This is a genomic window from Gracilibacillus caseinilyticus (genome assembly GCF_022919115.1).
GTDB lineage: Bacteria > Bacillota > Bacilli > Bacillales > Amphibacillaceae > Gracilibacillus > Gracilibacillus caseinilyticus.
Window position 1 is genome coordinate 1,036,671 of sequence record NZ_CP095072.1, and the last position, 230,686, is coordinate 1,267,356.

General features: G+C 39.0%; 192 protein-coding genes, 12 tRNA genes, 9 rRNA genes, 1 other RNA gene, 3 pseudogenes and 1 other annotated feature (2 of these 218 only partly in view). Of the genes and pseudogenes, 86 read left to right on the forward strand and 131 right to left on the reverse strand.

Going from position 1 to position 230,686, the window contains the following annotated elements:
• The 35 genes from mcsB to spoIIE form a co-directional block, all read right to left on the reverse strand.
• Nucleotides 1-291, reverse strand: partial view of a protein-arginine kinase McsB gene (gene mcsB / locus MUN88_RS05100; protein ID WP_244721695.1) — the beginning only. Its footprint begins 786 nt before the window's first position; only the first 291 of its 1,077 coding nucleotides appear in the window; its start codon is at nucleotides 289-291; its stop codon lies beyond the left edge, outside the window.
• On the reverse strand, nucleotides 288-830 hold the full coding sequence (gene mcsA, locus MUN88_RS05105; protein ID WP_244721697.1) for a protein-arginine kinase activator protein McsA: 543 nt from the start codon (nucleotides 828-830) through the stop codon (nucleotides 288-290). The genes mcsB and mcsA overlap by 4 nt, the downstream gene beginning before the upstream one ends.
• Before the next feature lie 12 nt (nucleotides 831-842).
• Nucleotides 843-1,307, reverse strand: a complete 465-nt coding sequence (locus MUN88_RS05110) for a CtsR family transcriptional regulator (RefSeq protein WP_244721699.1) — start codon at nucleotides 1,305-1,307, stop codon at nucleotides 843-845.
• A gap of 121 nt (nucleotides 1,308-1,428) precedes the next feature.
• Nucleotides 1,429-2,121 (reverse strand): MgtC/SapB family protein, encoded by a 693-nt coding sequence (locus tag MUN88_RS05115; protein ID WP_244721701.1) that lies wholly within the window; start codon nucleotides 2,119-2,121, stop codon nucleotides 1,429-1,431.
• Between the two features lie 376 nt (nucleotides 2,122-2,497).
• The gene (locus tag MUN88_RS05120; protein ID WP_244721702.1) at nucleotides 2,498-3,685 is read right to left on the reverse strand and encodes a GNAT family N-acetyltransferase; all 1,188 of its coding nucleotides are present in this window, start codon (nucleotides 3,683-3,685) and stop codon (nucleotides 2,498-2,500) included.
• 564 nt (nucleotides 3,686-4,249) lie between these two features.
• A 5S ribosomal RNA gene (gene rrf / locus MUN88_RS05125) occupies nucleotides 4,250-4,366 on the reverse strand.
• Nucleotides 4,367-4,505: 139 nt separating this feature from the next.
• Nucleotides 4,506-7,417 (reverse strand): 23S ribosomal RNA (locus MUN88_RS05130).
• Between the two features lie 215 nt (nucleotides 7,418-7,632).
• Nucleotides 7,633-9,195: ribosomal RNA gene (locus tag MUN88_RS05135) — 16S ribosomal RNA — on the reverse strand.
• 90 nt (nucleotides 9,196-9,285) lie between these two features.
• Nucleotides 9,286-9,361, reverse strand: a tRNA-Ala gene (locus MUN88_RS05140).
• 19 nt (nucleotides 9,362-9,380) lie between these two features.
• Nucleotides 9,381-9,457: transfer RNA gene (locus tag MUN88_RS05145), tRNA-Pro, on the reverse strand.
• A gap of 4 nt (nucleotides 9,458-9,461) precedes the next feature.
• Nucleotides 9,462-9,538, reverse strand: a tRNA-Arg gene (locus MUN88_RS05150).
• 6 nt (nucleotides 9,539-9,544) lie between these two features.
• Nucleotides 9,545-9,633, reverse strand: a tRNA-Leu gene (locus MUN88_RS05155).
• Nucleotides 9,634-9,680: 47 nt separating this feature from the next.
• Nucleotides 9,681-9,755 (reverse strand) — tRNA-Gly (locus tag MUN88_RS05160).
• A 25-nt stretch (nucleotides 9,756-9,780) separates the two neighbouring features.
• Nucleotides 9,781-9,865: transfer RNA gene (locus MUN88_RS05165), tRNA-Leu, on the reverse strand.
• Between the two features lie 9 nt (nucleotides 9,866-9,874).
• Nucleotides 9,875-9,950 (reverse strand) — tRNA-Lys (locus tag MUN88_RS05170).
• A gap of 9 nt (nucleotides 9,951-9,959) precedes the next feature.
• A tRNA-Thr gene (locus MUN88_RS05175) sits at nucleotides 9,960-10,035 on the reverse strand.
• Between the two features lie 3 nt (nucleotides 10,036-10,038).
• A tRNA-Val gene (locus MUN88_RS05180) sits at nucleotides 10,039-10,114 on the reverse strand.
• A gap of 7 nt (nucleotides 10,115-10,121) precedes the next feature.
• Nucleotides 10,122-10,238: ribosomal RNA gene (gene rrf / locus MUN88_RS05185) — 5S ribosomal RNA — on the reverse strand.
• 139 nt (nucleotides 10,239-10,377) lie between these two features.
• Nucleotides 10,378-13,289, reverse strand: a 23S ribosomal RNA gene (locus MUN88_RS05190).
• A 215-nt stretch (nucleotides 13,290-13,504) separates the two neighbouring features.
• Nucleotides 13,505-15,067 (reverse strand): 16S ribosomal RNA (locus MUN88_RS05195).
• The 16S, 23S and 5S rRNA genes sit together here with 9 tRNA genes alongside, the layout of an rRNA operon.
• Nucleotides 15,068-15,507: 440 nt before the next feature.
• Nucleotides 15,508-16,989, reverse strand: coding sequence for a lysine--tRNA ligase (gene lysS, locus MUN88_RS05200; RefSeq protein WP_244721703.1), 1,482 nt, complete (start codon nucleotides 16,987-16,989; stop codon nucleotides 15,508-15,510).
• Nucleotides 16,990-17,338: 349 nt separating this feature from the next.
• Nucleotides 17,339-17,572: a helix-turn-helix domain-containing protein gene (locus MUN88_RS05205; RefSeq protein WP_244721704.1), complete on the reverse strand. Its 234-nt coding sequence runs from the start codon at nucleotides 17,570-17,572 to the stop codon at nucleotides 17,339-17,341.
• Nucleotides 17,524-18,051: a 2-amino-4-hydroxy-6-hydroxymethyldihydropteridine diphosphokinase gene (gene folK / locus MUN88_RS05210; protein WP_244721705.1), complete on the reverse strand. Its 528-nt coding sequence runs from the start codon at nucleotides 18,049-18,051 to the stop codon at nucleotides 17,524-17,526. The genes MUN88_RS05205 and folK overlap by 49 nt, the downstream gene beginning before the upstream one ends.
• Nucleotides 18,052-18,053: 2 nt before the next feature.
• Nucleotides 18,054-18,416 (reverse strand): dihydroneopterin aldolase, encoded by a 363-nt coding sequence (gene folB / locus MUN88_RS05215; protein WP_244721707.1) that lies wholly within the window; start codon nucleotides 18,414-18,416, stop codon nucleotides 18,054-18,056.
• Nucleotides 18,409-19,245 (reverse strand): dihydropteroate synthase, encoded by an 837-nt coding sequence (gene folP, locus MUN88_RS05220; protein ID WP_244721709.1) that lies wholly within the window; start codon nucleotides 19,243-19,245, stop codon nucleotides 18,409-18,411. The genes folB and folP overlap by 8 nt, the downstream gene beginning before the upstream one ends.
• A gap of 555 nt (nucleotides 19,246-19,800) precedes the next feature.
• Nucleotides 19,801-20,727 (reverse strand): cysteine synthase A, encoded by a 927-nt coding sequence (gene cysK / locus MUN88_RS05225; RefSeq protein ID WP_244721711.1) that lies wholly within the window; start codon nucleotides 20,725-20,727, stop codon nucleotides 19,801-19,803.
• A gap of 95 nt (nucleotides 20,728-20,822) precedes the next feature.
• A complete protein-coding gene (locus MUN88_RS05230; RefSeq protein WP_244721714.1) occupies nucleotides 20,823-21,740 on the reverse strand; it encodes a peptidylprolyl isomerase in 918 nt (305 codons plus the stop codon).
• 12 nt (nucleotides 21,741-21,752) lie between these two features.
• Nucleotides 21,753-22,625: an Hsp33 family molecular chaperone HslO gene (gene hslO, locus MUN88_RS05235; RefSeq protein WP_244721717.1), complete on the reverse strand. Its 873-nt coding sequence runs from the start codon at nucleotides 22,623-22,625 to the stop codon at nucleotides 21,753-21,755.
• A gap of 18 nt (nucleotides 22,626-22,643) precedes the next feature.
• On the reverse strand, nucleotides 22,644-23,423 hold the full coding sequence (locus MUN88_RS05240; protein ID WP_244721720.1) for a type III pantothenate kinase: 780 nt from the start codon (nucleotides 23,421-23,423) through the stop codon (nucleotides 22,644-22,646).
• A gap of 277 nt (nucleotides 23,424-23,700) precedes the next feature.
• Nucleotides 23,701-25,674: an ATP-dependent zinc metalloprotease FtsH gene (gene ftsH / locus MUN88_RS05245; RefSeq protein ID WP_244721723.1), complete on the reverse strand. Its 1,974-nt coding sequence runs from the start codon at nucleotides 25,672-25,674 to the stop codon at nucleotides 23,701-23,703.
• 98 nt (nucleotides 25,675-25,772) lie between these two features.
• Nucleotides 25,773-26,318, reverse strand: coding sequence for a hypoxanthine phosphoribosyltransferase (gene hpt / locus MUN88_RS05250; protein ID WP_244721726.1), 546 nt, complete (start codon nucleotides 26,316-26,318; stop codon nucleotides 25,773-25,775).
• An 11-nt stretch (nucleotides 26,319-26,329) separates the two neighbouring features.
• Nucleotides 26,330-27,736, reverse strand: a complete 1,407-nt coding sequence (tilS, locus tag MUN88_RS05255) for a tRNA lysidine(34) synthetase TilS (RefSeq protein WP_244721729.1) — start codon at nucleotides 27,734-27,736, stop codon at nucleotides 26,330-26,332.
• A gap of 66 nt (nucleotides 27,737-27,802) precedes the next feature.
• Complete coding sequence (gene prkT, locus MUN88_RS05260) at nucleotides 27,803-28,747, reverse strand: serine/threonine protein kinase PrkT (protein ID WP_244721730.1); 945 nt, start codon at nucleotides 28,745-28,747, stop codon at nucleotides 27,803-27,805.
• Nucleotides 28,719-29,453: a vWA domain-containing protein gene (locus MUN88_RS05265; protein WP_244721732.1), complete on the reverse strand. Its 735-nt coding sequence runs from the start codon at nucleotides 29,451-29,453 to the stop codon at nucleotides 28,719-28,721. Before MUN88_RS05265 ends, prkT begins: the two co-directional genes overlap by 29 nt.
• A gap of 86 nt (nucleotides 29,454-29,539) precedes the next feature.
• Nucleotides 29,540-31,993, reverse strand: a complete 2,454-nt coding sequence (gene spoIIE / locus MUN88_RS05270; protein WP_244721734.1) for a stage II sporulation protein E — start codon at nucleotides 31,991-31,993, stop codon at nucleotides 29,540-29,542.
• 298 nt (nucleotides 31,994-32,291) lie between these two features.
• On the opposite strand from spoIIE, the gene MUN88_RS05275 reads away from it, so the two are divergent.
• From MUN88_RS05275 to MUN88_RS05280, 3 genes and pseudogenes are all read left to right on the forward strand, one after another.
• A tRNA-Met gene (locus MUN88_RS05275) sits at nucleotides 32,292-32,365 on the forward strand.
• 813 nt (nucleotides 32,366-33,178) lie between these two features.
• A pseudogene (locus MUN88_RS21940) lies at nucleotides 33,179-33,352 on the forward strand (IS4 family transposase); the annotation flags it as partial.
• 1,201 nt (nucleotides 33,353-34,553) lie between these two features.
• The gene (locus MUN88_RS05280) at nucleotides 34,554-34,967 is read left to right on the forward strand and encodes a hypothetical protein (protein WP_244721737.1); all 414 of its coding nucleotides are present in this window, start codon (nucleotides 34,554-34,556) and stop codon (nucleotides 34,965-34,967) included.
• Between the two features lie 894 nt (nucleotides 34,968-35,861).
• Here the strand turns inward: MUN88_RS05280 and MUN88_RS05285 are convergent.
• The 6 genes from MUN88_RS05285 to MUN88_RS21635 all read right to left on the reverse strand — a co-directional run bounded on the left by MUN88_RS05285 (nucleotide 35,862) and on the right by MUN88_RS21635 (nucleotide 42,063).
• A complete protein-coding gene (locus MUN88_RS05285; RefSeq protein ID WP_244721740.1) occupies nucleotides 35,862-36,884 on the reverse strand; it encodes a BtrH N-terminal domain-containing protein in 1,023 nt (340 codons plus the stop codon).
• Nucleotides 36,847-38,499, reverse strand: a complete 1,653-nt coding sequence (locus MUN88_RS05290) for an ABC transporter transmembrane domain-containing protein (protein ID WP_244721743.1) — start codon at nucleotides 38,497-38,499, stop codon at nucleotides 36,847-36,849. Before MUN88_RS05290 ends, MUN88_RS05285 begins: the two co-directional genes overlap by 38 nt.
• Entirely contained in the window at nucleotides 38,496-39,305 is an 810-nt protein-coding gene (locus MUN88_RS05295; RefSeq protein ID WP_244721752.1) for a SagB/ThcOx family dehydrogenase, read from the reverse strand. Before MUN88_RS05295 ends, MUN88_RS05290 begins: the two co-directional genes overlap by 4 nt.
• Nucleotides 39,306-39,576: 271 nt before the next feature.
• Nucleotides 39,577-40,851: a YcaO-like family protein gene (locus MUN88_RS05300; RefSeq protein ID WP_244721755.1), complete on the reverse strand. Its 1,275-nt coding sequence runs from the start codon at nucleotides 40,849-40,851 to the stop codon at nucleotides 39,577-39,579.
• The gene (locus MUN88_RS05305; RefSeq protein WP_244721757.1) at nucleotides 40,848-41,798 is read right to left on the reverse strand and encodes a hypothetical protein; all 951 of its coding nucleotides are present in this window, start codon (nucleotides 41,796-41,798) and stop codon (nucleotides 40,848-40,850) included. The genes MUN88_RS05300 and MUN88_RS05305 overlap by 4 nt, the downstream gene beginning before the upstream one ends.
• 139 nt (nucleotides 41,799-41,937) lie before the next feature.
• Nucleotides 41,938-42,063, reverse strand: coding sequence for a hypothetical protein (locus MUN88_RS21635; protein WP_256463978.1), 126 nt, complete (start codon nucleotides 42,061-42,063; stop codon nucleotides 41,938-41,940).
• A 488-nt stretch (nucleotides 42,064-42,551) separates the two neighbouring features.
• On the opposite strand from MUN88_RS21635, the gene MUN88_RS05310 reads away from it, so the two are divergent.
• On the forward strand, nucleotides 42,552-42,989 hold the full coding sequence (locus tag MUN88_RS05310; RefSeq protein WP_244724335.1) for a recombinase family protein: 438 nt from the start codon (nucleotides 42,552-42,554) through the stop codon (nucleotides 42,987-42,989).
• Here MUN88_RS05310 and MUN88_RS05315 read toward each other — a convergent pair.
• Entirely contained in the window at nucleotides 42,956-43,591 is a 636-nt protein-coding gene (locus MUN88_RS05315) for an IS4 family transposase (RefSeq protein ID WP_244721759.1), read from the reverse strand. The genes MUN88_RS05310 and MUN88_RS05315 overlap by 34 nt on opposite strands.
• Before the next feature lie 457 nt (nucleotides 43,592-44,048).
• On the opposite strand from MUN88_RS05315, the pseudogene MUN88_RS21945 reads away from it, so the two are divergent.
• A pseudogene (locus MUN88_RS21945) lies at nucleotides 44,049-44,153 on the forward strand (IS110 family transposase); the annotation flags it as partial.
• Between the two features lie 374 nt (nucleotides 44,154-44,527).
• Here the strand turns inward: MUN88_RS21945 and MUN88_RS05325 are convergent.
• From MUN88_RS05325 to metG, 26 genes are all read right to left on the reverse strand, one after another.
• A complete protein-coding gene (locus MUN88_RS05325) occupies nucleotides 44,528-44,938 on the reverse strand; it encodes a S1 domain-containing RNA-binding protein (protein WP_244721763.1) in 411 nt (136 codons plus the stop codon).
• A gap of 74 nt (nucleotides 44,939-45,012) precedes the next feature.
• Nucleotides 45,013-45,390: an FtsB family cell division protein gene (locus MUN88_RS05330; RefSeq protein WP_244721774.1), complete on the reverse strand. Its 378-nt coding sequence runs from the start codon at nucleotides 45,388-45,390 to the stop codon at nucleotides 45,013-45,015.
• Nucleotides 45,391-45,415: 25 nt separating this feature from the next.
• Nucleotides 45,416-45,979 carry a spore cortex biosynthesis protein YabQ gene (gene yabQ / locus MUN88_RS05335; protein ID WP_244721778.1) on the reverse strand — a complete coding sequence of 188 codons (564 nt, stop codon included), beginning with the start codon at nucleotides 45,977-45,979 and terminating at the stop codon, nucleotides 45,416-45,418.
• Nucleotides 45,976-46,275: a sporulation protein YabP gene (gene yabP, locus MUN88_RS05340; protein ID WP_244721780.1), complete on the reverse strand. Its 300-nt coding sequence runs from the start codon at nucleotides 46,273-46,275 to the stop codon at nucleotides 45,976-45,978. Before yabP ends, yabQ begins: the two co-directional genes overlap by 4 nt.
• A 70-nt stretch (nucleotides 46,276-46,345) precedes the next feature.
• Complete coding sequence (locus MUN88_RS05345; protein ID WP_244721783.1) at nucleotides 46,346-46,609, reverse strand: RNA-binding S4 domain-containing protein; 264 nt, start codon at nucleotides 46,607-46,609, stop codon at nucleotides 46,346-46,348.
• 26 nt (nucleotides 46,610-46,635) lie between these two features.
• Nucleotides 46,636-48,084 carry a bifunctional methyltransferase/pyrophosphohydrolase YabN gene (yabN, locus tag MUN88_RS05350; RefSeq protein ID WP_244721786.1) on the reverse strand — a complete coding sequence of 483 codons (1,449 nt, stop codon included), beginning with the start codon at nucleotides 48,082-48,084 and terminating at the stop codon, nucleotides 46,636-46,638.
• Entirely contained in the window at nucleotides 48,081-49,670 is a 1,590-nt protein-coding gene (locus MUN88_RS05355) for a putative polysaccharide biosynthesis protein (protein ID WP_244721788.1), read from the reverse strand. Before MUN88_RS05355 ends, yabN begins: the two co-directional genes overlap by 4 nt.
• Before the next feature lie 638 nt (nucleotides 49,671-50,308).
• A complete protein-coding gene (ptsG, locus tag MUN88_RS05360; RefSeq protein ID WP_244721790.1) occupies nucleotides 50,309-52,330 on the reverse strand; it encodes a glucose-specific PTS transporter subunit IIBC in 2,022 nt (673 codons plus the stop codon).
• Nucleotides 52,331-52,516: 186 nt separating this feature from the next.
• Nucleotides 52,517-53,356 (reverse strand): glucose PTS transporter transcription antiterminator GlcT, encoded by an 840-nt coding sequence (gene glcT / locus MUN88_RS05365; RefSeq protein WP_244721792.1) that lies wholly within the window; start codon nucleotides 53,354-53,356, stop codon nucleotides 52,517-52,519.
• A 675-nt stretch (nucleotides 53,357-54,031) separates the two neighbouring features.
• Complete coding sequence (gene spoVT / locus MUN88_RS05370; RefSeq protein WP_305852492.1) at nucleotides 54,032-54,568, reverse strand: stage V sporulation protein T; 537 nt, start codon at nucleotides 54,566-54,568, stop codon at nucleotides 54,032-54,034.
• A gap of 132 nt (nucleotides 54,569-54,700) precedes the next feature.
• Complete coding sequence (mfd, locus tag MUN88_RS05375; protein ID WP_244721796.1) at nucleotides 54,701-58,234, reverse strand: transcription-repair coupling factor; 3,534 nt, start codon at nucleotides 58,232-58,234, stop codon at nucleotides 54,701-54,703.
• A 177-nt stretch (nucleotides 58,235-58,411) separates the two neighbouring features.
• Nucleotides 58,412-58,642 carry an anti-sigma-F factor Fin gene (gene fin / locus MUN88_RS05380; protein ID WP_244721798.1) on the reverse strand — a complete coding sequence of 77 codons (231 nt, stop codon included), beginning with the start codon at nucleotides 58,640-58,642 and terminating at the stop codon, nucleotides 58,412-58,414.
• Between the two features lie 79 nt (nucleotides 58,643-58,721).
• Nucleotides 58,722-59,282 carry an aminoacyl-tRNA hydrolase gene (gene pth / locus MUN88_RS05385; RefSeq protein ID WP_244721800.1) on the reverse strand — a complete coding sequence of 187 codons (561 nt, stop codon included), beginning with the start codon at nucleotides 59,280-59,282 and terminating at the stop codon, nucleotides 58,722-58,724.
• A gap of 93 nt (nucleotides 59,283-59,375) precedes the next feature.
• On the reverse strand, nucleotides 59,376-60,011 hold the full coding sequence (locus MUN88_RS05390) for a 50S ribosomal protein L25/general stress protein Ctc (RefSeq protein WP_244721803.1): 636 nt from the start codon (nucleotides 60,009-60,011) through the stop codon (nucleotides 59,376-59,378).
• Between the two features lie 95 nt (nucleotides 60,012-60,106).
• The gene (locus MUN88_RS05395) at nucleotides 60,107-61,054 is read right to left on the reverse strand and encodes a ribose-phosphate diphosphokinase (RefSeq protein WP_244721809.1); all 948 of its coding nucleotides are present in this window, start codon (nucleotides 61,052-61,054) and stop codon (nucleotides 60,107-60,109) included.
• 26 nt (nucleotides 61,055-61,080) lie between these two features.
• Entirely contained in the window at nucleotides 61,081-62,445 is a 1,365-nt protein-coding gene (gene glmU, locus MUN88_RS05400) for a bifunctional UDP-N-acetylglucosamine diphosphorylase/glucosamine-1-phosphate N-acetyltransferase GlmU (RefSeq protein WP_244721810.1), read from the reverse strand.
• A gap of 254 nt (nucleotides 62,446-62,699) precedes the next feature.
• On the reverse strand, nucleotides 62,700-62,990 hold the full coding sequence (gene spoVG / locus MUN88_RS05405) for a septation regulator SpoVG (RefSeq protein WP_244721816.1): 291 nt from the start codon (nucleotides 62,988-62,990) through the stop codon (nucleotides 62,700-62,702).
• Nucleotides 62,991-63,150: 160 nt separating this feature from the next.
• Nucleotides 63,151-63,969, reverse strand: a complete 819-nt coding sequence (purR, locus tag MUN88_RS05410; protein WP_244721818.1) for a pur operon repressor — start codon at nucleotides 63,967-63,969, stop codon at nucleotides 63,151-63,153.
• A gap of 54 nt (nucleotides 63,970-64,023) precedes the next feature.
• A complete protein-coding gene (gene ispE / locus MUN88_RS05415; protein WP_244721821.1) occupies nucleotides 64,024-64,893 on the reverse strand; it encodes a 4-(cytidine 5'-diphospho)-2-C-methyl-D-erythritol kinase in 870 nt (289 codons plus the stop codon).
• Between the two features lie 781 nt (nucleotides 64,894-65,674).
• Nucleotides 65,675-65,854: a small, acid-soluble spore protein, alpha/beta type gene (locus MUN88_RS05420; RefSeq protein ID WP_244721823.1), complete on the reverse strand. Its 180-nt coding sequence runs from the start codon at nucleotides 65,852-65,854 to the stop codon at nucleotides 65,675-65,677.
• A gap of 127 nt (nucleotides 65,855-65,981) precedes the next feature.
• Nucleotides 65,982-66,245, reverse strand: coding sequence for a biofilm formation stimulator Veg (veg, locus tag MUN88_RS05425; protein WP_244721825.1), 264 nt, complete (start codon nucleotides 66,243-66,245; stop codon nucleotides 65,982-65,984).
• Between the two features lie 173 nt (nucleotides 66,246-66,418).
• Nucleotides 66,419-67,309 carry a 16S rRNA (adenine(1518)-N(6)/adenine(1519)-N(6))-dimethyltransferase RsmA gene (rsmA, locus tag MUN88_RS05430; RefSeq protein ID WP_244721829.1) on the reverse strand — a complete coding sequence of 297 codons (891 nt, stop codon included), beginning with the start codon at nucleotides 67,307-67,309 and terminating at the stop codon, nucleotides 66,419-66,421.
• Nucleotides 67,306-67,869 carry a ribonuclease M5 gene (gene rnmV / locus MUN88_RS05435; protein WP_244721832.1) on the reverse strand — a complete coding sequence of 188 codons (564 nt, stop codon included), beginning with the start codon at nucleotides 67,867-67,869 and terminating at the stop codon, nucleotides 67,306-67,308. Before rnmV ends, rsmA begins: the two co-directional genes overlap by 4 nt.
• Before the next feature lie 98 nt (nucleotides 67,870-67,967).
• Nucleotides 67,968-69,209, reverse strand: coding sequence for a G5 and 3D domain-containing protein (locus tag MUN88_RS21700; RefSeq protein ID WP_305852493.1), 1,242 nt, complete (start codon nucleotides 69,207-69,209; stop codon nucleotides 67,968-67,970).
• Between the two features lie 193 nt (nucleotides 69,210-69,402).
• Entirely contained in the window at nucleotides 69,403-70,170 is a 768-nt protein-coding gene (locus MUN88_RS05450; RefSeq protein ID WP_244721835.1) for a TatD family hydrolase, read from the reverse strand.
• Nucleotides 70,171-70,279: 109 nt separating this feature from the next.
• Nucleotides 70,280-72,229: a methionine--tRNA ligase gene (gene metG / locus MUN88_RS05455; protein WP_244721838.1), complete on the reverse strand. Its 1,950-nt coding sequence runs from the start codon at nucleotides 72,227-72,229 to the stop codon at nucleotides 70,280-70,282.
• Nucleotides 72,230-72,518: 289 nt separating this feature from the next.
• On the opposite strand from metG, the gene abrB reads away from it, so the two are divergent.
• Nucleotides 72,519-72,797: a transition state genes transcriptional regulator AbrB gene (gene abrB, locus MUN88_RS05460; RefSeq protein WP_244721841.1), complete on the forward strand. Its 279-nt coding sequence runs from the start codon at nucleotides 72,519-72,521 to the stop codon at nucleotides 72,795-72,797.
• Between the two features lie 37 nt (nucleotides 72,798-72,834).
• Here the strand turns inward: abrB and rsmI are convergent, their stop codons facing one another.
• The 21 genes from rsmI to tadA all read right to left on the reverse strand — a co-directional run bounded on the left by rsmI (nucleotide 72,835) and on the right by tadA (nucleotide 91,668).
• Complete coding sequence (gene rsmI, locus MUN88_RS05465; RefSeq protein WP_244721844.1) at nucleotides 72,835-73,701, reverse strand: 16S rRNA (cytidine(1402)-2'-O)-methyltransferase; 867 nt, start codon at nucleotides 73,699-73,701, stop codon at nucleotides 72,835-72,837.
• Complete coding sequence (locus MUN88_RS05470; RefSeq protein ID WP_244721847.1) at nucleotides 73,673-73,975, reverse strand: GIY-YIG nuclease family protein; 303 nt, start codon at nucleotides 73,973-73,975, stop codon at nucleotides 73,673-73,675. Before MUN88_RS05470 ends, rsmI begins: the two co-directional genes overlap by 29 nt.
• Nucleotides 73,962-74,705, reverse strand: coding sequence for a tRNA1(Val) (adenine(37)-N6)-methyltransferase (locus MUN88_RS05475; RefSeq protein WP_244721849.1), 744 nt, complete (start codon nucleotides 74,703-74,705; stop codon nucleotides 73,962-73,964). The genes MUN88_RS05470 and MUN88_RS05475 overlap by 14 nt, the downstream gene beginning before the upstream one ends.
• Nucleotides 74,706-75,503: 798 nt before the next feature.
• Entirely contained in the window at nucleotides 75,504-75,848 is a 345-nt protein-coding gene (yabA, locus tag MUN88_RS05480; protein WP_244721852.1) for a DNA replication initiation control protein YabA, read from the reverse strand.
• 15 nt (nucleotides 75,849-75,863) lie between these two features.
• Complete coding sequence (locus tag MUN88_RS05485) at nucleotides 75,864-76,691, reverse strand: PSP1 domain-containing protein (protein ID WP_244721854.1); 828 nt, start codon at nucleotides 76,689-76,691, stop codon at nucleotides 75,864-75,866.
• A 6-nt stretch (nucleotides 76,692-76,697) separates the two neighbouring features.
• Nucleotides 76,698-77,687 (reverse strand): DNA polymerase III subunit delta', encoded by a 990-nt coding sequence (holB, locus tag MUN88_RS05490; RefSeq protein ID WP_244721857.1) that lies wholly within the window; start codon nucleotides 77,685-77,687, stop codon nucleotides 76,698-76,700.
• A 106-nt stretch (nucleotides 77,688-77,793) separates the two neighbouring features.
• Complete coding sequence (locus tag MUN88_RS05495; RefSeq protein ID WP_244721864.1) at nucleotides 77,794-78,234, reverse strand: YaaR family protein; 441 nt, start codon at nucleotides 78,232-78,234, stop codon at nucleotides 77,794-77,796.
• 19 nt (nucleotides 78,235-78,253) lie between these two features.
• Nucleotides 78,254-78,583, reverse strand: coding sequence for a cyclic di-AMP receptor DarA (gene darA / locus MUN88_RS05500; RefSeq protein WP_244721865.1), 330 nt, complete (start codon nucleotides 78,581-78,583; stop codon nucleotides 78,254-78,256).
• Between the two features lie 33 nt (nucleotides 78,584-78,616).
• Entirely contained in the window at nucleotides 78,617-79,237 is a 621-nt protein-coding gene (gene tmk / locus MUN88_RS05505; RefSeq protein ID WP_244721867.1) for a dTMP kinase, read from the reverse strand.
• Nucleotides 79,234-80,667 carry an aminotransferase class I/II-fold pyridoxal phosphate-dependent enzyme gene (locus MUN88_RS05510; RefSeq protein WP_244721868.1) on the reverse strand — a complete coding sequence of 478 codons (1,434 nt, stop codon included), beginning with the start codon at nucleotides 80,665-80,667 and terminating at the stop codon, nucleotides 79,234-79,236. Before MUN88_RS05510 ends, tmk begins: the two co-directional genes overlap by 4 nt.
• 128 nt (nucleotides 80,668-80,795) lie before the next feature.
• Nucleotides 80,796-80,984, reverse strand: a complete 189-nt coding sequence (locus MUN88_RS05515; protein WP_369809943.1) for a sigma factor G inhibitor Gin — start codon at nucleotides 80,982-80,984, stop codon at nucleotides 80,796-80,798.
• Between the two features lie 632 nt (nucleotides 80,985-81,616).
• Nucleotides 81,617-81,733, reverse strand: a 5S ribosomal RNA gene (gene rrf, locus MUN88_RS05520).
• Between the two features lie 148 nt (nucleotides 81,734-81,881).
• Nucleotides 81,882-84,793: ribosomal RNA gene (locus MUN88_RS05525) — 23S ribosomal RNA — on the reverse strand.
• A gap of 369 nt (nucleotides 84,794-85,162) precedes the next feature.
• Nucleotides 85,163-86,725, reverse strand: a 16S ribosomal RNA gene (locus tag MUN88_RS05530).
• A gap of 615 nt (nucleotides 86,726-87,340) precedes the next feature.
• Nucleotides 87,341-87,601: a pro-sigmaK processing inhibitor BofA family protein gene (locus MUN88_RS05535; RefSeq protein WP_244721869.1), complete on the reverse strand. Its 261-nt coding sequence runs from the start codon at nucleotides 87,599-87,601 to the stop codon at nucleotides 87,341-87,343.
• Nucleotides 87,602-87,670: 69 nt separating this feature from the next.
• A complete protein-coding gene (locus MUN88_RS05540) occupies nucleotides 87,671-87,886 on the reverse strand; it encodes a YaaL family protein (protein WP_244721871.1) in 216 nt (71 codons plus the stop codon).
• A gap of 13 nt (nucleotides 87,887-87,899) precedes the next feature.
• Nucleotides 87,900-88,496: a recombination mediator RecR gene (gene recR, locus MUN88_RS05545; protein WP_244721874.1), complete on the reverse strand. Its 597-nt coding sequence runs from the start codon at nucleotides 88,494-88,496 to the stop codon at nucleotides 87,900-87,902.
• Between the two features lie 10 nt (nucleotides 88,497-88,506).
• The gene (locus tag MUN88_RS05550; protein ID WP_244721876.1) at nucleotides 88,507-88,830 is read right to left on the reverse strand and encodes a YbaB/EbfC family nucleoid-associated protein; all 324 of its coding nucleotides are present in this window, start codon (nucleotides 88,828-88,830) and stop codon (nucleotides 88,507-88,509) included.
• 34 nt (nucleotides 88,831-88,864) lie between these two features.
• A complete protein-coding gene (gene dnaX, locus MUN88_RS05555) occupies nucleotides 88,865-90,568 on the reverse strand; it encodes a DNA polymerase III subunit gamma/tau (RefSeq protein ID WP_244721878.1) in 1,704 nt (567 codons plus the stop codon).
• Nucleotides 90,569-90,787: 219 nt separating this feature from the next.
• Nucleotides 90,788-91,053: signal recognition particle sRNA large type (gene ffs / locus MUN88_RS05560), an RNA gene on the reverse strand.
• 141 nt (nucleotides 91,054-91,194) lie between these two features.
• Nucleotides 91,195-91,668: a tRNA adenosine(34) deaminase TadA gene (gene tadA, locus MUN88_RS05565; RefSeq protein ID WP_244721887.1), complete on the reverse strand. Its 474-nt coding sequence runs from the start codon at nucleotides 91,666-91,668 to the stop codon at nucleotides 91,195-91,197.
• Between the two features lie 114 nt (nucleotides 91,669-91,782).
• Here tadA and MUN88_RS05570 point away from each other — a divergent pair, with 114 nt between their 5' ends.
• Together MUN88_RS05570 and MUN88_RS05575 are read left to right on the forward strand one after the other, a co-directional pair.
• Nucleotides 91,783-92,304, forward strand: a complete 522-nt coding sequence (locus MUN88_RS05570) for a cysteine hydrolase family protein (RefSeq protein WP_244721891.1) — start codon at nucleotides 91,783-91,785, stop codon at nucleotides 92,302-92,304.
• A gap of 82 nt (nucleotides 92,305-92,386) precedes the next feature.
• Nucleotides 92,387-93,676, forward strand: a complete 1,290-nt coding sequence (locus MUN88_RS05575; RefSeq protein ID WP_244721894.1) for a glycoside hydrolase family 18 protein — start codon at nucleotides 92,387-92,389, stop codon at nucleotides 93,674-93,676.
• 92 nt (nucleotides 93,677-93,768) lie between these two features.
• On the opposite strand, the gene MUN88_RS05580 is transcribed toward MUN88_RS05575, so the two are convergent.
• Entirely contained in the window at nucleotides 93,769-94,200 is a 432-nt protein-coding gene (locus tag MUN88_RS05580; RefSeq protein WP_244721897.1) for an RrF2 family transcriptional regulator, read from the reverse strand.
• Nucleotides 94,201-94,367: 167 nt separating this feature from the next.
• On the opposite strand from MUN88_RS05580, the gene hmpA reads away from it, so the two are divergent.
• Complete coding sequence (hmpA, locus tag MUN88_RS05585) at nucleotides 94,368-95,591, forward strand: NO-inducible flavohemoprotein (protein WP_244721900.1); 1,224 nt, start codon at nucleotides 94,368-94,370, stop codon at nucleotides 95,589-95,591.
• A 356-nt stretch (nucleotides 95,592-95,947) separates the two neighbouring features.
• Here the strand turns inward: hmpA and acsA are convergent, their stop codons facing one another.
• On the reverse strand, nucleotides 95,948-97,663 hold the full coding sequence (gene acsA, locus MUN88_RS05590) for an acetate--CoA ligase (protein WP_244721902.1): 1,716 nt from the start codon (nucleotides 97,661-97,663) through the stop codon (nucleotides 95,948-95,950).
• A 184-nt stretch (nucleotides 97,664-97,847) separates the two neighbouring features.
• Here acsA and MUN88_RS05595 point away from each other — a divergent pair, with 184 nt between their 5' ends.
• Genes MUN88_RS05595 through MUN88_RS05610 form a run of 4 tightly spaced genes read left to right on the forward strand, consistent with a single transcriptional unit; the run spans nucleotide 97,848 to nucleotide 101,863 of the window.
• Nucleotides 97,848-99,341 (forward strand): spore germination protein, encoded by a 1,494-nt coding sequence (locus MUN88_RS05595; RefSeq protein WP_244721905.1) that lies wholly within the window; start codon nucleotides 97,848-97,850, stop codon nucleotides 99,339-99,341.
• 20 nt (nucleotides 99,342-99,361) lie between these two features.
• Nucleotides 99,362-100,450 carry a GerAB/ArcD/ProY family transporter gene (locus tag MUN88_RS05600; RefSeq protein WP_244721908.1) on the forward strand — a complete coding sequence of 363 codons (1,089 nt, stop codon included), beginning with the start codon at nucleotides 99,362-99,364 and terminating at the stop codon, nucleotides 100,448-100,450.
• Nucleotides 100,447-101,697, forward strand: a complete 1,251-nt coding sequence (locus tag MUN88_RS05605; protein ID WP_244721911.1) for a Ger(x)C family spore germination protein — start codon at nucleotides 100,447-100,449, stop codon at nucleotides 101,695-101,697. Before MUN88_RS05600 ends, MUN88_RS05605 begins: the two co-directional genes overlap by 4 nt.
• A gap of 1 nt (nucleotide 101,698) precedes the next feature.
• Entirely contained in the window at nucleotides 101,699-101,863 is a 165-nt protein-coding gene (locus MUN88_RS05610) for a hypothetical protein (RefSeq protein ID WP_244721914.1), read from the forward strand.
• A gap of 1 nt (nucleotide 101,864) precedes the next feature.
• Here MUN88_RS05610 and MUN88_RS05615 read toward each other — a convergent pair.
• The 16 genes from MUN88_RS05615 to dnaA all read right to left on the reverse strand — a co-directional run bounded on the left by MUN88_RS05615 (nucleotide 101,865) and on the right by dnaA (nucleotide 121,245).
• A tRNA-Arg gene (locus tag MUN88_RS05615) sits at nucleotides 101,865-101,938 on the reverse strand.
• 50 nt (nucleotides 101,939-101,988) lie between these two features.
• Nucleotides 101,989-102,810 (reverse strand): pyrroline-5-carboxylate reductase, encoded by an 822-nt coding sequence (gene proC, locus MUN88_RS05620; RefSeq protein WP_244721917.1) that lies wholly within the window; start codon nucleotides 102,808-102,810, stop codon nucleotides 101,989-101,991.
• A gap of 167 nt (nucleotides 102,811-102,977) precedes the next feature.
• Nucleotides 102,978-103,070: transfer RNA gene (locus tag MUN88_RS05625), tRNA-Ser, on the reverse strand.
• A gap of 629 nt (nucleotides 103,071-103,699) precedes the next feature.
• Nucleotides 103,700-104,974: a serine--tRNA ligase gene (gene serS / locus MUN88_RS05630; RefSeq protein ID WP_244721920.1), complete on the reverse strand. Its 1,275-nt coding sequence runs from the start codon at nucleotides 104,972-104,974 to the stop codon at nucleotides 103,700-103,702.
• Nucleotides 104,975-105,041: 67 nt separating this feature from the next.
• Nucleotides 105,042-105,256, reverse strand: a binding site (T-box leader).
• A 24-nt stretch (nucleotides 105,257-105,280) separates the two neighbouring features.
• Nucleotides 105,281-105,850 (reverse strand): pyridoxal 5'-phosphate synthase glutaminase subunit PdxT, encoded by a 570-nt coding sequence (gene pdxT / locus MUN88_RS05635; RefSeq protein ID WP_244721923.1) that lies wholly within the window; start codon nucleotides 105,848-105,850, stop codon nucleotides 105,281-105,283.
• Nucleotides 105,851-105,869: 19 nt separating this feature from the next.
• On the reverse strand, nucleotides 105,870-106,754 hold the full coding sequence (pdxS, locus tag MUN88_RS05640; protein WP_244721925.1) for a pyridoxal 5'-phosphate synthase lyase subunit PdxS: 885 nt from the start codon (nucleotides 106,752-106,754) through the stop codon (nucleotides 105,870-105,872).
• Nucleotides 106,755-106,864: 110 nt separating this feature from the next.
• Nucleotides 106,865-108,205, reverse strand: coding sequence for a D-alanyl-D-alanine carboxypeptidase family protein (locus MUN88_RS05645; RefSeq protein WP_244721927.1), 1,341 nt, complete (start codon nucleotides 108,203-108,205; stop codon nucleotides 106,865-106,867).
• Nucleotides 108,206-108,956: 751 nt separating this feature from the next.
• Complete coding sequence (guaB, locus tag MUN88_RS05650; RefSeq protein WP_244724338.1) at nucleotides 108,957-110,429, reverse strand: IMP dehydrogenase; 1,473 nt, start codon at nucleotides 110,427-110,429, stop codon at nucleotides 108,957-108,959.
• A 437-nt stretch (nucleotides 110,430-110,866) separates the two neighbouring features.
• A complete protein-coding gene (locus MUN88_RS05655) occupies nucleotides 110,867-112,051 on the reverse strand; it encodes an HD-GYP domain-containing protein (protein WP_244721929.1) in 1,185 nt (394 codons plus the stop codon).
• Entirely contained in the window at nucleotides 111,981-114,488 is a 2,508-nt protein-coding gene (gyrA, locus tag MUN88_RS05660) for a DNA gyrase subunit A (protein ID WP_244721931.1), read from the reverse strand. Before gyrA ends, MUN88_RS05655 begins: the two co-directional genes overlap by 71 nt.
• A gap of 66 nt (nucleotides 114,489-114,554) precedes the next feature.
• Nucleotides 114,555-116,477, reverse strand: coding sequence for a DNA topoisomerase (ATP-hydrolyzing) subunit B (gene gyrB / locus MUN88_RS05665; protein ID WP_244724340.1), 1,923 nt, complete (start codon nucleotides 116,475-116,477; stop codon nucleotides 114,555-114,557).
• Between the two features lie 33 nt (nucleotides 116,478-116,510).
• Complete coding sequence (gene remB, locus MUN88_RS05670) at nucleotides 116,511-116,801, reverse strand: extracellular matrix regulator RemB (protein ID WP_244721933.1); 291 nt, start codon at nucleotides 116,799-116,801, stop codon at nucleotides 116,511-116,513.
• Between the two features lie 13 nt (nucleotides 116,802-116,814).
• Nucleotides 116,815-117,927, reverse strand: coding sequence for a DNA replication/repair protein RecF (gene recF, locus MUN88_RS05675; protein WP_244721935.1), 1,113 nt, complete (start codon nucleotides 117,925-117,927; stop codon nucleotides 116,815-116,817).
• A gap of 65 nt (nucleotides 117,928-117,992) precedes the next feature.
• Nucleotides 117,993-118,175: a S4 domain-containing protein YaaA gene (yaaA, locus tag MUN88_RS05680; protein ID WP_369809944.1), complete on the reverse strand. Its 183-nt coding sequence runs from the start codon at nucleotides 118,173-118,175 to the stop codon at nucleotides 117,993-117,995.
• Nucleotides 118,176-118,574: 399 nt separating this feature from the next.
• Complete coding sequence (dnaN, locus tag MUN88_RS05685; RefSeq protein WP_244721937.1) at nucleotides 118,575-119,717, reverse strand: DNA polymerase III subunit beta; 1,143 nt, start codon at nucleotides 119,715-119,717, stop codon at nucleotides 118,575-118,577.
• 175 nt (nucleotides 119,718-119,892) lie between these two features.
• Entirely contained in the window at nucleotides 119,893-121,245 is a 1,353-nt protein-coding gene (gene dnaA, locus MUN88_RS05690; protein WP_244721939.1) for a chromosomal replication initiator protein DnaA, read from the reverse strand.
• A 580-nt stretch (nucleotides 121,246-121,825) separates the two neighbouring features.
• On the opposite strand from dnaA, the gene rpmH reads away from it, so the two are divergent.
• The 18 genes from rpmH to serA all read left to right on the forward strand — a co-directional run bounded on the left by rpmH (nucleotide 121,826) and on the right by serA (nucleotide 139,589).
• On the forward strand, nucleotides 121,826-121,960 hold the full coding sequence (gene rpmH / locus MUN88_RS05695) for a 50S ribosomal protein L34 (RefSeq protein ID WP_018933824.1): 135 nt from the start codon (nucleotides 121,826-121,828) through the stop codon (nucleotides 121,958-121,960).
• 85 nt (nucleotides 121,961-122,045) lie between these two features.
• Nucleotides 122,046-122,387 carry a ribonuclease P protein component gene (rnpA, locus tag MUN88_RS05700; protein ID WP_244721942.1) on the forward strand — a complete coding sequence of 114 codons (342 nt, stop codon included), beginning with the start codon at nucleotides 122,046-122,048 and terminating at the stop codon, nucleotides 122,385-122,387.
• Between the two features lie 107 nt (nucleotides 122,388-122,494).
• On the forward strand, nucleotides 122,495-123,286 hold the full coding sequence (gene spoIIIJ, locus MUN88_RS05705; protein ID WP_244721945.1) for a YidC family membrane integrase SpoIIIJ: 792 nt from the start codon (nucleotides 122,495-122,497) through the stop codon (nucleotides 123,284-123,286).
• Nucleotides 123,283-123,900: an RNA-binding cell elongation regulator Jag/EloR gene (jag, locus tag MUN88_RS05710; RefSeq protein ID WP_244721948.1), complete on the forward strand. Its 618-nt coding sequence runs from the start codon at nucleotides 123,283-123,285 to the stop codon at nucleotides 123,898-123,900. Before spoIIIJ ends, jag begins: the two co-directional genes overlap by 4 nt.
• A gap of 908 nt (nucleotides 123,901-124,808) precedes the next feature.
• Nucleotides 124,809-126,185 carry a tRNA uridine-5-carboxymethylaminomethyl(34) synthesis GTPase MnmE gene (gene mnmE / locus MUN88_RS05715; RefSeq protein WP_244721952.1) on the forward strand — a complete coding sequence of 459 codons (1,377 nt, stop codon included), beginning with the start codon at nucleotides 124,809-124,811 and terminating at the stop codon, nucleotides 126,183-126,185.
• A gap of 22 nt (nucleotides 126,186-126,207) precedes the next feature.
• The gene (mnmG, locus tag MUN88_RS05720) at nucleotides 126,208-128,100 is read left to right on the forward strand and encodes a tRNA uridine-5-carboxymethylaminomethyl(34) synthesis enzyme MnmG (RefSeq protein ID WP_244721954.1); all 1,893 of its coding nucleotides are present in this window, start codon (nucleotides 126,208-126,210) and stop codon (nucleotides 128,098-128,100) included.
• A 14-nt stretch (nucleotides 128,101-128,114) separates the two neighbouring features.
• Nucleotides 128,115-128,828: a 16S rRNA (guanine(527)-N(7))-methyltransferase RsmG gene (gene rsmG / locus MUN88_RS05725; RefSeq protein WP_244721956.1), complete on the forward strand. Its 714-nt coding sequence runs from the start codon at nucleotides 128,115-128,117 to the stop codon at nucleotides 128,826-128,828.
• Nucleotides 128,829-129,069: 241 nt separating this feature from the next.
• A complete protein-coding gene (gene noc, locus MUN88_RS05730; RefSeq protein ID WP_244721959.1) occupies nucleotides 129,070-129,924 on the forward strand; it encodes a nucleoid occlusion protein in 855 nt (284 codons plus the stop codon).
• Between the two features lie 225 nt (nucleotides 129,925-130,149).
• Nucleotides 130,150-130,911: a ParA family protein gene (locus MUN88_RS05735; RefSeq protein WP_244721962.1), complete on the forward strand. Its 762-nt coding sequence runs from the start codon at nucleotides 130,150-130,152 to the stop codon at nucleotides 130,909-130,911.
• Nucleotides 130,904-131,737, forward strand: coding sequence for a ParB/RepB/Spo0J family partition protein (locus MUN88_RS05740; protein WP_244721965.1), 834 nt, complete (start codon nucleotides 130,904-130,906; stop codon nucleotides 131,735-131,737). Before MUN88_RS05735 ends, MUN88_RS05740 begins: the two co-directional genes overlap by 8 nt.
• 436 nt (nucleotides 131,738-132,173) lie before the next feature.
• The gene (locus MUN88_RS05745; protein ID WP_244721968.1) at nucleotides 132,174-132,878 is read left to right on the forward strand and encodes a DUF554 domain-containing protein; all 705 of its coding nucleotides are present in this window, start codon (nucleotides 132,174-132,176) and stop codon (nucleotides 132,876-132,878) included.
• Between the two features lie 80 nt (nucleotides 132,879-132,958).
• A complete protein-coding gene (locus MUN88_RS05750) occupies nucleotides 132,959-133,969 on the forward strand; it encodes a hypothetical protein (protein WP_244721971.1) in 1,011 nt (336 codons plus the stop codon).
• 38 nt (nucleotides 133,970-134,007) lie between these two features.
• A complete protein-coding gene (locus MUN88_RS05755) occupies nucleotides 134,008-134,202 on the forward strand; it encodes a DUF951 domain-containing protein (protein ID WP_244721974.1) in 195 nt (64 codons plus the stop codon).
• A 215-nt stretch (nucleotides 134,203-134,417) separates the two neighbouring features.
• Nucleotides 134,418-135,518, forward strand: coding sequence for a redox-regulated ATPase YchF (ychF, locus tag MUN88_RS05760; protein ID WP_244721990.1), 1,101 nt, complete (start codon nucleotides 134,418-134,420; stop codon nucleotides 135,516-135,518).
• Between the two features lie 148 nt (nucleotides 135,519-135,666).
• The gene (rpsF, locus tag MUN88_RS05765) at nucleotides 135,667-135,957 is read left to right on the forward strand and encodes a 30S ribosomal protein S6 (RefSeq protein WP_244721993.1); all 291 of its coding nucleotides are present in this window, start codon (nucleotides 135,667-135,669) and stop codon (nucleotides 135,955-135,957) included.
• 15 nt (nucleotides 135,958-135,972) lie between these two features.
• Nucleotides 135,973-136,500, forward strand: a complete 528-nt coding sequence (gene ssb, locus MUN88_RS05770) for a single-stranded DNA-binding protein (RefSeq protein WP_244721995.1) — start codon at nucleotides 135,973-135,975, stop codon at nucleotides 136,498-136,500.
• A gap of 20 nt (nucleotides 136,501-136,520) precedes the next feature.
• Nucleotides 136,521-136,751: a 30S ribosomal protein S18 gene (gene rpsR, locus MUN88_RS05775; RefSeq protein ID WP_244721997.1), complete on the forward strand. Its 231-nt coding sequence runs from the start codon at nucleotides 136,521-136,523 to the stop codon at nucleotides 136,749-136,751.
• Between the two features lie 1,251 nt (nucleotides 136,752-138,002).
• Entirely contained in the window at nucleotides 138,003-139,589 is a 1,587-nt protein-coding gene (gene serA / locus MUN88_RS05780) for a phosphoglycerate dehydrogenase (protein ID WP_244721999.1), read from the forward strand.
• 682 nt (nucleotides 139,590-140,271) lie between these two features.
• Here the strand turns inward: serA and MUN88_RS05785 are convergent.
• Nucleotides 140,272-141,048 carry an HAD family hydrolase gene (locus tag MUN88_RS05785; protein WP_244722002.1) on the reverse strand — a complete coding sequence of 259 codons (777 nt, stop codon included), beginning with the start codon at nucleotides 141,046-141,048 and terminating at the stop codon, nucleotides 140,272-140,274.
• Between the two features lie 190 nt (nucleotides 141,049-141,238).
• Between MUN88_RS05785 and MUN88_RS05790 the strand changes: the two genes are divergently transcribed.
• The 16 genes from MUN88_RS05790 to MUN88_RS05865 all read left to right on the forward strand — a co-directional run bounded on the left by MUN88_RS05790 (nucleotide 141,239) and on the right by MUN88_RS05865 (nucleotide 163,004).
• Nucleotides 141,239-142,171, forward strand: coding sequence for a YybS family protein (locus tag MUN88_RS05790; RefSeq protein WP_244722005.1), 933 nt, complete (start codon nucleotides 141,239-141,241; stop codon nucleotides 142,169-142,171).
• Between the two features lie 28 nt (nucleotides 142,172-142,199).
• Nucleotides 142,200-144,179, forward strand: a complete 1,980-nt coding sequence (locus tag MUN88_RS05795) for a DHH family phosphoesterase (RefSeq protein WP_244722008.1) — start codon at nucleotides 142,200-142,202, stop codon at nucleotides 144,177-144,179.
• A complete protein-coding gene (gene rplI / locus MUN88_RS05800) occupies nucleotides 144,176-144,622 on the forward strand; it encodes a 50S ribosomal protein L9 (RefSeq protein WP_244722009.1) in 447 nt (148 codons plus the stop codon). Before MUN88_RS05795 ends, rplI begins: the two co-directional genes overlap by 4 nt.
• Nucleotides 144,623-144,749: 127 nt before the next feature.
• Nucleotides 144,750-146,111, forward strand: a complete 1,362-nt coding sequence (gene dnaB, locus MUN88_RS05805) for a replicative DNA helicase (protein WP_244722012.1) — start codon at nucleotides 144,750-144,752, stop codon at nucleotides 146,109-146,111.
• Between the two features lie 522 nt (nucleotides 146,112-146,633).
• Entirely contained in the window at nucleotides 146,634-147,428 is a 795-nt protein-coding gene (locus MUN88_RS05810; protein WP_244722014.1) for a DUF6241 domain-containing protein, read from the forward strand.
• A gap of 373 nt (nucleotides 147,429-147,801) precedes the next feature.
• Entirely contained in the window at nucleotides 147,802-149,091 is a 1,290-nt protein-coding gene (locus MUN88_RS05815; RefSeq protein ID WP_244722016.1) for an adenylosuccinate synthase, read from the forward strand.
• Nucleotides 149,092-149,685: 594 nt separating this feature from the next.
• Nucleotides 149,686-150,072 (forward strand): ectoine synthase, encoded by a 387-nt coding sequence (locus MUN88_RS05820; RefSeq protein ID WP_244722019.1) that lies wholly within the window; start codon nucleotides 149,686-149,688, stop codon nucleotides 150,070-150,072.
• 432 nt (nucleotides 150,073-150,504) lie between these two features.
• Nucleotides 150,505-151,908: a peptidoglycan DD-metalloendopeptidase family protein gene (locus MUN88_RS05825; protein WP_244722022.1), complete on the forward strand. Its 1,404-nt coding sequence runs from the start codon at nucleotides 150,505-150,507 to the stop codon at nucleotides 151,906-151,908.
• A 586-nt stretch (nucleotides 151,909-152,494) separates the two neighbouring features.
• A complete protein-coding gene (yycF, locus tag MUN88_RS05830) occupies nucleotides 152,495-153,199 on the forward strand; it encodes a response regulator YycF (protein ID WP_244722025.1) in 705 nt (234 codons plus the stop codon).
• A 6-nt stretch (nucleotides 153,200-153,205) separates the two neighbouring features.
• A complete protein-coding gene (gene walK, locus MUN88_RS05835; RefSeq protein WP_244722028.1) occupies nucleotides 153,206-155,032 on the forward strand; it encodes a cell wall metabolism sensor histidine kinase WalK in 1,827 nt (608 codons plus the stop codon).
• Complete coding sequence (locus MUN88_RS05840) at nucleotides 155,029-156,399, forward strand: YycH family regulatory protein (RefSeq protein WP_244722034.1); 1,371 nt, start codon at nucleotides 155,029-155,031, stop codon at nucleotides 156,397-156,399. The genes walK and MUN88_RS05840 overlap by 4 nt, the downstream gene beginning before the upstream one ends.
• On the forward strand, nucleotides 156,380-157,309 hold the full coding sequence (locus MUN88_RS05845) for a two-component system regulatory protein YycI (protein ID WP_244722037.1): 930 nt from the start codon (nucleotides 156,380-156,382) through the stop codon (nucleotides 157,307-157,309). The genes MUN88_RS05840 and MUN88_RS05845 overlap by 20 nt, the downstream gene beginning before the upstream one ends.
• A 2-nt stretch (nucleotides 157,310-157,311) precedes the next feature.
• Nucleotides 157,312-158,109 (forward strand): MBL fold metallo-hydrolase, encoded by a 798-nt coding sequence (locus tag MUN88_RS05850; protein WP_244722039.1) that lies wholly within the window; start codon nucleotides 157,312-157,314, stop codon nucleotides 158,107-158,109.
• 17 nt (nucleotides 158,110-158,126) lie between these two features.
• Entirely contained in the window at nucleotides 158,127-159,371 is a 1,245-nt protein-coding gene (locus tag MUN88_RS05855; protein ID WP_244722041.1) for a S1C family serine protease, read from the forward strand.
• A gap of 329 nt (nucleotides 159,372-159,700) precedes the next feature.
• Nucleotides 159,701-160,660, forward strand: coding sequence for a mannose-6-phosphate isomerase, class I (gene manA / locus MUN88_RS05860; protein ID WP_244722044.1), 960 nt, complete (start codon nucleotides 159,701-159,703; stop codon nucleotides 160,658-160,660).
• A 622-nt stretch (nucleotides 160,661-161,282) separates the two neighbouring features.
• On the forward strand, nucleotides 161,283-163,004 hold the full coding sequence (locus MUN88_RS05865) for a methyl-accepting chemotaxis protein (protein ID WP_244722047.1): 1,722 nt from the start codon (nucleotides 161,283-161,285) through the stop codon (nucleotides 163,002-163,004).
• A 100-nt stretch (nucleotides 163,005-163,104) separates the two neighbouring features.
• Here MUN88_RS05865 and MUN88_RS05870 read toward each other — a convergent pair whose 3' ends face one another.
• The 5 genes from MUN88_RS05870 to MUN88_RS05890 form a co-directional block, all read right to left on the reverse strand.
• Nucleotides 163,105-164,289 (reverse strand): hypothetical protein, encoded by a 1,185-nt coding sequence (locus tag MUN88_RS05870; RefSeq protein WP_244722048.1) that lies wholly within the window; start codon nucleotides 164,287-164,289, stop codon nucleotides 163,105-163,107.
• A gap of 289 nt (nucleotides 164,290-164,578) precedes the next feature.
• Nucleotides 164,579-165,019, reverse strand: coding sequence for a hypothetical protein (locus tag MUN88_RS05875; protein ID WP_244722050.1), 441 nt, complete (start codon nucleotides 165,017-165,019; stop codon nucleotides 164,579-164,581).
• 6 nt (nucleotides 165,020-165,025) lie between these two features.
• Nucleotides 165,026-165,382 carry a hypothetical protein gene (locus MUN88_RS05880; RefSeq protein WP_244722051.1) on the reverse strand — a complete coding sequence of 119 codons (357 nt, stop codon included), beginning with the start codon at nucleotides 165,380-165,382 and terminating at the stop codon, nucleotides 165,026-165,028.
• 101 nt (nucleotides 165,383-165,483) lie between these two features.
• Nucleotides 165,484-166,476 carry an L-glyceraldehyde 3-phosphate reductase gene (mgrA, locus tag MUN88_RS05885; RefSeq protein WP_244722065.1) on the reverse strand — a complete coding sequence of 331 codons (993 nt, stop codon included), beginning with the start codon at nucleotides 166,474-166,476 and terminating at the stop codon, nucleotides 165,484-165,486.
• 22 nt (nucleotides 166,477-166,498) lie between these two features.
• Nucleotides 166,499-166,858, reverse strand: coding sequence for a Lin0512 family protein (locus MUN88_RS05890; protein ID WP_244722068.1), 360 nt, complete (start codon nucleotides 166,856-166,858; stop codon nucleotides 166,499-166,501).
• Nucleotides 166,859-167,192: 334 nt separating this feature from the next.
• On the opposite strand from MUN88_RS05890, the gene MUN88_RS05895 reads away from it, so the two are divergent.
• Together MUN88_RS05895 and rlmH are read left to right on the forward strand one after the other, a co-directional pair.
• On the forward strand, nucleotides 167,193-168,554 hold the full coding sequence (locus MUN88_RS05895; RefSeq protein ID WP_244722071.1) for an alkaline phosphatase: 1,362 nt from the start codon (nucleotides 167,193-167,195) through the stop codon (nucleotides 168,552-168,554).
• A 218-nt stretch (nucleotides 168,555-168,772) separates the two neighbouring features.
• Nucleotides 168,773-169,252, forward strand: a complete 480-nt coding sequence (gene rlmH, locus MUN88_RS05900) for a 23S rRNA (pseudouridine(1915)-N(3))-methyltransferase RlmH (RefSeq protein WP_244722075.1) — start codon at nucleotides 168,773-168,775, stop codon at nucleotides 169,250-169,252.
• Between the two features lie 648 nt (nucleotides 169,253-169,900).
• On the opposite strand, the pseudogene MUN88_RS05905 reads toward rlmH, so the two are convergent.
• Together MUN88_RS05905 and MUN88_RS05910 are read right to left on the reverse strand one after the other, a co-directional pair.
• Nucleotides 169,901-170,905 (reverse strand): annotated as a pseudogene (locus tag MUN88_RS05905) (recombinase family protein); the annotation flags it as partial.
• A gap of 74 nt (nucleotides 170,906-170,979) precedes the next feature.
• On the reverse strand, nucleotides 170,980-172,494 hold the full coding sequence (locus tag MUN88_RS05910) for a recombinase family protein (protein WP_244722084.1): 1,515 nt from the start codon (nucleotides 172,492-172,494) through the stop codon (nucleotides 170,980-170,982).
• 937 nt (nucleotides 172,495-173,431) lie between these two features.
• Here MUN88_RS05910 and MUN88_RS05915 point away from each other — a divergent pair.
• The 10 genes from MUN88_RS05915 to MUN88_RS05960 all read left to right on the forward strand — a co-directional run bounded on the left by MUN88_RS05915 (nucleotide 173,432) and on the right by MUN88_RS05960 (nucleotide 185,891).
• A protein-coding gene (locus MUN88_RS05915) for an IS3 family transposase (protein ID WP_244722087.1) occupies nucleotides 173,432-174,528 on the forward strand; the annotation gives its coding sequence in 2 pieces (ribosomal slippage) (nucleotides 173,432-173,681 and nucleotides 173,681-174,528; 1,098 coding nt in all).
• An 86-nt stretch (nucleotides 174,529-174,614) separates the two neighbouring features.
• Nucleotides 174,615-174,764, forward strand: coding sequence for a hypothetical protein (locus MUN88_RS05920; RefSeq protein ID WP_244722089.1), 150 nt, complete (start codon nucleotides 174,615-174,617; stop codon nucleotides 174,762-174,764).
• Nucleotides 174,765-175,799: 1,035 nt separating this feature from the next.
• The gene (locus MUN88_RS05925; protein ID WP_244722091.1) at nucleotides 175,800-176,285 is read left to right on the forward strand and encodes a helix-turn-helix domain-containing protein; all 486 of its coding nucleotides are present in this window, start codon (nucleotides 175,800-175,802) and stop codon (nucleotides 176,283-176,285) included.
• Between the two features lie 31 nt (nucleotides 176,286-176,316).
• Nucleotides 176,317-177,261 (forward strand): hypothetical protein, encoded by a 945-nt coding sequence (locus MUN88_RS05930; RefSeq protein ID WP_244722098.1) that lies wholly within the window; start codon nucleotides 176,317-176,319, stop codon nucleotides 177,259-177,261.
• Nucleotides 177,262-177,518: 257 nt separating this feature from the next.
• A complete protein-coding gene (locus MUN88_RS05935) occupies nucleotides 177,519-178,490 on the forward strand; it encodes a hypothetical protein (RefSeq protein ID WP_244722100.1) in 972 nt (323 codons plus the stop codon).
• A gap of 136 nt (nucleotides 178,491-178,626) precedes the next feature.
• Nucleotides 178,627-179,208: a restriction endonuclease subunit S domain-containing protein gene (locus MUN88_RS05940; protein ID WP_244722103.1), complete on the forward strand. Its 582-nt coding sequence runs from the start codon at nucleotides 178,627-178,629 to the stop codon at nucleotides 179,206-179,208.
• Nucleotides 179,209-179,219: 11 nt separating this feature from the next.
• Entirely contained in the window at nucleotides 179,220-180,749 is a 1,530-nt protein-coding gene (locus tag MUN88_RS05945; protein WP_244722106.1) for a type I restriction-modification system subunit M, read from the forward strand.
• 9 nt (nucleotides 180,750-180,758) lie between these two features.
• Nucleotides 180,759-182,018 (forward strand): restriction endonuclease subunit S, encoded by a 1,260-nt coding sequence (locus MUN88_RS05950; RefSeq protein WP_244722108.1) that lies wholly within the window; start codon nucleotides 180,759-180,761, stop codon nucleotides 182,016-182,018.
• 36 nt (nucleotides 182,019-182,054) lie between these two features.
• Nucleotides 182,055-185,153 (forward strand): type I restriction endonuclease subunit R, encoded by a 3,099-nt coding sequence (locus MUN88_RS05955; protein ID WP_244722111.1) that lies wholly within the window; start codon nucleotides 182,055-182,057, stop codon nucleotides 185,151-185,153.
• A gap of 12 nt (nucleotides 185,154-185,165) precedes the next feature.
• A complete protein-coding gene (locus MUN88_RS05960; RefSeq protein WP_244722114.1) occupies nucleotides 185,166-185,891 on the forward strand; it encodes a M48 family metallopeptidase in 726 nt (241 codons plus the stop codon).
• 101 nt (nucleotides 185,892-185,992) lie between these two features.
• Here the strand turns inward: MUN88_RS05960 and MUN88_RS05965 are convergent, their stop codons facing one another.
• Nucleotides 185,993-186,481 (reverse strand): hypothetical protein, encoded by a 489-nt coding sequence (locus MUN88_RS05965; protein ID WP_244722117.1) that lies wholly within the window; start codon nucleotides 186,479-186,481, stop codon nucleotides 185,993-185,995.
• Nucleotides 186,482-186,609: 128 nt separating this feature from the next.
• Here MUN88_RS05965 and MUN88_RS05970 point away from each other — a divergent pair, with 128 nt between their 5' ends.
• The 4 genes from MUN88_RS05970 (at nucleotide 186,610) to MUN88_RS05985 (ending at nucleotide 189,239) form a co-directional block, all read left to right on the forward strand.
• Nucleotides 186,610-187,167 carry a hypothetical protein gene (locus MUN88_RS05970; RefSeq protein WP_244722120.1) on the forward strand — a complete coding sequence of 186 codons (558 nt, stop codon included), beginning with the start codon at nucleotides 186,610-186,612 and terminating at the stop codon, nucleotides 187,165-187,167.
• 151 nt (nucleotides 187,168-187,318) lie between these two features.
• The gene (locus MUN88_RS05975; protein WP_369809945.1) at nucleotides 187,319-187,732 is read left to right on the forward strand and encodes a hypothetical protein; all 414 of its coding nucleotides are present in this window, start codon (nucleotides 187,319-187,321) and stop codon (nucleotides 187,730-187,732) included.
• A gap of 73 nt (nucleotides 187,733-187,805) precedes the next feature.
• Entirely contained in the window at nucleotides 187,806-188,720 is a 915-nt protein-coding gene (locus MUN88_RS05980) for a DUF6414 family protein (protein WP_244722123.1), read from the forward strand.
• A gap of 15 nt (nucleotides 188,721-188,735) precedes the next feature.
• Nucleotides 188,736-189,239: a hypothetical protein gene (locus tag MUN88_RS05985; protein WP_244722125.1), complete on the forward strand. Its 504-nt coding sequence runs from the start codon at nucleotides 188,736-188,738 to the stop codon at nucleotides 189,237-189,239.
• A gap of 289 nt (nucleotides 189,240-189,528) precedes the next feature.
• On the opposite strand, the gene MUN88_RS05990 is transcribed toward MUN88_RS05985, so the two are convergent.
• Nucleotides 189,529-190,140: a DUF421 domain-containing protein gene (locus MUN88_RS05990; RefSeq protein ID WP_244722128.1), complete on the reverse strand. Its 612-nt coding sequence runs from the start codon at nucleotides 190,138-190,140 to the stop codon at nucleotides 189,529-189,531.
• Between the two features lie 393 nt (nucleotides 190,141-190,533).
• On the reverse strand, nucleotides 190,534-191,835 hold the full coding sequence (locus MUN88_RS05995; protein WP_244722131.1) for a voltage-gated chloride channel family protein: 1,302 nt from the start codon (nucleotides 191,833-191,835) through the stop codon (nucleotides 190,534-190,536).
• 318 nt (nucleotides 191,836-192,153) lie between these two features.
• Here MUN88_RS05995 and MUN88_RS06000 point away from each other — a divergent pair, with 318 nt between their 5' ends.
• The 4 genes from MUN88_RS06000 to MUN88_RS06015 all read left to right on the forward strand — a co-directional run bounded on the left by MUN88_RS06000 (nucleotide 192,154) and on the right by MUN88_RS06015 (nucleotide 195,666).
• Nucleotides 192,154-193,062 carry a LysR family transcriptional regulator gene (locus tag MUN88_RS06000; protein ID WP_244722133.1) on the forward strand — a complete coding sequence of 303 codons (909 nt, stop codon included), beginning with the start codon at nucleotides 192,154-192,156 and terminating at the stop codon, nucleotides 193,060-193,062.
• A 107-nt stretch (nucleotides 193,063-193,169) separates the two neighbouring features.
• Nucleotides 193,170-194,294 carry a 5-methyltetrahydropteroyltriglutamate--homocysteine S-methyltransferase gene (locus MUN88_RS06005; RefSeq protein ID WP_244722135.1) on the forward strand — a complete coding sequence of 375 codons (1,125 nt, stop codon included), beginning with the start codon at nucleotides 193,170-193,172 and terminating at the stop codon, nucleotides 194,292-194,294.
• A 313-nt stretch (nucleotides 194,295-194,607) separates the two neighbouring features.
• The gene (locus MUN88_RS06010; protein ID WP_244722136.1) at nucleotides 194,608-195,081 is read left to right on the forward strand and encodes a replication protein; all 474 of its coding nucleotides are present in this window, start codon (nucleotides 194,608-194,610) and stop codon (nucleotides 195,079-195,081) included.
• A 255-nt stretch (nucleotides 195,082-195,336) separates the two neighbouring features.
• The gene (locus tag MUN88_RS06015) at nucleotides 195,337-195,666 is read left to right on the forward strand and encodes a DnaD domain protein (protein ID WP_244722138.1); all 330 of its coding nucleotides are present in this window, start codon (nucleotides 195,337-195,339) and stop codon (nucleotides 195,664-195,666) included.
• Between the two features lie 20 nt (nucleotides 195,667-195,686).
• Here MUN88_RS06015 and MUN88_RS06020 read toward each other — a convergent pair whose 3' ends face one another.
• On the reverse strand, nucleotides 195,687-196,634 hold the full coding sequence (locus MUN88_RS06020) for a TRM11 family SAM-dependent methyltransferase (protein ID WP_244724345.1): 948 nt from the start codon (nucleotides 196,632-196,634) through the stop codon (nucleotides 195,687-195,689).
• A 595-nt stretch (nucleotides 196,635-197,229) separates the two neighbouring features.
• Between MUN88_RS06020 and MUN88_RS06025 the strand changes: the two genes are divergently transcribed.
• The 8 genes from MUN88_RS06025 (at nucleotide 197,230) to MUN88_RS06060 (ending at nucleotide 203,587) form a co-directional block, all read left to right on the forward strand.
• Nucleotides 197,230-197,601, forward strand: a complete 372-nt coding sequence (locus tag MUN88_RS06025) for a DUF956 family protein (protein ID WP_244722140.1) — start codon at nucleotides 197,230-197,232, stop codon at nucleotides 197,599-197,601.
• Nucleotides 197,602-198,170: 569 nt separating this feature from the next.
• The gene (locus tag MUN88_RS06030; RefSeq protein ID WP_244722142.1) at nucleotides 198,171-199,136 is read left to right on the forward strand and encodes a mannose/fructose/sorbose PTS transporter subunit IIA; all 966 of its coding nucleotides are present in this window, start codon (nucleotides 198,171-198,173) and stop codon (nucleotides 199,134-199,136) included.
• A gap of 41 nt (nucleotides 199,137-199,177) precedes the next feature.
• The gene (locus MUN88_RS06035; RefSeq protein ID WP_244722143.1) at nucleotides 199,178-199,984 is read left to right on the forward strand and encodes a PTS mannose/fructose/sorbose transporter subunit IIC; all 807 of its coding nucleotides are present in this window, start codon (nucleotides 199,178-199,180) and stop codon (nucleotides 199,982-199,984) included.
• A 17-nt stretch (nucleotides 199,985-200,001) separates the two neighbouring features.
• Nucleotides 200,002-200,913, forward strand: a complete 912-nt coding sequence (locus tag MUN88_RS06040) for a PTS system mannose/fructose/sorbose family transporter subunit IID (protein WP_244722146.1) — start codon at nucleotides 200,002-200,004, stop codon at nucleotides 200,911-200,913.
• A gap of 137 nt (nucleotides 200,914-201,050) precedes the next feature.
• A complete protein-coding gene (locus MUN88_RS06045; RefSeq protein WP_244722151.1) occupies nucleotides 201,051-202,067 on the forward strand; it encodes a Gfo/Idh/MocA family oxidoreductase in 1,017 nt (338 codons plus the stop codon).
• A 269-nt stretch (nucleotides 202,068-202,336) separates the two neighbouring features.
• Nucleotides 202,337-202,507 (forward strand): hypothetical protein, encoded by a 171-nt coding sequence (locus tag MUN88_RS06050; protein ID WP_244722152.1) that lies wholly within the window; start codon nucleotides 202,337-202,339, stop codon nucleotides 202,505-202,507.
• Nucleotides 202,508-202,903: 396 nt separating this feature from the next.
• Nucleotides 202,904-203,077, forward strand: coding sequence for a hypothetical protein (locus MUN88_RS06055; protein ID WP_244722155.1), 174 nt, complete (start codon nucleotides 202,904-202,906; stop codon nucleotides 203,075-203,077).
• A gap of 159 nt (nucleotides 203,078-203,236) precedes the next feature.
• Nucleotides 203,237-203,587 carry a DUF4260 domain-containing protein gene (locus tag MUN88_RS06060; protein ID WP_244722157.1) on the forward strand — a complete coding sequence of 117 codons (351 nt, stop codon included), beginning with the start codon at nucleotides 203,237-203,239 and terminating at the stop codon, nucleotides 203,585-203,587.
• 229 nt (nucleotides 203,588-203,816) lie between these two features.
• Here the strand turns inward: MUN88_RS06060 and MUN88_RS06065 are convergent, their stop codons facing one another.
• Nucleotides 203,817-204,947: a hypothetical protein gene (locus tag MUN88_RS06065; protein WP_244722159.1), complete on the reverse strand. Its 1,131-nt coding sequence runs from the start codon at nucleotides 204,945-204,947 to the stop codon at nucleotides 203,817-203,819.
• Nucleotides 204,948-205,390: 443 nt separating this feature from the next.
• Between MUN88_RS06065 and MUN88_RS06070 the strand changes: the two genes are divergently transcribed.
• Entirely contained in the window at nucleotides 205,391-206,884 is a 1,494-nt protein-coding gene (locus tag MUN88_RS06070; protein WP_244722162.1) for an extracellular solute-binding protein, read from the forward strand.
• A gap of 317 nt (nucleotides 206,885-207,201) precedes the next feature.
• On the opposite strand, the gene MUN88_RS06075 is transcribed toward MUN88_RS06070, so the two are convergent.
• Nucleotides 207,202-207,678 carry a DUF2975 domain-containing protein gene (locus tag MUN88_RS06075; RefSeq protein ID WP_244722164.1) on the reverse strand — a complete coding sequence of 159 codons (477 nt, stop codon included), beginning with the start codon at nucleotides 207,676-207,678 and terminating at the stop codon, nucleotides 207,202-207,204.
• Nucleotides 207,679-207,902: 224 nt separating this feature from the next.
• Between MUN88_RS06075 and MUN88_RS06080 the strand changes: the two genes are divergently transcribed.
• From MUN88_RS06080 to MUN88_RS06110, 7 genes are all read left to right on the forward strand, one after another.
• Nucleotides 207,903-208,394, forward strand: coding sequence for a PTS sugar transporter subunit IIA (locus tag MUN88_RS06080; RefSeq protein WP_244722166.1), 492 nt, complete (start codon nucleotides 207,903-207,905; stop codon nucleotides 208,392-208,394).
• Nucleotides 208,395-209,195: 801 nt separating this feature from the next.
• Complete coding sequence (locus tag MUN88_RS06085; protein WP_244722168.1) at nucleotides 209,196-210,506, forward strand: extracellular solute-binding protein; 1,311 nt, start codon at nucleotides 209,196-209,198, stop codon at nucleotides 210,504-210,506.
• A 108-nt stretch (nucleotides 210,507-210,614) separates the two neighbouring features.
• Complete coding sequence (locus MUN88_RS06090) at nucleotides 210,615-212,426, forward strand: sensor histidine kinase (RefSeq protein ID WP_244722170.1); 1,812 nt, start codon at nucleotides 210,615-210,617, stop codon at nucleotides 212,424-212,426.
• Nucleotides 212,398-213,891: a response regulator transcription factor gene (locus MUN88_RS06095; RefSeq protein WP_244722173.1), complete on the forward strand. Its 1,494-nt coding sequence runs from the start codon at nucleotides 212,398-212,400 to the stop codon at nucleotides 213,889-213,891. The genes MUN88_RS06090 and MUN88_RS06095 overlap by 29 nt, the downstream gene beginning before the upstream one ends.
• Nucleotides 213,892-213,975: 84 nt before the next feature.
• Nucleotides 213,976-214,848: a carbohydrate ABC transporter permease gene (locus tag MUN88_RS06100; RefSeq protein ID WP_244722176.1), complete on the forward strand. Its 873-nt coding sequence runs from the start codon at nucleotides 213,976-213,978 to the stop codon at nucleotides 214,846-214,848.
• A gap of 3 nt (nucleotides 214,849-214,851) precedes the next feature.
• Nucleotides 214,852-215,724 (forward strand): carbohydrate ABC transporter permease, encoded by an 873-nt coding sequence (locus MUN88_RS06105; protein ID WP_244722179.1) that lies wholly within the window; start codon nucleotides 214,852-214,854, stop codon nucleotides 215,722-215,724.
• A gap of 15 nt (nucleotides 215,725-215,739) precedes the next feature.
• Nucleotides 215,740-218,817, forward strand: coding sequence for a beta-galactosidase (locus tag MUN88_RS06110; protein ID WP_244722183.1), 3,078 nt, complete (start codon nucleotides 215,740-215,742; stop codon nucleotides 218,815-218,817).
• A gap of 432 nt (nucleotides 218,818-219,249) precedes the next feature.
• On the opposite strand, the gene MUN88_RS06115 is transcribed toward MUN88_RS06110, so the two are convergent.
• The 9 genes from MUN88_RS06115 to MUN88_RS06155 all read right to left on the reverse strand — a co-directional run bounded on the left by MUN88_RS06115 (nucleotide 219,250) and on the right by MUN88_RS06155 (nucleotide 227,877).
• A complete protein-coding gene (locus tag MUN88_RS06115) occupies nucleotides 219,250-220,371 on the reverse strand; it encodes an NADH-dependent flavin oxidoreductase (RefSeq protein ID WP_244722186.1) in 1,122 nt (373 codons plus the stop codon).
• An 85-nt stretch (nucleotides 220,372-220,456) separates the two neighbouring features.
• Nucleotides 220,457-222,151: a DUF6044 family protein gene (locus tag MUN88_RS06120; protein WP_244722189.1), complete on the reverse strand. Its 1,695-nt coding sequence runs from the start codon at nucleotides 222,149-222,151 to the stop codon at nucleotides 220,457-220,459.
• Complete coding sequence (gene rffA / locus MUN88_RS06125; RefSeq protein ID WP_244722198.1) at nucleotides 222,114-223,244, reverse strand: dTDP-4-amino-4,6-dideoxygalactose transaminase; 1,131 nt, start codon at nucleotides 223,242-223,244, stop codon at nucleotides 222,114-222,116. Before rffA ends, MUN88_RS06120 begins: the two co-directional genes overlap by 38 nt.
• Nucleotides 223,245-223,249: 5 nt before the next feature.
• Nucleotides 223,250-223,606, reverse strand: coding sequence for a DMT family transporter (locus tag MUN88_RS06130; RefSeq protein WP_244722201.1), 357 nt, complete (start codon nucleotides 223,604-223,606; stop codon nucleotides 223,250-223,252).
• A gap of 3 nt (nucleotides 223,607-223,609) precedes the next feature.
• Entirely contained in the window at nucleotides 223,610-224,299 is a 690-nt protein-coding gene (locus MUN88_RS06135) for a GNAT family N-acetyltransferase (protein WP_244722208.1), read from the reverse strand.
• The gene (locus MUN88_RS06140) at nucleotides 224,296-225,258 is read right to left on the reverse strand and encodes a glycosyltransferase family 2 protein (protein ID WP_244722211.1); all 963 of its coding nucleotides are present in this window, start codon (nucleotides 225,256-225,258) and stop codon (nucleotides 224,296-224,298) included. The genes MUN88_RS06135 and MUN88_RS06140 overlap by 4 nt, the downstream gene beginning before the upstream one ends.
• Nucleotides 225,234-226,265 carry a dTDP-glucose 4,6-dehydratase gene (rfbB, locus tag MUN88_RS06145; RefSeq protein WP_244722214.1) on the reverse strand — a complete coding sequence of 344 codons (1,032 nt, stop codon included), beginning with the start codon at nucleotides 226,263-226,265 and terminating at the stop codon, nucleotides 225,234-225,236. Before rfbB ends, MUN88_RS06140 begins: the two co-directional genes overlap by 25 nt.
• Nucleotides 226,258-227,190: a glucose-1-phosphate thymidylyltransferase RfbA gene (gene rfbA / locus MUN88_RS06150; RefSeq protein ID WP_244722231.1), complete on the reverse strand. Its 933-nt coding sequence runs from the start codon at nucleotides 227,188-227,190 to the stop codon at nucleotides 226,258-226,260. Before rfbA ends, rfbB begins: the two co-directional genes overlap by 8 nt.
• Nucleotides 227,191-227,418: 228 nt before the next feature.
• The gene (locus tag MUN88_RS06155) at nucleotides 227,419-227,877 is read right to left on the reverse strand and encodes a flavodoxin (RefSeq protein ID WP_244722238.1); all 459 of its coding nucleotides are present in this window, start codon (nucleotides 227,875-227,877) and stop codon (nucleotides 227,419-227,421) included.
• A 424-nt stretch (nucleotides 227,878-228,301) separates the two neighbouring features.
• Between MUN88_RS06155 and MUN88_RS21640 the strand changes: the two genes are divergently transcribed.
• Entirely contained in the window at nucleotides 228,302-228,436 is a 135-nt protein-coding gene (locus MUN88_RS21640) for a hypothetical protein (protein WP_256463979.1), read from the forward strand.
• A 113-nt stretch (nucleotides 228,437-228,549) separates the two neighbouring features.
• The gene (locus MUN88_RS06160) at nucleotides 228,550-229,518 is read left to right on the forward strand and encodes a tetratricopeptide repeat protein (protein WP_244722239.1); all 969 of its coding nucleotides are present in this window, start codon (nucleotides 228,550-228,552) and stop codon (nucleotides 229,516-229,518) included.
• A 354-nt stretch (nucleotides 229,519-229,872) separates the two neighbouring features.
• Here the strand turns inward: MUN88_RS06160 and MUN88_RS06165 are convergent, their stop codons facing one another.
• Nucleotides 229,873-230,019, reverse strand: coding sequence for a BH0509 family protein (locus tag MUN88_RS06165; protein ID WP_244722240.1), 147 nt, complete (start codon nucleotides 230,017-230,019; stop codon nucleotides 229,873-229,875).
• Nucleotides 230,020-230,653: 634 nt separating this feature from the next.
• Between MUN88_RS06165 and MUN88_RS06170 the strand changes: the two genes are divergently transcribed.
• Nucleotides 230,654-230,686: the 5' end (the start) of a heavy metal translocating P-type ATPase gene (locus MUN88_RS06170; protein WP_244724347.1), read on the forward strand. The gene runs 1,896 nt beyond the window's last position; 33 of the gene's 1,929 nt are visible here — the first part of the coding sequence; it begins with the start codon at nucleotides 230,654-230,656; the stop codon falls past the right edge of the window.

Below are 230,686 nucleotides of genomic sequence, written 5' to 3' on the forward strand. Positions count from 1 at the left end.
GTGTGGACTAATTAGATGCTTCTCTACTAACACTTGTTTCTCGGTGGAATTCAAATCTGCCATTCTGACAAATTCGAAGTCTTTATACTGATTATACGATTGGTGATTAAATTCATTTTTAAAAAATGAAAGGATATTATCCATTTGTTCTTCTTCTGCAATCAGCGGAAAAGGTGTATCTTCAAAGTTACGCGCCAACCGGACCCTGCTGCTCATTACAATATCACTATCTGGTCCATCGTCTTTGAGCCAGGGACTGATTGCTTCATTCATGAATTGCTCTAAACTCATGAATCTTCCCCCTCCTCTTCACGATGCAAGCTCTTTTCTACTGATTTTATTTGGTCACGGATCTGTGCCGCATCCTCAAAGGCTTCATCTGCTATTGCTTGCTGCAGCTTCACCTTTAAATCTCGTAATTTCTTCCGTTGATAAATATTAGAGCCTGCTCGTTTAGGTACTTTTCCTTCATGCAATGTATTGCCACTATGCACCTTTCGAAATAATGGGTTTAAATGATCGGCAAAGGTATGATAGCACGATGCACAACCAAATTTACCCAGTCTAGCAAACTGTTGATAGGTCATCCCACATTTGTCACACTGAAGTGTCTCTTCTTGCTTCCTTAGTGATTGCTGCTGCATCGTATTCGAACCTGTATTAAATAATCCTGATAACAGGTTATGAAGAGAATAGGCATCCTCTTCCTGAGAAACATAGCCTTTATCCTTTGCACACTGCTGACAAACATGGATTTCGCTTTTTTCCCCATTAATCACCTGGGCAAAATGAACGGTCGCCGGATTTTGATGGCATTCTTGGCATTCCACACCGTACACCTCCTAAAACTGATATTTTAATGAATTGAGCATGGCCGATAAAATGCGGGCACGCACTTCATCTCGAATCGGTAATTGAAACGGTAATGTACTGCGGTCAATGGCACTAACCATCAATTTTGCTTCCCTTTTCGTGATAAGTTCTTCTTCCAACAGTCGTTCCAATATATTAACAGCCTTTTGTTGTGAGATGCTTGGCTGAACCATTTCGATGATCTCATCAATTAACATTGCTTTATCTTCGTTGGTAATTCGACTAATTCGAATGTAGCCTCCACCACCGCGCTTGCTTTCAACCAGATACCCTTTCTCTAAGGTAAATCTGGTATTAATAACATAATTAATTTGAGAGGGTACACATTCAAAGCGATCTGCAATCTCACTACGTTTTATCTCGATGATTTTATGCTGATTACTTTTCATGATTGTTTTCAAATATTGTTCAATAATATCTGAAATATTTCGCATTTCCCCTCCTCCAATCTGACTTTGACTATATTTGACTATATACTTATTATACTTCAAGATCACGGGGTTGAAAACTATTTGGTCTTCTATATTATATCCGTTATTTTTTCCATTCAAACCATCAAGAACGAAAACGTATCTTAATTTTTTTGACACTTTCTTGCTCTAACAGCCATTCATATAAATTTTCCCGCTTCTTCTGATGTATTGCATCGATGTACATTTTAATTTTAGTAATTTCTGTATTCTCATTGTATATATCAAACTCACGTATTTCGATTGGAAAAGATTGCACCCGTTCGATAAATTTAGATGTATCTTTATTTTTGCTCAGTTTAACCTCAAAAATAATATAATGATTCTTGCGATGAAGCCGTTGTTCAAATTTATTTAAAACTACAAGGCTGATTAAAATGATCAATGTGGTGACAATCGCTTCTTTATACATACCAATCCCGACGATTAACCCTAAACCTGCCACCGCCCAAATAGAAGCAGCTGTTGTAAGACCACGAATTGTCCCACCATTGACAATGATCGTTCCAGCTCCTAGAAAACCGATTCCACTAATAACATACGATGGGATTCTCGCGGGATCGAATCGAACATTATCATAATGCTCAATAAAATAATCAAAGCCATTAATAGAAAGCAACATCATTAAACAAGAGCTGACACCCACTAATATATGTGTTCGAAATCCGGCTGAATGTTTGTTTACTTCCCTTTCAAATCCAATTAAGCCGGCCAATATAAGTGCAATCATTAATTTTGAAACAGATTCCATAAATGCAGCATCAAAAATCTGATCCATGGCAACTTCCCCCTTTTCACTTTGAATATATGACGAGAGCATATACTTCTTATACCCTAAAATCATTGATTTATATCAACGAAGTGGACATAAAGGGGCACTGTTCGCATTTAGAAAAGCGCAAGCGCCTGTTTAGAAACGTAGCGACTGGACGGCATCAACTGAGATAAAGGAATCACAGTGGGCAAGTGATGTCGATGATGACTTTCGCCCAAGGGCATAAGGTCGACTAGGCCTCTGGTTATCACCAATCGGCAAGTCTTCTTTATCGTAGGGCGATGCAGGAAGTCGCCTAGTTTCTGGGCACTTGCGCTGGACATGGCTGTTCATGTTAGAAAGCGGTACGAAACCTTAAAATTTTATACTTTCTTACCTGTTAAAAAAAGTCGGGAAAATATGTCTGCTGCTCAGGTATGATCATCTCTAACTGTTCAACTGCTAAAGCATCTCCATGAATCAAGCCTGCTTCCCACAGTGCAAATGGTCGTTTGTAACCAAAGAAAAGTTGCACCAGCTGTTGAACAGCTATTTTCACTTTTACAACCTTTGGTTCTGCATGCGTACGCTTCATAACAATGCTATCTTCCAAGTCGTGGGACACCAGAAACACGCCATTATTTTCTTCTAAAAATATGTCTGACACTTCGATTTCAAAATGGATTTTATTATGGTCGACTATTGAAAAAGGATACTGTTCGAAGAAAGCATCAACATCCACAATCCGCGCCATAAAATAAGGCAACTGCTTTTGCTCGAATCTTGGTTCATTTACAAGTAAGGGCAATGGGTCATCTGGAGGAACAGGCATCTCTACATTATGTACCATTGAATCATGATGCTGGATAAACTGATATAGTAAGTGGCGGGCATTTACATTCACAAACGCCATATCATAAACGGTGAACCGATTCTGCTTGATATTGAATAGAATATATCCAATTGGCGTTTGATCCGTTTCATACGCAAATGCGATGTGAGTATCTTTCTGCTTTAATGTTCGATAATTCCACCAATGCTCTGTTCGATGAAGTGTACCTGTATACTTATCTGTATACATTTGATAGATGGTGTTTAAAGTAGAAATTGTTTCTTCCCCTTTACTGACTCTTCTAACACTGCCTTGACCGTTCCAATCGTTTTGAAATGAATCAATTGGAATATTGTATGTAGTGCGATCAAACGTTAATTCCCAGCCATATTTTCGATAAAAGGGTACAGAGAATGGGTGTAAATAAGAGATACTTTGTTGTTGTTGCCTCATTTCTGTTAAAAGTTTGTATAACAATGCTTTTATTTTTCCACCTCTACGATACTCTGGCCAAGAAGCAACCGATCCGATACCACCCATTTTTAATGGTTTACCATGCAGATTAACAGTTAGTGGAATAAGGTGGGCTTTAGCAGCTAACTGATTATCTACTATCCATCCCCATACTTTATCTTCTTTCATTTGTTCTGCTTTTTCCTGTTTTTCTTCTTGTGTTAACTTATATTGAAATGCATACTCAGATAAGCCAAGAATCTCATCAGTATAGGAACTATTTAAGCAAATCATCCTTTCCATTGACCATTCCTCCTTCTATAATATGTATTTTAGCACATTTTAAATTACGATTGTTTACTAATCTTAAACAAGAAAAGCTGAGTAAATTCGTCTTGTGCTGCATTTATTAAATATATCTTTTGATAAATAAATTCTAAACGCTTGGAATTACAAAATTTTTGTGCATAATAAGAAAAAACGAGCATAAATCCGCTCGCTCCTAACTGACATAAGGATATATACAACTGCCTTTAATACGGATTGTGTAACTAGCATAACGGTTATTTTGAAATATTGTTAGTGGAAGGATATCTCTCCAACCAAGTCCACAAGACGCGGAGTATATTTCCGGAGCTTTGCTAAACATATAAAACATTTCAAAATAATAACTTAAACATACGTAAAGGAATCACGGTGAGTTTGCGTAGCAATGACGACTTATCATAGTCCGTAGTGCGATGATGAAATCACCTAGTTTCTAGGGGTCGAGAGGAGTGGTCTAGACCGATAAGCGTCGGTTCATTTTTATATGTTGTTATCACACAAAAAAAACATCCCAGTCCTTCGACTGAGATGTTTTGGTTTGCCTGGCAACGTCCTACTCTTGCAGGGGCGCGAGCCCCAACTACCATGGGCGCTGAAGAGCTTAACTGCTGTGTTCGGCATGGGAACAGGTGTGACCTCTTCGCTATCGCTACCAGACTCTTTTTTCAAGGACAAGATATATTATAACTCACAATGCATATGGAATGCAAGAGTTTTTTTATACTTTTTATACCTTGAAAACTAGATAAGACAAGAGACAGACATCAACGAACCGTTGCACATCAGAAACATTTGTATAGATAAGTCCTCGATCTATTAGTATTCGTCAGCTTCACATGTCACCATGCTTCCACCTCGAACCTATCAACCTCATCGTCTCTGAGGGATCTTACTCACTTACGTGATGGGAAGTCTCATCTTGAGGGGGGCTTCATGCTTAGATGCTTTCAGCACTTATCCCTTCCACACGTAGCTACCCAGCGATGCTCTTGGCAGAACAACTGGTGCACCAGCGGTGTGTCCATCCCGGTCCTCTCGTACTAAGGACAGCTCCTCTCAAACTTCCAACGCCCACGACGGATAGGGACCGAACTGTCTCACGACGTTCTGAACCCAGCTCGCGTACCGCTTTAATGGGCGAACAGCCCAACCCTTGGGACCGACTACAGCCCCAGGATGCGATGAGCCGACATCGAGGTGCCAAACCTCCCCGTCGATGTGGACTCTTGGGGGAGATAAGCCTGTTATCCCCGGGGTAGCTTTTATCCGTTGAGCGACGGCCCTTCCATTCGGTACCGCCGGATCACTAAGCCCGACTTTCGTCCCTGCTCGACTTGTAGGTCTCGCAGTCAAGCTCCCTTCTGCCTTTGCACTCTGCGAATGATTTCCAACCATTCTGAGGGAACCTTTGGGCGCCTCCGTTACATTTTAGGAGGCGACCGCCCCAGTCAAACTGCCCACCTGACACTGTCTCCGAACCGGATCACGGTTCTGGGTTAGAAGGTCAATACAGCCAGGGTGGTATCCCACCGGCGCCTCCACGTAAGCTAGCGCTCACGTATCTCAGGCTCCCACCTATCCTGTACAAGCTGTACCAACATTCAATATCAGGCTACAGTAAAGCTCCACGGGGTCTTTCCGTCCTGTCGCGGGTAATGCGCATCTTCACGCATAGTATAATTTCACCGGGTCTCTCGTTGAGACAGTGCCCAAGTCGTTGCACCTTTCGTGCGGGTCGGAACTTACCCGACAAGGAATTTCGCTACCTTAGGACCGTTATAGTTACGGCCGCCGTTTACTGGGGCTTCGGTTCAACGCTTCGCTAATGCTAACGCATCCCCTTAACCTTCCAGCACCGGGCAGGTGTCAGCCCCTATACTTCGCCTTACGGCTTCGCAGAGACCTGTGTTTTTGCTAAACAGTCGCTTGGGCCTTTTCACTGCGGCTTCTCGCAAAAGAAGCACCCCTTCTCCCGAAGTTACGGGGTCATTTTGCCGAGTTCCTTAACGAGAGTTCTCCCGATCACCTTAGGATTCTCTCCTCGCCTACCTGTGTCGGTTTGCGGTACGGGCACCCTTTTCCTTGCTAGAGGCTTTTCTTGGCAGCGTGAAATCCGGAACTTCGGTACTATATTTCCCTCCTGATCACAGCTTGTGATTGCCAGACGGATTTGCCTATCTGACTCACTTACTGCTTCAACGCACACATCCAGTGGTGCGCATTCCTTATCCTTCTGCGTCCCCCCATCACTCAAACGGAATTGGGTGGTACAGGAATATCAACCTGTTGTCCATCGCCTACGCCTTTCGGCCTCGGCTTAGGCCCCGACTAACCCTGAGCGGACGAGCCTTCCTCAGGAAACCTTAGGCATTCGGTGAAGAAGATTCTCACTTCTTTTTCGCTACTCATACCGGCATTCTCACTTCTAAGCGCTCCACCAGTCCTCACGGTCTGACTTCGCTGCACTTAGAACGCTCTCCTACCATTGATCGTAGATCAATCCGTAGCTTCGGTGATACGTTTAGCCCCGGTATATTTTCGGCGCAGCGTCACTCGACCAGTGAGCTATTACGCACTCTTTAAATGATGGCTGCTTCTAAGCCAACATCCTGGTTGTCTATGCAACGCCACATCCTTTTCCACTTAACGTATACTTTGGGACCTTAGCTGACGGTCTGGGCTGTTTCCCTTTCGACTATGAACCTTATCACCCATAGTCTGACTCCCAAGGTAATATGATTGGCATTCGGAGTTTGACTGAATTCGGTAACCCGGTAAGGGCCCCTAGTCCAATCAGTGCTCTACCTCCAACATACATGCCTTGAGGCTAGCCCTAAAGCTATTTCGGAGAGAACCAGCTATCTCCGTGTTCGATTGGCATTTCACCCCTACCCACACCTCATCCCCGCACTTTTCAACGTGCGTGGGTTCGGGCCTCCAGTCAGTGTTACCTGACCTTCACCCTGGACATGGGTAGATCACACGGTTTCGGGTCTACGACCACCTACTAAAACGCCCTGTTCAGACTCGCTTTCGCTGCGGCTCCGTGTCTTCCACTTAACCTTGCAGGGGATCGTAACTCGCCGGTCCATTCTACAAAAGGTACGCCGTCACCCATAAAAGGGCTCCGACTACTTGTAGGCACACGGTTTCAGGTTCTCTTTCACTCCCCTCCCGGGGTGCTTTTCACCTTTCCCTCACGGTACTGGTTCACTATCGGTCACTAGGGAGTATTTAGCCTTGGGAGATGGTCCTCCCGGATTCCGACGGAATTTCACGTGTTCCGCCGTACTCAGGATCCACTCCGGAGGAAACACATTTTCGACTACAGGATTGTTACCTTCTATGATGGGCCTTTCCAGACCACTTCGTCTAATGTATTTCTTTGTAACTCCAAAGGAGTGTCCTACAACCCCAAAAAGCAAGCTTTTTGGTTTGGGCTAATTCCGTTTCGCTCGCCGCTACTCGGGAAATCGCGTTTGCTTTCTCTTCCTCCGGGTACTGAGATGTTTCAGTTCCCCGGGTCTGCCTCATTTATCCTATGGATTCAGATAAATGTTCTACTCCATGACGAGCAGAGGGTTTCCCCATTCGGAAATTCTCGGATCAAGGCCTACGTACGGCTCCCCGAGACATATCGGTGTTTGTCCCGTCCTTCATCGGCTCCTAGTGCCAAGGCATCCACCGTGCGCCCTTCTTCACTTAACTATACTTACTTTATTTCAATGAAAAGCGAGTTGGTTATTGTTTGATGTCTTGTCATCAGTTTCGTTTCCACAGCTGTCAAGCAGTTGCTTCCACGTCCTGATTACTCTTATCTAGTTTTCAAGGTACAAGTTCAAGAGAGTATTGATCTCTCAAAACTGAACCAAACAACCAAGTATGATTTGTCACCTTGTAAAAGGTGTTCCTATAATCCTTAGAAAGGAGGTGATCCAGCCGCACCTTCCGATACGGCTACCTTGTTACGACTTCACCCCAATCATTGGCCCCACCTTCGGCGGCTGGCTCCAAAGGTTACCCCACCGACTTCGGGTGTTGCCAACTCTCGTGGTGTGACGGGCGGTGTGTACAAGGCCCGGGAACGTATTCACCGTGGCATGCTGATCCACGATTACTAGCGATTCCGGCTTCATGCAGGCGAGTTGCAGCCTGCAATCCGAACTGAGAATGGTTTTATGGGATTTGCTTGACCTCGCGGTTTCGCTGCCCTCTGTACCATCCATTGTAGCACGTGTGTAGCCCAGGTCATAAGGGGCATGATGATTTGACGTCATCCCCACCTTCCTCCGGTTTGTCACCGGCAGTCACCTTAGAGTGCCCAACTTAATGCTGGCAACTAAGATCAAGGGTTGCGCTCGTTGCGGGACTTAACCCAACATCTCACGACACGAGCTGACGACAACCATGCACCACCTGTCATTCGGTCCCCGAAGGGAACTCCCTATCTCTAGGGACATCCGAAGATGTCAAGACCTGGTAAGGTTCTTCGCGTTGCTTCGAATTAAACCACATGCTCCACCGCTTGTGCGGGCCCCCGTCAATTCTTTTGAGTTTCAGCCTTGCGGCCGTACTCCCCAGGCGGAGTGCTTAATGCGTTAACTGCAGCACTAAGGGGCGGAAACCCCCTAACACCTAGCACTCATCGTTTACGGCGTGGACTACCAGGGTATCTAATCCTGTTCGCTCCCCACGCTTTCGCACCTCAGCGTCAGTTACAGACCAGAGAGTCGCCTTCGCCACTGGTGTTCCTCCACATATCTACGCATTTCACCGCTACACGTGGAATTCCACTCTCCTCTTCTGCACTCAAGTTCCCCAGTTTCCAATGACCGCTTGCGGTTGAGCCGCAAGATTTCACATCAGACTTAAGAAACCGCCTACGCGCGCTTTACGCCCAATAATTCCGGACAACGCTTGCCCCCTACGTATTACCGCGGCTGCTGGCACGTAGTTAGCCGGGGCTTCCTCGATAGGTACCGTCAAGGTGCCGCCCTGTTTGAACGGCACTTGTTCTTCCCTAACAACAGAACTTTACGATCCGAAAACCTTCTTCGTTCACGCGGCGTTGCTCCGTCAGACTTTCGTCCATTGCGGAAGATTCCCTACTGCTGCCTCCCGTAGGAGTCTGGGCCGTGTCTCAGTCCCAGTGTGGCCGATCACCCTCTCAGGTCGGCTACGCATCGTTGCCTTGGTGAGCCGTTACCTCACCAACTAGCTAATGCGCCGCGGGCCCATCTGTAAGTAATAGCCAGAGGCCATCTTTCAACATTCCTTCATGCGAAGCAATGTATTATCCGGTATTAGCCCCGGTTTCCCGGGGTTATCCCAATCTTACAGGCAGGTTGCCCACGTGTTACTCACCCGTCCGCCGCTCGTTCCACTAACGTCCTCCCGAAGGATTCAGTTAGCTTCCCGCGCTCGACTTGCATGTATTAGGCACGCCGCCAGCGTTCGTCCTGAGCCAAGATCAAACTCTCAATAAAGTTGACTTGCGCTCGCTTCTATAAGCTAGCTTGTTTATTAATTCATACTGGTTGTTTTGTTCAGTTTTCAAAGATCAAACACACAAAAAATGGTGGAGCCTAGCGGGATCGAACCGCTGACCTCCTGCGTGCAAAGCAGGCGCTCTCCCAGCTGAGCTAAGGCCCCACAAATAAAATTTGATTAATGGTCGGGAAGACAGGATTTGAACCTGCGACCCCTTGGTCCCAAACCAAGTGCTCTACCAAGCTGAGCTACTTCCCGATAATGGCGCGCCCGAGAGGAGTCGAACCCCTAACCTTTTGATCCGTAGTCAAACGCTCTATCCAATTGAGCTACGGGCGCTATACGTGGTGCCGAGGGCCGGACTCGAACCGGCACGGTGGAAACCCACCGCAGGATTTTAAGTCCTGTGCGTCTGCCAATTCCGCCACCCCGGCAAGGAAATACATTCTAACCACCTGGCAAACTTGGCGATTAAAAATCCTGGAGCGGAAGACGGGATTCGAACCCGCGACCCCCACCTTGGCAAGGTGGTGTTCTACCACTGAACTACTTCCGCATAATTATAAAATTAAGAAAATGTATGGTGCGGGTGGAGGGACTTGAACCCCCACGTCGAGAGACACTAGATCCTAAGTCTAGCGCGTCTGCCAATTCCGCCACACCCGCATAAATAAATGGTGAGCCATGGAGGATTCGAACCTCCGACCCTCTGATTAAAAGTCAGATGCTCTGCCAGCTGAGCTAATGGCTCTAAGATGAGTGGTGCCGGCCAGAGGACTTGAACCCCCAACCTACTGATTACAAGTCAGTTGCTCTACCAATTGAGCTAGACCGGCTAATGGTGGAGGATGCAGGGCTCGAACCTGCGACCCCTTGCTTGTAAGGCAAGTGCTCTCCCAGCTGAGCTAATCCTCCTATGTATGCCTGGCAACGTCCTACTCTTGCAGGGGCGCGAGCCCCAACTACCATGGGCGCTGAAGAGCTTAACTGCTGTGTTCGGCATGGGAACAGGTGTGACCTCTTCGCTATCGCTACCAGACTCTTTTTTCAAGGACAAGATATATTATAACTCACAATGCATATGGAATGCAAGAGTTTTTTTATACTTTTTATACCTTGAAAACTAGATAAGACAAGAGACAGACATCAACGAACCGTTGCACATCAGAAACATTTGTATAGATAAGTCCTCGATCTATTAGTATTCGTCAGCTTCACATGTCACCATGCTTCCACCTCGAACCTATCAACCTCATCGTCTCTGAGGGATCTTACTCACTTACGTGATGGGAAGTCTCATCTTGAGGGGGGCTTCATGCTTAGATGCTTTCAGCACTTATCCCTTCCACACGTAGCTACCCAGCGATGCTCTTGGCAGAACAACTGGTGCACCAGCGGTGTGTCCATCCCGGTCCTCTCGTACTAAGGACAGCTCCTCTCAAACTTCCAACGCCCACGACGGATAGGGACCGAACTGTCTCACGACGTTCTGAACCCAGCTCGCGTACCGCTTTAATGGGCGAACAGCCCAACCCTTGGGACCGACTACAGCCCCAGGATGCGATGAGCCGACATCGAGGTGCCAAACCTCCCCGTCGATGTGGACTCTTGGGGGAGATAAGCCTGTTATCCCCGGGGTAGCTTTTATCCGTTGAGCGACGGCCCTTCCATTCGGTACCGCCGGATCACTAAGCCCGACTTTCGTCCCTGCTCGACTTGTAGGTCTCGCAGTCAAGCTCCCTTCTGCCTTTGCACTCTGCGAATGATTTCCAACCATTCTGAGGGAACCTTTGGGCGCCTCCGTTACATTTTAGGAGGCGACCGCCCCAGTCAAACTGCCCACCTGACACTGTCTCCGAACCGGATCACGGTTCTGGGTTAGAAGGTCAATACAGCCAGGGTGGTATCCCACCGGCGCCTCCACGTAAGCTAGCGCTCACGTATCTCAGGCTCCCACCTATCCTGTACAAGCTGTACCAACATTCAATATCAGGCTACAGTAAAGCTCCACGGGGTCTTTCCGTCCTGTCGCGGGTAATGCGCATCTTCACGCATAGTATAATTTCACCGGGTCTCTCGTTGAGACAGTGCCCAAGTCGTTGCACCTTTCGTGCGGGTCGGAACTTACCCGACAAGGAATTTCGCTACCTTAGGACCGTTATAGTTACGGCCGCCGTTTACTGGGGCTTCGGTTCAACGCTTCGCTAATGCTAACGCATCCCCTTAACCTTCCAGCACCGGGCAGGTGTCAGCCCCTATACTTCGCCTTACGGCTTCGCAGAGACCTGTGTTTTTGCTAAACAGTCGCTTGGGCCTTTTCACTGCGGCTTCTCGCAAAAGAAGCACCCCTTCTCCCGAAGTTACGGGGTCATTTTGCCGAGTTCCTTAACGAGAGTTCTCCCGATCACCTTAGGATTCTCTCCTCGCCTACCTGTGTCGGTTTGCGGTACGGGCACCCTTTTCCTTGCTAGAGGCTTTTCTTGGCAGCGTGAAATCCGGAACTTCGGTACTATATTTCCCTCCTGATCACAGCTTGTGATTGCCAGACGGATTTGCCTATCTGACTCACTTACTGCTTCAACGCACACATCCAGTGGTGCGCATTCCTTATCCTTCTGCGTCCCCCCATCACTCAAACGGAATTGGGTGGTACAGGAATATCAACCTGTTGTCCATCGCCTACGCCTTTCGGCCTCGGCTTAGGCCCCGACTAACCCTGAGCGGACGAGCCTTCCTCAGGAAACCTTAGGCATTCGGTGAAGAAGATTCTCACTTCTTTTTCGCTACTCATACCGGCATTCTCACTTCTAAGCGCTCCACCAGTCCTCACGGTCTGACTTCGCTGCACTTAGAACGCTCTCCTACCATTGATCGTAGATCAATCCGTAGCTTCGGTGATACGTTTAGCCCCGGTATATTTTCGGCGCAGCGTCACTCGACCAGTGAGCTATTACGCACTCTTTAAATGATGGCTGCTTCTAAGCCAACATCCTGGTTGTCTATGCAACGCCACATCCTTTTCCACTTAACGTATACTTTGGGACCTTAGCTGACGGTCTGGGCTGTTTCCCTTTCGACTATGAACCTTATCACCCATAGTCTGACTCCCAAGGTAATATGATTGGCATTCGGAGTTTGACTGAATTCGGTAACCCGGTAAGGGCCCCTAGTCCAATCAGTGCTCTACCTCCAACATACATGCCTTGAGGCTAGCCCTAAAGCTATTTCGGAGAGAACCAGCTATCTCCGTGTTCGATTGGCATTTCACCCCTACCCACACCTCATCCCCGCACTTTTCAACGTGCGTGGGTTCGGGCCTCCAGTCAGTGTTACCTGACCTTCACCCTGGACATGGGTAGATCACACGGTTTCGGGTCTACGACCACCTACTAAAACGCCCTGTTCAGACTCGCTTTCGCTGCGGCTCCGTGTCTTCCACTTAACCTTGCAGGGGATCGTAACTCGCCGGTCCATTCTACAAAAGGTACGCCGTCACCCATAAAAGGGCTCCGACTACTTGTAGGCACACGGTTTCAGGTTCTCTTTCACTCCCCTCCCGGGGTGCTTTTCACCTTTCCCTCACGGTACTGGTTCACTATCGGTCACTAGGGAGTATTTAGCCTTGGGAGATGGTCCTCCCGGATTCCGACGGAATTTCACGTGTTCCGCCGTACTCAGGATCCACTCCGGAGGAAACACATTTTCGACTACAGGATTGTTACCTTCTATGATGGGCCTTTCCAGACCACTTCGTCTAATGTATTTCTTTGTAACTCCAAAGGAGTGTCCTACAACCCCAAAAAGCAAGCTTTTTGGTTTGGGCTAATTCCGTTTCGCTCGCCGCTACTCGGGAAATCGCGTTTGCTTTCTCTTCCTCCGGGTACTGAGATGTTTCAGTTCCCCGGGTCTGCCTCATTTATCCTATGGATTCAGATAAATGTTCTACTCCATGACGAGCAGAGGGTTTCCCCATTCGGAAATTCTCGGATCAAGGCCTACGTACGGCTCCCCGAGACATATCGGTGTTTGTCCCGTCCTTCATCGGCTCCTAGTGCCAAGGCATCCACCGTGCGCCCTTCTTCACTTAACTATACTTACTTTATTTCAATGAAAAGCGAGTTGGTTATTGTTTGATGTCTTGTCATCAGTTTCGTTTCCACAGCTGTCAAGCAGTTGCTTCCACGTCCTGATTACTCTTATCTAGTTTTCAAGGTACAAGTTCAAGAGAGTATTGATCTCTCAAAACTGAACCAAACAACCAAGTATGATTTGTCACCTTGTAAAAGGTGTTCCTATAATCCTTAGAAAGGAGGTGATCCAGCCGCACCTTCCGATACGGCTACCTTGTTACGACTTCACCCCAATCATTGGCCCCACCTTCGGCGGCTGGCTCCAAAGGTTACCCCACCGACTTCGGGTGTTGCCAACTCTCGTGGTGTGACGGGCGGTGTGTACAAGGCCCGGGAACGTATTCACCGTGGCATGCTGATCCACGATTACTAGCGATTCCGGCTTCATGCAGGCGAGTTGCAGCCTGCAATCCGAACTGAGAATGGTTTTATGGGATTTGCTTGACCTCGCGGTTTCGCTGCCCTCTGTACCATCCATTGTAGCACGTGTGTAGCCCAGGTCATAAGGGGCATGATGATTTGACGTCATCCCCACCTTCCTCCGGTTTGTCACCGGCAGTCACCTTAGAGTGCCCAACTTAATGCTGGCAACTAAGATCAAGGGTTGCGCTCGTTGCGGGACTTAACCCAACATCTCACGACACGAGCTGACGACAACCATGCACCACCTGTCATTCGGTCCCCGAAGGGAACTCCCTATCTCTAGGGACATCCGAAGATGTCAAGACCTGGTAAGGTTCTTCGCGTTGCTTCGAATTAAACCACATGCTCCACCGCTTGTGCGGGCCCCCGTCAATTCTTTTGAGTTTCAGCCTTGCGGCCGTACTCCCCAGGCGGAGTGCTTAATGCGTTAACTGCAGCACTAAGGGGCGGAAACCCCCTAACACCTAGCACTCATCGTTTACGGCGTGGACTACCAGGGTATCTAATCCTGTTCGCTCCCCACGCTTTCGCACCTCAGCGTCAGTTACAGACCAGAGAGTCGCCTTCGCCACTGGTGTTCCTCCACATATCTACGCATTTCACCGCTACACGTGGAATTCCACTCTCCTCTTCTGCACTCAAGTTCCCCAGTTTCCAATGACCGCTTGCGGTTGAGCCGCAAGATTTCACATCAGACTTAAGAAACCGCCTACGCGCGCTTTACGCCCAATAATTCCGGACAACGCTTGCCCCCTACGTATTACCGCGGCTGCTGGCACGTAGTTAGCCGGGGCTTCCTCGATAGGTACCGTCAAGGTGCCGCCCTGTTTGAACGGCACTTGTTCTTCCCTAACAACAGAACTTTACGATCCGAAAACCTTCTTCGTTCACGCGGCGTTGCTCCGTCAGACTTTCGTCCATTGCGGAAGATTCCCTACTGCTGCCTCCCGTAGGAGTCTGGGCCGTGTCTCAGTCCCAGTGTGGCCGATCACCCTCTCAGGTCGGCTACGCATCGTTGCCTTGGTGAGCCGTTACCTCACCAACTAGCTAATGCGCCGCGGGCCCATCTGTAAGTGATAGCCAGAGGCCATCTTTCAACATTCCTTCATGCGAAGCAATGTATTATCCGGTATTAGCCCCGGTTTCCCGGGGTTATCCCAATCTTACAGGCAGGTTGCCCACGTGTTACTCACCCGTCCGCCGCTCGTTCCACTAACGTCCTCCCGAAGGATTCAGTTAGCTTCCCGCGCTCGACTTGCATGTATTAGGCACGCCGCCAGCGTTCGTCCTGAGCCAAGATCAAACTCTCAATAAAGTTGACTTGCGCTCGCTTCTATAAGCTAGCTTGTTTATTAATTCATACTGGTTGTTTTGTTCAGTTTTCAAAGATCAAATTGTTTCGCTGTTTTTTTGACAGCTTTAATAGTTTATCATCTATTAGGATCAATGTCAATAACTTTTTTGAAGTTATTAGAGATGAAATTGTTTTGTCGTTTTTTCGCGACAACTTTTATATCATATCAACTATTGAAGGTGATGTCAACAACTTTTTAATAAAAACTCTGAAGTTGTTGGCGATAAAATTGTTCTGTCGTTTTCAGCGACGTTTAATAATATACCACATCTATTTAAATGGTGTCAATAAAGATTTATAACTTTTTTATTTTATGTCTTTTATAGCTTAATATACGGATGGAATTCTCCGTTGTACATATTAAAAACAATTGAACCCCCCTGTTACAGGAGGGTTTTCTGTTATTTATTACGCATTTGCGGGAAGAGTAAGACATCTCTAATAGAAGGAGAATTCGTTAAAAGCATTACTAATCGATCAATACCAATTCCTAATCCACCTGTTGGCGGCATACCGTATTCTAGTGCTTCTAGGAAATCTTCATCCATTTCATGTGCCTCATCATTGCCCTGTTCTTTCTCTTTCACTTGTGCTTCAAATCGTTCTCTTTGGTCAACCGGATCGTTTAATTCAGAGAAAGCATTCGCATGTTCTCTTCCTACAATAAATAGTTCAAATCGGTCTGTAAAACGATCATCCTCTTTATTCTTTTTAGCAAGAGGAGATATAGCCACTGGGTGTCCGTACACAAATGTTGGCTGTATTAATTTGTCTTCTACTTTTTGTTCGAAAAACTCGTTAACAATGTGCCCATATGTCATGGTATCTTCAATGTCTACACCATGTTCTTTCGCAAGTGCTTTTGCTTCTTCATCTGTTGTTTTCTTCCAGAAATCTACGCCAGTATATTCTTTAATGGCATCTACCATATGGAGTCTTGTCCAACTTGGCTCTAAATTAATTTCCTCTTCCCCATACATAATCGTAGCAGAACCTGTTACTTCTTTCGCAATATGCGCGACCATATTTTCTACTAACTCCATAATATCATGATAGTCAGCGTATGCTTCATAAAGTTCGATCATTGTGAATTCTGGGTTGTGTCGAGTTGAAACACCCTCATTACGGAATACACGACCAATTTCATAGACTTTCTCCATACCACCAACAATTAATCGTTTCAGGTGTAATTCAATCGCGATACGCATATACAACGGGATATCAAGCGCATTGTGATGGGTTTCGAATGGACGTGCAGATGCACCACCCGGAATACCGTGCATCATTGGTGTTTCTACTTCCAAAAATCCCCTGTCGTCTAAATAACGACGCATGGATTGAATAATTTTACTACGAAGTATAAAGGTATTCTTGCTGTCCATATTTGTAATAAGGTCTAAGTAACGTTGACGATATCGTTGTTCAACATCTTTAAGGCCGTGGAACTTTTCTGGAAGGGGACGAAGAGACTTTGTCAGAATTGTGAATTTGTTTGCTTTGACTGAAAGTTCTCCTACATTTGTTTTGAAAACTGTTCCTGTAACTCCAACGATATCTCCTAAATCTGCTGACTTAAATATTTCATATGCTTCTTCTCCGATTCTATCTTTGCGTACGTATAATTGGATTTGGCCACTTAAGTCCTGAATATGGGAGAAACCTGCTTTTCCTTTGCCTCGTTTCGTCATAATACGACCAGCGACAGTTGTTTCTATTCCTTGTTCTTCTAACTCTTCCTTAGAAAACTGATCATAACTCTCTCTTAATTCTTCCGCTAGATGTGATCGAACGAATTTATCACCAAAGGGATCAATTCCTTGTTCACGATAACTGTGCATTTTTTCCAAGCGGACACGCATATGTTCGTTAAGTTCTTCGCTCATAATTTTCACCTCAAAAAGTATGGTATATGTTATATATCAAAAAACTGCCAGCAACCTACTGGCAGTATCTCATTCATGATTAGTATAGAAAAGGAATGCCTGTGTGTCAATGTTTACACTCTTCGGAAACTAGCGTTTATTGCTCTATCTACGCGCCCCGTAATCGTACAATAGTTCTTTAATTCCTTTATTGACCTTGTTTGCACAAATAATTACGTTTCTGTCGCTCCTATTAACCCTTTACATACTAATCAGCACGTCTCCATTACCGGAAACTCGCTCATCTTTCCATTTAATTATACGTTCGTTGTATAGCTAGCACTAACCAGCAGTCTTAATATGACCTATGTTACACCTGCTTGTTATCCTCGAAATCTTTGGTGCTAGGTTGCAATTCCTCCAAGGAAACATTTAAATGTTCTGCAATCAGTTCTAGTTTTTGTGTAGTAGGCATTTTTGTGCCCCGTTCCAATTCTCCCAATTGTGATACGGAGATGCCAAGTTCATCTGCTAAACTCACTTGTGTATAGCCTTTTAATTTTCGAAAGGCTTTGATTCTCTTACCCCATTTGTTTGTTGCCATCTTACTACCCCTTCTTTATCTTGTACAGGTAATGTTGTTAAAAGTTCCGATACTGTTTGATCGAAATAGGTGATATACAAGTATGGGCGTATATCTGCTAATGGTATTAATACAAACGCTCTTTCTTGTAGACGTGGATGAGGTAAAACAAGTCGTTCTGTCTCCACCTCTTCCTGATCGTATAGTAATATATCAAGATCAATGGTTCTTGGCCCCCACCTTATTTCACGCCTTCTGCCCAGTTTTCTCTCTATCCGTTGACAAACATCTAAAAGTAATGTCGGCTCAAGCTCTGTTTCAATTTCCAACACCATATTAAGAAATTGCCCTTGCTCCACGAAACCAACTGGATCAGTTTCGTAAATTGGAGATTGATGTGTTACTTGAATTTTATCATGATTTGCCAACAATTGAATAGCCTTATTTAAATAAGAAACTCGTGGTTGAATATTAGATCCTAATGCAACATATGCCTTCATCTTTAATTGTTCTCCCGAAATATTTCAATTGCCACTGATTCATAGTGTCCTGGAATCGGCGGATCTGGTTTAACTACCTTCACCGTGCATGCATGTAATGATGAAAAATGTTTAAACAACTCAACAGAAAGATCCTCAGCCACTTTCTCCACCAAATTCTGCGCGGGCCCTTCTATGACATCTTTAGTGACTTGATAGACAAGACCGTAATCAATAGAGTATCGCAAATCATCTGTTTCTCCAGCCTTTTTCAGATCCCTCTCTAATATTAAATCAACTTGAAAACGTTGACCGAGTTTTTTTTCCTCAGGGAATACTCCATGGAAACCGTAAAATGACATTTTGTTTAGATATATTTTATCCATTGTGATCGACACCTTTCCCTAATAGCTTGTCCATCATTTTGACCATTCTTACATGCAGCTTCACATTGTGGACCCGGACAATCTCACATCCTTTAGTCATACCGAAACATACCGTTGCTCCTGTTCCCTCATCACGTTGATCGACTGGTAAATCTAAAGTTTGTGCAACAACGGATTTTCGTGAAGTTCCTAACAATACGGGGTAGTCTAATTCACGTAATTGCTCCATATCCTGCATCACTCGAATGTTCTCCTCATACGTTTTGGCAAAACCTATCCCTGGATCAAGAATAATCTGTTCTTTTTTCACTCCTGCCTTCAGCGCTATTTCAATGCTTTCTGCTAAATCAGACAGCACGTCATCCATTAAAGACGTATAAGTAGGATCCAAACGATTATGCATTAATACAATAGGCACATCAAACTCTGCGGCAACTCGAGCGATCTCAGGCTCTCTCTTCGCACCCCAAATATCATTGATTATGGATGCTCCAGCTTCCACTGCTTTTCGTGCAACATTCGCTTTCCATGTATCGACTGAAATCGGAATTTTAAGCTCTTCGGATAACACCTTTATAACAGGAAGAATTCTTTCTATTTCCTCTGCTTCGGAAATCGGAGTATGACCCGGTCGTGTTGATTCACCACCAACATCAATAATATCCGCACCATCTGCCTCCAGTGCTTTTGCCTGTTGAACTGCATCTTCAACAGTAGCGTAACTGCCGCCATCAGAGAATGAATCCGGCGTTATATTAAGAATCCCCATTATTAATGTTTTATCTTGATAATAAAAGGTTTTTTGTTCTGTTCGTAATTCTTTTTTCATGATAACCCGCCCTTACGAAGCAATGTAAAAAAATCTATTCATAACAAAGTATTATAGCATATTTATGTATGAAAAGTTGAGACCCTAACCAAAAAATATCAGCAATTCTAAAGGCCGTCCTGTGTAATGGCGACTTATTCCATGACCTATATCCGCTCTAACGCAAAAGGTCATGGAGCAACAGAGTAAATATCCTGAAGGACAGGTATAACGCTTAAACCATACAAAAAAACCAGGCTAAACTCATCCGTCACTAACTAAGAAAAGCCACCTATAATGTGGATTGTGTTAACTATTTTGTGTTAATTTTGAAATGATTCATGCGCTGGGATGCCGCTCCGGCCAACCAATTCGCGTCCTGCTGGGCCTATTTCCTGAACTTTGCTTAGCATTCCATATCTCAAAATAACCACATTGCAATAGTGCACTTAACATAATCCACATTATAAGAACCAAAACTTCCATTTAGAGCGTGATTCTCTTTTGTCATTTGCCTTAATGATTGTAATGCTAATAAAAAACGATCATCAGCAAGGGATGATCGTTTTTGTTTCTTTATTTTTCGTCAAATTGATAAAGTGGTGTAGATAGGTAGCGCTCTCCGTTACTAGGAATAACCGCTAATACTTTCTTCCCTTTACCAAGTTGTTTCGCTACTTGTTTAGCTGCATAGATTGCTGCACCAGAAGAAACGCCTCCAAGTACACCGTCTTTACATGCTGCCTCTCTTGCTGTTTCATATGCTTGGTCATTGGAAACCGTAATAACTTCATCATACACTTCAGTATCCAGCACTTCTGGAACAAAACCGGCACCAATACCTTGAATCTTGTGAGGACCTGGTGTACCTCCTGATAAAATAGCGGAATCTGTTGGTTCTACAGCATAAATCTTAATGTCTTTATACTGATCTTTTAATACTTTACCTGCACCAGTAATCGTACCACCTGTACCAATACCAGAAACAAACGCATCAAGCTGACTGCCCATTTGTTCTACTATTTCCTTACCAGTAGTACGTGCATGTACTGCAGGGTTAGCTACATTGTTAAATTGCTGCGGCATGAAATATCCGTTCTCTTTCTGTAATTCTGTCGCTTTCGCAATTGCGCCTTTCATACCTTCAGCACCAGAAGTTAAAATCAATTCGGCACCATATGCGCGTAATAGGTTACGACGTTCCATGCTCATAGTATCTGGCATTACTAAAATAGCTTTATAACCTTTAATTGCTGCTACTAACGCAAGACCAATACCAGTGTTACCACTTGTTGGTTCAATAATAGTGTCGCCTTCTTTTAAAAGTCCATCTTCTTCAGCTGCTTCAACCATCGCTAGTGCAATACGATCTTTTACAGAGCTGCCTGGATTCATAAATTCTAGCTTTAAGTAGATATCTGCACCTTCCGGATCTGCTGTACGATTTAATTTCACAATTGGTGTATTGCCAATCAATTCTCCAACATTTTGAGCTACCTTCATTCCAGTTCCTCCTCAAATCCAAGTAAAATTATTGGTTTTATATACAATGTACATGAAACGGCATTCATTGTCAACCCATTTAATGGTAAGCATCACTAATTATTAGCATTTTTATATGTCAAATTTACTCCTGTTTGTTCCCATAAACTTTCGGCATCTATATTTTTCTCCAGTTGATCGAGCGCTAGATCCTGACGTACTTCCTGGAAGGCCTCTTCATAGCTTAATTCAATAGCTGGTAAATGCTGATGGAGGTAAATGACCGCATATCCATTATCCATTAATTGTGGCTCACTGTATTCTCCTGGTGACAATTCGGTCGAAACATCATAATATTCACCCGGAATAAAGCTGCTGGTCTCTGAATAAAATCCTAAATAACCGCCATCCGACGCTGTGTCCTCGTCAATGGAATGTTCTTTAGCTACTCCGCTGAATGATTCACCGTCTTCAAGCTTGGTCATCACATACTCTGCTTCCTGTTCTGTAGGGACGAGAATATGGGAGATCTGTACCATATCCTCAAATTGATATTGTCGTTTATATTCATTAAAATAGGTCTCAATTTCTGATTCAGGTACCTCTACATCCTTCGTTATAAGTTCTTGCAGATAGTACCGATATTCAATCTGTTCTGTCCACTGATCGACTTTATCAGCTTTCTCCTCTTCTGATAATACCCCCTCCATCACCAACATTCTTGCTATTTCTCGTTCAATGATTTTAGGTTCGATGGAAAGATCTTGTTGTTTCGCTAATTGAAAAACGACTTCACTATCTACCATGTTGTGCAAAACCTCTTCGCCATGCTGATTAATTAGCTCATTCAGCCAGCTCTGATAATTGATATCCGTATTTCCTACTTCTGCTAATGGCTTATTACGATCGATTTCTCGATCTGACATGACAAGCTGATCTGAAGAATTGTTGTTGGACATTAGAAGCACCGTACCTATATTAGTGAGTAATAACAGCAGAATAATCGACCATAATACCAGACGTGAAACTCTCAACAAATACTCCCCCTATTGCGTCTTTAATGTACGCAGCTCATCAATCGTAAATGTGTATGTCTCATTACAAAAGTGACAATTTGCTGTTGCGCCGTGGTCCTCTCTAATCATCGCATCAATTTCTTCGTTTCCTAAACTTTGAATGGCTGTTTCTAACCTTTCCTTTGTACAAGGACAGGAGAACTTCACATCCATACGCTCATGTATCTTGATATTCTCTTCACCTAGAATCGTCTCCAAGATTTCCTCTGGTGTTTTTCCATCACGAACCATAGTCGAGATCGGAGGAACGCTTGCTATACTTTCTTCAATTCTTGCAACGGTCTCTTCAGAAGCACCCGGCATCATTTGCACGATAAAACCTCCAGCAGCAAGTACACTGTGATCCGGATTCACTAATACTCCTGCGCCAACTGCAGATGGTACCTGTTCTGAATTCGCTAAATAGTAAGTGAAATCCTCACTGACTTCACCAGAAACGATGGGAACTTGTCCTGTAAAGTTATTTTTTAAACCTAGGTCCTTAACAACGCTTAGTGTCCCCTTCGTTCCAACCGCTCTCTTTACATCTAGTTTATCCTGATCATTTGATTCGAAATCGACATGTGGGTTTATCACATAGCCTCGGACCTCCCCTTTGGCATTTGCATCAGCAATAATTGCCCCGATCGGTCCCTCTCCTTCTACTTTCACCGTCAATTTATTCTCGCCCTTCAACATAGCTCCAAACATCGTGGTAATCGTGATACTTCTGCCTAATGCTGCCGTTGCCGTTGCCCATGTATCCTGACGTTTTCTTGCTTCTTCTACTGTGTCAGTTGAACGAATCGCATACGCTCTAACTTCTCCTTTAAATGCAGTTGCTTTCAGTAAATAATCATTCATGACTGAACTTCCTTTCTCTCATTCAAAATCTTTTTCATTCGTTCGGTATATTTCATATAATCCTTTTAATGTTAAATACGGATCAACTATATCAATAACTGAAGAATCTTTAGCAATTAATGTAGCTAGTCCACCAGTCGCGATGACTTGAGGTGATCGGCCAATTTCTTGTTTAATACGATTTACTACTGCATCTACTTGTCCTACATAGCCAAAATAAACACCTGATTGCATCGCTTCTACTGTTGAATCACCTAACACATTAGCAGGTTTTTTTAACTCAATCTTTGGTAATTTGGCAGCATTTTGATACAATGCTTCGAGCGATATATTAATACCCGGCGTTATGACACCACTTACGTATTCATTTTTTTCATTAATATAACAGTAGGTAGTAGCTGTTCCGAAATCAATAATGATGCTCGGTGATCCATACTCTTTAATTACTCCTACAGCATTAACAATTCGATCGGCACCTAACTCTTTAGGATTAGGATACTTCATTTTCAAATATGGATTCACCTTATCATCACCTATCACCATTGGATTACAATGGAAATACTTATCTGCCATTCGTTGTAAAGCAAACAAAATAGGTGGCACTACAGAAGAAATAACAATTCCATTGATATCAGAAAATCGCAATCCTTCATGCTCTAATAACGATCGGATAAACATAGCATATTCATCCTCTGTTTTATTCTTATCGGTCTGCATCCGCCATTGAAACGTTAATTTTTCTTCACGAAACACACCTAAGACGGTATTGGTATTTCCCACATCTATTACAAAGATCATAGCTTCCTCCACAATAGTTTATTTAGTATACTTATCTTCATATTGTATAGTCTTTTTACTATCTGTCGCAAGTTAATTGAATTTTTACAGCATCTTATTTTTTCCTCAAAGAAGGTTTTGATGGACTTACAGCTATTATCACTTACCAACTCAGCATCAGGTATATCCCTGCAATAAAATCAACTATACCGACCGTTACCTTCAACGGACAGCATATCATCATTTCCCAGGCAATGAAAAAGCAGTTCCTTATTAAGCAAGGAACTGCTTTTTTAACTTATTGTTTATCTTTGCCATCTGAAGAATTATCTTCATCTGTATTATCTTCTGTCTTCGATTGAATATTCACTCGTACATCAGAAGATTTTTCTTCTTTTTGCTCAGATGCTTCCGATTTTGTTTCCTTACCATCTTGTTCAGAAACAACCGGGTCAGGAAGTACTCCATCTTCAAATAATGATTTGATTTGGCTAGCATCCAAGGTTTCGATTTCTAGTAATGTTTGTGCCACAAGTTCTAATTTATCGCGATTTTCGGTAAGAATTTGTTTAGCACGCTCATAGCATGTTTGGATAAACTGTTGGACCTCTTGATCAATTTCATAAGCAATTGCATCACTGTAATTCTGTTCGTTTTGCATGTCGCGACCTAAGAAAACTTGACCATTGCTGTTACCGAACTGTAAAGGTCCAATCTTATCACTCATACCATATTCCATTACCATTTTTCGCGCAATTCCAGTAGCTCGTTGGAAATCGTTATGTGCACCTGTACTCACTTCACCAAAGATGATTTCCTCTGCTACACGACCACCTAGTAAACCGGTAATCTTATCGAACAATTCTGGTTTCGTCATGAAATAGCGATCTTCACGAGGTAACATAACGGCATAGCCACCAGCTTGACCACGAGGTACAATCGTTACCTTGTGAACCATATCAGCATCGTCTAATACCATACCGATAATTGTATGTCCACTTTCGTGGTATGCCACAATATTACGTTCTTTCTTAGAGATAACTCTGCTTTTCTTAGCAGGACCGGCAATAACACGATCAATGGCTTCATCGACGTCTTCCATGCCGATTTTCTCTTTATCATGTCGTGCAGCAACAAGCGCTGCTTCATTAAGTAAATTCTCCAAGTCCGCACCAGAAAAACCTGGTGTACGCATGGCAATCGTTTTTAATTCCACGTCGTCCGCTAATGGTTTGTTACGCGCATGAACTGCCAAGACATCTTGGCGGCCTTTTAAGTCTGGACGGTCAACCGTAATCTGACGGTCAAAACGACCTGGACGTAACAATGCCGGGTCTAATATATCTGGTCTGTTTGTTGCAGCAATAATAATGATTCCTTCGTTCTCACCGAAACCATCCATTTCCACCAGTAATTGGTTTAAGGTTTGTTCACGTTCATCATGTCCACCACCAACACCAGCGCCACGCTGACGACCTACTGCATCGATCTCATCGATAAAAATAATACAAGGAGCATTCTTTTTGGCGTTCTCAAACAAATCACGCACACGTGATGCACCAACACCGACAAACATTTCAACGAAGTCCGAACCACTGATAGAGAAGAACGGCACACCCGCTTCACCGGCAACTGCTCTAGCTAACAACGTCTTACCAGTACCAGGAGGTCCTACTAATAAAACCCCTTTTGGAATTTTTGCACCGATGGTAGCAAACTTACGTGGATCCTTCAAGAAGTCCACAACTTCTACTAATTCTTGCTTTTCCTCATCCGCTCCGGCTACGTCGCGGAAACGAACTTTTTTCTTTTCTTCATTGTACATTTTCGCCTTACTTTTACCAAAGTTCATAACACGGCTTCCGCCACCTTGAGCTTGGTTGAGTAAGAAGAAAAACAAAATAAATATGATAACAAATGGAATCATGGTTGTTAGGAAGGTAACCCATCCACTTGGCTGTTCCTCTTCGTAGACGTTTAATATCCCTTGATCTGAGGCTGTGTTTGTTACGTTCTCCACAATTGCAGGGCTGTCTGGGATATTCGAAATAAAGGCTTGACTATCTTCCTTCAGCTCCCCTTGAACTCGCATAACACCATTCGAAGGGCGCATTTCCATTTCTGCTATCTGATTATTCTCTAGCGCTTCATAAAATTCACTAACTTTTAACTCTTCAGCCTGATTGTTTTGGCTGCTGAATACTGAAATGATCGCAATCACTGCTAAAAAGATTACGAAATAAAGTATTACATTACGTATAATCCGATTCATTGCCTACCTCCTCCCGACACGAGAAAACTATAGTAAATAGTATCATATTGAAAGACTTTGTGACAACTAATTACAACTGAGCGTTGTCTGCAACTCATTTATTCTGTTCCACCATATACTTCTGGCTTTAATATTCCGATATAAGGAAGATTACGATACTTTTCCTGGTAATCCAATCCGTAACCAACAACAAATTCATTCGGCACTTCAAAACCGATAATATCCGCTTTAATATCAGCTGTTCTTCCTTCCGGCTTATCTAAAAGCGTCACGATTTTGATCGATCTTGCTTTTCGGTATTTAAACAGATCTACTAAATAACTTAAAGTCAGTCCGCTATCAATAATATCTTCAATAATTAGAATGTCTCGTCCTTCTACTTTTGTATCTAAATCTTTGACAATCTTTACTTCTCCAGAAGAACGCATTTCATTTCCATAACTTGAAACATCCATGAAGTCCATCTCAAGGTGGGTATCGATAGCTCTTAATATATCAGACATAAAAGGTAAAGCTCCTTTTAGAACGCCGATAGCTAAAGGGAATCTTCCTTGATATTCTTCCGTTAATTGTTTTCCAAGCTGTTTGCACTTTTCCTGAATTTGCTCTTCTGAAATTAAAACTTGCTTAATTTCATTATGCATCTTGTTGCCTCCTACTTAATTAGACTGCAATATGTTAATTCAACATACTTGCTTTGCTTATTTGCTTTTGGTATTTCTGCTTTCTTCAGACCTGCAATCCAAAGCAATGATCCATCTGCCCCGATGATGATTGGCCAACGGTCTCTTTGATAAGCTGGAATCTTTTCATCAATAAAAATATCTTTCACTTTCTTTCGACCATTTAAACCTCTTACCTTCATACGATCACCATCTTGTCTCGTACGAATCTGAAGTGGAAATAACGCCTCACACTCAGTTGGTATATGTAAAATATGACGATCTTCAACGGTCGCATCTACCCTTACCGACGCCTTTAAAGTGGCACCATCAGGTAGTATACAGCTACCCGGAATTTGTATAACAGGAGGTTGTTCATATTGATGATCATCCTGCAATAAGAAGCGAAAGCGCAACTCTTGATAACTTTTGATCACTTGTAATGATCGAGGAAAATCAAGGCTCACGTTGCTTTTTTTATGATGTAGCAAAGAGAAAAAATCTTTCTCATGTTGGAATGCAAGATCTTTCGGTATCTCTGAATAGAGATAATTTAATATTAGATGAAAGGCTCTCCTTTGTAAAGCTATCGGATACGCAAGAAAAAAATCTATAGTAAAAAATACCCCATTCTTCTCAAAACTAACAACTTCTTTCAACATTTTATCCGCTTCATGCACAAGGTATTCCTGATCTTCTGAAATACGCTCCGTCAATTGTTGTACATGCTGATGAATGTGTTCATTTTGTTGTTTCATATACGGTAAGACATACTTGCGAAAGAAATTGCGTGTGTATGCCGTAGAATGGTTTGAAGGGTCTTCTCTCGGAGTAATACCGCGGTCTTCACATTGCTGATAGATTTCCGCTTTCGATAAACATAAAAATGGTCGAATGATATACCCTGTCGCAAACCTTCTTTTTACGGGTATGCCAGCTAGAGAAGCCGGATTTGTCTGACGGGCCAGTTTCATCATAACAGTCTCTACCTGATCGTCACCATGATGTGCTAACGCCAGATAATCTGCTCCAATCTCCTCCATCACTTCTTGAAAAGCCTGATAACGCAAGATCCGAGCTGCTTCTTGTGTACCTTCTTTATGAGAAATCTTCCTGCCATTTACATCTACTTGTTTCGCAATAAAAGGGATATCCCATTCCTTACAAATACGTTCTACATACTGCACATCTTGTATCGATTCTTCACCACGCAAACCATGATTGATCGACATCGCAACCAAATTCAATCCCCATTCACGCTGCCACTCGTTCATACAATGAAGTAATAACAGGGAATCGGCGCCACCTGACACACCGACTAATACAGTTGCTTCGTTATGTATTAGCTGATGCCTCTTGATAAAAGGGATTACTTTATCGTCAAGGCGAATCTTATTCAATCACCACCACCCCATCCAAACTCTTTTACATTATTTTAACATAATATGATTCATAAAACTGTTATATCACATAAATAATGTGACATAAAGATAACAAATACCTCCAACAGTTAAAATACTGCCGATTTCTAAAAAAGGATAATAGGTTTCTTCCGAAGATTTGGATCGGCTTCTTCTGCCACCATGAACTTGCTTCGTTCTACGACTGGCGAAATACGTTAACAAATAATTTTTAACTTGCTCCGCTTCTTGCATGGATCCGTTCGTCATCATCATCAACAGTTTTCGCAATGGTTCGATATCAACGGCTTGATGAATTTTTTGCTGTAATGTTTTCTTAGGGTTATTTCCTTTTGTAAAACCGTTTGGATAATAGACCCTCAGAACAACCATCGCTAACGCAAATAAATCATAGCCTGGATCTGCTTTACGTGTGCCACATTGCCAGTATGCCCTGTCGTAAAATTCAGTATATTCTTTTATTGCTCTTCCTTGCAAAGTTGTTCCGCCAACATCTACCCACCGTAATTGAACTGGTTTACGAGAGACAATCAGATTCTCAATCTTTAAATCGCCGAATACATAGCCTTGTTTATGCAACACATGTAAATCCTTCGTAAAGCCAATTAGTAATGAAATGAGCCATTCGTGCCCATTACGTCTGAGGAAATCGTGTACGGATTCTCCCGAAATATACTCCATGACATAAAATGAATAAGTATAACTATTAGTTGCCTGATAATCGTCTACATCTATTAAACAAGGCCCAAGGTGGTAACCTTGAACCGATTGAAAAGATTTGAGTACGTTGACCTCAGAACTGATCGAAGTGCTTTGCTTGCTAATTTTTAATGCCACCTGTTTATTTTCATGGACACAAAGATAAACAGCACCAATCGCACCACTTCCAAGCTTTTTCACAACGTGATATTGCTGATGATGCCATTTACCTTTGATGACTTGACCTTTTCTTAAAGCAATATCAGGCTTCTTCGATGTTTGAGTAATCATCGTCCATAAATCTCCTTCTCAGCGTCTTCTTGCCAAATTGATACATGGCGTCTTTTAATGCAGGACCTGTTGGAGTAATCCCCCCACTTGATATTTTAGCAAAGATGGATGAAATGGAATCTAACCTCGATGTCCAATCTACTAATGGATGGATCGGTTTCTTCCTTCCCGGGAACTGATAAACAGCAAAACGACTTCGCCCAATCCGCGCATTCATACTGATCGATAAATCTATCAGTGCTTCTTGCACCGTCGGTAATTTATTCGTCATACTGGCACTGGTGTCCACTAAAACGAGAACTTCGAGATCACAAGTTTCTCCTAATTCATCCACCACTTCCATCACTTCGCCCCGTTGTTCAGGCGGCAATTCTTCCATCGTTTTTTCGCTACCCAGTATTTGTTTAAGCTCTTTATTAACAACACCTTGCAACGTTTCGGTCATCGCCTGTTTGGTAACGGTCTGCACAGTCTGCGCCAAAGCATCCTGATAAACGATCTGACTGACACCTTGTCCATTGCTTGCGATATCTTCTACTTCACTTAATCCTTCTGGCTGCTCGGTATGATCATCTTCTAAAATTCCAATGACATTAACGGTAATGCCCTGCTCTGCTACTAAACTGGCAACAAGTGCCGGATCTTCACCTTGATTAGAACAACCGTCTGTGATTAATAGAATTTGTTTAAGAGTGCCTGTTTTCATCACTTTATCCTCCTATTATTGGTAACTATTTATCCTTCAGTTTCGCCAATAACAAGATGGATTATACCTGTCCTTTCTCTATCATTTTAACTAATATACTCTCTTTCAAAATTACCGAATGACCGTATCGGTGCCCATTGTGGCTGGTTATCTTTAATTTCTGCAACGAGAACAGTCATATCATCGTCAATTTCACCACTCTGTGTTCGAATCACTTCTTCTAATAATAAATCTGCAATGGCTTGTGGCTCTTTCGTATCTATATCAAGCAATTTTCGTTTCAACCATAAATCGACATTTTCGATATCTTTTGGACCTTCAAAGATACCATCGCTCATCATAATTAAGAAATCCCCCGCCTTTAACTGTGTACTTACAACTTCAACATCCATTTCTTTAATGATACCGATCGGCAGATTACTAGCCTCGACCGTTTCCACCGCGTCATTTCTCAATATAAAACTAGGGGTCGATCCTACTTTAAGAAATTGAACAACTGCCTTGTGCAGATCAATCATTGCCAAATCAAGGGTTGCGTAGATTTCTTCATTAGTCCGTAATGCAAGAATCGAATTGATGGATTTAATCGCGACCTGTTCATGCAAACCTGATTCTAAAATTTGTTGTAACAACCGTAATGTTTCTGTACTCTCTTCATGCGCCCGGTCACCATTCCCCATTCCATCACTAATGGCCAATGCATATTTGCCAGCACCAAGGTCCATCGATTTGTAACAATCCCCCGAAACTAAACCTCCACCTTTCGCTGCGTGTGCCACGCCTGTTTGAATGACATATTTTCTAGCTGATCCAAACGTAAAGAAACTATGCCCCCTTGCTAAAGGAGAAAGATCTTCTGTTACCACAATTATCGTTTCATTCAGAATATCTGATAATATTGGTGCAATCAGCTTAGCTGCTTCCCCGTGGTATTCCTGAAAAGTTATCACCATTTCAATGTCGGTGTTGCCCTTTTCTAAACTGTAAATATCTAATTTCTCTAGCTCGATACCAATATGCTTGAGGGCTGCAACAATTTCGATTTCCTGTTGTTCATGGTTCTCCTTTTCCTTAAGGATTTCATTAGCGAAATTCTCCATTACTTCTGAAACACCTTGCAGTTGATCTGCTACGAAACGACGACTCTCCAGTACTTGCTTCTTTAATTGTTTATTCGCCTGAAAAAAGGACAACTCTTGTTGCATGGTATCTATTACCTTACGGGATTTAATACAATGATTTTCAAATTGACGATTGGTAATATTGTTGAGTTGTTCGTCTGTTTCTAACTGGTCCTTCACGTCTCTCATTAATTGATATGTTTTATCAAATTGCTGCACCCAGCATGTTTCTTTCTTAAAGCATGTCTGACAGGTTTTTTCCGTGACATTACTTAAGTAATAGTCGACTTCTAAATCTTGTTCCTGCCACTGACTGGATTCTGTCTGAAAGCTGCGGGATAATGCTTTAAATACATTGGAGAAGCGCTCGACACGATGTGCAGTTACATTGCGGACCTTCTGTAAATATTGCTCCTGTTCCTGGGTGTGCTCAACCGTCCCAGGTATGTACCTGGCAATCTGCTTAATGAATTTGTTGGGAGTCAACATAAATAGTACGATCGCAAAAGCTGATTCCATCATGGCTACCGTTAAATAAGAAAAAGATTCTCCATATAAACTGATTAATAACGTACTAATCAATAGACCTAGACTGACCGCTAATTTTCTCCCTTCTTTCAACAATCCGCCCAAAAGACCAGAAAAAGCTAACAAACTCATTTGATACATGTTCGCGATATTAGCGAGACTTAATATTAACCCTGCAACTACCCCCACTGTAGATCCTATCGCCGCTCCACCTATCAGTGAAAGAATCAAGACTAAATATCGCGCCAATATTTGTTCCATTTGTGCTCCATATATTTGAACTCCCATAACACCGGTAAGAATGGAAGCTAACAAAATGATAAAACAAACAATTTCTTCATTTTTTAATATCGGTTTGTATCGTTTTGGTGATAATAACGGAATACTCTGCATAAAGATAAGTAACAGCACTGCTGCAAGTACACCTTCCACCAAAGCAATCATCCATTCTAAATACGTAAGCTTTGTCGTCATAGCGAAGAGACTGATTCGTGGAATGCTTGCCGCTAAGAATACAAAGACCGGCAGTATCCTTTCGACCATTTTTGATTGGTACATAAAGAGAGAGAATACAATTAATAATGCTACTGATAGAAAGATATAGAAGCTGTGTGACAGGCCGTATGTAACTGCCCCTAATAGTGAAAAAGTGATCACGGGTAGTACCTTATCACGACGCAAAAACCATACAGATGCTACGAAAGCAATTACAAATGGGGAGAGTGTCGACAAGATGACAGCTCGTCCAAGTAAAAAACCGATGATGCAAATTAATAATCCTTTCTCGAACATTAAGGTTGTCAATTGTTTTGCAAACTTCTTTCGCCAATTGGAGGCCATGGATTGACCCGAAAAAAAAGATTTTGGTTTATTCTCCGTATATGTGTTCATTCTATCACTCCTCTGCACATATTAAATCACACCTCGTTTTGAAATTTTGTCAAAACAAGGAAGATGCCGTTCTAAAAAGTTCGACGCCATTCTTATAATATTGGGCAATCCGACATTTTCTCCCTTCCATCACCCATTAATTACTTCATTTTTATGACAGACCTTGTTGATAGAGAACAATAAACATCGAGAACTTTATGTTCTATTATAAATTTTCAATTAGTTGTTGACAGATAACTAAAGCTGTTGTATTATATTCTTTGTGTCTTTCAAAAGAAGGACAGGCAATTTCATCTATGGCGGTGTAGCTCAGCTGGCTAGAGCGTACGGTTCATACCCGTGAGGTCGTGGGTTCGATTCCCTCCGCCGCTATCAACTAAAAAAAGAGATTTGGTCAATGACCAAGTCTCTTTTTTGCATCTATTCTGATAATATGGATTATGTTAAGTAGAGCTGTATTATATTTGGCTATTTTGAAATGTAGTATATGTGTAGCAAAGCTTCGGAAATGTGCTCCGCGTCCTGTGGGGCACGGCTTCAGCTAACTTAGGAAAGAAAATTCTTTTCTTTCCTAAGTGGATCTTCAGCTCGCGCTAATCCCACGGGAGTCTCCGCATATTTCCTACGCTTAAATGAAGTTCTACAACGTTAGCCACAGTTAATAGCAGTGGTGCTTTTCATTATGATCAAGTTGGAAACATTACTAGACACTTATAAATACCAATCACTATACTCTCTCTTACATTCGTTGTAGAGTCTAAACTTTAGCGTAGGCCAACCACGGAGACTCCTGCAGGAACAGCGCGAGCTTGAGAAGTGTTCTTCTTCACAAAGTTAGCTGAAGCCGTGCACGCCGGACGCGGAGTGATTGGCCGGAGCGATATACTTGCACATAACATATTTCAAAATGGCCATATCGATAAATTGTCTAGCTAGTTAACATAATCCATATTATAGGTAGTTATATAAAATTTAAATCAATTAGGACCGGGCGGGTTATGGCCGGTTTTTCTTATAACTCAACTTTCGCAGCTAGAAAAAAGCACTCAATATAACTAGCTGTAAAGCTTATTACTGTTCAAATATGGTCATTGACAATCAAATTAGGTATAAAAAAACACCTCAACATTTGGTATTGTGTAATTGTCGAAAAAACACAACCAATACAGAAGAGGTGTCTCCTATATGATAGCGAATAATGACCTAAATAAGCAACTGCCAAATGCATTAAAATCAATATTTAAAGAATTAGCATTATTTAAACATCTTAGATAAGCTGGTATTACAAAGTCTGTTGGCTTTACTTGTGCCTATCTTTTTCATTTGATTTTTTGTTTGATCTTTGAAAATAAGAACTGGTTGTGTTTTGCAAAGCAGATTGTTAGAAGATTGCAATCAGAAAGTGAAAATGTTACAACTTGACACGGAGCCTCTGTGAGCATGAATGATTAGCCAAGATGCCAGCTATATAAAGGCTTGGCTAACTTACAAGGGTATCATGCTCACTTCTCCGTATAAAGTTGCAACGCCTTAATCCCATTGCAATATTCATAACTTTTACTTTGCATTAAACACCTGATTTATTTTCAAACAAAATTTCTCACTGTATATCCAATGGTTTTATGGTAATATATAGGTATTACTACAATTTTTATAATATAAAAGGAGTCATACAAATGTCTTTTCTGTTTTTTTTAATTTTTTATTTTTTTTTAATTCCTTTTTGTACCCTCTTACATGAAATTGGCCATGGAATAGGTTTTATTCTTTCAGCTAAGGATGGTATTGTAAGAATTTATCTAGGAAACCGGGAGTCTTCCAACGAGGAGAATTTTAAGATTGGAAGAATGCATTTTCATTTATTATGGGGATTTGCAGGTTACTGCACATATCACAGAAAGAATGGCAAATTAAGAAGATGGCAATTGGTTATTTTTATGTTATCCGGCCCTATAATGTCTCTACTCCTATCAATTATCTTGGCTGTCATCTACATATACATGGAATTATATTCTTCTATAAATGGTCTCGTAATAGGTACAGCTACATATTGTTTTATTCAGTTCTTTTTCACAATAATTCCTATTAAATATCCTTTTTGGTTTCAGGGTTACAAGGGACTACAGTCTGATGGATATCAAGTTCTACGCTTGTTCAAAAAATAAATATCCAATAATCATGGCCCTAAAAAACCATTTATTATTGAATTTTTAACAAATATTTGATTACGGATCCGGATGCTCCCTCAACTATTGATTACGACCACTGAAATGCACCATCTCTGCCACCTTTTTTATCACCTAGTGACAAAGAATGTACCAGTAAATGCCGCGAGTTTACCAGTCCATACCTTTGTATAATTAATGGGTACACCTACGGGTGTGACATTTATTATATGGAGGTATTTTTATGATTCATTTTCAAAAGATATTGAAATTGCATGATGAGGGTATTAGTCTTAGGTGCATTGCCGCAAATACTAGTAACTATCGTCAAAAAGTAACAGAGGTCATCCGTTTAGCTTAAAAGAAAGGATTAATGTTGTCCGTTAGACGATGAAATGACAGATCAATTGATTGAGAAGTTTCTCTTTCCAGAAAAGACCTTGGAAGGTTCAGGCCGACATCCACTGAACTTCGATTATATTCATGAAGAATTGGCAAAGCCGAATGTGACGCTTTCCCTTCTCCACCATGAATACGAAGATGAGTGTCGTACAAATCAGAAGATCCCTTACTCGTATCGCAGTTTTCTATGTCATTACAGTAAGTGCGCAGACAAGTACAAAGCCACTTTAAGTATCTGTAGAAAACCTGGTGAAATTATGGATGTTAATTGGGCATCTACATCCTTTATTATCGATAGAGATACTGGGGAGAAAGTAAAGGCGTACGTTTTCGTTGCGACATTGCCGTGCTGTCAATTATCGTATGCAGAAGTACAACCTTATCGATGGATTTACATGCATGGATAATCGCACACAAACGTGCGTATAAGTATTTTGGTGGCACTACACAAATTATCGCTTAAAGCGAGCGTCACGATGCATACTACACGTGAGTTAGTGTTAAACCCTAAATATAAGTAGAAGGCAGATTACCATCATACTGTAGTCATGCCTAGGCGGGGGGTTCACGCCAAAAGATTATTCCGAAGTTATTATTATCCCAAATTACGACTGTTATTGTTGATAATAACAGCCACGAATTTCATTATCTTCGGTATAACCATCGATAGATGGGTATGCTATTTCAAACCACAATGTTTTAATATCATATCCTCATTATCTTCCCAAACTGGGACCTCACTAGTTGAGTTGCTATCCATTTTTGCTGCTTTTTCAAGGGCATCCCTTATTCATGGTAATATCGGCTGAAGCATAGATGCTCGTTGTTGTAGAACTTTGATGTCCAAGGAAATCTTTTACATAAGAAAGCAGGACACCACTCAGCCACACTCAAGTTACTCGTTTTCCAGGTATCATACCGCGCTTTCCATTCTATTCTTTTGTCTACTAAAGTCATCGCATAACCTCCCGAATAATTTCTAAGAAGATTATCGCACGTGAGGCATATTTTTAAAATGTGGGAACTATTTGACGCTTACCTTTAGAAATTTGTACAATTTAGTGTTGACATACCCTCCCTGGCACAGCCAGGGGTTTTCAAAAACATAAAAAACCCTACAGTTTATAAACTAGTAATTTGTAGGATTTTATGGGGAAACATGTTGGCAATGTGGTACATTCAGTAGCGGAAAATGGCAAAAATCGAAAATGATTGCAAAAATCACTTGATGGTCGTGATCAATATTCATATATTTTAGCAATAGGATATTTTAATCTATTAATAGTTTAAATAAATTAGTCCTAATTTAGAAGTTGTCTATCGACATCTAAGGAAGTAGCTTCAAATAGTTCCTTCCACATTTGTCTCTCTAATTCACAAATAAATAATAAAATATCTTTTAATTCATAAAGGTATTTAGTTTCTCCCCTTCTTGCTGCCAAAAAGAAGTATCTACTCATAACCTTATAATGTTTTTCTAAACTTTCTATAGAGTTAATTGAAACTTTTAATTCCTTCCCTAATATACTTCTTGCTTGCAATAAAAAATCATGATACATTTTTCTAAAACCCAAACCACCAGTTCCTATTTTCTCCATGGACTGGTATATTTGTAGGCAAAGGTTCCTCCAATTAGGTAAATCTTTAAAATAAATTACCTCTTGTGCCAAACAATTAATCGCATTTACTCCTCTTTTATTAGAGGGTGATAGCATTGATTTAGCATTTGCATTTATCCCATTTATTACAAGCTGCTTTATATCTAGGTTTAAAATAAAGCTCTTATCAATCGTAAAAGGCATCCATTGAAATGATTTTTGAAACGGCGGTTTTTTATTTTCAATAGCTTGTATTAATTCATTATATTGAAGTTCGAATAAATGATCACTGATATAATCTGATACATATAATATTTTCTTGTTATCGTTATAACCCACAACGCTAATAGTATGCCCTGCAAAATTACTTCTTTCAGCGTTGTAAAATGGCAGATAAAAAATATCTGTGAGGAAGAAAATAGGAGTGTCGTTTTCTATATACTCCTTAATGGCTCCCCATTCAACTACGCATCCCTCTCTCCAATAAAGATGGTGTCCTATCGTTTTAGTAAAACTTGTTTCTAACATAGGGGTTCTTCCTGATACGATACGTGAAAAGCCAAAAGTAGGGTATTTAGCATATATAAAATCTAAACCAGATGATATACCAAAGATAAGAGTTTCGTTAACATCTTTCCCAAAAAGTCTAACTGCTTCTGTAATACATGTAGAAGAACAGTGACTTCCTTTAATAGGTTTGAAATTTTTTATTATTTTCTGCCCCATAAACCATACCTCCTATTCTGAATTTTGATAAATCTAGAACATTATCTGACTCTAATATAAAACTTAAATCATGAGTAATTATAATAATAGTTATTTCACTACTTAGTTTTCTGAGTGAGTTAAAAATATAGTTTGAGGTTTCAATATCTAAATTTGAAAAAGACTCATCTAAAATTAATACCTCTGGCTTCAGACATAAAGATAAATACAGGGATACCAATTGTCTTTTTCCACCAGATAGTTTTGATATATCAGAAACTTCTCCGATACTTAATTGAATATAGTCCCTAAGAAACTTCATTATACTATTATAGCTTTCACTTTCAGACTTTATATCATAATCTAGATGATCCCTTACTGAGTCACTAATAAACTGGCTTTGTTGAAAATTGATCGATACCTTTTCACGTAATCTGTTAACTGAAATTGAGTTTACATCCTGATCATCTATAAATATTTTTCCATCATCTACGGGTATGATTCTATTAAAGGACTTTATAAGAGTCGACTTACCTAAGCCATTTTCTCCTATAATAAAATTTAATTTATGCCTAGAAAATGTAAAAGTAATATCCTCCGTTAATTTAGTTTCTTTTAAGTTCAAAGATAATCTATTCAAGATAACGTTACCAGTCTTAAATTCCGGTTCGTCACCTCTAGGTTCATCTAATAAATTAAATATCAAACTTAATCGATTCATCGAAATTTTTTTTTCCTTATAAACAATCAAAAGTTGTAATATGCTGTTTATAGGTCCAAAAAATTTAAAAGAGTACAAATAAAAAGCTACAAAAGTACCAATACTCATTGAACCATTAATTATTCCTTTAGCTCCAAAGAAAATTAATAATATTATTAACGAAAATTGAACTATGCTATTTATAAATTTTAATCCACCATCAAACAAACCTCTTTTCTCTGCCCAAATACGAAGTGAATTTGAACTATTAATATATTGTTTTACATAGTTACTTTGGGATTTAAATCTTTTTATGTACTCTAGATTTTCATGAATCAAATAAATAGTTTTAGTAAGCATATCTTTATTATTTAAAAATTCTTTACTAATTCTAGTAATAACTCTCCCAGAGACAGAATATATTATAAAATATAGTGGAAAGAAAGCAAGATAAACCATTGAAAGAGTAATATTTATATTTAATAAAATTATTAATAATACAACAAATGTTATCACCTCAACAAACATTTTTATAAATACATTATTAATAATTATTTGACAATTAGCTACATCACCTATGATAGATTGTACATAAAAACCATTAGACTTTTTTGTTAAGTTCAAACTAGTAGAATTTAAAATTTTATTAATCAAGTCTTTTCTTAATGAGAAATTTGTCTTTATTATCAATCTGTTATTTACATATATAACCAAACATTCCAATAAAGCATAGAGTATCATTATTATTATAAGAAAAATGATTGAATAATTAAGATACGTTATATCTTTTCTGGGAATTATATTATCTATAACAAACTTTAAAATTAAAGGAAGACTAATTACAGATAAAGATTTCATAGCTAATAAAAACAAGTATACTATAACCAAATATTTTTGTTTTCTAAAATAATAAAGTAAAATGCTTTTAGATTTCATTTGTTATTTTCACCATAATAGTAATTATTCTCCTCCATATCAAATTGACTACCTAAACTTTCTTGTTCAATTCCAAATAGATGTACTAATATAGCTTCTTCAAAATCTTCATTTAATAATAATAGTTCATTTAATTTATTATCATAAAAACCAGCCAGTGCTCTACATGAAATTTTTTCAGCTGTACTAGTCAAGTAAAGATTTTGAGAAATATGTCCACAGTCAAGCAAGGCAAGTCTATATCCTCTCTCTCCATATTTTTCACAACTATGAAGAAAATTCGAAACACTTACTGTTATAAATGAACATTTCTCAACCTCATTTTTGTAAGGTCTTGCTATACAATTACTAATTTTATCTCTAAAGTCCCCAATATATAACAACCCTAGTTTGTTTTCTTCAGGAATATATATATATATTCCTTTTTCTAGTTCAGACACATTAAATATAAATATATATATATATATAGGAAACCTCGCTCCACCTGAAGGAACACTTCTTAGTTTTTCATTTTCTTTTGTTATCCCGTAAGAATTAGTTAATATTGATTTCAATTTCTCATATGCGATTACTGAACGAACCTCAAAAGATCTAGAAGTTCTTCTTTTTCGGAGTGTTTGATAAAAATCTATTTCATCCAATAGATTAGTTGATTGGAAAAAGTCATACTCCTTGATACATTTGAACTTAGGACGTTCAGTAAGAATTGGATAATTCTTTATATATTCTTCTTGATGTGTTCTAGGAAATAATTTTGAATTTTCATGAAAATATCTAGAATTAAAAAGGCTTTTCTTTAGATCCACCTTAGATTCCTCCTTTTAAATTTCTAAATGCATAAAACACTCAAACACAATTCTTTTGTTCTATTGTTTAAGTTTTTTATTTTATTTCCACTTTCTTTTAAAATTTACTATCCAAATCAATATGATAATTTTAAAAAGATTATTGTTTAATTATATATTGATTTATAATGTGAAAAGATGCTATAACTTTGTTAATTTTAAATTTCTACTAATTGTTGTCATATATCAATAATTCTCAGTAATCCTCATGTTTACTTACTAAACAATCCTCCTAAGGAAATGGATGGGGAGATAGATTAAAATTATCACTGTTATAAGAGTAATTCATGGAAGCTGGTACCGAATTCAATCTAGCACACTTTAACAATGGAAATTTACAATCTAGATTAGCTAATTCTGGTATAACAGTTTTAACTACATGGATTCCTGTATTCTTTACATCCTTTGTTGTTAAATCTATACTATAAATAGATAAACCTAAATTTTTCATATATAATATTAAATCCTCTTTACTTAACTCCTCATACTCATTAGGATTAAAATCTTTCACTTTTCCATTTTCTAAAAATTCTAAATTCTCACTTCCATATCCTAAGGCATAATAAATAGGATGATCTTGAATAGAATTAATTTCACTCAAATCATTAAAGTTAGGGGCACTTAACTTACCATCTGAGCACTTAATACCGTAAAAATGATAGCAACCTAATGCTTCTTCAATAGCTCCTTTTAGAGCCTTTATCTGATTAGTATCACAGTTCGTTCCAATAGATATATGTGGAACATGTTTCTCATTTTTTATCAATACTAAATATGTAGGTACTGGAATATTATTAGTAACATCAAAAATTTGAACATTCAATCCTAATTGGTAACAAATTTTTAATGTGTTCTGTATTTCATATTCCTCTATACTCTCATTTTTAATACGTGGAAAAGATATTTCTTTCAACCACATTATTATGGAAGCATCTCTTTCTATGCATTCAAAAATACCAGAAAACAAAGCTTCGATTTTTGTTGGCCCAGCTGCAAGTCCTGTAGAAATTGCTTCTCTTATATTCATTGAATCTTTTGAAATCTTTGGTGGCATAAATACTAACTCGGCAGGTACCCATAAGTTTTGTTCTTTTAAAACATCGAATCCCTCTACCCAATATAGTTTCTTTTTACTACGAACATTATCAAAAATATTATAGGGTTCATCATATTGCCAGTCTTCATATCTAGTGATTGTTTCTAATAATAATTTACATGAATTGAGTTCCTCATCTGACTTATATATTATTTTGTGATTTTCTGTAATTGCACAACAATATCTTTCAATTGCTTCTCCTACCGCTGACTTAATTGCCTTATCTTTTGAATATAAACTGAATCCCGAGCCATTGGTAACCATAGGAATAAGCATTTCACCTTTAATATTCTTAACATCATTTCTCGAAGCAATATAAATATGTAAAGGGAACTCACCCTTGAAATTTTGTTGCTTTTCAATTTTTTGAATAATTCCATAATCCTCATCGACTAATAAATTTAAATTCATATAGTCACACCTTCTTGCTCTGTTATTCCTTTTTTATTACATTTACAATAAGGCAATATAGGAATCTGAGAAATTTTTGTAGAAATATCCATCATTGAAAGCTTAAGCTCTTTCCCTACTATATTGGATTGGTAATTTATACTGAAAAATTTAAATATTTGGTCTTCTAAAAATCCGCACATCCCATAAAAAAGCCCAGGTATATACTTGACTTCATTCTTTCTATCGTTCTGATTCACACCATACCTTTGCATTTTTGTGAATTTCTCCTGATTTAATGAATCTAAGTTTGAGTATTTTCTAGTTAATAGACATTCATAACAACAAGTTTCATTATGAATAAATATGGGGCCAATTCTAGTTAGAGTATCATCTAAAATGACTCTTAACATTGGTGCATCAAGTTCCGCTGATAATTTTTCTGCTTTATAAAAAAGTGAAGTATTTTCAAAAGTATCGATTGCTATTATTAAATCAATTTCACTTAAACAATCATTATGTAAGTTCTCGTTAAACAATATGTTCTGATTATAAAAGTCCAACGTATTACACAACATTGCTGCAAGATCATCTTGTCCCATAAATAGTATATTTAAAGAGTATCCAGTAGAAATATCCATAATTTTATCGTCAGATTGCATTTTTTGTTCAAAGAACCTTGATATAGGCAAAAAATGATCACAATTATGAGTTTTATATTGATTTATATTATTAAATAAAAGATCATATTTTTCTAAGAAATTTATTAACCTAGTAATATAATACTCAGATTGATTTAATTGCTTTGATATATCAATAATTGTGAATTTTCCATTACATAATTCTAATACACCATAAATGTCATAAATTGATTCTCCAGTTAATTTCAATGAGTTTTTAGCTTTTATTTCTAATTGTTTTCCATTGATAGAATAATATATGAAGTCTTTTAATTTAGGTTTATACATTTCAAAATATTCCCTCCTACTTTGGTTATTTTTTACTTTTAGTATCATAAAAGATTAGACTTTTGAATTAAGCACTAAAAACTATCTTATTTGGAAAAGTGGACAGAATTGAACTGTCCACTTTTGAGCTGTATTAAAATTAATTATTGTCTGAGCAATCTACATAACTACAGCTTCCTCCACAGCCACCACCTGTGCCTCCGTTGTTTTCATGCGCGAAAGTACCAATTTCTTCTTCCACAGTAACATCAATCTCTTTTTCCATGGTATTCACCTCCATATTTTGCATTTTATGTATTTCATATGATGTATCTAACATTATATACAATTAATCCCTTAATATCTACAATTTTTAACAATTTTTTTTGTTTTCGTTCGACATAATACTATAAAAGAATTATTAATTTCTTTTATTTGTAATAAATAACAGTCTTTACACTTATGTCCCCTTGTGGATTTGTACTCCATATCTTCACGAACCTCAATGTATGTTGTTTCACCCATTTAAAAAACGTTTCGATCATCAAATGATAACAGTATAAACCCATAAGTATACCTGATGGATTTTATAGTTTCAGACTAGTAAATAGAGCTTTTTCTGAAGTTGTGCTTGTTGATGAATAAATTTGGAATTAGGTTGTTAGAGTCACTAGATATAACTTAAAAAGAGGATTCGATTATTAACATACTGATCGAATCCTCTTAAAATGTGTTAATTCAAAAAAATTTCTTAAGTACATTCGTAAAAAGGATATTGTTGTCTTTGCTGAGTTAGATCGATTAGGTAGAAATAAAGATGACATTGATCGTGAATGGAATGAATTTATAAAACGTGGGATTGACATTGTTGTACTGGATATGCCGATATTAGATACAACTAAGTACCAAGATGATTTAGGAAAGCTATTAATGAATATGGCAAAAGATTTGTTATCTTACATGGCTGAACAAGATCGAAAGCGCATTTTAGAAAGACAAAGACAAGGCATTGAAATTGCTAAAAAAGAAGGGAAATACAAGAGTTCAGAGAAGTTTTATCACCCTGACAGTCCTAACACGAATCATAGGGCTAAATATCACAGAATTATACAATTGCTGAATGAAGGAAAACCGATCACTCATATTGCGCAAGAAGTTGAAGTTAGTCGAAATACGGTTTATCGTATAATACAAGAAAATAAATATCCTTGATTTTTGTCTATATTTTTCAGGTGTTCCCCTGAAAAATAACCCAAGTCTCGTAGGACAAGGTCTCCTTTCTCAATGGTTTCTTCTAATTCACGTGCTGCTTCTTGATCACTGTCCATTAAATCATATAATAATGCATGCATAAATCTCCCTTGATACAGTTCATATTCCAATTGTATTTTGGTGCCATCTGGATAAGAAGAATCATGCTTAGGCGTGCTAATAGAGGTAGCATCCAATATACGTATGCGGGAAAATAAACGATCCAAATCGAATGGAATGCTCACCAGATTTTGTTGGGCAGCTAATTGAAAAAACATTTCTCTTAAAAAGACAACACTTTCCTTGGTAAAACGTTGGTCTAATGCTTGTTTCGACAATTGTGTGCCTGATGATAATCGCGACATGGCTGAACATAAGTCACGCAAACTACTCCCACCAACTGTTTGATTCAAAAACGCACTGATAATTAAAAATTCTTCCGCTTTTAATTTACCTTGTCGTTCAATGAAACCCGTTTTTCGCGCTAACTCCCGAATTTTTGATACAGATAACACTTTATGTATTGCTTCAACAAATGGCTGTATAACTTCCGTAAATGACATAGAAAGATCCCTCCATCTAGTATATTCCGTCCGTTAGAGTACAGCATTTTTCGTTTTTCGAAAACCATAATGCTTAGCTTGACGGCTATGGGGCACGGCTTCAGCTAACTTGGTAAAGAAAATTCTATTCTTTACCAAGTGGATCTTCAGCTCGCGCTGATTCCACGGGAGCAATCCTGTCAGATAAGTTTTTAACTACTTGCATAAAAAAGATCCTCCGATATGATTCAATTGCAACCAAACAAAACAATCATAAGGAGGACCTTATCATGAATAGTAATAGGAATCATAAATTAAATCAAGTTCAAGAATCTACCACTATGCCTGTGCTGTTGATGATCGCGGAAGAGAGTTGCGTAAGTCTTTCCCTATAAAACAGTCTCAAGAGGGATTTCTAACGTTTCAAGATTAACTATATAAGTTACTAGTACATCATCAGAAACAAGACATTCTTATCGGATTTGAGCCAACCGGACACTATTGGATGAACTTGGCTGCTTTTCTCACAGAGCATGATATTCGCTTTGTCATGGTGAACCCGATGCATGTTAATCGAAGGAGGGGATTTCCATCCATTTGGATGAAAAAACCTTTTATTCGTTCTATTGTTGTCTTTTTATTTATGTGGTGTTAAAAAAGCCAGAGTTTTTCAGTGGCCTCTACAGTTAGCTTCAGCCGTGCCCCGCAGGACGAAGTGGTTGGCTGGAGCGGTATCCTAGCACATGAATCCTTTCAAAATCACCACTAAACATAAAGCGGTTAGTTTACATAATCCATATTATCGGAACTAAACCATTCATTTTCACCTTGATCTACTGAAAGGAATTGCTTTCGTGGCATATGAAAAAACTACCGACGGAACATCGGTAGTTTTTTAGAAAATATATAGTTACGAGGCACATCCGTCTTCTCTACTTATTCATAGACAGCAAGTATTTACCCTTTTCTCGCCCCTCGTCCTCCACGTTTTGATTCTGTATGCTTTTTAAGCGTAGCTAAGCGATCCTCAGAATCTTTTAAGAAACGATTCATTTTTTGTTCGAATGATTCGCCTCTATCGCGGTTATTTTTTGGATTGCCTTGGTGTTTACGACGATTGGATGGGGCTGGATTATCCTTCGCCTTTTTAATTGACAAACCAATCTTTCCATCATCTTCTACATTAAGAACTTTAACTGTGACTTCATCGCCAACAGATAAATGCTCATTAATGTCTTTTACATAATTATCGGCAACTTCACTAATGTGAACCAAACCAGTCTTACCTCCTGGTAATTCAATGAATGCTCCAAAATTAGTGATACCAGTTACCTTTCCCTGCAACTTGCTGCCTACTTCGATTGACATAAAAAAATTGCTCCTCCTTAAAATTTAAAAAAAATATCCTACACTTATATTATAGCCATGCACGTAAAACGGTGTCAATAAGATGGATCTTCTTCAGGCAATTTAAAGACAATCTCACCTTCTTCTGTAAAGAAATAATTCGTTTTGGCTATTTGTAATAAATATTCTTCATCATTTAATAATTCGATCTCTTCTTGCAGTTTCTTTTCTTTTGTTTGCATTGTTGTTAATTCGTCTGAAAGATCCGTATATTCCTGCTTCATATCATGGTACGTTGTACGCTGGTTAATATGATAGGTTGTTAAGAAAATCATAGTAATGGCCATTACTGCTCCAAATAACATCAACCTGCGATATAATTTCTTTTTTCTTCGAATTTGCCGCTTCTTTTGCGCATCATATTGTTCAATATATGCTTCGTTAATACGGGATACATTATTGCGTTTGGCCATACTATTCTGCCTCCTTTAGCAAGAATTAGTCTTTGTTTTTTATTTTACTATATATTTTATAAAAAGGATGTAGATATTTTTTCGCATTTTTCGGAAGAAGTTTCTCAATAAGAGAAAAAACCATCCGGAACGGCCATGCCAGTATGCTAAATATTCCTGCTAACATAAATACTATTGCTTGATAGAGCTTGGTCACACAAACGATCACGACAGATACAATAAAAACGAGAGGTTTCACCAATAAAATTTCTATGGTGCGATATATAAAATGATAAATTCGCTTAATTGCTCCGATGATAACGTCGAGAATGCGACTGAATAGCCCCTCAAACAAGCTTTTAAACATGGCATAACCACAAAGCACTGCCAAGAATATATAGAACCGCAGTATGCCTTCATTAACCCAAAACAAGACAAAATAGATGACCACTGCCTGAATCAGCCAAAATAACAGTTCAAGGACATACTTCCATATTATGCTCGAACGCCACAATTGTGCCGTTCGCTTGAAGGTATAGTAGCTTGCCCCTAAATACACGCCGGATAACACCATTGCTATCATGGTCAAAAATTGTGTGCTTAATGTCATTTGAATAGCTTGCTAAACAATCCTTTAGCTTTCTCCCCATGTTGCTCGTCCAAATAAGAAAGCTCATAAATCTTCCCTTTGATCGAAACATGACCAGATTCTACGTCGAGATTTTTCATCTGCAGGTTATCGCCGCGAATCACCAAATATCCCATTACCGTTTGCAAAAGAAATTCTTCACTGTCGAAGCTGTCTACTTCTTTTACACCGTCTATTTCTAATAGACGTCGATTGATCATTTTGACATTATGCTCCATTTGAGGTGCTGGCATTGATTTTTTGTCATAGTAATTCATCTAATATTCCCTCCCTTTATCCATCACTAATATATGAATAAAGGGACAAGTTTAGAACTATGCCAGTTAACTATTCTGCCTTAATATATTCTTCTTGCTTAATGGTATATAACTCACTAGCTTCGTCTTTTTTTACAGTTTCTTTTAAAGCGTCTATCTCGATTGTTAATAGTTTCTGACCAAATTGTATCTTCAGTTCATCGCCAACTGCGATATTAGTCGCCGCTTTTGCCTTGTTGCCATTGACAATAATTCTGCCTTGATCTGCTATTTCTTTCGCTAATGTGCGTCTCTTTATTAATCGAGAAACTTTTAAGAACTTATCCAATCGCATAGATTAATTCCCTTCCTCTACTTTCATTAATTATCAAATTGCTTTGCCTCTTCCCAAAACTCGTCCAATTCCGCTAACGTATAGGAATCCCAATCTTTTTCACTTTCGTTAACTTTTGACTCTACGAATTGGAAACGATTAATAAATTTTTGATTAGTCCGCATTAAAGCAATTTCTGGATTAATCTTATAATATCTTCCTAAGTTAATCATTGCAAATAGTATATCTCCAAATTCTTTTTCCCGCTCAACATGAGATGATAATCTCTCTGTTGCTTTAAACTCTTCCAACTCCTCGTAAACCTTCTCCCAGATAGGTTCTACCTCTTTCCAGTCAAAGCCTACTTTAGCAGCCTGCTTCTGGATTTCTTCCGCCAAAAGATTGGCAGGCATACCTTTATCCAACTGCTGCAGTATGGTTTCTTCCCCTTTTTCCTGCTTTTTAATAGACTGCCAATTATCCATAACATCGTCTTCATCACGGACTACGACATCACCAAATACATGTGGATGCCTGCGAATCATTTTTTCCGTAATACTATATATTACGTCATCGATGGTAAAAAATCCTGCCTCTTCTCCAATTTCACTATGTAACATAATTTGTAACAGCACATCACCTAGTTCTTCAGCTACTGCTTCATCATCTTCTCTATCAATTGCTTCAAGTACTTCATATGTCTCTTCCACTAAATATTTTTTTAATGTTTGATGCGTCTGTTTTCGGTCCCACGGACAGCCTTCGGGACTTCGCAACGTGGCAATTATATCTTTCAATTGATAGAACTGATGATGCAGTAATGTCTTGTCGACAGGTGGCAGATAGACACTCGTTAAATTACTAAGTTTCATTTGCTGATCTAATTCGACAAGTGGAATTTGGATTACTGATTCCTGCTCACTTCCCACTGCTTCTGCAATATATATCGGATATTCCGGCGGTAAATCTTCCAGCAATGTTAATTTTACTTCCGATGCATTGAATGCATCATACACCTGACAAAATACGATATGCTGACTTAGCTGTAATTGACGACGTTCAAAGGAGGTGGCATCCAGAAATTGAAAGCCTTCTATCGGATCGATCTTTAATGCAGAAAACAAGTCATCCAGGAAGCTCTGACCACCAACGATCCTCACCTCAATATCTGTATCATTTAATAGGAGCTGTACGGTCTGTTCGGCCAACATTGGGTGCCCAGGCACAGCATAAAGTACGTTTCCGTCTGCTGTTGCCTTTTCTTTTAAAGTACTAGCTATTTCCTTGTAGACCGCCTCAAATTGATCATATTTTTCATAAACCGTATCGAATGATTGAAATGAGACCGCTTCTTCCCGTAATGAGTCAATGACAGGATGGTCTATGGTTCTTACATAACAGTTTATTTCACTATTTGTCAGTTTTCGATAAATACCTAACGGCAACTGGTTAATATCGCCAGCACCAAGGCCAATAACTTCAATCAATGGTTTCATTGTTTACGCTCCATTCCTTTCTTCCATCTCTCTGGAATTGGTAATACTGCTAATTCCTGATTCGTGATAACTTTCCATTTTACAATAAGGAAAAGATACACGAACAAACCCGCTATAACACTAAATAAAACAAAACAAAGTAATGAGAATCTTCCTTCAAGTGTTGTAAAAAGTGTGATTAACTGTTTGACCGCCAGTATGATAATGGCCATCAGACCGCCTGCAGCAATCAGTTTTAGCCATGGCAGCACCAGTAGTCGTTCTCCCTTTAACAAGTATTTCAAAAAGGAGAAATTGCAAATAAAAATAAGAAAAACCGTAACTACCGTTGCTACAGCCCCTCCTGTTATACCCATTTGTGGTATAAAAAGATGATTAAGCAACACTTTGATCCATAAGCCGACAAACAAGATAATCGCTGTCCATTTCATATAACCAAAACTTTGCAAGGTGGAAGCAACAGTAATGATCAGACAAGTAAATAACAAGGATAAAGACAGCAGCCTGAGACTAGCTGTCCCTGCTTGATTTTGAAATAATAATTGATTGATTTCAGGAAATAGAACAATCAATCCTATTGTTGCCCCTACAGATAACAAGACACAGTATTTTAATGTCATTCGCACCTTATCAATCGTTTCATCTTTATGGAGCTGCCAGCTCGTCCTTGAAACTTGCGGCACAAGTGCCATTGCAAAAGAAGACCCTACCACAGTCACCAATTGCAATAAAGGCTGACCTCTATCAAAAATTCCTTTCGTAGCAGTAGATGCTGTCAATGTTTGCCCGTAATCCATCAAGCCTTGTACGATCGTGAAGGCATCCGCAAGCTGTAATAGTAATAAGAGCATATGGTTAAGGCTGATGACAATTCCCGCCCCAATTATTTTTCCCATCAATGTTATCAGGGACACATCCGGAACGAAGGAAATATTGCTTTTGATTTTTTTCTTTTTTTGTTTCCTATATGCATACATGAAGAGACTGGATGCACTTAGTGCGAGCACGCTGGCAATCATTGCGCCAAATGATATATCGTAGACATCCATACTGCGGTTATAGATTAGAATGGCTGTACAAATAATAACGAACGCTCGTATTAGCTGTTCAATCATTTGTGAATAAGCAATGGACTCCATCATTTGTTCAGACTGTGCAATTCCTCTCCATAATGCAACAAAAGGGACAAACAAAAAAACCCAAGCCGTATGGCGAATGGATGCTGCTAACTCCTTATCCCCCATCCATTCCGCCAGCAACGGACTAAACAGATACAATAGCAGGAACAGCAACACCGAAAATAGAAACATAGCCGAAAAAAAGGCGGGATATACATGCTTATCCTTGTATCGACCACGCTCTGCCAAATATCCTGAAATCGCAGACGGAAAGCCATATAGCGCCAGCATAAAAGCAATCCCTAAAATAGGATAGATTTGCTGATAAATATAGAAGCCGATATCTCCGGTTAAATTTTGCAACGGTACCCGGTAAAAGGCACTGATCACCTTACTAACCAACCCAGCTGTTACTAAAGCAAAAGCTCCTTTATAAAGCTGTTTATTTGAACGATTTTCATTCTTCATTATTTACTTCCTTCAGTCACTTAATTCCCTGTCATTATAACACAGCCAAAAGGAAATGACTGTATAATCAGGTGACGCAGATTAAGTAGTGCTGGTACTTATGATATATTGCAGAATAATATCAGCAGAAAATTGATCATAGCCACATAATAGAATCTATATTATAAAGGTGTAGTAGAACAAAGGCGCAAGCGCCCGTTTAGAGACGTAGCGAGTGGAGCGAATCAACTGAGATAAAGGAATCACGGTGAGCTTGCGAATCGATGATGACTTATCGTAGGGCGATTTCGCGAAGTCGCCTAGTCTCTGGGCGCTGGAGCCGGACGTGGCCGTTTCTGTCAGCGAACATCATATAGCCCAAAATTTATACTTTCTTGACTCACTAAGAAAAACCGGACATAACCCACCCGGTCCTAGTTGACTTCATTAATAAACAACTTCCTATAATATGGATTATGTCAACTAACCATTGCTAGCCGAGCATCCATATTGAGATATTTAATGTGCTGGGATCCATATTATAAGAATCCTTTTTTTATTTTTAAATCTTAGCTCGTTAGTGAAAATGATTATACACTTTTCTAGTCTTATAAAGCAAAAACCTCCAGAGATGCGATTATCCCTGGAGGTTTTGGTTTTTATTGATTAATTTGAAAGATGTTTGTATCTTCTTTTTTAATGTTTCCTGACGCGTTTAGCTGAATAGACTGACCTTCAGCGAAGTTAGTGAAGATAACAGGTGTTACGGTAGAAGGTGCATTGTTGCTGATGTAGTCTAAATCAACTTCCATCAATACTTGACCTTGTTTGATCTCTTGCCCTTCTTCTGCTTTCGCTGTAAAGCCTTCACCTTTCAGATTGACTGTATCGATACCGATATGAATAAGAATTTCTGTACCATTATCCGCCTCAATACCAATCGCATGTTTCGTCGGGAAGATGTTGATGATTTTACCGTTTACCGGCGAAACAATCTCACCATTAGACGGCTTAATAGCAAAACCGTCACCCATCATTTTTTGTGAAAATACTTGATCCGGTACTTCAGATAAAGGCATTACTTCCCCTTCCATCGGACTGACGAAATCAAGATCACTAGCAGTTACATCAGAAGCAACGCCATTATTTTCTTCTTTAGCGTCAGCTTTTACTGGCGTTTTTCCATCCATAATATCTTGCATTTGGCCTCTGATCGTATCAGAAGAAGGACCATAAATCGCTTGGATGTTGTTACCAACTTCCATAACTCCTGACGCACCCAATTGTTTTAATCGATTTTTGTTCACTTTACCTTTATCGCCTACACTTACACGTAAACGAGTGATACAAGCATCAAGGTTGGTAATGTTGTCTTTTCCACCCATTGCTTCTAGAATTTCATAAGGACGGTCATCTACTTCACCATCTTCTTCCGCATCTGCTTCTTCGTCTTCACGACCTGGTGTAGCCAAGTTGAATTTCTGAATAGCAAAACGGAAACCGAAATAGTAAATCACTGCGAACACTAAACCTACGATGATGACCCACCACCAGTCGGTACGGTTAGGCATAACACCAAACAGGATAAAGTCAATCAGACCACCAGAGAATGTCATCCCAATCTTAACATCTAATAAATACATTGTCATAAATGATAGACCGGCAAAAACCGCGTGAATACCAAATAATACTGGTGCTACGAATAAGAATGAGAATTCTAACGGCTCTGTAATACCTGTTAAGAAAGAAGTTAATGCTGCAGAGAACATGATACCTCCAACGACTTTCTTGCGCTCAGGTTTTGCCGTATGATATATAGCTAATGCTGCCGCTGGTAAACCGAACATCATGAACGGGAACTTACCAGTCATAAAGTTACCTGCTGTAAAATCAACACCGTCTTTTAATTGTTCGAAGAAGATCGTTTGATCCCCACGAATAACTTCTCCTGCTGCGTTTGTATAAGAACCAAATTCAAACCAGAATGGAGAATAGAAAATGTGGTGTAAACCAAATGGAATTAACGAACGCTCGATTACACCAAACACGAAAGTTGAAAGTGTTCTGTTTGTTTCAAGCATAAAATGAGAAACCGCATTTAAACCACTTTGCGCAAATGGCCAAACAAGGTACATCACAATACCTAAAATTAATGCAGAGAATGCAGTAATAATTGGAACGAAACGTTTACCTGCAAAGAAACCTAAGAATTGAGGCATTTCTATATCAAAGTACCTGTTATACATATAGGCGGCCAGTATACCAACGATAATACCGCCGAACACACCGGTTTGAAGTGTAGGAATACCTAGTACACTCGCATAGGCAGGTTCGGAAGTCATTTCCGTTGTTATATCTCCGAATACTCCCATTGTTACGTTCATAATTAAGTAACCGATAATTGCTGCAAGGCCGGCTACACCGTCACCTTTTGCTAAACCGATAGCTACACCGACTGCAAATAGTAACGGCAAGTTATCAAAGACGATACCACCTGCTTCAGACATGACCTCTAGAACTTTTTGAACAGTGGCATTTCCAAACCACGGGAACTTCTCTACCCACTGGTCTTGGGCAAAACTTGTACCAAATGCCATTAAAATACCAGCTGCTGGTAAGAGTGCTACTGGTAACATTAATGCTTTCCCTACTTTTTGTAGAGTTCCAAATAAATTGGACATTGTATTTCCTCCTCTAAAAAAAATTTATGTCGTGCAACAGCTTACATATCCATTTTTAAACAGCAAAAAAGGCATGAGCAAAAGGTTATACGTTTTTTGAGAAACGAAATAAGAGAATATACTTCTCCTATACACTTCCCAATAAACAACCTTATTACTCATGCCTGATCGAATCAGTAACACGTTTTATGATTGCGTTAATCGTTGCAGATGAATCGTTAAATACAATACCTCTGATTCATCTACCGGTATATGTAATTGTTGTTGCATCACTTTAACTAATTTCCAAGCTAGATTATAGCACAAAGGATAAGTCGCTTTCAATACTTTTGCTAAATTTGTTTGTTCCGCTAATTGCTCACCTTGGTTGACCCTTTCGATTGCTCGGTGGAGATGCTGTATTAAACGGTTATAATTAATATCATTTTTCGTTAATTGAATGTGTAAATTTTCTTCGATGATCGCAACTAGTTCAGTAATTAATGTATGGTGACGGTTCATATCATGTATTGTCTTATTAGTTACAGCACTATGAATATGCAACGCAATGAAACCTACTTCCGCTTCCGGCAATTGCACACCAGTCCGATCACTTATAATAGAGACAACCTCTTGCGCTGCTTGGAACTCTTTTGTATATAAGGATTCAATCTCAAACAAGAATGGGTTGGAAAAGTTCACATTTTGATTAGCTCGGTTAATCGCAAATGATAAGTGATCCGTTAAAGCAACATGGATATGCTCATGAAGGGATTCACCCATTCGCTCTTCAATCAAAAGCATCACTTCATTCAATATTTCCAGAATAGCTGGATCAATATAGGAAACTAATTGTTTGTATTGGGCTTGTTCCTGTTCATCTTTTAATAAAAAAGTTTTCTCAGCTTGTTCTTGTGAAACAACATCGCCTTTTTGTTTGCCGAACCCTATGCCTTTTCCAATAATAATAACCTCTTTATAGAAAGGGTGTTTCGCAATGATAACATTATTATTTAACGCTTTCAATACCGTCACTTGTTCATCCATCTCTCTCCACCTCACTTTCTCGTTTTGATTACAATTTCCTATTGTACTAAAAACAAATAGAATTATCATCTCATATGCTATATTTTATTTTGGGATAATATGGAATGAGGTGGCGTTTTTGTGACAAAAGACTTATTACAGATCATAAAAATGTAGATAATTACTAAAACACTATAATTTGGATTATGTCAATTAGCGTAGAGGTTATTTTGAAATGTTGTTATTGGTATGATACCGCTCCGGCCAACCACTTCTCGCGTCCTGCGAGGCACGGCTGTTGTTTTAGGCTCTACAACCGATGTAAGAGGTAGTATTTTGAGCGGTCTCCATCAGTGTCCATACTAGATTTTAATCCTATATAATTCTTAGCACAACTGCTACTTACTGTTACAAACGCTGTAGAACTTACCTTAAGCGTAGGAAATATGCGGAGATTCCCGTGGGTCAGGTCCGTGTGTGAAGATCCCGCAGGAAAGAGGTTTTCTTTCCAAGGAAGCTGAACCCGATCCCACAAGACACGGAGCATATTTCTGGAGCAGTGCTAAGCACTTAATAAATGGTAAGACAGTTCCACTTTACATAATCCAAATTATAAGAACCCATAATTTCTTTGTTTAGAAACAAAAAAATAGTATAGAAGCACGTTTCGCCACCTCTATACTATCCTTCTCTCTACTATTCCATTTGCTTGGCAAGAAAAGTTGCGGCTGTTTGGGCTGCCTTCTTTTCTGCATCTCCGAACTCTTTCGCTTCTTTTGTAAAGATCACCATACATCCGATTGGGTCACCGCCAGCTACAATCGGATGAATAAGATAAGCTTCCAAGTCTTCTTCTTTATTTTCAATTATTTCTAGACTGCTCTTGCTTGTTTCCATGAACGATTCTCTATTATCCATCATTTGATCGATCTTTTTCGATATATGCTTACTTAAATAATCCTTCTTGGACTCACCTGCTACAGCAATTATTTCATCACGATCACTGATGAGAACCGATAAATCTAATGAATCGAATAATGCCTCCGCATACTCCGTTGCAAAATCCCCTAGTTCACTGATTGGTGAATATTTTTTCAAAATAACTTCACCATCACGATCAACAAAGATCTCTAGCGGATCACCTTCCCGAATCCGGAGCGTCCGGCGAATTTCTTTTGGAATTACTACCCTTCCTAAATCATCAATACGACGTACAATACCTGTTGCCTTCATAATCATATTACCTCTCTTTCTAGATTAAAACATGACAAACCATTATTTCGTATTAGAAATAATTATGTTGTAGAGTTAGTATGATTATTTAAAATGGAAACTATACCTTTTTTTCGGTAATTTATTTATCCTTTATGCAACCGGCGTTTGTTTCATCTCAGTTAGAGTCTGAATAAATTCTTCTAACAGCTCATAACGATTGTTATACTGGGATTGATCAAACCTGAATGTTACTTTTAATTTGCGGTCTTCGGTCCCAAGTTGAATTTGACGCCCATATTGATTGGCAAACTCAAATAATTTAGCTCCGTCAATTTCCTGACTTCTGTCGCCGTCAACCAATACTTCAATTTTTTGTTTTCGTTCCGTAATGGATTCGATTCTTTCCCGTTTGGACATCATTTTTAACGTCGACACATGGAATAGGTTTGCCACCTCTTCTGGATAATCACCAAAACGATCAATTAATTCATCACGAAGGTCATGGACATCCTCTTGCGAGTAAATAGCTTGGAATCGTTTATACATATCAATCTTTTGTTTCTCATCCGGAATATATTGATCTGGAATATAAGCATCCACTTTCAAGTCTAAATCAACTTCAAATGGCTGCACATCTTCCACTGCTTTGCCTTGTCTTTTCGCTTCTACCGCTTCATTCAGCATTTGAGAATACATATCGAAACCTACTGAATCGATAAATCCATGCTGTTGCGCCCCTAATATATTACCAGCACCTCGAATCGATAAATCACGCATCGCAATTTTAAAGCCTGATCCTAACTCGGTAAATTCCTTGATAGCCTGCAATCTCTTCTCGGACACTTCCGTTAGAATTTTATCCTGCTGATAGGTGAAATACGCATAAGCAACACGATTGGAACGACCTACTCGTCCGCGCAATTGATAGAGCTGACTAAGTCCCATTTTGTCCGCATCATTGACAATTAACGTATTCACGTTCGGGATATCCACACCAGTTTCAATAATCGTGGTACTCACTAATACATCTGCCTCTCCTTCTAAGAAAGAAAACATAACATTTTCCAATTCAGATTCATTCATCTGTCCGTGAGCAACTGTCACACGTGCATCTTCTACAAGCATTTGGATGTCTTGTGCGACCTTATCAATCGATTCGACACGATTGTATAAAAAGAATATTTGACCGCCACGGGACAACTCCCTTTCGATCGCTTCTCTTACTAAAGGTGCATTGTATTCCATGACATAGGTCTGAATTGGGAAACGATTTTCTGGTGGTGTTTCAATTACAGATAGATCACGCACCCCTAGCATCGACATGTGTAATGTTCGCGGAATAGGTGTCGCTGTTAGTGTAAGGACATCGACATTTGATTTTAGCTGTTTGATTTTTTCCTTATGCTTCACACCAAATCGTTGCTCTTCGTCAACAATCAGTAATCCTAATTCTTTATATACCACATCTTTAGACAACAACCGGTGCGTACCGATCACAATATCGACGGTACCATTTTTTAATCCTTTTAACGTTTCCGTTTGTTGCTTACGTGTTCGGAAGCGGCTGAGTAAACCAATATTTATTGGATAATCTTGAAAACGCTCCAATACTGTTTCATAGTGCTGCTGTGCCAGAATGGTCGTCGGAACGAGTATCGCCACTTGTTTCCCATCTGATATCGCCTTAAATGCAGCACGGATAGCTACTTCGGTTTTGCCATAGCCAACATCGCCACAAAGCAGGCGATCCATTGGACGTTCTTTCTCCATATCCTGTTTAATTTCTTCAATACAACGTAATTGGTCCTCTGTTTCCTGGTATGGGAATGATGCCTCAAAATCACGTTGCATTTCCGTATCTGGAGAAAAAGCATAGCCTTTGGCAGCTTCTCTTTCTGCGTATAACTTCATCAGATCATCTGCAATGTCTTCTACTTTGGATTGAACTTTTCGTTTTACTTTATTCCAGTCGTTTCCACCCAGACGGTATAACTTCGGCTCTTTACCTTCAGAGCCTACATATTTCTGAACGAGGTCAATTTGGTCGATTGGTACAAACAGTTTATCGTCACCGGAATATTTGAGCAACATAAAATCTTTATGCAATCCGTTCACTGCTAATGTTTCAATACCAATATACCGTCCAATACCATGGTTGGTATGCACGACATAATCGCCAACTTGCAGCTCCTGATAGCTTTTAATCCGTTCTGCGTTCGATATTTTTTGTTTGCGTTTTTTTCGTGGAGTTTTTTGCTTAAATAATTCATTCTCGGTAATGACCGCCAATTTATGCATTGGTAACTCAAACCCACCACTAACATTGCCAATCGTAATCACAGGCTGCGAAACAGGTAAGGATGGTAATTCCTCACTGATCACGGCATTCATTTGGTAATCTTCCAGTACTGACTGAATTTTTTCCATTCTGCTGTGATTTGGTGCCAAAATAATAACGGAGTAATCCGCCTTGCGCCAACGCTCCATTTCATTTTGCAATAAATTCATTTGCCCATGAAATTGTTGCATAGCACGGCAAGATAAGTTCACAATATTTGCTGGGTTCGTGTTCGGTATATGACGCAAGAATACCGAGAGATACAAACGTTGTTGTTTCATACGTTGCCATGCATCATGCCAGTCAAACGACAATTGTAAGTCTCGTACAGCTTTCCCTCTTTGGAGATTATCCTTCAGCCATTCTTGTTCTTCATTATCTAAATGTAAGGCTGTTTCCTGGATTCTGCTCATTTCATCCAAAATAACAAACCCGTCTTCTGGTAAATAGTCTAGTAAACTATAGTTCTCTTCATAGAAAAAGGCGACGTACTTTCTCATATCTTGAAAACGTTCACAATGATTTAGTCGTTCTATGTCAGCCGTTATCGACTCCGTCAATATTTGCTGATCTGATTTGTTTTTGATTTTTTTCATTGTGTCATGAAGCGATGCTTCCAGCTTCTGTGCTGCTGCAACAAGATCATGCTCCTTCAGTAACAATTCCGTTGTTGGATAGATCTTAATCTTGTCTTGCTTCTCTAATGATCGTTGCGATTCCGCATCATAATAACGAATAGAGTCAATTTCATCATCAAATAATTCAATACGAATTGGCTGATCTTCCGTAATGGGATAGATATCTAAAATACCTCCACGTAAACTGAATTCTCCAGGGCTTGCTGTCATATCCTGTCTTACATAACCCATTTCGATTAACTTTGTAAGCGTCTGATCGATATCAATCACTTGATCAAGGGCAACATCCAGCTGGTATTCCTGCCAGTATGTCATCGGTGGCAACATCCGCTTCAAAGCAGCTACCGGTGCAATCAATATGCCATTATCCTGATTCAACCAATTATTTAAAGCCACGATTCGCTGACTTAATAATTCTGGACTTGCCACCGCTAATTCAGAGGCCAACAATTCGTTAACAGGATATAAATAAATGTGCTGATCAGCCGAGAATTCCTGCAAGTCCTCATATAATTGCTGAGCCTGTGATAATTGATGCGTAATGATTATAGACTTCTTTTTCGTTGATTCCTGGATTAACCCAGCAAACATGCTTTTTGCGGAACCCGATAAACCTGATACAAGTTGTTCTTTTAAACCGGAGTTAATCCCATCAATAATCGAATAGAAATCATCGCGGTTTTGAAGATATTGCTTTAGTTCATACATAATGTTCCCCCTAATAATCTTAAAACTAATATATGCACTTAGGATAATTGCCAAACAGCGCAAAATTGAGTTGTCCAAAAAGCCTGCTATTACCGCACAAATAAATGAATACATGTTACATTCATTTAAAAGAGCGGTAATAGCATCCCCCTTGAGACAACTCTTATTTCAGCTGCATTATTGAATAAAATAATCTAGTTCATGATATTGTGGATGCTGATCTAATAATTGCTGACAATTCTCACAGATAGACTGTATTGTCATTGGTTGATCAGGCTGATATTGGATAAGCTTTTCCTTTTCCTCCATTGACAGTACATGCCAGCCGATCTTGTCTAAATTTAACATGTGTGGCTGCAGCCTGCCAATTTCGGTACCACAATGTTTGCATGAATATATTAAGGTCATTATTCGCGCCTCCTTTAACGGAAAGGAATCACATTTTAACATTATTTTTGCCGCGAATAATAGAAACTATACATACAAATTATTTATTGTAATCATTCATAACCTTTTGAAAAGGCTGTGTTACCCATGCTTCCATTGCGTCTGCCGCATGATTAATAGCAGGTTCTAAATCAACTTTTTCCTTATCATTGAACTTACCCAATACATAATCGATGACCGTTATCGGTGAAGCTGGTCTTCCAATGCCAAAACGCAGTCGATTAAATTGCTTTGTTCCTAATTGATCGATACAGGAACGCACGCCATTATGTCCACCATGGCCGCCAGTTTGCCTTAATCTGATTTTTCCAAGCGGTAAATCCAGATCATCATAGATAACCGTCACTTGTTCTGGTGTTAAATCGTAAAAGTCCATTAATGGCCGAAGCGACTCACCGGACAAATTCATAAACGTTTGTGGCTCTAACAGGATTATCTTTTCACCTTCGTATGTTTCGATAGTATAGTGGCCTTTAAACTTCCCTTTGCTTAATTGCCATCCATGGCGATTTAACAATTCATCGACCACCATAAAGCCAACGTTATGTCGAGTTTCATGATATTTACTTCCTGGATTCCCTAACCCTACGATACATTTCATTATAGTTGACTTCCTTTGACTAAATTTTAACTAACTATAGTTTAACACAATTTACGGTGAAAAGACGCAACTTTTGCAGTTGCGTCTTGATCCTTATTCTTCACTATTATCTTCTTTTGTCTCAGATGCACCTTCTGGTTCTTCCGATTCCTCAGTCGCCTCTGGTTCTTCTGCTGGCTCTTCATCCGGAACAAGTATCGATACGATGGTCGTCCCTTCATCTTCCAGGATTTCGTAATTCTTGCCTTCCTTCAAATCGGAAACAAGAATACTATCACCAACATTTAAATCAGCAACTTCTATCGTTATCTGTTCTGGAATATCTTTTGGTTTCGCTCGAAGTGCTAATTCATATAATGGCTGCTGTAGCACGCCACCTTCGTTAACTCCAATTGCTTCACCATTCAATACGACAGGAACCTGAACATCCAGTTCTTCTTTCATGTTCACCGCATAAAAGTCGGCGTGAACTAATTCGTCTTTCAATGGATCGATTTGGTACTCATGCAGCATTACATCTACTGAATCACCATCGACCAGCAAGGAGATAATCGCGTTCTTCCCTTCATCTCTTACTGTTTTTAATAATTCAAGACTATTTACTGCAACTGTTTTAGGATCTACTTGATATCCGTAAATGATCGCAGGAACTTCTCCTGCTAATCGAATTGCTTTTGTATTTGAAGTACGTAAATCTTCTCTTTTCTTCGCTTCTAATGTTATTGCCATAGAAATCACCCTCCATAAAATAACTGTTACCATTATTTTTCCCTTGAGAGAATGCGACTAAACATTTTTTTTGGAAATGTGAGATAATTTCGTCCTTAATCAAATAAAATACTAACGGATTGACGTTCGTGAACGCGGATAATAGCTTCACTAATCAATGGTGCTACAGATAGCTGTGTAATTTTATCCAAATGTTTTTCTTCTTGTAGTGGAATCGAATTTGTCACCACTAATTCTTTAATATTGGAATGTTCAATACGTTCAATTGCTGGTCCTGATAATACAGGGTGCGTACAGCAGGCATATACTTCGGTTGCCCCATTTTCGATCAGTGCATTGGCACCTAACGTAATCGTACCTGCTGTATCAATGATATCGTCAATAAGTATCGCTGTTCTTCCTTCGATATTACCGACAATATTCATCACTTCTGCTACATTCGGACGCGGACGACGTTTATCAATGATTGCGATTGGCGCTTTTAACCGGTCTGCTAATTGTCGAGCTCTTGTTACCCCACCGTGATCTGGAGATACTACAACAATATCATCCAGTCCTTTTTTACTCCAATAGCTCGAAAGAATTGGTACACCGACTAATTGATCAACCGGAATATCGAAGAAACCTTGGATTTGTGGAGCATGTAAATCTAACGTAATGACGCGTGTAGCACCAGCTGTCTGTAACAGATCGGCAACAAGTTTTGCTGTGATTGGTTCACGAGCACGTGCTTTTCGGTCTTGTCTCGCATACCCGTAATAAGGCATCACAATATTAATGGATTTGGCTGAAGCGCGTTTTAAAGCATCAATCATGATCAATAATTCCATGATATGCTGGTTTCCAGGTTCACAGGTGGATTGCACAACATACACATCGCAGCCACGAATACTTTCTTCTATATTGATTTGAATTTCACCATCACTAAATTTCGTTACCGAGCTTTTTCCTAATTCCACCCCAATGTTGGCTGCAATCTCTTCGGCTAGGCTTGGATTCGAGTTTAATGTAAATACTTTTAAGGATGAATCCTTATAAGACATTTGTATACCTCCATATAATTGTTGAATTATTTATATTTTTTTGCGTAATCTTCTTTGTTCACTTGTTTAGCTCGGCCGATAGATAATGCATCTCCAGGAACATCCTCGTGAATGGTCGAACCTGCTGCCACTAATGAGCCCTTCCCGATTGTTACCGGTGCGATCAAATTAGCATTACAGCCAATAAACGCGTCATCTTCAATAATGGTTTTAAATTTATTTTTTCCATCATAATTGACGGTAATCGTTCCGCAGCCAATATTGACATTACGACCAACTTCGGCATCACCTATGTAACTAAGGTGTGACACCTTACTGTTACTTTCGATTTTTGCTTTTTTAATTTCGACAAAATTTCCTATTTTAGCGTCGTCACCAATCGAAGCAGCGGGACGAACATGAGCAAATGGCCCGATTTGGACACGTTGACCGATCGAGCTCGAATTAACCACGCTATGGCGTACAATAGTTTGCTCTCCGATCTCACAATCGTTTAATTCTGAATTTGGCCCAACAACAGCTTCATTGTGAATCGTTGTGGACCCTTTTAATACACAGCCAGGCTCGATGACAACATCGGTACCGATCGTTACATCAGATCCAATGTATGTATTATCTGGATCAATGATAGTAACTCCGTTTCTCATATGTTGCTCATTAATACGTAATTTCATTAGTTTTTCTGCTTGAGAAAGTGCAACTCGATCATTGACACCGATTGTTTCCGCAAAATCTGCTGTTTGATAGGCTGCGACTTTTTTATTTGCTTTCTGTGCAATTTCAATCACATCTGGCAAATAGTATTCTCCCTGTGAGTTATCATTCGAAACCTGCTTCAATGCATCAAATAACAATTCATTATCAAAACAATATGTACCTGTATTAATTTCCTGAATTGCCTGTTCAGCATCTGTCGCATCTTTTTGTTCAACAATTTTACTTACTTGATTGTCATCATTTCGAACAATTCTTCCGTATCCTGCCGGGTTATCAGCATGTGCAGTAAGTATCGTTACAGCTGCTTCCTCTTGTTCATGATGGTCTAATACTGCTTGTAACGTGTCCTTTGTTAGTAACGGGGTATCACCACAAACAACAATTGTTGTCCCTTTTTTATCACCTAAAAACTTCTCCGCTTGCTGAACGGCATGGCCAGTTCCAAGCTGTTCTTCCTGAATGACGAATTCAGAATCTGTACCTAACTGATCCTGTACCTTCTCAGCACCGAATCCAACTACGGTCGTTATACTTGATAGTTGTAACGCTTTTAATTGATCAACTACATGTTGAACCATAGGCTTTCCTAAAACAGGATGAAGTACTTTGTATAGGTTTGATTTCATTCTCGTACCTTTACCAGCTGCTAAAACAACTGCATATCGATTAGACAAAATCGGTCCCTCCGTTCTTTTGGTGGTAAACATTGAACATGTATAATGTATTTTTATAAATTTGTACAATAATATCCCAATTATGAATATATACGAAAAATTAGTGATTTTCAACAAAGAAGGATTAAGAAATCATTGGAAGGATAGATTGCTTTCCAATCTATTATGACGGCAAATGCGGGGCTTTCACAATGTGTCTATTTTATGAATTTTAATAGTGAAAAAGCCTAATCGATATGATTAGGCCTTTTTCTTTAAGAAGCACCTGCTTCTTCATATTCAACTTCAGCTTCTCCAGCACGTTGATATTCTTCTAAGACAGCGTCTTGAATTTTAGCTCGCGTACCAGAGTTAATCGGATGCGCAATATCTCTAAATTCACCATCAGGTGTGCGCTTAGAAGGCATTGCTACAAACATTCCATTGTTTCCATCAATTACTCGAATATCGTGTACTACAAATTCATCATCTAATGTAATGGATGCGATAGCTCGCATTCTTCCATCGGTATTCACGCGGCGTAATCTCACGTCAGTTACTTCCATTATGTCTCACCACCTTTTCCCTTATTAAGAACTTATTACTTAAATTCAACAAATTTATGAAAATTCCTGCTAATTTTTTTAAAAAATTTTCGATTTTTAAATTTTTTTATTGATTTAAATAATATGCGACATAATTCGATGATATCTGACGTGATCAAGATTACTTTGCGGCGAAGTAGTTGCCTTTAGTTACTTCAATTTCATGACTGTTAGAGTCAACATTTTTAATTTGAACGAGGGAAGTATAATCATCTACGACACGATCTTCTTCCTCATCTTCTGCTTCCGCTAAAACACCAATTGCTTTCACATTGGCATCAAACTCCTCTAACAAGCTTTTCATTCCGTTTATGGTTCCTCCTGCTTTCATGAAATCATCAATAATGCAAACATTTTCACCAGGCTTCAGACTTCTCTTCGAAAGAACCATGGTTTGAATTTTTTTAGAGGATCCGGAAACATAATTAATACTGACGGTTGATCCCTCTGTTACTTTTGGATCTCGACGAACAATCACTACCGGTACATTCAAAAAGGATGCTACTGCATAAGCTAGCGGTATTCCCTTCGTAGCAACAGTAACAATTGAATCTATATTCAAACCAGCAAACCGGGAAGCAAATAATCGACCAATATCTCTCACTGTGTTAGGATTAGCTAGTATATCACTCATAAATAAATAACCACCAGGCAAAAGACGATTAGGGTCTTCTAATTGCTGGCATAAGACATCAATAAATGCTTCACTCTTTGCTAATGACACATTAGGAAGGTATTTCACACCACCAGCAGCGCCTGAAACTGACTCTAAATATCCAATTCCATCTTCTTTAAACATGCGATTAATGATCGACAAATCCTCACTAATAGAAGACTTCGCTGCCCCATACGTATCTGAAAAAAAAGGAAGAGAAATTAATTCCATTGGATGCTCTATTAAATAATTGGTCATCGTAACCAGGCGATCACTTCTTTTCATTACTACACCCCAAAATCCGAATATTTTGACGTAAATATAACATTTTATCCGTGTTTAATCAAGTGTTTGATGTGTTCCTAACAATCGAACCACATACACTTCTTCACAAAATCCTCTTAAACTATTGTAAATCCGATCTGCTCTGCTTTCCTGTTGAACCAACCCGAATACAGTCGGACCACTTCCGCTCATCAATACAGCATCAGCACCAGAACGAAGCATTTGCTGTTTAATTTGCTCTACTTCCGGATTTTTAGGTAGCGTAACGGTTTCCAGGACATTTTTCAACCTGTCACACACTCCGTAATAATCTCCTGACCTTATCGCCTCGATCATGCCTTCTGTATCTGGATGATTCAAATTCTCAAGATTAAGTGACTGATACACGGACTGTGTGGAAACACCTTGTACCGGTTTAGCTAATACGACCCAGCAATGTGGTGGTGCAGGTAATTCTGTTATAAGCTCTCCTCGGCCTTCTGCCAATGCGGTGGAATCATATACACAAAAAGAAACATCAGAACCGACTTCAGAGCCCAACTCAGCTAACGTTTCCATCGGCAAATGAAGCTTCCATAACCGGTTAAGTCCTCGAAGCGTGGCCGCTGCATCACTACTGCCTCCTGCTAGACCGGCAGCTACCGGGATTTGCTTATCAATAAGAATCCGAACCCCTTGCTTGATGTGATATCGTTCTTTTAATAATTTGGCCGCTCTATATGCTAAATTGCGCTCGTCATTAGGAACGAAGCGATTTTCAGATGATATTTCAATCCTATCTTTATCTAATAGGAAAAATTCTAATCGATCCGCTAAGTCTACCGTAGTCATAACCATCGCTATTTCATGAAATTGATCCGGACGTTTATAAAGCACATCAAGCGTTAAATTGATTTTCGCTGGTGCTTTTTCTAATATATACATACTCGCTCACCTACAGACAATTATATTCAGTAATACTTTATGTAAAGATACCACAAAAACAAATCAAAGCGCAAAAACATGATGAGAAATTACTTTATTTGTCATTTTTTTTGCGAGAAATTATGTAAACAAAAACGCATGCATTATTGACCACAATCCACAACCTCGATTGGCATATCATATATACTGAAAATAAACCAATCGGTACTTTAACTACCTATACTGCGGATTATGTAAAGTGGAACTGTATGTAAATGTGGTAATTTTGATAGATATTATGTGCTTAGCAAAGCTCTGGAAATATGCTCCGCGTCCTGTGGGCACGGCTTCAGCTAGGCTACTACTTGCACTACTTCTTTGCTGCCTTGTGCCGAGGAAGCCCGCTTCGAAGCAATACTTGTAGACACAGGCACAGACTAAGTGGATCTTCAACTCGCACTGACGCATGCGGAGTCTCCGCATATTTCCTACGCTTAAGGAAGTGTTACAACGTATGGAACAGCTAAAAGCAGTGGTTCTAGCCATTATGTAATTGATTCAAATGCTGTTATGTATGGATGAGGTCAAAATGCTAGTTCTGTTGTAGATCCCACATTCTAGCGTAGACCAACCACGTAGACTCCCGTGGGCATCATTTCGAAATGACCACTAAGCAGTTAGTTTACATAATCCGCATTATTAAGAACGCTTATTTATTTGAATCTTGAGCTTGGTTCACTTCTGCCATTCTTCTTAATAATCATATTTATGTACATCAAGCTTAGAAAAAAAGGACAAAGTCTTAGACTTTGTCCTTTTGTACACTCTCTTCTGCCATTTGTACTGCTCTTTTCACCATATTACCAGCATCTCGTGCGGTAATGCCACCCCAACCATCTCTCTGTACAGTGTCGTAAAAACCTAATTCTTTAGCAAGCTCTTCTTTAAAATGATCCGACATTATCCCACGTCTTCTACTCATCGAAGATACTCCCCTTCTGTCGTGTTTACGACAATCATAGTTTGTGCTTGAGCTGCTATTTGATGCTAGGTAATATCAGGCAGTGCAACTTGCTTTTTTGTGCAAACAAAAAAGCAGCAAACAACGTTTACTGCTCGCCTGCTACTGCTTCAAGTTCTTCCGTGAAATTAAGTTCAACTGTCTCAGTTAAAATATCTGCATAGCTATAAGATACACGTTCAAATGCATTTTCTTTTTGATCCAATTCAACAATAAAAACGGAAGGGTATGTTTCTGCTAGTGTTCCGTACCGTTCGATGGTTTTCTTTCTTCCACCATTTGCTTTAATTCGTAGACGCTTACCGACATTTCCATCTAAACCTTGTTTGATTTCAACCAATGATTTTGCCAATACTCTCCACCTCACTAAGTTTATTATACACTATTCTTGTCCATCCGTCAACCAAAAATATTCTATTATATCAATAATAATTGAGGGATGTCAACAAAAAAATTCGGAAGTTCTGTACATAGGTTACCTATAATTTAAAAAAATATGTATAAAAAAAGAAAACTCCTATTTATTTAGGAATTTTCTTTCACTTGATCATAGAAATAATTAGCTAAATTAGCGAATTCTTGCATCGTCAGCGATTCTCCACGTCGTGTACCATTAATACCTAATTGCTCAAATCCTTGTTCGATATCCGGCTTCGTCAATACTTCTTTAAAATGTCTCGTTAAATTATTACGTAATGTTTTTCGCCTTTGCTGAAAACTAGCCTGTACCAATTGAAAAAAGAACGCTTCATCCTCTACATCTACTGGAGGTGTCTCCCGTTTTTCTAAATGAAGAACAGCTGAATCCACCCGTGGTTGCGGCATAAAAACCGTCTTCGGTACAATCATTTTCACACTGGCATCGGTATAATACTGGATCGCAATCGATAAGGATCCATATTCTTTACTATTCTCACTGGCTGCCATCCGTTCTGCAACTTCTTTCTGAATCATAACGGTAATACTTGCAATTGGTAAGTTTGCCATTAATAATTGCATCAAAATTGGTGTCGTAATGTAATACGGTAAATTCGCTACCACTTTTACCGGCTTTTGATCTTGAAAATGTTGTTGCCAAACTTGTTTGAAGTCCGCCTTTAGAATGTCTTGATTGATAATGTCAACGTGGTCATACGGAGCTAACGTATCTTCTAAAATAGGCACTAAACGTCCATCTATTTCGAAAGCTACTACCTTGTTGGCAGCTAATGCTAATTGCTCGGTCAGTGCGCCAATACCAGGTCCGATTTCGATCGCATTCATCTCTTTCGAAATTCCTGCATGATGAATAATATTACGCAAAATATTAACATCAATAAGGAAATTCTGCCCTAAACTCTTTTTAAATGAAAACCCATATTTCTCTAATATTTCTTTTGTTCGCTTTGGTGTAGCGATTGCTTTCTGTTCACTCATGAACGTTCCTCCTGAATGATTTGGTCCATTACTGCTTCAAATTCGGCTTTATTGATTTGAAACATTTCTAATCTTCTTAATAACTGCTTACCGTTTATATGTCCGATTCTTAACTGCTGACCAAGTCGCTGCCGTTTTTCTTTAGCTCCTTTACCACCGATTAAGCCGTATCGTAATAAATCCGCTCGTGTAATATCTGTGACACGATTATCACTTAATTCATATACCTGGCTTAAAGCATGTAGAAGCACTTCTTTTGAAGCGTGCTCGATACCTAGACTTTTTCGCTGTTTACCGTCTCCTGCCGCTTCTTCCCTCGTTAAAAAAGCGTGCTTACAGCCTGGAACATGCTGATCAATTATTTGACGGATGCGTTGACCGGGATAATCTGGATCGGTAAACACGATTACTCCCCGTTTATCTTTAGCATGTGCAATTTGCGCTAATATATCTTTATTGATGGCAGAACCATTTGTCTCAATGGTATCCACGTCCATTGCTTGTTTTAGTTTAGCCGTATCATCCTTGCCTTCTACGACAATTATTTCTTTCACCTTCAACTAAGGCGCCCCCATTCTTGCTGTCTTTCTTCTGTCATTAGCTTCTCTAGTGTACCACAAAAAAGCTTACCTTTCCTAAAAAAGGTAAGCCTTGGTTTTTAATCAATAATCTTTACTTTTACCGTTCTGGAACCATAACTAGCTGCTTTTTGTTTGGTAGACATGTGAAGATCGATTTTGTTTCCTTTTATGTTACCGCCAGTATCTCTGGCAATCGCATAACCATAACCTTCTACCCAAACTTTCGTACCTAAAGGTATAACACTTGGATCAACAGCTACAACACCATTTGGATTTGCCTTTAAATTATATCCTGTTGAAGTAAGACCTCTACCATCACATGTGGCACAATCCCAATTATACGCTGTTGCTTTCATGTACAACGTTTTACTCGACTCTTCTTCTTTGCCCCTGGATACCGTTTCACTTGGCGTAGAATTAGTAGCAGCTGAGGCTGTTGTAATAGTAGTAGCAGGCTGTGATACTTTGGTTCCTATTGCTACGATACGTTCCTTACTTTCTTTTTTTACATTTTCCTTCACAAGTTCACGAGAAACTTCTTCGCCATTTTCCAATACTACTTCATAATGTTTTTCAACGACTCCTGTTTCCCCTTCTGAAACAACTTCTTCCTTGCCTTTTGTTAAAGAATTGTCGCTACGTTTTACAACTTTGTAGTCAACCTCTTCTTCTTCAACATCTTTTACTTTTTCGACTCGTGTAATATTGACAGCTGTTCCTTCACTAATCGATGCAGATTGTTTTGGTTCAACGCGATCCAGCTCCCCGATTTCAATCTCTTCACTGGCTAGCAGGTTTTTAACTGTGCCACCTGTTGTCCACACCTGCTTTTCTTCGCCTCCATCGTTGATCGTGATTTGGAACGCTTTTTCAATGTTTATTTCAAGATTATCTTCTATGTTTGTATCCATTGATTGTTTGATATGATCATTTTTAGTGAGTTCTATGTTTTGTTCTGCTAAGAATACTTCGACATTATCCGCTGTTGTGTAATAGGATTGTTTCTCCCCATCAACATTAACGACTACTTCTTTTGCAATTGTATGCTCGATTTGCATCCCGGAGTTAACATGATCACTTTGTTCATGTGAAAGCTTATCATGCTCACCAACATCAATTGCAAGTTCATTAAGGACATCTCCAACAGTTTTCGCGTGTGTATGCACTGTTGTTTCTTCGTCATTCTGCACAACTGTCACTTCCGCCTTTGATAATTCATAGAATGAAAAACAGATAAATCCGATAATGACAAATAAAGAGATAGCGTATTTAAAGTCTTTGTTCTGCAAAATGCGTTTTAGATTAAGAAGACGCTTCATGAACTTCCCCTCCTTTTACTCGCCGTTGTATTATATAAAGAACCTTTTGAGGTGTCAAATAGACAACTTCTTAAAAAAAAGCAGAAAACCCCTTGATTCCAAAGGGTTGTTCTGCTTAGGTTTCTATAATATTTCATTTACTTTACAATATCGTAACAATCGGCTCATCCATTGCGTCACAAGGGGTCAGTCATTATTTTATTCCGAAGAATCTTTTCGCATTTTCAGTGGTGTTTTTCCCTATTTCTTCCACACTCACTTCTCGCAGTTCTGCAATCTTCTCTGCAACTAATTTTACATAGGCAGGCTCGTTTCGTTTACCCCTATTCGGGTGAGGTGCCAAAAATGGACAATCTGTTTCTATTAACAATCGATCTAAAGGGACATATTTCGCCACTTCCTTTGGTAAGGTTGCATTCTTGAAAGTAACTGGTCCGCCTAAAGAAATATAAAAATTCATCTTCAGACAGGCATCGACATAATCAACAGAATCATTATAACAATGCATGATTCCACCGACTTCTTCTGCCTTCTCTTCCTGTAAAATTTCGACAATATCTTCTGTTGCTTCTCGATTATGAATAATAACAGGCAGGTTTATCTTACGTGCAAGTCTGATTTGTTTACGAAAAACATCTTTTTGTACATCTTCCGGGGACTTATCCCAATGATAATCTAAGCCCATTTCTCCGATTGCCACTACCTTCGGATGCGCAGCAAGTTCTTCGATCCATTTCAATTCCTTCTCTGTCATATCAACGGCATCAACTGGATGCCAACCAACTGCGGCGTATATATAATCGTATTGCTCTGCCATCTCTATCGCCTTCGGAATTGTATCATGGTCAAATCCGACAATCACCATGTGCTCGACACCAGCTTCCTTCGCTCGCTCGAGCACCGCTTCTCTATCTTCGTCAAAGTGGGACACATTCAAATGAACATGTGTATCAAATAACATACAAATCCTCCTTTATCTATTATGATGGTACTGTTAAATACCGGCTGGTCCTGATATACGAAACAGAAACGCTTATCATATTAACTGATAAGCGTCTGTTTTGTCTTACTTATTTTACAACGGATCCGTTCGGGAGGTTCGATTCAACTGTGGCTAACGATAGTGATCCATCTTTATCTTCGCCAGACAAAATCATACCTTCTGAGAGCTGTCCGCGCAGTTTAACTGGTTTCAGGTTAGTTACACAAATAACTTTTTTGCCTACTAGTTGCACAGGTGAATAATATTTAGCAATCCCTGATACTACTTGGCGTTTCTCCGTCCCTAAATCCAGTTGGATACGCAATAATTTGTCGGCATTCTCCATTTTTTCTGCATGGGTAACTTCCGCCACCCGTAAATCCAGCTTCATAAAGTCATCATAGGTTATTTCGTTCGTTTCTTCAGTTGGTTCTTCTTGCTTCTCTGGTTCCGGTTTTTTCATCATGTCTTTAATCGTCTGTACTTCTTTTTCAACATCTAAACGCGGGAAGATCGGGTCTTTCTTCACTACCTTTGTGCCTGCTGCGATCACGTCAGATTCGTTTAAACTCTCCCATGAATGAAGATTTTCATCTTGAACACCAATTTGTTCAAAGATTCGGCCCGGTGTCTCCGTTAAGAACGGACGTAATAAGATTGCGATTCGTCGTAAACTGTCGACTAAGTGTGCCATGACATTTCCTAAACGCTCTTTCTTTTCTTCATCTTTCGCCAGCACCCATGGCTCTGTCTCATCGATATATTTGTTCGTACGGCTAACATATTTCCAAATGTGCGTTAACGCAACGGAAAAGCCCATTTCATCTAATGCTTTTTCGACATTTTCCACTGTTTCTTTGCCTAATGCCTCTAATTGCTCATCATAGGTTTTTTCAGACGCTTTAAATGCTGGAATCTGACCGTCAAAATATTTATTAATCATGGCAACGGTACGATTCAGCAAATTACCTAAATCATTTGCTAAGTCATAATTGGTTCTGTCGACGAATCCTTCAGGAGTAAACACACCATCAGATCCAAATGGTACTTCACGAAGTAAATAATAACGTAAAGCGTCTAGACCATAGCGATCAGTTAAATCATTCGGATTTACGACATTACCTTTTGATTTCGACATTTTCCCGTCTTTCATCAAAATCCATCCGTGAGCAAACACTTTCTTCGGTAATGGTAAATCAAGTGCCATAAGCATGATCGGCCAATAGATCGTATGGAAACGCACAATTTCTTTACTCATTAAATGAACATCCGCTGGCCAATATTTTTGATACAAGGTATCGTCATCAGTTCCATAGCCTAATGCTGTAATGTAATTACTTAGTGCATCAATCCAGACATAAATGACATGCTTTGGATTTCCTGGCACTTTGATTCCCCAATCAAAAGTAGTTCGGGAAATTGCTAAATCTTCAAGGCCTGGCTTGATAAAGTTATTAATCATTTCATTCTTACGGCTTTCCGGTTGAATGAATGTTGGATTTTCTTCATAAAAAGCTAATAAACGATCAACATATTTGCTCATTTTAAAGAAATAAGATTCTTCCTTCACTTGTTCTACCGGTCCCCCACAATCAGGACAACGGCCATTCTCTAGCTGACGTTCGGTGAAAAACGATTCACAGGACGTGCAGTAGCTTCCTTCATATTCGTCCAAGTAAATATCACCTTGATCCAACAATTGTGCGAAGATTTTTTCGACAACTTTTTTGTGTCGATCCTCTGTTGTTCGAATAAAATCACTGTAAGAAATATCTAGCTTTTCCCACAGGTCTTTAATACCGCTGACAATTTCATCTACATAAGCTTGAGGCGTTACCCCCGCTTCATCGGCCTTCTTTTGGATTTTTTGTCCATGTTCATCCGTTCCCGTTAAGTAACGGACATCATATCCTCTCAGTCGCTTGTAACGAGCCATGGCGTCTCCCGCAACCGTACTATAGGCATGGCCGATATGTAAATTTCCACTTGGATAGTAGATCGGTGTCGTTATATAAAAAGTTTTGTTCTGCTCTGTCATCCTCTTACCTCCTCAATGCAATTCTCTTCATAATAAACAGTCTGCCTTTATTGTAGCGATTTTTCGATCATTTTTCCATCATAAAAACATTTTAGCCAAATCCGACACAGCTTAACAAAATTTTTGTCGAATTCATAGCATCTTCTATAGTCCTGATTTTTTAGAAATATTTTTAAAAACCTTGAAAAAAATAGATATTTTAGGTTTGACATTAATGGGAACTAATGGTATTATAACGCTATAGATGTCGAATATTGCCGAATTTATTTATCAAAGGGGAGAATAAATAATGAAATCAACAGGTATTGTAAGAAAGGTTGATGAATTAGGTCGTGTAGTAATTCCGATCGAACTTCGTCGTACACTAGGTATCCAGGAAAAGGATGCTCTAGAAATTTATGTAGATGATGAGCGTATCATCTTACAAAAATACAAACCAAATATGACTTGTCATATTACTGGTGACATTTCGGATGATAACATCACTTTAGCAGATGGAAAGCTAGTTCTTAGCCCAGAAGGCGCTAAAGCACTTGTAGATGAAATCCAAAACAAAATGAACAAATAATAAGAAAAAGCGATCTATTTTATAGGTCGCTTTTTTTTTACTCCATGTGATAAGCGCTATACACTTCTCTTTTCGGAATATTGCGAGCTTTAGCTACTGATTTAATCGCCTCTTTGCTGGAGACCTGTTCTCGTTCTATTAATTGTTCGACATGTTTCGATAAGGTAAGGTCTTCCCACCAATCAACCTGATCTTCTAGCTTTACTCCTTCTACCAGAATGACACATTCCCCTTTAACCGGATTATCTGTGATCCAATTCGACACTTCTGCCAGATTTCCCCGAATGAACTCTTCAAATTTTTTCGTTAGCTCTCGTGCTACTGCCACACGTCGATCACCAAGACTATCTGCTAATAGTTGTAACGTATCAACAATCCGATGTGGTGATTCATACAAAATAAATGTCGTATCAATCGACTGTAATAACTGCAGTGCCTGATCGCGATCTTTTTTCTTTCTCGGTAAAAAACCATAGAAGTAAAATTGATCTGTTGGTAAACCAGATCCTACAAGCGCAGATAATGCAGCACTTGCTCCAGGTAATACTACTACCGAATAATCTGCATCAATTGCTGCACGAATGATTTCATAACCAGGATCGGATATGCCTGGCATTCCTGCATCGCTGACTAAAGCTAGCATTTTCCCTTTTTGCAGCATATCGATAATCTGATCTTCTCTCGCCATTTTATTATGTTCGTGATAGCTGATCATTTTCTTCTTCAACTCAAAATGATGCAGTAACTTCCCTGTATTTCTCGTATCTTCAGCCAACACGATATCCGCTTGTTCTAACACTTTTAGAGCCCGGAATGTAATATCGTCTAAATTACCGATAGGTGTTGGTACAACATAGAGTGTTCCTTTTTCGGATTCATTCTGATAGCTTTTTTGAATTTGCATTGGTAGGATATCCTCCTTGCCCTGCTTCTTTGATTAATAGTTCTTTCTGTTTTCTCGACAGTCTTTTAATTTTTGCTTCTAGTTGTAATGCATCTGATTTCGTTTCACACTGCATTTGATATGCTAATTGAAAAGGGGCTCTGCCTCTCGTATATTTCGCTCCTTTTCCATCTTCATGCATGCGCATACGTCGTTTAACATTAGTAGTATAACCGGTGTAGAGTGTATTATCTTTACACTTCAGAATATAGACAAAATGCTTACGTTCTTCCATATAGTATTCCTTCCAAGTCTTTTGTGTAATCTCCGTTTTCATCGAAAGCATATAACGGCGGTAACATGTGGAGATCGGGATTACCATCTCGTATTCCTTCTATTAATAAGATATTCGCTTCTTTTCCCTGTTTCGGATACACATAACGAATTCGTTTCGGTTCTATTTTATATTGTCTGAATAACGTGATAATATCGACCAGACGTGACGGACGGTGAACCATTGCCACTTTGCCACCAGACTTGACCAGTTTACTACATGATTGTATCACATCTTCTAACGTACAGTAGATTTCATGCCTTGCAATTGTTAAATACTCATTATGATTGTGGTGATCTTTATTACTCGTTTGAAAATATGGTGGATTCACCGTTACTAAATCAAACTTATTATTTTTAAAATGATCGGGCATATCTTTTAGATCGCCATGAATCATCTTAAGCTGGCCGTTTAGTTGATTTAGATCAATACTGCGGCATGCCATATCATATAGCCGCTCCTGAAGTTCTACTCCTGTAATGGGTACGTTCGACCTTTGTGATAATAATAGCGGAATAACACCATTACCTGAGCATAAATCCAGTATGTTTCCTCTAGTTCTTGGTGCAGATGCAAAGTCTGCCAATAATACAGCATCGATAGAAAAAGCAAATACGGAAGGGCTTTGTATAATTTTCATTGTTTGATTTGCTAAGAGATCATCGATTCGTTCATCATCTTTCAGTTTCATGGCTCGTTACTCCTTACTAATTAACGTTCTGTAATACGTTCAAAAATTAAGTGTATACCAATCCTACCTGCAGCGCAAAGAATTATGAAGATTTTTTAATGGTCTCAACATAAACCCGCTTATTTCTAATTATCTTAAGTATATGCAAAGCTTCCTATAATATGGATTATGTAAAGTAGAACTAGTGGCATTGAATTACAATGTGGTAATTTTGACATTTTTAATGTTTGTAGCAAAGCTCCGGAAATATGCTCCGCGTCCTGTGGGCACGGCTTCAGCTAATTTATGAAAGAAAAGAATTTTCTTTCATAAATGGATCTTCAGCTCGCGCTGATTCCACGGGAGTCTCCGCATATTTCCTACGCTTAAGTGAAGTACTACAATGATTGGAACAGCTTAAAGCAGTTGTTCTAGGCATTATGTTATTCATTCGATGGCTGTTATATATGCATTCGGTCAATATACTAGCACTTACAAAAGTTGTAGAGACCTTATCCTAGCGTAGGCCAACCACGTAGACTCCCGCGGGACATGCAGGTGCTGAAGATCCACTTTGTGAAGCGTTCTTCTTCACAAAGTTAGCTTCAGCCGTGCCCCGCAGGACGCGAAGTAGTTGGCCGGAGCGGTCTCCCAGCACATGAATCATTTCAAAATGACCACAAAACAGCTACTTTACATAATCCATATTATAAGAAGCCAGCTGATATTCGGCATGATTGCTTCTATGACTGTACTTATATACTTTCTTTATTCATGAAGAAAAAAGCTGACATTCTAGATGTCAGCTTTTTTATATGCTTATTTTGTTTTGTTTAGGAAAAGGAGGCAGAAGAGGCAATCGCCTTCTTGTCTTGGACTGCCGAAATGAACATTACAAATATGAAAGCCTTCTTCATAAAGTCTTGCTAAGTTATCATACCCTTCACCGATTGCCGGATCATCTTCATTCTCTGTATGGTTGCGATCTTGCTCTTCCACTTCTGTATCTAATCGTTGTCGTAAATGATGGTTTTCCATTTCCAAACGGTGATTTTCTTCTAAAATCTCTCCTAATTGTTGCTTTAAATCACCTAGTTGTTGATATAATTGACCAATTTGCTCTTCCATATCGGACACTTGCTCAAATAATTCTTTTTTCTTCACGTCACTTCCACCCCATTATTCTGTTGCCTGGGTTTTGATAACTCCTTCTTCAATCAACTCGTCCAGCGTATATTCAATCATTCGTTCCTTCTCAGGAATCTCAATCTGGATCAGTCTCTCTAGAATGTTCAGTCCTACAACCTTCCCATGGCCATAGGCTGTTTTAATTTCTTCCCCTATATCTGGTAATTCTTTTTTAGCCGTTTCATAGTCATCGTTCTCATATTTCAAACAACACATTAACCGGCCGCAAAGTCCAGAAATCTTGGAAGGATTTAAAGAAAGGTTTTGGTCTTTTGCCATTTTAATTGAAACCGGTTCGAAATCTCCTAAGAAAGTAGAGCAGCAGAGCATACGTCCACAAGGACCAATACCACCGAGTAACTTCGCCTCATCTCTAACTCCAATTTGGCGCAACTCAATTCTGGTTTTGAAGACAGATGCAAGATCCTTTACTAAATTACGAAAATCGACTCTGCCATCCGCTGTAAAATAAAAGATTACCTTATTTCGATCAAAGGTGTACTCTACATCTACTAAGTTCATTTCCAAACCGTGTTCTTTAATTTTCTTCTGGCAAGTGTTATAAGCTTCTTCTGCAATTTCTTTATTTTCGACGACAATCAGTTTATCCTTATCACTGGCGATACGAATAACTTTCTTCAGTGGAAGTACGACATCTTCTTCGTCTACTTGTTTATTCGAAACTACAACTTTCCCAAACTCAATTCCTCTTACCGTCTCCACAATGACATAATCGTCTTTATCAATCTTTACATCATCTGGGTCAAAATAATATATTTTACCCGCTTTTTTAAAGCGGACACCAATAACTTCTATCACAAATATTCACCTCTGAATGTGAAGTGTTAATTGCTCCAATACTAACTGTGGGTGCACATTTGATTCTAATTTTCGTTTAGCTGTCATAATATGCTGTAAGTTTTCCGTGGCATGTTCTAATGACCAGTGTATACTTGCAGCTTCCAGCTTTTCCTGATGATTTGTGTAGACAATTGCAGAAGGCTCGTCCAAATGAATTTGAACCATGTCACGAAACCATAACATTAATAAATCCAGTCCTTCTTGTAATTGTACTCGCTCTGTAAAATGTGGCATCCACTGTGTATGCACAAAAATTGGCACTTCGTCTTGATTTTGTTGAAGCATTTCAATTAATTGTACCACTAATTTTCGTGACTGTGCAAACCAAGTATCTTTACTTTTCTCCATTGCCTCTGTCAAATTGTTCGTGATCGATGTCATCAGGCGGGCATTTGCTTCCGTTAAACCTTCTTCTTGCAAACTTTCCCGCAACTGATTAGGATTAAGTGGCTTGAATGCCATCATTTGGCATCTTGACCGAATTGTAGATAAAACGGAATGACTATTTTCTGTCAGTAAAATGGCAGTTGTCTGCTTACTAGGTTCTTCTAGAAATTTCAATAATCGATTGGATGCATTATCTGTCATTTTTTCTGCCTGTGAAATAATATACATTTTTTTATTTGATTCAAGTCCAGTATAGGTAAACTCTTTCTGCAAATGAAGTATCTGGTCTTTTTTTATACTGGCGCCATCTGGAATAATGATGTGCAGATCAGGATGATTACCACTTTTAATACGGCGGCAGTCACTGCATTGCTGACAAGGTTCGATCGTTGATCTCTGTTGACAGAAGATACTCATCGCAAATAATTGGGCCATTTCATATTTTCCTGTTCCTTTATCGCCATGAAAAAGATAGGCATGTGAGATTCTTGATTTTGTAATGCTGTTGATCATCATTTGACTGACGATTGGTTGTTTTTCTAGCATGTCTGACCATAAAGCGTCCATTACATAGCCTACTTTCTATATAGTTTGATGATTACTTTAGTTCTGCAATATACATGAAAGAAGAGGATGGATTAGTTTCCATCGCTAATCGATCCTCTTTTACTCTCTAGGTATACAGGTTAATCAAGAGCCCCTTGATTTCCCCTATTAAATCCAATATCTGAATAGAATTTTTCTCTTGATCCAGCATAGACTCCGATAATTCAACCAGTTTTTGATCGACTTCTTCGACGATCGTCAGCTTACGATTATCACCATCAAGCAAAAAACTGTGCGATTGCTTTAAAGCAATTCCATGGTCGACAGCTTCTTTGACGAATCGTTTCACCATGCGCTTGTAAGTAGCTACATCCTTAAATGATCGAAAACGGGCAATTTTTTTCCCTTGTGCCGTTAATTCACTCATTAGTTTTTGTAATTCTGCTTGTTTTAACTGAGTTGATTGTTGTTTTACGATGGCATCAAATCGTTGAGATGGTGGTCGTTGCTGCTGTTCTTTTTTATTGAGAGCCTCCAGCTGCGTTCGGATCTCTTGGCTAATCTTCATAGTTAGCGAAACCTACCTTTTAATATTGATGAAATGATTCGACAGGTACAACAAAGACTGTTGCACCTCCAACCTCTACATTAACAGGTCGAGGGATATAAGAGTCAGCATTTCCTCCCATTGGTGATACTGGTGATACCATCTGTTCTCGTCTACTGCAATTATCACGGATAATTTCTAGTGCCTGATCAACATATTCATCAGAGCAACCAATCATTAAGGTCGTATTTCCTTCTTTTAAAAACCCTCCAGTAGATGACAATTTGGTCGTTTTAAACTGTTTCTCACCCAGTGCGTCTACTAACCGATTACTATCCTTGTCTTGTACAACCGCCATTATTAACTTCACCGTTTGTCGCCTCCTTTTATTGGATACCTATGACTATAGATGTTCTTTAATTTTGTTATATGCTTGATCTTCTACTTCTAGTATACCAAAATTTGCATCAATTCTCTTGATTCGTTCTGGAAATTTTTCTAATAAAGTCATATAGGCTCGGTATACGTCTTGATGGAATGCCAATGATTCTAAATCCAAACGATTTTGTTCCCTGTCACTGTTCGTTGAAATCCGTTTTAGGCCATTTTCAGGCAGAATATCAAAAAACAATGTCAAATCCGGCATTTGATCTGCTATCGCAAATTGATTGATTTGAAATACCTCTTCTATCCCTATCCCCCTTGCCGCTCCTTGATAGACAAGACTGCTATCGACGAAACGATCACACAAGACGATCTTTCCAGCTTGGAGCGCTGGTATTACTTTTTCAACAAGATGCTGACGTCTCGCTGCCGCATATAATAAAGCTTCTGTTCGAGCATCCATCATTGTATTATTTGTGTCCAGAATCACCTCACGAATACTCTCTGAAATCGGAATTCCCCCTGGTTCTCTTGTTGCCAGAACAGGGTAGCCTTCAGTGATTAAACGTTCTGTTAACCTCTCTAATATTGTAGACTTACCTGCTCCTTCGCCACCTTCAAATGTAATAAACACGTTCATTCTCCTTCTGATCCATCAAATATATATAAACCGTTTTCTCTGTTAAGCGGTTGGATACTAATTTTTTCGTTCATTAGCTGCTTCACTTTCCTTACAGCTGACGTACTGATTTTTTCCCCTTTGACCAATAATGGAATTCCAGGCGGATAAGGTATAATTGCTTCTGCAGCAATTTCGCCAATAGCTTTTTCCCATGTGGACCAGCGCATCGATAAGGCCCGCATATCCGCGTAGGATCTGGCCAAACGTGTAATTTCTTCATGAAAATAATCGGTACTTTCTATTATTGTAGCATGATTTGATGAAAAACTTAATGCGTTATCGATCCGTAATACCTTTGCTTTCATCGTTGCGATCTCCAGAACTGGTTCCAGTCCTATTACCAGCAACAAGTGGTTGTCTGTTGTTAGTTCCGGATACATCTTCTCCTTCTGAAAAAGCTTTTTTACTTGATTCGTGTTTCCATTTATTATTCGTAAACTAATCTTCAGTGGATCATCACTTTCCTCCACTGTCCAGTGTGAAGAATCGCCTAGAAGACTGCGCAGCTTCATCACATACTGTTGTAACTGTTGATAGTGCTCTTCACTGAAATGTGCTAAATAATAGCGAGCCAAATCCAGACTTGCCATAATTGGATAGGATGGACTGCTTGATTGCAACATCTGCAAATAATAACGAAGCTTTTCTTGATCTACTCGTTCCGTTTGTACATGCAGGAAAGCTGCCATAGTAAACGCTGGTGTCATTTTGTGTGCAGAATGAATTACTATATCCGCCCCTAACTCTACCGCAGAGCGTTTTGGAACATGCGGAATAGAGAAATGGCAACCATGTGCCTCATCTACCAATACGATAATATTATGTTGATGTGCCATAAAAATCGCATCCTCTAACCGAAATGTTTCTCCAAAATAATCAGGGTATGTCAGCATCAAAGCTTTCGCTGCGGGATACTGTTCGATGGCTTGGTGTATAACATGTTGTGATGGATTTGTGTAGCGTTTTTTCACTCTATCGTATTGAGGTGGTAAGAAAATAGGTCGCACCCCAGCTAATTCCATTCCGTGCAAAATAGATTTATGGCAGTTTCGCTGCACCAACACTTCTTCTCCTGGCTGACAAGTAGCCATTATCATCGCTAGGTTCCCAACTGTACTTCCATTCACAAGAAAATAAGTGTTGCGCGATTGAAACCAATCAGATGCAAGCGCCTGGGCTTGCTCAATCACTCCATCCGGTGCGTGTAAATCATCTAATCCATCAAGCTCTGTCAAATCCATTTGCATATACTCAAGAAAATCTGATTTTGCAAATGAAACAAATACGTTTCCATTTTTATGCCCAGGAACATGGAAAGAATGATTATTTCTCACCTTATAACTTTTGATCGCTTGATAAAGCGGGATATCACTTTGGTTAAGCATCATCTTCATCATCTCTTTTACTTTACTATTCTATCTTAAATCCTCTTAATATCATTCAAATGATCAATAATCGTTTAACTTTATCCCTTCACTTATTTCAAAAAAAAATAGAATCACGAAGCGTGACTCCATTATATAGTATATGAAGATTGATTGATAGATCTTAATTTTTCTACATAGTATTGATAGCTTGCATCACTCGGATTTGTCGCTACGATCTCTTGTTCACACTCATGACAAATATAAAACCCGAAAAGTAAGATTCCTTCTGTTCTCATTTGTTTACATACTCCACAACAATGTATATTATTATTCCCCATTTGTCACACCTCCATTAGTTAGTATGACCAATCTATTAAAAAATATACAAAGTATACTAGATTTTTTCTATTTACTTTAATCGACATTTTTTCACTTTTTTCACGTGAAACATTTTAATTTATTATATTCTGTTATGTATGATTCGACATTTGTTATTCGGAAAATATCCTGAAGCTTCCCGTTCATAACGTTACTTATACTATCTTAGCATAGTCAAATAATATGTTATTATGAATGAAACTAATCCCGTTTCGTAAGAAGGTAGGATAATCCAGGTATTGCGTAAACACAAAATCCGTATAATTAAACCTATGTGTAGAGAATTTTTCAAAAGCAACTATAAACTAAATGGTTGGCCTACACTATAGACTGCCTTCTACCACTATTAAAAGATCTAATTTTACAAGCTACCTAATGGGCCCGCAACGATATATGCCTGTGTCTAATTCCTAGATAGTATCTACAGTGTGCAGGATACATTCATTTTGTCAAAATAGGACATATCATCTATTTAATAGCCCTCCTTTTAAGCATTGAAATTTATTCATCACACATTCCTAAAACAGGAAATCTCATTCGTATATTTTAAACAAAAAAACATCCCAGTCCTTCGACTGAGATGTTTTGGTTTGCCTGGCAACGTCCTACTCTTGCAGGGGCGCGAGCCCCAACTACCATGGGCGCTGAAGAGCTTAACTGCTGTGTTCGGCATGGGAACAGGTGTGACCTCTTCGCTATCGCTACCAGACCAACAAGGATGTTGGTCGATCGATGTTGTCACATGGATGTGACGATTTTAATCGATCATCCTATATTATTACATGGGTTTGCACCCTAAAAACTAGATAAGACAAGAGACAGACATCAACGAACCGTTGCACATCAGAAACATTTGTATAGATAAGTCCTCGATCTATTAGTATTCGTCAGCTTCACATGTCACCATGCTTCCACCTCGAACCTATCAACCTCATCGTCTCTGAGGGATCTTACTCACTTACGTGATGGGAAGTCTCATCTTGAGGGGGGCTTCATGCTTAGATGCTTTCAGCACTTATCCCTTCCACACGTAGCTACCCAGCGATGCTCTTGGCAGAACAACTGGTGCACCAGCGGTGTGTCCATCCCGGTCCTCTCGTACTAAGGACAGCTCCTCTCAAACTTCCAACGCCCACGACGGATAGGGACCGAACTGTCTCACGACGTTCTGAACCCAGCTCGCGTACCGCTTTAATGGGCGAACAGCCCAACCCTTGGGACCGACTACAGCCCCAGGATGCGATGAGCCGACATCGAGGTGCCAAACCTCCCCGTCGATGTGGACTCTTGGGGGAGATAAGCCTGTTATCCCCGGGGTAGCTTTTATCCGTTGAGCGACGGCCCTTCCATTCGGTACCGCCGGATCACTAAGCCCGACTTTCGTCCCTGCTCGACTTGTAGGTCTCGCAGTCAAGCTCCCTTCTGCCTTTGCACTCTGCGAATGATTTCCAACCATTCTGAGGGAACCTTTGGGCGCCTCCGTTACATTTTAGGAGGCGACCGCCCCAGTCAAACTGCCCACCTGACACTGTCTCCGAACCGGATCACGGTTCTGGGTTAGAAGGTCAATACAGCCAGGGTGGTATCCCACCGGCGCCTCCACGTAAGCTAGCGCTCACGTATCTCAGGCTCCCACCTATCCTGTACAAGCTGTACCAACATTCAATATCAGGCTACAGTAAAGCTCCACGGGGTCTTTCCGTCCTGTCGCGGGTAATGCGCATCTTCACGCATAGTATAATTTCACCGGGTCTCTCGTTGAGACAGTGCCCAAGTCGTTGCACCTTTCGTGCGGGTCGGAACTTACCCGACAAGGAATTTCGCTACCTTAGGACCGTTATAGTTACGGCCGCCGTTTACTGGGGCTTCGGTTCAACGCTTCGCTAATGCTAACGCATCCCCTTAACCTTCCAGCACCGGGCAGGTGTCAGCCCCTATACTTCGCCTTACGGCTTCGCAGAGACCTGTGTTTTTGCTAAACAGTCGCTTGGGCCTTTTCACTGCGGCTTCTCGCAAAAGAAGCACCCCTTCTCCCGAAGTTACGGGGTCATTTTGCCGAGTTCCTTAACGAGAGTTCTCCCGATCACCTTAGGATTCTCTCCTCGCCTACCTGTGTCGGTTTGCGGTACGGGCACCCTTTTCCTTGCTAGAGGCTTTTCTTGGCAGCGTGAAATCCGGAACTTCGGTACTATATTTCCCTCCTGATCACAGCTTGTGATTGCCAGACGGATTTGCCTATCTGACTCACTTACTGCTTCAACGCACACATCCAGTGGTGCGCATTCCTTATCCTTCTGCGTCCCCCCATCACTCAAACGGAATTGGGTGGTACAGGAATATCAACCTGTTGTCCATCGCCTACGCCTTTCGGCCTCGGCTTAGGCCCCGACTAACCCTGAGCGGACGAGCCTTCCTCAGGAAACCTTAGGCATTCGGTGAAGAAGATTCTCACTTCTTTTTCGCTACTCATACCGGCATTCTCACTTCTAAGCGCTCCACCAGTCCTCACGGTCTGACTTCGCTGCACTTAGAACGCTCTCCTACCATTGATCGTAGATCAATCCGTAGCTTCGGTGATACGTTTAGCCCCGGTATATTTTCGGCGCAGCGTCACTCGACCAGTGAGCTATTACGCACTCTTTAAATGATGGCTGCTTCTAAGCCAACATCCTGGTTGTCTATGCAACGCCACATCCTTTTCCACTTAACGTATACTTTGGGACCTTAGCTGACGGTCTGGGCTGTTTCCCTTTCGACTATGAACCTTATCACCCATAGTCTGACTCCCAAGGTAATATGATTGGCATTCGGAGTTTGACTGAATTCGGTAACCCGGTAAGGGCCCCTAGTCCAATCAGTGCTCTACCTCCAACATACATGCCTTGAGGCTAGCCCTAAAGCTATTTCGGAGAGAACCAGCTATCTCCGTGTTCGATTGGCATTTCACCCCTACCCACACCTCATCCCCGCACTTTTCAACGTGCGTGGGTTCGGGCCTCCAGTCAGTGTTACCTGACCTTCACCCTGGACATGGGTAGATCACACGGTTTCGGGTCTACGACCACCTACTAAAACGCCCTGTTCAGACTCGCTTTCGCTGCGGCTCCGTGTCTTCCACTTAACCTTGCAGGGGATCGTAACTCGCCGGTCCATTCTACAAAAGGTACGCCGTCACCCATAAAAGGGCTCCGACTACTTGTAGGCACACGGTTTCAGGTTCTCTTTCACTCCCCTCCCGGGGTGCTTTTCACCTTTCCCTCACGGTACTGGTTCACTATCGGTCACTAGGGAGTATTTAGCCTTGGGAGATGGTCCTCCCGGATTCCGACGGAATTTCACGTGTTCCGCCGTACTCAGGATCCACTCCGGAGGAAACACATTTTCGACTACAGGATTGTTACCTTCTATGATGGGCCTTTCCAGACCACTTCGTCTAATGTATTTCTTTGTAACTCCAAAGGAGTGTCCTACAACCCCAAAAAGCAAGCTTTTTGGTTTGGGCTAATTCCGTTTCGCTCGCCGCTACTCGGGAAATCGCGTTTGCTTTCTCTTCCTCCGGGTACTGAGATGTTTCAGTTCCCCGGGTCTGCCTCATTTATCCTATGGATTCAGATAAATGTTCTACTCCATGACGAGCAGAGGGTTTCCCCATTCGGAAATTCTCGGATCAAGGCCTACGTACGGCTCCCCGAGACATATCGGTGTTTGTCCCGTCCTTCATCGGCTCCTAGTGCCAAGGCATCCACCGTGCGCCCTTCTTCACTTAACTATACTTACTTTATTTCAATGAAAAGCGAGTTGGTTATTGTTTGATGTCTTGTCATCAGTTTCGTTTCCACAGCTGTCAAGCAGTTGCTTCCACGTCCTGATTACTCTTATCTAGTTTTCAAGGTACAAGTTCAAGAGAGTATTGATCTCTCAAAACTGAACCAAACAACCAAGTATGATTTGTCACCTTGTAAAAGGTGTTCCGTAATATGTCCAGCTACAGCACCCAGCGCCTAGCAAACTTCCTTCACCTCCGTACGATAAGTCAACATCAACTCACAAAAGTTCGTTGTGTTTCCTTTATCTCCTTCGGTTCAGTCCAGTTTGTACGTCGCTAAACGGGTGCTTTCGCCTTTCTATTAATCCTTAGAAAGGAGGTGATCCAGCCGCACCTTCCGATACGGCTACCTTGTTACGACTTCACCCCAATCATTGGCCCCACCTTCGGCGGCTGGCTCCAAAGGTTACCCCACCGACTTCGGGTGTTGCCAACTCTCGTGGTGTGACGGGCGGTGTGTACAAGGCCCGGGAACGTATTCACCGTGGCATGCTGATCCACGATTACTAGCGATTCCGGCTTCATGCAGGCGAGTTGCAGCCTGCAATCCGAACTGAGAATGGTTTTATGGGATTTGCTTGACCTCGCGGTTTCGCTGCCCTCTGTACCATCCATTGTAGCACGTGTGTAGCCCAGGTCATAAGGGGCATGATGATTTGACGTCATCCCCACCTTCCTCCGGTTTGTCACCGGCAGTCACCTTAGAGTGCCCAACTTAATGCTGGCAACTAAGATCAAGGGTTGCGCTCGTTGCGGGACTTAACCCAACATCTCACGACACGAGCTGACGACAACCATGCACCACCTGTCATTCGGTCCCCGAAGGGAACTCCCTATCTCTAGGGACATCCGAAGATGTCAAGACCTGGTAAGGTTCTTCGCGTTGCTTCGAATTAAACCACATGCTCCACCGCTTGTGCGGGCCCCCGTCAATTCTTTTGAGTTTCAGCCTTGCGGCCGTACTCCCCAGGCGGAGTGCTTAATGCGTTAACTGCAGCACTAAGGGGCGGAAACCCCCTAACACCTAGCACTCATCGTTTACGGCGTGGACTACCAGGGTATCTAATCCTGTTCGCTCCCCACGCTTTCGCACCTCAGCGTCAGTTACAGACCAGAGAGTCGCCTTCGCCACTGGTGTTCCTCCACATATCTACGCATTTCACCGCTACACGTGGAATTCCACTCTCCTCTTCTGCACTCAAGTTCCCCAGTTTCCAATGACCGCTTGCGGTTGAGCCGCAAGATTTCACATCAGACTTAAGAAACCGCCTACGCGCGCTTTACGCCCAATAATTCCGGACAACGCTTGCCCCCTACGTATTACCGCGGCTGCTGGCACGTAGTTAGCCGGGGCTTCCTCGATAGGTACCGTCAAGGTGCCGCCCTGTTTGAACGGCACTTGTTCTTCCCTAACAACAGAACTTTACGATCCGAAAACCTTCTTCGTTCACGCGGCGTTGCTCCGTCAGACTTTCGTCCATTGCGGAAGATTCCCTACTGCTGCCTCCCGTAGGAGTCTGGGCCGTGTCTCAGTCCCAGTGTGGCCGATCACCCTCTCAGGTCGGCTACGCATCGTTGCCTTGGTGAGCCGTTACCTCACCAACTAGCTAATGCGCCGCGGGCCCATCTGTAAGTAATAGCCAGAGGCCATCTTTCAACATTCCTTCATGCGAAGCAATGTATTATCCGGTATTAGCCCCGGTTTCCCGGGGTTATCCCAATCTTACAGGCAGGTTGCCCACGTGTTACTCACCCGTCCGCCGCTCGTTCCACTAACGTCCTCCCGAAGGATTCAGTTAGCTTCCCGCGCTCGACTTGCATGTATTAGGCACGCCGCCAGCGTTCGTCCTGAGCCAAGATCAAACTCTCAATAAAGTTGACTTGCGCTCGCTTCTATAAGCTAGCTTGTTTATTAATTCATACTGGTTGTTTTGTTCAGTTTTCAAAGATCAAATCATTTTGTTAGCCGTTTTTTGGCGACTTAATTAGTATAACATTTACTCAACTAAGAGTCAATAACTTTTTTTCGAGAAAATGTTTTTGTTTGTTTCGCCTTTCAAAGCGACTAATACATAGTATCATAATTTAAATACGTAACGCAATAGTTTTTTAAAAAAGAATTATTTACCAGTAATTATACCTCGATTTCCATGTTGCTCTTATTTCATTCTTCCTTATATATCTTATTCCATTATAGCAAACCATTTAAACATCAACTTAAGAAAAACCGGACTAAAAACCACTCGCTCCTATATAACGTATGGTTGAGGACCCGCCCCCACAGGACGCGGAGCATATTTCCGGAGCTTTGCTATACATATAATAACTATCAAAATGACCACATTGCAATACAATTCCACTTTACATAATCTTATAAGAACCTTTACTATTTTTAATCTTTGGCACTTTCTCCCTTTCACCTTGGTGGCAGTAGTTATTTACTTTCCTTGCAGATAAAAAAATAACCCTTCTATATAAGAAGAGTTATTTTTATAGAATAAATATGTGCGCGGCTGTTAGACAGGCAATACCCGGTAAGCCTAGCAGTCCAACCATTAGAGCAGTAAATGCATTAATCGGTATATGCAGCCCAAATGATGCGCCAAACAAGTTGAAGAAAAATAGAAACAATACTCCAATGGTTAGTTTCATGACAACTTGTCCGCTGCCTTTGACAAGATTAAACGGAATTCCTACTGTTAATAGAATTGCAATTAACACAATGATTCCAACAATTACCCACCATTCCATCTGCTTGTCCCCTTCATATAAATAGTATTATTAGATCTATATGAAGAAAAACTCTTTTTTAGAAGACTTTTATTGATTAGCAGATAATTTTCTTATTCTCGCTTCTCTCATTAAATAAAAATATTTTGCCTTTGTAATCGCCAAATCAAACTGGCCCGATTCAGTAGGGTCGATACTTCGATCCAAAATGCTGTCTAAATACGTCCATTGCTTCTTTAATTGAAACATACTCTCAAGGATTTGCTGGTCAAGGTCTTGTTTTTTTATTTTTTTTGAACGAATCATTTTTTCACCTACGTTATACTTCTCTTCTGCCTTCTAATGCTTTAGAGAGTGTCACTTCATCCGCATACTCTAAATCTCCACCCATCGGCAGGCCGTGAGCAATTCTGGTTGTCTTAATGCCGGAAGGTTTTACCAATCGCGAAATATACATAGCAGTTGCTTCCCCTTCAATATTAGGATTAGTTGCTAATATTAATTCTTCAATCCCTTCATCTTTTAAACGATTGATTAAAGATGGCACATTAATATCTTCAGGACCAATACCATCCATCGGTGATATAGCTCCATGTAACACATGGTACTTGCCATTAAATTCTTTCATTTTTTCCATAGCAATTACATCTTTTGGATCTTGAACAACACAGATCAAGGATTGATCGCGCATATCATCTTGACAAATAGCACATGGATCTTGATCCGTAATATGACCACATGTACTGCAATGCGTTAATTCTCGCTTTGCATTGGCCAAAGCCTTGGCAAAATCTAATACGTCATCTTCTTTCATGTTTAAGACAAAGAATGCCAGGCGCACGGCAGTTTTAGGACCGATTCCTGGCAATTTTGTAAAGCTGTCGATCAGCTTTGATATCGGTTCAGGATAATACATGAGAATCCTCCTAGAACATTCCTCCAGGTAAATTTAATCCTTTTGTGAATTTACCCATCGTATCATTTGTTTTATCATCTACTTCTTTTAGCACTTCATTAGTTGCCGCTAAAATAAGGTCTTGTAACATTTCGACATCGTCAGGATCTACGACTTCCTCTTTAATTTCAATATCAGTGATTTCTTTCTTTCCGTTTGCCACTACTTTTACCATTCCACCACCAGCAGTTGCTTCAAACGTCATTTCTTGCAACTCATCCTGAGCTTTCATCATATCTTTTTGCATTTTTTGCATTTGTTTCATCATTTTGTTCATATTTCCTCCACCACGCATGGAAAAACCCTCCTAATAATATCTATTGTATTGATTAATCACGTATTTCTAATAAATCATCGCCGACTAACTTTCTAGCGTTGTCTACCAGTGGATCCCCTTCTGTCTGAACAGAAGATTCATCCTGTTCTCCAGACTCCTCACCTTGCGCTTTTTGTTTGCGAACATACTCTTCTCGTAATGATGCCCATTCCGATTCAGGTATTGGAATGAAGGTGATATTCTGTCCGGTTGACTCTGATAACATTAATTCTATCGTTTGTTTGTGCTCTAATGCAAGTGAACAATGAATTTCATAACGAAATGCTATCACTACAACGTCTTCTGATGCTGCACTTGGCTTACTATTCTGAATCGTTGCATGCGCAGGAGCACTTTGTTTCTTCAATGCATCCATAAAGGACGGCCACTGGGCTCTTATTTTTTTGATAGCTTCTTTCGATGCACCGTTCAGCACGTTACGAATACGATCATATGGCACTTTATAGCTGTTTCGGCCGACAGATGCATTTCGTTTTGGAGCCTGCTGTTGTGTTTCCTGCTGTTGCTGAACAGGTTGTTTTTGCAATTGGCTTAATTGTTGCTCCAGCTTCGTTAATTTTTCCTGTAACTTCTCTACTTCAGGTAAAGATGCCACATTCGTCTGGGTGCTATTACTTTGGTTACAGATTTTCAACACTGCAACTTCTATGAAAACTTTCGGGCTGTTTGTCCACTTTATTTCCTGTTGGCACAGATTCAGTTCTTTAATGGCTCCTTGGATCCATTGGGAATCTAAACTTTGCGCCAATGATTGAAACGCATCATCAACAATAGCTCGTTCCAGCACATTTTCTAAAGATGATGCAGTCTGATATAACAAAATATCTCGCAAATAATAGATAAGGTCAAAAACAAATCGGCCAGGATCTTTCCCTTCTTGAATCATGGCATCGATCTCCAGCAACGATTCCTTAACCTCATTCTCGTGCATCGTGTTTACGATCTTCGCTAATTTTGCTTGGGATACAGAACCAGTTACAGCGAGAACGTCATCGATCGTCACTTGTTCCTCACTATAGGAAATAGCCTGATCAAGCAAGCTTAACGCATCACGCATACCACCTTCTGCCGATAGTGCAACACCTTCCAGTGCTTCGTCTGTTACCGATATATTTTCTGCTGCAATAATTTTTTTCATGCGCTCAACCATTGCAGACTGTGCAATTCGTTTAAAGTCAAATCGCTGACATCTGGAAATAATCGTTAGTGGTATTTTATGTGGTTCGGTGGTTGCCAATACAAAGATAACGTGCTTTGGTGGCTCTTCCAGTGTCTTCAATAAGGCATTAAAGGCACCAATCGATAGCATATGCACCTCATCAATGATATACACCTTATACGTAACGGCGCTCGGAGCATATTTCACTTTATCACGAATATCACGAATCTGTTCCACACCATTATTCGAGGCGGCATCGATCTCAACCACATCTGATATCGAACCATCCTGAATCCCAATACACGCATCACATGCATTACATGGCTCTAATGCAGGACCATTTTGACAATTGACTGCTTTGGCAAAAATTTTGGCAGCACTTGTTTTTCCCGTGCCTCGGGGACCTGAAAATAGGTAAGCGTGGGTGAACTTGTCTTGCATAACAGCATTTTGCAAGGTGCGAGTAATATGTACTTGTCCAACTACATCTTCAAAATTCTTCGGACGCCAGACACGGTATAATGCTTGATAGCCCATCACTGATCCCCTTTTCAAATTATTTCTTCTTATATTGTAGCAAATCCCTTTATTAAAAACGAGCGAAAATATGGAATACAAGAATATCTTTTTTTCATCTATAAAAGCTGATTATTCTTATAAAATTTTGACCGCGTCGAATTACTACTCTGCTAACTTTCCTAATGTATAACAAAAACCTCTTGTGCATCACAAGAGGCTGTCTTTGTATTATTAACGCCGTGCACCAAGCTTCGATGACGCTACCTTAAGCGTTACTTAAGTTCATAGCTCGACCCAGGCTTCCCCGCGGCACACAGGAAGTTTCGCTTAATGCTGCTTCCTTCCGGACCTGACATGGTTCACGAGTTCCTGTTGCGCGGGACCCGAGTGTCAACACTACTCCCTTAAGGCAGACCTTAAAATAACGGCACCTCAGCAAGGTATTCAGTCTCGCTATAGCGGATTGCGAGTACAGGGCACCGCTACCTCCCCACCTAGCACGGCAAATTTGCTAACATATTCATTTGCGCTATAAGAAAAGCGCATTTACTAGTATAACCCTAAGTTCTAAAAAAATCAATTACTTACTCTATTTTTCCACTATCAACTTTTACCAGTATTGATTGTAACGAGCATCCACGCTTCTAATCACTCTTCTGCTCTTTTTTCTTTTGCCGCAACGATCGAAAAAAATCGGTCAGCATTTTTCCGCATTCTTCCTCCAGAACTCCTGGTACCACCTCAACTTGATGATTAAAGCGTTCATCGTCTAATAAATTAAACAATGAACCAGCACATCCTGCCTTCGGGTCCTTAGCTCCGTACACTACTTTTGTTATTCGAGATTGCAAAATAGCTCCTGCACACATTGGACATGGCTCGAGGGTTACATATAACACACAGTCCTCTAGACGCCAGCTGCCAATAACCTGATTTGCTTTATCAATGGCGAGCATTTCCGCGTGAGATTGCGTTGTTTGTAATTTTTCACGTAAATTGAACGATGTGGCAATCACTTGATCTTGATAAACGATTACAGCACCAATTGGCACTTCACCTAATACCTCAGCTTTTCTCGCTTCCCCCATTGCCATTAACATATACTCTTGATCCGTCATTATCATCCCACACTTTTGTTTATGAAAATAATTGTTGCTGTTATAGAATAAGCCATGCATGAATTATGCTATATTAGGGTATCTTGTCAACAGAAGTATAAAAGAGGTGAGCCCATGAAAAATACAGCCGTATTAATCATCGATATGATCAATGATTTTAATTTTCACGAAGGCAACTTACTGTTAAACAATACGAAAGAAATTTTACCTAGCATGGATCAGTTGAAACAATATGCAAAAAAACAAAAACTTCCTGTCATCTATATTAATGATCATTATAATACATGGGAAACAGATTTTAAACAAATTGCACAAACCTGTTTAACTGAAGAAAATGAACCCATTATCCAGAGAGGCCTACCGGATGAAGAAGATTACTTTATTATGAAACCGCAAATGTCTGGTTTTTTCAGGACACCATTACGATCTTTACTGGAACAACTCGGTATTGAGCATCTAATTATCTCAGGTATCGCAGGAAATATATGTGTGTTATTTACTGCAAATGATGCCCACATGCGCGGTTATACGTTGCATGTGCCAGAAAATTGTATTGCGTCTAATACACACAGACATAATCATGAAGCATTGAAATTAATGGAGGCTGTCTTCAAAGCCGAGATCCAACCGCTGTAGCTACTCAGTGTTCTAATTCTTATTTCTTATCATAAAGTAAATGGAGAAATATTTTTTTATGATAAGAAAGGAGTTCTTTTTTGTGCAAATATATGTCGTGAAACAAGGAGACTCGTTATATCAGATTGCCAATCAATTCGGCACATCCTATCAATCGATTGCAAATGTAAATGAGATAGACCCGTCACTGTCTCTAGTGGTTGGTCAAGCATTAGTCATTCCGATATATGGACAATTCTATACCGTACAGCCCGGAGACAGCTTATATACAATCGGACAACGGTTCGGTATTTCGGCAGCGGAATTAGCAAGCGTCAATCAAATTAATATGTATCAACCACTTTCTGTTGGTATGACCCTCTATATTCCCGAATCAGCTAAAAGAACGATGGAAACCAATGCCTACATCGAACCAACTGGAGGTTCGGTATCAGATGTTTTAGAGAATGCAGCAAGAAAACATGTTGACAACTTAACCTATTTAGCTCCCTTTTCCTTTCAAGTCGATCGGCAAGGTAATCTGAGCGCTCCCCCACTGAACGATTTCAACGCTATTGCCAATGAACAGAATGCCACTTTAATGCTAGTGGTTACAAATTTAGAGGAAGGGGCATTTAGTCAGGATCTCGGCCGACTCATTCTTACCGATGAAACCGTCCAGAATAATATGCTCGACCAAATCATCACAACAGCCAAACAGTCTGAGTTCGGAGATATACATTTTGATTTTGAATTTTTACCACCGGAAAATCGGGAAGATTATCGTGCCTTCTTAGAAAAAGCAACGACTCGACTGCACAATGAAGGTTTTCTTGTATCGACAGCTCTTGCTCCAAAAACAAGTGCCGAACAAGAAGGAAACTGGTATGAAGCACACGATTATCAAGCCCATGGCGAAATTGTTGATTTTGTCGTTCTGATGACATATGAGTGGGGATATAGTGGTGGTCCGGCCATGGCTGTTTCACCGATCGGTCCAGTTCGTGATGTCGTCAATTATGCCCTCACAGAAATGCCCTCAGAAAAGATCATGTTAGGCCAAAATTTATATGGCTATGACTGGACACTTCCGTATGAACCTGGTGGTGATTATGCCAAAGCACTCAGTCCACAGCAGGCCATTCGAGTTGCGCGTGACAATAATCAATCGATATTATTTGATGAAGAGGCAAAGGCACCTTATTTTCGCTATGTTGATCAAGAAGGGCAGGAACATGAAGTATGGTTTGAAGACGCGCGATCCATTCAGGCCAAATTTGATTTAATTAAAGAGAAGAATTTGCGCGGTATTAGTTACTGGAAACTCGGACTCTCCTTCCCTCAAAATTGGCTGTTACTGGAAGACCAATTTAACATTCGCAAAAGAGGATAACCTTATCCTTATATGCTGGAAAGCGGAACAACACACCTCTTTCCAACAAAGAGTATTCGTTCACACCATGAAAGAGGGTGTGCATGAATACTCTATTTCATGTCCATTAATTCTTGCAAATCATCTTTATTCTCTACTAAGTCAGCCAACGTATATTGATTCAGCACTTCAAAAAAAGCCTGCATCGCATTCCCTATAGCAGAGCGCAATTTACATGCAGGGGTGATGACACAGCGATTGTTCTCGCCATCGAAACATTCCAATAAATAGAAATCATTTTCCATCAGTCGGATAACTGCACCAATATTTATATCTGCAGGATCAAGCGCCAGTACGATTCCCCCGTTACGTCCTCTGGTTGTTTCAATATAGCCATTAATACTTAATTGGTGAACTACTTTTCGAATATGTTCTGTAGAAACAAAAAAAGTTTCTGCTATCCCTTTAATACTTGCCTTGCTATCACTCGCAGCTGTATAAATTAACACGCGTAATGCGTAATCCGTATATTTTTTTAATCGCATATCGATTCACCTTCCTTCTTTTATTCTATCAAAAATAATAACGATTGGCTTCGCATTTTAACAAAATAGTCATATATTTCTCTAGAAAGCTATTGCAGAGGCTTCTCCTTTTTTTATACAATAAAGGTGTATTAAAAATACATGTTTAAAATTTAAGGAGTGATTGGATGTCTACCACAACTGAAAGACTAGATCCAAAAACTATAGAAACAGTAAAAGCGACTGTCCCTGTTTTGGCTGAGCACGGAACCACCATTACTTCGACGTTTTATCAATTACTATTTACAAATCATCCGGAATTGAAAAATATTTTTAATCAAACCAATCAAAAAAGAGGAAAGCAGCCGCAAGCATTAGCAAATGCAGTGTACGCAGCCGCAGCCAACATTGACCAGTTAGAAACAATCTTGCCTGTTGTCCAACAAGTGGCACACAAACACCGAAGCTTAAATATCAAACCAGAGCATTATCCAATTGTTGGAGAAAACTTATTAAAAGCGATGCAAATTGTTCTAAAAGAAGCGGCAACAGAAGAAATTATAGCAGCCTGGGCAAAAGCGTACGGTGTCATTGCTGATGTATTTATTCAAATCGAAGAAGGAATGTATCATAAGACAGAAGCTGCACCAGGTGGCTGGGTCGGTTATCGCCCTTTCCGTATTGTCAAAAAAGTGAAAGAAAGCGATGTGATTACTTCCTTTTATCTGAAGCCAGACGATCATAGACAATTACCTGAATATGAAGCAGGACAATATGTCACAGTAAAAGTTTCTGTACCTGGCATTCCTTATACTTGTCAACGTCAGTACAGTTTATCCTGTAAACCGAAACAAGACGTATGGCGTATAAGTGTTAAAAAAGAAGCAGGTCAGGCAAACCATCCAGATGGTGTTGTATCTAATTTCCTTCATAACCATATTAACGAAAACGATGTGATAGAACTAAGTGCACCTGCTGGAGATTTTGTATTAAATAAGGAGTCTAAACCGTTAGTGTTAGTAAGTGGCGGTGTCGGGTTAACGCCATTAGTAAGTATGTTAGAAACAGTAGTAGAACAGCAACCGGAACGTGATGTGTATTTTATCCATGCGGCACAAAATGAGAAATTACATGGTTTACAGGATATTGTGAAAAACATAACAAATAATCATTCGAATGTACGTGCCTTTACAGTCTATGAAAAACCGGAGAATACTACTTTATATGATAAAACCGGATATATTGATTTGCCATGGTTACAGTCTGTACTACCAACAAAAGAAGCATCTTTCTATTTCTGCGGGCCTGAACCATTTATGAAAGCCGTCAATCAAGCATTAACCAAATGGGAGGTCAATGCAGCAGATATTCACTTTGAATTTTTCGGTCCAAAAGGAGACTTAGAAGCATAATACGTAGCATGACAGAAAATTATGCTAACAAAAAACGCATCAGTAATTCAACACAAGTCAGGATTAATTGGTTATCAGAAACTGTATTAAATAAAAAAAAATGGGAATACCCCCTGTCTCAACTAACGTAAGTTTATATACAACTACCTATAATACGGATTATGTAAAGTGGAACTGTATTGCAATGTGGTCATTTTGATAGTTATTATGGTTGGCCGGAGCGATATCCTACCTCTAGCAAAATTTCAAAATTAACACTTAGCTAGACATAATCCGTATTATAAGAACCTGCACTTTTATTTTTTCAATCTTAAGCTAAAAAGGCTAACACGTTATTGTGCTAGCCTTGTTTTTATTTATTCTTCTAATGTTGACGTATCGCCTGTTGGCAGTCCAAGTTCCCATGATTTTAAGAGACGGCGCATAATTTTACCGCTTCGAGTTTTCGGGATGCTGTCCTTAATTTCGATCTCACGAGGAGCAGCATGTGCGCTTAATCCCGTTTTCACAAACTGACGGATCTCCTCTAATAGAGAATCAGACGCTTCATAGCCTGGATTGAGTGTAATAAATGCTTTAATAATCTCACCACGCTCGGGATCAGGTTTCCCAATTACACCAGCTTCCGCCACAGCCTCATGTTCAATTAGCTTACTCTCGACTTCAAATGGTCCAACTCGTTCCCCCGACGTGTTGATCACATCATCCAAACGTCCCTGGAACCAGAAATAGCCATCTTCATCCATATAAGCACTGTCACCAGATACATACCAGCCATTGATAAAATAGCTCTCATATTTACCTGGATTTTTCCAGATCGCACGCATCATCGATGGCCAACCTTTTTTAATAGCAAGGTTCCCCATTTGATTTGGAGGGAGCTCATTCCCCTCATTATCGACAATTGCTGCCTCTACGCCAGGAATCGGACGCCCCATTGAACCTGGACGAATCTCCATACTTGGTAAGTTAACAATTAGCATAGCACCTGTTTCCGTCATCCACCACGTATCATGAATACGCAAATCAAATACGCGTAAAGCCCATGTGATGACCTCAGGATTTAACGGTTCTCCAACGCTTAGCACATGACGCAAGCTAGATAAATCATATTGCTTCACCAGTTCGTCACCCGCGCTGACAAATTTACGTAAAGCCGTTGGTGCTGTATACCAAATTGTTACATTAAACTTATCTAATGTTTCATACCAAGATTCCGGTGTAAATCGACCACCTCTAATAACATTTGTTACACCATTCAACCATGGGGCAAAGATACCGTAACTTGTACCTGTTACCCAACCAGGATCGGCTGTACACCAATACACATCATCTTCCTTAAAGTCAATCACCCATTTACCTGTTGCATAATGTTGAATCATCGCATTATGCACATGATATACCCCTTTAGGCTTACCTGTTGAACCAGAAGTATAATGAATCAGCATACCATCTTCTCGGTCGACCCATTCGATATCAAATTCGTCAGATGCTTCTTTGATTTCTGTATCAAAATCAATATAATCATCCTCTGGAAGCTCTTCTGCGCCAACCAAGACAATTTGTTGTAAGTGTGGTAGTTCATCAACAGGGACCCTTCCTAATAATTCAGGGGTTGTAATAAGCATTGTTGCTTCGCTGTCTTCTAGTCGATCACGGACCGCCTGCTCCATGAACGCTTCAAAAAGAGGACCAGCAATCGCCCCGACCTTTAATATTCCAAAGAAGTTAGCATAAAACTCAGGACTTCTAGGCATAAATAAGAAGACACGATCTCCTTTTTGAATGCCATACTTTTTAAATATATTAGCAGTTTGGTTACTCTGTTTACTTAGTTGTTCAAACGTAACGCTTTCTTCACGTTCTGGTGCCGAATATAACAATGCTACTTGATTTTTTTTATCGGGATTTTCTGCATGACGATCAATTGCTTCATAAGCGGCATTAACTTTTCCTGTTTTATACCAGCTAAAATCTTTTTTTACTTCTTCCCAATCAAAACCTTCTCGCATCGCTTCAAGGTCCGCTAAATTGTGCTTACCTGACCTTGCCTGTACTTTTGTCATATCCATCTTATCACCTCTTCTAAAAATGTGAACGTTTTCAAGTTCCTAGCTAAAGAAAGAAACCCCTTACAATATATTGTAACGAATTTGTATGAGAAAGCAAGTTATTCAATCCTTATATTGGCAATTACATATTATCATTTGTATTGCACATATTAACAGTTAGTAATCACAAAAATGAGGTGTGTTCATGGCGCGATTGTTGCAAAAACAGCAAAATAAAGCTGAACAAAGCAGTTTAAAAGATAAAAAGGTTGCTGCTTCATTAAAACAAAATATGCAAGATACTAAAGAATTATTCGGATATGGTGTGAATAAAGACTTTGCCATGCGCTCTATCACTTTGAAATCCAACGGAAAGAAAGGTATTCTTTTTTATTTTAGTTCAATTGTCGATGGAGAAAGAATTAATTTACATATTATAAAACCGCTCTTAACAGCAGAAGGGGATCGTATAAAAAATATTGTATCGATTGAAAATATTGAAGAAACGAGTGATTTTGAAAAGGTAGTACAAAATATTAACAGTGGTAAAGTCATTCTATTTGTTGAAGGTGATACACAGGCCTATGCCATGGATGTAGCTGATTTTGCCCATCGCCCCGTTTCAAAAGCAGAAAATGAAGTAACTATTAAAGGTCCACAAGAAGCATTTACCGAATCATTAAACAGTAATATTTCATTGATCAGAAAACAATTACATAATCATTCGTTGATCAATGAAGGTATACAGGTTGGAGAGCGCTCAGTAAATGAAGTAAATGTTATCTATATAAAAGATCTCGTGAATGATGACATATTAAATAATGTCAGAGATCGAATCAAGAATATAAAAACAGATAATGTACGTAATCTCGAAATTCTTGAACAATTTATAGAGGAACGTCCATACTCGTTAATTCCCACTATTCTCTATACAGAAAAGCCAGATAAAGCGACATCCTATCTAGAAGATGGTTATGTAGTAATCTTAATGGACAGCTCTTCAGCCTGTTTAATCGTACCTGTAACATTCTGGTCTTTTTTCCATGCGCCAGAAGACCGTTATTTACGCTTTTTTTACGGTAATTTCACTCGTTCTATTCGAATATTTTGTTTTTATTTAACTCTAATGATTTCCGCAAGCTATGTTGCCATCTCAAATTTTCATAGTGAAATGATCCCGCCAGATCTCTTATTAGCTATTACAGCATCAAGGGAAAGGGTACCATTTCCTTTGATCATTGAAGTATTGATGATGGAAATAGCGTTTGAACTGATTCGGGAAGCAGGACTTAGAATACCGAATCCCTTGGGACCTACAATAGGTATTGTTGGAGCATTAATTCTGGGACAGGCAGCAGTAGAAGCAAATATCATTAGTCCTATTATCGTTATTGTTGCCGCCCTCTCAGGTTTATCATCATTCGCAGTAGCAGATCTTAATATGAACTTTACGATTCGTCTGATGCGGTTTATCTTTATCCTAGCAGCTGGAACATATGGAATGCTTAGTCTAACTGGGGCATTCTTGCTATTTTTAATGTACGCTGCATCTATCAAATCATTTGGGGTATCTTTTTTCTCACCGATGTCACCGCATTTCATGTCATCAGAAGATACCATTTTTCGCAAGACAGTCCGGAAGGAAATTTTTCGTCCAACCTATTTACATCTTAAAGATATTCAGAAAAAACCAAAGTAACAGAAGGAAGGAAATAATACATGCAAAACCGAGGATTATTACGCATGAAAGAAATATTAGCCATGACGTTAATTATTGTTGGCATCAAATTTTCTGATTCTACGTCCTCATTGATGTCTCAACAAGCACAAAATGGTTTTTGGCTAATACCATTAATATCATTTGTATGTATTTTTCCCGGCTTTTTATTGATGCTTTATTTATTAAAGAAATACAAAGATAAAAACTTAGTAGAACTGATTGAAACGATTATTGGTAAATGGGCAGGTAAGTTAATTTGCCTGTTATTGTTCATTTTTGCTTTTCTAACGCTTACGCTTGACAGTCGTAACTATGTGGAACAGATTAAACAGTTATATTTTCAAGAGTCACCAACAGACACGGTCTATTATATTTTTTTTATTGTCGTTTTATTTGGGGCAAAAAAAGGCTTCGAAGTAATTGGATTTACTAGCTGGATAACACTTCTTTTTACAAAAGCTTCCGTATTAATAGTCTTCCTCCTTATTACAGGAGATATGGTGTTACAGAGGATCTTCCCCATATTTGGGCAAGGGCTTTCCATCTTATTAACAGAAGGCGTAAAAAAAGCTTCCATATTTGCCGAATTATTCTTTTTATTAATTGCTTATCAGTCAGCAAAATCCACTTCCATGTTTAGAAAGGGGTCCATTATCGCAAGCATTATAGGACTATTTGAAATTCTGTTATTCTTCTTTGTTTATGTCTGTGTATTTGATTACAATTCGATCAAAAAAATTGCTTTTCCCTATCACGACATTACACAATTTGTAAATTTAGGACAATTTTTCACTAATATAGAAACCTTTTTTATGGTATTCTGGCTTCTGGCAGCATTTCTGAAATTTATTATCTTTATTTATATAACCAGTTGGATTTTTGGAGAGATATTCGCTATAAGAAACTTTGAACCATTGCTGTTGCCATTCAGTTTCCTAGTAGTGATGATCGGGTTAATTCCCCTTAATTCCGTTATTAATGAATTAGTACTAAGAGAAACATTATTAACAATCATGTCACCATTTTTTATCATCTTTCCTTTTATTTTATGGTCAATTGCTTTTTTCAAAGGGGATTTAAAACAATGATGAATAAGTTATGGATTGTATTCGGATTGCTAATCCTTTTAACTGGATGCTACGACCGGATTGAACTGGAGCAGCAATCCTACGTAATTGCCATGGGAATTGATAAAACAGAAAATAAAGGAGTATATGCGTTTACTTATCAAATTGCTAATCCTGAAGTAGGATCTGCAGCAGGCCAAGGAGGATCAAATGAACCAGCGTCAGAAATTGTCACCGTACACGGCGCAGATATTTTAAGTGCAACTTACACAGCTAATTCATTTGTTTCTAAAAAGATTACGCTGGATCATACGAGGATCATTGTAATTTCAGAGGAATTAGCAAGAAATCCTGACTTTATTCGTGTAATTCAATCAGCCTCCAGATCACCACAAATTAGACGTGGTGTGCAATTGGTTGTTTCAAAGGAAAAGGCCTCAGAGTTTATTAACAATAATCAGCCGGTGATGGAGCAAAGACCACATAAATATTTTCAATTTATGCTGGATAGGGCCGATCAAACTGGAATTATTCCAGCAGCATCGTTACATCGCTTTTTTCAGATCACAGAAGGAGATGCGGATTTATTTTTAGCTATTTACGCCTCCACAAAAAAGGATAAAAAACAAGAACAGGGAAAAAACAAATTAGAAGATGAATATATCGCGGGTCAAATACCTCAATTGGGGGGATCCCCTACACAATTTATGGGTGCTGGCGTATTTAAAGAGGGGAAGATGATAGATACATTGGATGGCGAAGAAGTTCGTATTGTGCATATCCTGGATAATACATTAGAACTAAACAATTATTTAACTACCATGCCAGATCCTTTTGATCCGGAATTTCAACTATCTTATAATTATTCACAAAAACAAAATGCAAAAGTTGATATTACTTATCACCAGGATAAACCAACTGAAATTGACGTACTTGTTCCATTTCAAATTGAAGTGATCGCGATACCAAGTTTAATTCGTTATGCACATGATCAAGAAAAACAAGATGCATTGGAAAACGCCATCACCAAACGTTTGGAGGAAAAAACGATGGAAATAATAAAAAAAGCACAAGAACAGTATAAATCTGACCCTTTTTATTGGTCCCTATATATTCGGCATGAGTTTACAAACATTAAGCAGTATGAAAAAGCAGATTGGCATAAAAAAATATTTCCAAACGCCGAAGTTAACGTTACATACCAACTTGATAAATTAGAGTTTGGAAAAATGCTGGATGATTCAAATCTAGATAGAGTGAGGGATTAAGATGGAGCCAATTCTTTTGACATTAGTTACCCTCTTTATTGTTTATCGCTGTATCATTTACAGTCTTGAAAATTTTCAGGAAGGGAATAAAACAGGAGGGATAGCGATCATGTTTATTATTCCCTTTGTGATCTGCTTCTCAATCTTTTTTCAAATTATGAAATAAGCGACCCCGAGAGGATTCGAACCTCCGACACCTTCTTTAGGAGAGAAGTGCTCTATCCTACTGAGCTACGGGGTCATGTTGATATATTTAGAGGGATGAGTTCATCCCTCTGATGGGATTAAATATTATTTTTCAAATAATTCACGCATTTCCTTTGATCGTGCCGTTGTTTCCTCCAAACAAGCGATGACAGCTTCCTGGAATTCGTGCGTTGCTAACGTTTTTAATCCGACTTCTGTCGTGCCTCCCGGGCTTGTAATCTTTTCACGTAAAACTTTTGGAGAATCATCTGACGTTGCCAACATTTCGGCCACACCTTTAATTGTTTGTACCATCAACAGCTTGGCAATTTCTTTGTCTAACCCTTTCGCATCAACAAACTGCTCCATCGCCTCTACCATAAAATAATAGAATGCAGGGGTACTTCCTGCTAAGGCCGTAAATGCATCCATATCTGCCTCATCAATCACTGCCGTTGTGCCGATCGACGTGATGAGTTCTTCGATTAATTGCACCTGTTCTTTGGATGCATAGGTACCCGCTGCAATCGTTGTAGCAGACTGTCCTATCGTTGCTGACGTATTTGGCATAACACGAATGACCGGATTTTTTGTTTCTAACTGTTGTTCAATGAACGTAGTCGAAATTCCCGCTAACAAGGAAACGACAATTTTATTTTCCGATAGCAATGGTTTGATTTCCGCCGTTGCTGTTTTAATGTCCTTTGGTTTCATGGCAAGAATAATGACATCACTTTGGTTAATTGTATCTTGCGTAGACTGGGACGTTTGAATATGGTATTTTTCTTCTAATAATTTCAATCTTTCTTTATTGGAGTGATTCTTGGCAATAATTTGATTGGCGGAAACGATTTTATTCGCCGTCATTCCGGCAATAATTGCCTCTGCCATCGATCCAGCTCCGAGAAATCCAATGGTTTGTTCCATTTTCTTCATCCTTTATATGTACTATCTTTATTCCCATTATAAACGAAAGAATGGAAAGATAAAAGAAAACTGCAGTAGCTCTATATTATCTTTACTCATATAAAAAAATCGTTACCGGCTTGATAACGATTTTGTGATTTATATAATCTCCAATTTTGTAACAATTATGGCGGAGGAGGAGGGATTCGAACCCCCGCGGGCCGTGAAGCCCCTGGCGGTTTTCAAGACCGCTCCCTTCAGCCGGACTTGGGTACTCCTCCGTGTTTTGCTGACGACAAGTAATAATATAGCATATCCCACAAATAGAGTCAATAGATTTTTTGTTTTTTTGTTTACATTATTTAAAGAATCCTGATAAATAATAGATTATGCAATGTGAACAGCAAATCAATAGGGTTATATGTACGTTTTACCGCTTTCCACTTCCCGCGGGAGTCTACGTGGTTGGCCTACGCTCATGTATAGCTCCATAATGAATGCGACAAGTAGGATATGGAGCACTATCTGATTCATTTGATGATATACACAAGCCTAGAACGACTGCTTTTAGCTGTTCCATACATTGTAGCACTTCTTTAAGCGTAGGAAATATGCGGAGACTCCCGTGGGATCAGCGCGAGCTGAAGATCCACTTAGGAAAGAAAAGAATTTTCTTTTCTAAGTTAGCTGAAGCCGTGCCCCACAGGACGCGGAGCATATTTCCGGAGCTTTGCTATGCATATACTACATTTCAAAATAGCCAAGTGTGATAAAGTTCCACTTAACATAATCCATATTATAAGAACCAATACAGCACTAATTTTTGTTATTTGCCTACATGACAGGCATTATATAAAAAAACCGCAGCAAGGATATGCGGTGAACCTTGTTGCGGATTTTTTGATCTTACTTATTTAATTTCCGTCTTTCCACCCATGTAAGGAACGAGCACTTCTGGAATTTTAATAGATCCGTCTGCTTGCTGATAATTTTCGATAATCGCGGAAACAGTACGTCCGATTGCTAATCCAGATCCATTTAACGTATGGACAAATTCTGGTTTTGCTTTTTCCTCACGACGGAATCTGATACCTGCACGTCTCGCCTGGAAATCTTCAAAATTAGAACAAGAAGAAATTTCACGATACGTGTCATTACTAGGCATCCAAACCTCAATGTCATACTTTTTCGCAGCTGTGAAGCCTAAATCAGCCGTACACATACTCATCACACGATATGGCAGTTTTAACAGCTGTAATACCTTTTCAGCATGGCCTGTTAATTCCTCTAACACATCGTAGGAATCTTCCGGTTTTACGAATTGCACTAATTCCACTTTGTTAAATTGATGCTGACGAATTAAGCCTCTCGTATCACGGCCCGCAGATCCTGCTTCAGAACGGAAGCTTGCACTAAACGCTGTGAATTTCTGTGGTAATTCATCTGCCTTTAAAATGTCATCGCGATAATAGTTCGTTACCGGTACTTCTGCAGTTGGTACTAAGAAATAATCCCAGTCCTCGACTTTAAATGCATCTTCCTCAAATTTCGGTAATTGTCCTGTACCTGTCATACTCATACGATTGACCATATATGGTGGCAGCATTTCCTGATAGCCATGCTCATCTGCATGTAAGTCCATCATGAAATTCATTAAAGCACGCTCTAAGCGAGCACCTAAACCTTTATAAAAGACAAAACGACTGCCTGTTACCTTTGCTGCCCGTTCAAAATCTAATATATCTAATTCAGTAGCAATATCCCAATGCGCCTTCTCTTCAAAATCAACATTTGGCAGTTCTCCCCATTTACGAACTTCCACATTATCATCTTCAGACTCTCCAATTGGTGTCGTTTCATGTGGAACATTAGGAATGGACAACATTAAGACATCCAATTCTTCCTCTACCTGCTTTAATTCCTGATCAATTGTCTTAATGCGATCTCCGACATTACGCATTTCCACAATCATATCATCGGCATCCTTTTTCTCTTTTTTCAATAAGGAGATTTGCTTAGAAACCTCATTTCTTTTTGCCTTAAGCTGTTCTGTTTCAGCAATTAACTCACGACGCTTTTCATCTAAATCACCAAACTTGTCAAGATCGGTTAAATCTTCTCCTCTGTGTGCTAACTTTTCTTTCACTTCTGCAAACTGATTACGTAACAATTTTCTATCTAACATTTCAGCATCCTCCTTTATTCCTATCAGCTTAAATAAACATATAAAAAACTCCCGTCCCTGACAATACTGTAGGGACGAGAGTTAACCCGCGATACCACCCTGATTGGAGAATAGACTTCTCCCGGCTTCATTTTAGATAACGGCTTTTATGCCGAGTGTATGTACTCTTCATTCCATACACTGCTCCAGGATGGATTCACTTAGCTTTTATACCAGTTCACACCTGCCACTGGCTCTCTTTGAATAAAAATATAAGCTACTAGTTCCTGTCATCACTTTATTACTATACGATCTCTTATTATTATATTATCTTTCCACCATTTTGACAAAGTATTCTGTCAATCGATGGTCATCTGTTAATTCCGGATGAAAAGCACTGCATAGGTAATGCCCTTGCTGTGCTGCAACGATCTTATCATTGTGTATCGCCAATACATCCACATCTGGACCAACTTCTGCGATGTATGGAGCGCGAATAAACACTGCTTCAAAGTCTTCTGCTACACCATTTATATTAATCGCTGCTTCAAATGATTCGCGCTGACGGCCAAATGCATTACGTTCCACTTTCATATCCATTAGAGACAGATGTGCGTAATCCTGTCCAATGATATCAGTAGCTAAAAGAATCAGACCGGCACATGTACCAAAAATCGGTTTTCCTTGCTGACCGAAGTCTACTAATGCATCAAGAAAATCGTACTTGTCAATCAAACGACGCATTGTCGTACTTTCGCCACCAGGTAAGATCAACCCATCTATTTCATCCAGCTGTTCTTTATATTTAATCACAATTCCTTCTGCACCAGATGCTTCAACAGAACGAATATGCTCGCGAATCGCGCCTTGCAATCCTAGCACTCCGATTTTTACCATGATGTCTTCTCCTCACTAATTACCAACCACGATCTTGCATACGCTCTTGTGGCGCAATCGTGCTGATTTCTAGACCTTTCATTGCCGTACCAATACCTTTAGATACTTTGGCAATTAAATCGTAATTATCGTAATGTGTTGTTGCTTCTACAATGGCTCTTGCAAAGTTAGCAGGGTTATCTGACTTAAAGATACCTGAACCAACAAATACTCCATCAGCACCTAACTGCATCATTAACGCTGCATCTGCAGGAGTTGCAACACCACCTGCTGCAAAGTTAACCACAGGCAGACGGCCTTTATCTTTAATATCTAATAGGACTTCGTATGGTGCACCTAGTTCTTTCGCATATGTCATCACTTCGTCCTCTGACATATGCACTAATTTACGAACCTGCCCATTGACTTCACGGATATGACGAACCGCTTCTACGATGTTACCAGTACCTGGTTCACCTTTCGTACGAAGCATAGACGTTCCTTCACCGATACGACGAGCAGCTTCACCAAGATTACGGCACCCACATACAAAAGGTACGGTATATTCACGTTTATTTAAGTGATAGACTTCATCTGCAGGAGTTAATACTTCACTCTCATCAATATAATCAACGCCCATTGATTCCAAAACTTTCGCTTCGACAATGTGACCGATACGAGCTTTCGCCATGACTGGAATAGAGACTGCATTCATGACCTCTTCTACGATAGTAGGGTCTGCCATACGTGCTACTCCGCCTGCTGCACGAATATCTGATGGTACTCGTTCTAGTGCCATTACCGCTACAGCACCAGCTTCTTCAGCAATTTTTGCTTGTTCTGCATTGACAACGTCCATAATAACGCCGCCTTTTTGCATTTCTGCCATACCTCTTTTAACTCTATCTGTACCTATTTTAGACATTCTATTGTTCCTCCTAATTTATGAACTATTTCCTATATACGATCGACTCATTCCTCATACATTATATAACAAATATTGATCAAATGCCAACCTCTGTAATAGGAATTACCTTAATTAAACAGTCCTTTAAAGAAATCAACTACTGTTGTAAATACATTAGCAAAAAAGTCACCGATAGCTCCCAACGTTAGCATAAACCAGTTAGATTTTTCAACTGCATCAGATGTCACGACATCGACCCGTTGAACATTGTCAGCTCCACCAATATAACCGTTATTTGTTTCCCCGGTATATTCAATCACCGCTTGTCCTATCTTCTCGCCTGCTTCAATAGGAGCTTCAAGCGTACCGTCTTCCGTTAATTTATCCGGATCTATTTCATACTTAATCTGATATAAATCCTCTTCACCTGTTTTAACTGTTGTAGTAACCGGTTCTGCAGTTTTGATTTCTACTTCATCTTCTTTACCTTTCGATACAGGCAGCGTTTTCTGATCCTCTAATTGATAGTCAGCAGGATAAAGTTCTGCTTGTTCAAACTGTGAAAAACCGTATTCCATCAGTTTTTTCGTTTCAACAAATCGCTCCTTTTCACTACTTGTCTTCATAACAACCGTGATAATTCGGCGATCACCTTGTTGTGCTGTTCCAGTAAAGCAATAACCTGCCGCATCGGTATGGCCTGTTTTTAGTCCATCGACACCTTCAAAACCAAACTGGGTAAAGTTATTATCATCCCATGGTAACATCCAGTTCCAATTCGTTAATTCACGATCATCGAGCGTCGTTGTTAACATACTAGAATATTCTAATGCCTCTGGATGATCATTAACTAAATGATAGGCAAGTAAAGCTGCTGAACGTGCAGACAGTAAGTTATCTGCATTCGCTTCCGTACCTTCTGGGTGATACTCTCCTAAGTCAGTATTGGATAAACCGGTAGAGTTCACAAACTTATATTCCTGTAGTCCCATTTCTTCCGCTTTGGCGTTCATCATTTTGACAAACTCGCCTTCTGATCCTGCTACTAACTCTGTTAAAGCAACAGTTGTCGCGTTATCAGAGTAAATAGCCATCGCTTCGTATAATTCACGAACCGTATATTGCTTATTCTGACGCAAACCAATCCCAGAAAAACTATTATTGGAAGATAACCAATAAGCATAATCTCCTATTTGAGTCGTTGTGTCCCAGCTAATTGTACCCGATTCAATTGCTTCAAGTACTAGATATTCCGTCATCATTTTCGTCATACTAGCTGGAGGTAATTTTAAATCAGACTGTTTCTCATATAAAATTCTCCCTGAATTTGCGTCGACGATGATAGCTGATTCAGCTTTCACGTCTAGACTCGTAGCTGCACTTACCTTGATATTATTGATAGAGAAAGTCGTGATCATCAATACTGTCATCACAACCAAGATGCTAACTTTCTTCATTACGTCCTTCAATGTTCCTACCTCCGACTATTATTTTACGAAATAATTTTATCACAACTAGATCAAATAGAAAATAACGCTTTAAGCCTATTACGAAATAATCCTTTAAAATTGCTTCATGTAAACCTGTCATTGCTAGTAAATAAATCCCCGATCATACAATCTTACAGTTAAGAAAATAACTACCGATAATATGGATTATATTAGTGGATCTGGTTTACAAGATGGTAATTTTGATAGTTTTTTTATGCTTAGCAAAGCTCAGGAAATATGCTCCGCGTCCTGTGGGCACGGCTTCAGCCAGGCTACTACTTGAACTACTTCATTGCTGCCTTGTGCCTTCAAAGCCATACTTGCAGACACAGGCACAGACTAAGTGGATCTTCAGCTCGTGCTGACGCATGAGGAGTCTCTGCATATTTCCGGAGCTTAGAGGAAGTTCTACAACGTATGGAACAGCTAAAAGCAGCGGTGCTAGGCATATTGTTATGCAGAATTCGAATGCTATTTAGCTCAATATGCTAGCTCTTGTATAAGTTGTAGAACCCATACATTAGCTTCAGCCGTGCCCCGCAGGACGCGGAGTGGTTGGACGGAGCGGTATCCCAGCACATGAATCATTTCAAAATGACCACCAAGTTAGTTATCAGAATCCATATTTCTTCAATCTTGCCTATAATTCGCCTTCATAACAGCATGTAAACTTCCCCTGCTTATAAAGAAAAACTTGGATGGTCCAAGTTTTTCTCTGTCTATCTCATGATTATGTTAACGAATAGTTCGGTGATTCTTTTGTGATTTGTACATCGTGAGGATGACTTTCACGTAATCCTGCACCGGTCATTCGGATAAAGCGTGCGTCATTACGCAACACTTCAATATCTTTCGCACCACAATACCCCATACCGGAACGTAATCCGCCTAATAATTGGTGAACGGTATCTGCTAATGGTCCTTTATAAGCAACTCGACCTTCAATTCCTTCAGGCACGAGCTTTTTCGCATCTTGTGAATCTTGGAAATAACGATCATTTGAGCCAGATTTCATGGATGTCACTGAGCCCATTCCACGATATACTTTATATCTTCTGCCTTGGAAAATTTCAGTTTCTCCAGGACTTTCAGATACACCTGCGAACAAGCTTCCTAACATAACAGCATGCGCACCAGCTGCAATCGCCTTGGTAACATCACCAGAAAATTTAATTCCACCATCTGCAATGACTGGAATATTGAATTTTTGTGCTTCTGTCGCACAATCATTCACAGCAGTAATCTGTGGCACACCTACACCTGCTACTACCCTTGTCGTACAAATAGAACCAGGTCCGATTCCAACTTTGATAATATTGGCACCAGCTTCAATTAATGCTCTTGTCGCTTCAGCAGTAGCAACATTTCCTGCAATAATATCAATGTTAGGGTATTTATCACGTACACGCTTCACCTGCTCTAATACACCTTGAGAATGTCCATGCGCAGTATCAACAACCAATACGTCCACACCTGCTTCTACCAGTTTATCAATGCGTACCATCGAATCAGCTGTTATACCTACTGCAGCGCCGACTAATAAGCGTCCTTGCTTGTCCTTTGCGGAATGAGGAAATTCAATTACTTTTTCGATATCCTTAATCGTAATTAGTCCCTTTAATACATTGTTGCTATCCACAAGAGGTAATTTCTCAATCTTGTGCTCTTGCAGAATTTTTCCAGCTTCTTCAAGCGTTGTTCCCACTGGAGCTGTCACAAGGTTTTGACTCGTCATCACATCAGAGATCTTAATGGAATAATCTTCGATAAAACGCAGATCACGATTGGTTAAAATACCGACTAATTTCTGCTCATCTTCATTGTTGACGATAGGTACCCCTGAGATACGGAATTTGCCCATTAAATGCTCTGCATCAAATACTTGATGTTCTGGCAACAGGAAGAATGGATTCGTAATGACGCCACTTTCAGAACGTTTAACACGATCAACTTGTTCTGCTTGTTCCTCAATGGACATGTTTTTGTGAACGACACCAATACCACCTTGTCTAGCAATGGAAATTGCCATTTTCGCTTCCGTTACCGTGTCCATTCCAGCACTAAGAAAAGGAATGTTCAGTGTAATATTGTCGGAAAGTTTGGTACTCACGGAAACATCTCTTGGTAATACATTAGATTCCGCTGGCAACAGCAATACATCATCAAATGTTAATCCTTCTTTTGCGAATTTGTCTGTTCTCATCATGCAGCCTCCTTAAATATATGAATGTTTATTTTGTGGAAAAATTGGAAAGATAAGCAACTCTCTATCTCTAGAGAATCATCTATTTTCGAGGGTTGTATCCTTAACTATTGTTATTTACAATACGATATGTTTTGGCTATTTTCAACCTTTTTTTTTACTGAAATCAGCGCTTTAAAATAACGATATGATCAGATCAATAATGTAAGAGGTTACATACAAAAAATATTTTTATAGATACTCTCCCGAAACACCTAGCTAACTCGACTTATCGATGCATGTATCCAATAGAAAAATAACGTACCACCATCACTCCGTCTTATTATTCCGGGATAACAGCTAAAAAAAACTGTCTCACAGATAGTATGTATTGCGACATGAAGCCTATACCTTAGTAAAGCGACAGTCGTTCTTACTATCCGTTGAGACAGTTGATATTAATCAGATATAATCTTTTCTATAAAAATAGCTTGTTTCTCATCGAGGTTGATAATTTCTTCTGTATCGATCACGCGTACGATCGGTCGTGTAGGTATATTAGGATCGATAAAAATAATAAATGCTTCTTGCTTGTTAGACAGCTGGACACGTGTACCAATTGTCACGTTCATTAAGGAGTCGATAAATTTCTGTAAAACGGTAAAATCAAATTTCTTATATTTAAGCTTGAGCATCTCTGCCATCACCTTAAAAGGCGACTGTTTTCTTCGGTAAATTCGTTCAGATGTCATCGCATGATACGTATCACAGACAGCGATGATTTTGGCATACGGATGAATCTTTTCTTCTGTAACGCCGATAGGGTAGCCACTTCCATCCATTCGTTCATGGTGCTGTAATATTGACAATTTCATCGCCTGCGTTACAAAAGGAATATCTTTCACCATTCGATAGGATAAAGTCGAATGCTTCTTAATTTCCTCGTATTCAGCAATCGTCAGCTGTGATTCTTTCGTTAACCAATTTTCATTTAATTTTGCCATACCACAATCAGCAAGCAAACCAGCCATCCCTACCTGTTTCCATTCCTGCTGGTAGCCCAGTTTTTTGGCTAAATAGGCCGATAATAAAGCAACTGATACAGCATGATGATAAAAATAATCCTTTTTAGAAGCGAATTGATGTAACAAAAATAAATCCAAATGAATTTCATTGATGTAATCAAATAACGGATTCATCATTTGACGCACATGATGAATCTCGAGATTACTTCCACTTTGCCACTTCTTAAACATCTCTTTATAATATGCGACCGTATTTACATATAGTGAGGCAAAGGAAGCTTTAGACTTCCTTTGCACAGGTGGTTCACTTGATTTATCGGTTATTTGCAAATGCTCTGGTGTATAAGTTTGACCCGATTGTAATTTATCTGAGACTTCAACCTTTTTTATTTGAAAATGCTCGAGCACTTTAATATGTTTTTCTTTTATCACTGTGTCTTGTTCAATGATAGGATGCTTGGTTTTGCCCGTAACTTGTTTCGTTAAAATACATCCTGTTACTAATTGTTGTGGATGCACCTGCAAATAGATCACACCCTTATTTGATTTATTCTGACTCGTTCTCTTCTTCTGTGACTTCTCTGATTTCTTCTTCTGCTTCTTCGATTTCTTCTTCAATTGCCTCTTCACTATCTACTTTTGCGATAGTTGCGACTCTTTCTTCCTCCTGCAATCGGATCAAACGGACACCTTGCGTATTTCTTCCTGTAGTGGAAATACCTTCGACCTGCATTCTGATTAATACACCAGAAACAGTCATAATCATGATATCCTCATCATCTACAACCGTTTTAACTGCCACAACTCTTCCTGTCTTATCGGTAATATTACATGTGAATATCCCTTTACCACCACGATTGGTTCTCCGGTATTCCTCGATTGGTGTTCGTTTTCCATAACCATGCTCAGTAACATTCAATACATATTGGCCTTCTTCGATGATTTCCATCGATACGACTTCATCATCTTCTCGAAGTGAGATACCTTTTACCCCGGCTGCAGTTCTTCCCATGGAACGAATTTGTTCTTCTTCAAAGCGAATCACATAACCGTTCTTCGTACCGATCAGAATGTCTTTTTGACCATTTGTTAAACGGACAGAGATTAATTCATCTCCCTCACGTAAATTTAATGCAATCAAACCGCCCTTTCGAATATTAGCAAACTGTGGCAAGGAAGTACGTTTCGATACTCCAAACTTTGTAGTAAAGAATAGATACCAGTTTTCATGGTACTCAGATACTGTAATAACGGCATTAATCCATTCTCCTTGCTCGACTTCCAGGAGATTGATAATCGGGATCCCTTTTGCTGTACGATTAAATTCTGGAATTTCATACCCTTTGGAACGATAGACTTTTCCTTTGTTAGAAAAGAATAGAACCGTATCATGAGTAGAACAGGAGACTAAGTGTTCGACAAAATCATCATCATTGGTACCCATACCTTGTATTCCTCGACCACCACGTCGTTGAGCACGATAGGTACTTGCTGGCAATCGTTTAATATAACCACGATGTGTTAACGTAATAACGATGTTCTCTTCAGGTATCAAATCTTCGTCTTCTATTTGATCCAAACCACCAGCTACAATTTCTGTTCTTCGTTCATCATTGTATTTTTCTTTGATTTCGGTTAACTCTTCACGGATAATTTCCAAAATCTTTTGCTCATCTGCCAGAATTGCTTTATACTCCTCAATCATAGCCATGATCTCTTTGTACTCTTCTTCAATCTTTTCTCTTTCCAAACCGGTTAAACGTTGCAAACGCATATCTAAAATCGCTTGTGCTTGTTTTTCCGATAGATGGAAACGCTGCATAAGTCCTTCACGGGCAATTTCAGTGGTGTTCGATTGACGAATCAAGGTGATGATCTCATCAATGTGATCGAGAGCAATGCGTAACCCTTCCAAAATGTGGGCACGCGCTTCTGCTTTGTTCAATTCATACTGTGTTCTTCTGATAATAATCTCTTTTTGATGCTCTAAATAGTATTCCAGACACTGTTTCAACGTTAATACTTTTGGCTGTCCGTCTACTAAAGCTAGCATATTAATACCGAAAGAGGTTTGCAAAGATGTCTGTTTATACAAATTGTTCAGTACGACGTTAGGATTGGCATCCCGGCGTAATTCAATCACAATCCGCATTCCGTTACGATCTGATTCATCCCGTAAATCGGTAATGCCTTCGATTCGTTTATCACGAGCCAATTCTGCAATTTTTTCGACTAATTTCGCTTTATTTACTTGGTAAGGCAATTCAGAAACAAGAATCTTTGCCTTTCCATTTGCCTGTTCTTCAATTTCAGTTTTTGCTCGGATTGTAATCGAACCTTTACCAGTTTCAAAAGCTCTCCTAATACCACTTCGACCAAGGATTTGGCCTGCAGTAGGAAAATCTGGCCCTGGTATATATTGTTCCATCAGTTCAGGGATCGTAATATCAGGATTTTCACTCACTGCAAGAATGGCATCAATGGTTTCCCCTAACTGATGTGGAGGAATATTGGTAGCCATCCCAACGGCAATACCTGATGCACCATTGACTAATAGATTTGGAAACTTGGACGGTAATACTTTTGGTTCTCGTTCTGACCCATCATAGTTATCCGTATAATCAATGGTATCTTTGTTAATGTCTCTTAACATTTCCATTGATATTTTAGACATTCTCGCTTCCGTATAACGCATCGCTGCTGGTGGGTCACCATCAACCGAACCAAAGTTACCATGCCCATCGACCAGCATATAACGATAGCTGAAATCCTGCGCCATTCTAACCATTGCTTCGTACACTGCAGAATCACCATGAGGGTGATACTTACCAATAACATCACCAACAATACGAGCCGATTTCTTGTATGCTTTATCTGCATGCATACCTTGATCATTCAATGCATATAAAATTCTTCGATGAACTGGTTTCATCCCATCACGGACATCTGGTAATGCACGCGCGACAATAACACTCATCGCATAATCTAAGAAAGATGTGCGCATTTCTTGTCCAATATTGATTTCTTGAACTTGTGGACGATTATGATCCACCATATATCATTACCTCCTATTTCTCTGCCGGAAGACGTGAACAAACGTTAATTCTGCTAGTTTACACTCTTAAATATCTAAATTCTTCACATAAATGGCATTATCTTGAATGAAATTACGTCGTGGCTCTACTTTATCCCCCATCAACATGTCAAAAACCAGATCGGCTTCCATTGCGTCTTCTAATCCCACCTGTAATAATGTACGTTCAGCTGGATCCATTGTCGTTTCCCATAGTTGAGTTGCGTTCATTTCACCTAAACCTTTGTAACGTTGTAATCCTGGTTTTGGCTGTTTTGGTAACTCTGCCAATAATGCATCCAATTCCCGGTCAGAATAGGTGTAATGGACAGCTTTTCCTTGCTTGATCTGATAGAGAGGCGGTTGTGCAATATAGACATAACCATATTCAATTAATGGTCTCATAAAACGGAAGAAGAAAGTTAACAATAACGTTCGAATATGGGCACCATCTACATCCGCGTCGGTCATAATGACAATTTTATGATAACGTGCTTTTGTAATATCAAACTCTTCGCCAATACCTGTACCAAGTGCTGTGATAATGGTACGAATTTCATTGTTAGATAGAATTTTGTCTAGTCTTGCCTTTTCTACATTTAAAATTTTTCCTCTTAACGGCAGAATCGCTTGAAAATGACGATCACGACCTTGTTTCGCTGAACCACCTGCAGAGTCCCCCTCTACAATATACAATTCACTGATCGATGCATCACGTGACGAACAGTCTGCTAATTTACCTGGAAGATTGGAAACTTCCAATACACCTTTTCGTCTCGTTAACTCGCGTGCTTTTTTGGCCGCAAGTCTAGCGCGAGATGCCATTAACCCTTTATCTACGATAATTCTTGCCGTATTCGGATTTTCCATTAAGAACTTGGAAAATAATTCGCTGAAGGCCGAATCAGTAATCGTCCGTGCTTCACTGTTTCCTAACTTTGTTTTCGTTTGTCCTTCAAATTGGGGATCAGGATGTTTAACAGAAATAATAGCTGTTAATCCTTCTCGCACATCATCACCTGTTAAATTAGGATCATTTTCCTTGAAGAGGTTATTTTTTCGAGCATAATCATTAATCACACGTGTCAAACCAGTCTTAAAACCAGATTCATGAGTACCACCCTCATGTGTATTAATATTGTTAGCGAAGGAATAGATATTACTTGCAAAACCGTCATTATACTGCAAAGCAACTTCTACTTGAATATTATCTTCTTCCTTCTCGGCATAGAATGGCTCGTGTAACACTTCTTTAGATCGATTTAAGTGCTCAACGTAAGAACGTATTCCACCCTCATAGTAAAATGTCTCTTCTTTCCGGTCTTCATCCCGGTTATCTTTGATCGAAATCGATAAGCCTTTATTTAAGAATGCTAATTCACGTATACGAGTAGCTAATACGTCATAGATATACTCAGTCGTTTCGCTGAAAATTTCTGGATCCGGCTTAAAGTGAGTACGTGTTCCTGTAATATCCGTGTCACCAATGACTTGTAATTCACTATCCGGTTTACCTCTCGAAAAGCTGAGATGATGTAATTTCCCATCACGATGAACAAATACTTCTAACTCACTGGAAAGTGCATTTACAACAGAGGCACCTACACCGTGGAGACCACCGGATACTTTATAACCGCCTCCGCCAAACTTACCTCCTGCATGAAGTACCGTCATAATGGTCTCAACAGCAGGTCTTCCTGTTTTTTCATGGGTATTGACTGGAATACCACGGCCATTATCAATGACGGTAATACTATTATCTTCTTCGATCATTACTTGAATATGATCACAATGGCCCGCTAGTGCTTCATCTATACTATTATCGACAATTTCCCACACTAAGTGATGAAGTCCCTTTTCATTGGTTGACCCTATATACATACCTGGTCTTTTTCTAACCGCCTCTAAGCCTTCTAATACTTGTATCTGATCGGCATCATAGGCTTGATCCATTGGCTGATTTTCTTCCATTGTCAATTTAATCACCTACATTCTATCTGATTGTTATTCTTCGTCCTCGTTTACTTCTGCGTAATCTTCTAACCTGCTAATTGTAGAAATCATACTTGCACGTTTCTTAAGTGTTAATACGGACAACGGACTGTAATAAACATGATCATTCGTAATCACAACCGCCTTTGTCTGTTCTTCATCTGTTACGACCACTTGATTTTTATTCCTCAATTCAGTAAGCATTTCTTCGTTAATTGTCGAAGAACTTACTAAACTATAATCAATAATGCTAATCACATCTTTCGATTGAATGACATGATCATCTCCAATGTGAATAAACATAATATCCCCACTTTTATTCCATAATTTTTCCTTGATCTATACGAAAGATCTCTGCTTTTTCCAGTGTCTGATGATGAATACCATCCACGCTGGTTGTCGAAACAAAGGTCTGGACTTTTCCTTCAATCGTGTCTAAGAGATGGGATTGCCGATAATCGTCTAATTCACTTAACACATCATCTAGCAATAAAATAGGATAGTCTTTCGTCTCTTGATAAATGAGTTCTATCTCTGCCAGTTTCAAAGACAATGCAGTTGTTCGCTGTTGTCCTTGCGATCCATAGGTTTGGACATTTTTCCCGTTCACATAGAACACCACATCATCTCGATGCGGTCCAATCAGGGTGGTGCCCCGTTCTATTTCTTTAGTCTCCACCTCAGCAAAAGATTCAGTTAGTGTTGTCATTATTTTTTCCTTATTATCGGACTCTGATACCTCAGCAGTTGCTGCATATTGAAGATCCAAATCTTCAATACCTCTACTGATTCCTCTATGTATCTCATTGGCCCATTTGCGTAAATGCTTCATAAACAGGAATCGTTTCTCCAAAATGATGACAGCATGTTCGGTCATTTGCTCTGTCAACACACGCAACATCGTTACATCATCTGTCTTACGTTTCTGTAATTGTTTTAGTAAATGATTTCGTTGCTTTAAAATTTTAACATATTGGCCAAGATGATAAATATAGACTGGCTGAATCTGACCGATCTCCATATCAATAAAACGTCTCCGGATTTGAGGACTACCTTTCACCAGGTTTAAATCTTCTGGAGCAAACATAACAATATTAAGGGCCCCAATGTAATCACTGAGACGCCTTTGCTCCAGATGGTTTAATTTAGCTTTCTTACCTTTATTTGTAATTTGTATTTCGAGTGGAAATTGACGGTTCCTTTTTACAATACTACCTTCTATTTTAGCATAGTTTTGGTCCCACTGAATTAATTCTTTATCTTTGGTTGTTCGATGTGATTTAGAAAAGCCTAATACATAGATAGATTCCATCAAGTTTGTTTTTCCTTGCGCGTTTTCTCCGATAATCACATTAATTTTATCATCGAACTGAACCGATAACTGATTATAATTTCGATAATTGGTTAAGCTTAACTGTTGTATATGCATTCGAATTTCCTTTCGAACCGAACGTTACTCCTCATTTTTTGCTACCACGAACGTACCAACATCTTCTACATAGACTGTATCCCTGGATAAAGTTTTTTTCCACGGCGCGTCTCCAATTCGTCATTTACATACACACCATTTTCCTGTAGAAAAACTTTAATCATACCACCAGATTCGAGAATATTGGCGAGCTTCAAAAATTGACCAAGTGGGATATAATCTGTCGTAATCACAATTTTTTCTTCCATTTTTTCACCTACTTCATCTAAAAAAGATATTGGTTATCAGTATAGCCCTTCTATCTATTTTACTAAACATTTGTGGATTAGAAAAGTAAACCTGCTCATTTCTTTTTATCCAGTGATTGGATGGAAGCGAAATGCTTTTGATTTAGGTGATGGAGATGATATCTAGATTTGGGAGTTTATTAAATAGATATTGTGCTAGAAACTACGATGGACCATTTTGAAATAGAGTAGGTGCTAGGAAACCGCTCCGGCCAACCACTCTGCGTCGTGCGGGGCATATTTCCGGAGCTTTGCTACACACATACTATCTGTCTATCTGTAATTCTTTTCATGGCAATCATCATATACTTTTTCGCTGATAAAAAAAGAGGAACAATGGGTAATTGTCCCTCTTTTGGATTAAAATGTTCGTACTGGTAATATTAGTTGCAGGATCTGATCATGGTCGATTGGTTTAATGATAAATGGGCGCATGGCACCTGTGAATTCGATTTTGACTTGATCGGTTTCCATAATCTTTAATGCATCAATCATGTATTTTGAACTGAAAGAGATTTTTAATTCCTCTCCATCAATTTTGGCCACACTGATTTCTTCTTCTACTTTTCCTATTTCAGGCGATTGGCTTGAAATTTCTACAATTTGATCGTTCAACGTTTGCAGGCGAATTACATTGTTATGATTATCCTTCGCTAACAATGATGCACGATCTACTGCTTGTAATAATGTTTTGGTACCGACTTGAATTAATGTTTTACTTTCTTCCGGGATCAATCTGGATGTTTCCGGATATTTTCCGTCTAACAAACGAGACAAGAAGTATAAATGATCAGTTTGGAAAGCAATTTGATTTTCCGAGATACTGATTTGGATTTTATTTTCTGTATCCTGCAAGATTTTACTTAATTCATTCAAGCTTTTTCCTGGAATCACGACTTGTTCGAATGGAAATTCATTGATGTGATCATCTAACGGCAGTTTACTTGCCGCAAGTCGGTGACTATCCGTTGCTATGAAATGCAGTTCTTCATTTTCTACTTTTATGTTTACCCCAGTCAAAATTGGTCTTGTTTCTGACGTTGACACAGCAAATACGGTTTGTTTAATCATATTTTTTAATAGATTAATCGGTAATTCAAAATTCGTTTCTGTTTGTATTTGCGAAATTTGTGGATATTCTTCTGCATCCTGTCCGTTCAGATGGAATTCAGCATGGCCAGATTGAATGGTTACTTGTAATTGTTCGTCAACCTGAATGGCAGCTGTTTCAGATGGCAGTTTTCGAATAATTTCAGGAAAATATTTTGCGTGGACGATTATTTCCCCAGCCTCTAATTCATCAATAAATTGTATGCCTTCTTCTTCTATTGGAATAAATGATTCAATTGTAATATCAGAATTACTTCCTGTCAGGGTAATTCCATTTGTTGTTGCTTGTATTTTTAACCCAGCTAAAATCGGAATCGCGGTTTTGGATGAAATAGCTTTTGTTACATGTTGAATACTTTCCATTAATTTATCTCGGTTTATTACAATTTTCATGCTTATCCTCCTTGAGGAATATATTTATTTATTATTAATATAATACCGTAATAATAGTAATAGGGCCTGTGAATTTGTGGATAACTTAAAAATCGTCTTTGGTTTAAAGTTATCCAGATGTGAATAACTTGTTTGTGACTCTGTATTACTTGTCCACACTTTTCACATTGGTTTCTTACATAGATTTCAATTGTTCTTTGATTTCTTCGATTTCTTTACTTAATTGTTCATCTGTTCCCATTAATTTAGAGATTTTTTCGTGTGCATGAATAACCGTCGTATGGTCACGTCCTCCAAATTCTTCTCCAATCTTAGGCAAAGAGAAATCTGTTAATTCCCTTGATAAGTACATAGCGATTTGTCTAGGAAAGGCAATCGATTTTGTACGTTTTTTGGCAGCAAACTCTTCTATTTTGACATTATATCGTTTACCCACTTCCTCTTGAATATGTTGGATCGTAATCACTTTTGGTCTTGAAGAAGGGATAATGTCCTTTAATGCTTCTGCTGCTAATGATGCATCAATGTCCTGATTAATTAAGGAAGAATAGGCAACAACTCGAATTAGTGCCCCCTCTAATTCCCTAATATTCGTATCGATCTGATTCGCAATATAGAGCATGACTTCATTAGGGATATCCAATCCTTCCGCTTTTGCTTTCTTGCGAAGGATGGCAATTCTTGTTTCCAAATCTGGTGGTGTGATATCCGTAATAAGTCCCCATTCGAATCGGGAACGCAAGCGATCTTCTAGTGTAGGAATTTCTTTCGGCGGTCTGTCACTAGAAATAATAATTTGCTTATTTTCCTCATGTAACGTATTAAACGTATGGAAAAATTCTTCTTGTGTTTGTTCTTTTCCAGCAAGGAACTGAATATCATCTATTAATAGCACATCCACGTTTCGATATTTATTTCGGAAATTGACAGCTCTATTATCCCGAATCGAATTAATGAATTCGTTGGTGAATTTTTCGGATGATAAATAGACCACCTTTGCAGATGGATTGTGGTCAAGCACGTAATGACCAATCGCATGCATTAAGTGGGTTTTACCTAAGCCAACACCACCATAGATAAACAAGGGATTGTATGCTTTGGCAGGAGCTTCTGCTACAGCTAGTGAAGCGGCATGCGCAAACCTGTTTCCAGAACCGATGACAAAAGTTTCGAAAGTATATTTGTCATTTAACATTGATTTTGGCGATGTCTCGCTATTTTGGGAAGCGACAGTTTTTTTCTTTTTCATTTGAGCTACTTCTTCTTCTTCCTCTTGCAGCGTGTCTGGGATGACGAATTTAACAGCAAGTTTCGCACCTGTCAGTTCATACAAAGCTTCTGCAATTATAGATGTATAACGGGATTCTAACCAATCCCTGGTAAATTCGTTTGGAGCAGAAATAATGACTGTGTCATCCTTTAAATGATCAACAGACGTGTTTTTTAACCAGGTATCGTAACTTGGTTTACTTACTTTATCTTTAATTAACTCCAGCGTATTACTCCAAAGATCCTCAATATTTTCCATGTCATTCCCTCCTCTCACTAAATGAAAATAGTTAAAACGTCTTTAATTTACGCTTGAATAAGTTGTGGATAAAAAAAGGCGGACAAAAAAACGGAAAACCTAGCAATTAAGTTTTCCACAGGTGTGTGTATAAACTAATATACAAGCTGTGAACTTTTGTCCACATAATATCCACAATTTGTGGATAAGGTTATTTTTTGTAGAATCTATTCACAAACTAAAACACAAATATAATATCAAATCAGGAGGAAGAATGCAATGTTTTCGTGATGGTTATCCACAAGTTAGACAATTTGTTCGTATTATTTTTACACACCCTCTTATTTTGTGAGTAATTTGTCGATAGAGTTCTGAAAAAGTCGATTTTAGGCAGTGAAGTTATCCACACACCATCTGTATCATAACAGATTGATGCGAAATGTGTTATAATACAGGAGAAATTATGATAGACTGAACAGATCATGGAAATGGACAAGTTTTTCGATAGTAGGCATTGACATTAATAAGGTTTTGAAAGTATAATGAGTAAGACTGTCTAAAACGACTTTGATTTTTAGATTCCTCAGGGAGGTGCATATAAATGAAACGTACATTTCAACCAAATAATCGTAAACGTAAAAAAGTTCATGGATTTCGTGCGCGTATGAGCACAAAAAATGGACGTAAAGTACTTGCTCGTCGTCGTAAGAAGGGTAGAAAAGTATTGTCTGCATAGGCCACTGATTTTTCAGTGGTCTTTTTCCATGTAAGGCATCACTTATGTGGGAAGGATTGTTTTCTTTAATGGAGGCGCGCTAGTAATGAAGAAAGCATGGAGAATTAAAAAAAATAGTGAATTTCAAGAGGTATTTAAGCAGGGTGCTTCTTTTGCCAATCGACAATTGGTTATCTATTTTTTACATAAAGATCAACAGGATCATTATCGAATCGGGTTATCCGTCAGCAAAAAAATAGGTAATGCAGTAGTACGTAATCAGGTTAAGCGCTACATTCGACAAATATTTCATGAATTAGATGAAAACATAAAGAACGAGTATGATATCATTATCATTGCTAGACAACCTGCAAAAGAAATGGATTATTATCAGTTCAAAAAAAGTGTCAGTCATTTATTATTTAAGACAAAATTATTAAAAAACTAATTGAACATTTTGTTAATCCTGTTAGAAGGACTAGCTTGATAGCAGGTAATAGTGATAAAATGAGGTACTATAAAATACGTTTTTTGTAGGAAATAAGGAGGATGACGATGCGTAAAAAGCTCCTAACGGCCTCGGGGTTAATTGCCGTAGTAGCCCTTTTATCAGGTTGTACTGAGGTAAACGAACCAATTACGGATGAGAGTACTGGTATCTGGAACACATGGTTTGTACGACCTTTATCTGATTTTATTTTATGGGTTGCAAGGTTATTTGATGCTGATTATGGTTATGGATTATCGATTGTACTTGTAACATTGTTAATCCGGTTAATATTGTTACCGTTAAACATCAAACAACTGAAAAGTTCGAAAGCAATGCAAGATATTCAGCCGCAATTACAGGAAATCAGAGAAAAGTACAGTTCAAAGGATCAACAGACACAGCAGAAATTGCAGCAGGAAACGATGGAATTGTTCCAGAAGAATGGGGTTAATCCTTTAGCAGGTTGTTTACCGATTATTGTGCAAATGCCGATTTTGATTGCATTTTATCATGCGATTAATAGAACAGAAGCACTTAATGGTCACCATTTCTTATGGTTCCAGTTGGATCAGCCGGATCCGTATCATATTTTACCGATATTGACAGCAGCATTCACGTTCCTGCAGCAAAAATTGATGATGGCTGGAACGTCTACACAACAAAATTCAATGATGCCTCAAATGACGATGATGTTATATATGATGCCGATTATGATCGGGGTATTCGCGTTTTTCTTCCCGTCAGCATTGGCACTTTATTGGGTAGTTGGTAACATCTTTATGGTATTGCAAACACTGCTCGTCAAGAACCCAATGATGAAACGTGATGAGGCAAAAGCAGGAGGAAACAAAAAGTGAGAAAAGTAACTGCTTCTGGACAAACAGTTGATGAAGCGGTCCAATCAGCTTTAAGGCAGTTAAACATCTCAGAGGACCAGGCCCAAGTCGAGGTTATTGATGAAGGGAAGAAGGGTATTTTGGGATTGTTCGGTTCTAAGCCAGCAATTGTAAAAGTAACCCAAAAAGAAGATCCTGTGGAAAAGATTCAAAAATATGTTAAAAATATTGTGAATGAATTTGATGGCCAATTCGATATCGAGACGAAAGTTGTACAAAATGAAGTAATGATACAACTGAGTGGAGAAAAAATCGCATTATTAATAGGCAAGCGAGGTCAAACATTAAATGCTTTACAATATTTAGCTCAATTAGCAATGCATCAGTATTCCGAAAAGTATTATTCCGTTACTATTGATGCAGAAGGCTACCGGGAACGAAGAAAAGAAACATTGATTTCGTTGGCTGAGCGGCTGGCGGACCGAGCGAGCAAAACGAAAAAAGATGTCAAAATTGAACCAATGCCGTCTTATGAACGAAAAGTAATTCATACGGCACTGCAAAAACGTAGCGACATCGCCACCGATTCCCAAGGAGATGAACCGAACCGTTACGTCGTTATTAAACCAAAATAATTAGTGAAATAGATAAAACACGAGCAATGAAGCCATTGCTCGTGTTTTTTATGTGCTTGGAAAGTAATTAATAACGGTAATGAAGGCTCTATATAAAGTTGGATGGATTCTTATAATACGGATTATGTAAACTGGCTGTGGGGCAATTTTGAAATGGAGTATGTACTAGTATACCGCTCAGGCCAACCACTTCGCGTCCTACGGGGCACGGAAGCTAACTTTGTGAAGAAAGGCACTTCCAAAGTGGATATTCAGCGCCTGCATGTCCCGTGGGAGTCTACGTGGTTGGCCTGCGCTCATGATTAGTTCTACAACTAATGCAGCAAATAGGATATGGTACCACTATAATTAGGATTTATAGCTTATCTTGATGACGTATAATGCCTAACACCACTGCTTTTACCTGTTCCATATGTTGTAGTACTTTCCTTAAGCGTAGGAAATATGCGGAGACTCCCTTGGGATCAGCGGAGTATATTTCCGGAGCCTTGCTACGCGCATAATAACTATCAAAATGACCACATTGCAATACAGTTCCACTTTACATAATCCGTATTATAGGTAATTGCGTATATGCCACTATTTAATCAGGGTGATCGGGTTTTTGCCCGTTTGTTCTAAAACGTAAAATCAGTCTCCTTGTAGCAAATGATTGATAACAAAATAATCAGCAGTTGTGAATTGTGGATAACTATATCATCAGGATCTAACATAATTTTCATAAGAATATGTTGTCGATGGATGTAAGTTATTCACATGTGGATAAAATATTTTAGCAAGTTTCGCAAAAACTAAGTGTGGATATCTTTTCAATTCGTATTGTTTTGTGCTATTCTAATAAGTTAGTGATACTAAAAAAATTATTGTTGGATTTATATAGAAAAATGGAGAAAATGGAGGTGAAAGCGATGGAGCAAGACACGATAGCAGCGATTTCGACACCGATAGGAGAGGGAGCGATTGCGATCGTCAGACTGAGTGGGGATGAAGCCATTCGAATTAGTAATATGTTATTTGAAGGAAAAGATCTGACACAAGTTGCATCGCATACCATTCATTACGGAAAAATGATTGATCCCGCTACAAAGGAAATGATGGAAGAAGTCATGGTTACCGTGATGCATGGACCAAAAACATTTACAAAAGAAGACGTCGTTGAAATAAATTGTCACGGCGGGCTTGCGTCAGTTAATCGTTTATTGGAGCATGTGCTGTTGCAGGGAGCGCGCCTTGCGGAACCTGGTGAATTTACGAAACGTGCTTTTCTGAATGGACGTATCGATTTATCCCAAGCGGAAGCGGTAATGGATTTAATCCGTGCCAAAACAGATAAAGCGATGAACATTGCCTTAAAACAGCTGGACGGTAAACTGTCGAAGTTTGTGCAGCAATTACGTCAGCAGTTAATCGAAACGGTAGCCCATGTAGAAGTGAACATCGATTATCCTGAATATGATGATGTAGAAGAAATGTCTCACCAGATGTTGCGTGAAAGAACGCAGGAAGTCTATCATGAAGTTGAACGGTTAGTAAAGATGGCGAAACAGGGTAAAATATTGCGAGAAGGAATTGCAACGGCAATTATTGGCCGACCTAACGTCGGCAAATCTTCCTTATTAAATGCTTTTGTCCAAGAAACGAAAGCCATTGTTACGGATATTCCCGGAACAACAAGAGATGTTATCGAAGAGTATGTAAATGTAAGAGGGATTCCGTTACGATTAGTGGATACCGCTGGAATTCGTGAAACAGAGGATATTGTCGAACGGATTGGTGTGGAGAGATCCCGTCAGGCATTAAAAGAGTCGGATTTAATCTTACTTGTATTGAACTATGGAGAAGCTCTAACAGAGGAAGATCGTAATTTATTTAAAGCGGTCGAAGGTTTAGAATATATTGTCATCGTCAACAAGACAGATTTAGAACAAAAGCTTGATATAGATGAAGTAAAAACATTAACCGGTAGTCAAAAATTAATTACAACAGCTCTTATTGAGGATAAAGGAATGGATGCATTAGAAGAAGCAATTGCCGACACTTTCTTTGCCGGTGATTTAGATACAGGGGATCTATCATATGTATCCAATGTCCGTCACATCCAGCTGCTGCAGCAAACGTTACAAACATTAGAGGACGCAATGAACGCGATGGATGCAGAGATGCCAATTGATTTAGTACAGATTGATGTCACAAGAGCTTGGGAACTATTAGGAGAAATTGTGGGAGATACAGTGCAGGATAGCTTAATTGATCAACTGTTTTCACAATTCTGTTTAGGAAAATAACGAATAAAAAGGAGAATCAGCGATGTCAACTTATGAAGCTGGTCAGTTTGATGTAATCGTGATCGGTGCGGGACATGCAGGGGTAGAAGCTGCCTATGCTGCCGCAAAACGTGGTGCGAAAACATTAATATTAACAATGAATTTAGATATGATTGCCTTTATGCCTTGTAATCCATCGATTGGCGGACCTGCAAAAGGAATTGTAGTAAGAGAAATCGATGCATTAGGCGGACTAATGGGGAAAGTCATCGATAAAACATATATTCAGATGAGAATGCTCAACACTGGTAAAGGGCCTGCTGTTCGTGCATTACGTGCACAAGCAGATAAACCATTATATATTCAGGAAATGAAGAAAAGATTGGAGCAAACACCTAATTTAACGATGCGCCAAGGCATGGTGGAAGAATTAGTCGTGGAAGATAATCAAGTAAAAGGTGTAGTCACAGAGACAAAAGGTTTGTATCGTGCGAAAACAGTAATTATCACTACTGGTACATTTATGCGCGGTCGCGTTCTTATTGGAGATATTTCCTACGAAAGTGGACCAAACAATCAACGTGCAACAATCAAATTAGCAGAAAATCTAGAAGAACTCGGATTTGAACTGGTACGTTTCAAAACTGGTACACCAATGCGTGTGAATAATAAGACGGTTAACTATGATAAAACCGAAATTCAGCCAGGTGATGACAATCCACAGCACTTTTCTTACGAGACGACGGAAGCGATTCTCGATCAAATTCCGTGTTGGCTAACTTATACGAATGAAAAAACGCATGAAATTATCAATGAGAATTTAGGCTTATCTGCTATGTATTCTGGCATGGTCAAAGGTACTGGACCACGATATTGTCCTTCCGTTGAAGATAAAATTGTCCGATTCCATGATAAACCACGCCATCAAGTTTTCCTGGAGCCAGAAGGTCGCAATACGGAAGAGGTCTATGTACAAGGCTTATCTACTTCGTTACCGGAATTTGTGCAGCGTGAAATTCTACGCACAGTACCAGGTTTAGAGGAAGCAGAAATCATGCGAGCAGGTTATGCAATAGAATATGATTCTGTCGTGCCAACACAATTATGGCCGACACTGGAAGTGAAAAATATTGAAGGTCTGTTCACAGCTGGTCAAATTAATGGTACATCTGGTTATGAAGAAGCGGCAGGTCAGGGAATGATGGCAGGTATTAATGCTGCAGCCAAAGCATTAGATAAAGAAACACTTATTTTAGATCGCTCACAAGCGTATATTGGCGTACTGATTGATGATTTAGTAACGAAAGGAACAAATGAACCTTATCGTTTACTTACGTCACGTGCAGAATACCGTTTACTGTTGCGTCATGATAATGCTGATATCCGATTAACAGAGATTGGTCATCAAATGGGCTTAATTTCTGATGAACGATTTGAGCGTTTTGAGGAAAAGAAACGATTAATTGAAGAAGAGAAAGAACGTTTAAGCAATGTTCGTCTAAAACCGACCGAAACATTACAGCAGCTGATGGAATCGATTGGTGGCACAAGATTGAAGGACGGTATTCTAGCGTATGATTTATTAAAACGACCAGAAGTAACGTATGCTATTATTGATCAGGTGGCACCTGCTGAGAAAGAATTGGCAGCGGATGTCAAAGAACAGGTCGAAATTCAAATTAAATATCAAGGCTATATTACAAAGTCTAATCAGCAAGTCGATCGTATGAAGAAAATGGAGAACAAACTGATTCCAGACAATATTGATTACGATGCGATCAGCGGACTTGCGACAGAAGCAAGAGAAAAATTGAAAACAGTACGTCCATTATCTGTTGCGCAGGCGTCCCGAATTTCCGGTGTTAATCCAGCGGATGTATCGATTTTGTTAGTGTATATTGAGCAAGGCAATGTAGCGAAAGTATCGAATGAATAAACGGAGGAGTAATAATGAATCTTCAATCCTTTCAAGACCATCTTGAACAGCATGGTATTGAGATAACCGACAAGCAATTGCAGCAATTTGAATGCTATTTTGAACTTTTAGTCGAATGGAATGAAAAAATGAACCTAACGGCTATCACAGATAAAGAAGAGGTGTATGCAAAACACTTCTATGATTCGATTACTGCTGCGTTTTATTTCGATTTTACCAATGAATTTCATTTATGTGATGTGGGGGCGGGAGCAGGATTCCCAAGTCTCCCGCTCAAAATTCTATTTCCGCAAATAAACGTTACCATTGTTGATTCATTGAAAAAGCGGATTACTTTTTTAAACCATCTTGCTTCAGAATTAGAATTAGAAGGCGTGAGTTTCTATCACGACAGAGCGGAATTATTTGGTAAAAAAGATAAATTTAGACATATTTTTGATGTTGTCATGGCTCGTGCAGTAGCAAGAACATCCGTGTTAGCAGAACTATGTTTACCATTATTACGTACCAATGGAACATTTATAGCCTTGAAAGGATCACAGGTTGAAGAGGAGCTCACGGAAGCGGAAGATGCCATTGAGTTGCTAGGTGGTAAATTAAGAAGTATTGAACATTTCTCTTTACCAGAGAATAATGGGGAGCGAAATATTGTAATTATTGATAAAAAGCGAAAAACGCCAAAAAAGTTTCCTCGGAAGCCAGGGGTACCGAATAAAAATCCTCTATAAAGAGAATTTTAAAAAATAAATAATATTTTTTATCGCTTTTTGCTATTTTATGATAGAATAGGATTAACAGATTACTAGTTATGTTCCACGTGAAACAATTGGGATATAAAACGGCTTCGATGACTTGCTTAAATCCTAGTTTTAAGCAAGTTTTCCCATTTATACACTGTAAAAATGGGAAAACTAGTTGCAATTATATATAAGTCCAATCTTGGTTAAGCAGAAAAAGGTGGTGTTGTTTATGTTACACCCATTTGGTCGAATATTTGGATTAGGTGATAAAGAAGAGGAATTAGTAGAAAATGAAGAAAGCCAACAGGATGAAGTTGTTTTTCTTAACATTGAAGCTATTGAAGCCAATCGTTATCAGCCGAGATCCATTTTTAATGAAGAGAAAATTAAAGAATTAGCGCAAACATTACATACTCATGGTATGATCCAGCCCATCGTCGTTCGTCCGATTGAGGATGAAGAAGATAGATATGAGATTATAGCAGGGGAGCGACGTTGGCGTGCAGCAAATAGCTTGAATTGGGAGAAAATCCCGGCTATTATTCGTGACATGACAGATAAGGAAACGGCTTCTGTTGCATTAATCGAAAACTTGCAACGTGAGGAATTAACTGTAATCGAAGAAGCAACAGCTTATCAGAAGCTGATTGAAATGCATGAATTGACACAAGAAGCCTTGGCTCAACGGTTAGGCAAGAGTCAGTCAACGATTGCGAACAAGATGCGCTTATTGAAGTTACCTCAAGAAGTGCAACAAGCTATTTTACAAAAGGCGATTACAGAACGTCATGCGCGAGCATTAATTGTGTTAAAATCAGAAGAGGCACAAGTGAAAGTATTAAAACAAATTCTTGAAAAAGAATTAAATGTAAAGCAAACAGAGGCTTATATCGAGAGAATGATGACCGATAAGAAGAAACCCAAAAAGCCTCGTTTGAAAGGAATAAACAAGGATATGAGGATTGCGATGAACACGATCCGGCAATCGTTGGATATGGTATCGGATACTGGTATAAATCTTGAGACAGATGAACAGGATCATGATGACTATTATCAGATCACGATCAAAATTCCTAAGAAATAGTAACTATTCGTTTACCCATCTTTAACACAAGGAAAGATGGGTAGTTTTTTGCCAAATGAAGAATGTCGTATGAGTTTAAACAGAGTGTCTTAGTAAGCAGCTAGATTTCGTCTATCAATCTATTAATAATATCGTCCTATTTATTAAGAAAATAGAAAAAAATTTATAGATTGTGCGCATTTAGTGATAGAATATAAGGAAAAGAAGCAAGAGGTAGGTGACATCATGGGAAAAATAATAGCCGTAGCAAACCAGAAAGGTGGCGTCGGTAAAACAACTTCGTCTGTTAACTTAAGTGCTTGTTTAGCACATCTTAATAAAAAAATATTAATCGTTGACATAGACCCTCAAGGGAATTCTACGAGTGGGGTAGGGATCAATAAAGCTGATGTCAGTCACTGTATATACGATGTTTTGGTTGATGATGTTGAGGCAGAAAACGTGTGTGTGCAAACAGATATCGACAACCTTGATATTATTCCAGCTACTATTCAATTGGCAGGGGCAGAAATTGAGTTAGTTTCTACTATTTCACGTGAAGTAAGATTAAAGAAAGCGTTAGATAGTATTCGTGATCATTATGATTACATTATTATTGATTGTCCACCTTCATTAGGACTGTTAACAATCAATGCGCTAACCGCTTCGGATACAGTGATTATCCCAGTGCAGTGTGAGTACTATGCCTTAGAAGGATTAAGTCAATTATTGAACACGATTCGCCTGGTTCAGAAGCATTTGAATAAAGAATTGATGATAGAAGGCGTACTTCTAACTATGCTAGATGCCAGAACTAATCTAGGCTTACAGGTAATCGACGAAGTGAAAAAATATTTTCAAGATAAAGTGTACAACACAGTTATTCCACGTAATATCCGTTTAGGTGAAGCGCCAAGTCATGGACAACCCATTATCACATATGATTCCAAATCGAGAGGTGCAGAGGTGTACTTAGATTTAGCGAAGGAAGTGATTGCAGATGGCTAGAGGGTTAGGTAAAGGTTTGGATGCATTCTTTCCGGAAATCGAAGAACAAGATTCGGATAAAATCGAGCATGTAGAGTTAAATAAATGCCGACCTAATCCGTATCAACCACGTAAAGTATTTGAAGCTGATGCGATTGAGGAATTAAAAGAATCTGTTTTACAGCATGGTATTCTACAGCCATTAATCGTTCGAAAAAGTATTAGAGGCTATGAGATTGTCGTAGGAGAAAGACGGTATCGTGCTGCAAAAGAGGCTAATCTTGATACCATTCCTGTCATCATTAGAGAATTAACAGACGAACAAATGATGGAATTAGCCTTATTGGAAAATATCCAGCGTGAGGATTTAACACCAATTGAAGAAGCAACCGCTTATGATCGTCTCATTAATGAATTAGGAACCACACAGGATCAATTGGCAAAACGTTTAGGCAAAAGCAGGTCACATATTGCAAACTTAGTGCGATTATTAAGTTTACCAGACGATGTCATCGTGCAGATTAATCATGGTGCTATCTCAATGGGACATGGAAGAGCGTTATTAGGATTAAAGGATAAAAACAAAATAAAACCAGTAGTGAACCGCATCACATCAGAAAAACTAAACGTACGCCAAGTCGAACGACTAATCAATGAACTCAATAATCAGCAACCGCTGAAAAAGAAAAAAGCGAGAAAAGATATCTTTATTACAGAAAAAGAGAACCATTTAAAAGAGTATTTTGGTACCAATGTTTCGATTAATAAAGGAAAACGTAAAGGAAAGATCGAAATTGAATTTTTCTCTGATGATGACTTGAATCGCATCTTAGAGATGATGGAATAAGAAAGTCTGATTGTTTGCCTGGCAAATAATCAGGCTTTTTCACGGTATTAAAAGTATAAGGATTAGAGTAAGAAAGTAGTGAATTGCACTTATAATATGGATTATGTATGTGAATTGTATTACAATTTGGCTATTTTGACATGATGCCATGCCCCACAGGACGCGGTATGGTTGGCCGGAGCGGTACCCTTGCACATAAACCATTTCAAAATGGTGATAAATTGTCTAGTTTACATAATCCATATTATAGGTAGCTCTATAATTAGATAGAATAATTTGGATTAAGTCAAGTTTAACTCAGCATGGAATTTACCCAATGAGTCGTTACACGTAAAAAAATTTGAAGGAACACAGTATAAGAGAACGAAGGCTTTTGTCAGTATTTGGCGATAAGTTATTTTTCCTTATGTGAAAAGCAGATGAGGTGGACATAAAGATGGCATTATTAGGAACGATCGTAAATGGTATATGCATTATTGCAGGAACATTAATTGGCCTTGTCTTTACAAATATTCCTGATCGGTTAAAGACAACGGCGATGCAAGGAATTGGCTTGGTTGTAACTATAATTGGAATACAAATGGCAGTACAAGGCGAAAACATTATCCTGATTTTGATAAGTGTGTTAATCGGAGCTATGATTGGTGCTGGTATTCACTTAGAACGGAAATTGAACATTGCAGGTGAACAACTGGAAGGACTGGTAAGTAAAAATGGCAACTCAGAACTTACCGAAGGATTTATTACGGCAACACTCATATTTGTTGTAGGAGCTATGTCTATTGTAGGAGCGCTAGATGGCGGACTTCGCGGTGATCATGAAGTATTATACACTAAAGCATTTTTAGATGGTTTTATGGCAATGGTCCTAACATCAACATTAGGTTACGGTGTGATTTTCTCTGTTATTCCCGTTGTCTTGTATCAAGGATCGATAGCACTTTTGGCAGTACAAATTAATCAATGGGTACCACAAACAGTATTGGATGGTTTTATTAATGAAATAACAGCCATTGGTGGTTTATTTATCCTGGCGATAGGCTTAAATATCCTTAATATTACCAAGATAAAAATAGGTGATTTTTTGCCAGGTATTTTCGTCTTTATTATCTTTTATTTTAGCTATTCCTTTCTATTTTAGTAGAAGGGAATTTTTTTTCATACCTTTGTCCATCTTTGCATATTTTTAATATATCTAAAGCTTTTGTTGGAGGCAGAGATATGTGGAAATCAGGTATGAGATGGATGTTTTTAATAGTAGGTACGATGGTCGGTGCAGGATATGCATCGGGCAGAGAGTTATGGCAATTTTTTGGTCATGAAAGTGGACTAGCCATCATCTTATTTACGATTCTATTTATCTGTGCTATTGCCATTATGATGAAGGTCAGTTTTCAATATCAAACATCCAATTATTTTACATTACTGGAACTGATCCTTGGAAAGAAAATTGCCCGTTTTTATGATATATTAATTTTCTTTTATTTAATGTCAACAACCGTGATCATGATCGCGGGAAGTGGGGCGACGTTTGAAGCTTTTCATTTATCTAAATGGGTTGGGATTGGAGTTATTGTTATCTGCATTATTTTGATTTTTTTACGGGGGATTCAAGGTGTTTTGACATTTAATGTAATCATTTTGCCCCTGTTAATAATCGGTCTCTTGTCTATTCTCATTGTGTATACGATAGATGAGCAATTAACTTATATTTTGTCATTGGACCATCAGGCAAACTGGACGGCTGCTTTTACTTTTACGGCACTAAATATTTTGTCCATATTAGCCGTTTTGGGAGCGATAGGGGATAAGATAAAAACAAATGGAGAAATCATTATTGCCAGTGTGGGTAGCGGCTTAATATTAGGTGTGATTTCTTTCATTTATAATAACAGTTTAATTCAAATATCTGAGGTTATTATTTTATATGAAATCCCACTGTTTGCCATATTAAAGAATTATCCAAGTTATACGTACATTATTATGTCCATCTTGCTTTGGTTTGCCATTTTTACAACTGCTATTTCGGGAGTGATGGGGCTGGTAACAAGAGTCCAGGAATTCTTTCAGCACCACATGTGGAAAATTGCACTTGGTTTACTGCTCATTTTAACACCTTTGACAAATATAGGTTTTTCAACGTTAATAGCTTTGTTGTATCCAATCTATGGAATTGTAAATTTGTATTTACTCTGTGCTATCTTACTATTTCCTTTTTATAAGAAAATCTAATATAATGGAGAGAGAATGTGTAAGATAGAGGTGATAACATGGAGCGTAAAGACTTTCAATTAAATGATGTTGTCGAAATGAAAAAGGCCCATCCATGCGGGGAGAATCGTTGGCAGATAATTCGTATGGGGATGGACATTCGTATTAAGTGCCAAGGTTGTGGCCATAGTGTCATGTTACCACGTAAACGTTTTGAGCAAAAGATGAAAAAGGTATTGGAGCGTCAAGATTAATTCCTTCAAAAAATGTTTCACGTGAAACAAATTGCTTTTTTCACTATTGTGCACCATAAGAAAATCAATTTCTTTGTATAGAAAAAGCACCAAATCAAGGGTCCCAATCCCTTGATTTTTGTTTTTTAATAACTTGTCTTTTAAGAGAAGTATCACTATAATTGTTATGACAGATACGTTCATATGGACGGAATCCTTAAGGAGTGAAAGTTTACATGGCATTAACAGCTGGAATCGTTGGATTACCTAACGTGGGTAAGTCAACTTTATTTAACGCGATTACACAAGCAGGTGCAGAATCTGCAAACTATCCCTTTTGTACAATTGACCCCAATGTAGGGATTGTAGAAGTACCTGATACACGATTACAGAAGCTAACAGAATTAGTCAATCCGAAGAAAACAATCCCAACAGCGTTTGAGTTTACGGATATTGCGGGGATTGTAAAAGGTGCAAGTAAAGGGGAAGGATTAGGTAACCAATTCCTTTCACATATTCGTCAGGTAGACGCTATTTGCCACGTCGTTCGTTGTTTCCAAGACGAGAATATTACACATGTTTCTGGAAAAGTCGACCCAATTTCCGACATTGAAACGATTAATCTGGAGTTAATCCTCGCAGATTTAGAGAGCGTTTCGAAGCGAATTCAACGTGTCGAAAAAATGGCAAAACAGAAAGATAAAGAAGCGATGGCAGAATTTGAAGTCCTTGCGAAGTTGCGCGATGCTTTTGAAGAAGAAATACCAGCACGAGCTGTATCATTTACAGATGAACAGCAAAAGATCGTGAAAGGCTTACATCTATTAACGAGTAAATCCGTATTATATGTTGCCAATGTTGGTGAAGATGAATTGTTAGAAGCGGATAAAAACGAATATGTACAGCTGGTGAAAGACTTTGCTGAGAAAGATGAAGCGGAAGTTATTGTAGTAAGTGCGAAGGTAGAATCTGAAATTGCAGAATTAGACGGTGAAGAGAAAGAAATGTTCCTAGAAGAATTAGGTATTGCTGAATCAGGTCTGGATCAGTTGATTAAGGCAACGTATCAATTACTTGGATTAGCAACTTACTTCACTGCAGGTGTACAAGAAGTGCGTGCATGGACATTCCGTAAAGGGATTAAAGCACCTCAGGCAGCAGGTATTATCCATAGTGATTTTGAAAAAGGTTTTATTCGTGCTGAAACCGTGTCATATGATGATTTAGTGGAAGCTGGATCCGAACAGGCAGCGAAGGAAAAAGGGAAAGTGCGTTTAGAAGGTAAAGAATATATAGTGAAAGATGGAGATGTCATGCATTTCCGATTTAATGTATAACGTTTAGCGGGATCACTTGTCTTGATGGAAATAATGTTTGCATTTGCATAACATTATTGGTATAATATTTTATTGTGAGTAATGAGACAATTACTCCTTGCTCTATTGAAATAATAGGGCCGCCAAGACCAAAAGGAGGTGTAAACGGATGAATAAGTATGAAATCATGTACATCATCCGCCCAAATATCGAAGAGGAAGCTCAAACAGCGCTAATCGAGCGTTTCAACGGATTCCTTACAGATAACGGCGCGGAAATCGAGAAAGTTGAAGAAGTAGGTAAGAAACGTCTTGCTTATGAGATCAACGACTACCGTGATGGTTATTATGTACTAATCAACTTTACAGGTGATGAAACAGCTATTAATGAATTCAATCGTCAAGCGAAATTCTCTGATGATGTTATTCGTTACATGGCAATTCGTGAAGACGATCAATAATAAGGAGTGGTTCTGATGTTAAATCGTGTCGTACTTGTCGGCAGGTTAACCAAAGATCCTGACTTACGTTATACGCCAAATGGTGTAGCCGTAGCTAATTTTACCGTAGCTTGTAACCGTCCTTTCTCTAATCAGCAAGGACAACGAGAAGCAGACTTTATCAACTGTGTCACATGGAGAAGGCAAGCAGAAAATCTTGCAAATTACATGGGCAAAGGAAGTCTAGTCGGTGTAGACGGTCGTATTCAAACTCGTAGTTTTGATAATCAAGAAGGTCAGCGAGTCTTCATGACGGAAGTAGTTGCAGATTCGATCCAATTTTTAGAAACAAAAGGCGGATCAGGTGGTGGACAACCCAACAACCAAGGATCTCAAGGCTATAATCCAAATCAGAACCAACCGAGTCAAGGAAATCAAAATCAAAATCAATTTAATCATAATAATAACAACAATAATAATAATCAAGGAAATAGCGGTAATGAGAATCCATTCCAAGATAGTGGAGAGCCTATCGATATTTCTGATGATGATTTACCATTTTAATCTGAAGGAGGTTTTTAATTATGGCAGCTCGTCGTGGTCGCGCAAAGCGTCGTAAGGTGTGTTATTTCACAGCGAACGGTATTACACACATCGACTATAAAGATGTTGATTTATTAAGACGTTTCGTTTCTGAGCGTGGAAAAATTCTTCCTCGTCGTGTAACAGGAACTTCTGCAAAATATCAACGTAAATTGACGAAAGCAATTAAACGCGCTCGTCAAATGGCGTTATTACCGTACGCAAGTGAATAATACTGTATCGGTGCAAAAGAGCTTGAAGCAATTACGCTTCAAGCTCTTTTTTGTTTATTGGTTTTTATAATACGGATTATGTCAATTAGCTTAGTGGCTACTATTTGTACTGCTTCATTGCTTCCTTGTGCTGAAGTTTAGTCTCTGCATATTTCTACACTTAAGCGAAATCCTACAACGTACGAAACAGCTAAAATCAGAAGTTCTAAGCATAATGCTTGATAGGTATTATATAATATTTCATCTATAAATACGGTTAGTTACCATTTCATATGCTAGCTATTACATCTGGAAAACAATTCACGGAGGATTGTATTGTTTAAAAGAAAAGGATTCAAAAGTGGAGAGCAGGCCACGGAGATTTGTATCGTTTAGAAGGAAAGAAGCCAAAAGTGAAGAGCAGGCCATGGAGATTTGTATCGTTTAGAAGGAAAGAAACCAAAAGTGAAGAGTAGCACAACAAGATTTGTGTCGTTTAGAAGAAAAGGAGCCAAAAGTGAAGAGCAGCACAGCAAGATTTATATCGTTTAGAAGGAAAGAGGCCAAATGTATGGTGTTGCCCGACCATTTTTGTCTTCTTTGTAGGGGGCTGTAAAATAGCGTAGGCCAACACATAGACTCCCACGGGACGTTGCAGGTGCTGAAGATTCACTTTGTGTCTGCTAGTATCGCTTCGTAGTAAGCTTCCTCGGCACAAGGCAGTAAAGAAGTGTTTCAAGAGTAGCAGCCTAGCTTCAACCGTACCCACAGGACGCGAAGTGGTTGGTAGAAGGTATCCTACCACTAACTACATGTCGAAATAGCCAAATTATAATACATACAGTGCCAATCATATAATATGTATTATGAAACATTGTACTTTCTATCATTTTGATCCTTGTTACATAAGACATTCAACCTAATACAAAGAACATTTGCGTGCTTCTGCATGTAAAAAGTTCGTGAATGATTTGTAAAATCCGAATAATAAGCTCGTTTATAAGTCTATTAATATTAAAAACACGAATGATAGACGAACTTTTTGGTAGTTTCGTATTGACATTATTGGTCAATTTGCTATGATAGAGAAAACTTCCTTTAAGAAGGCATAGTTTAAATCGAGGTGTCTAAATTTTCTTACTACATTTCTATTTATTCTAATTTAAAGATGCTATAATAGTTATAATCAATGGAAATAGGTTTATAAGTGAAATATTTCACTTATAATGTTTTTTTGCTTTACAGGACTATATAATTTTGGAGGGGACAACTTTGGCGTTTAAAGTACTAATCAGTGATCCATTAAGTGAAGACGGAATTCAACCATTACGAAAAGCAGGCAATGTAGAAGTGGACGTGAATACTAGTTTATCATCAGATGAACTAGCAGAAATAATTGGTGAATACGATGCGTTGTTAGTCAGAAGCCAAACAAAAGTAACACGAGATATTATTAGTCGGGCAACCAATTTAAAAATTATTGGTCGTGCGGGTGTTGGTGTCGACAATATCGATTTAAGCGCGGCTACGGAATATGGTGTGATTGTGGTTAATGCACCAGATGGTAATACGAATTCAGCGGCAGAGCATACAGTAGCAATGCTGATGTCACTAGCACGTAAAATCCCACAGGCATACTTAGCATTAAAAAATGGTAAATGGGATCGTAAGACACACGTTGGTGTAGAATTAAAAGGCAAAACACTTGGTGTAATCGGTATGGGACGTATCGGTGCAGAAGTGGCAGCACGTGCTAAAGGACAACGCATGAATGTTATTGCTTATGATCCGTTTTTAACAAAAGAAAGAGCAGATAAATTAGGTGTCGATTTTGGCTCAGTAGAAGATGTAGTAGGAGCAGCTGATTTTATTACGGTACACACTCCACTTATTAAAGAGACCAAACACTTACTTAACAAAGATGCCTTCAATAAAATGAAAGAGGGCGTGCGTATAATTAACTGTGCGCGTGGTGGTATTATCGATGAGGAGGCCTTATATGATGCGATTCAATCTGGTAAGGTAGCAGGAGCAGCGCTGGATGTATTTGAAGAGGAGCCTGCTACGGATCATCGCTTATTGGAGCTTCCTGAAGTGATTGCAACACCTCACTTGGGTGCAAGTACAGTAGAAGCACAAGAGAATGTTGCCATCGACGTAAGCCATGATGTTGTTCGCTATTTAACAGAAGGTGTAGCAAAAAATCCTGTCAATCTACCAGCTGTGCCGAAAGAAGTATTAAACAAAATCGAACCATACTTCTATCTTTCAGAAAAATTAGGGTCATTCCTGACATACTTAACAAGTGGTGTGATTGAAGAGATTAATATTTCTTACTCTGGGGAATTGAATGAATTAGACGTAGCACCTTTGACACGTAATACTATTAAAGGTCTATTAAAACGTCATCTGGGCGACCATGTAAATGACGTAAATGCTTCTTATTTAGCAGAGAAACGTGGAATCCAGGTGAACGAGAGTAAATCATCTACACCGAAAGGGTTTACGAACTTGCTAAAAGTAGAAGTAAAAACAAAGAATGTAACACGTTCTGTTGCAGGTACATTATTAAGTGGTTTAGGTCCTCGTCTTGTACAAGTAGATGCATATAGTGTCGATGCTGTACCAGAGGGTAACTTAGTTGTTATTAAACACAACGACCGTCCAGGTGCAATCGGTAAAGTAGGGACATTACTTGCACAACGAGAAATCAATATCGGTGCGATGCAAGTAGGACGCTCTGGTGTTGGCGGCGAAGCAATCATGATCTTGAGCGTAGACAAGAACCTAGAAGATGCGGATATTGAGGCATTACAACAAATAGAAGAAATCGAAAAATTGACAGCGATGGAATTATAATAATGAAAAAAGAGCTCTTTTCCCATGATGGAAGAGCTCTTTTTTATAAGAAGTGTGGTTCTGATAATATGGATTATGTCAACTAGCTGCTTAGTGGTCATTTTGAAATGATTCATGTGCTGGGATACCGCTTCGGCCAACCACTCCGCGTCCTGCGGGGCACGGCTGAAGCTAACTTTCTAAAGAAGACCGCTTTACAAAGTGGATCTTCAGCACCTGCTCAATCCCGCGGGAGTCTCCGTGGTTGGCCTGCGCTAGGATAGGTACTCTACAACCTTTGTAAGAGCTAGTACATGGAGCACATCCACCAATAACAGCATTTGAATTGATAACATAATGACTAGTGCCATTGCTATTAGCTGTTTCAAAAGTTGTAGCCCTTCCCTTAAGCGTAGGAAATATGCGTAGACTCCTCATGCGTCAGCGCGAGCTGAAGATTCACTTCGTCTGTGCCTGTGTCTACTAGTATCGCTTCGAAGTAAGCTTCCTCGGCACAAGGCAGCAAAGAAGTTGTTTAAGTAGTAGCCTAGCTGAAGCTGTGCCCCACAGGACGCGAAGCATATTTCCGGAGCTTTGCTACGTAGATATAACATTTCAAAATTACCAAATTGCCATACTGCTACACTTTACATAATCCATATTAAAGGAAGTTTCCTATACTTATGTATCAAGTAAGACGTTATTATTTCAATAACGTATAAAGCTCTGCTAAATGCTTAATTTCATACGTTGGGTGTACGTCGGTTTTGGTCTTGTTTTCGCGGTTGATCCATACACTTTTAATACCAGAACGGTTCGCACCCAGAATGTCTGTCATTAAATTATCACCAACCATAAGCGCTTGGTCGGCCGGCACGCCAGCTGTTTCGAGAACGTGTTCAAAAATACTTGGATCGGGTTTGCCTTTTCCGAAATCACCAGAAATAATAATATGATCAAAGTAAGGCTTTAATTCAGGCGTGATCGTTAACTTGGTGTTCTGTAAATCCGGCGAACCATTTGTCAGCATAATTAATTGGTAATCTCCCTGTAGCTTCCCCAACACTTCAAATGTTTCTTCATATACAAAAGGATTCTTTTTCCGGTGTAATGGGAACTGTTCAGCAAGATAAGCTCCAAACGCTTCATCCTCAATCCCTATCTGTTTTAATCCGTTTGTCCACGCTTCCTTTCGGTAATTTGGCACAATTTCTGCCATTTTTTGGAAATGTGTATGATCATCGAGGAAGTTGCCCCATAGGCCTTCGAATGGGTTAATTCCGATAAGTTGTGTAAAGGAATAGGTCTCATAACCTTGGTATAACGTGCGTGCTTCTTTACGTACGGCTTCTTCTAGTTTTTCCGGGTCTACATCGTATTTTTCCTTTGCTTCTTTACACGTTTCCTCAAATGCTGTTTTGACACTCTTTTTATCCCACAAAAGTGTATCATCCAGGTCAAAAATAATTGTCTTAATCATTGCTTTATCCCCCTCTAAACTGTTCTCCTTACATTATAATAGAAATCGGTGATTATGAATAGAAGAGCTTTAATTTGTCGTGGATATATCGATCGTATATAATGAGGGTAGTAAAAGTGTACGAGGTAAAAAGCACAGCGCTTTATAGCTGTGCTTTTTACATCAAATAAAGGAAGAAAAGGTGGAATGTATGAACCAACAACCACTAAAAAGGGATTATTATATAAATATTATCAGCTTTTTGCTGTTACTGTTGATTACGATCCTGATCCCGCCATTACAAATCTTCACGGTATTTTGCTTACCGATTCCGATCATTTTACTCATGAAAGCATACGGTCTGAAAAGAACAAGTATTGTGATGGCGATATTACTCGTGATCTCCATGTTCGTAGCACCAGTATTATCGTTTCCATTAACTGCTTTAGCGTTGATAAGCGGTGGTATGATAGGCTGGTCCATCAACCATGGACAACACCCTTATGAGACATGGGCGAAAGGGACTGCTGGTTTTGTATTAGGTTTAGTCTTGATTTACGCTTATATAGAATTGGTTTTACAAGTTTCGATTATGTCGAGTTTTGAAAGTACCATGGATCAATCATTGCAAATGACGGAAGAATTATTCCAAAGTCTAGGGGGTGGAGAGCAGAACCTTGATTTAGTCCGTGAACAGATGACGAACATGCTGCAGCTGTTGCCGGTTTTTCTGGTAGCTGTATCGATGGCGCTCGCCATTGTGACACAGTGGTTATCCTATAAAGTAATGAATAAGGTGTATAAGCAACAGCTTTCTTTTCCGCCTTTTCATCTTTTTCGTTTGCCAAAGATTATCTTATGGATCTATTTTCTAACGTTAATTGTTTCCTTATTTGTTGCAGGTGATTATTCTACTTTACCATCTGTAGCTGTATGGAATGTTTACCACTTAGCAGGGCTTATTATCGCACTGCAAGGGTTATCGTTTATTTTTTATTACACACATGCGAAGAAACAGTCGAAAGCATTACCAATTATCAGTATATTGGTTCTGGTGTTTTTTCCGTCAATAGGTCTTTATTTGCTCAGAATCTTAGGTATAATTGATTTAGGGTTTGATTTGCGAAACAGAATGGCAAAGTAACGGGTAATTTAGTTAGGAGCTGACAACTATGCCAAAGTTTAATGAGAAGCCAGTTATAATGGGACGGCATATTATCGGAATATATCTACTTTCTTTTGTATTGCTAGTCTTTTTATTTTATTATCATTGGGTCATTGGATTGATCATGACTGTCTTCTTTACGTTGTCCTTGTACTACAGTATCAAGCGAGAACGCGCACTGGTGAACCAGACAGAGGAATATATTTCGACGCTCTCGTATCGGGTCAAGAAAGTAGGCGAAGAGGCATTACTGGAAATGCCGATCGGGATTATGCTTTACAATGATGAGTATCAAATCGAATGGGCTAACCCGTATATGAGTCAGTTTACTAAAGCCTATACGCTAGTCGGAGATAACCTTGAAGCTTTATCAGGCGACATTATTAACAAATTGAAGGAAGATAAAGAAGTTTTTTGGCTATCGATCGACCAGTATGATTTCCAAGTGTACAACAAAAGGGATGAACGCTTGTTATACGTATTCGATCGAACGAAACAAACCGAACTTCATCAGTTATATCAAAATGAAAAAACAGTATTAGGTATCATTTTTTTAGATAACTATGAAGAAATTACACAAAATATGGATGATACTGCAAAAAGTCAAATTAACTCACAGGTGACTTCCATATTAAATAATTGGTGTAACAAACATGGTATATATTTGAAACGAACGTCTTCTGAACGTTTTCTGGCTGTGATGAACCAACAGATTTTAGCCAAACTGGAGAAGTCGAAATTTGAAATATTGGACGATGTGCGGGAATTGATTTCGGATAAGAATGTGCCTCTGACGCTAAGTATTGGAATCGGTATTGGAAATGAGACGTTACCGCAATTAGGTGAATTAACACAGTCCAGTCTTGATTTAGCTCTAGGGCGAGGTGGTGACCAGGTAGTTATCAAAGATGATGATTCCGGGAAAGTGCGATTTTACGGTGGCAAAACCAACCCGATGGAAAAACGTACTAGAGTACGCGCTCGTGTTATTTCACACGCCCTGAAGGAATTGGTCAAAGAGAGTGATCAAGTGCTTGTCATGGGTCATAAATCGCCTGATATGGATGCTATCGGCGCTGGAATCGGTGTATTGAAAATTGCACAGGCGAATGATGTAGAAAGTTTTCTCGTCTTAGATGAACAGGATATCGATACAGGTGTACAGCGTCTGGTCGATGAAATCAAAGAGGATGATGAGCTATGGTCGTCCTTTATTGATCCAGATTCTGCGCTGGATATTGTAACCAAGGATACGTTATTAGTAATCGTAGACACGCATAAACCGTCACTAGTCCAAGAAGGGAAACTGATTAATAAAACCGATCATGTGGTGGTTATTGATCATCACCGTCGTGGTGAAGAGTTCATCGATCATCCGACGCTAGTCTATATGGAGCCGTATGCCTCGTCTACAGCAGAATTAGTGACAGAGCTCCTAGAATATCAGCCTAGCAAGTTAACCTTAAATATGTTAGAATCAACTGCATTATTGGCAGGTATTATTGTCGATACGAAAAGCTTTACGTTGCGGACCGGCTCACGAACCTTTGATGCCGCCTCTTATTTACGGTCAAAGGGTGCTGATACCGTACTTGTTCAGAAATTCTTAAAAGAAGACTTGGATATATATGTGAAACGAAGCAGATTAATTGAAAATACGAAAATATATCGTGAAAATATCGCCATATCAGTAGGGAATTCCAGAGAAACCTATGGTCCAGTTGTTATTGCACAAGCGGCTGATACCTTGTTAACCATGACAGGGATCGAGGCTTCCTTTGTTATTTCCGAACGAGAGGATGGTCGAATCGGCATTAGTGCCCGATCACTCGGTCAAGTAAACGTACAGATCATCATGGAAAAAATGAACGGCGGTGGTCATTTAACAAATGCCGCGACACAGCTTGATGACCTTGCGGTGATTGATACTTACGAATGGCTGAAAGATATTATCGATGAGTACTATGAAGGAGGAGATTCGGAATGAAAGTTATTTTAACACAAGATGTAAAAGGAAAAGGTAAAAAAGGCGAAGTAAAAAACGTTTCAGATGGCTACGCTCGAAACTATCTGTTGAAAAATAACTTAGCAGTTGAAGCTAATCAAGGAAATATGAAGGCACTAGACGCACAGAAAAAGAAAGAAAAACAGCTCGAACAAGAAGAAGTAGATGAAGCAAAACGACTTAAAGAAAAACTAGCAAATACAGAAGTCAAATTAACAGCAAAATCAGGTGATGGTGGCCGTTTGTTTGGATCGATTACAAGTAAACAAATCGCTGAGCAATTAAAGAAAGACCACAATATCAAAATGGATAAACGTAAAATAGAGTTAGATCAACCAATTCGTGCATTAGGTTATACCAACGTACCGGTGAAACTCCACCCGGAAGTAACAGGTACCATTCGTGTTCATGTAGAAGAAGCATAAGGACGAGGGAAGTTTAACTGCTTCCCTTTTTTATAACGATAAGAGATAAGTACAACTACGGCTCGGCAAATCGCCGATCGTCAAGCTGTAACGTTTGCTGGAAAAGCAAGAAGGAGTGCCGGATAAGATGTCGGAAATGATACAAGGTCGTACACCACCACATAATATAGAGGCAGAACAAGCCGTCATTGGTGCCATATTTCTAGACCCTGATGCGATTTCGAGTGCGTCAGAAATATTGATGCCAGAGGACTTTTATCGTGCCAGTCATCAATTGATTTTTCGCGCAATGATGCAATTGGCAGATAAAGGGGAACCGATTGATATCGTCACAGCAACGACACTACTGGCCAATAACCAGCAATTAGATGATGTCGGCGGTGTGTCATATTTAAGTGATTTAGCTAATGCAGTTCCGACGGCAGCTAATATCGGTTATTATTGCCGTATTGTGGAGGAGAAATCACTTCTCCGCCGTTTGATACGTACGGCAACAGATATCGTAACCGATACGTATTCCAAGGAAGATAGTGTCGATGAAGTATTAAATGAATCAGAGAAACGAATCTTGGAAGTATCCAATCGAAAAAACGCATCATCATTTAAGAACATTAAAGATGTGTTAATCGACGTTTACGATAACATTGATCAACTGCATAAAAATAAAGGGGAAGTAACCGGGATTGCTTCCGGCTTCCGTGACTTGGACCGAATCACTTCCGGTTTTCAGCGTAATGACCTTGTTATCGTTGCAGCCCGTCCATCTGTGGGGAAAACCGCCTTCGCACTTAACATTGCACAGAACGTCGCGATCAAAACCCAGGAGAATGTGGCCATCTTCAGCTTGGAGATGGGGGCAGATCAGCTGGTTTCGCGTATGATTTGTGCGGAAGGTAATATTGATGCCCAGCGCTTGCGGACAGGTGCACTGGAAGAAGAAGACTGGGGCCGTTTGTCGATGGCTATGGGAAGTTTGTCCAATGCAGGGATCTTTATCGATGATACGCCAGGTATCCGTGTTAGTGAAATTCGTTCGAAATGTAGAAGGCTGAAGCAGGAGCACGGTCTTGGCATGATTTTAATTGATTATTTGCAATTGATTCAAGGTAGTGCGAATTCAAAGGAAAACCGTCAACAAGAGGTTTCGGAAATCTCCCGTTCTTTAAAAGGACTGGCAAGAGAACTGAATGTGCCTTTAATCGCCTTATCTCAGTTGTCACGTGGGGTAGAATCCCGTCAGGACAAACGGCCGATGATGTCCGATTTACGTGAATCTGGGAGTATTGAGCAAGACGCCGATATCGTAGGCTTCTTGTATCGTGATGACTACTATGATCAAGAATCAGAAAAACAAAATATTATCGAAATCATTATTGCTAAACAGCGTAACGGTCCAGTAGGGACAGTTGAACTTGCATTTGTGAAAGAATACAACAAATTCGTCGATCTCGATCATCGTTACCAGCAAGGTGATATTCCACCATCCTGATCTAAACGAGCGGTATCATAGTACCGCTCGTTTCTTTTTGCTCTTTAGCAAAGTATACATTCACAAAAATTTTCGCTTAAGATGGAGAGAAGTTAGGCATAGGTACTTATAATACGGGTTAAGTTAACTAATCTGTTTTATCAAATGATTATTTTGACATAGGTATGTGCTTAACAAAGCTCCGGAAATATGCTCCGCGTCCTGTGGGGATCGGCTTCAGCTCGCGCTGATCCCACGGGAGTCTACGCATATTTCCTACGCTTTAGTGAAGTGCTACAACGTTTATACCAGTTAGATACAGGGGCTAAGCATTATGTATGATTAAAATCAAATATGCCACTGATGGGTAGCGTTCAAAATGCTAATTGTTACATCAGTTGTAGAATTTATACCTTAGCGCAGGCCAACCACTTAGACTCCCACGGGACGCGAGGTGGTTGGCTGAAGCGGTTTACTAGCACATACTCCATTTCAAAATGGCCCCACAGCTAGTAACATAGTCCGTATTAAAGGAAGTTGTAAATGATTACGACGTTTCTAATCGTTCGTTTGTGCTTTTCATACCATCTGTTTGAAAAAATGCAAAATTTATTACTTTATTGGTTGTATATTCCAATTATTACTAATAAAATAGATGGTAAAGCATGCGCTTTTTTAGATATTGCAAAGAGACTAGACACTTGGCAATCGTGGAAGGGCGGGATCATACTGGTGTGGAATAAGATCTATAAGTGGACACTGATTATTTGTTTAACAAGCTTTGCAGGGATTGCATCATTTTTAGGTTACGATATGTATCAAAGCATAACGAATCTGAATGAGACATATTCTCCATCATCTTCATCCGAAACGTCTAGTGCAACTGTTTCAGGAAATGAAGCGGATGAAGCAACAGAGACTAGCGCAGAAAGTGATCCATTAGTAGAGTTTTCGGAAAAGAAAGTAGCAGAAAGCGATAATAAGGCATCATTAAATCCGTTCGGAGATCCATTTACTATCGAGGATTTAACTGACGAGATCGTACTGGAATATTTAAATTTCATGTCACATCAGAAAGTACACGCAGCTGATAAATGGGGATTTTATCAGATTACGCCTGAACGAATTACATATTTACTAAAAGCATTGGAAGAAAAAGAATTTAACCATGAAAGCTTATATCGCGAAATCCTGACAAAATGGAAAAACAATGATTTTTCTCAAGCCGTTTCCGATCATAACCGCATCTGGGCCATACAGAATGGCAATGTCGGCAAAGCAACCAGATTACTAACGGAAGAAGAAGAGCAAAAAATTCTCGATAAATATAAAAATTAATTGAAAGAAACAGTCCGTGAAAATGGGCTGTTTTTTGTTATGTAAGGAATGTATACTGTGGTTGGTTATCATGATTATCAATAAGCGAGTTTACATTATCTCTATCACAGGTAGCTTTGAATTTTTCACATGATGTAGCCACCTACACCCGATATTTTAATCTCGATCTTCACCCAAAGCTTCTCATAAGCAATCAGTATATTTCTATGCAAATAGGAAAAAATGAATCAATGGTAAGTACAACGTAAATAATTTTTCACGAACAATACAAAGACATTATCAATAAAATGTTCGTAATTAAAATTGACATTAGCCAGTAAGATTGATAAAATTAGTTCGGAATGAATAAAATGATTAGGCGGAGGTGCCGTTTATGTCTTCAGTAGTCGTTGTCGGAACACAATGGGGAGACGAAGGAAAAGGTAAAATTACAGACTTTCTTTCACAAAACGCAGAAGTAGTAGCACGATATCAAGGTGGGAATAATGCAGGTCATACCATAAAATTTGATGGTATTACATATAAACTACACTTAATACCTTCAGGAATCTTTTTTGATGATAAAATTTGTGTATTAGGTAATGGGATGGTAATCGACCCAAAAGCAATGGTAGAAGAATTACAATATTTACATGATAAAGATGTGAGTACAGATAACTTACGCATCAGTAATCGTGCTCATGTTATTTTACCGTATCATATTAAACTGGATATTTTGCAAGAAGAAGATAAAGGTGCTAACAAGATTGGTACAACGCGAAAAGGTATCGGTCCTGCTTATATGGATAAAGCAGCACGTGTTGGTATCCGTATTGCCGATTTATTAGATAAAGATGCTTTTCGTGAGAAACTGGAAAGCAATTTAAATGAAAAAAATAGACTGTTTGAAAAAGTGTATGAAACAGACCGTGTAGAAGTAGAAGAAATTATTGATGAGTATTATGAATATGGTCAGCAGCTTAAAAAATACGTCGTGGATACATCCGTTGTCTTAAATGATGCTCTTGATGATGGTCGCCGTGTATTATTTGAAGGTGCGCAAGGGGTTATGCTTGATATTGATCAAGGGACATACCCATTCGTTACATCTTCCAATCCGATTGCAGGTGGAGTAACCATTGGTTCAGGTGTTGGTCCTTCTAAAATTGACCATGTTGTTGGGGTATCGAAAGCTTATACGACGCGTGTCGGTGATGGTCCATTCCCAACAGAATTACATGATGAAACAGGAGATCAAATTCGTGAAGTTGGTAACGAATATGGCACAACAACAGGTCGTCCTCGTCGTGTCGGCTGGTTTGACAGTGTGGTTGTTCGCCATGCTCGCCGTGTCAGTGGAATTACCGATTTATCCTTGAATTCGATTGATGTATTAACTGGAATCGAAACATTGAAGATCTGTACCGCATATAAATACAAAGGTGAAATCATGGAAGAATTCCCTGCAAGCCTTAAGGTACTGGCAGAATGTGAACCAGTATATGAAGAACTACCAGGCTGGACGGAAGATATTACAGGTGTGGAAACCTTGCATGAATTACCAGAAAACGCACGTCACTATTTAGAGCGTATCTCGCAGTTGACTGGTATTCCATTGTCTATCTTCTCAGTAGGACCTGACCGTTCTCAAACAAATATAGTAAGAAGTGTTTATAGTAACTAATCACCAAACCATCCAAGGTATTGCCTCGGGTGGTTTTTTGTATGCAAATAAAGAATATGATTATGGTTATTAAGGAGCACTCAAGATTGAGAAAATAAAAATGTGTATTGTGATAAAACGGATTATATAAAGAGGACTGTATGTCAATGTGGTTATTTTGATAGTTAATATATGCGTAGAAAAGCTCCTAAAAATTGCCCCGCAGGACGCCGAGTGGTTGGCCGGAGCGGTATCTCAGCACATGAAACATTAAGAAATGGCCACAAAGCAACTAGTATACATAATCTGTATTATTAACAGCTTTAAATATGATTTTTTCAAGCGTAAAGGACGATGCCGTTACTGTCAATAAGATGATTTGCGCCAGTACCCTCTTCTACACAACCAAGTTAAATCTTAAAAATTCAGCTTAGCCGAGCTTAGAATAGCAATTTTGTAAAATCTTTAAACGATGTAGGCTTAACTACTTCTAATCCCCACATTTCACTATTAGGAATGTTTTTTACTAGTTGTTTAATTCCTCTTTTATTCTTTATCATTATATAGAGAGATAATTAAATTTGTTATCAATACATGGATGAAGGAGATAATAATATGAAAGTAGTAAAGCTAGAAGATATTAAAGGAACAGATCGTGCTGTAGATGGAGGAAACTGGATTAGCTATCGTCTGCTTACAAAAGATGATCAGATGGGTTATTCAGTGAATGAAACAATTATCCGTGCAGGTACTGAAACGCATATTCATTATAAAAATCATTTAGAAGCGGTTTATTGTATTGAAGGCCATGCAGAAGTTGAAACACTTTCTGATGGTAAAGTGCATACTATTAAAGCTAATACGTTATATGCATTAGATAAACATGACGAGCACCTGCTGCGCGGAATTGAAGATGCTAGAATGGTTTGCGTATTTAATCCTCCTCTAAGTGGACGTGAAGTGCATGACGAGAATGGTGTTTATCCAGTAGATGAAGATTAATGTGTAGTGTGTAAGTTATAACCACTATGACTTTCCTTTAACTGGTAAGAACGAGTAATTGAATCAAGACAATCGCTTTTTAAAGAGCATTCTCATAAGGGAATGCTCTTTTTTGTATATTAGAAGATCCTCTTATCTCATTCGCTGTGTACTATAATATAACCTAATAACCTATTAGATTCGTTCAGTTTGTTAGACCTAATAAGTAGCAAAAACCCGGAAGAATAGCCGTAAATCTACGAATAATGACATAAAAACTTGTGTTATATTACAAACCATGTCAATAATTGGGACTTATTATACAGTTTCATTACAGTCTTGTTAAAAACGTTTTCTCGTAGTTTTATTTATGTTAGATTAGTGAAGGTAGAAAGTTTGAAATGAAGATATAAAAAAATAATAGTTTAGTAGGGGTTATAGGAGGAAGTAACAATGCAAGGAAGCCTGAAAGGATTTGCGAAGCATTTAGCAGTTTCTGGTGTTATCGCACTAGGTCTTTCGTCGCAAACGGTATCGGCGGAAGCATCAGAATTAACTAAAGTTTATCATGTGTATGTGGATGACGAGCATATTGGTATCGTTGACAACAAGGAAGTAGTAGAAGACTACATAGCAGATAAAGTTTCCAGCCAAAGGGAAGAAAGTGATTATACATATTCCGTTGGTGAAGATGTAAATTACGTTACCGAAACTGTATTTACACCACAAGTAGATAATCAGGAAGTGTTAAATCAATTAGATCAAGATTTAACTGTAGCTGTGGAAGCAAAGACGCTCTCATTTGGAGATAATGTCGTAGGTGCTTTTGCTAATGAAGAAAAAGTAAATGAAGTCATTCAGGCATATAAAGAAAAATATGTTGACGCAGACGTCTTAGAAAAATTAGATAATGATTCAGCGTCTACCGAACCATTATCTGTAGGGGACTCTCATATTATAGACGTTTCACTAACGAAAGAGGTTTCAATAAATGATAAAAAAGTTCCCGAAAATCAGGTGCTTACCGTTGAACAAGGGGTAACGTTACTTGGAAAAGGGACACTGGAAGATAAGAAACACACAGTTGAAGAAGGCGATGTGCTAGGTTCTATCGCTAGTCAGTATGATCTTTCCCTAGACAAATTGCTTGAACTCAATCCTAAACTGGATGAAGATGCGCCTATTCAAATTGGTGATGAACTGAATGTTACAGTCTATGAACCATTTGTACAAGTTAGCGTTGTGGAAGAGAAGCTGGAAGAAGAAGAAATTGCCTTTGAAACAGATACGAAAGAATCGGAAGATATGTACAAAGGTGAAGAGAAAGTAACGCAAGAAGGCGAAAATGGTACGGTTGAGAAACAATACCGAATCGAAAAAGTAAATGGTAATACAGTAAAATCCGAAGTTACCGAAGAGAATGTAACGAAAGAACCGACAGATAAAGTAGTTGTTAAAGGAAGCAAAGTCGTGCCATCACGAGGGTCTGGTAAATTCCAATGGCCAGCAGTTGGCGGTGTGATCACAAGCCATGTTGGACACAGATGGGGATCGTACCACAAAGGAATTGACATCTCTGGCGTAAGTAATCGATCCATCCTTGCGGCGGACAATGGTACAGTTGTTTCGGCAGGCATGACTAGTGGCGGTTATGGAAATAAAATTGTCATTGATCATAACAATGGATACAAAACAATTTACGCACACTTGAATTCCATTAGTGTTTCCGCTGGTCAAACAGTGGAACAAGGACAAAAAATTGGTGTAATGGGCTCTACAGGCCGTTCCACTGGATTACACTTACACTTTGAAGTATATAAAGACGGTTCACTTGTTAATCCAGAAGATGTATTATAAAATTCTATAACAAACCTACTAAACAACCTGATAGATAGAAACCCTTGTTACAATGGTGTAACAGGGGTTTTTTGTGAAAAGATAAGAAAAACTGCATCGCCCTTATGCCTGGGCGAAAGTCATCATCGGTTTGCTCTAACTCACCGTGAGTCCAATTAACGCCGTCCAATCGCTACGTTTCTAAACAAGAGCTTGCGCTTTCCTTACACATTAGGGGAATTTTGGCTTAAGATGAAATAATAATAATATAGATTCTAATAATACGGATTATGTCAACCAAGAGGTCATTTTGAAATGATTTATGTGCTGGGATACCGCTCCGGCCAACCACTTCGCGTCCTGTGGGGCACGGAGCATATTTCCGGAGCTTGGCTACGCAGATAAAACATTTCAAAATTACTACATTGCAGTACAGTTCCACTTTACATAATCCGTATTATTGGTAGTTGTATATCGCCTTATGTTAGTTAGCACCTCGCGGATTTATGCCTGTTTTTTCTTATCATGAAGCATGAAAAGACATTTTTAGTAATTTCGGTTAGAATAGAACATAAGAACAATTAAATTGAAAAAGGACGTGCATGCTATGAGTCAAAAAATATTAGTTGTCGACGATGAGAAGCCAATTGCAGATATATTGAAATTCAACTTGGAAAAAGAAGGGTACGAAGTCTTATGTGCCTATGATGGAGATGAAGCCATTGAACTAGCTACAACAGAGGATCCTGATCTGATGTTATTAGATATTATGCTGCCGAAGAAGGACGGCAATGAAGTATGTCGTGAAGTCCGTAAAACACACAGTATGCCGATTATCATGTTAACGGCAAAAGATGCGGAGATCGATAAAGTATTAGGGCTTGAACTTGGTGCTGATGATTATGTTACCAAGCCATTTAGCAATCGTGAATTAATAGCCAGAGTGAAAGCCAACCTGCGTCGTTTACAGACAGAGCCTGCCAATCAAAAACGGGAAACAAGTGATATTACGATCGGCTCACTGGTCATTCACCCTGATGCCTATACCGTTACAAGAGATGGAGAGTATATTGAACTGACACACCGTGAGTTTGAATTGCTTCATTATTTAGCACGACATATTGGCCAGGTCATGACGAGAGAGCACTTATTAGAAACAGTATGGGGTTATGACTATTATGGTGACGTACGTACAGTCGACGTTACTGTAAGAAGACTGAGAGAGAAAATTGAAGACAACCCGAGTAATCCATTGTGGATCGTAACAAGAAGAGGTGTCGGCTATTATTTGCGTAACCATGAGCAGGAGTAATGCTTTATGAGTAGAGTTAGTTTTTTTCAATCAATTCGACTTAAAATTATCGTCATCTTGACTTTGTTTCTCATTTTGACGATTCAGTTGATCGCTACCAATTTCACCTCAGAATTAGAGGAGAATTTAGTTAATAATTATAAGGAAAACGTAGAAGACCGATTAACTGTACTGGAGAGAAATTTAACTGATGCATTTTTGACAGATCGATCAGGTGACGGTGATGGCCCGACACTGCAGGAAGATGTCCAGGAAATAACTAGACGTTACTCCTCTGATATTTTTTCTGATTTAAAAGTAATTGACTCACAATTCCGGGTCCTGGGATCGGATGATTATGAATTGGTTGGCAAGAAGGTTTCGGGCAATAACAGCATTCGAATGGCTCTTATTCATGGGCTGGAGGATCAGGATACTAAACGCTTGGAATCGTCCGGAGAGCGGGTTTATGTACGGTTAATCCCCATTATGAATGGTGAATCGCCTGTCGGAACAATTTACGTAGAAGCAAAGATTGAAGATATATACGATCAACTGGAGGAAATAAATAAAATATTCTTAAACGCGACCATCCTTGCGATTGTCGTGTCCATTATATTAGGTGTACTTGTTGCCCGTACGATTACGAAGCCGATTACCGAAATGCGAAAACAAGCGATGGGGATGGCACGAGGTGACTTCTCCAGAAAGGTAAATGTTTATGGGCAGGATGAAATCGGACAACTGGCCACGACTTTTAATGATATGAATGACCGGCTGCGGATTGCCAATCAGACTACAGAAGAGGAACGACGTAAGTTAAGCTCGGTTCTTTCCAATATGTCAGATGGCGTAATTGCAACAGATGAACATGGGAAAATTACACTAATGAATGACCCAGCCAATCATCTAATCGGTATTTCATTGGATGATGCCAAAGGACTGCCAATTGTAGAGGTTCTTCAAATTGAAGATAAAGTAATTGATGCGAAAGAATTAGACGAAGCAGGATCGTTAACAATCGATTACAGTGACGAAGAGCAGCTTTTCTTAGTAAAAGCCAACTTCTCGCTTGTCCATGATGAAGAGAATCATTTTATGGGCTTAATTACGGTGATTAGTGATGTCACCGAGCAAGAGAAAATTGACAGAGAACGGAAAGAATTTGTCTCCAATGTATCGCACGAACTACGTACACCGTTGACCACGATGCGCAGTTATTTAGAAGCACTAACTGACGGCGGTGCATTAGAAGATGAAGAGTTGGCTCCCAAGTTTTTGAGTGTAACACAGAATGAAACAGAACGAATGATTCGACTAGTTAATGATTTATTACAACTTTCCAAGATGGACAATAAGGAAAATGCGATTTTAAAACAGCGCTTAGATATAATCCCGCTTTTTCATCATATTTTAGATCGTTTTGAAATGAATAAAGCTGAAAAAATTCATTTTGAACGAAAAATCCCTGATGACAGCATTTTTGTAATGGTTGATCAGGATAAGATTACCCAGGTTACCGATAACATCCTGTCTAACGCTATTAAATATTCGCCAGAAGGTGGAAAAATTACCTTCCAAGTCATAAGGGAGCAGCAGCGTGTCCGCATAAGTATCAGTGACCAGGGGCTTGGGATCGCCAAGGAGAAACTGGACAAGATCTTTGAGCGTTTTTACCGGGTAGATAAAGCAAGGTCACGCGAGCTTGGCGGTACAGGATTAGGACTGGCTATTTCCAAGGAAATAATTGAGGCGCATCACGGTCATATCTGGGCTTCTAGTAAAGAGGGACAAGGGACGACTATTTTCTTTACACTACCGCTCACCAATCGAAAGCGAGGTAGTCAATCATGAAAATTAATTTCGAATTAATAAAAACTGTATTACTGTTTTTTTTAATTGTTATCAGTTTTCTTCTGACATTTGGTATATGGCGATATGAAGGGGAGTATGAAGCTTCTAACAGCCCGGATAATGCAGTAGCTGCAGAATTACCAGAGGGTACTGATATGACTACCAAGATGCTTATAAGCCCTTCGCAATTGGTAATTCATGAAGATGATTCGGTATATGGCTTTAGTGAAAAAAATCAGGAACTCACTACCTTTCAGGATATGGGACAGTGGGCTTTATATAATTTTCGAATGTTGTCCGACAATGAGAATATTGATAATATAATCGCTGATTCTGATCGAGTCATCGAGATTGTTTTTCCAACGTCATTACCGACTTCTGTCATCGGTACCATCTTCAACACAGATGAAGCAATTATTAACGATAGTAAATTCAGACGGATTTACATCCTTATTGACGAAAACCAGACAAATTGGCAAGTACTATTTGATAACGAGAACACAGATGGACTGGATATTCAAGCAAGTATTCAAAATATGGCAGAAGTAGTCGATTACTTTGAAGAAAATCTACAAAGTAAAGATGTAACGAGTTATGTAGAATTGGAAAGATCAACTGGATACAGTATTTATATTCCGAACCAAGCAAACATTATTGGGAAGAAATTCAGCTATAAAACCATTAGTCCTGATTCCTCCTCTTTTAAATCGATTTTCTTTGATGATTCTTCAAAAGTAGTAAATTCTCGTGATCGTGACGAAGGTCAAGAATTTTATAAGGATGATAAAATTGAAATTATTGTAGACAATCAGGGTAATTCAATGAAATACTCCAATTATACCGAAGTGAAGGAAGAGGTAGAGACTGATACGGACAATAATAATGATCGGTTGATTGATCAATCGGTTAAATATATTAACTCTCACAATGGCTGGTTAGTCGATCCGAGTTTGAGTATCGGTTACCGCTTAAATGCGCTAAATAATGTTAGTAACAGGATCGAATTCCGTATGTTGTATCAGAATTATCCAATTTTCTCAGATCAAGGTATTGCTTCTATGTCGTTAACAATTAAGAGTCAGACCGTTTCCCAGTATAACAGACCATTGCTGAAGTTGACCCGGGGTTATGACAAAGCAGCTACAAGTTTGATGACAGGTGAAGAATTAAAATCTTTTTTACAGACATCTGAGCAATATAATTATGACCAGATTCAAGATATCCAATTAGGTTATCACATCGAGCAGCAAGGCCAAGTTTTTGATTTGATTCCAACCTGGTATGTTCAAATATATGGCGGATGGGAAATGATTACGGGCAACACTGTTGATCAAGGAGGGAATGCAAATGCTGTGGGGACAAATTAAAACGTTATTCATCCTTTGCTTTCTTATCCTTGATATTATTCTTCTTCAACATTACATTAATGATCCAATCGATACGTTAGAAGACCTCCAGGTTAATGTAAAAAACAATGTTAGTGGCCTTGAACATATACCTGAAGAATTTCCTGCGGAGGCAGAAATGCTGTTTGCACAGCGTCGAGAATTTTCTAACGCAGAAAAAGAGGAGATTAGCAGTCTTTCGAAACAACGAAATTTGATCATCGAAGATCATTTGATTATTTCTCAATTGGACGATCCGCTGAAAATAGATATTGATGAAAATGCCAAAGCGTTGTCAGAGTATGTGTGGCATTTTGACGACTATAAGTATTTTGGTAAAGACGAAGCAACCAATACGTATATTTTTTTCCAATCACTAGAACGTCCAGTATATTTTAATTCAAGTGGTGTATTACTTGTGCAGGTGAATAATAATGGTGAAGCCACACATTACGTGCAAACACTTTTAGAAAAATCAAAAAATGCACCTCAGTCTGAAGCAGAGGAAATTAACACACCAATCGAGGCATTAAATGGCCTGTACTCAAGCAGCAACAGCTATATTGTATCCGGTGATGAGGTAACAGAAGACGTCGAGTTAGGGTACCACAACTTAGCGCCTCTTCCTAACAGTGTACAAGTACTTGCGCCAACATGGGGATTTGTAGTAAATGATGATAAATATTACTATGTCAATGCAGTTGAAGGTCATTTGACATCACGGAACACATCTGATTTCATTAGTGAAATGAAGACACAGATTAATCAATATTTTTCAGCAGACAGTAAAACCGTCATGCAAGTATCTGACAAAGATTGGGAACAGAAAGATATCATGAATTTTATTCAACAACTATTTGTCAAAACAGAAGATACAAACGGAGTGGAGTAAGAATGACATTACAATTTAGTGTATTAGCATCGGGAAGCTCGGGGAATGCTTTCTATATTGGAACGGAAAAAGAAAAAATTCTAGTCGATGCAGGATTAAGCGGGAAAGAAATGACCCGTCTGTTCGACGAAATTAATGTAGACCCTCACAGTTTATCCAAGATATTGGTGACACATGAGCATAGTGATCATATAAAAGGGTTAGGTATTTTTGCAAGAAAATATAAATTACCGATTTATGCAAATGAAAAAACATGGAAAGCGATGGAGTCTTCCATTGGAAAAATAGGATTAGATCAAAAATTTGTCTTCAATACGGAAGAAACAAAATCATTTGGCGATATCGACGTCGAATCGTTTGCGGTATCGCATGATGCAGCAGAACCAATGTTTTATACCTTCCACCACGAAGGGAAAAAAGTGGCGCTTGTTACCGACTTAGGGTATGTGTCTGAACGCATAAAAAAGACGGTTCAAGGAGCGGATGCGCTTGTTTTTGAAGCGAATCATGATGTAGAAATGCTGCGCATGGGTCGCTATCCCTGGAGTGTGAAACGCCGAATATTAGGTGACAGCGGTCACGTTTCCAACGATGATTGCGCGATAGCATTAAAAGATATTATAGATAATCAAACAAAACGTATTTATTTAGCCCATTTAAGTAAAGATAATAATATGAAGGATTTGGCTAGAATGTCGGTGCACAATGGATTACAAGATTTCGGTTTTGCGGTAGGAAATGATTTTACATTGCATGACACGGATCCGAAGACACCGACTCCAATCTTCGAAGTCGTTTAAGAAAGAAGGAGATTGCAATGGGCTATTACGATGACCATTACCAAACACGACAGAAGGTGAAAAGAAAAAGCTGGTTTATGCCTTTTGTCATTGGTATTGTATTGGGGGCGTTTTTGTTTGCGGTGTTATTACCGGCCATGGTAAACAACAATTGGTTACCATATCAAGTCATCCTCGGTGATGACACAGCTAACAGTGACCAGCAAATCCACCAGTCAGACGATCAAGAATCGGAGACGCCATCCACGTTGCAGAATATCCAAGTCGATATCTCGACGAAAGTATCAGAGATTGTTGGTGATATCTCACCAGCAGTAGTCGGTGTCGTCAACATTCAAACACAGTCAGACTTCTGGGAGCAGGAAGCGTCTGGCGAACAAGGGACAGGATCAGGCGTCATTTACAAAATAGATGGAGATAAAGCGTATATTGTAACCAACTACCATGTCGTCTCTGGTGCTGATCAACTGGAAATAGTCTTATCGGATGAAGAAGAAACAACGGTATCTGCCACGCTTGTCGGAAGTGATTTGTACACCGATCTTGCTGTTGTCGAAATGGATGCAGCTAACGCCAGCAAAGCGATTGAATTTGGTAATTCAGATGATGTACATGTAGGAGAGCCAGCGATTGCGATCGGAAATCCATTAGGTTTGCACTTATCAGGTTCTGTCACACAAGGTATTATCAGTGGGAAACAAAGAGCCATCCCACAAGATTTTAATTCAGATGGTAGAGCAGATTGGCAGGCAGAAGTTATTCAGACAGATGCCGCCATAAACCCGGGAAATAGTGGGGGTGCTCTTATCAATATGGATGGTAAGCTAATTGGCATTAATTCGATGAAAATTGCCCAAAATGAAGTGGAAGGGATAGGATTTGCGATTCCAGTCGATGACGTCGTACCGATCATTGAGGAACTTGAACAAAATGGCGAAATAAAGCGACCATACTTAGGGATTGAAGCATATTCCTTGAACGACATAGCTCGAGTAGAATGGGAAAGAAGCTTGAATTTACCGAGTGAGGTGGAAGGCGGTATTTATATCCGAAGTGTGGAACCAATGTCTCCAGCAGACAATGGTGGTCTTACAGAGTACGATGTGATTACGCAGTTAGACGGTGAGCCGATTGAAGATATTGTTGATTTACGAAAGCATCTCTATTCTGTCAAATCAATCGGAGATTCCTTAACGATTACGTATTATCGAGAGGGAGAGAAGCAAGAAACGACTGTGGAATTAACCTCCCTGTCATACTAGCAGAATGTGGATAAAGATCGAATAAACAGATCTTTATCCACATTTTTTATCATTTATTCACATACTGTGGACAGAATTAAAAGATGTTGTCTAGATATGGTGGAGAACATAAATTCCTATACGATATATATAAGTAAATTGTGAGTATGTGTATAAACCTGTGGATAAAAGGCGGGTTTTTAAAGGGAAGTGTGGATAAAGGTGCAAAAATGTGAATGATTAGCAGATATTGTGGATAAAGTTATGGATATTATTTGATTTTCCACAGCAAAGGTAGTATGTTTTGTAATGAACCAAGCATTAAAAGCAAAAAAGGGAGAATCTAAAATATGTACAAGGAACCAATATTTTTACAAGCCATTTTTCAAGAACGTATCTGGGGAGGACAAAAGCTGCACAGCGAGTTTCATTATACGATTCCTTATGAAAAAACAGGTGAAGCATGGGCAATTTCTGCACATGAAAATGGTCCAAGTCAAATTATAAATGGAGCTTTAAAAGGACAAACTTTACTACAAGCTTGGAATGAGAACGGAGAACTATTTAATAAATCTGTGGATAACTCAGAGGCTTATCCACTGTTAATTAAAATTTTGGATGCAAATGATAATCTATCTGTTCAAGTGCATCCCGATGATCAATATGCACGTGAAGTAGCAAATGAAGCATACGGTAAGACAGAGTGCTGGTATGTATTAAGTGCGGAAGAAGGTGCGGAACTTATCATTGGTCATCACGCTCAGACCAGGGAAGAGTTAGAGCAGTTAATTGATCAAGGCAAGTGGGATGCGTTATTGCGACGTGTGCCAGTCAAGGCAGGAGATTTTGTCTATGTGCCAAGCGGTACGATTCATGCGATTGGAAAGGGCATTGTCATTTTAGAAACACAACAAAGCTCGGACATAACCTACCGTGTCTATGATTATGACCGTACCGATGCAGCAGGTAACACAAGACAATTACATCTGAAAGAAGCAAAAGAGGTCACCACCGTTCCACATGAAACGCCATCACTTAATCAAATGGTGGTAAATAAAGAAGGTTTGAAAGAAACACAGTTAGTGGCTGAGAAATATTTTACTGTGTATCACTGGGAGCTTGATGGAGAAGCCTCTTTAGAGAGAGAGACAGATTTTCTACAAGTAAGTATGGTAACAGGGGAAAGTACGATTGCAACAGGAGATAAAGTCTATACGATTAAGAAAGGCGATCATTTCATTATTCCAGCAACAGTTGATACGTATCAATTAAAAGGTAACGGTGAATTTATTGTGTCACATCCTTCATAAGAAGAAAGCTGCCGATTGTGGCGGCTTTTCTAATCAGATATGAAAGTATGCAATCTGAGGCAAAGGGAAAAAAGTACAGGTTCAGTGAGAGTAATTATTTAATCGTACTGTGCGGCTCAATCGGACAAAATTGAGAGTGTGAAGAAGGTGATTGTCCGATAGAAGAGCTCAATCGGACAAAAAGAAGGTCGAGAAGGGTTCAAATGTCCGATAGTACAACCCCCACAAGGGCCCAAAACAAACAAAAAATCCGAGGCAAAGTTCCGATAGAATAAACGTCCGTCAGCACAGCATCCGACGATCCTTCGTCATCCTCCATAAAAACACACTCAACTTTATCACACTAATTACTATTAATAAATACTTCCTCAAGTAACTATTGTCCCATACTCATTTATATAATGGAAAGCCCGATAAAAAAACCAAATCATTTGCGTCTTACCCGTCCATTGATGAAAGAAAACCAGCGCCATGATTGGATTTTACCACTTGCAGGAGTCGTGTTTGTTTGGAATGATCGTCAGTAACCGTGTAAAGTTTGTGTTAATTAATCTCCGTATATATTCCTATTCTACAGTCCCTTTTGTACAATGATTATGGGACTATAGAAGGGGGAACGATTGTGTTTAAAAGTAGAAAGCTATCGATGAAGGTTCGAATATTCCTTAGTTTTATGACATTTTTACTATTGTTTTTAGTTAGCAGTGCATGGAGTTTCTTTCATTTTCAAAACATTGAAGTGAGTAACCATGAAATTGATGAAGAGCATCTGCCTATGTTACAAACCGCAACAGACAGTTATAAGCGGATGTATGAGGTACATAATACATTGCAAGAAACAGCATCGACTACAATGTCTGTCTCCGTCAATAATTTTAAGAAAGAGATAGAAGAAGCACTGACATTAATGGAAGAAGATTTATCGGAAATTGACGCCTATATTCAAGACTTGCAACGGCAGGAATTAGAAGATAGTTACAACAATTATCGCCAATCCTGGCAACGGTATCAGGAAGTCGCTAATCGTGTGATTGAAGCTGCTGAAACAAAACAAACAACAGTGGCTCAAGATGAACTATATAAAAGCATTGCATTTTTTGAGCGCTCTGCTCAAGAAATGTCCAATATGCAGCAATCATTAAATCAATATATTGCCGATCAGACAGAGAAGTCGGTTACGATGAGTGAACAAGCGATTCAATCGAATATTATCATTAGCATTATTGCGATTGTTTTGGCGTGTCTTTTAGGCTTTTTCACACAAAATTATATCCGTAAACCAATTATTCATATCGCTGATTATGTGGACCAAATAGCAGATGGTGATTTAACGATGCCATCATTAACACATAAGAGTAAGGATGAGATCGGTCGATTAACAACTAGTATGAATTATTTAAAAGAGTCGATGCAGACCATTTTTTCAACGGTTCATCGATATAGTCAGCAATCGACAGAGACGAGCTACCAACTGTCATCGCAAATGAAAGATACGGTGAATGGAATTGACCAAGTCGCTGATTCTGTCAGTGAATTCGCAGTACAATCTCAATCGCAGCTGTCAGGCATTACAGAATCTACTGATTTGCTTCACCATGTGGACCAAATGCTGGATCAAGTAAAACAATTAACCAACGATATGAACGAATCAAGTGTTGAAGCCAATCGCAAGGCGCAATCTGGTGTAAAGGAAATGGAGAGTATCCAGGCAGGAACGGATGAGATGGATAAAAGCATGCAATCCTCGGTGGAAGAACTGCGCTATCTCGATAAAAAAATGGAAATGATGGATCAGTTCGTCCAAACGATTGATCAAATTGCCGGACAAACGAACCTGTTATCACTGAATGCTCAGGTAGAAGCAGCAAGAGCAGGGGAATCTGGAAAAGGATTTGCCGTTGTTGCTAATGAAGTGCGTCACTTAGCGGATCAATCCAAGCACGCTGCTCAGGAAATCAGTGAAATGATCGCCAGTATTCAAGCTCAAAAAGAAAAAGTAACAGAGCAAATCGGTTCAACGAGAAAACAAGTGCAAGCATCTAAAGTATCCATCCAAGACTCACGCCAGCATTTCCATTACATGTGGGAGGTAACTGAAAAAGTAGAACAACAAAATCAGCAAATCGTACCACTAGCTGAAAAAATGAGCGGAAGACTTAAAGAAGTATTAACCTTCATACTGGAAATGCGAAACACTACAGAGCAATATGTCAGCAACGCTGAATCCTTAGCTGCTGTCTCAGAAGAAATGAACGCATCTGTAGAAGATCTGGATCATGGTCTAGATCGAGTTGCTAAATCAAGCCACGAGCTCCATCAACAAGTTTCGGGCTATCGGGTTTAAGTGATAATGGAATAGGAGGAATGCTTCTCTATGCAGAGAAGGGTTTTCTTTAATGATAAGGACAAGGGTGATAGCCCTTGTCCTGACTTAACATAAAAGTCTATGGATGATGAGGCTCCAACTTGGTGATATACCTGTCTGTGTCTTTATTAGTAATGATTAGTGCAGCATTGCCACACGTTTCCTGTATGCTAGTCCCTTCCAACGGATTATTATCTTCTTGCACCAGCTTATCCCAAATGGTTTCGCCATTCCTGTTTATTTTCGTCACATATAAATCTGAATCGTACATTCCAGCATTAATTGCTTGGTAATTCACGTATCCAGTTAACAAGAAATTGCCGTCACGGGTAAGTTGAATATCGGAAAACGTACTGTTTTTCTGCTCAACTGGCAGTCTTTTTTCCCATAAAAGGTTTGCATCTTGATCAACAGAAAAAACGTAACCATTTATATCGACATTTGGATAATAGTTAACGGATCCATCGTAACCGGCAACGATAATATGGCCATTGTTATCTCTTTCGATTGCACTAATACTGGTATACGCACCTGTCTCATGTTTTAATTCCCACTTCATCGTGCCGTCCGATTGGAAGGAAGCCAAATACGCATCTGCGTCTTCTGTCGACCAGTCTCCTGGCCGCTTAATCCATGTACCGGCAAGCAGCACGCCACCATCTTCATTCGGCAAGAGATCATTTGCCGAATCACGGTAATCGCCCCCAAGCGATTTCGTCCATATGCATTCACCTGATTCATTGAGCTTCATCAGCAGGATATCTTCGTTTTGGGATTGTTGGTTAGATACGGGCAAGGTATTGCTATAGTAATAGCCATCATCTGTTTGGACGAGCTCCCCTTTGGTATTTTTTGAAAGCTTGTCCGATTTGCGCTCCCACAATATCTCACCTGACTTTGATACTTTTAAAAAGTGTATTTTGTTAAATGGAGCATCCTGATTACGCACAAGACCAGCCATAACATAGTCCCCGTTATCGGTTCGGGTGAAAGCATTAAGAGAATCCAGATCAGGATTTGGAACAGATGTCACCGGTTGGACCTCGCCGGAAACACCAGTTTTTTGAATAATTATTTTGTCATCCTCAAGCTTTGCAAAAAGAAAGCCGTTCTTCACTTTTTCCTTTACCGTTCCTGCTTCTTCAAGCGATTTTTGCCATGCCACATCCGGAGCTTCTGATGCAGTTGCGTGAGTAACGTTTAGCCCTGCATGCCAGCACATAAAGAAGAACACTGTCGTCAACACAATTTTAAAAAGTCTCATCCACTATCCCCTTTCCATATATTTACTATACTATTCTCTCAATATTATAAAAAATGGTAAATAGGGATAAAGTGGTTATTTATATTTTACTAATTTATAGAGGGGAAAATAGCTGTACTGGTGTGGCTCTTGGATTAGTCAACGAATATTGAGAAATGTAAAATCAATCTAAGAGTCCTATTCTAATAATCTTTTAGGAGAGGAGAAATAGGCAAAAAAGTACAGTCGATGATAATGTAGTACTACATGTTTCACATGAAACACTCAGATTGTTCCATTATGTCTTGTTTTAATCTAATTTATATCGTTCGTGAGCGAAATAGGAAGATACCATGTTAATATCTCTTAGGCCAAGATTTTTGAGGTTTATATCGAATTCCTGGCCGGTTTTTAGCTGAATGATGAAGGAAGCGCCAATTTGGGTTCCTTTTTCTATATCAGTCAATCTTACTTTTTTTCTGGGGATCACAATACCTCGATGAAGCGATAACGTATCATCGTCGATCCTTACATAATCAATCGAAGTAATTTTAAAGTGAAAAATGGTAAGTACGCTGCTTGCCGCAATAATGAAAAGATATAGAGGGGTAAGTATCAATTCGAAAACACCAAATTCTTCACTTACCATACCCACAAGAATGCCAATATTGAGAATCGCTACAACCGACCATACGATTCCTGCGAGTATCCATACGAAACGACGTTTATATTTTAAATAAATTCGTAACACCTCCCATTAATCAACCAGACCCGAACTAATATATTCATACGTATCGATGTCGGCGTAGATGATCATATTATTCGGAATACTTTTATTCTTCGTAGGAAAATCGAGTACAAAGACTTCTTTTCCAAAGTGTGATGGATCAACAGATTGAACAACCATATACGATTTAAGTGTGACTTTCGAGACCTTGGCATCTTTCCAACTGCCATTAACCCATTGTCTTTGTTCTTCGGAAAGCTGCTTCCATACGATTTCTCGCATATCGGTTTGCTTTGGCTGCTCGGAAGCACTTATGCTAACGTCAGGCTGCGTCGAACATGCCATCAAACAGATCGCAATTATGAAAATGAAAGTTAATTTTCTCATTTTTGCACCAGCTCCTTGTTGTCTTAATAGACGGAAAAGGTAGCAATTTGGTTACGAAAAAAAGGTGCTCATCTTTTGATGATGTGCACCTTTTTTTCGTGTTACTTTAAAATCGTATCAATCGCAGCCAGTTCATCCTCTGTGAAGCTAGGATTATCGAGTGCTTTGATGTTTTCTTCTATTTGACTGACACGACTTGCCCCGATAAGTGCTGATACTACTGATTTTTGCTGCAAAACCCATACGAGCGCCATTTGTGCCAGGCTTTGACCACGGCCGGCAGCGATTTCGTTCAGCGCTTTGATCGTTTGTAATTTATCAGATGAAATATCGTGTTCATTTAAAAATGGAATAAATTCCTTTGCAGCACGTGAATCTTTTGGAATCCCGTTTAAGTATTTATTCGTTAACAGTCCTTGCGCAAGTGGTACGTAAGCGATACAGCCAATTTCATTTTTCTCGAGTACATCGGTTAACCCTGTTTCAATCGTACGATCAAGCATTGAATAAGCGACCTGATGAATGATAAAAGGTGTACCCTGTTCCTTTAAAATGGCGGCTGCCTTCTTTGTTTGTTCTGCACTGTAGTTGGATATTCCAACATATAATGCTTTTCCTTGACGAACTATGAGATCAAGAGCTGCCATTGTTTCCTCCAGCGGTGTCTCAGGATCTGGTCGATGGTGATAAAAAATATCGACATAATCAAGCCCCATTCGCTGCAAGCTCTGGTCAAGACTGGAGACAAGATATTTCTTTGATCCCCAATCGCCGTAAGGACCGTCCCACATTTTGTAACCAGCCTTGGTAGAGATGATCATTTCATCACGATAAGCGGCAAGATCTTGTTTGAGGATACGTCCGAAATTTGCTTCGGCAGCACCTGGTGGTGGTCCGTAATTGTTTGCTAAGTCAAAATGGGTAATGCCTAAATCAAAAGCTTTCATTAACATTTGGCGTTGATTGCTTAACGGATCTTCATCCCCAAAGTTATTCCATAAACCGAACGAGATCGCTGGCAACTTGACACCAGAATTCCCGCAGCGATTATAAGGTATTTGTTGATACCTTTCTGGATCAGCGTTATACGACATGTCCATTCCTCCTCCAATAGGTTCAATAACCAACTTCTACAGCAGCATTGACGATATACATGAGATCGTTCTTATCTTCTTTATCTTCGAGTACAATCCCTGAACTCGTAGCCATACCGCCATCGATAACATCAACCGTTACGGTGCCGTATGGTATTTCTTTTTTGACAAGTTCAATATCCACTTGCTCCTTGTCCATCGGAACCGCAAGTCGAACATTGACCTTCATATTATATAAATCTTGCTCTGGTAAGTACTGTTTAATGCCTGGCATGGAATTGTAATGAATCGCATTTTCTACAGCACGCAGGCATGCCTTGGTTACATTTTGCCCGTGTACATCAATACCGGTACCTGTTTCAATAAAAATAATTTTTTCCATGGAATCGCCTCCAAACGAGTGTTGTCCCTACTATTAGATTACGAGAAAAGTCTAATAAAATCAATTCTGAACAATTCGTGCAAATGTCGAACGATTACAGCGTTTTATCTTTTGCCAGATAGATATTCTTGTAATCCTCATCATTATAATACTTTAATTGGAAATCTAGTATTTAAAGTCTAGTATTTAATGAATATAAATAGAAAAAAGGTCTCTAATCATAGATTTTTAGTATGACTTTTCTTTAATAAACCTTTACTATCCTGTAATTACAACTCAATATTTATCTAGTACATTATTAACTGAAAGAAAATTTAAGAAGGAGCTGATAGATTTGTTGAAGAAAATGGGAGCAGTAGCACTTAGTACAGGTTTGGTTTTGTCCGCTATGAGTATTCCCGTATTTGCAGACAAGCCCGATTTTGCTGGAAAAGGAAACGGAAAGGGGCATGGTCACGGTGGTAAGAAAGTCGATAACGTGATTTACATGATTCCGGATGGCTTTAGTTCGGATTATGCCGGGAATTATCGGATATATAAGGGGGAGGATGCTGTCTGGGATGATCACTTAAAAGGAATGTATACCACTCATTCTGCTAATGCTGATATCACAGATTCTGCAGCTGCTGGTACTGCTATGGCTACAGGTGTCAAAACAAACAATGGTGTCATAGGCCTTGATGCAAAAGGGGAGGAATTGTCCTCCATTCTCGATGCTGCAGAAGACGCTGGAAAATCATCAGGTTTAGTCGCTACTTCAACGATTACACATGCAACCCCTGCTTCATTTGTTGCGAATGTGGAAGATCGTAATAATCAAACAGAAATTGCAAGACAATACATAGCTAGTGAAGTAGATGTTTTACTTGGTGGTGGACAGAACATGTTCTTACCAGAATCAGAAGGTGGTAACCAAGAGGATTTAAACCTTATTGATGAAGCACGTGAATCAGGTTTTACCTACGCACAGTCGAGAGAAGAGTTACTAAAGAGTAAGGATATAGATGTGGCAGATGGAGAGAAATTGCTTGGTCTATTTGCTGAAGATGCACTTGCACCTTCTTTGCATCGTGAGGAAACAGTGGAACCTAGTCTTGCTGAAATGACAGAAGCATCAATTGACATTTTACAAGAGGATAAAGATGGATTCTTCCTTATGGTAGAAGGAAGTCAAATCGACTGGGCAGGACATGCGAATGATGCAGCATGGGCAATGTCTGATGCGGAAGCATTTGAAAAAGCTGTACTAGAGGCGATTGAATTTGCTAAAAAGGACCGAAACACAGTGGTTATTGTTGCTGGTGACCATGATACTGGAGGAATGACAACAGGAACTGGTGCTGCATCTGGGACACATGCAGATATTTTACAAGATGTTTCAGCTACTGGAGACTTCATGGCTACTCAAATTAACGAAGATCGTTCAAATGTTAAAGAAGTAATTGACCAATACACGAATATTAGCTTAACAGAGGAAGAGGTTCAGTCCATTCAAAAAGCAGAGGATGTGGCGCTTGCAATCAATACAGCGGTAAGCAACCACGCAGGAATTGGATGGACCAGTACGAATCATACGGCTGCCGATATACCTGTATATGCCTATGGACCACAAGCGGATAAATTTATCGGGTTTCATGACAATACAGACCTGCCTGAGATTCTTGCGGAGATTTTAAGGATTGAGTTAGATAATTAAGTTTTTGCTAAGAGCTTACCCTGTGGTAGGCTCTTTTGTTTGTCTTCTGCTTCTGCTCATCAAAGTCTATCCCGTCTAGGCAAAAAATTTCTAAAATCAATTGTTGTCATTATGGGACGCTATCTATTGGGATGATAATTTTCCTGAACCTCGTGTAGCAGCACTATTTCTGCTACAATAGGGTAACTAAGAGCTTTTGGAAGGGAAGTAATCTGTACGTGAAAATAACAATTACGGCTGTCGGGAAATTGAAGGAAAAATATTTAAAGCAGGGTATACAGGAGTATATGAAGCGACTGAGCGCCTATGCCAATATCGATATGATTGAAGTACCAGATGAAAAAGCACCAGAAAATATGAGCGAAGCAGAACAAGAAGAGGTTAAGCGAAAAGAGGGCGAGAGAATTTTGTCGAAAATCGCTCCGGATGCTTACGTTATTTCCCTGGAAATAAAGGGCCAAATGGTGACCTCTGAGAAATTTGCCGAAAAAATAGAGCAGTTAATGATACATGGCAAAAGCAAGATCGTTTTTGTGATTGGTGGATCGCTTGGGTTGAGCCAGGACGTGATGAATCGCAGTGATTATGCGCTGTCTTTTTCGAAGATGACGTTTCCTCATCAGTTGATGCGGCTGGTGCTGGTGGAGCAGGTTTATCGGGGGTTTCGGATAATAAAAGGGGAACCGTATCATAAATAGAGGCAAAAAAAGTTGAAGATATGGAGGTGCTTTCTCAGGAGAACCAGGTAAATTCTTATCACTATATTCATTATTTGTGTCCATATATAGTAAGTGAAGAAGTGTGAATGTTTGCGAGATATTCACTTCTGAAAAATCAATAAGAAGTTCTATTTGATCTACATGTCGAGATCGATTTTTAGATTGCTTTAATGAAATGGTATTTATCAAAAGTTGAAAAAGCTGTTTTTTCTTCTCTCTGGTTGAGTGATTAAACACCTCCACGTATTTTTCTAACAAGACTTTTATCAAAGAAGCTGAGATAACTTTGGAATCAGATGAACTCATATAATGATTGATTTCTTTGATTCTTTGCTCTATGTCAGCTTTTTGATTGGAAACCTTCTGTAACCTTTCTTGCAAGATTGATATGGGGAAGAGATTTTGTTCAAATGCTTCCATATATTTTTCTTGCAAGGAGTTAATCTCTAAAAGCTGTTCTTCCAATTGTTCCAACTCATTTTTACGTTGAAGATTCGATTGAACAGATTGATTGTTTATTGCATCGATTGTACGTGTGAATACTATATCATTATCTAAAAATGCTATTATACGCTCAATGACAGCATCCTCGGCAGTATAGGCTTTGGTAGAATTAGCCCGACATACTTTTGACCCTTTATTATGGAAAGCACCACATACATAATAGCGGTGTTTTCGCTTGCTTCCATCTTTACGTGTTGACGTTGTAATGCCTGGAACCATTCCTTTACCACATTCAGGACAACGTAAAATACCATTTAACAGGAAAGGTTCATGGGATTGTCGTTGCTTAAAAGATTTACTTTTTCTTCTTGCTTGAACAACACTCCACAATTCCTGCGAAATGATTGGTTGATGCCTTCCATCCACTAAAAGGGGATTTGGATTTTTTCCTTTCCGACGTTGAGTATCCCAATTTTCAACTTGTAACCATCTAATTTTTCCTATATAGACGTGGTTATCAAGAATTGTGGCTATCCCATTGATTGAAAAATGTTTTCCACGCTTTGTAAGATACCCTGATTTGTTGATGTGGTTTGCTATAGCTTTTAGACCCTTTCCTTCTGCATACAATGTGAAGATGAGCTGAACGATTTTTGCTTCTTCCTCGTTAATTAAAAGTTCTTTTTTAATCGAATCGTAACCTAATATGATACCGCCGTTCCATAACCCTTCTCTTGCCCTTTGAGTCATGCCAAGTTTCACATTTTCAGAAAGTGTGTTTCTCTCCATTTCAGCGATGGATGCCATAAGCTGTACAACTAACCGCCCTATGGGACTCCCTGTATCAAAGTTTTCCGAATATGATATGAATTTAATGCTGTTCTTTTCAAACTGATCTAATAGGACAAGGGTATCTAACATATTGCGTGAAAGTCGAGATATCTTCCATACGAGTACAGCTTGAAATTTACCTTTTGGAACATCAGATACAAGTCTCTGCATTGCTGGTCGACCTTTAATATTCTTACCGCTTATACCTTCATCAACATATTCTTCTACTACAGTCATGTCATACATATCCGCATACTGACGCAGTGTATGTAACTGTGCAGATATGCTATAACCTTCAGTGGATTGTTCTTCGGTGCTGACACGACAGTAAATAGCCACATTTTTAACTTGGTTCATTGAATACCTCCTTTATAAATATTTTACAATGGACACAAAAAAAGAGAAAGGGTGTTCGCCTCTCTCAAATAGGTTTAAGCTATTAACTTTGAAAGTTCTTCTAATTCAAAGTGGTAAGTGATTTTGTTTATAATTCTTTTAGTTCTAATCTTACCTTTTGGAATTTCTTTCACATCGATACGTTCTATATATTCTCTGAGAAATTCTTTTTGCTTTATATCATCCAAGGAGTAAAAGAACTTTTCAAAGGCGTCTGTAATGTTTCTAACCATGGATTCTATTTGATTGCCACTTTCTATCTCTATTTTTGATGTTAAAAGATCCAACATACTACTTAACGATTGTTCTTCCTCATCTAAACGTTTCATTTGCTGACCAAGAGCTTCTTCACTAATTATTTTTTTTGCAAACAAGTCGAATAGCTCATTTTTACGCTTCAAAATGCTTTTAAGGTCTTTTTTAATCAATTTTTTCTGTTCTTTCTTAGGAACTAAGTCAAGTTGAAGCTGAGTAGTTATTTTCAATTGGAGGTGTTGTGGGGTTTGACTGGATCTAAATACAGAGGAAAGTTCTTTGATTACATATTCTTCTGCTTCCCGTTTATTTACTAAGTTTGACTTGCATAGACCGTTGTTTTTATTCTGACTACATTGATAATAGACATACTTTCCACCTTTAGATGATTTGTGTTGAACCATTGAAGCGTTACAATCAGGGCATTTTAAAAGTCCTGATAAGAAATAGTTCCCCTTATGAATTTTCACAGGAGTATAACTTTTTTCATCAAATATCATTTGAGCTTTCATCCATTGCTCTTCGCTAATGATTGCATTGTGTTTTCCTTTGCTCATAATAGTATCTCCGCTTTTCTCTCTCCAACGTATATATCCTGCATAAAGGGGATTTGTAACGATAATACGAATACCTTGTTTATCCCAAACTCTACTTGTCCTACTCTCTGTATATTGATTATTTAAAAAACGGGCAATTTTATAATATCCCCATCTCTCATTAATATAGCGGTCAAAGATAAATCGGATAATCTTAGCTTCTTCTTCATTTATCTCAAGTGTTTTATTTGGAGTTGAATTATATCCAAATACCTTTCCACCATTGTAATAACCTTCTTCCGCACGCTTTCTCATTCCGTTTTTACAGTTAAATACTATATTTCTCCGCTCATTTTCAGCCCACATAAATAACATTTGAAGCATCATGATACTGCTTTCATTTTCAGTATTTAGCCTTTCAGCAATACTTATTAAATATATTCCATGTTTGTTTAGCAAATTAAACGCATTCATAGCATCCAATAAATTACGGGCAAATCGATCAGCCTTCCAAACAATCACATATATTTTTTCGTTTTTTTCTTCCTTGGATTTAGAAATTGCATAACGTAGCATTTCTCTAAATACTTCTCTTTCTTCGATTGATGAACCAGAGCCTGAACCTTCGTTGAAAATAATGGGTTTAGGGAATTTATTGACATTGCAGTACCCGTTAATTTCATCATCTTGAAAATCAAGAGAATAGCCATCCAATTGTATATCGGTGCTAACACGAATATATCCAATTGTAATCGCCATTTTAACCCACGATCCTTTCAGGTTCAGTTTGAAGTGCTTTTTTATTAGTCTCAATTATTAAGTCCACAAACAGATTAATAAAGTTATTGGCATGTGTTCTTTTAGAATCATTCTCATTAATTATTAGGTCTTCAAAGAGGTTATCAGTATATAAATCAAGTTTCTTTTCCGTGGGGGGATATCCTTTCTATAGTGGAGTATGTTTCGAGGAAGAGCCAAGCTCTTGTGTTTTATAGTATAAGGAGATCTGAAAAAATGTCTATAGGTTTTGTGTTCTATGGGAACGTGCGTTCTTTTTTGTTCATGTAAAGAAGGTATTGATGTATAAAAAGAAGAATATAGTAGTGAGTTGTGTTGCTTATCAAATCATATAATCCCTTATAAGGGAGTGATTCAATGAAAAATAAGGGTAGGTTTAATCCCACAAATCAGATAACCCGTCTGTCTGAACAAGCTAAGTACAAATCCAAGATATCAAAAATGAATAGGGAGGCATTGAAGAAAATAAGGGCATACAAGGATATGCTTGGAGGCTGATATTATAAAAGGGGAGTGGAGGCATCAATATGAAACCTTCTGATTGTAAACTTTCTATAAAAGCGAAGAGGTCAGAATTGACCACTCATGTACCAGAATCAGTGTTGAAGAAATCAAAAATTTCACGAATGAATAGAGAAGCTCTCAAACGTATTCGTGCTTTCAAGGGTATGTTTGGATAGGAGAATGTAAGCGAATTAGTTTTTTTATAAAGAGCAAGGAGTTGATTATATGAGCAAACAAATTATGAAATATAAACGTCATGACCGCATATCACATAATATAGATAGCGAGTATGACATTGTATTTGATAAATGGATAGGTTACACTTAGTTGGACAAATTCGTTAAGGTCATATAGACTTAGTTAATTAAAATTAATTCGGTGAGGAGAAATCATTATGGCCAAACGAGAAAGAAGAAGTTTTTCCAAAGAATTTAAAGAACAAATTGCTCAGTTATATGCTTCTGGAAAGCCCCGTTCTGAAATTATTAAAGAATACGAGCTGACGCCATCTACCTTTGATAAGTGGGTTCACCAACATAAATCAACTGGATCGTTTGAAGAGAAGGACAATAGATCGCCAGAACAGGAAGAGTTAATCAGGCTTCGGAAAGAGAATCAAAAACTTTCAATGGAAAATGATATTTTAAAGCAAGCCGCGCTGATCATGGGACGAAAGTAGAGGTGATTCGTAATAACAGTCACAAATACTCGGTATCAGCAATGTGCACCGTCCTACAAATCTCTAGAAGTACGTATTATTACGAAGCAAAAATCCGAGATAATCAGAATGAAGAGTTAACAGCTTTAATTGTTGAAATCTTTAAAAACAGTCGCAATATATACGGTCAGAGAAAAATCAAAAAGGAACTCCTAAAGCTAGGATGGAAGGTCTCACGTCGCCGAATAATGAAAGAGCAAGGACTCGTTTCTAAGTACACAGTAGCTCAATTTAAGCCTAGAAAAACAACAGTTAATGAATCTGAAGTTGGAAATACACTTAATAGAGAATTCAATCCAGATAAAGAATTAAAAGTAGTTGTGAGTGATTTAACATACGTTCGAGTAAACCAAAAATGGCACTACATCTGTGTTTTAATAGACTTATATAATCGTGAAATTATTGGCTACAGCGCTGGTCCTAATAAGAGTGCTGAGCTAGTTCACCGTGCCTTTTCGACAGTGAAGTATAATCTAAATCGCCTCGAATTATTCCATACTGACCGAGGAAGCGAGTTTAAAAATAAACTGATAGATGAAGCATTAGAAACGTTTAGTATTGAAAGATCGCTAAGCGAAAAAGGAACACCCTATGATAATGCCGTTGCCGAGGCAACGTTTAAAACGATTAAGACAGAATTCGCTAGTGGCAGCGTTTTTACTAGTCAACAAGAACTTGATCTTGAATTATTTGATTATGTGAATTGGTTTAATAATATTCGTATTCATGGATCTTTAGATTATTTAACACCAGCTGAATACAAACAAGAATAGACCTTTAAAAATTTGTTCAGTTTAGTGTTGACATTCCAAAATGCACACCTGAAATTAATGGAGTAAAGCAAAAGGATGTACAACTTTTGATGAGATATACCAAAAATGGACACACCATCAACAATGCTCCTGCTTTTAATGAAATAGATATGATGAAAGCCATTGTAAAGTTATATGAAAGTGATCTTATTTCGGATAATGCAAAAGACGTACTAAGACAAGGGATTCGTAAATAAATTTTTAATTGTATGACATTCCACATATCAGGAGGACATAAATGAAACACATCACTCACTCCCTAAACCAATTATTGAATAATTTAACCGACGCTTAGAGTAGCCCTCTGGGCGTTTTTTAATACAGTTATCTTGGCAACTGTATTTGTATCATGAATATTTTGGTAGAGGGGATTGAGAGGAAGAACATCAATCAATTAGCAGTGAATAAATAAATTATTTAGGAAGGTGAAATGATGAGACTTGTTTATGATCAGTGGGAGGTATTAGATACTTGTCCTATATGTAACATAGGTAAAGTACATTATCGTTATGAGATTGCTCCGCAAGAACAAGGGTTGGCTGAATGGGCTGAATGTGATCGTTTGGAATGTCATACGATTTTTGATGTGATTTACCCACAATATAGCCATACTCTTACCAATAGAATGATAGTCTTATATAAGGAAAAATAGATTGAAGTAATCAGTTGTCTATCTGTTGAGTAGATAACTATTATCTATATTATTAAACCGTTAAAAGGAAGCATTCAATCCTAATTGAGTGCTTCCTTTTATTTATAAATAACATCACAAAACTAAAAAAACGACCCTAATGGTCGTCTTCTTAGGATTACCTCAAGCTCGGCAAAGGTAATCATGAGTGATCGTTCTCGATCTCGATAGTATTTCGTGAACCAAGCCAATAAAGCTCAGTTCCAGAGAGGATTGATATTACCAGTATCATCACTCTCTTATTTAACATTATAACCTACTTTACATATTGCTTAACTTCTATTCTCTTTAGGCAAACAAAAGTTTTTTATTCTTTCTATGCAAGGTGAATTTTACAGGAACATATGTACGATATGATATATAAACAATGTCACCAAGAGTGTTGCTTATGGTCATCTAAGAATTTGGAGATTGCAGAAGGTTTTTTGTGTGGTGGAATTATATCTTGCTTGCTGAAATCTAAAATATGGAGAAACGAATATAAATGGATTCGCTATTGCGGAATTTCACAAGGAAGAAAATACAAAGGAGTGTGTAATGAATGGGAAAACACAAGGAAAGAAACATGGTCTACGGAAGGGAGATTTCATCGAAATTTGCAGTAGCTATCAGAGAGAAAAGAAAACAGCTCGGTTTGTCTCTTGAGGAAGTAAGTGAGCAATCACCATCCTCACCAAGCCCAAGCTATATTAGTAGGTTAGAGCGATATGAACGAAGAAATCCAACTTTTAGTCTCATGGTGGATCTTGCAAATTGTTTGGGGATGGACTTAAATTCCTTGTTCAGGCTATCTATCAATATAGAGGATAAAGGTGAAGATGTGGTGGATTTATTTCAAAATAACAGTTTTTCTATTGAAGGTGAAATAGTTAATTCCATGGAAATTCGGGCAAAGTTAATGGAAATTGTGAGAACTATCATTTATGAAATGAATGTAAATGTCAGTTACAAAGATGCGTTAAATTTGTTAGAAAAAATCAGAGAGTTTCACCAGGAAAAAGAAGAAATGATGAAAGAAGGGGTGTAATGCCTCTTCTTTTTCAAAAGGAGAGGATTGTATGAGTAGAAATGGTTCGAAAAAGGAGTTTCTCTTTTCGTTTATCCTCAAGAATTATCCACACTTGCTTGAATCAGCTTTGAAAAGAGAATACTTCCATAAGGAACTGGAGAAATACTATTTAGGCCAGTACATCGATATGTATGGAATAGATAAAAATAATTCTATTCAAATATACGGAGAGAATCAGCTTGGGGAGAGCGATAGAGTTCACTTTGACAAGGTGATGAAATTGTTATCCTTTAATCAAGGAATCGTATTTTGGGTAGCAGAAAGTTTCAATGACTATTATTTGGATGAACTCTATCTGTATTTGAACTTCAAAGTAGCAAAACCTATTAACTTCTATGCAATCACATATGACAGCACTTATATCTCCTTCCTGAAAAAGTTGAACAGCATGTCAGAAAAAGAAGCATGGCAACTAATAGAGACTGGGAACTATCTCCCAAAGTTATCACTCTATGATTCGATAGAAATTATTCCAACAGGTTTTGTAGGTAACGGTGTTGTAGAAGAAAATTACGATATGGTTACTCCAAAGGGGAAAAATAAATACCTGTTAGATAAACTTCGAGAAGCATTTCCATATATGCACAACTTGTTTCGAGGTAAGAATATTGATGGTCGGGAGTTGGTGATTGGAGCTGGCAAAAAGGACATCTCGTATTCATTTTCTTTGGATGATCAACAGGGTAGAGCATATGTGAAAATCAAATCTAATAGCTCTTATTCGAACGAACTTATTAAAAGGGTTCGAGAAGCATTTCGTATTTCAGAAGAGCTTCAAAATATTGATTTCCGATATAATGAAAGTCAAATTGTTCATTATGTAGATACTGCTCAGGGTTTGGAATCCAAAGTGGCACATTTGGTTAGAAGGTTTGGTGACTTAGTAAGCGTAGCAGATCCTATACTGAAAGAAAAAGTTGAATATATATCTTGATAAGAGAGACTTCGTTATTGAACGGGGTCTTTTTTCTGTCTGTAAAGTTGTATTTTCCCCGAATAGAAATAAAACAATAATAGCTCAGTCATTGTTCGACAGCTTTACGGTTTTGAAAAGTAGACAAGGACTCTATAGTAATGATGAAAGGAAAATAAATATAGTCGGGTTGGGAGAATAAAGGAGAGCTTAATCCCTTATTACTCTTGGTATAAGAACCTACCAAGTCTGCTATAAAAAACAAGGAGGAATAATAAATGATTCATACGATGAAGATGTATCTACCAATTCACTATCAAGATGTACAAGAATTGAACAAGCGTTTCGATATAAAATCATTTGAAGTGAATAAATTTTTTGAAGGGAAATTCCCAGGAGTAACTATGAGTCTATCTGCAATGGGGAAAGGTAAGTGGAAACTATCCATGTTTATCGATGTGATTGAATTGCTGAACAAACCTGATATTACAGAATCGGACTACCCTAATATAGAAAAGAAAATCAGAGGAATCCTCGTCTATCTTTTCTTACATTCATCAGCTTATAATGAGCATGTATTGCAACGAATTGATTTTAGATATGATGTGTGTGTCAATAATCCAGCAATTAGACAGCTATTACTGGATATATACAAAAAAACTACAAGGATGTATAAACGGCAAAATAAAATTATTGGTTATATAGAAAAGGAAACGAAGAAATATACACCTTATGAAACTACAGTAGATCACACATCTGGATCAGTTAAATCAACCGTTTATCTAAAGAATGAGGAGAGAATTGCTAAGGGAGAATTTCCTAAGCATTATGAAAAGGATATCATTCGGTTTGAAATCCAGCTAAAGGAAAATCACATGTATGACCAAGAAAGATATGGGCATCGTCCTCGCAAGTTATGGGCATACACGAAAGATGACTTGTACCGAGAATATTTTAATGATCGAATATTTCCGATCTTCTTTACAGGTGATTTTTACAAAATTGATCTGGCAAGAAAGATAATATATGACTCTGCACTATCGTCTTCTTTCAAGCGAAAACTTGTTCAATTCCTCAAAAAGGTAAGCTCTTTTGATGTTTCAACCCCCTTGAAAAACATGTCTAAAAAGACTCTCAATAATCGTTTAGAAATGCTCGAAAACCTTGGAGTTAATCCTATTCTTATCCCCAAAAACCACCCTAACTCCCCCTCCCATATAAAAAATCCATTACAAGATTTTCCTTGCTGATAAATAGCTCTCATAATGAGGGCTATTTTTTGGATAAAATTTCAAAGAAAAGGTTGATTTAGTTTTGGAAAAGTCATATACTCTATTTAACACATAGAAAGTCAAATATAAGATTTGACATTTGAGGAGGTGTGAAATGCAACTTGGAGATATTGCAAAGATAAAAACAGGCCTGGTGTTAAGTCGAAAAAAGGCGAATGCTGAATATGATGCAAAAGCTAAATATAACCTACTTACTCTTAGGAATATATCGGAGGATGGCATCATCCATAATGAGTCATTTGAGGTATTTGTTAGTAAAGATGAATTAGACAATCATTATTTTACTGAGGAAGGTGATGTCTTAATGCGGTTAAGTCATCCCCATACATCTGTTTATATTGATAAGCAACATCGTGGCTTATTAGTTCCATCATACTTTGCCATTATAAAAGCAGATCAAACTGAATTTCTACCAGAGTATGTGGCTTGGTATTTAAATTCATCTGAGGTAAAAAAGGAGTTGGAACGTTCACAAGCAGGAAGTCGTATTCCAAGTACAAATAAAAATGTTCTAAAAACCCTTCCTGTTGCTAAGACAACCTTATCAAAACAAAAGGCATTGATTGAACTTCTAATGCTTCACCAAAAAGAGAAAACACTCTACAAGATGCTGATAGAAGAAAAAGAGTTATGGTTTAAAGGAATATCAAATCAAATATTAAAGGAATCATTTTAGGAGGAAAACAAATGGAAGAGAAAGTGACGCAACAACAAATCAATGGTGTGCTATGGCAAGCGGCCGACACATTCCGAGGAAAAATAGATTCAAGTACATACAAGGACTACATCTTAACGATGTTGTTCATTAAGTATTTAAGTGATTCATACAAAGAACACTTGGAGGAATATACAAAACGATATGATGGTGATGAACAACGTATTCAACGGGCTTTGTCCAGAGAACGATTTGTCTTAGATGAACATTCCACCTTTGATTACCTGTATAGTAAGCGAAATGATTCTGAAATTGGAGAAATCATAAATAAAGCATTAGAACGATTAGAAAATGAGAATACAGGAAAACTTCGTGGAGTATTTAGGAACATTGATTTTAATAGTGAGTCCATACTTGGAAAAGCAAAAGAAAGAAATGCCATCCTACGTTCGCTGTTAGAGGACTTTAATAAACTTACTTTAAAACCATCTGTTGTTGGTGGTGAAGATGTTATTGGAGATGCATACCAATATATGATCGAAAGATTTGCGTCAGATGCTGGAAAAAAAGGTGGGGAGTTCTATACACCTGGCATGGCATCAGAACTATTAGCACGCCTTGTGAAACCACAAGAGAACGACCGTATTTATGATCCAACCTGTGGTTCTGGTTCATTACTGATAAGGGTTGCAAATCAAGTGTCAAATAATAAAGTAGCGATATACGGACAAGAAAGGAACGGAGCTACACAATCATTAGCACTTATGAATATGTACTTGCATGGCATTGATGATGCAAAAATCGAATGGGGAGATACATTATCAAATCCCCTACATTTGGAAGAGGGTAAATTAATGAAGTTCCAAGCTATAGTAGCGAATCCTCCTTTTTCATTGGATAAATGGGCGATTGGATTTGCAGGTGAAGGAACAAACGATAAAAAGTTTAAAATGGAAGCAGGACTTGATCCACATAGACGTTTTGAATGGGGAGTCGCTCCAAGTTCAAAAGGTGACTATGCATTTGTACAACACATGCTTTACTCATTAGCCGAAAATGGTAGAATGGCAACTATTTTGCCTCATGGAGTTCTTTTTAGAGGAGCAAATGAAAAGAAAATCCGTCAGCAAATAATTGAAATGAATTTACTCGATGCTGTAATCGGCTTACCAGAAGGGCTATTTTTCGGTACAGGAATCCCTGCATGTATCATGGTTTTCAAAAAAAATCGTAAAAGAAAAGATGTCTTGTTCATCGATGCTTCTATGGAAGGAAATTACGAAAAAGGTAAAAACCAAAATAAATTAAGAGAACAAGATCTTGAAAAAATTGTAAATATCTATGAGAAAAGAGAAAAGGCAGAAAAATATTCTTCTGTAGCAACATTAGACGAAATTAAAGAAAATGACTATAACTTAAATATTCCACGCTATGTCGATACCTTTGAAGAAGAAGAGGTGGTGGATATGAATGTGGTGAAAGAAAATATTGTAAAAATTAAGAAAGAGCTTCAAGAAGTGGATGCACAGATGGAACAATATTTAAAAGAGCTTGGATTGTAGGTGATTGATATGAAGCAGATACACCAAAGGAACAAAAATATAGATAAAGGTATAGGTATATTACCCGAAAAATGGCGTGTAGTAGAGTTAAGTGAATTTATACGATTATTAAATGCAGGGGTGAGTGTTAACTCTGAGGATCGCCCCGCAAATCATAACCAGTATGGAGTTTTAAAAACAAGTGCTGTTAGTAACGGTGTCTTTTATCCAAGTGAAAATAAAATAATTAAAGAAGATGAAATTACACGTGCCAAGTTAAATCCGATTAAAGGTGCAATAATTATTAGTCGGATGAATACCCCAGAACTTGTAGGTGAAATTGGATATGTTGACAAAACTTATAAAAACCTTTTTCTTCCAGATAGATTATGGCAAACCGAATATAACGAAAAAATTTCAGGTAAGTGGTTAGCGAGCCTATTAACTTTATGGGAGTTTAAGAAACAATTAAAAAATATTGCAACTGGAACAAGTGGCAGTATGAAAAACATATCAAAAAAAGCATTTTTGTCTCTTAAAGTTCCTTATCCTCCATATGAAGAACAACAGAAAATAGCCAAGATTCTATTAACCTGGGACAAATCTGTGGAACTAAAAGAAAAGCTAATTGAACAAAAAAAGGAACAAAAAAAGGGGTTAATGCAGAAGTTATTAACAGGCAAAACAAGATTTCCTGACTATACGGAAAATTGGAGCAAAGTAAGACTTGGGGAGTTGATAAAAGAAGCGAATGAAAAAAGCACTGTAAATAATCAACACCAAGTATTGTCAGTAACAAAAAATGGAATTATGTCACAGAATAAACATTTTAAAAAGCAAGTTGCAAGTGAAAATAACGTGGGTTATAAAGTTATAAGGAAAAACAACTTGGTGTTTAGTGCAATGAACTTATGGATGGGTAGTTTAGATGTACTAACAACGTTTGAAGTGGGCATTGTCTCACCTGCTTATAAGGTCTTTGAATTTCACACTGATAAAATCAATCCAGAATTTGCAAAGTACTTCATGAAAACAGAGTATATGATTTGGTTATACAAAATGAATTCTGAACAGGGTGCAAGCATAGTACGCAGAAATCTCGACCTTAAGGGTCTATTAAATACTTATGTGAAAATTCCAGCGATAAAAGAACAGAAAGAAATTGCAAATATTTTATTAAGTTCTGATAAAGAAATAAATTTCCTTGAAAAGGAAATTGAAGAACTGAATAAGCAAAAAAAAGGTCTCATGCAATTACTTTTAACAGGGCAAATTCGAGTGAAAGTGTAATGACTCTATAAGAGAGTTTAAGTGGAGGTGTGAACGATGCCAAGTGGAAGTAGGTATGATGAACGGTATATTAGTCAGGAACCTGCTTTAGAGGTACTGCAGGGGTTAAACTATGAATATTTGGCTCCAGAACAAGCAGAAGAAATGCGAGATAATCTCCATGAGGTTTTGTTGAAAACGGTATTGGAAGATAAATTAAAAGAGTTGAATGCTTATGAGTATAAAGGGGATACGTATAAGTTTAGTAATTCTAATATTCAGCAAGCAATTCGTGACTTGGATGAACCGCTAACAAACGGACTTGTTAAAACGAACGAAAAGATATTTGAAACACTTATGCTTGGGCGTACTTATACAGAATTTCTGCCAGACGGTTCAAAAAAATCCTTCACGATTCAATACATTGATTGGGAGAACTTTGAGAATAATGAATTTCATGTAGTGGAGGAGTTCTCTGTTGAACGTATGGATGGGCGAGGGAACGTTAGACCAGATGTAGTGTTGTTTGTAAACGGAATTCCATTTGTGGTCATTGAGTGCAAAAAAGCATCAATATCAATGGAACAAGGCATTAGCCAGATGATTCGTAACCAAGGAAAAGATTACGCTCCACAATTATTTAAGTATGTCCAGATGGTGATGTCTACCAATAAAAACGAAACGAAATATGCAACATGTAATACACCTAAAAAGTTTTGGTCAGTTTGGAAAGAAGAGCAAGAGGATTGGTTGCAGAGTTGGTTAGAAAAAACGGTAAACGATCGTTTACCAACAATGCAGGATAAAAATATCGTATCCTTATTCCATCCTGAACGTCTATTAGAACTGACACACTTCTTTACCCTTTTTGATAAGGATGAAAAGAAAGTCACCCGTTATCAACAGTATTTTGCTATTAAAGAAATCCTAAAAACTATTGAAGAACGAGACGAAAATGGTAATCGGCAAAGTGGTGTAGTCTGGCATACACAGGGATCTGGCAAAAGTTTAACCATGGTTATGTTAGCAAAATATATCATGTCAGAGTTAGTGGACTACAATCCCAAAGTAGTTGTTGTAACTGACAGAGTAGAGTTAGATAAACAGATTCATAAGACTTTTACCCACACAAGGTTAAAAGCAAGTAGAGCAACAACTGGAAGCCATTTGGTTGATTTAATCAATGATAATAATGCAGATATTGTCACAACATTAGTCCATAAATTTGATACAGCTTCAACGAAACAAAAACCAGTGAAGTCTCAGGATATTTTTGTTTTGGTCGATGAAAGCCATAGAACTCAGTATGGTGAACTTCATATCAAGATGAAAAAGGTATTTCCAAACGCCTCGTATCTCGGTTTTACAGGAACACCATTGATGAAAAAAGAAAAAAGCACCATGGTTAAGTTTGGAAAACTTATTCATTCCTATACAATTGCAGATGGTGTACGAGATAAAACGATTGTTCCCTTATTATATGAGGGAAAAATGATTGGCCAGTCAGTGAACCAGCGTGCTATTGATAACCGCCTTAAAATGATTACTCGAAACCTGAATGATGAGCAAAAAGATGTAGTTATGAAAAAATGGAGCTTGTTTGAGAGAATTGCCTCGTCTAACCAGCGAATTAGTATGATTTCATTTGATATCAACCAACACTTCTTGGAGAACTACAAAACACAAGGCAGTCAATTTAAAGCAATGCTTGCAACGAATAGCAAGATTGAAGCGATTCGCTACTTGGAAGCATTTGAGGAGCTTGGAGATCTAAATTGTGCTGTTGTCGTCTCTCCACCCGATCAACGGGAAGGGTATGATGCTGTCGATGAAGAGTCAAAAGATAAAGTACAGCGTTTTTGGAAGAAAATGATGACACGTTATGGTACAGCAGATGCTTATGAAGAAGCAATTAAAGAGGAGTTCATTCATGGTGATGACATTGATCTATTAATTGTAGTTGACAAGCTCTTAACTGGTTTTGATGCCCCAAGGGCAACAATTTTATATGTAGACAAACCCATGAAGGAACACACACTCTTACAAGCAATTGCGAGAGTAAACCGTCTTTACGAAGGTAAAGACTTTGGCATCATTATAGACTATCGTGGGTTGTTAGAAAAACTTGATCAAGCCATGCAAATGTATTCAGGAGCAGGGTTAGAGAACTTTGATCCAGAGGACATTGAAGGTGCAATATATGATGTAATAAGCATCATTGGGCAGTTACGGCAAAACCATTCAGACCTTTTACAAATATTTGCTCCAATTACAAATAAGCAAGATACAGAGGAGTATGAAGTTTGGCTGGAAGATGATGAAAAGCGTAATGAATTTTACGACATTTTAAGTAAGTTTGGTCGTAACCTTGGAATAACATTAGAATCAGAGAAAGTGTATAATGCCTTGCCACCAGAAGAGTTAAAGAAATATAAGAAAGACTTAAAGTTTTATCAAGAACTTCGTAAAAGTGTTAAACTACGGTACTCAGATACGGTTGATCATAAAGAATACGAAGCAAAAATGCAGAAATTGATGGATAACTATATTTCAGCAGAAGATGTCATCCGAATCACAAACCCTGTAGATATCTTAAATGAACAGGCGTTTGAAGAAGAATTAGAACGATTAGATTCAAAGCGGGCAAAAGCAGATGCAATTCGTACTCGGTTGTCGAAAAATGTTAGCACGAAATGGGATGAAAACCCTGCTCACTATAAAAAGTTTTCAGAGCGTATTCAAGAAGCGATTCAAGAGTATAAGGATAAACGTATATCCGAAGCTGAATACTTGAATCGAATGAAAGATATTATGAAAGATTATCGTAAGGGGGAATCTACTGAGGATTATCCTGATGTTATCAAAAAGAACCAGAATGCCCAGGCATTCTATGGAGTAACCAGGGATATCATAAGTGAAGTTAAAGAACCCACGGCGAGTTACGATATTGGTGAGTTAGCTTTGAAAATGGATGGAGTCATAAAAGAACATCAAAAGGTAGACTGGCACGATAATATAGAAATTCATAATCGTATTGCACAGGAGTTAGACGACTTGCTTTATGATTTTTCAAAAGACCAAAACGTAGATTTAGATTTTAACACTATAGATAAAATCATCGAGCAGATAAAGACAGTTGCCCTAAGACGATATTAAGGTGTGAAAAACATGGGAAGACATCACATTCAATATGGAAACAAAACCATTGAATTCAGCATAAAGAGAAAAAACGTAAAGAATGTAAACCTTAATATAAAACCTGATATGACAATCGAGGTTTCAGCACATGAAGATGTTCCGTTAGAGTTTATATACGAGTTTATGAGAGGAAAACGGTCTTGGGTCTCAAAGCATGTAAAGAACTTTGAAAATGTGCAACCCCACAAACAAAGCGAAAGAGAGTATGTAAGTGGTGAATCATATAAATACTTGGGTAAACAATACCGTCTGCGTGTACAAAAAGCAGAGGAAGAAGAAACGGTAAAGTATTTCAGAGGGTTTATATATGTTTTTGTTAAGGACACCAACAATTTTAAGCGGAAAGCTAATTTAATGGAAGAATGGTATCGAGAGAAATCCCGTAAAATCTTTCAAGATTCGTTGGATAAGCTATATCCATCAGTTGAAAAGTACGGAATCAATAAGCCGTCAATGGATATCAAATCTATGAAGGCACGTTGGGGATCAGCATTAATTGAAACCAATACCATTTTACTGAACTTTAACCTTATCAAAGCACCAAAACATTGTATTGATTATGTCGTTTTACATGAGTTAATCCATTTTAAGTATAATGACCATAGTGATAAATTTTACAACATGCTCCATACTCTAATGCCAGATTGGGAAAAGCGAAAAGCAATCTTGGATGAAGAGATAGTAAGAGAATTGTAATTTTTTTGAACCTCTCAGCTAATCACAACATGATAGTACACCAGAAGGCAGTTCCTAAAGAATACAATTCAGGGAACTGCCTTTTTATTTTTACTATCAGCTCAACTGGAATATTGATCGGTAAAGTCGAGGAGTAATTGAGCGATAATATCTTGGAGTCTTAGGTGAGGAAATTCTTCCTTGCATGTCGTGGCAAAGTCAGTGTAGATATCATCTGAAATACGGAAGTTCTTTGTTGCAGTTTTAGAAGAGGATCGATAAATACGCTTGTCCAAGTGAAAGTCATTGTTATCCATGTTACTTTCAACTAATGATTTCAATATGGAGAAGTTTTCCTTAATATACTCGAATTCATCATCAGGGTTAGATGTGTCAGGAATTTGCTTTTCATCTCGAACAAACTTGTAGTATTGATTGTCACGTTTGATATACACGTAATCATCTTCCTGCATCAATTTCGTAAAGGTTGAGTATTTAATACCAAGATGATCTGCAACCTTTTGTAGGTCTGTGCCTTCCTTTTTAAGAAGGTCATTCACTGTTTTTACACGTTGCTTGCTACTTACGGTAGAGAACTTGTCTTTGTTCATAGGTACACCTCCTATCAAATTGTTTCTATATGTTAGTAAATTAACAATAGATTTATTCAATTAAATCATGAAAAGTTCGGGGTGGAGTAAGAGTTTGTAAAAATATAAATCAATGGGAGTGTTATTAAATGGGAAAAGTTGTATTAACTGGTAATGGGTTATCGGTAGGTTTGAATAAAGGTTTTGGATTGGAAAATATTACTGAAACGTTTTTTAACAACTTATCATCTGAACATCAGAAGTTTGTTCAACATCATATGGATAGAATACAAAAGGGAAAATACGTTCAAGTTGATTTTGAGGAAGCGATTGCAAGTATTGAACAAGTTCATGATTCTCTTGATAGCTATGTAAACTTCTTGCTAAACGATAAAGAAGGTCAAAAATATCTCAAAACAGAAGGTCTAACAGTTGATGAAATACAGAATCACCTAAATAAGATAAAAGAAATCATTCTTTCTTACACGGCCTCAATAATAGAAATTATAGATGGAAATGTGCATTGGGATCAGATAGGAGAAAAGTTATCTGGTTTCGTAAATTGGTTGCAAAAAGAGCTATCACAAGAACGAGATGAAGTTGATTTATTCACACTGAACTTTGACCTTTTGTTAGAAACAATCTTATTAAGGATAGTTGGATCGGATGAATTTACGGACTTCCATGTTAAGTCGTGGAACTTATAAAGGTCACGACAAATTTAACTTTGATCCCCAACAATCGCTTATGGATTATGGTCATAGAAGGATTCGCTTACATCATTTACATGGGTCTCTATCATCTTTCAAAAGGTTATCTGACGGGAGGATCTTTAAACAAAGGACTGAGGATATTAGGTTGTCTGATTTGTACAGAGAGATGAATACGAATGAAATGTTTCCTTCAATAATAACAGGAGGGTTTAAGAGCAAAAAAGTTCAAATGCTTCCGTTTAGCCATTATTACGGTGAGTTTAAAGAGAAGATGGTCGATCCAGAAAACCCTTGTGATGAACTGTATATAATCGGTTATAGTTTTCGGGATGATCACATTAATCAATCGATTAGTGAACGTTTAAAAATTCATAGATCCAAAAATGGAAAACCTTTAAATCGTTTTGTAATAGTAGACTACAAGATGGAAGAGGAAGAACAGGACAAGTTCATAAAAGAAGTAAATAAGGCATTAGGGTTGGGGAAGAAGACAAAGCTAACCAAAGAAAGTGGAGTTTTCAACTTCTCAGGTGCCGATACAATTGAAGAATTTATGTGAAATTAAGAAAAGTATTATAAAAAATAGATTCTAAGAATTCATTTATTAAGATGAAGAAGGGTGGGTTTTACGTATGGAAAATCTTTTTAGGGATTTTGTCTATATGGATACAGAAAGGCTCAAATCAATTGTCGCTCAATTGAATAAAGGGCTGATAGAGAGTACATCTACAACTATCACTGATAGTGATGAAAGTAAATTAAAAGCAGGGGTAGATATATTAAAGATATTAAAACTTGGGAGCGAGAATTCTATTCTTTGGCAAAATCAAGCTACTGAAAGTCACACTATGCATGACTATTTATATAACCTTGCAGAAACATCATTAAATGAAAAAGGATTGCTAACGAATATACCAGGAGATTTTACAGAAGAGGATTTGGTGAATCCAGAAGTTGACAAAAGTTCCTTAGATTCAACATCATTTGTTTTAATCAGAGGAAAAACAATTATTAACGATTTCACTTATATGCAAAGAATTTTAGAAAACTTTGACGATATCTTAAAGTCTATTATAACGGGTGAGCAATCAGCTGATGCAAGTTTTGAAAATGCTTCACAAACTCAAAGAAACAAAAAAGTACAAGATAGGATCAAAGATTATAATATGCCTAAGGATATTAAAAAGGCATTGCAAACCTTTTTAGAAAACTTTTACAAAGATAGAGTAGTGATTAAAAATATACCCTTTGAGGAAAAACCTAACTTTCGTTTTGTGGGAACATTGAATCAAACCTATTTGAGGGAAAGTATAGAGAATATAATTTACAAATATGGAACAGCACCACAAGATGATTGGTATATGTTTGCTCAAATTGCCTCGATACCAGAAAAAACATCAAACAACATAGACATATCCTATAACCATAATGAACTTGAAAAAGGTATGCACACAGTATTCGATGCACTAAGAGATATCGAAAAAGCAGGCTTGTCGATTTCATTTCCTGAAATAGCAGTAACACCTATAGCGATTTATCGTCAGTAAAAGGGGTGTGGGAAAATGTCAAAACAATTTTATGATTATTTAATAAGGTTGAACGAATATGATCGAAGAATAAAACTAAGTGACACTCTTGCAATAAGTCTTATGGAGTTTAAGTCACATTGGGAAAAATTCGCAAGTGAATTTCGGTTTGCTTATAGGAACCTGGTAATTGATTTTAATAATGATGTGGTTACTATAAAGATAGAAGGTAATGAAAATATAGCTTTTGTAGCTAATCTTATTGATTTTAACGATGAGAAAATATTAAAAAGTATTACAATGTTTGCTTCGGGTGATGGGACTCCCCAATCAGGTGCTAACATGTTTATTGCGATTGGAGTCCTAATTGCAAGCCTAAATCCTCATGAAAATGCAGAGTTTAGGAAGAAAATATTTAAAGAATTAGGTATCAATGATATAAAAATTGGGACAAACAATGCACTTATAGTGAATGACTTTAAATATGCAATCAGTCTCACGCAAGAAACTGGATTGATGTTTTCGGTATCAAGAGTATAGAAAAAGACGAGAGATTTGAAACTCTCGTCTCGTTTTTTTGCCTCTTAAATTACCACGGTGAACCGTATCATAAGTAAATGAGGTTGAGAAGGGTAAATTTATCCGGTGGTAATCTATAATATATTTATTTTTTAAACGTAGACAATGGAGATAACAGGAAAACAAAGATTCCGTTTTCCTGTTATCTCCAAGAGGAAAGACACAGTCGAACCAAAAATTCTCCTGAAGAATATCCCTTTACCAAGAATGTAAATTATTATGCCCTAGTTGAAATCATTTATCATTGCTCTTAATCAAGATTCTCTTTAGGTTTTTCTTTATGCTTTCTGTTTTTAACCTCAGTAAATATGTTATCTGACACAATTGCTTGAGTTGTTGATGTTCCATTCGGAGGATTAGATTGATTTGATTCAATCAGCGATTTCAGCATCTGAATATCCTCTTTAGTAGCGTATTGTTTGTCAGACTTTAACATATATCCTAACTGACCGTTTGATTCTATTGTAGCCCATTGTAAATCAGTAAAATGCTGGATGTTTTGTTGTCTCATTCTTACTTCAAGCATATCAACCGTTAACCGCAGCTTTTTCAAATTGCTTTCATTAACTTGGCCGTTTTCGACTACTATAAGTGATTTTCCATAAATAAAAGTCTCAAGAGCATTCGATTTCAAAACGATATACTCAATAAAGAGAAGTGTACTCACCATTAGAAATGTAATCACCATTGTAATCCAAATGTTCCTGTCGCCAACAGGTTGAATAATCAATGACCCAACAGCTATCATTATGACAGTCTGAGCAACCGTAAGCTGTGAGATTGATTTTCTTCCAGCTAACCGCAAAATAAGGACTCCTCCAACGACGACTACAATAGCTTTCCATATGAAGTGTAAATCCAAAAATATCCCCTCTTTTCAAACAATATATCAATGCTGCTTTGCGGTGGCCCCTTCTATTTATTAAGAAAGGGGCTGTTTTCTAAAAGGTTGTTGTTTTTTAATGTTTTTAATCCCGCTGTCTATAGCAACAAAGTTTACGGAAAGAACCATAAATAAAATCCCTATATAAAATGTTTGATATCAATTGCACTGTTTTTATTGTGGATTATATCCTTTACTTTATTCACTATTCTTTAAAAGTTAACCATACTCGATCTCAATAGAAGTGAAATAAATCGAGACATATACAAGGTAATGGTGAAAAAGTAATATACCGTTTTTTAAGTAAATATTCTGTAGTGAGGTGTCTTTATACTAGAACCATAATAGTATCCTTTTTTTACGTCTAATTTTCTAAAGTTTTTTCTTTTTTTCCACATTTTCAATAGTTTCTGCGTGGGAGATATTATATAACCTGCTCTTAGGTTCATATATTTTTTGAGAAGGCCATAGTCCATGATGTCCTGAAAATAGATAACTGACTAAACAAGCAACAAAAAAGTACTCTAACCCTTTCCCATCAAACATTTCCATTGCCAACAGAAAAGCTGCTATAGGGGTATTAGCACCTCCACAAAAAGCAGCGATTAATCCCAATGCAGCAAGAAATGACATAGGTAAATCCATGAACGTGTGTAAGGTATTACCTAATGTTGCACCGATAAAAAATAGAGGGATGGCCTCCCCGCCAACAAATCCGCTTCCGAGAGTTACTGCTGTAAATACCAGCTTGGCCAGGAAAGCAAAGGGAGGGACTTCTTCTTTAAAAGATTGTTCCAACATCTCTAATCCCCGACCATTATAGTCTTGTGAACCAACAATCAATGTTAATACTACAATAATGATTCCTCCAAAAAAGGCTCTCTTCATATGATTTTTTTTGAAAAGTTTCTCAGAGAAATTTTGTATCCCGTGTCTCAACTGACAGTATAAAACACTGATCAGGCTGAAAATAACAGACATAAGAATAACTTTTAGAAATGTAATAATAGATATTTCTGGAACGTGCTGTATAATAAATTCTTCATGTTTATGCCCCCAAGATGCTGTAGTTATATAGTGACCAACAAAGCTAGCCACAAGACAAGGAACAAGTGCTTCAAATTTCAGCTTTCCTAAAGCTGCCATTTCCATGCCAAAAACAGCACCAGTAATAGGTGCTCCAAAGGCAGCCCCAAAACCAGCACTTATACCGCTCATAATTAAAATTTTCTTGTCGAGTCTGTTTACCTTGAAAAATTTGCTGACCGCTGCAGCTACACTTCCTCCCATTTGGACAGCTGCACCTTCTCTTCCTGTTGAACCACCAAAAAGTACTGTGATAAAAGTTCCGAAATAGACGATAGGTCCCATTCTTCGCGGAACCTCTTTTTTTCCATGAACTGAGTCTATTACGAGATTATTTAATTCAGCAGTGTCATTCAAAGTATTATTCAAAAATACCTTTCCGTAGTTCATATATAAGTATCCTATGATAATTCCTCCAAAGGGGAGAAGGAAGATAAGCCAATCTTTTTTTGCTCGTATATTATCTCCTAGATAATCATTTATCTCTAAAAGAAAATTTGTTGCCGAACCGACAACTATACCAATTATGCTTCCAAAGAAAATCCATTGACCAAGAATTGAAAAAAAGTTTTTATACTTTAACTGCATTTACCAAATCACCTCATTTCTAACGTTTTAGGAATATCGATTCTATTTTTGCCTACTGTATTAAAATTTATTAAAATAAAGTAATGAATAACTAATTATGAAAGGAGGAAAAAGATCAAATCCATAATTTCAGTTTTAATAAAGATGGTTTTACATATTAATCTAAAAAACCTCACTTAGATTTATCACAAAGAACCTATCACAAGTAAATGAGGATTTTAACTAACTTTCCATTCCTATTCAAGTGGCACGTGTGAAATCTTAATATGCCAGGAATCCTTTATTGATTTAAACAGAACATCCAAAGGAAGATCAAAAATGACACTACTCCAACTAAAATACGTAATTGAAGTAACAAGAAGTCGCTCCATCAGTCAAGCAGCACAAAATTTGTTTATTAGTCAGCCGAGTCTTTCCAACGCACTAAAGGAGCTGGAGAAGGAAATCGGGATTACCATCTTTTCACGTACCAATAAGGGCATTGTGATTACCCAGGAAGGCTCGGAGTTTTTAAGGTATGCAAGGCAGGTCGTTGAACAGGCGGAGCTGCTTGAAAATCGCTATTCCAATAAACGATTGCCTAAGCAGCATTTCTCCGTGTCAGCACAGCATTATTCCTTTGCAGTGAGCGCCTTTGTACGGTTACTAGAAGACTATAACCTAGAGGAATATGAGTTCATGCTCAGGGAAACGAAGACGTATGAAATTATCGATGATGTGCAGAAGCTGCGTAGTGAAATTGGTATTTTGTATGTAAATAATTTTAATGAGAAGGTGATTCATAAGTTTTTAAGAGAAGGGAATTTAATATTTCATGAGCTATTTGAAGCAAAACCACACGTCTTTGTTAGTTTTAGAAACCCGCTTGTGCAAAAAGAGTATGTAACATTAGAAGATTTAGTTCCTTACCCATATTTGTCTTTTGAACAAGGCGATTATAATTCTTTTTATTTTTCGGAGGAGATTTTAAGTACGCTTTCCAGACCTAAAAACATTAAAGTAAGTGATCGTGCGACATTATTTAATTTATTAATTGGATTAAATGGCTATACGATTTCGACAGGAGTTATTAGTCATGAATTAAATAATGATATTGTGGCGATTCCTTTGAGGGTGGGCGAACGTATTAACGTCGGCTATATTACGCATAAGAATGTACCAATCAGTCAATTGGCCGATACCTATATTCAGTATGTAAAAGAGACTATAGCTGAAGAAGGATCTTAGATATAGTTTAAAGCTATAGCGGATGATAGACTATGAGTGTTACATTATAATAGTGTTTCTATGATATACTAGATCAATCATTCTATACAGAAGGAGCGGGATGCACGATGACAAAAACATTGGTTAAAGCACCATTCAGAGCCGATCATGTAGGCAGTTTTTTAAGAACGGAGCCGATTAAAGAGGCAAGACAAGCCTATATGAATGGAAAGATTGAACAAGATGCGTTAAAAGCAATAGAGGATCAGGAAATTGAGAAACTGGTAAAAAAACAAATAGAAGTAGGACTGAAGTCAGTCACAGATGGCGAGTTCAGACGTTCCTGGTGGCATTTAGATTTCTTAGCTGCTTTAGAAGGTGTAGAACTTTTCGAAGCGGAATATATCAGTAACTTTCAAGGTGCAAAAACAAAAAATAGTGCGATTAAAGTAGTCGATAAAGTCGCTTTTCATCAACATCCTATGGTAGAACATTTTACGTTTTTGAAAGAAGCTGTAGATAAATATGGTGATGGCAGTCAAGTTGCGAAGTTTTCTATCCCTAGTCCCAATATGCTATTTACGAGAATGCAAGGTGATGAGTTTTACAATAGAAACACGGAGCAATTCTATACAGACACAGTAGCAGCTTATAAACAAGCAATCCAAGCGTTCTATGATGCAGGCTGTCGCTATTTACAATTAGATGATACCTCTTGGATTGATTTTGTTTCGGAAGAGCGTATCCAGGCAGTTGTTGAAAAAACAGGGCAGGAATTGCAGGATATTATCGATGCTAGAGTTCGTTGTATCAATGATGCTATTTCAGAAAAACCAGCAGATATGACGATCACCATGCATATTTGCCGTGGAAACTTTAAGTCTACGTATATTACCAGCGGTGGCTATGATCAATTTTCCGATGCGATATTTGCCAACTTACATGTAGATGGACTTTTCTTAGAATATGATGATCACCGTTCAGGAGATTTTGAACCTCTAAAAAGCTTTAAACAAAATGAACAAACAGTTGTTTTAGGGTTAATTACATCTAAATTCCCGGAATTAGAAAATCCGGAGAAGATTAAAGCTAGAATAGCCGAAGCAAGCGAGTTGATTCCTTTAGAAAACTTATCCCTTAGTCCGCAGTGTGGTTTCTCCAGTACGGAAGAAGGAAATATTATTACAGAAGAGGAACAATGGAATAAGATCAAGCACATCATCAACATTGCAGAAGATGTATGGATTGATTAAATCGTTAAATACCAGAACCTATCCTTGATGAAGGGATAGGTTCTATTGTTTCAGATTTGTGTGGGTCAATTCATAGTATGCCGCACTTCTCCAATTAACTATGCCCCTCCTTAAAAGAGACAATAATTCAAAAAAAGTATACTATTTAGTTCAAGCAATGATAAAATGCGATTTTCTGAAGTGAAAATCCTATTTTGTATAGCAAAAAATCATTTTTTCTTGTATGTTCACAGAAATACGGTTAGATGACACATTTCTCGTCTTTTGCTATGGTAAAAGCAACCATGGTTTAAAAGAGGAGAGGGGAATGAAGATGGCAGAACCACAATTAGAAAATGGGCATATACGAATCGCGAATGATTTATGGAATGAAATACTAAGACGTAATTTTTCCAAAAGGCAATTGAATCTCATTCTATTCATCTGGAGATTATCATATGGAACTGGTCAAAAGGATTGTGTGATACCGAACTTTACACATTTTGAAATCGCCGGTATGTATAAACAGGATGTCAAAAAAGAATTAACCTTTTTAGTAGACTGTGCAGTGCTTGACTGGGAACAGGAAACCATGGTGTTTTCTATAAACAAAGATTATCATCACTGGCAAATCACTCCTAACAAAAAATGGAACAATGACCTTTTTACGCAGCTTATACATACAAACCTTCAAAGAAAAAGGCAGAAAAACGCTACGAATTCAACCTCACAAACAAAGAAACGACATGCTCCGAAGAACCATAAAGTAGGTAAATTACTGACTATGCAAAAGGCTATCGGTAAGTAACATACGAACCTTCAAGTTAGTAAAACACTTACCAGAAGGGAACGAGAAAGCTTTCTTATCAAGCGATCCAGGCTCTCTAAAGACAAAGGGAAAGACAGAAAAGATGAAAGACATAAAGAATTGTAATAGTAATAATAGTGACAAGGCATTTAGTGAATTGATTCATTTTTATCGTGATAACTTGCGAAGAGGTGTAAGTGAATCGCCATTTAATCATAAACTGTTAAAGCGGTGGTATGAGGATATGGCTACGACTTGTTGTTTGCTGCAATGAAAATCGCTGCGAAGGCAGAAGCCAAAGGCGTGAAATATATGGAGCGAGTGCTGGTCAATTGGACAGAAGCAGGTGTGGAGTCGCTCGAGGATGTGCGACGGTTGGATCAACAGGCTAAAAAAAGACAAAGAACGAAGCCCTATCAGCAAAAGCCTGGTTCCAATAAGCGTGATATTGTACCAGATTGGTATGTGAAGCACAAAGGCCAGCGATCAGTGAAGAGCGAATCAGCAAAGACAGAGGAGGAAAAGAGACGGAGTGCTGATGAAATGGATCGGTTGTTGGCGGCGTATTTAGCTGGTCAGGAATAGGTGGGAGCACCCCAGTTCCTCTATTCACAAACCATTACCTGTCGTGAGAAAAGAGCTTTTAACCCTTTATGAGCCGCACATCGATCGACGATTGTAAAACCAGCGGTCGATATCATTTCATCCATGTCTTCGATGGTAAGAATCAAAATTCTATTCGCTATTCTTCTTGCATGCTTGATGATAGCAAATTGCTCCGCCGGTGTAGCGGGAGAATAAAGGTTGTAGGGCATATCAATAATTGCCACATCAAAATAGCCTTCTTCCTTAGCGATATCTTTAATCTCTACGGTTGTGTCATAGCTGAAATAAGTAATATTTTCTCTGGTACCTTTTACTGCTAATGGATTGCGGTCAGAGCCAACAATTTCGATCCCCATGGACAGTGCTTCGACAAGTACCGTACCTATTCCGCAGCATGGATCGATTACACGGACACCTGCTGGGTCTGGAACTGCGATATTGACGACTGCTCTGGCCAAGCGCGTGCTTATTGCTGTCGAGTATTCATGAGGCTTCTTCACATGATGCAGCCAGACAGACTCGCTTTCCTGGTGGACACCAAAATACCAGCGACCTTGAAACGGCACAATACCAAAAAGGACATCAGGATTTTTCATCTTGGCCTTTCCAATGATATTCCAGCCAATTTCTTTTTCAATCATCCGTTGTTCGTCAAATTCTATTTTTTGTTCATTAGAAAGGTCGTTTATTTTTAGGTAAGTCACCTTAAAGGTTTGGTTACCAAGCTCGATTTGGTTGACCCGTTCAGCAATGGCCTGAACGGATTTACCTGAGAAAAGCACCGAAAGTTTCCCCTTTATAAACGGGCTCCTGCTTGGATCGATGTTTCTTGTGCTTTGTATAATGTTCGCTGATTCTTCTCCGAAGAGCGCTCTTTGCTCTAATGCACAGAGAGAGCTTTCTTCGAGAGCATGTGTGTAGGTGTACAGGTATTCGGAGTCTTGCATGTTAAGTTTTGTCATGTATTAGATTAGCCTTTCTTTAATACGAATTAATTTAGATTACATCCATTATATCTTATATACAGGCTTAGTGCTTTTTTTAACCTGATACACAAGCCTTTATTCTATATGCAGCAGATCATTATGTATTAAAGTGGTATATATAGTTAGCTGCCGATCAGAAAAATTATTTGGAGGTCATATAGGATGAAACATACTGCTTTATCGTGGGAAAAAGTTTTTAACGACAACGCCATACACACGATTACTGGTGATGTAAGGGTGATCGAAGCATTCCCCATCCCAAAACTTTAAACAGAGCGTAGAGTGTGGATCTATTTGCCAGGGCCACTGTTTAGTGATGCTTATCACTGGCTGATCCAGTCCTGATTAGGCTAGCCATAAAGAATGAAGCACACCTGTAAGTTCACTGTGCCGGACGATCGATTAACGCTAATGATATAGGTGAAGGGAACGTTTCCAAAACCCATCATCCCAAAATTTGATTAGAACCCCCCTAGACTTGGATAAAATAGAAAATGATTGCATGTTTTATCTTTTTGCAATCATTGTATGAAGCGAAAGAAAAGGGGCATGACAAATGGTTCAATCAATCAATACAAAAGTTGATTTGGTAATGGATGCAACCTCACACTTAAGTGTTTCGGACTATGGACAGATTATGATTGGCGATAAAGGATTTGAATTCTTCAATAAACGTGATGCTCGCAAGTTTATTCAAATTCCTTGGGAAGATGTAGATTACGTGATCGCCTCTGTTCTGTTCAAAGGAAAATGGATTCCACGTTATGCGATCCAGACAAAACGGAATGGAACATATACCTTTTCGTCTAAAGATCCCAAAAAAGTTTTTCGGGCGATTCGTACATACGTTGATCCGGATCATATGGTCCAGTCATTAAATTTCTTTGATGTAATCAAACGCGGATTCAGGAGTAAGTTAAACAAGTAAACGTTTATTCCACGTATTTTGGTTTTTGTGAATAAGCGGGTTTTATATAATTTGCTAAAAGGATGGATTAAATGATCCTAAGGGCAGCATTCTGCCTTTAGGATTATTTAATCCTTTTTTATGTGTTAGTAAGCTTATGGTTTGTATCGTTTAAGTGGGAAAGGGGACAAAAGAGATGAGAGTAGTGAAGAGATTTGTATCGTTTAATTGGAAAGGAACCAAAAGAGGTGAGAGTAGTGAAGAGATTTGTATCGTTTAACTGGGAAAGAAACCAAAAGAGGTGAGAGTAGTGAAGAGATTTGTATCGTTTAACTGGAAAGGAGCCAAAAGTAGGGAGAGTAGTGAAGAGATTTGTATTGTTTAACTGGAAAGGAACCAAAAGTAGGGTGTTGCAAGGCTGGTTTTGTCTCCTTGAAGTAGAGCGTAGCCATTCACTTCGTATCCGGCGGGACGTGTCCCCCTGAATCCGAAGTGAATGACTGAATATTTCTAATGCAATTATAATTTTTATCCGATTGTTGGTAATGCTATTGTATATAAACTTTAACAATAAAAAAGGAGGTAAAGGGATGGTAGGGATTATCATTGCTACTCACGGTGAATTTGCCAATGGTATCTTGCAATCTGGGGGAATGATCTTTGGAGAACAAGAAAATGTAAAAGCTGTTACATTGATGCCGAGCGAAGGACCTGATGATGTAAAGGCAAAAATGCAAGAAGCTATTGCCTCTTTTGACAACCAGGATGAAGTATTATTCTTAGTTGATCTTTGGGGTGGGACTCCCTTTAACCAAGCAAACAACTTGATGGAAGAGCACAAAGATAAATGGGCAATCGCTGCAGGTGTAAATTTAGCAATGTTGATCGAAGCTTATTCATCACGTTTTTCCATGGACACTGCACACGAAATTGCTTCACATATTTTGGCCACAGCAAAAGAAGCAGTGAAGGTGAAGCCGGAAGAATTAGAACCGGAAGATGCCGCTGCATCAGCCGCCCAGCCATCTAATTCAGGTGAGCCTGGTAAATTTGAATATGTGTTAGCACGCATTGATTCTCGTTTGCTTCACGGCCAAGTAGCGACTGCTTGGACCAAGAATACACAGCCCACACGTATCATCGTTGTATCTGATGAAGTAGCGAAGGATGACCTTCGTAAGAAATTGATCCAGCAGGCTGCTCCTTCAGGAGTAAAGGCACATGTTGTTCCGATCAATAAAATGATTGAACTTGCACAGGATGATCAACACTTTGGTGGTCAGCGTGCATTACTTCTATTCGAAAACCCGCATGACGTACTTCGAGCCGTTGAAGGTGGTGTTCCACTGGAGACCATCAATGTTGGTTCGATGGCGCACTCAACTGGTAAAGTTCAGCCGAATAAAGTGTTGGCCTTTAACCAAGCAGATATCGATGCGTTCAAAAAGTTGAAAGAAGCTGGTATGCAATTCGATGTCCGTAAAGTTCCAAATGATTCAAAAGGCAATATGGATGACATTCTCCAACGGGCTCAAGCGGAGTTGAACAAACAGTAATAATCCTAATTGTCAGATCAAAAGGAGGATTAAGAATAATTATGGAATTAACTATTATTCAGATAATATTAGTTGTTATCGTAGCATTTTTAGCTGGTATAGAAGGGATCTTGGATGAATTCCACTTCCACCAGCCTATTATTGCCTGTACGCTAATCGGTTTAGTTACAGGAGAAGTAGTGCCATGCCTTATCTTAGGTGGTACTTTGCAATTAATCGCTTTAGGCTGGGCAAACATCGGAGCTGCCGTAGCGCCGGATGCTGCATTGGCATCCGTTGCATCGGCTATTATTCTCGTTTTAGGTGGTCAGGGTGAAGCTGGTGTATCTTCTGCAATCGCGATCGCAGTTCCACTTGCAGTTGCAGGCTTATTATTGACGATCATCGTCAGAACAATTGCAACCGCAATAGTCCATTTAATGGATGCTGCAGCTAAAGAAGGGAACTTCAGGCGAATAGAAATGTGGCATATTTTTGCTATTTGCTTGCAGGGGCTTCGTATTGCAATCCCAGCCGCATTAATTTTGGCTGTTGGTGCAACTCCGGTTAGAGAATTACTTCAGTCTATGCCAGCTTGGCTGACAGATGGTTTAGCAGTTGGTGGGGGCATGGTAGTAGCTGTTGGGTATGCAATGGTGATTAACATGATGGCTACAAAAGAAGTATGGCCATTCTTTGCGATTGGCTTCGTATTAGCGACTATTCCATCCATCACACTATTGGGTCTTGGTGCTATCGGTGTGGCTCTTGCCCTTATCTATCTGGCGCTAACGAAACAAGGCGGTTCAGGTGGTGGCGGAAATGGGAACACGGGAGATCCTATAGGCGATATTATTGATAATTACTAAAAGGAGGAGGATACAAAATGGCTAAAGAAATGAAATTGTCTAAAAGAGATCGCATTGCTATTTGGTGGCGGTCAACGTTCATTCAAGGTTCCTGGAACTATGAACGTATGCAAAACGGTGGTTGGGCTTTTTCCATGATTCCGGCCATCAAAAGATTATATAAAACGAAAGAAGAACGTGCTGCGGCACTAAAACGTCACTTAGAATTTTTTAATACACATCCATATATAGCTTCTCCGATTATCGGTGTTACGTTAGCTCTTGAAGAAGAACGTGCAAATGGAGCACCTGTTGACAACAAGGCTATTCAAGGGGTCAAAGTCGGGATGATGGGTCCTTTAGCAGGTATCGGGGACCCGGTTTTCTGGTTCACGGTTAAACCGATTCTCGGCGCTTTAGCGGCTTCACTTGCTTTGTCTGGAAACATGCTTGGCCCGATTCTGTACTTTGTTTTATGGAATATCATTCGTATGGGCTTCATGTGGTATACACAAGAGTTTGGTTACAAAGCGGGTTCCAAAATTACCGAAGATGTATCTGGCGGCTTACTTCAGGATATTACCAAAGGGGCTTCGATACTCGGTATGTTCATACTTGGTGCATTAGTTAACCGTTGGGTAGCGGTATCCTTTACGCCGACAGTATCAAGAGTTGAACTCGACGAAGGTGCTTATATCGATTGGGATAATTTGCCGCCTGGATCAGAAGGGATTCGAACAGCATTAGAACAGCAAGCCGCTGGTCGTTCATTAAGTGAATATGATGTTACAACTTTACAAGATAACTTAGATAGCTTAATTCCAGGTTTAGCAGGGCTGTTAATCACACTTCTTAGCATGTGGCTGCTCAGGAAGAAAGTGTCACCAATTATTATGATTCTTGGCTTGTTCGCGCTCGGTATCATATTCCACGCAATAAACTTAATGTAAGCTAAATAGTCCATATAAATAGATAAGTATCTCCTGGCAGGTTAGACGAAGGGGGTACTTTTTCATACAAGGTTTTTTATGAAAATACTTAAACACAATGAAATTTATTACCCGTACAAATTTTCAGGAGGATGGCCATGCTTACTATCGGTTATATTGGCAATGGAAAAAGTACGAATAGATACCATTTGCCATTCGTGCTGCAAAGAGAGAATATAAAGGTAAAAACAATTTATCGGAGAAATCCTGAGCGTGATAGCTGGAATCGGATTGCAGGAGTACAGTATACTTCTGATTTGAATGCATTATTACATGACGAGGATATTCAACTTATTGTGGTGTGCACAAGGCATGATAGTCATTATGAATACGCAAAACAAGTGTTAGAACATAATAAACACTGTTTGGTGGAAAAGCCTTTTACGGAAAACTCGGAACAGGCGAAAGAAATATTTGCATTGGCTAAAGAAAAAGGCTTGATTGTCCAAGCGTATCAAAATAGACGTTTTGACAGTGATTTCTTAACGGTTCAGAAGGTTATCGAGGAAGGAAAACTAGGCGACCTGCAGGAAATGGAAATGCATTTTGACTATTTCCGTCCAGAAGTACCGGAGTCTGCCGATTCCTTTGATCCAGCTGTGTCCTTTTTATACGGCCATGCCTGCCATACCCTGGATCAGGTCATCAGCTACTTTGGCAAGCCGGATCATATCCATTATGATGTGAGACAATTACTGGGAACAGGAAGAATGAACGATTATTTTGATTTTGATTTATATTACGGCACGTTAAAAGTATCTGTAAAATCCAGTTATTTTAGATTGAAAGAAAGACCGAGCTTCGTCGTTTACGGAAAAAAAGGATGCTTTGTGAAAGAAACAAAAGATCGTCAGGAAGAACATCTAAAGTTGTTTTACATGCCATATAATTACGATTTTGGCGTAGATACCCTCAAACATTATGGTGTATTGACGTATGTGGACGAAGAAGGTACGATCCACGAAGAAAAAGTAAAATCCGTAGATGGTGATTATGGCATTGTATATGATGACTTATATGAAGCGGTTATAAATGGTAAAGACAAAACCATTCCGGACGAGCAGACAGTGTTGCAAATGGAAATATTAGAAACGGGAGTTAGAGACTTAGAGTGAAAGACAGGGTTCGTTATAGCAGATGGGGATACGTTTTGTACTCTATGCAGGTATCTGGGGATGGAATAAAATAGAAATTGGGAATCAGTAAACAATGTATTGTTTTAAGCGAAGTAATCTATACATAAAAAGCAGCACTGGATATAAGATTCAGTGCTGCTTTTTTATGTTTCATTTAACCAAGGTGAACTTTAGCAAAAGTGGGTTAACTGAAACTTTGCTCATATTTTTTCGTAACTACTATATCAATTACAAAGGGGATGACGGTTATGGCTTGTTATAGCTGTGGGGGAAAATCATTCATTGAAGCAACGGATTTTATCAACCTTCGACCGGTTGGTAAAAAGATAGCAATAGGATCAGAAAAAGTGTATACAGTCTGTCAAAACTGTGGAGAAGTGGTTTCCATTAAAGTGAAAAATGTTGAGAAATTAATATAGTATTTATTGGGTAGTGGCGTTGACTAATAAGAACTGAAAAAAGAGAACCCCAGATAAGTCTAACTGGTTCAGTTCTAGGAGAGAAAACAGTAAATTACACATCAAATAGAAGTACAAATCCGTATTAACACCTAAATTGATACTAAATAGCAACCCAATTAACAAGGAAACATAAACTTATGTACAACGTGAAATTAAGGTGATAGAAAGAGTGTTAATAGCTATGTTATTTTATATGTGATTGTGATGATACAAATGAGTTATTCTATTTTCTGAAAAGGTTTTCTGGGATTTTATGTTAAAATATATACAGAAAAAATAGAATGGACTTGTTCAACTAACGAGGCAGCAAAGTGCAACAAAAAGGTATATATTAATTCTTAGGAGGTTTTCATTATGGAATTTTGGGACTTTTCACTTGTTATGGTTATATTCGTATTTCTAGTTTGTATGGCAATTGGTTCTACATTGAATATATTATTTAAAATGACAATGAAAAGAGATTGGCTTATAACACTCTTAATAAGTATAGGTTTATCTATTGTAATAGTTCCGTTGGTAGCTGGATAGTAAGGAGAGGAATTCGAATCAATCTACATCATATTAGTTGTGGGTAATTTCATTAATGGGTGTGATTGTTCAATAAGAACAGTCGCTTCTTATGCTAAAGAAGGAGTTTAGTTGAAGAAGGATATTTCGAAAAAGGGAATTAAGAATGGAGGAATATAATTGAATAATAAAATTATTTTACACATAGAAGGGTTTGCCATTTTAGCATTAAGCCTTTATTTTTACGGGTATAGCCAATTAAGTTGGGTATTGTTTTTAATCCTATTATTAGTACCAGATATTTCAATGCTTGGATATTTATATAATAATAAGGTTGGTGCTATGCTTTATAATTTGTTTCATACATACAGTTTATCGATTGGTGTTGTTATCTGTGGACTAATATTATCAAACCAAACTATCTTGGCAGTCGGATTAATATGGTCAGCCCATATTGGAATGGATAGGATGATAGGATATGGATTAAAGTATCCAACAGAATTTAAAGACAATCATTTCAATCGTGTTTAATATTCTTTACTTGAATAAGTAGGGCTTTTTCACGAACGGATGCTTCAGTTGAAGAAGAAAATTAAATAATATGATAAAAACGCTCAGAAAATCTGAGCGTTTTTGTTTGCTGTTTATACTGCGAAATATATGCTAATCATTGTGTTATTTCTATTGTTATTAGCATTTTTCTCTCCCATCCGTTACTTTCCATACCTTATTATAACGTTCTTGTTCACTATTCCTTACATCACTGATAATTAATAATCGACGGATTCGGATCAAGCTTCAATACTTCTTCCGGACTTAGAACAGGATTATCTTTATCATAAAAGATTTTAAAGCCGCCGTATTGCACAGCCTCATTCCGTACGAATTTGCGATAGAGTGACTTCTTCGTGGATGCATCACCCCATCCATCATAGTTCAACGCGACTTCGACGTTTTCGGTCGGCTGGATGGCTTCTTTGTTTGTTAGTGCGCCGTCTATGAACTGGTGGACGAGGACGATTTTATCTGGTAAATTATTTTCTTCTACCATGTTCGTGAGATAGTCGACTGCTTTTTGTACTTCCGCACCATTCACTTGACCTAGGTCGATTCCCGGTGTTTCTCCTTCTTCTACATGGAATTCGGTATCAATGGCCAGGTGGACGTAAGGGAGCTTCAACCATTTCTCCAGTAATTTCACTTGATTCAGGACAGAGTCTGTTCCCAGCTGAACATCCAGCATTAGTAGCGCTTTATTTTCCTTTGCAAGCTTGGCATATTCGTCAATTTGCTCTGGTGAAGTCATGTGATAGTACTTCCCTTCAGATCCAGGATCCCGCTGCGCTACCGTTGAAATTAGCTCAATCGTTGGAATTGCAGGACGGGATGGGTCGGCATCTGAATACGCCTGTGTCTGTTCTTTTAGCTTTTTCATGAGCTCTTTGGGTTCCATTTCGCCAAGAATCCCCATATTGGTAGAATTCGGGTGACCATAATAGGCGACAAGTCGATGGTCCTTCAGTGGTCCGTCGGTTTGATCCTCTGCACCTTTTACCAAGGTTTCACCTACTGGCACCATTCTTGTACGATCTTCTCCATGAGCTTCGGCGCTCGGCATCTTTTCTAGCTCTTCTTCCGATAATTTATCTTGAAGAGACGTGGCATCTGCAGCTGGCTCTAGTGGTTCGTAAGGCTGAGGTGGCTTCGTTTCTTCTTCTTTTTCTTGTGGTTCTTCTGTTTCGTTCGTTTCTTCCTTCTTGTCTGTGGTGTCTTCTTCCGATTGCGTATTTTCGTTTTTCTCTCCCTTCTTGCTAGTAGAAGCGTCCTCTGAACAAGCGACAAGGAAAAAGACAAGGAGTACGCCAGAGAATAGCATGGATAATTTTTTCATGTTGTTCACTTCCTTATGTATAGTTTTTCTACTATCTTGCTAATATTTCCCTAAATTCAATAAGTTTAACAGAATAATAGAAATTTTAATAGTATTGATAGAAGATTACTTTCGAAAAGTTTATAACTTAGGAGGAGGAAAAGTATAAGGAATTTTTTCTTTCATCAAATCACAAGCCAGATAAAAGAAAATGATATCTAATCATAAGATCGGTGAAAAACCTATCTCTCAAGCCTTTTCTCGCAAGCACAATACAAGGAAAATAATCACTTTGTTATATAATCATGCAGGTGTAGAGAATAATGATTATTCGTGAAACGCTCCCCTTCTAACAAGCGCTTTCAAAAGTGATGAAAAAATGATTATATACATCATTAAAGCGCTTGCTTATGATAGAGGTGTACAAGGTAAATCAATGAACATAAAAAATAGGAGGGTTTCATTTGGCTAAGTGGAGTAAAGCGTTAGGAATATTGCTATTACTTTTCATATTTGCATTAACGGCTTGTAATAGCGAAGAAAGTACTTCAGGTGATCAAGTTGATGAGGACGGCACATACTCTTTTACTATGATGGCCAACCTGCACACACCAGAGGTACCTGAAGAGAAGGTACTAAATAAAATAGAGGAGAAAACCAACACAGATATAGAAATACAGTGGGTGCCTGATAATAACTATGAAGACCGTCTGAATACGGCTTTTGCAACTAGTTCATTACCTGATGCTGTGTTCCTTAAGAATCAGACTTCTTTTGTTCAATTCCGCGATGCCATGGAAGATGGACAATTTTGGGAAGTAGGAAAATACTTAGATGAATTTGAGAACTTATCTAAATTAAAGGACAATATTCTGGATAATACACTTGTAAATGGCAAGCAGTATACCTTATACCAAGGTCGTCCTCTATCAAGACAAGGCATAATCTACCGTAAGGATTGGGCGGAAAATTTAGGATTGGAAGCTCCGACCACAACGGAAGAATTTATGGAAATGGCAAGAGCATTTACAGAGGATGACCCAGATAGCAACGGGAAAGATGATACCTTTGGTGTAACCGACAGAAGTGACTTAGTATATGGAGCATTTAAAACCGTTTCCTCTTGGTTTGGCACACCTAATAATTGGGGAGAAAAGGATGGAAAGCTTCTTCCGGAATTCATGTTTGATGAATACATTCAAACGATGGATTTCTTTAGAGAAATGCACCAAAACGGTTATATTAATCAGGACTTTCCAGTAACAAGTAAGCCTGATCAACAAGAATTCTTTAAAAACGGAACAGCTGGTATATACGTAGGCTCAATGGGAGATGTTCAGAGCCTGTACGAAGATGCTGTAGCACTTAATCCAGACATTCAATTTGGTGTGCAAAATAAAATTGCTGGACCAGATGGCGAATACGGTATTTGGGCGATTCCTGGTTATGGAAGCTTAGTCATGTTCCCTAAAAGCTCGGTAGAAACAGAAGAAGAATTAAAGAAAATACTAGGCTTCTTTGACAAAATGATGACACCAGAAATTGCAAACCTTAGCTACTGGGGAATAGAAGGGGAGCATTATTCCGTAAAAGATGGAAGAGCTTTACCTGTTGATGACAACGAATTAACTAATCGGGAAGTGAAACCGTATCAGTCGATTTTGATCGGTGAACCAGAAACAAATGGGCGTTATGAAGGATATTTCGATTTAGATGTCAAAGCGCAAGCAGAAAATTTAACGAAAGAGAATGAAAAGTACTTGATTGAGGATCCGACCGTACCACTATACTCTGAAACATTTGCTAATGATGGTGCAAGACTTCAATCTTACATTACAGATGCAACTAATCAATACATTCTTGGACAAATTGATGAGGAAGGATTCAAACAAGCAGTACAGAAATGGCGAGATGAAGGCGGGAACGATATTATTGAGGAATATAATGCATCGAAGTAATAGGAGCAACTTCCTCCTTTCCTGAACAGTAAGGATTTCATTACAAATAAATTGCACAGAGAATCATTAGAGGACGCTTATCAGCTAGTGTTCATTGCAAAAAGACGCACTTTAATAAGAGGCATTATCTTGTCAAAGAGATGCCTCTCTTTTTTTATCGATAGTTTTTTATAAGCAGTTAAAACCCCCATCTTTTATCACCCACTTGTTACGGTCTATTCAATAATGTACATAAAAAAGACTTACTGAGGACTTGCGAAACAAATGAATAGAAATAACTTCGCCCTTCTTTAGGTATCAAAGCAACCTTCTTAATGTCATACGATAAAATCATTTTCTGATTTAATGGCTATAGCATTTTGTAATAATTTCTCAAGGACTGCAGAAAAGACAGCAATAATGGTTGAGGCAAAAATGATGATGAACCCGATAATGGCTATTCCGGGATGCAACGCTTGTTGTGTGATAAGAAAAATGCTGCCTAAAACATATAAAGCACTAATAGTATTTGCACTGAATTTAATATACTTTAATGCCGTTACAGACAGTTCAGAGAAAGCATTGTTATTGTTAATATAGTTTAAGAGCTTGAATGCCTGAAAGATAGCTATGAAAAATGGTATTGTCGTTACATACAAACCGATTAAAACCGGATAATGTAAGTGAGCATATTCTGGAAACATTCTAGTTGTATCATTGGCTAATTTAGGGAGTAAAAAAATACTTAATGAAATTACTATACTTCCAATAAGAAATATCGCTATCTTTAAAAAAAGTGTGGTACTTCGTTTCATAGAAATGACACCTCACCTATTTATTGATAATGTTAATTTAGCACATTATTTATCGAAAAACAATAAATAATTATCATTTTTTAATTCGTTATTGTTGTTTTGTAAGACTGTTAACGGTTTGTTTGTTCCACGTGAAACCTTCTCCGTTTTAAATAATGGTAGCAGGGAATAAATCACTATAACGAAAGAAAGCGATTTTAAAATGAAATGGGGAGGTACGTAACATGTTCAAAAATCTTTTTGGCAAAAAGGAAACTATCGAAACACTGTTAGCCCCTTTAACAGGTAAACTGGTAAACATGGAAGATGTACCTGATGAGATGTTCAGCAAGAAATTATTAGGGGATGGTCTTGCCATTGAACCAATGGAAGGGACAGTAGTTGCACCTGTGGATGGTGAGGTAGTGCAATTTTCGGATACAAAGCATGCGGTTGGCATTCAAAGCAAAAATGGCTTGGAGCTGTTAATTCATATTGGCTTAGAAACCGTGGCATTGAAGGGTGAAGGCTTTGAAGGCCATGTCTCGCAAGGGGAGAAAGTGAAGGCAGGAGATAAACTTGTCACATTTGATTTGCCATTTATTAAAGAAAAAGCAGACAGCATTATCTCACCAATCGTGATCACTAATTTTGTTGAGGTGGAATCGTTGAAAAAAAGTGAAGAAACGAACCTGGTGGCTGGGGAGTCTACATTGATGACGGTCAGCAAAAAGTAATGAATGGATAATATAAACGATTAAGGAAATGGGAGCTGGATGATTTCAGTTCCTTATTCTTTGCACGTTAGGAAAGCATAAAATTTTAGCTTAAGGAATAAAAGTTAGGTTCTTATAATACGGATTATGTTAATTAAACTGTTTTATTTTGACAAATAGGATAGCTTCTTTTTGATGGATTGAAGGAAAAAGAACGGGTTCAGTGAGAGTAATTATTTAAACGCAACCCGGCCCAATCGGACAAAATCGAGGGGGAGAAGTGAGCGATTGTCCGAAAGAAGAGCCCAATTGGACAAAATCAAGGGGGAGAAGCGGTCAAGTGTCCGATAGAACACCCTCAATCGTCCAAAACAAACAAATAAGCCGAGGCGTCCGATAGATAAAACATTCGTCAGCACCAGCATCAACCAATCCTTTCATTCTCCATAAAAACTTGTTAGGACCGGGTGGTTTTTCTAATATGTATAGTAAGGATAGCCATTTTACTGACTATAGGAACTAGTTTGTTTCCTCTTATAGACAACGATCAATATGCTTTCTTTTTCTTCACAAAGTTAGCTTCAGCTGTGCCCCACAGGACGCGAGAACCGATCGCCCAGCACATTGTCGATTTCAAAATGCCCCCTAAACTAATAACGTAATCCTAGCATACTCCCACAAAATGATTTCCTCAATCCAAATGTTAAATATTCTCCATCAACCATAAATTATTGGATATTATATTAACTTTCTTGTATTTTTAAGATTAATATCCTGTGAGATAATCCTTTTTGAAAGCGATAACAAAATGGAGGGTTGATAATGAGAATATGGAGCAAACACGTACTTTTAGGTATTGTAATTTTATTAATCAGCTTCTTAGCAGCGTGCTCAGGAAGTGGTGAGGAGGCTTCCTCTGGAGAGGATACGAACAACGAGGATGCTGTTGAACTGACATTCTGGAAATCTGAAGATATTGGCCGGGCCGATTATCAAGCATTTATGGATATCGTCGAGAAATTCGATAAAGAGCATCCGGACATTGATCTTCAAGTCGATACGACGCCAAATGCTGATTATCGAACAAGATTAAACACACAGGCAGCAGGTGGACAGTTACCTGACATGTTCCAAGTATGGCCAGGTGCTGAGTTAGAACCACTAGTAGAAGGTGAAGCGGTTCAGCCTATCAATAATATTATGGGCTATTGGACAGAAGAAACAGGGTTATTAGATCCAGAAGATTTTGAAGACTTCTCTGTTGATGGTAATGCCTATGCTGTTCCTGCCAACACGAATCCAACACACATGATTTTTTATGATAAAGATATGTTAGCCGATGCTGGATATGACAAGTTCCCAACAACCTATGATGAATTCCTTCAACTGATAGATGACCTGAAAGCAAATGATGTGACACCAATTGCGCTCGGAAACTCCGATGCATGGGTCCTGCAATCCGTTTATATTTCTACCATCGCTGACCGATTTACCGGAAGTGATTTCCTCGAAGGTGTGGCAAATGGTAAACGAGCATTTACGGATGAAGATTTTGTGAAGTCATTAGGAGTCATCGATGAATTAGTGAAAAAAGGTGCCTTTAATGAGGACCTGAACACGATCGACAGTTCGCAAATGATTGATTATTTCCTTCAAGGAAAAACGGCGATGGTAATGGATGGGAACTGGGGTATTTCTGCAATTCTGGAAAACATGCCAGAAGATAAAAATGTTGGAGTAGCCATGATTCCTTTAAATGATAAGAAAACAATGTCAACGGTGGCTGGAACAGGAGTGGCGATCAACAGTGAATTAGAAGGCGAAAAACTCGATGCAGCACATACCTTTTTAAAATATGTTTACAACCAGGAGCTTTGGGAAGAGTTGATTAAAGTCGGGCGCCCGGTTATTGCGAATGTAGAGGTGCCTGAGGATGCAGATCTTCACCCACTGCAACAAGAGATGCTCGACTTAATAGCGGAATCCGAACCAGCACCAGTATATGATGCGACACTGATACCGGCAGTAAATGATCAGTTAGAGAATGAACTGCAATCGATAACGGTTGGTGGTTCCACGCCTGAAGAGGCAGCGGAAAATATCCAGCGTGTACAAGAAAGTGAACAGAAGTAGTAGATAGAAAAAGTAGAGTGTCTTACGGGATACTCTACTTTTTGCACTTATGGATAATGTTATACTCTATTTATAAACAAACTCTGGATGAAATAGGGGTAATCAACAATGCAACTAATTCAACATATAAAAAATAGCCTTAGATGGAAATCAGTCATTATCTTTCTGTTGCTAGTTACGATACCGAGCGGTTTAATCGGTTCCATTGTTCTCTATCAATCTAACAAAATATTAAAAGAACAGATTATTACGACGACGCATCGCAATTTAAACAATATGGAGTCCCAACTCAATAATGTGGTGGCAGAAGTGGAAGACATTTCGAGATACATGATTTACAGTCAGGAATTCCGTGATTTCATGACGGCCCCGGCGGTGACAGGGGAGGATTACAATCATTTAAATCAAGTACGTCGCAATATTAATGGGTTCTTTGTATTTCATCAATCGGAGAAAGAGTATTTTCATTCTTTTCAAATTGAAGGACAGAATCAGCAAGTTCTGTCAGCAGGCGATACGGTCATAGGAAACGAAGCAAAATGGATGCAGCAGGCGAAGGATATGGAAGGAAAGATACTGTGGAGCCCTCCTTATCAAGTGCATAATCAACAGACCAATCAAGAAGAAAAAGTGATCACCTTGTACCGTATGATCAATAATCTTTACGATATTAGACAGCCAATTGGAATGGTTCGGATCCGCCTTGATTTGCAAGCGCTGTATCAGCATGTAACAGACGGCTTTACCAACACTCAGCATCAAGCTTTCTTTGTGCATAATCAGGCACAAGATATTACCGGGACTGCATCCGAACAGGGCTTTAACTACCAAACACTCATTGAGAAAATTCATACAGAAGGGGACAGTTTCCAGCTCGAATCGGATAGTGAAGTGTATTACGGTGTTTCACGATATATCGAACCAATTGATATGCACTTAGTATCCGTTGTCAGCGAAAAGTATATTTTATCGGAAATGAGAGACATTCGCTCGACATTCGGATATATGATTCTGATCGCTGTGTTTATGGGGTTAATGACATTTGCCGGATTTGTTTTCTTTGTGGTTCGTCCTATCTTGGAATTAACGAGAGAGACGAAACGACTGGAGCTTGGCGATTTTAAAGCACAAGTGAAAATCAGGTCAAAAGATGAAGTCGGTCAGCTCGGTTATCGCTTTAATTCGATGGTTGAACAGATTCAGCGACTGATTGACAGTAAATACAAACTGGAGATTCAGCATAAACACTCTGAATTAAAAGCACTGCAAAGCCAGATTAATCCCCATTTTCTTTACAATACATTAGATATGATCCGCTGGACAGCGCGTTTGGAACAAGCACCGGAAACAAGTAAAAGTATTGAAGATTTATCGACGCTATTTCGGATTACACTCAGTCAGGGGAAGGTGTGGATACCGTTAAAGGATGAAATAAAATATGTCCAAAGCTACATGGAATTGCAGAAAAAACGATTAGGCGATACCTTTCACTATGCCATTTTTATGGAAGCAGGTTTAGCTGACAGTATGGTGCTCAAATTGATGCTAGAACCGCTTGTGGAGAATAGCTTTAAGCATGGATTTAAACAATCACAGGAAAACAAAAATATTACGATACGCTGTTATCTGAAAGAGGATATGATGGTAATCGATTGTTTGGATAACGGAATCGGCATCGACAGCAACAAGGTTGAGCAATTGCTTCATACCGCGGAAGAGCAAGATAGTTATGCTTTGAAGAATGTTCATGCTCGTTTGATCAATGCGTTTGGTCCTGCTTACGGTATCGAGATAATCGATGTGCCAGAGGCTGCCTGTGTCCGTTTAAACCTTCCTTGGATAAAAAATGAACAAATGCTGAGCGATTTAATAGAAGGAGATGACAAGTGGAATGACATTAAAAATGTTGATCGTGGATGATGAACCGTTAATATGTCAAGGATTAGCCAACACCATCCCGTGGGACCAAATGGGTATTGAAATTGTCGGGTCTGCTATAAATGGTAAGAAAGCATTGGAAGTCATGGAGAAGGAACAGGTCGATATTGTCATCACGGATGTTAATATGCCAGAAATGGACGGAATCGGTTTGTCGAAAGCAATCGTAGACGGTTTTCCGGAAGTGAATATCATTATGATCAGTGGTTATGAGGAATTTGAGTATGCTCGACAGGCACTTCGAATCGGTGTCCAGGATTATTTATTAAAGCCCGTGGATATAGACGAATTACTAGCATTGGTCGAAGAGGTTAAACAACAAAGGGAGGAAGCAAGAAAGAAGGAGCAGGCGAAGCAGAAGACTTTGCTGACCAACTATTTATCTCAGCAATTATTTCAGCTGCCGGATTCATCGAATCTCTCCGAAAGAGTTGATAGCCAGGCATATACTTATCGAATGTTGCTCATCGAAAAGAGAAACTATAACCAAGCTGCCTGGTCATCTGATCAAATAAAAAGTTTGATCGATTACCGTTCTATTTGTATCGAAATACACGAAAATCAGCTGGTGCTGTTTGTTTATGCACAAGAGAACATATCGGATCAGCAAGTAAACAGCCTTACCACGGTAATGATGGCAGTAATGGATCAGGAAATATCGATAGCGGTTTCATCTAATTATCAGGACTTGCATCAACTTGCCTCGCTCCATCAGGAATTAAACGAGCGATTAAGTTTTTACCGTGGTACTGACAGACAGATTGTGACGGATGCAGAAGACATTCCTGTTGAACAAGAGTACGAGCTGGATCAACAACTCGTTTGCAACATTGCAGATGCTGTTTTTCAACAGGATCGGGAAGAGACAGAAGAAAAAGTAGATCAGTTTTTTACCGAATTCAAACAAAAAGGAATAACCCTCAATCAAATAAAAGAGGCATGCTGTTGTCTGCTGGAATCCATCAAGGAAAGAGGTCAGGACTCCTCTTTTGCTGAAATGGAGCTTGGCTTGCACGAGGGTCTCGACTTACTTCTGTTTAACAGTGTGGAGGCACTCCGGTCGTTATTGTTAGAGGATCTCGACAGTATGATGGACTACCTGCAGCGTACGAATGACAGCCATTGGATTATTCAGCAGGCCAAGCAATATATCGAGAAGAATTTCCAGAAGGATGTCAAAGCACTGGAAGTAGCAGAAGCGCATTATATTACCCCTAACTATTTCAGTATGCTATTTAAACAAGAGACAGGTTTCAGTTACTCTGAATATCTCAATACGATACGGATTAATAAGGCGAAAGCATTGCTAAGTGAGACCTCAAATAAAGTCTTTGAAATCGCTGAGTATGTAGGATACCGGGAGTACAAGTATTTCGTCCAAGTGTTTAAAAACTATGTCGGGATCACACCGACTCAATTTCGCAAGCTCCATTCCATAGAAAAGTAGATATAATGTTAACTTTATAGGATTACTGAAAAATGTAAGCCCTTTTATAATAAAGAAAAGTTAACACTTGGAGGGAGTGACCACATGCATTTACTAAAAAAACCATGGATTATCGCAGTAGGTGTTATACCTGCATTAACGCTTTATTTAATTTTTAGCATTGTGCCGATCTTTATTTCTTTTTATTATTCCTTTATGTCCTGGAATGGCTTTTCAGAGATGCAGTTTGTCGGATTGGCAAATTTTCAAGAAGTCTTACAGGATAAGGTATTCTGGTCATCGGTACGAAATAATGTACTGGTTGTCTTAGCGTCCGTATTCGGTCAAATACCGATTGCATTGGCATTAGCCTTATTGTTAAACCGCAAAATAAGAGGGGCTAAATTCTTCCGAACGGTTGGGTTTATGCCGGTTGTTATCTCAACCGTCGTTATTTCGATCACGTGGCGGATGATTTATAACTCGGAATACGGTATGATCAATAATTTTTTGGAAGCGGTAGGGTTAGGTTTCCTGCAGCAGAATTGGCTTGGTGATCCAACCTGGGCGATGATTGCTGTGTGTATTACGATTATTTGGCAGTTTGTCGGCCTTTACTTTATTATTTTTCTGTCAGCTTTGCAAACGGTACCAAAAGAAATATTGGAAGCCGCTGAGCTGGACGGGGCATCGGAGTGGATGAAAACACGCTATGTCGTGATTCCATCAATATGGAACATTATTTTAATTTCGATTGTGCTTTGTATCAGTGGCAGTTTGAAGACATTTGATTTAATTTACGTGATGACTTCCGGTGGACCTGCTAATTCAACAGAAGTAATGGCGACATATATGTATGACAAAACGTTTGAAGGACTTCGTTACGGCTATGGCAGTGCAATTTCTGTTCTAATCTTTGTCTTTAGTATTGGGCTTATTATGATAACGACTAAATTACTTCAGAGAAAAGAGGTGTAGGGAATGAGTGAAACAACGGTTAACTACGATACAGTATCGAAACAGGCGCGCAAGAAAAAGAGAGTGAAACGTGGGACCATTTATTTGGTTTTAATATTGTTTACCATTATCAATGCGTACCCAATATTCTGGATGATTATGAACTCGTTTAAAACCGGGCAGGAATTTTCCTTTGATCCGTTCGGTTTGCCTAATGAATGGGTGTTTGTCAATTATGTGGAAGCATGGGTGACTGCCAATATCGGCTCCTATTTCTTTAACAGTTTATTTGTGGGGATTGTGGCGTTACTTATTTGTATTCTGGTTGGGGCATTCGCTTCCTATTTCCTCGCTCGCTTCCAGTTTAAAGGAAGGAATGTGTTGTACGGGTTTTTCGTAGTCGGTTTATTGGTACCGATCCATGCTACCTTGGTGCCGATGTTTATTCTGATGCAGAAGCTCGGATTTATTAATACCCATCTGGCACTGATTTTTCCATATGTGGCGTTTAATTTGCCGATTACGATATTCCTGTTAACTAGCTTCATGGGTTCCTTTCCCAAGGAAATCGAAGAATCAGCGATTATGGATGGCTGTGGCCCCTTTCGGATTTTCTGGTCGATTATTCTGCCCATGAGTCGTCCGGCATTAGCGACCGCTGTTATCTTAAACTTTATTAACAACTGGAACGAATTCTCGTTTGCATTAGTATTGATTAATGATGATTCGTTAAGCACATTACCATTGGGGTTAGCCAATTTTGCCGGTGAGTATACGACTAATTATACCGCACAAATGGCTGGATTAACGATGGTGTTAATACCAACGATTCTCTTCTATTTAGTGATGGAAAAACAAATCGTCAATGGCATGACACAAGGTGCCGTAAAAGGATAAGAGGAGGACTAGTACGTGACAAAGACATTAATTTTCTATGATGACCAATTTCCTTATGAAGGTACAAGGCCCTCAAAAGCATGGTTAGATCAACTGAGTGAAACATTCGAGGTGGTTACCGCGGATCGACTTGGTGAAGCTTTAGCGGATCAGGATTTTAGCAGCTATGTGCATTTACATGGTCCATATTTTCCAAAGGAAGCATGGCCGGATTTGTTAGCTTTTTTCAAAAAAGGGCATGGTCTGCTTCATATCGGAGGTGCGCCATTCCGTTGCCCTGTTCATCTGTCTGGACACGGTGAATGGGAAGTAGAAAGGGCACAAACAGCTTACCACCGTCAATTACAAATACATGAGGTATTGCCGGTCGCCTCTGCTCCAGTAGAGAAACTGCAGGCAGATCACAAGCTGCCGGTTTTGGAAGGGAAAGAATCATTATTTTCAATTAAGCCTACACATAATTTGATTTTGCATGTCACCCGACATCGCGATCGGCCCGAAGAGAATGGTTCGAGCGGTCCAATGGATGCGCACATTCATCCGTTATTGAAAGGTATCTCCAAAGATGATCGTGAGGTAGCCGCTCCAGCAGTATTAGTAGAGAATACGAAGGGTGATTTTGCTGGTGGCAGATGGTTGATGATCAATCAAACGATTGGTGATCGTTTTTGGGAAAATGGCGGGGGAGCGGTTATTTCAGAATGGGCTGATTTTACGAGAAATGGTGTAACGGAAATTTGGGTGAAGCCGAATTATGCGACCTATGAGCCGGGAGACCGTGCGAGCATTACGATTCAGATTGAGGAAATGATCCAGCAATCAGTGGAATGGCAATTTGCTATCACGATTACAAAGGATTCACAGATTGTCTGGACAGGAACTGAAACGATAACCGCGACAGATGAGGTGCAATTTCTGCGGATTCCCGTAGACGTTGTGATTCAAAAAGGACAATATCTAATAGAATGTCTGGCTACATCTGCTTCAAGAGAACGGCGTATCTACACGCAAGGATTCTGGGGAAATGATCCGGAATTATTGCAGCAGGGAAGTGTGATGGAAGCACGAAGAGATTACTTCTGGAAAGATGGAAGACCTTTTCCGATTGTTGGCCAAACCTATATGACGTCTGACGTGGCCCGCAAATTTGTCTTTATGCCGAACGTCGCTGCCTGGGACTACGATATGGCAACGATGAAGGAGGCTGGGATTAATTTAATCCGTACGGGACTTTGGACGGGTTGGCGTCATCTGATGTATATCGATGGTCATCCATCGGAGGAGGTGTTGCGATCAATCGACGCGTTTCTGCTTACTGCCAAAAAGCATAATATCGAGGTAACCTTTAACTTTTTTGCCTTTACGCCCATTGCCTATGAGGGAGAGAACCCTTATCTTGATCCCCGCAGTGTAAAAGCGCAGAAACGATTTATCCGGGCATTGATAGCAAGACATGCCGATACTACCAATGTGCAATGGGATTTAATCAATGAACCGTCCATGTTTGATCCGGAGCGCTTTTTCCAAGGACCGCGTGCCGTCCATGATCGTTTTGAACAAGCCGCTTTTGAAAAATGGCTAAAGGATAGACATGGGGCGATTACGGTATTGCAGGAGCGTTGGGATATGACGCCGGAAGAGCTGCCAGATTTTGAGTCGGTTGTATTACCGGAACAGGATGATATTAATTTTGATATAGAGAAGATGAAGCAGCCCAAACAAGGACTGCGTTGGCTGGACTATACTTTATTTACGATGGCTATGCATAACAAGTGGGCAAGCGAATTAACGGAAACGATTAAGTCGGTTAACGCGAAGCAGCTTGTGACAGTTGGTCAGGATGAAGCAATGTACAGCCAGCGTCCTACTCCTTTTTTCTATCAGGAGGCAGTTGATTATACGACGGTGCACTCGTGGTGGCTGATGGATCAGCTTGTCTGGGATGGAATTTTTACCAAAACTCCTTACAAGCCGAATTTAATTCAGGAAACAGGTATTATGTATGTCGAAACAGCAGACAGTAAAGCGAAACGGTCGGAAGAGGAGTTACGCAATATATTGGAGCGCAAGTATGCCTATGCCTTTTCAACCGGTGGGGCAGGTGCGGTCCAGTGGTTATGGAATACCAACTTTTATATGGATAATACGAACGAATCGAATATCGGTGCATTACGTGCGGATGGGACACAAAAACCGGAAGCAGATGTCTCCTATGATTTTGGAAAATTTATCAGTGAGATTCGTGACTTGTTTATCGACCGTGAATTAGAAGATGTAGCAGTAGTGTTTCCTTATTCGAACGACTTTTCTAATCGGAAATTTGCCTTTGATGCAACCACATCATTAACGAGAGTACTTGCGTATCAAATGAATGTACCGTTCCGGGCGATGGGAGAATATCATCTTGAGGCGCTGGAGGAACAGCCGCCGAAGCTGTTGATTGTGCCAAGTGCCCATAACTTTAGTAAGGAAGCAGCCGAGAAAATTTTCAACTATGTGAGAGAGTCCGGCGCTACCCTTTTATGGACAGGTCCAATGGGGCTTGATGCGTATTGGGAGCATTTACAGCCACTTGCTGACCTTTTCGGAGAATACCGCTTGTCCAATGTGGTTCGGGAAGAACTGTTGGCGATAAACGGTGTAAAGCATCCTGTGTCATTTGGTGATCGTCGCATTGGTGAAGTAAATAAAGAAGTAGTAGTCGAAGATGATAGCAGACTAATAGAAAGCGAGCTTGGACAGGGAAAAGTGCTGTGGTGTCCATTGCCGGTTGAGTTGAATGAACGTACGGAAGTGTTAGAAGCTGTATACCGTCAAGCGATGGAGCATGCTGGTGTGGCAGCAGAGTTGAAATGGCTGGAAGGTGGCGATCTACCCGGAATCTATGGAAGAAAATTGACCTTCCGCGATGGTTACCTTTATACATTTGTGTCAGAGTATGCTAGTGACACAGCTGTTAAAATACAGGATCCTGTTACTCGTCGTGTCTATCAATTTATATTGGAAAAAGAACGGTCGGTGTTATTTGCGACGGATAAGCAAGGTGAGATGATAGCAACGTATCGGGAGCAGGAGATTTATTGTGGAGAATGATAGTTTGAAATGAAAAGAATGAGAAAAGTGTATAACTATTTTTATAAGAAAACGGATATGAACAATAATGCGGGATTGTCCGAAAGAAGAGCTCTATCGACCAATGCGTCCACGAAAAGTAGTGGAATTGTCGAGCAAGAGAACCCCCCTACCCAGTAGTAGATCAAGCTGTGGCAGTAATCCAAGTTACCTTGTTCATTCATTTAGAATTCATTCATAGAAGATATTTTTACGACTAAAAAGAAAAAGCCGAACAGAACACAGATATTTGTAATAAAGTCCGTGTTTTGTTCGGGTATTATCGTGACTAAAAAGGCCGCCCTCATATTGCAGACCGATCGTATACGTAATCGTCTGTTGTTCAATACAGTAGACTTGTTCCATTTGGAAGGGAAGCTGTCTCATCGCTATTCACTTCCAATTTTCTTTCGATTACACACCAGGAAACCAGCCAGGTGCGTTCATAATCGCATTCCATAGCGGATCGGGTACAACTAATTCCTCTTGCTTCGATTTGTCGATTTCCGTGACTATTTCATCTTCTTTCCCTTCCGCTATTTTCTGTACCCAATTTGGATCAATAATGATGCCTCTTCCCAATGCAAGAAGTGGCACACCTGTTTCAAACGCTTTTCGTGCATCTTCCGCTGTATAGATCGAACCGACGCCCATGAGCGGGATACGATTATTTATGGTTTCAAGCAGGTAATCGATTCGTGTCCGATTGATATCCTCTACACCTCTTCTCGCTTTGGAGAAAAAGTCCATCAAGGAAACGTGTAAATAATCTAAGTTTTTATCTGATAACAGATCAACCAATGCCAGTGTTTCTGTCATGGTAATGCCATTTTCCTCAGGCTCTTCCGGAGAAAAACGGTATCCGACAATAAAGGAGTCGTCTGCATGCTCTGCCACTACACGCTCTATTTCATCAACAATAGCAAGCGGGAAGGTCATGCGTTTTTCCAGGCTTCCGCCAAAACGGTCATTACGCTGATTAGAATGAGGTGAGAAGAATTGTTGGATTAAATAGCCGTTTGCCCCGTGGATCTCCACTCCGTCGAAACCTGCTTCAATTGCGCGGCGCGTCGTATCTCCGAAAGCTTTAATAATTTCTTCCACTTCCGCTTCCTTTAAAGGCCGAGGGGTCGCGGCATTTTCTCCAACGGAAACGTCACTTGCACTGACAACATCACCATCTGGAACGAGATCTGGTGGACACATTTTGCCACCGTGGAAAATTTGCAGGATGGCTTTTGCACCTTGCTCCTGAATTCCTTTTGCTAATTTGCTCAGGCTTGGGATCATATCATCACTGTCTGCGGCAAATTCATTCGGAAATCCTTTGCCGTTCGGTGTAACGTAAGTACAAGCCGTGATCACCATGCTTACACCTTTAGAGCGGTGGGCATAATAATCGACTTCTGCATCTGTTACCGTGCCATCAGGGTTAGATGAAAAGTTCGTCATCGGTGCCATCACTAATCTATTTTTTATTTCAACTCCATTTTTGAATGTGAATGGAGAGAACAGTTTGTTATATTTTGGGTTCATTCATTAATTCCTCCTTGTCAATAATAAAACAAGGATAGTACATTCCTGTATTATTGTATAACAATCTGCTCGTAATCAATACCAATCACTTCAACGAATAAAGTCGAATTTCCCAAGGCGAATGCTCATTTTCAAAGGTTTCTTCATACGCCAGCCCCAGCTCCTGATAGTTCTCAATTGGCACTGCTGATAAAATATAATCCCCACCAAGCTCTTTCAGGGTACTGGTGTCGATATCAAGTTTTTCAATTGCCGTATCATCATTTTTGGTAAACATATAATCCTTTCCAAGCTCTGCAGAATACATATAAAGTCTGCCACCCCAGGAATCGAAATAATTTTCCAAAGCAGGGCTTTTCGCAAGCTCTCCAGCTATCACTTCTCTGAATGCTTGTTTGTACACTAACGGGAACGTGTTATTGTAGGTATCCAGTGTATAGAAGCCATTGTATTGGGCGATTGTTGGGTGCATACCAATACTGACAACTCTATAATCGGAAGGATCCTTATTAATATAGCTTTCAATCTCATCAAACAAATCCTCTGAGTAGAATTCGGAAAAAGTAGGAGTATGGAGCTCACTGTATTTCAGTTCTCCCGAAAGTCCGAACAGATGATAGCATTGTAAAGCCACTAACACAATCACAAGCAGTTTTCCGATTTTAAGATATTTCCACAAGATAGTCAGCGCTAATGCAAAACAAACATACCAAATAATCGGGTCCAAAAAATGAACTCTGGAGAAATTAAACGTATTGGCAATCATGAAGTGATCTTTCACCACACGCCATCCTTCCCAGTACCAGAAGGCATACCAGAAGGAGAGAGCAAGATTTGCTGTAAACAATGTCATCAAAAGCCGTGGCTGAATATTACTTTTATACATGGCGACCAAGAGAGCGATTAAAATGACGGGAATGATAATATATGCCTGATGCGCCTCATCATGGGTATGGCCATAGAGAAAATTCTCCCAGGCTAATTGATAACTCCGCTCAAATGTGTTGTGACCTAGGTCAAGCTCCTCACGATGAGAAGTAAACCCGGCGTCCAAAAACATCGAGGTAATTAACAAGTAATTTTTCACGACATAAATGCCCGTCATCGCAGCTATCGCCGAGAAGAATGCGCCATTTATTTGTTTCGTGCGGAACCAGTCGATTAGCCAGAGCAAGCCCATCAAGGCAAGGAAAAAGACAAAGCTTAAGACGAAATTAGATAAAAACGGGATGAGCATTAATACAAGCCAAACGTATGTCGGAGTGTTTTTCCTATTTTTCCTTATTGTCAGAAACAGATAAAGCGCTAATGGAATACCTGCGATAGATAGTGCGCCCGATGGCCAAAATGGAAGCAGGGCAAAAGCCAGGGAAGCCCCCGCCAGGATCCATTGCGATTGTTCTTTTCTGAATACAAAGCGGCTTAGCAGCAAATACATACCAAAAAAGGCGGTAAACCGCATAATCGATTGACTGATCGTGTAAGCTGTCATTGGTTCAAAGACGACATATAGCCAAACGACGGCGTCAAATGGGGAAGCGAGCGCACTTCTCGGCAAGCCGTTAATGGCGTTCGGCAGAAGTGTATCCTTCCACGTGAAAATTTGACCACTTTCTGCCAACATCTTATACCAGACAATATTGGAGTCCATATTATCGTGCACCCGGATGTGCGTATCTTCCCCTAATATATAATAGGGAAGAAGGTAGCCAATCATGATAAAACATGCCAGCCAGAGATATTTATACTTGATAAAATTGTTGAATAGATTCGACCACATGATGTATATCCTCTTTCCTTATTCCGTAATATAGCGGAAGACGCAGAAGCTTTTCGCTATGCACAGTGGTGTAACGATCTTCCCCGATAAATTCCCCGAATTGTTTACCTGCCTGTGAGGAATGGAGTGGTATATAATGGGTTACTGCCATTACCCCATCCTCTTTTAAGTGTTGGATTAACTGGGAGCATTGCGTCTTGTCTTTTGTTTTGATATAAAACATATGCGCATTATGCTGACAGTCTTCTGGGATATAAGGCAAATCGATATATCCGTTGTCTGCTAGTGTTGTTAAACCTTCCTGATAAAGATTCCATGCCCGTAGTCGATCCTGATTGATCCTATCTGCATGTTCGAGCTGTACAGACAAATAAGCGGCATTTAATTCGCTCAACAGGTAGGAGGATCCCAGGTCCCGCCACGTATATTTGTCTACCATTCCTTTGACAAACTGTGAACGATCGGTACCTTTTTCCTGAAGGATTTCAGCCCGTTCCACAAGAGATCGATCATTGACGATCAGAACGCCCCCTTCTCCACAGGTATAGTTCTTCGTCTCATGAAAACTGTACGTACCTAAATGTCCAATCGTGCCGAGTGGTTTCCCTTTGTACTCACTCATCAGTCCTTGTGCGGCATCCTCTATTACCCAGAGATTGTGCTTAGCGGCCAGTGCCATAATCGCATCCATATCACAGGATACTCCGGCATAATGCACAATTACGATGGCTTTCGTCCGATTCGTGATTGCCTTGGCGATTTGTTCTGGATCGATATTCATTGTTTCGGCTCTCACATCAACGAATCTGATCCTTGCTCCTCGTAATGCAAAAGCGTTGGCCGTCGAAACAAAGGTATAGGAAGGTATGATTACCTCATCTTCCTCCGCTACTTCGGTCAATAACGCCGTCATCTCCAGTGCAGCGGTACAGGAAGGAGTAAGGATGGCTTTATGGCATCCTAATCTTTCTTCAAACCAGGTAGTGCATCTATGACCAAACGGACCATTTCCCGAAAGTTTATCTTGCTCTAAAACTTGTTGGATGGCTTCTTTTTCTGTTCCTATTAAACATGGTTTATTAAATGGAATCATTGGTATCACCTCATGACAAGAATTCCTACTATAATGAAGGAAAACCCGATTATTTTCTGCACACTAACAGGTTCCCCGAAAAGGAAGATAGACAGGATAAATACGAGCACAAAGGACAAACTCATAAACGGATAAGCATAGCTGATATCAAACTTGGACATTGCTGCCATCCAGCTGAGGGCTGCCAGAAAAGCAGCAGCGAATCCTGATAAAATCCAAGGGTTCAACAATAATTGTAAGAGGAATATGATTTTATCTGACCAGACTTCCGGAAGTCCGCCTTGTTTATCCATCGTCCATTTGATGATCAGCTGACCGTAGACCGTAAAGCCGATCGTACAAAAAATATATAAATATCCCATCCGTTATCCTCCATCTGGCAGCGTTCCGTTTAATTTGTGGTAAACATCTACTGCCCCATTTAATCGAAAGCCGAGCGAAATAAAGACGTTCAAAGAGGCAGGATTAGTCGGTGATATCGAAGTGCGCAGCGTATCATGCCCGGTTAATCGAAATTGTTCCTGGACACAGCTACTCGCAAAGGCTGTTGCCAATCCTTTTCCTCGATAATTCCGGTGCATTGCCAGCAACAGGATCTGATCATTCTGGTAGGCAAAGAAGCCTGCCATACTGCCATTTAACTCAAGTGCTAAAATGAGATCCTTGTCGATCAAGTCGTTCACCCAATTGCGGTAGCGAGTATCAGCCATATGATTGGGAATATGGAAATCCCGGTGAAATCGTCCGCCTGCAAATGCTTCTTCTGCGATATCGAGAATGTCTTCTTTACGGAAATCACGTGTGAATCGAATGTTTTCCTGATCGACTCGAATCAGTTTATCCTTTTTGCCGATGGGTTCTATCAACGTATCCGCATAATAAAAGCCATATTTTTTTAAATTGGCGGTATCTGCAAAAGGATCCACTTTTATCGTGAAATGTCCTTCTCGTTTCTTCGTCTCCGCCAGTGCCGCTTCGGAATATTCGTTCAGCTGGTACGTGTCTATGTGAAAATTCCGTTTATCCCATGGGGTCGGTTCAAGATATTTCGTCATCTATAATCACTCCGTTCCTTTTTGTCGTCTGTTTTTTCTCGAATGAGATACAATGGTCTGCCTTTGGTTTCGTTGAAGATTTTACCTATATAAAGGCCGAGCACACCGAAATGGAAGAAAATCAAACCGCCAATAAAGAAGAGCGATACCATCACACTGGTCCATCCTTGTACATGCTCATCCATGAAGAAATAGCGGCAAAATAAATAGACAGCATATAGAAAGGAAACCAAGGAAATCAGAAAACCAAACTGTATCGATAATCTCAGTGGTTTGTTGGATTGTGAGATGATCGCATCTGTCGCTAAATGAATCAGTTTGTACAGGTTATAAGAGGATTTACCCTCTGCTCTGGCATCATGACGAACGGGGATGCTCGTGCTTCTGTACCCCATCCATTTGATAAATAAAGGGAAATAGCGGTTTTGCTCTCTCAATTTTCGAAAGCTTTTGACCACTTTCTGCTCTATGATGCTAAAATTGGCGGTGGAATAATCCGTTGTCTGTCCGCTCAGATAATCGTAAACGCGGTAAAAAAGCTGAGATGATTTTCTTTTGAACCAGTTATCTTGACGGGCCGTACGTTTCGCAAAGACGATATCATAGCCTTCTACCGCTTTATCGTACAGATTCGGAATTTCTTCCGGTCGATCCTGGAGATCGCAGTCCATGACGATGACCCAATCACCTGCTGCATCATCAAGTCCAGCGGTGATAGCGTGATGCTGACCAAAATTTCTGGCAAAATCAATTCCTTTAATGGCATTATCCTGTGCGCTAAGTCGCTTTATTGTCTGCCATGCTTGATCAGGACTAGCATCATTTACTAAGATAATCTCATATTTTGCTGGGATGGACAGGACGGCTGTTTTAATACGGTCGCATAATTCAATCAGACAGGTTTCGCACCCGTAAACAGGGACAACGACCGATATCAGCTGCTTTTCTGCAGATTCCATTGCTTCACATACCATTCTACGGTTTTTTCCAGCCCACGGTCCAGCTCTGCTTTCGGTTCCCAGCCTAATTGTTTGCGCAGCTTGCTGTCATCAACCGCATATCTTCGGTCATGTCCTTTACGATCCTCGGTAAACGTAATGAGTTCTTTGAAGCTCTTCACGTTGAAGTACCCTCTCCTATCAGGCATCTTCTCATCCAATATTCCGCAAATTTTTGTAGCAATTTCGATATTTGTTCGTTCGTTTCCACCGCCTACATTATAACTTTCGTGTGCATTCCCTCTATGATAGATGACATCGAGCGCACTGCAATGATCATGTACATAAAGCCAATCACGCACATTCTCGCCATCTCCATATATCGGGATTTCCTCTCCTGCCAGTGCCTTTCGGATAATGGTCGGGATTAATTTTTCATCATGTTGTCTTGGTCCATAATTGTTGGAGCTCGATGAAATAATGGTATTCATCCCATAGGTATGGCCAAAGCTTTTGACGAGAAAATTTGCACCCGCCTTAGACGCACTGTACGGATTACGCGGATCATATGGCGTATATTCTGAGAATTTTCCATCTGATCCTAGTGATCCGTATACTTCATCCGTCGAAATATGGTGGAATCGTCTTTTCGTAAGCGCGCCTTTTGTCTCCCAATCATTTTTGGCAGCTTGGAGTAACGTTGCTGTGCCTAGTATGTTCGATTCGATAAATACTCTTGAATCTTCTATGGAACGATCAACATGTGATTCAGCAGCAAAATGAATCACGCCATGAATATCGTATTGATCGAATAAATCATGGACCAAACGTTGATCTGCAATATCTCCATGCACAAATTGATAATGGGGGCTATGCGCTACTCCGCTCAAATGATGCTTCGATCCTGCGTATGTAAGCTTATCAATGTTCAGGATATTTGTATTCGAATATTTTTTCATAAAATAGTGAATGAAATTGGAGCCGATGAAGCCGGCTCCGCCTGTAATAAGCATGGTTTTGCTAGTCATTTTCCACTACCCCTAACATTGGATGATGATCAATGGAATCCCAGTATTGTTCGGAATGCTTTCGCTCAGCAATTTCAATCAGGTACTGACCATAATCATTCTTTTCCATTGATTTTCCTTTCTCATACAGTGCTTCTTTCGAGATATAGCTCATGTAAAAGGCGATTTCTTCGAGACAAGCAATTTTGAAGCCCTGTCGCTGTTGTGTCGTTTTCACAAATTCTGAAGCGTCAAATAAAGATTGTTGTGTCCCAGCGTCCATCCATGCGAAACCTCTTCCGAGCAATTCGACATCAAGGTGGTTCCATTTCAAATATTCTTTATTTAAATCCGTAATCTCGAGCTCTCCCCGTGCAGACGGTTTGAGTTTTTTGGCGATTTGGACAGCGCGACGATCATAAATGTACAAGCCCGTCACTGCAAAATCGGATTTAGGATCGTCAGGTTTTTCTTCTAATGATAATACTTTCTTGTGATGATCAAATTCCACCACACCGAAACGGTTTGGATCTTTCACTCGATAACCAAATATAGTAGCATGACGGTGATTTTTTATCGCATTTCGAAGTGTTGTGGTAAACCCTTGCCCGTAAAAAATATTGTCTCCAAGCATAAGTGTTACGTGATCATCCTCGATAAAATCTTCTGCAATCGTCAACGCTTCCGGTATTCCTTTTGGTACCACTTGCTCGCGGTATACTAACGTAATACCCAGTTCTTTTCCGTCACCTAGCAGCTTTTGGAATCGTGGTGTATCTTCTGGAGTACTGATGATCATGATTTCCTTCAGACCAGCTAGCATAAGTACAGATAAGGGATAATAGATCATTGGCTTATCAAAAACAGGTAGTAAATGCTTATTCATACTGTCAGTACTAGGAGAAAGGCGTGTGCCGCTCCCTCCTGCAAGGATAATTCCTTTCATAACAAAACATCCCTTCCTATGGAATCCATCTGTCATACTTATTTCTGTATCTATACAAATATCATTCATTTCTATTCTTTTCCTTGTGGGGATATATTCCAAACTTACAATTATATTTCTTTTTTGTTACATTAGTTTAAAACGAGTTTGGACTGGTATAGGAAGGTGTGATGAGGTGTTCGAAGGAAGAATAAAAGAGGACGAAGATGAAAAATCTCCGCCCAATTATTACGCATACGTATGAAGCTGCTCCACAAACTCTTCAGCAAATTTGCGGCAACGTTTCACATCATCCTGGTCGGGCGTCAGATCTACTTTTAAGTGATAGAGAACATTGGACGCACCGCGTTCTTTAAATCGCTCAGAGAATGTTTCGATAGCGCCGCCGTAATTTGGATACATGGAATCACAGGAACCAAATAATGCTACCACTTTTCCGGTTAAATCAATTTCTTCCATGTCATCATAAAAATCCTCGACTTCATAAGGAATATCACCATCTCCCCATGTGTACGTACCGAACAGTATCGCATCGTAGTCAAGTAAGTCAGTCGCCATCATATCATCCATATCTATTTGAAATTTATGTACATCTAATCCGTGATTAGTAATGTTTGATTCGATGATCTCAGCCATTTCCTCCGTATTACCTGACATACTGCAGAACAATAAGATCACTTTTGGCATGTGCAAATCCCTCCTCTAAGGCTTTCAAATATCATATTAAATGAAAATGATTATCATTGTCAATGAAATTAACCCAGATAAAAGTTGTGAAAGTAAAGCTACGTAAATATGCTCCGCGTCCGGTGGGGGCGGTCTGCTTGCAGTAAGGTGGTAACATTTCTCGAAGCTAACAGATACCGATCAATATGCATTTTCCTACAGCAGTTGTAGAGTCCAAACATGAGCGCAGGCCAACTACGTAGACTCCCGCAGACGCGAAGTGGTTGGCAGGGGCGTATCCCAGCACATTAAACATTTCATAATAATCACATTGCTAGTTTACAAAATCCGTGTATTTTAGGTAGTCATACATATACTTACGCTGGGTTAGGACTAGACGGTATTAAGTCCGGCTTTTCTTAGGATGGAGAGGAACTTATTCTTAGTGAAAAAGGAAGAAAGGAGAGAGAAGAAAGTGTTCCGAAGACGTATAACGATCACCACCGCTTTAGCCATTGACATAACAGAAGATGGTTATGAGCTGACCATTCAAGCGCTAAACCCTGAACCATTAGCATAAGTCAAATTAACTAAATCCACACCCTTTAATGCATGGTTATTGTTTCCAATCAGAACTTCAGGTACAATTACGATGGTTTTTTAAATAAAAAATAATCATCTAGGAGTGGTCATTTGAATAAAAGATTATTGTGGCTTTTATTTTCAATTCTATTTATGGCAGGGTGTAGTGTACTTAGTTCAACGGACCCAGAATTCTCAAGAGAAAATTATGATAGTTGGTATGATAAAGGAGAATATCAAAAAGCATTGAATCATGTCAATGAACGTTTAGAAACATATCCAGAAGATGCGCTTTTATGGAATGAAAAAGGCTATATTCTTATTAGTATGGAGCAATACAATGAAGCATTACAACCATTAGAGAAAGCAATTGAACTTAATGCAGAATTAGACAGCGCCTATAATAATAAAGCATTAGCATATAATGAAACTGGTGAATACGAGCAAGCTATTGTAGCAGCTCAAAAAGCTATTGATCTTAGTGAAGAAGAACCAGAACAATTTATTAACATGGGTAATGCATTATCTTTTCTCGAAAGAGATGAAAAAGCGTTAGAGTACTTCAATAAAGCATTAGCCATTGATGCAAATGCTCCTTATGCTCAATATGGTAAAGGAGTATCGTTATACTTCTTAGGTAAATACGAAGAAGGCATTCCTTACTTTGAAAATTATCTTCATTCCTATCCAAATGATATCGATGCTCTATGGTACCTTGTCTATTCGTATGATACCTTAGGCGACTATATGGAAACGATCCCTTATTTAAATCAGATCATTGATAATCAAAAAGAAAATCCGATCAATACCGTGGACTATAAAGGATTAATGTTAACTTACGCAGGTGAATTGGAGGAAGCTACTACCATTTATGATGGCATTATAGAGCAATACCCCAATGAAGCTATTGGATATTATGGAAAAGGGGTTCTCCAGATTCAACAGGGACAGACAGACAATGGATTACAATCTTTAGAGCAAGCAGTTGCTTTAGATAATAGCTTAAAGGAAACTGCTTATAATGACCCCTTGTTGTCTAGCGTTTACAATGATGAACTGTTCAAGAGGATAGTGGAATAACAGGATTAAAAGTATATTAGTGGGAAGGTATATTCTTTCCCACTTAATTATATCTATATATTACTTCTTCATTTTTCGATTTCTGAAATAACACATTCTAATATTGGACCAATTGTCTGCATTTTACAAAATGTGCCGCTCAACCAGACTTCCCTCCCTCTCGTCCGTTTTTCTAGTTTTACCTACCTGATTTGATTATTAATTACAGCTTGTATAGCAGCGAGTAAGGCATCTCGTTTATTTTAGATTATTACCAGAATACAAAAACCTTACGTCGCAATCGTAAGGTTTTTCTATGCCATTAAAAAACAGCTCCCGGAAAATCACCCAAGAGCTGTGTATAGATTATGGAAATTACATTAAGTCGTATACAGAGTCTTCGAAATAGAGCCAGTGAAAATACTCAATTTGCTCATCAGACATATTGAAGATGGTTTCTTTTGTGAATTTGTTTTTCTCTAACAGGTGTTCCATTTTGTCATTTCTTTCTATTTGGCTCATTTGAATGCCTCCTTGTGCTCCTAAAGGGTTTGGCGCTATGTTTATTAAGCGCTTTCATGTTATATCTTTATTATACATCGCGATATGAGATTATACAAATATCAATTTGTGAACGATTAAATGTGAAGTGATATGTGGTTGTTATCATTTCTTGCATTCGCCTATAGAATATAAACAGTAGTTCCATTGTAGAAGAAATGTCAGCCAATACTGAAAGGCATTAACAAACTTCAATTAAAAAAGTAACCTAATGTAATTGTCCACTCCTTTAAAGTTGGTGCAAATTATATGCCAAAATTTTTGACGGTTTATAATCACCATACGGGGCAACGTAAGTATATTTATGGAGAAAGGCAGAGAATGTTAGCCTGGCACTTGAGCTGACTTTAATAAAAGAGTTAGGAGTTCAATATCAACGGCCTAGGAATTCCACTTTTTAATGAATGGAAGTTTAAATATACCCCACCTAGGTAAAAGTATTATATATAGAGCATATGTACAAAAAAGATTGGAGGGTTTTCCGTTGGTACATGAACACAATGATCATAAGCATGAAAACGAAAGCCATCATAAACAGGAGCATGAGCACCATCACCATGAACATGACAGTCATAAAGGACACGATCATGGAGTCATGGTTGACGAGTTTAAAAAAAGGTTTTTTATA

Coding starts and splice junctions, on each gene's coding strand:
- MUN88_RS05110 (WP_244721699.1), bottom strand. CDS start 1,307: ATGCGAAATATTTCAGATATTATTGAACAATATTTGAAAACAATCATG.
- MUN88_RS05115 (WP_244721701.1), bottom strand. CDS start 2,121: ATGGATCAGATTTTTGATGCTGCATTTATGGAATCTGTTTCAAAATTA.
- MUN88_RS05120 (WP_244721702.1), bottom strand. CDS start 3,685: ATGGAAAGGATGATTTGCTTAAATAGTTCCTATACTGATGAGATTCTT.
- lysS (WP_244721703.1), bottom strand. CDS start 16,989: ATGAGCGAAGAACTTAACGAACATATGCGTGTCCGCTTGGAAAAAATG.
- MUN88_RS05205 (WP_244721704.1), bottom strand. CDS start 17,572: ATGGCAACAAACAAATGGGGTAAGAGAATCAAAGCCTTTCGAAAATTA.
- folK (WP_244721705.1), bottom strand. CDS start 18,051: ATGAAGGCATATGTTGCATTAGGATCTAATATTCAACCACGAGTTTCT.
- folB (WP_244721707.1), bottom strand. CDS start 18,416: ATGGATAAAATATATCTAAACAAAATGTCATTTTACGGTTTCCATGGA.
- folP (WP_244721709.1), bottom strand. CDS start 19,245: ATGAAAAAAGAATTACGAACAGAACAAAAAACCTTTTATTATCAAGAT.
- cysK (WP_244721711.1), bottom strand. CDS start 20,727: ATGAAGGTAGCTCAAAATGTTGGAGAATTGATTGGCAATACACCAATT.
- hslO (WP_244721717.1), bottom strand. CDS start 22,625: ATGAATGATTATTTACTGAAAGCAACTGCATTTAAAGGAGAAGTTAGA.
- MUN88_RS05240 (WP_244721720.1), bottom strand. CDS start 23,423: ATGATCTTTGTAATAGATGTGGGAAATACCAATACCGTCTTAGGTGTG.
- ftsH (WP_244721723.1), bottom strand. CDS start 25,674: ATGAATCGGATTATACGTAATGTAATACTTTATTTCGTAATCTTTTTA.
- hpt (WP_244721726.1), bottom strand. CDS start 26,318: ATGCATAATGAAATTAAGCAAGTTTTAATTTCAGAAGAGCAAATTCAG.
- prkT (WP_244721730.1), bottom strand. CDS start 28,747: ATGATTACTCAAACATCGAAGAAGCCTGATATTGCTTTAAGAAAAGGT.
- MUN88_RS05265 (WP_244721732.1), bottom strand. CDS start 29,453: ATGAAAACAGGCACTCTTAAACAAATTCTATTAATCACAGACGGTTGT.
- spoIIE (WP_244721734.1), bottom strand. CDS start 31,993: ATGAACACATATACGGAGAATAAACCAAAATCTTTTTTTTCGGGTCAA.
- MUN88_RS05280 (WP_244721737.1), top strand. CDS start 34,554: ATGACAGATCAATTGATTGAGAAGTTTCTCTTTCCAGAAAAGACCTTG.
- MUN88_RS05285 (WP_244721740.1), bottom strand. CDS start 36,884: ATGGGGCAGAAAATAATAAAAAATTTCAAACCTATTAAAGGAAGTCAC.
- MUN88_RS05290 (WP_244721743.1), bottom strand. CDS start 38,499: ATGAAATCTAAAAGCATTTTACTTTATTATTTTAGAAAACAAAAATAT.
- MUN88_RS05300 (WP_244721755.1), bottom strand. CDS start 40,851: ATGAATTTAAATTTATTAGTCGATGAGGATTATGGAATTATTCAAAAA.
- MUN88_RS05305 (WP_244721757.1), bottom strand. CDS start 41,798: ATGTATAAACCTAAATTAAAAGACTTCATATATTATTCTATCAATGGA.
- MUN88_RS21635 (WP_256463978.1), bottom strand. CDS start 42,063: ATGGAAAAAGAGATTGATGTTACTGTGGAAGAAGAAATTGGTACTTTC.
- MUN88_RS05315 (WP_244721759.1), bottom strand. CDS start 43,591: ATGTCATTTACGGAAGTTATACAGCCATTTGTTGAAGCAATACATAAA.
- MUN88_RS05325 (WP_244721763.1), bottom strand. CDS start 44,938: ATGTCAATCGAAGTAGGCAGCAAGTTGCAGGGAAAGGTAACTGGTATC.
- MUN88_RS05330 (WP_244721774.1), bottom strand. CDS start 45,390: ATGGCCAAACGCAATAATGTATCCCGTATTAACGAAGCATATATTGAA.
- yabQ (WP_244721778.1), bottom strand. CDS start 45,979: ATGACATTAAGCACACAATTTTTGACCATGATAGCAATGGTGTTATCC.
- yabP (WP_244721780.1), bottom strand. CDS start 46,275: ATGAATTACTATGACAAAAAATCAATGCCAGCACCTCAAATGGAGCAT.
- MUN88_RS05345 (WP_244721783.1), bottom strand. CDS start 46,609: ATGCGATTGGATAAGTTCTTAAAAGTTTCTCGATTAATAAAGAGACGC.
- yabN (WP_244721786.1), bottom strand. CDS start 48,084: ATGAAACCATTGATTGAAGTTATTGGCCTTGGTGCTGGCGATATTAAC.
- MUN88_RS05355 (WP_244721788.1), bottom strand. CDS start 49,670: ATGAAGAATGAAAATCGTTCAAATAAACAGCTTTATAAAGGAGCTTTT.
- ptsG (WP_244721790.1), bottom strand. CDS start 52,330: ATGTCCAATTTATTTGGAACTCTACAAAAAGTAGGGAAAGCATTAATG.
- glcT (WP_244721792.1), bottom strand. CDS start 53,356: ATGGATGAACAAGTGACGGTATTGAAAGCGTTAAATAATAATGTTATC.
- spoVT (WP_305852492.1), bottom strand. CDS start 54,568: ATGAAGGCAACAGGTATTGTACGTCGTATTGATGATTTAGGAAGGGTA.
- mfd (WP_244721796.1), bottom strand. CDS start 58,234: ATGTATGAACTAAAGCAATATCTTCAAAACCGCGATGATTTCTATTCG.
- fin (WP_244721798.1), bottom strand. CDS start 58,642: ATGACCTTAATATATTCATGCAAACATTGTGGTACCGAAATTGGCAGG.
- pth (WP_244721800.1), bottom strand. CDS start 59,282: ATGAAATGTATCGTAGGGTTAGGGAATCCAGGAAGTAAATATCATGAA.
- MUN88_RS05390 (WP_244721803.1), bottom strand. CDS start 60,011: ATGGCAATAACATTAGAAGCGAAGAAAAGAGAAGATTTACGTACTTCA.
- MUN88_RS05395 (WP_244721809.1), bottom strand. CDS start 61,054: ATGTCTTATAAGGATTCATCCTTAAAAGTATTTACATTAAACTCGAAT.
- spoVG (WP_244721816.1), bottom strand. CDS start 62,990: ATGGAAGTAACTGACGTGAGATTACGCCGCGTGAATACCGATGGAAGA.
- purR (WP_244721818.1), bottom strand. CDS start 63,969: ATGAAAAGAAGTGATCGCCTGGTTACGATGACCAATTATTTAATAGAG.
- ispE (WP_244721821.1), bottom strand. CDS start 64,893: ATGTATATATTAGAAAAAGCACCAGCGAAAATCAATTTAACGCTTGAT.
- MUN88_RS05420 (WP_244721823.1), bottom strand. CDS start 65,854: ATGAGTAGAAGACGTGGGATAATGTCGGATCATTTTAAAGAAGAGCTT.
- rsmA (WP_244721829.1), bottom strand. CDS start 67,309: ATGAGTGAACAGAAAGCAATCGCTACACCAAAGCGAACAAAAGAAATA.
- MUN88_RS21700 (WP_305852493.1), bottom strand. CDS start 69,209: ATGAAGCGTCTTCTTAATCTAAAACGCATTTTGCAGAACAAAGACTTT.
- MUN88_RS05450 (WP_244721835.1), bottom strand. CDS start 70,170: ATGTTATTTGATACACATGTTCATTTGAATGTGTCCCACTTTGACGAA.
- metG (WP_244721838.1), bottom strand. CDS start 72,229: ATGACAGAGCAGAACAAAACTTTTTATATAACGACACCGATCTACTAT.
- abrB (WP_244721841.1), top strand. CDS start 72,519: ATGAAATCAACAGGTATTGTAAGAAAGGTTGATGAATTAGGTCGTGTA.
- rsmI (WP_244721844.1), bottom strand. CDS start 73,701: ATGCAAATTCAAAAAAGCTATCAGAATGAATCCGAAAAAGGAACACTC.
- MUN88_RS05470 (WP_244721847.1), bottom strand. CDS start 73,975: ATGGAAGAACGTAAGCATTTTGTCTATATTCTGAAGTGTAAAGATAAT.
- MUN88_RS05475 (WP_244721849.1), bottom strand. CDS start 74,705: ATGAAACTGAAAGATGATGAACGAATCGATGATCTCTTAGCAAATCAA.
- holB (WP_244721857.1), bottom strand. CDS start 77,687: ATGGACGCTTTATGGTCAGACATGCTAGAAAAACAACCAATCGTCAGT.
- MUN88_RS05495 (WP_244721864.1), bottom strand. CDS start 78,234: ATGAAGATTAGCCAAGAGATCCGAACGCAGCTGGAGGCTCTCAATAAA.
- tmk (WP_244721867.1), bottom strand. CDS start 79,237: ATGAACGTGTTTATTACATTTGAAGGTGGCGAAGGAGCAGGTAAGTCT.
- MUN88_RS05510 (WP_244721868.1), bottom strand. CDS start 80,667: ATGATGCTTAACCAAAGTGATATCCCGCTTTATCAAGCGATCAAAAGT.
- MUN88_RS05515 (WP_369809943.1), bottom strand. CDS start 80,984: ATGGGGAATAATAATATACATTGTTGTGGAGTATGTAAACAAATGAGA.
- MUN88_RS05535 (WP_244721869.1), bottom strand. CDS start 87,601: ATGGAATGGTGGGTAATTGTTGGAATCATTGTGTTAATTGCAATTCTA.
- MUN88_RS05540 (WP_244721871.1), bottom strand. CDS start 87,886: ATGATTCGTTCAAAAAAAATAAAAAAACAAGACCTTGACCAGCAAATC.
- recR (WP_244721874.1), bottom strand. CDS start 88,496: ATGTATTATCCTGAACCGATATCAAAGCTGATCGACAGCTTTACAAAA.
- MUN88_RS05550 (WP_244721876.1), bottom strand. CDS start 88,830: ATGCGTGGTGGAGGAAATATGAACAAAATGATGAAACAAATGCAAAAA.
- dnaX (WP_244721878.1), bottom strand. CDS start 90,568: ATGGGCTATCAAGCATTATACCGTGTCTGGCGTCCGAAGAATTTTGAA.
- tadA (WP_244721887.1), bottom strand. CDS start 91,668: ATGACGGATCAAGAGTATATGTTAATGGCAATGGGGGAAGCGAGAAAA.
- MUN88_RS05570 (WP_244721891.1), top strand. CDS start 91,783: ATGAAAAATACAGCCGTATTAATCATCGATATGATCAATGATTTTAAT.
- MUN88_RS05580 (WP_244721897.1), bottom strand. CDS start 94,200: ATGCGATTAAAAAAATATACGGATTACGCATTACGCGTGTTAATTTAT.
- hmpA (WP_244721900.1), top strand. CDS start 94,368: ATGTCTACCACAACTGAAAGACTAGATCCAAAAACTATAGAAACAGTA.
- acsA (WP_244721902.1), bottom strand. CDS start 97,663: ATGGATATGACAAAAGTACAGGCAAGGTCAGGTAAGCACAATTTAGCG.
- MUN88_RS05595 (WP_244721905.1), top strand. CDS start 97,848: ATGGCGCGATTGTTGCAAAAACAGCAAAATAAAGCTGAACAAAGCAGT.
- MUN88_RS05600 (WP_244721908.1), top strand. CDS start 99,362: ATGCAAAACCGAGGATTATTACGCATGAAAGAAATATTAGCCATGACG.
- MUN88_RS05605 (WP_244721911.1), top strand. CDS start 100,447: ATGATGAATAAGTTATGGATTGTATTCGGATTGCTAATCCTTTTAACT.
- MUN88_RS05610 (WP_244721914.1), top strand. CDS start 101,699: ATGGAGCCAATTCTTTTGACATTAGTTACCCTCTTTATTGTTTATCGC.
- proC (WP_244721917.1), bottom strand. CDS start 102,810: ATGGAACAAACCATTGGATTTCTCGGAGCTGGATCGATGGCAGAGGCA.
- serS (WP_244721920.1), bottom strand. CDS start 104,974: ATGTTAGATAGAAAATTGTTACGTAATCAGTTTGCAGAAGTGAAAGAA.
- pdxT (WP_244721923.1), bottom strand. CDS start 105,850: ATGGTAAAAATCGGAGTGCTAGGATTGCAAGGCGCGATTCGCGAGCAT.
- pdxS (WP_244721925.1), bottom strand. CDS start 106,754: ATGTCTAAAATAGGTACAGATAGAGTTAAAAGAGGTATGGCAGAAATG.
- guaB (WP_244724338.1), bottom strand. CDS start 110,429: ATGAGAACAGACAAATTCGCAAAAGAAGGATTAACATTTGATGATGTA.
- gyrA (WP_244721931.1), bottom strand. CDS start 114,488: ATGGTGGATCATAATCGTCCACAAGTTCAAGAAATCAATATTGGACAA.
- gyrB (WP_244724340.1), bottom strand. CDS start 116,477: ATGGAAGAAAATCAGCCAATGGATCAAGCCTATGATGCCGATCAGATA.
- remB (WP_244721933.1), bottom strand. CDS start 116,801: ATGTTTATTCACATTGGAGATGATCATGTCATTCAATCGAAAGATGTG.
- recF (WP_244721935.1), bottom strand. CDS start 117,927: ATGCATATACAACAGTTAAGCTTAACCAATTATCGAAATTATAATCAG.
- yaaA (WP_369809944.1), bottom strand. CDS start 118,175: ATGGAAGAAAAAATTGTGATTACGACAGATTATATCCCACTTGGTCAA.
- dnaN (WP_244721937.1), bottom strand. CDS start 119,717: ATGAAAATTGTAATAAACCGAGATAAATTAATGGAAAGTATTCAACAT.
- dnaA (WP_244721939.1), bottom strand. CDS start 121,245: ATGGAAAATATTGAGGATCTTTGGAGTAATACGCTGGAGTTAATTAAA.
- rpmH (WP_018933824.1), top strand. CDS start 121,826: ATGAAACGTACATTTCAACCAAATAATCGTAAACGTAAAAAAGTTCAT.
- rnpA (WP_244721942.1), top strand. CDS start 122,046: ATGAAGAAAGCATGGAGAATTAAAAAAAATAGTGAATTTCAAGAGGTA.
- spoIIIJ (WP_244721945.1), top strand. CDS start 122,495: ATGCGTAAAAAGCTCCTAACGGCCTCGGGGTTAATTGCCGTAGTAGCC.
- mnmE (WP_244721952.1), top strand. CDS start 124,809: ATGGAGCAAGACACGATAGCAGCGATTTCGACACCGATAGGAGAGGGA.
- mnmG (WP_244721954.1), top strand. CDS start 126,208: ATGTCAACTTATGAAGCTGGTCAGTTTGATGTAATCGTGATCGGTGCG.
- rsmG (WP_244721956.1), top strand. CDS start 128,115: ATGAATCTTCAATCCTTTCAAGACCATCTTGAACAGCATGGTATTGAG.
- noc (WP_244721959.1), top strand. CDS start 129,070: ATGTTACACCCATTTGGTCGAATATTTGGATTAGGTGATAAAGAAGAG.
- MUN88_RS05735 (WP_244721962.1), top strand. CDS start 130,150: ATGGGAAAAATAATAGCCGTAGCAAACCAGAAAGGTGGCGTCGGTAAA.
- MUN88_RS05740 (WP_244721965.1), top strand. CDS start 130,904: ATGGCTAGAGGGTTAGGTAAAGGTTTGGATGCATTCTTTCCGGAAATC.
- MUN88_RS05745 (WP_244721968.1), top strand. CDS start 132,174: ATGGCATTATTAGGAACGATCGTAAATGGTATATGCATTATTGCAGGA.
- MUN88_RS05750 (WP_244721971.1), top strand. CDS start 132,959: ATGTGGAAATCAGGTATGAGATGGATGTTTTTAATAGTAGGTACGATG.
- MUN88_RS05755 (WP_244721974.1), top strand. CDS start 134,008: ATGGAGCGTAAAGACTTTCAATTAAATGATGTTGTCGAAATGAAAAAG.
- ychF (WP_244721990.1), top strand. CDS start 134,418: ATGGCATTAACAGCTGGAATCGTTGGATTACCTAACGTGGGTAAGTCA.
- rpsF (WP_244721993.1), top strand. CDS start 135,667: ATGAATAAGTATGAAATCATGTACATCATCCGCCCAAATATCGAAGAG.
- ssb (WP_244721995.1), top strand. CDS start 135,973: ATGTTAAATCGTGTCGTACTTGTCGGCAGGTTAACCAAAGATCCTGAC.
- rpsR (WP_244721997.1), top strand. CDS start 136,521: ATGGCAGCTCGTCGTGGTCGCGCAAAGCGTCGTAAGGTGTGTTATTTC.
- MUN88_RS05785 (WP_244722002.1), bottom strand. CDS start 141,048: ATGATTAAGACAATTATTTTTGACCTGGATGATACACTTTTGTGGGAT.
- MUN88_RS05790 (WP_244722005.1), top strand. CDS start 141,239: ATGAACCAACAACCACTAAAAAGGGATTATTATATAAATATTATCAGC.
- MUN88_RS05795 (WP_244722008.1), top strand. CDS start 142,200: ATGCCAAAGTTTAATGAGAAGCCAGTTATAATGGGACGGCATATTATC.
- rplI (WP_244722009.1), top strand. CDS start 144,176: ATGAAAGTTATTTTAACACAAGATGTAAAAGGAAAAGGTAAAAAAGGC.
- dnaB (WP_244722012.1), top strand. CDS start 144,750: ATGTCGGAAATGATACAAGGTCGTACACCACCACATAATATAGAGGCA.
- MUN88_RS05810 (WP_244722014.1), top strand. CDS start 146,634: ATGATTACGACGTTTCTAATCGTTCGTTTGTGCTTTTCATACCATCTG.
- MUN88_RS05815 (WP_244722016.1), top strand. CDS start 147,802: ATGTCTTCAGTAGTCGTTGTCGGAACACAATGGGGAGACGAAGGAAAA.
- MUN88_RS05820 (WP_244722019.1), top strand. CDS start 149,686: ATGAAAGTAGTAAAGCTAGAAGATATTAAAGGAACAGATCGTGCTGTA.
- MUN88_RS05825 (WP_244722022.1), top strand. CDS start 150,505: ATGCAAGGAAGCCTGAAAGGATTTGCGAAGCATTTAGCAGTTTCTGGT.
- yycF (WP_244722025.1), top strand. CDS start 152,495: ATGAGTCAAAAAATATTAGTTGTCGACGATGAGAAGCCAATTGCAGAT.
- walK (WP_244722028.1), top strand. CDS start 153,206: ATGAGTAGAGTTAGTTTTTTTCAATCAATTCGACTTAAAATTATCGTC.
- MUN88_RS05840 (WP_244722034.1), top strand. CDS start 155,029: ATGAAAATTAATTTCGAATTAATAAAAACTGTATTACTGTTTTTTTTA.
- MUN88_RS05845 (WP_244722037.1), top strand. CDS start 156,380: ATGCTGTGGGGACAAATTAAAACGTTATTCATCCTTTGCTTTCTTATC.
- MUN88_RS05850 (WP_244722039.1), top strand. CDS start 157,312: ATGACATTACAATTTAGTGTATTAGCATCGGGAAGCTCGGGGAATGCT.
- MUN88_RS05855 (WP_244722041.1), top strand. CDS start 158,127: ATGGGCTATTACGATGACCATTACCAAACACGACAGAAGGTGAAAAGA.
- manA (WP_244722044.1), top strand. CDS start 159,701: ATGTACAAGGAACCAATATTTTTACAAGCCATTTTTCAAGAACGTATC.
- MUN88_RS05870 (WP_244722048.1), bottom strand. CDS start 164,289: ATGAGACTTTTTAAAATTGTGTTGACGACAGTGTTCTTCTTTATGTGC.
- MUN88_RS05880 (WP_244722051.1), bottom strand. CDS start 165,382: ATGAGAAAATTAACTTTCATTTTCATAATTGCGATCTGTTTGATGGCA.
- mgrA (WP_244722065.1), bottom strand. CDS start 166,476: ATGTCGTATAACGCTGATCCAGAAAGGTATCAACAAATACCTTATAAT.
- MUN88_RS05890 (WP_244722068.1), bottom strand. CDS start 166,858: ATGGAAAAAATTATTTTTATTGAAACAGGTACCGGTATTGATGTACAC.
- MUN88_RS05910 (WP_244722084.1), bottom strand. CDS start 172,494: ATGGCGATTACAATTGGATATATTCGTGTTAGCACCGATATACAATTG.
- MUN88_RS05925 (WP_244722091.1), top strand. CDS start 175,800: ATGGGAAAACACAAGGAAAGAAACATGGTCTACGGAAGGGAGATTTCA.
- MUN88_RS05930 (WP_244722098.1), top strand. CDS start 176,317: ATGAGTAGAAATGGTTCGAAAAAGGAGTTTCTCTTTTCGTTTATCCTC.
- MUN88_RS05935 (WP_244722100.1), top strand. CDS start 177,519: ATGATTCATACGATGAAGATGTATCTACCAATTCACTATCAAGATGTA.
- MUN88_RS05940 (WP_244722103.1), top strand. CDS start 178,627: ATGCAACTTGGAGATATTGCAAAGATAAAAACAGGCCTGGTGTTAAGT.
- MUN88_RS05945 (WP_244722106.1), top strand. CDS start 179,220: ATGGAAGAGAAAGTGACGCAACAACAAATCAATGGTGTGCTATGGCAA.
- MUN88_RS05950 (WP_244722108.1), top strand. CDS start 180,759: ATGAAGCAGATACACCAAAGGAACAAAAATATAGATAAAGGTATAGGT.
- MUN88_RS05955 (WP_244722111.1), top strand. CDS start 182,055: ATGCCAAGTGGAAGTAGGTATGATGAACGGTATATTAGTCAGGAACCT.
- MUN88_RS05960 (WP_244722114.1), top strand. CDS start 185,166: ATGGGAAGACATCACATTCAATATGGAAACAAAACCATTGAATTCAGC.
- MUN88_RS05965 (WP_244722117.1), bottom strand. CDS start 186,481: ATGAACAAAGACAAGTTCTCTACCGTAAGTAGCAAGCAACGTGTAAAA.
- MUN88_RS05970 (WP_244722120.1), top strand. CDS start 186,610: ATGGGAAAAGTTGTATTAACTGGTAATGGGTTATCGGTAGGTTTGAAT.
- MUN88_RS05980 (WP_244722123.1), top strand. CDS start 187,806: ATGGAAAATCTTTTTAGGGATTTTGTCTATATGGATACAGAAAGGCTC.
- MUN88_RS05985 (WP_244722125.1), top strand. CDS start 188,736: ATGTCAAAACAATTTTATGATTATTTAATAAGGTTGAACGAATATGAT.
- MUN88_RS05995 (WP_244722131.1), bottom strand. CDS start 191,835: ATGCAGTTAAAGTATAAAAACTTTTTTTCAATTCTTGGTCAATGGATT.
- MUN88_RS06000 (WP_244722133.1), top strand. CDS start 192,154: ATGACACTACTCCAACTAAAATACGTAATTGAAGTAACAAGAAGTCGC.
- MUN88_RS06005 (WP_244722135.1), top strand. CDS start 193,170: ATGACAAAAACATTGGTTAAAGCACCATTCAGAGCCGATCATGTAGGC.
- MUN88_RS06010 (WP_244722136.1), top strand. CDS start 194,608: ATGGCAGAACCACAATTAGAAAATGGGCATATACGAATCGCGAATGAT.
- MUN88_RS06020 (WP_244724345.1), bottom strand. CDS start 196,634: ATGCAAGACTCCGAATACCTGTACACCTACACACATGCTCTCGAAGAA.
- MUN88_RS06025 (WP_244722140.1), top strand. CDS start 197,230: ATGGTTCAATCAATCAATACAAAAGTTGATTTGGTAATGGATGCAACC.
- MUN88_RS06030 (WP_244722142.1), top strand. CDS start 198,171: ATGGTAGGGATTATCATTGCTACTCACGGTGAATTTGCCAATGGTATC.
- MUN88_RS06035 (WP_244722143.1), top strand. CDS start 199,178: ATGGAATTAACTATTATTCAGATAATATTAGTTGTTATCGTAGCATTT.
- MUN88_RS06040 (WP_244722146.1), top strand. CDS start 200,002: ATGGCTAAAGAAATGAAATTGTCTAAAAGAGATCGCATTGCTATTTGG.
- MUN88_RS06045 (WP_244722151.1), top strand. CDS start 201,051: ATGCTTACTATCGGTTATATTGGCAATGGAAAAAGTACGAATAGATAC.
- MUN88_RS06050 (WP_244722152.1), top strand. CDS start 202,337: ATGGCTTGTTATAGCTGTGGGGGAAAATCATTCATTGAAGCAACGGAT.
- MUN88_RS06055 (WP_244722155.1), top strand. CDS start 202,904: ATGGAATTTTGGGACTTTTCACTTGTTATGGTTATATTCGTATTTCTA.
- MUN88_RS06065 (WP_244722159.1), bottom strand. CDS start 204,947: ATGAAAAAATTATCCATGCTATTCTCTGGCGTACTCCTTGTCTTTTTC.
- MUN88_RS06075 (WP_244722164.1), bottom strand. CDS start 207,678: ATGAAACGAAGTACCACACTTTTTTTAAAGATAGCGATATTTCTTATT.
- MUN88_RS06080 (WP_244722166.1), top strand. CDS start 207,903: ATGTTCAAAAATCTTTTTGGCAAAAAGGAAACTATCGAAACACTGTTA.
- MUN88_RS06085 (WP_244722168.1), top strand. CDS start 209,196: ATGAGAATATGGAGCAAACACGTACTTTTAGGTATTGTAATTTTATTA.
- MUN88_RS06090 (WP_244722170.1), top strand. CDS start 210,615: ATGCAACTAATTCAACATATAAAAAATAGCCTTAGATGGAAATCAGTC.
- MUN88_RS06095 (WP_244722173.1), top strand. CDS start 212,398: ATGACATTAAAAATGTTGATCGTGGATGATGAACCGTTAATATGTCAA.
- MUN88_RS06100 (WP_244722176.1), top strand. CDS start 213,976: ATGCATTTACTAAAAAAACCATGGATTATCGCAGTAGGTGTTATACCT.
- MUN88_RS06105 (WP_244722179.1), top strand. CDS start 214,852: ATGAGTGAAACAACGGTTAACTACGATACAGTATCGAAACAGGCGCGC.
- MUN88_RS06115 (WP_244722186.1), bottom strand. CDS start 220,371: ATGAACCCAAAATATAACAAACTGTTCTCTCCATTCACATTCAAAAAT.
- MUN88_RS06120 (WP_244722189.1), bottom strand. CDS start 222,151: ATGTGGTCGAATCTATTCAACAATTTTATCAAGTATAAATATCTCTGG.
- rffA (WP_244722198.1), bottom strand. CDS start 223,244: ATGATTCCATTTAATAAACCATGTTTAATAGGAACAGAAAAAGAAGCC.
- MUN88_RS06130 (WP_244722201.1), bottom strand. CDS start 223,606: ATGGGATATTTATATATTTTTTGTACGATCGGCTTTACGGTCTACGGT.
- MUN88_RS06135 (WP_244722208.1), bottom strand. CDS start 224,299: ATGACGAAATATCTTGAACCGACCCCATGGGATAAACGGAATTTTCAC.
- MUN88_RS06140 (WP_244722211.1), bottom strand. CDS start 225,258: ATGGAATCTGCAGAAAAGCAGCTGATATCGGTCGTTGTCCCTGTTTAC.
- rfbB (WP_244722214.1), bottom strand. CDS start 226,265: ATGACTAGCAAAACCATGCTTATTACAGGCGGAGCCGGCTTCATCGGC.
- rfbA (WP_244722231.1), bottom strand. CDS start 227,190: ATGAAAGGAATTATCCTTGCAGGAGGGAGCGGCACACGCCTTTCTCCT.
- MUN88_RS06155 (WP_244722238.1), bottom strand. CDS start 227,877: ATGCCAAAAGTGATCTTATTGTTCTGCAGTATGTCAGGTAATACGGAG.
- MUN88_RS06165 (WP_244722240.1), bottom strand. CDS start 230,019: ATGAGCCAAATAGAAAGAAATGACAAAATGGAACACCTGTTAGAGAAA.